At 68.4% G+C, this 230686-nt stretch carries 193 protein-coding genes, 28 pseudogenes and 1 riboswitch (2 of these 222 only partly in view); of the genes and pseudogenes, 91 read left to right on the top strand and 130 right to left on the bottom strand.

Going from position 1 to position 230686, the window contains the following annotated elements:
* Nucleotides 1-1568 (bottom strand): annotated as a pseudogene (locus G6N20_RS22080) (glycoside hydrolase family 64 protein); it reaches 383 nt to the left of the window's first position.
* A 92-nt stretch (nt 1569-1660) separates the two neighbouring features.
* On the opposite strand from G6N20_RS22080, the gene G6N20_RS21675 reads away from it, so the two are divergent.
* The 9 genes from G6N20_RS21675 to G6N20_RS02320 all read left to right on the top strand — a co-directional run bounded on the left by G6N20_RS21675 (nt 1661) and on the right by G6N20_RS02320 (nt 11457).
* Complete coding sequence (locus tag G6N20_RS21675) at nt 1661-1795, top strand: hypothetical protein (RefSeq protein WP_263992299.1); 135 nt, start codon at nt 1661-1663, stop codon at nt 1793-1795.
* Nucleotides 1796-1874: 79 nt separating this feature from the next.
* On the top strand, nt 1875-2606 hold the full coding sequence (locus G6N20_RS02355) for an LppX_LprAFG lipoprotein (protein WP_083052385.1): 732 nt from the start codon (nt 1875-1877) through the stop codon (nt 2604-2606).
* A gap of 28 nt (nt 2607-2634) precedes the next feature.
* Entirely contained in the window at nt 2635-3000 is a 366-nt protein-coding gene (locus tag G6N20_RS02350) for a DUF4189 domain-containing protein (protein ID WP_083052374.1), read from the top strand.
* Between the two features lie 309 nt (nt 3001-3309).
* Entirely contained in the window at nt 3310-4020 is a 711-nt protein-coding gene (locus G6N20_RS02345; protein ID WP_083052377.1) for a C39 family peptidase, read from the top strand.
* Between the two features lie 243 nt (nt 4021-4263).
* On the top strand, nt 4264-5409 hold the full coding sequence (gene embR / locus G6N20_RS02340) for an ATPase/transcriptional regulator EmbR (RefSeq protein WP_083052379.1): 1146 nt from the start codon (nt 4264-4266) through the stop codon (nt 5407-5409).
* A 379-nt stretch (nt 5410-5788) separates the two neighbouring features.
* A complete protein-coding gene (locus tag G6N20_RS02335; protein ID WP_163662771.1) occupies nt 5789-7573 on the top strand; it encodes a serine/threonine-protein kinase in 1785 nt (594 codons plus the stop codon).
* Nucleotides 7574-7693: 120 nt separating this feature from the next.
* Nucleotides 7694-10084 carry an FHA domain-containing protein gene (locus G6N20_RS02330; RefSeq protein WP_142272228.1) on the top strand — a complete coding sequence of 797 codons (2391 nt, stop codon included), beginning with the start codon at nt 7694-7696 and terminating at the stop codon, nt 10082-10084.
* A gap of 192 nt (nt 10085-10276) precedes the next feature.
* Nucleotides 10277-11014 (top strand): LppX_LprAFG lipoprotein, encoded by a 738-nt coding sequence (locus G6N20_RS02325; RefSeq protein ID WP_083052382.1) that lies wholly within the window; start codon nt 10277-10279, stop codon nt 11012-11014.
* A gap of 104 nt (nt 11015-11118) precedes the next feature.
* Nucleotides 11119-11457: a DUF4189 domain-containing protein gene (locus G6N20_RS02320; RefSeq protein WP_232065415.1), complete on the top strand. Its 339-nt coding sequence runs from the start codon at nt 11119-11121 to the stop codon at nt 11455-11457.
* Between the two features lie 127 nt (nt 11458-11584).
* Here G6N20_RS02320 and G6N20_RS02315 read toward each other — a convergent pair whose 3' ends face one another.
* On the bottom strand, nt 11585-11806 hold the full coding sequence (locus G6N20_RS02315; RefSeq protein ID WP_142272229.1) for a hypothetical protein: 222 nt from the start codon (nt 11804-11806) through the stop codon (nt 11585-11587).
* 246 nt (nt 11807-12052) lie between these two features.
* Between G6N20_RS02315 and G6N20_RS02310 the strand changes: the two genes are divergently transcribed.
* The gene (locus G6N20_RS02310; protein WP_163662768.1) at nt 12053-13966 is read left to right on the top strand and encodes a serine/threonine-protein kinase PknH/PknJ; all 1914 of its coding nucleotides are present in this window, start codon (nt 12053-12055) and stop codon (nt 13964-13966) included.
* A gap of 30 nt (nt 13967-13996) precedes the next feature.
* Here G6N20_RS02310 and G6N20_RS02305 read toward each other — a convergent pair whose 3' ends face one another.
* The 3 genes from G6N20_RS02305 to G6N20_RS02295 form a co-directional block, all read right to left on the bottom strand.
* On the bottom strand, nt 13997-14590 hold the full coding sequence (locus G6N20_RS02305) for a hypothetical protein (RefSeq protein ID WP_083047609.1): 594 nt from the start codon (nt 14588-14590) through the stop codon (nt 13997-13999).
* A gap of 271 nt (nt 14591-14861) precedes the next feature.
* Nucleotides 14862-16016: an adenylate/guanylate cyclase domain-containing protein gene (locus G6N20_RS02300; RefSeq protein WP_232065414.1), complete on the bottom strand. Its 1155-nt coding sequence runs from the start codon at nt 16014-16016 to the stop codon at nt 14862-14864.
* Nucleotides 16017-16070: 54 nt separating this feature from the next.
* Entirely contained in the window at nt 16071-17462 is a 1392-nt protein-coding gene (locus G6N20_RS02295; RefSeq protein ID WP_142271986.1) for an amidase, read from the bottom strand.
* A 58-nt stretch (nt 17463-17520) separates the two neighbouring features.
* Between G6N20_RS02295 and G6N20_RS02290 the strand changes: the two genes are divergently transcribed.
* Nucleotides 17521-17949, top strand: coding sequence for an HIT family protein (locus G6N20_RS02290; RefSeq protein WP_083047615.1), 429 nt, complete (start codon nt 17521-17523; stop codon nt 17947-17949).
* A 44-nt stretch (nt 17950-17993) separates the two neighbouring features.
* Here G6N20_RS02290 and G6N20_RS02285 read toward each other — a convergent pair whose 3' ends face one another.
* On the bottom strand, nt 17994-19121 hold the full coding sequence (locus G6N20_RS02285; protein ID WP_083047617.1) for an FAD-binding protein: 1128 nt from the start codon (nt 19119-19121) through the stop codon (nt 17994-17996).
* Between the two features lie 23 nt (nt 19122-19144).
* Nucleotides 19145-19972, bottom strand: coding sequence for a uracil-DNA glycosylase (locus G6N20_RS02280; protein WP_083047619.1), 828 nt, complete (start codon nt 19970-19972; stop codon nt 19145-19147).
* A 93-nt stretch (nt 19973-20065) separates the two neighbouring features.
* Here G6N20_RS02280 and G6N20_RS02275 point away from each other — a divergent pair.
* The 4 genes and pseudogenes from G6N20_RS02275 to G6N20_RS02260 all read left to right on the top strand — a co-directional run bounded on the left by G6N20_RS02275 (nt 20066) and on the right by G6N20_RS02260 (nt 23967).
* Nucleotides 20066-21327, top strand: a pseudogene (locus G6N20_RS02275) (MFS transporter).
* Complete coding sequence (locus tag G6N20_RS02270) at nt 21324-22691, top strand: FAD-binding oxidoreductase (protein ID WP_083047621.1); 1368 nt, start codon at nt 21324-21326, stop codon at nt 22689-22691. The pseudogene G6N20_RS02275 and the gene G6N20_RS02270 overlap by 4 nt, the downstream one beginning before the upstream one ends.
* An 86-nt stretch (nt 22692-22777) precedes the next feature.
* A pseudogene (locus G6N20_RS20950) lies at nt 22778-23433 on the top strand (cytochrome P450); the annotation flags it as partial.
* Nucleotides 23425-23967: a TetR/AcrR family transcriptional regulator gene (locus tag G6N20_RS02260; protein WP_372516390.1), complete on the top strand. Its 543-nt coding sequence runs from the start codon at nt 23425-23427 to the stop codon at nt 23965-23967. The pseudogene G6N20_RS20950 and the gene G6N20_RS02260, both read left to right, overlap by 9 nt.
* 13 nt (nt 23968-23980) lie before the next feature.
* On the opposite strand, the gene G6N20_RS02255 is transcribed toward G6N20_RS02260, so the two are convergent.
* From G6N20_RS02255 to G6N20_RS02235, 5 genes are all read right to left on the bottom strand, one after another.
* Entirely contained in the window at nt 23981-24697 is a 717-nt protein-coding gene (locus tag G6N20_RS02255; protein ID WP_083047623.1) for a siderophore-interacting protein, read from the bottom strand.
* Between the two features lie 73 nt (nt 24698-24770).
* The gene (locus G6N20_RS02250) at nt 24771-26009 is read right to left on the bottom strand and encodes a lysine N(6)-hydroxylase/L-ornithine N(5)-oxygenase family protein (RefSeq protein ID WP_142271987.1); all 1239 of its coding nucleotides are present in this window, start codon (nt 26007-26009) and stop codon (nt 24771-24773) included.
* Complete coding sequence (locus tag G6N20_RS02245; protein WP_083047625.1) at nt 25996-26802, bottom strand: GNAT family N-acetyltransferase; 807 nt, start codon at nt 26800-26802, stop codon at nt 25996-25998. The genes G6N20_RS02250 and G6N20_RS02245 overlap by 14 nt, the downstream gene beginning before the upstream one ends.
* A 53-nt stretch (nt 26803-26855) precedes the next feature.
* Nucleotides 26856-28325 (bottom strand): MFS transporter, encoded by a 1470-nt coding sequence (locus tag G6N20_RS02240; RefSeq protein ID WP_083047709.1) that lies wholly within the window; start codon nt 28323-28325, stop codon nt 26856-26858.
* A gap of 75 nt (nt 28326-28400) precedes the next feature.
* A complete protein-coding gene (locus G6N20_RS02235; protein ID WP_083047626.1) occupies nt 28401-29543 on the bottom strand; it encodes an acyltransferase family protein in 1143 nt (380 codons plus the stop codon).
* Nucleotides 29544-29832: 289 nt separating this feature from the next.
* On the opposite strand from G6N20_RS02235, the gene G6N20_RS02230 reads away from it, so the two are divergent.
* Nucleotides 29833-30444 carry an LppP/LprE family lipoprotein gene (locus G6N20_RS02230; protein WP_083047628.1) on the top strand — a complete coding sequence of 204 codons (612 nt, stop codon included), beginning with the start codon at nt 29833-29835 and terminating at the stop codon, nt 30442-30444.
* Between the two features lie 79 nt (nt 30445-30523).
* Here G6N20_RS02230 and G6N20_RS02225 read toward each other — a convergent pair.
* Nucleotides 30524-32343: pseudogene (locus G6N20_RS02225) on the bottom strand (DHA2 family efflux MFS transporter permease subunit).
* A gap of 159 nt (nt 32344-32502) precedes the next feature.
* Between G6N20_RS02225 and G6N20_RS02220 the strand changes: the two are divergent.
* From G6N20_RS02220 to G6N20_RS02205, 4 genes and pseudogenes are all read left to right on the top strand, one after another.
* The gene (locus G6N20_RS02220) at nt 32503-33252 is read left to right on the top strand and encodes a hypothetical protein (RefSeq protein WP_083047630.1); all 750 of its coding nucleotides are present in this window, start codon (nt 32503-32505) and stop codon (nt 33250-33252) included.
* A 194-nt stretch (nt 33253-33446) separates the two neighbouring features.
* A complete protein-coding gene (locus G6N20_RS02215; protein ID WP_083047632.1) occupies nt 33447-37142 on the top strand; it encodes a multifunctional oxoglutarate decarboxylase/oxoglutarate dehydrogenase thiamine pyrophosphate-binding subunit/dihydrolipoyllysine-residue succinyltransferase subunit in 3696 nt (1231 codons plus the stop codon).
* Nucleotides 37143-37176: 34 nt separating this feature from the next.
* Nucleotides 37177-37386 (top strand): annotated as a pseudogene (locus G6N20_RS02210) (type II toxin-antitoxin system RelE family toxin); the annotation flags it as partial.
* A gap of 56 nt (nt 37387-37442) precedes the next feature.
* The gene (locus G6N20_RS02205; protein ID WP_083047634.1) at nt 37443-38273 is read left to right on the top strand and encodes an SDR family NAD(P)-dependent oxidoreductase; all 831 of its coding nucleotides are present in this window, start codon (nt 37443-37445) and stop codon (nt 38271-38273) included.
* Between the two features lie 76 nt (nt 38274-38349).
* Here the strand turns inward: G6N20_RS02205 and G6N20_RS02200 are convergent, their stop codons facing one another.
* Nucleotides 38350-39201, bottom strand: coding sequence for a glycine betaine ABC transporter substrate-binding protein (locus tag G6N20_RS02200; RefSeq protein WP_083047636.1), 852 nt, complete (start codon nt 39199-39201; stop codon nt 38350-38352).
* Complete coding sequence (locus tag G6N20_RS02195) at nt 39198-40367, bottom strand: NAD(P)-dependent malic enzyme (RefSeq protein ID WP_083047638.1); 1170 nt, start codon at nt 40365-40367, stop codon at nt 39198-39200. Before G6N20_RS02195 ends, G6N20_RS02200 begins: the two co-directional genes overlap by 4 nt.
* A 147-nt stretch (nt 40368-40514) precedes the next feature.
* On the opposite strand from G6N20_RS02195, the pseudogene G6N20_RS21875 reads away from it, so the two are divergent.
* A pseudogene (locus G6N20_RS21875) lies at nt 40515-41113 on the top strand (PE family protein); the annotation flags it as partial.
* Nucleotides 41114-41610: 497 nt separating this feature from the next.
* Here G6N20_RS21875 and G6N20_RS02185 read toward each other — a convergent pair.
* The gene (locus tag G6N20_RS02185; RefSeq protein ID WP_083047640.1) at nt 41611-42600 is read right to left on the bottom strand and encodes a malate dehydrogenase; all 990 of its coding nucleotides are present in this window, start codon (nt 42598-42600) and stop codon (nt 41611-41613) included.
* A gap of 168 nt (nt 42601-42768) precedes the next feature.
* Between G6N20_RS02185 and corA the strand changes: the two genes are divergently transcribed.
* Nucleotides 42769-43869, top strand: coding sequence for a magnesium/cobalt transporter CorA (gene corA, locus G6N20_RS02180; protein ID WP_083047711.1), 1101 nt, complete (start codon nt 42769-42771; stop codon nt 43867-43869).
* A 73-nt stretch (nt 43870-43942) separates the two neighbouring features.
* On the opposite strand, the gene G6N20_RS02175 is transcribed toward corA, so the two are convergent.
* The 5 genes from G6N20_RS02175 to G6N20_RS02155 are packed head-to-tail and all read right to left on the bottom strand — an operon-like array spanning nt 43943 to nt 48801.
* On the bottom strand, nt 43943-45115 hold the full coding sequence (locus tag G6N20_RS02175; protein WP_083047642.1) for an ABC transporter ATP-binding protein: 1173 nt from the start codon (nt 45113-45115) through the stop codon (nt 43943-43945).
* Nucleotides 45116-45119: 4 nt separating this feature from the next.
* A complete protein-coding gene (locus G6N20_RS02170) occupies nt 45120-45944 on the bottom strand; it encodes a carbohydrate ABC transporter permease (protein WP_142271992.1) in 825 nt (274 codons plus the stop codon).
* A 19-nt stretch (nt 45945-45963) separates the two neighbouring features.
* Nucleotides 45964-46872 (bottom strand): carbohydrate ABC transporter permease, encoded by a 909-nt coding sequence (locus G6N20_RS02165; protein WP_083047646.1) that lies wholly within the window; start codon nt 46870-46872, stop codon nt 45964-45966.
* On the bottom strand, nt 46869-48272 hold the full coding sequence (locus G6N20_RS02160; protein WP_142271988.1) for an extracellular solute-binding protein: 1404 nt from the start codon (nt 48270-48272) through the stop codon (nt 46869-46871). Before G6N20_RS02160 ends, G6N20_RS02165 begins: the two co-directional genes overlap by 4 nt.
* Before the next feature lie 7 nt (nt 48273-48279).
* Nucleotides 48280-48801 carry a general stress protein gene (locus tag G6N20_RS02155; protein WP_083047650.1) on the bottom strand — a complete coding sequence of 174 codons (522 nt, stop codon included), beginning with the start codon at nt 48799-48801 and terminating at the stop codon, nt 48280-48282.
* Between the two features lie 202 nt (nt 48802-49003).
* Here G6N20_RS02155 and G6N20_RS02150 point away from each other — a divergent pair, with 202 nt between their 5' ends.
* The 5 genes from G6N20_RS02150 to G6N20_RS02130 all read left to right on the top strand — a co-directional run bounded on the left by G6N20_RS02150 (nt 49004) and on the right by G6N20_RS02130 (nt 54170).
* Nucleotides 49004-49597 carry a DUF4190 domain-containing protein gene (locus G6N20_RS02150; RefSeq protein ID WP_083047652.1) on the top strand — a complete coding sequence of 198 codons (594 nt, stop codon included), beginning with the start codon at nt 49004-49006 and terminating at the stop codon, nt 49595-49597.
* 69 nt (nt 49598-49666) lie between these two features.
* Nucleotides 49667-50971 carry a magnesium transporter MgtE N-terminal domain-containing protein gene (locus G6N20_RS02145; protein WP_083047713.1) on the top strand — a complete coding sequence of 435 codons (1305 nt, stop codon included), beginning with the start codon at nt 49667-49669 and terminating at the stop codon, nt 50969-50971.
* Nucleotides 50968-51510 (top strand): DUF1003 domain-containing protein, encoded by a 543-nt coding sequence (locus G6N20_RS02140; RefSeq protein ID WP_083047655.1) that lies wholly within the window; start codon nt 50968-50970, stop codon nt 51508-51510. Before G6N20_RS02145 ends, G6N20_RS02140 begins: the two co-directional genes overlap by 4 nt.
* Before the next feature lie 115 nt (nt 51511-51625).
* Nucleotides 51626-52972, top strand: coding sequence for a lytic transglycosylase domain-containing protein (locus G6N20_RS02135; protein WP_083047657.1), 1347 nt, complete (start codon nt 51626-51628; stop codon nt 52970-52972).
* A 43-nt stretch (nt 52973-53015) separates the two neighbouring features.
* Complete coding sequence (locus G6N20_RS02130; protein WP_083047659.1) at nt 53016-54170, top strand: Mrp/NBP35 family ATP-binding protein; 1155 nt, start codon at nt 53016-53018, stop codon at nt 54168-54170.
* A 74-nt stretch (nt 54171-54244) separates the two neighbouring features.
* On the opposite strand, the gene tatB is transcribed toward G6N20_RS02130, so the two are convergent.
* The 4 genes from tatB to sigE form a co-directional block, all read right to left on the bottom strand.
* Nucleotides 54245-54619 carry a Sec-independent protein translocase protein TatB gene (gene tatB, locus G6N20_RS02125; protein WP_083047661.1) on the bottom strand — a complete coding sequence of 125 codons (375 nt, stop codon included), beginning with the start codon at nt 54617-54619 and terminating at the stop codon, nt 54245-54247.
* Nucleotides 54620-54671: 52 nt separating this feature from the next.
* Nucleotides 54672-56189 (bottom strand): serine protease HtrA, encoded by a 1518-nt coding sequence (htrA, locus tag G6N20_RS02120; protein WP_083047663.1) that lies wholly within the window; start codon nt 56187-56189, stop codon nt 54672-54674.
* 149 nt (nt 56190-56338) lie between these two features.
* Nucleotides 56339-56725 (bottom strand): anti-sigma E factor RseA, encoded by a 387-nt coding sequence (rseA, locus tag G6N20_RS02115; RefSeq protein WP_083047715.1) that lies wholly within the window; start codon nt 56723-56725, stop codon nt 56339-56341.
* Nucleotides 56726-56881: 156 nt separating this feature from the next.
* Complete coding sequence (gene sigE / locus G6N20_RS02110; RefSeq protein WP_083047665.1) at nt 56882-57646, bottom strand: RNA polymerase sigma factor SigE; 765 nt, start codon at nt 57644-57646, stop codon at nt 56882-56884.
* 191 nt (nt 57647-57837) lie between these two features.
* Between sigE and G6N20_RS02105 the strand changes: the two genes are divergently transcribed.
* From G6N20_RS02105 to G6N20_RS02080, 6 genes are all read left to right on the top strand, one after another.
* Nucleotides 57838-58533 carry an O-methyltransferase gene (locus G6N20_RS02105; protein WP_083047667.1) on the top strand — a complete coding sequence of 232 codons (696 nt, stop codon included), beginning with the start codon at nt 57838-57840 and terminating at the stop codon, nt 58531-58533.
* Between the two features lie 126 nt (nt 58534-58659).
* A complete protein-coding gene (locus tag G6N20_RS02100; protein ID WP_083047669.1) occupies nt 58660-59298 on the top strand; it encodes a TetR/AcrR family transcriptional regulator in 639 nt (212 codons plus the stop codon).
* Nucleotides 59288-60235 carry an ABC transporter ATP-binding protein gene (locus G6N20_RS02095; protein ID WP_083047671.1) on the top strand — a complete coding sequence of 316 codons (948 nt, stop codon included), beginning with the start codon at nt 59288-59290 and terminating at the stop codon, nt 60233-60235. Before G6N20_RS02100 ends, G6N20_RS02095 begins: the two co-directional genes overlap by 11 nt.
* Nucleotides 60232-61878, top strand: coding sequence for an ABC transporter permease (locus tag G6N20_RS02090; protein WP_083047673.1), 1647 nt, complete (start codon nt 60232-60234; stop codon nt 61876-61878). The genes G6N20_RS02095 and G6N20_RS02090 overlap by 4 nt, the downstream gene beginning before the upstream one ends.
* Before the next feature lie 31 nt (nt 61879-61909).
* Complete coding sequence (locus tag G6N20_RS02085; RefSeq protein ID WP_083047676.1) at nt 61910-62584, top strand: methyltransferase family protein; 675 nt, start codon at nt 61910-61912, stop codon at nt 62582-62584.
* 65 nt (nt 62585-62649) lie between these two features.
* Nucleotides 62650-64338 (top strand): CocE/NonD family hydrolase, encoded by a 1689-nt coding sequence (locus G6N20_RS02080; protein WP_083047678.1) that lies wholly within the window; start codon nt 62650-62652, stop codon nt 64336-64338.
* 82 nt (nt 64339-64420) lie between these two features.
* Here the strand turns inward: G6N20_RS02080 and glgC are convergent, their stop codons facing one another.
* Entirely contained in the window at nt 64421-65635 is a 1215-nt protein-coding gene (gene glgC / locus G6N20_RS02075) for a glucose-1-phosphate adenylyltransferase (protein ID WP_083047680.1), read from the bottom strand.
* Nucleotides 65636-65874: 239 nt separating this feature from the next.
* On the opposite strand from glgC, the gene glgA reads away from it, so the two are divergent.
* Nucleotides 65875-67038: a glycogen synthase gene (gene glgA, locus G6N20_RS02070; RefSeq protein ID WP_083047682.1), complete on the top strand. Its 1164-nt coding sequence runs from the start codon at nt 65875-65877 to the stop codon at nt 67036-67038.
* Between the two features lie 24 nt (nt 67039-67062).
* Here glgA and G6N20_RS02065 read toward each other — a convergent pair whose 3' ends face one another.
* The 9 genes and pseudogenes from G6N20_RS02065 to G6N20_RS02025 form a co-directional block, all read right to left on the bottom strand.
* A complete protein-coding gene (locus G6N20_RS02065) occupies nt 67063-67230 on the bottom strand; it encodes a DUF3117 domain-containing protein (protein ID WP_083047717.1) in 168 nt (55 codons plus the stop codon).
* Between the two features lie 114 nt (nt 67231-67344).
* Nucleotides 67345-67977 (bottom strand): DNA-3-methyladenine glycosylase I, encoded by a 633-nt coding sequence (locus G6N20_RS02060; RefSeq protein WP_083047684.1) that lies wholly within the window; start codon nt 67975-67977, stop codon nt 67345-67347.
* Nucleotides 67974-68336 (bottom strand): DivIVA domain-containing protein, encoded by a 363-nt coding sequence (locus G6N20_RS02055; RefSeq protein ID WP_083047686.1) that lies wholly within the window; start codon nt 68334-68336, stop codon nt 67974-67976. The genes G6N20_RS02060 and G6N20_RS02055 overlap by 4 nt, the downstream gene beginning before the upstream one ends.
* 38 nt (nt 68337-68374) lie before the next feature.
* The gene (locus tag G6N20_RS02050) at nt 68375-69355 is read right to left on the bottom strand and encodes a glucosyl-3-phosphoglycerate synthase (protein ID WP_083047688.1); all 981 of its coding nucleotides are present in this window, start codon (nt 69353-69355) and stop codon (nt 68375-68377) included.
* The gene (folP, locus tag G6N20_RS02045; protein WP_232065486.1) at nt 69352-70176 is read right to left on the bottom strand and encodes a dihydropteroate synthase; all 825 of its coding nucleotides are present in this window, start codon (nt 70174-70176) and stop codon (nt 69352-69354) included. Before folP ends, G6N20_RS02050 begins: the two co-directional genes overlap by 4 nt.
* Before the next feature lie 431 nt (nt 70177-70607).
* Nucleotides 70608-71879, bottom strand: coding sequence for a triacylglycerol lipase LipY (gene lipY / locus G6N20_RS02040; RefSeq protein ID WP_083047691.1), 1272 nt, complete (start codon nt 71877-71879; stop codon nt 70608-70610).
* Between the two features lie 124 nt (nt 71880-72003).
* Nucleotides 72004-72327: pseudogene (locus G6N20_RS02035) on the bottom strand (maleylpyruvate isomerase family mycothiol-dependent enzyme); the annotation flags it as partial.
* Nucleotides 72328-72329: 2 nt separating this feature from the next.
* A complete protein-coding gene (gene fadD6 / locus G6N20_RS02030) occupies nt 72330-74123 on the bottom strand; it encodes a long-chain-acyl-CoA synthetase FadD6 (RefSeq protein ID WP_083047693.1) in 1794 nt (597 codons plus the stop codon).
* 31 nt (nt 74124-74154) lie between these two features.
* Nucleotides 74155-74712, bottom strand: a complete 558-nt coding sequence (locus G6N20_RS02025; RefSeq protein WP_083047695.1) for a TIGR00730 family Rossman fold protein — start codon at nt 74710-74712, stop codon at nt 74155-74157.
* 89 nt (nt 74713-74801) lie between these two features.
* On the opposite strand from G6N20_RS02025, the gene G6N20_RS02020 reads away from it, so the two are divergent.
* Complete coding sequence (locus tag G6N20_RS02020) at nt 74802-76997, top strand: AAA family ATPase (protein WP_083047697.1); 2196 nt, start codon at nt 74802-74804, stop codon at nt 76995-76997.
* Nucleotides 76998-77094: 97 nt separating this feature from the next.
* Here the strand turns inward: G6N20_RS02020 and dapE are convergent, their stop codons facing one another.
* A complete protein-coding gene (gene dapE / locus G6N20_RS02015; protein WP_083047699.1) occupies nt 77095-78156 on the bottom strand; it encodes a succinyl-diaminopimelate desuccinylase in 1062 nt (353 codons plus the stop codon).
* A 90-nt stretch (nt 78157-78246) separates the two neighbouring features.
* On the opposite strand from dapE, the gene dapD reads away from it, so the two are divergent.
* Nucleotides 78247-79200 (top strand): 2,3,4,5-tetrahydropyridine-2,6-dicarboxylate N-succinyltransferase, encoded by a 954-nt coding sequence (gene dapD / locus G6N20_RS02010; protein ID WP_142271994.1) that lies wholly within the window; start codon nt 78247-78249, stop codon nt 79198-79200.
* A 24-nt stretch (nt 79201-79224) separates the two neighbouring features.
* Here dapD and G6N20_RS02005 read toward each other — a convergent pair.
* Nucleotides 79225-80496, bottom strand: a pseudogene (locus G6N20_RS02005) (MFS transporter); the annotation flags it as partial.
* A 325-nt stretch (nt 80497-80821) separates the two neighbouring features.
* Between G6N20_RS02005 and G6N20_RS02000 the strand changes: the two are divergent.
* From G6N20_RS02000 to G6N20_RS22070, 3 genes and pseudogenes are all read left to right on the top strand, one after another.
* Nucleotides 80822-81157: a hypothetical protein gene (locus tag G6N20_RS02000; RefSeq protein ID WP_083047703.1), complete on the top strand. Its 336-nt coding sequence runs from the start codon at nt 80822-80824 to the stop codon at nt 81155-81157.
* A 732-nt stretch (nt 81158-81889) separates the two neighbouring features.
* Nucleotides 81890-82408, top strand: a pseudogene (locus G6N20_RS22075) (PE family protein); the annotation flags it as partial.
* Nucleotides 82409-82794: 386 nt separating this feature from the next.
* Nucleotides 82795-84459: a PGRS repeat-containing protein gene (locus G6N20_RS22070; protein ID WP_408632555.1), complete on the top strand. Its 1665-nt coding sequence runs from the start codon at nt 82795-82797 to the stop codon at nt 84457-84459.
* Nucleotides 84460-84580: 121 nt separating this feature from the next.
* Here the strand turns inward: G6N20_RS22070 and G6N20_RS01985 are convergent, their stop codons facing one another.
* The 7 genes and pseudogenes from G6N20_RS01985 to pruA form a co-directional block, all read right to left on the bottom strand.
* The gene (locus tag G6N20_RS01985; protein ID WP_083050749.1) at nt 84581-85999 is read right to left on the bottom strand and encodes an acyl-CoA synthetase; all 1419 of its coding nucleotides are present in this window, start codon (nt 85997-85999) and stop codon (nt 84581-84583) included.
* A 37-nt stretch (nt 86000-86036) separates the two neighbouring features.
* Entirely contained in the window at nt 86037-86870 is an 834-nt protein-coding gene (locus G6N20_RS01980) for an esterase/lipase family protein (RefSeq protein WP_083050746.1), read from the bottom strand.
* An 81-nt stretch (nt 86871-86951) separates the two neighbouring features.
* Nucleotides 86952-87866 (bottom strand): alpha/beta fold hydrolase, encoded by a 915-nt coding sequence (locus G6N20_RS01975; protein WP_083050763.1) that lies wholly within the window; start codon nt 87864-87866, stop codon nt 86952-86954.
* A gap of 72 nt (nt 87867-87938) precedes the next feature.
* Complete coding sequence (locus tag G6N20_RS01970) at nt 87939-88397, bottom strand: hypothetical protein (protein ID WP_083050760.1); 459 nt, start codon at nt 88395-88397, stop codon at nt 87939-87941.
* A gap of 11 nt (nt 88398-88408) precedes the next feature.
* Nucleotides 88409-89096, bottom strand: a pseudogene (gene sigI / locus G6N20_RS01965) (RNA polymerase sigma factor SigI); the annotation flags it as partial.
* A 107-nt stretch (nt 89097-89203) separates the two neighbouring features.
* Nucleotides 89204-90193 (bottom strand): proline dehydrogenase family protein, encoded by a 990-nt coding sequence (locus tag G6N20_RS01960; RefSeq protein ID WP_083050744.1) that lies wholly within the window; start codon nt 90191-90193, stop codon nt 89204-89206.
* Entirely contained in the window at nt 90193-91824 is a 1632-nt protein-coding gene (pruA, locus tag G6N20_RS01955) for an L-glutamate gamma-semialdehyde dehydrogenase (protein ID WP_083050741.1), read from the bottom strand. Before pruA ends, G6N20_RS01960 begins: the two co-directional genes overlap by 1 nt.
* Before the next feature lie 82 nt (nt 91825-91906).
* Between pruA and G6N20_RS01950 the strand changes: the two genes are divergently transcribed.
* From G6N20_RS01950 to G6N20_RS20935, 5 genes and pseudogenes are all read left to right on the top strand, one after another.
* Nucleotides 91907-93496 (top strand): PucR family transcriptional regulator, encoded by a 1590-nt coding sequence (locus G6N20_RS01950; protein WP_142272145.1) that lies wholly within the window; start codon nt 91907-91909, stop codon nt 93494-93496.
* A gap of 189 nt (nt 93497-93685) precedes the next feature.
* Complete coding sequence (locus tag G6N20_RS01945) at nt 93686-93967, top strand: type II toxin-antitoxin system Phd/YefM family antitoxin (RefSeq protein WP_083050739.1); 282 nt, start codon at nt 93686-93688, stop codon at nt 93965-93967.
* Entirely contained in the window at nt 93968-94363 is a 396-nt protein-coding gene (locus G6N20_RS01940; RefSeq protein WP_083050736.1) for a PIN domain-containing protein, read from the top strand. It abuts the gene before it with no gap.
* 74 nt (nt 94364-94437) lie between these two features.
* Nucleotides 94438-95241: a trehalose 2-sulfotransferase gene (stf0, locus tag G6N20_RS01935; protein ID WP_083050733.1), complete on the top strand. Its 804-nt coding sequence runs from the start codon at nt 94438-94440 to the stop codon at nt 95239-95241.
* A pseudogene (locus G6N20_RS20935) lies at nt 95238-95415 on the top strand (sulfate adenylyltransferase subunit CysD); the annotation flags it as partial. The gene stf0 and the pseudogene G6N20_RS20935, both read left to right, overlap by 4 nt.
* A 169-nt stretch (nt 95416-95584) precedes the next feature.
* Here G6N20_RS20935 and G6N20_RS01925 read toward each other — a convergent pair.
* Complete coding sequence (locus G6N20_RS01925) at nt 95585-95977, bottom strand: type II toxin-antitoxin system VapC family toxin (protein ID WP_232065412.1); 393 nt, start codon at nt 95975-95977, stop codon at nt 95585-95587.
* Entirely contained in the window at nt 95962-96213 is a 252-nt protein-coding gene (locus G6N20_RS01920; RefSeq protein ID WP_197745490.1) for a type II toxin-antitoxin system Phd/YefM family antitoxin, read from the bottom strand. The genes G6N20_RS01925 and G6N20_RS01920 overlap by 16 nt, the downstream gene beginning before the upstream one ends.
* A gap of 108 nt (nt 96214-96321) precedes the next feature.
* Between G6N20_RS01920 and G6N20_RS01915 the strand changes: the two genes are divergently transcribed.
* Nucleotides 96322-99135, top strand: coding sequence for a DEAD/DEAH box helicase family protein (locus G6N20_RS01915; protein WP_163662749.1), 2814 nt, complete (start codon nt 96322-96324; stop codon nt 99133-99135).
* Nucleotides 99136-99211: 76 nt separating this feature from the next.
* Here the strand turns inward: G6N20_RS01915 and dapC are convergent, their stop codons facing one another.
* Complete coding sequence (gene dapC / locus G6N20_RS01910; RefSeq protein WP_083050725.1) at nt 99212-100312, bottom strand: succinyldiaminopimelate transaminase; 1101 nt, start codon at nt 100310-100312, stop codon at nt 99212-99214.
* Nucleotides 100313-100344: 32 nt separating this feature from the next.
* A complete protein-coding gene (fdxA, locus tag G6N20_RS01905; RefSeq protein ID WP_083050724.1) occupies nt 100345-100671 on the bottom strand; it encodes a ferredoxin in 327 nt (108 codons plus the stop codon).
* Between the two features lie 201 nt (nt 100672-100872).
* Here fdxA and G6N20_RS01900 point away from each other — a divergent pair, with 201 nt between their 5' ends.
* The 3 genes from G6N20_RS01900 (at nt 100873) to G6N20_RS01890 (ending at nt 104009) form a co-directional block, all read left to right on the top strand.
* Nucleotides 100873-101442: a PadR family transcriptional regulator gene (locus G6N20_RS01900; protein WP_083050721.1), complete on the top strand. Its 570-nt coding sequence runs from the start codon at nt 100873-100875 to the stop codon at nt 101440-101442.
* Nucleotides 101439-103469 carry an NADPH-dependent 2,4-dienoyl-CoA reductase gene (locus G6N20_RS01895; RefSeq protein WP_083050718.1) on the top strand — a complete coding sequence of 677 codons (2031 nt, stop codon included), beginning with the start codon at nt 101439-101441 and terminating at the stop codon, nt 103467-103469. Before G6N20_RS01900 ends, G6N20_RS01895 begins: the two co-directional genes overlap by 4 nt.
* A 207-nt stretch (nt 103470-103676) precedes the next feature.
* A complete protein-coding gene (locus G6N20_RS01890) occupies nt 103677-104009 on the top strand; it encodes a hemophore-related protein (protein ID WP_083050715.1) in 333 nt (110 codons plus the stop codon).
* 80 nt (nt 104010-104089) lie between these two features.
* Here G6N20_RS01890 and G6N20_RS20930 read toward each other — a convergent pair whose 3' ends face one another.
* From G6N20_RS20930 to G6N20_RS01875, 3 genes are all read right to left on the bottom strand, one after another.
* Entirely contained in the window at nt 104090-107707 is a 3618-nt protein-coding gene (locus tag G6N20_RS20930) for a cellulose binding domain-containing protein (RefSeq protein ID WP_163662746.1), read from the bottom strand.
* Nucleotides 107708-107729: 22 nt separating this feature from the next.
* Nucleotides 107730-109178 carry a cellulose binding domain-containing protein gene (locus G6N20_RS21655; protein ID WP_163662743.1) on the bottom strand — a complete coding sequence of 483 codons (1449 nt, stop codon included), beginning with the start codon at nt 109176-109178 and terminating at the stop codon, nt 107730-107732.
* Nucleotides 109179-109464: 286 nt separating this feature from the next.
* A complete protein-coding gene (locus G6N20_RS01875; protein WP_083050709.1) occupies nt 109465-112017 on the bottom strand; it encodes a bifunctional FO biosynthesis protein CofGH in 2553 nt (850 codons plus the stop codon).
* A 125-nt stretch (nt 112018-112142) separates the two neighbouring features.
* On the opposite strand from G6N20_RS01875, the gene G6N20_RS21650 reads away from it, so the two are divergent.
* A complete protein-coding gene (locus G6N20_RS21650) occupies nt 112143-113021 on the top strand; it encodes a PE family protein (RefSeq protein ID WP_083050706.1) in 879 nt (292 codons plus the stop codon).
* Here the strand turns inward: G6N20_RS21650 and G6N20_RS01865 are convergent.
* The 9 genes and pseudogenes from G6N20_RS01865 to G6N20_RS01830 all read right to left on the bottom strand — a co-directional run bounded on the left by G6N20_RS01865 (nt 112987) and on the right by G6N20_RS01830 (nt 121715).
* Nucleotides 112987-113475: a hypothetical protein gene (locus G6N20_RS01865; protein WP_083050703.1), complete on the bottom strand. Its 489-nt coding sequence runs from the start codon at nt 113473-113475 to the stop codon at nt 112987-112989. The genes G6N20_RS21650 and G6N20_RS01865 overlap by 35 nt on opposite strands.
* Nucleotides 113427-113579 (bottom strand): hypothetical protein, encoded by a 153-nt coding sequence (locus tag G6N20_RS01860; RefSeq protein WP_158084786.1) that lies wholly within the window; start codon nt 113577-113579, stop codon nt 113427-113429. Before G6N20_RS01860 ends, G6N20_RS01865 begins: the two co-directional genes overlap by 49 nt.
* Before the next feature lie 14 nt (nt 113580-113593).
* Entirely contained in the window at nt 113594-114487 is an 894-nt protein-coding gene (gene mshB, locus G6N20_RS01855) for an N-acetyl-1-D-myo-inositol-2-amino-2-deoxy-alpha-D-glucopyranoside deacetylase (protein WP_083050700.1), read from the bottom strand.
* A gap of 215 nt (nt 114488-114702) precedes the next feature.
* Nucleotides 114703-115857: a PE family protein gene (locus G6N20_RS01850; RefSeq protein ID WP_083050697.1), complete on the bottom strand. Its 1155-nt coding sequence runs from the start codon at nt 115855-115857 to the stop codon at nt 114703-114705.
* Between the two features lie 136 nt (nt 115858-115993).
* Nucleotides 115994-117898: an ABC transporter family substrate-binding protein gene (locus tag G6N20_RS01845; protein WP_083050694.1), complete on the bottom strand. Its 1905-nt coding sequence runs from the start codon at nt 117896-117898 to the stop codon at nt 115994-115996.
* 4 nt (nt 117899-117902) lie between these two features.
* Complete coding sequence (gene typA / locus G6N20_RS01840; RefSeq protein WP_083050691.1) at nt 117903-119777, bottom strand: translational GTPase TypA; 1875 nt, start codon at nt 119775-119777, stop codon at nt 117903-117905.
* A 101-nt stretch (nt 119778-119878) separates the two neighbouring features.
* A pseudogene (locus G6N20_RS01835) lies at nt 119879-121035 on the bottom strand (IS30 family transposase).
* 117 nt (nt 121036-121152) lie between these two features.
* Nucleotides 121153-121266, bottom strand: a pseudogene (locus G6N20_RS20910) (hypothetical protein); the annotation flags it as partial.
* A gap of 53 nt (nt 121267-121319) precedes the next feature.
* On the bottom strand, nt 121320-121715 hold the full coding sequence (locus tag G6N20_RS01830; RefSeq protein WP_083049666.1) for a (deoxy)nucleoside triphosphate pyrophosphohydrolase: 396 nt from the start codon (nt 121713-121715) through the stop codon (nt 121320-121322).
* 27 nt (nt 121716-121742) lie between these two features.
* Here G6N20_RS01830 and G6N20_RS01825 point away from each other — a divergent pair, with 27 nt between their 5' ends.
* The gene (locus G6N20_RS01825; RefSeq protein WP_083049669.1) at nt 121743-122027 is read left to right on the top strand and encodes a 4a-hydroxytetrahydrobiopterin dehydratase; all 285 of its coding nucleotides are present in this window, start codon (nt 121743-121745) and stop codon (nt 122025-122027) included.
* Here the strand turns inward: G6N20_RS01825 and G6N20_RS01820 are convergent.
* The gene (locus tag G6N20_RS01820) at nt 122005-123228 is read right to left on the bottom strand and encodes a mannosyltransferase (protein ID WP_083049671.1); all 1224 of its coding nucleotides are present in this window, start codon (nt 123226-123228) and stop codon (nt 122005-122007) included. The genes G6N20_RS01825 and G6N20_RS01820 overlap by 23 nt on opposite strands.
* Before the next feature lie 162 nt (nt 123229-123390).
* On the opposite strand from G6N20_RS01820, the gene G6N20_RS01815 reads away from it, so the two are divergent.
* Together G6N20_RS01815 and G6N20_RS01810 are read left to right on the top strand one after the other, a co-directional pair.
* On the top strand, nt 123391-124095 hold the full coding sequence (locus tag G6N20_RS01815; RefSeq protein WP_083049675.1) for a hypothetical protein: 705 nt from the start codon (nt 123391-123393) through the stop codon (nt 124093-124095).
* A 25-nt stretch (nt 124096-124120) separates the two neighbouring features.
* A complete protein-coding gene (locus G6N20_RS01810) occupies nt 124121-125065 on the top strand; it encodes an Rv1157c family protein (RefSeq protein ID WP_142272084.1) in 945 nt (314 codons plus the stop codon).
* A 4-nt stretch (nt 125066-125069) separates the two neighbouring features.
* Here the strand turns inward: G6N20_RS01810 and G6N20_RS01805 are convergent, their stop codons facing one another.
* From G6N20_RS01805 to G6N20_RS01790, 4 genes are all read right to left on the bottom strand, one after another.
* The gene (locus G6N20_RS01805; RefSeq protein WP_083049681.1) at nt 125070-125216 is read right to left on the bottom strand and encodes a DUF1059 domain-containing protein; all 147 of its coding nucleotides are present in this window, start codon (nt 125214-125216) and stop codon (nt 125070-125072) included.
* Entirely contained in the window at nt 125213-125806 is a 594-nt protein-coding gene (locus tag G6N20_RS01800) for an HhH-GPD-type base excision DNA repair protein (protein WP_083049684.1), read from the bottom strand. The genes G6N20_RS01805 and G6N20_RS01800 overlap by 4 nt, the downstream gene beginning before the upstream one ends.
* Before the next feature lie 113 nt (nt 125807-125919).
* Entirely contained in the window at nt 125920-126093 is a 174-nt protein-coding gene (locus G6N20_RS01795; protein ID WP_142272085.1) for a DUF5302 domain-containing protein, read from the bottom strand.
* A 19-nt stretch (nt 126094-126112) separates the two neighbouring features.
* Complete coding sequence (locus G6N20_RS01790; RefSeq protein ID WP_083049687.1) at nt 126113-126556, bottom strand: PPOX class F420-dependent oxidoreductase; 444 nt, start codon at nt 126554-126556, stop codon at nt 126113-126115.
* A 46-nt stretch (nt 126557-126602) separates the two neighbouring features.
* Between G6N20_RS01790 and G6N20_RS01785 the strand changes: the two genes are divergently transcribed.
* On the top strand, nt 126603-127124 hold the full coding sequence (locus G6N20_RS01785) for a DUF1697 domain-containing protein (RefSeq protein WP_083049689.1): 522 nt from the start codon (nt 126603-126605) through the stop codon (nt 127122-127124).
* A gap of 36 nt (nt 127125-127160) precedes the next feature.
* On the opposite strand, the gene G6N20_RS01780 is transcribed toward G6N20_RS01785, so the two are convergent.
* Entirely contained in the window at nt 127161-127526 is a 366-nt protein-coding gene (locus tag G6N20_RS01780; protein ID WP_083049692.1) for a GntR family transcriptional regulator, read from the bottom strand.
* Between the two features lie 37 nt (nt 127527-127563).
* Here G6N20_RS01780 and G6N20_RS01775 point away from each other — a divergent pair, with 37 nt between their 5' ends.
* Nucleotides 127564-128277 carry an NAD-dependent deacylase gene (locus tag G6N20_RS01775; RefSeq protein ID WP_083049694.1) on the top strand — a complete coding sequence of 238 codons (714 nt, stop codon included), beginning with the start codon at nt 127564-127566 and terminating at the stop codon, nt 128275-128277.
* A gap of 24 nt (nt 128278-128301) precedes the next feature.
* Here G6N20_RS01775 and G6N20_RS01770 read toward each other — a convergent pair whose 3' ends face one another.
* From G6N20_RS01770 to G6N20_RS01760, 3 genes are read right to left on the bottom strand one after another with little or no spacing between them, the layout of a single operon-like run.
* Complete coding sequence (locus G6N20_RS01770) at nt 128302-128949, bottom strand: class I SAM-dependent methyltransferase (protein WP_083049696.1); 648 nt, start codon at nt 128947-128949, stop codon at nt 128302-128304.
* Entirely contained in the window at nt 128946-129692 is a 747-nt protein-coding gene (locus G6N20_RS01765) for a TetR/AcrR family transcriptional regulator (protein ID WP_083049699.1), read from the bottom strand. The genes G6N20_RS01770 and G6N20_RS01765 overlap by 4 nt, the downstream gene beginning before the upstream one ends.
* A complete protein-coding gene (locus G6N20_RS01760) occupies nt 129685-132021 on the bottom strand; it encodes an MMPL family transporter (protein WP_083049771.1) in 2337 nt (778 codons plus the stop codon). Before G6N20_RS01760 ends, G6N20_RS01765 begins: the two co-directional genes overlap by 8 nt.
* Before the next feature lie 281 nt (nt 132022-132302).
* Between G6N20_RS01760 and G6N20_RS21645 the strand changes: the two genes are divergently transcribed.
* Nucleotides 132303-132434 carry a hypothetical protein gene (locus G6N20_RS21645; protein WP_142272086.1) on the top strand — a complete coding sequence of 44 codons (132 nt, stop codon included), beginning with the start codon at nt 132303-132305 and terminating at the stop codon, nt 132432-132434.
* Between the two features lie 116 nt (nt 132435-132550).
* Here G6N20_RS21645 and G6N20_RS01755 read toward each other — a convergent pair whose 3' ends face one another.
* Both G6N20_RS01755 and G6N20_RS01750 read right to left on the bottom strand, forming a co-directional pair.
* The gene (locus tag G6N20_RS01755) at nt 132551-133303 is read right to left on the bottom strand and encodes a 3-hydroxyacyl-CoA dehydrogenase (protein ID WP_083049702.1); all 753 of its coding nucleotides are present in this window, start codon (nt 133301-133303) and stop codon (nt 132551-132553) included.
* Nucleotides 133304-133335: 32 nt separating this feature from the next.
* On the bottom strand, nt 133336-134448 hold the full coding sequence (locus G6N20_RS01750; protein WP_083049774.1) for a CaiB/BaiF CoA transferase family protein: 1113 nt from the start codon (nt 134446-134448) through the stop codon (nt 133336-133338).
* A 109-nt stretch (nt 134449-134557) separates the two neighbouring features.
* On the opposite strand from G6N20_RS01750, the gene G6N20_RS01745 reads away from it, so the two are divergent.
* From G6N20_RS01745 to G6N20_RS01735, 3 genes are read left to right on the top strand one after another with little or no spacing between them, the layout of a single operon-like run.
* Nucleotides 134558-135559: a type III polyketide synthase gene (locus tag G6N20_RS01745; protein ID WP_372516255.1), complete on the top strand. Its 1002-nt coding sequence runs from the start codon at nt 134558-134560 to the stop codon at nt 135557-135559.
* A gap of 4 nt (nt 135560-135563) precedes the next feature.
* A complete protein-coding gene (locus G6N20_RS01740) occupies nt 135564-136064 on the top strand; it encodes an isoprenylcysteine carboxyl methyltransferase family protein (protein ID WP_083049707.1) in 501 nt (166 codons plus the stop codon).
* A 50-nt stretch (nt 136065-136114) separates the two neighbouring features.
* Nucleotides 136115-137128 (top strand): NAD(P)/FAD-dependent oxidoreductase, encoded by a 1014-nt coding sequence (locus G6N20_RS01735; RefSeq protein WP_083049710.1) that lies wholly within the window; start codon nt 136115-136117, stop codon nt 137126-137128.
* A 9-nt stretch (nt 137129-137137) separates the two neighbouring features.
* On the opposite strand, the gene G6N20_RS01730 is transcribed toward G6N20_RS01735, so the two are convergent.
* Both G6N20_RS01730 and G6N20_RS01725 read right to left on the bottom strand, forming a co-directional pair.
* The gene (locus G6N20_RS01730) at nt 137138-137884 is read right to left on the bottom strand and encodes a crotonase/enoyl-CoA hydratase family protein (RefSeq protein ID WP_232065484.1); all 747 of its coding nucleotides are present in this window, start codon (nt 137882-137884) and stop codon (nt 137138-137140) included.
* A 50-nt stretch (nt 137885-137934) separates the two neighbouring features.
* Complete coding sequence (locus tag G6N20_RS01725) at nt 137935-139083, bottom strand: thiolase family protein (RefSeq protein WP_083049777.1); 1149 nt, start codon at nt 139081-139083, stop codon at nt 137935-137937.
* Between G6N20_RS01725 and G6N20_RS01720 the strand changes: the two genes are divergently transcribed.
* The 3 genes and pseudogenes from G6N20_RS01720 to G6N20_RS22380 form a co-directional block, all read left to right on the top strand.
* The gene (locus G6N20_RS01720; RefSeq protein WP_158084770.1) at nt 139082-139231 is read left to right on the top strand and encodes a hypothetical protein; all 150 of its coding nucleotides are present in this window, start codon (nt 139082-139084) and stop codon (nt 139229-139231) included. The genes G6N20_RS01725 and G6N20_RS01720 overlap by 2 nt on opposite strands.
* A gap of 223 nt (nt 139232-139454) precedes the next feature.
* Nucleotides 139455-141299 (top strand): annotated as a pseudogene (locus G6N20_RS22385) (PPE domain-containing protein); the annotation flags it as partial.
* A 54-nt stretch (nt 141300-141353) separates the two neighbouring features.
* Nucleotides 141354-142610, top strand: a pseudogene (locus G6N20_RS22380) (beta strand repeat-containing protein); the annotation flags it as partial.
* Nucleotides 142611-142617: 7 nt separating this feature from the next.
* Here G6N20_RS22380 and G6N20_RS01710 read toward each other — a convergent pair.
* The 3 genes from G6N20_RS01710 to G6N20_RS01700 are packed head-to-tail and all read right to left on the bottom strand — an operon-like array spanning nt 142618 to nt 144636.
* Nucleotides 142618-143064 (bottom strand): SRPBCC family protein, encoded by a 447-nt coding sequence (locus G6N20_RS01710; protein WP_083049719.1) that lies wholly within the window; start codon nt 143062-143064, stop codon nt 142618-142620.
* A 7-nt stretch (nt 143065-143071) separates the two neighbouring features.
* Nucleotides 143072-144292: an RNA polymerase sigma factor gene (locus G6N20_RS01705; protein WP_083049721.1), complete on the bottom strand. Its 1221-nt coding sequence runs from the start codon at nt 144290-144292 to the stop codon at nt 143072-143074.
* Nucleotides 144289-144636: a YciI family protein gene (locus tag G6N20_RS01700; RefSeq protein ID WP_083049723.1), complete on the bottom strand. Its 348-nt coding sequence runs from the start codon at nt 144634-144636 to the stop codon at nt 144289-144291. The genes G6N20_RS01705 and G6N20_RS01700 overlap by 4 nt, the downstream gene beginning before the upstream one ends.
* A 165-nt stretch (nt 144637-144801) precedes the next feature.
* Nucleotides 144802-145030, top strand: a riboswitch (cobalamin riboswitch).
* Between the two features lie 124 nt (nt 145031-145154).
* Here G6N20_RS01700 and metE point away from each other — a divergent pair.
* Nucleotides 145155-147434 (top strand): annotated as a pseudogene (gene metE / locus G6N20_RS01695) (5-methyltetrahydropteroyltriglutamate--homocysteine S-methyltransferase); the annotation flags it as partial.
* Nucleotides 147435-147530: 96 nt separating this feature from the next.
* Here metE and G6N20_RS01690 read toward each other — a convergent pair.
* The 4 genes from G6N20_RS01690 to prpD all read right to left on the bottom strand — a co-directional run bounded on the left by G6N20_RS01690 (nt 147531) and on the right by prpD (nt 152832).
* Entirely contained in the window at nt 147531-149252 is a 1722-nt protein-coding gene (locus G6N20_RS01690) for a DUF3556 domain-containing protein (RefSeq protein WP_083049730.1), read from the bottom strand.
* Nucleotides 149253-149328: 76 nt separating this feature from the next.
* Nucleotides 149329-150453: a bifunctional 2-methylcitrate synthase/citrate synthase gene (locus G6N20_RS01685; protein WP_083049734.1), complete on the bottom strand. Its 1125-nt coding sequence runs from the start codon at nt 150451-150453 to the stop codon at nt 149329-149331.
* A complete protein-coding gene (prpB, locus tag G6N20_RS01680) occupies nt 150434-151330 on the bottom strand; it encodes a methylisocitrate lyase (protein WP_083049739.1) in 897 nt (298 codons plus the stop codon). Before prpB ends, G6N20_RS01685 begins: the two co-directional genes overlap by 20 nt.
* Nucleotides 151327-152832 (bottom strand): 2-methylcitrate dehydratase PrpD, encoded by a 1506-nt coding sequence (gene prpD / locus G6N20_RS01675; protein ID WP_142272087.1) that lies wholly within the window; start codon nt 152830-152832, stop codon nt 151327-151329. The genes prpB and prpD overlap by 4 nt, the downstream gene beginning before the upstream one ends.
* A 128-nt stretch (nt 152833-152960) precedes the next feature.
* On the opposite strand from prpD, the gene G6N20_RS01670 reads away from it, so the two are divergent.
* Nucleotides 152961-154370 (top strand): short-chain fatty acyl-CoA regulator family protein, encoded by a 1410-nt coding sequence (locus G6N20_RS01670; protein ID WP_083049744.1) that lies wholly within the window; start codon nt 152961-152963, stop codon nt 154368-154370.
* A gap of 18 nt (nt 154371-154388) precedes the next feature.
* Nucleotides 154389-154796 (top strand): annotated as a pseudogene (locus G6N20_RS01665) (flavin monoamine oxidase family protein); the annotation flags it as partial.
* 184 nt (nt 154797-154980) lie between these two features.
* On the opposite strand, the gene G6N20_RS01660 reads toward G6N20_RS01665, so the two are convergent.
* From G6N20_RS01660 to G6N20_RS01645, 5 genes and pseudogenes are all read right to left on the bottom strand, one after another.
* Nucleotides 154981-155652, bottom strand: coding sequence for a class I SAM-dependent methyltransferase (locus G6N20_RS01660; protein WP_142272088.1), 672 nt, complete (start codon nt 155650-155652; stop codon nt 154981-154983).
* Complete coding sequence (locus G6N20_RS01655; protein ID WP_083049751.1) at nt 155633-156271, bottom strand: DedA family protein; 639 nt, start codon at nt 156269-156271, stop codon at nt 155633-155635. Before G6N20_RS01655 ends, G6N20_RS01660 begins: the two co-directional genes overlap by 20 nt.
* Nucleotides 156272-156860: 589 nt before the next feature.
* Nucleotides 156861-157037: pseudogene (locus tag G6N20_RS20895) on the bottom strand (TIGR03085 family metal-binding protein); the annotation flags it as partial.
* Nucleotides 157038-157039: 2 nt separating this feature from the next.
* Nucleotides 157040-157411: pseudogene (locus G6N20_RS01650) on the bottom strand (DUF222 domain-containing protein); the annotation flags it as partial.
* 397 nt (nt 157412-157808) lie between these two features.
* Nucleotides 157809-158315: a DoxX family protein gene (locus tag G6N20_RS01645; protein ID WP_083049757.1), complete on the bottom strand. Its 507-nt coding sequence runs from the start codon at nt 158313-158315 to the stop codon at nt 157809-157811.
* 122 nt (nt 158316-158437) lie between these two features.
* Here G6N20_RS01645 and G6N20_RS01640 point away from each other — a divergent pair, with 122 nt between their 5' ends.
* The 4 genes and pseudogenes from G6N20_RS01640 to G6N20_RS01625 all read left to right on the top strand — a co-directional run.
* Nucleotides 158438-160060, top strand: coding sequence for a pyruvate, phosphate dikinase (locus tag G6N20_RS01640; protein ID WP_083049780.1), 1623 nt, complete (start codon nt 158438-158440; stop codon nt 160058-160060).
* Nucleotides 160057-160662 (top strand): winged helix DNA-binding protein, encoded by a 606-nt coding sequence (locus G6N20_RS01635; RefSeq protein ID WP_083049760.1) that lies wholly within the window; start codon nt 160057-160059, stop codon nt 160660-160662. The genes G6N20_RS01640 and G6N20_RS01635 overlap by 4 nt, the downstream gene beginning before the upstream one ends.
* 27 nt (nt 160663-160689) lie before the next feature.
* The gene (locus G6N20_RS01630) at nt 160690-160932 is read left to right on the top strand and encodes an antitoxin (protein ID WP_083049763.1); all 243 of its coding nucleotides are present in this window, start codon (nt 160690-160692) and stop codon (nt 160930-160932) included.
* A gap of 9 nt (nt 160933-160941) precedes the next feature.
* Nucleotides 160942-161031, top strand: a pseudogene (locus G6N20_RS01625) (VapC toxin family PIN domain ribonuclease); the annotation flags it as partial.
* Between the two features lie 75 nt (nt 161032-161106).
* On the opposite strand, the gene G6N20_RS01620 reads toward G6N20_RS01625, so the two are convergent.
* The 4 genes and pseudogenes from G6N20_RS01620 to G6N20_RS01605 all read right to left on the bottom strand — a co-directional run bounded on the left by G6N20_RS01620 (nt 161107) and on the right by G6N20_RS01605 (nt 165662).
* Nucleotides 161107-162348: a WS/DGAT domain-containing protein gene (locus tag G6N20_RS01620; RefSeq protein ID WP_142272089.1), complete on the bottom strand. Its 1242-nt coding sequence runs from the start codon at nt 162346-162348 to the stop codon at nt 161107-161109.
* Between the two features lie 5 nt (nt 162349-162353).
* Nucleotides 162354-163268, bottom strand: a complete 915-nt coding sequence (locus G6N20_RS01615) for an alpha/beta fold hydrolase (protein ID WP_083049769.1) — start codon at nt 163266-163268, stop codon at nt 162354-162356.
* Between the two features lie 165 nt (nt 163269-163433).
* A pseudogene (tnpB, locus tag G6N20_RS01610) lies at nt 163434-165084 on the bottom strand (IS607 family element RNA-guided endonuclease TnpB).
* Nucleotides 165081-165662 (bottom strand): IS607 family transposase, encoded by a 582-nt coding sequence (locus G6N20_RS01605; RefSeq protein WP_163663195.1) that lies wholly within the window; start codon nt 165660-165662, stop codon nt 165081-165083. The pseudogene tnpB and the gene G6N20_RS01605 overlap by 4 nt, the downstream one beginning before the upstream one ends.
* A 461-nt stretch (nt 165663-166123) precedes the next feature.
* On the opposite strand from G6N20_RS01605, the gene G6N20_RS22060 reads away from it, so the two are divergent.
* The gene (locus G6N20_RS22060; protein WP_372516310.1) at nt 166124-166276 is read left to right on the top strand and encodes a hypothetical protein; all 153 of its coding nucleotides are present in this window, start codon (nt 166124-166126) and stop codon (nt 166274-166276) included.
* Here G6N20_RS22060 and G6N20_RS01600 read toward each other — a convergent pair.
* The 3 genes and pseudogenes from G6N20_RS01600 to G6N20_RS01590 all read right to left on the bottom strand — a co-directional run.
* Nucleotides 166260-166430 (bottom strand): annotated as a pseudogene (locus G6N20_RS01600) (VOC family protein); the annotation flags it as partial. The gene G6N20_RS22060 and the pseudogene G6N20_RS01600 sit on opposite strands and share 17 nt — an antisense overlap.
* Before the next feature lie 132 nt (nt 166431-166562).
* On the bottom strand, nt 166563-167585 hold the full coding sequence (gene gnd, locus G6N20_RS01595) for a phosphogluconate dehydrogenase (NAD(+)-dependent, decarboxylating) (protein WP_083051302.1): 1023 nt from the start codon (nt 167583-167585) through the stop codon (nt 166563-166565).
* 141 nt (nt 167586-167726) lie between these two features.
* Nucleotides 167727-167951, bottom strand: a pseudogene (locus G6N20_RS01590) (glucose-6-phosphate dehydrogenase); the annotation flags it as partial.
* Nucleotides 167952-168034: 83 nt separating this feature from the next.
* Between G6N20_RS01590 and G6N20_RS01585 the strand changes: the two are divergent.
* Nucleotides 168035-168868, top strand: coding sequence for an adenylate/guanylate cyclase domain-containing protein (locus tag G6N20_RS01585; RefSeq protein ID WP_083051305.1), 834 nt, complete (start codon nt 168035-168037; stop codon nt 168866-168868).
* Here G6N20_RS01585 and G6N20_RS01580 read toward each other — a convergent pair.
* Nucleotides 168820-169029, bottom strand: a complete 210-nt coding sequence (locus G6N20_RS01580) for a hypothetical protein (RefSeq protein ID WP_083051308.1) — start codon at nt 169027-169029, stop codon at nt 168820-168822. The two genes, G6N20_RS01585 and G6N20_RS01580, sit on opposite strands and share 49 nt — an antisense overlap.
* Nucleotides 169030-169061: 32 nt before the next feature.
* Between G6N20_RS01580 and G6N20_RS01575 the strand changes: the two genes are divergently transcribed.
* Together G6N20_RS01575 and G6N20_RS01570 are read left to right on the top strand one after the other, a co-directional pair.
* The gene (locus G6N20_RS01575) at nt 169062-169757 is read left to right on the top strand and encodes a guanylate cyclase (protein WP_083051310.1); all 696 of its coding nucleotides are present in this window, start codon (nt 169062-169064) and stop codon (nt 169755-169757) included.
* Nucleotides 169758-169909: 152 nt separating this feature from the next.
* Nucleotides 169910-171655 carry a PE family protein gene (locus G6N20_RS01570; RefSeq protein ID WP_232065410.1) on the top strand — a complete coding sequence of 582 codons (1746 nt, stop codon included), beginning with the start codon at nt 169910-169912 and terminating at the stop codon, nt 171653-171655.
* A gap of 36 nt (nt 171656-171691) precedes the next feature.
* On the opposite strand, the gene G6N20_RS01565 is transcribed toward G6N20_RS01570, so the two are convergent.
* The 5 genes and pseudogenes from G6N20_RS01565 to ychF form a co-directional block, all read right to left on the bottom strand.
* The gene (locus G6N20_RS01565; RefSeq protein ID WP_083051315.1) at nt 171692-172015 is read right to left on the bottom strand and encodes a putative quinol monooxygenase; all 324 of its coding nucleotides are present in this window, start codon (nt 172013-172015) and stop codon (nt 171692-171694) included.
* Between the two features lie 134 nt (nt 172016-172149).
* A pseudogene (locus tag G6N20_RS01560) lies at nt 172150-172614 on the bottom strand (hypothetical protein); the annotation flags it as partial.
* A 579-nt stretch (nt 172615-173193) separates the two neighbouring features.
* On the bottom strand, nt 173194-173583 hold the full coding sequence (locus tag G6N20_RS01555) for a type II toxin-antitoxin system VapC family toxin (protein ID WP_083051320.1): 390 nt from the start codon (nt 173581-173583) through the stop codon (nt 173194-173196).
* Nucleotides 173580-173774 carry a type II toxin-antitoxin system VapB family antitoxin gene (locus G6N20_RS01550; protein WP_083051367.1) on the bottom strand — a complete coding sequence of 65 codons (195 nt, stop codon included), beginning with the start codon at nt 173772-173774 and terminating at the stop codon, nt 173580-173582. The genes G6N20_RS01555 and G6N20_RS01550 overlap by 4 nt, the downstream gene beginning before the upstream one ends.
* Before the next feature lie 207 nt (nt 173775-173981).
* The gene (gene ychF, locus G6N20_RS01545) at nt 173982-175073 is read right to left on the bottom strand and encodes a redox-regulated ATPase YchF (protein WP_083051323.1); all 1092 of its coding nucleotides are present in this window, start codon (nt 175071-175073) and stop codon (nt 173982-173984) included.
* Nucleotides 175074-175201: 128 nt separating this feature from the next.
* Between ychF and G6N20_RS01540 the strand changes: the two genes are divergently transcribed.
* Nucleotides 175202-176404, top strand: coding sequence for a DUF6542 domain-containing protein (locus tag G6N20_RS01540; RefSeq protein ID WP_179961505.1), 1203 nt, complete (start codon nt 175202-175204; stop codon nt 176402-176404).
* A 2-nt stretch (nt 176405-176406) separates the two neighbouring features.
* Here the strand turns inward: G6N20_RS01540 and G6N20_RS01535 are convergent, their stop codons facing one another.
* Complete coding sequence (locus G6N20_RS01535; RefSeq protein ID WP_083051327.1) at nt 176407-177405, bottom strand: 4-hydroxy-3-methylbut-2-enyl diphosphate reductase; 999 nt, start codon at nt 177403-177405, stop codon at nt 176407-176409.
* 89 nt (nt 177406-177494) lie between these two features.
* Here G6N20_RS01535 and G6N20_RS01530 point away from each other — a divergent pair, with 89 nt between their 5' ends.
* The 5 genes from G6N20_RS01530 (at nt 177495) to G6N20_RS01510 (ending at nt 182045) form a co-directional block, all read left to right on the top strand.
* A complete protein-coding gene (locus tag G6N20_RS01530; protein WP_083051330.1) occupies nt 177495-178118 on the top strand; it encodes a lipid droplet-associated protein in 624 nt (207 codons plus the stop codon).
* A complete protein-coding gene (gene xseA / locus G6N20_RS01525; RefSeq protein WP_083051332.1) occupies nt 178115-179371 on the top strand; it encodes an exodeoxyribonuclease VII large subunit in 1257 nt (418 codons plus the stop codon). Before G6N20_RS01530 ends, xseA begins: the two co-directional genes overlap by 4 nt.
* Nucleotides 179361-179633 (top strand): exodeoxyribonuclease VII small subunit, encoded by a 273-nt coding sequence (locus G6N20_RS01520; protein ID WP_083051336.1) that lies wholly within the window; start codon nt 179361-179363, stop codon nt 179631-179633. The genes xseA and G6N20_RS01520 overlap by 11 nt, the downstream gene beginning before the upstream one ends.
* Before the next feature lie 63 nt (nt 179634-179696).
* On the top strand, nt 179697-180839 hold the full coding sequence (locus G6N20_RS01515) for a 3-beta-hydroxysteroid dehydrogenase (protein ID WP_083051338.1): 1143 nt from the start codon (nt 179697-179699) through the stop codon (nt 180837-180839).
* 57 nt (nt 180840-180896) lie between these two features.
* Complete coding sequence (locus tag G6N20_RS01510; protein WP_083051341.1) at nt 180897-182045, top strand: AI-2E family transporter; 1149 nt, start codon at nt 180897-180899, stop codon at nt 182043-182045.
* Between the two features lie 5 nt (nt 182046-182050).
* Here G6N20_RS01510 and G6N20_RS01505 read toward each other — a convergent pair whose 3' ends face one another.
* The gene (locus tag G6N20_RS01505; RefSeq protein ID WP_083051343.1) at nt 182051-182698 is read right to left on the bottom strand and encodes a DUF4245 domain-containing protein; all 648 of its coding nucleotides are present in this window, start codon (nt 182696-182698) and stop codon (nt 182051-182053) included.
* Nucleotides 182699-182766: 68 nt separating this feature from the next.
* Between G6N20_RS01505 and glpX the strand changes: the two genes are divergently transcribed.
* The 3 genes from glpX to G6N20_RS01490 all read left to right on the top strand — a co-directional run bounded on the left by glpX (nt 182767) and on the right by G6N20_RS01490 (nt 186493).
* Complete coding sequence (glpX, locus tag G6N20_RS01500) at nt 182767-183855, top strand: class II fructose-bisphosphatase (RefSeq protein WP_083051345.1); 1089 nt, start codon at nt 182767-182769, stop codon at nt 183853-183855.
* 24 nt (nt 183856-183879) lie between these two features.
* The gene (locus G6N20_RS01495; RefSeq protein WP_083051348.1) at nt 183880-185301 is read left to right on the top strand and encodes a class II fumarate hydratase; all 1422 of its coding nucleotides are present in this window, start codon (nt 183880-183882) and stop codon (nt 185299-185301) included.
* 238 nt (nt 185302-185539) lie between these two features.
* A complete protein-coding gene (locus tag G6N20_RS01490) occupies nt 185540-186493 on the top strand; it encodes a hypothetical protein (RefSeq protein ID WP_163662707.1) in 954 nt (317 codons plus the stop codon).
* A 63-nt stretch (nt 186494-186556) separates the two neighbouring features.
* On the opposite strand, the gene G6N20_RS01485 is transcribed toward G6N20_RS01490, so the two are convergent.
* The 4 genes from G6N20_RS01485 to glyA form a co-directional block, all read right to left on the bottom strand.
* Nucleotides 186557-187432: a polysaccharide deacetylase family protein gene (locus G6N20_RS01485; protein ID WP_083051354.1), complete on the bottom strand. Its 876-nt coding sequence runs from the start codon at nt 187430-187432 to the stop codon at nt 186557-186559.
* Nucleotides 187433-187458: 26 nt separating this feature from the next.
* On the bottom strand, nt 187459-188760 hold the full coding sequence (locus G6N20_RS01480; protein WP_083051357.1) for a PhoH family protein: 1302 nt from the start codon (nt 188758-188760) through the stop codon (nt 187459-187461).
* Between the two features lie 207 nt (nt 188761-188967).
* On the bottom strand, nt 188968-189795 hold the full coding sequence (locus tag G6N20_RS01475; protein WP_083051360.1) for an acyl-ACP desaturase: 828 nt from the start codon (nt 189793-189795) through the stop codon (nt 188968-188970).
* 133 nt (nt 189796-189928) lie between these two features.
* The gene (glyA, locus tag G6N20_RS01470) at nt 189929-191209 is read right to left on the bottom strand and encodes a serine hydroxymethyltransferase (protein WP_083051363.1); all 1281 of its coding nucleotides are present in this window, start codon (nt 191207-191209) and stop codon (nt 189929-189931) included.
* A 138-nt stretch (nt 191210-191347) separates the two neighbouring features.
* On the opposite strand from glyA, the gene coaA reads away from it, so the two are divergent.
* Nucleotides 191348-192286 (top strand): type I pantothenate kinase, encoded by a 939-nt coding sequence (gene coaA / locus G6N20_RS01465; protein WP_083051365.1) that lies wholly within the window; start codon nt 191348-191350, stop codon nt 192284-192286.
* A 39-nt stretch (nt 192287-192325) separates the two neighbouring features.
* Here coaA and G6N20_RS20890 read toward each other — a convergent pair whose 3' ends face one another.
* The 9 genes and pseudogenes from G6N20_RS20890 to G6N20_RS01415 all read right to left on the bottom strand — a co-directional run bounded on the left by G6N20_RS20890 (nt 192326) and on the right by G6N20_RS01415 (nt 204260).
* Nucleotides 192326-195937: a PE family protein gene (locus G6N20_RS20890; RefSeq protein ID WP_232065409.1), complete on the bottom strand. Its 3612-nt coding sequence runs from the start codon at nt 195935-195937 to the stop codon at nt 192326-192328.
* Nucleotides 195938-196328: 391 nt separating this feature from the next.
* Complete coding sequence (locus G6N20_RS01450; RefSeq protein ID WP_083052596.1) at nt 196329-196742, bottom strand: hypothetical protein; 414 nt, start codon at nt 196740-196742, stop codon at nt 196329-196331.
* 114 nt (nt 196743-196856) lie between these two features.
* Nucleotides 196857-197834: a methyltransferase gene (locus tag G6N20_RS01445; protein ID WP_232065408.1), complete on the bottom strand. Its 978-nt coding sequence runs from the start codon at nt 197832-197834 to the stop codon at nt 196857-196859.
* A 679-nt stretch (nt 197835-198513) separates the two neighbouring features.
* Nucleotides 198514-201151, bottom strand: a pseudogene (locus tag G6N20_RS01440) (PE family protein).
* A gap of 322 nt (nt 201152-201473) precedes the next feature.
* Nucleotides 201474-201929, bottom strand: a complete 456-nt coding sequence (locus G6N20_RS01435; RefSeq protein ID WP_083052429.1) for a GH12 family glycosyl hydrolase domain-containing protein — start codon at nt 201927-201929, stop codon at nt 201474-201476.
* A gap of 149 nt (nt 201930-202078) precedes the next feature.
* Nucleotides 202079-202561: pseudogene (locus tag G6N20_RS20580) on the bottom strand (cellulose binding domain-containing protein); the annotation flags it as partial.
* A gap of 88 nt (nt 202562-202649) precedes the next feature.
* Nucleotides 202650-202718 (bottom strand): hypothetical protein, encoded by a 69-nt coding sequence (locus tag G6N20_RS21640; RefSeq protein ID WP_263992200.1) that lies wholly within the window; start codon nt 202716-202718, stop codon nt 202650-202652.
* Nucleotides 202719-202728: 10 nt separating this feature from the next.
* A complete protein-coding gene (locus tag G6N20_RS21635) occupies nt 202729-203271 on the bottom strand; it encodes a PE domain-containing protein (protein WP_269474158.1) in 543 nt (180 codons plus the stop codon).
* A 200-nt stretch (nt 203272-203471) separates the two neighbouring features.
* A complete protein-coding gene (locus G6N20_RS01415; RefSeq protein ID WP_083052423.1) occupies nt 203472-204260 on the bottom strand; it encodes a (2Z,6E)-farnesyl diphosphate synthase in 789 nt (262 codons plus the stop codon).
* A gap of 147 nt (nt 204261-204407) precedes the next feature.
* Here G6N20_RS01415 and trhA point away from each other — a divergent pair, with 147 nt between their 5' ends.
* A complete protein-coding gene (gene trhA / locus G6N20_RS01410) occupies nt 204408-205148 on the top strand; it encodes a PAQR family membrane homeostasis protein TrhA (protein ID WP_083052420.1) in 741 nt (246 codons plus the stop codon).
* 58 nt (nt 205149-205206) lie between these two features.
* Here the strand turns inward: trhA and G6N20_RS01405 are convergent, their stop codons facing one another.
* Genes G6N20_RS01405 through mca form a run of 3 tightly spaced genes read right to left on the bottom strand, consistent with a single transcriptional unit; the run spans nt 205207 to nt 208368 of the window.
* Entirely contained in the window at nt 205207-207246 is a 2040-nt protein-coding gene (locus G6N20_RS01405) for a thioredoxin domain-containing protein (protein ID WP_083052403.1), read from the bottom strand.
* Nucleotides 207233-207499: a hypothetical protein gene (locus G6N20_RS01400; RefSeq protein ID WP_083052400.1), complete on the bottom strand. Its 267-nt coding sequence runs from the start codon at nt 207497-207499 to the stop codon at nt 207233-207235. Before G6N20_RS01400 ends, G6N20_RS01405 begins: the two co-directional genes overlap by 14 nt.
* Nucleotides 207496-208368: a mycothiol conjugate amidase Mca gene (gene mca / locus G6N20_RS01395; protein ID WP_083052396.1), complete on the bottom strand. Its 873-nt coding sequence runs from the start codon at nt 208366-208368 to the stop codon at nt 207496-207498. The genes G6N20_RS01400 and mca overlap by 4 nt, the downstream gene beginning before the upstream one ends.
* Before the next feature lie 87 nt (nt 208369-208455).
* Between mca and G6N20_RS01390 the strand changes: the two genes are divergently transcribed.
* On the top strand, nt 208456-208890 hold the full coding sequence (locus G6N20_RS01390; protein ID WP_083052393.1) for a DUF4307 domain-containing protein: 435 nt from the start codon (nt 208456-208458) through the stop codon (nt 208888-208890).
* 227 nt (nt 208891-209117) lie between these two features.
* The gene (greA, locus tag G6N20_RS01385) at nt 209118-209612 is read left to right on the top strand and encodes a transcription elongation factor GreA (RefSeq protein WP_083052390.1); all 495 of its coding nucleotides are present in this window, start codon (nt 209118-209120) and stop codon (nt 209610-209612) included.
* 52 nt (nt 209613-209664) lie between these two features.
* On the opposite strand, the gene G6N20_RS01380 is transcribed toward greA, so the two are convergent.
* The 4 genes from G6N20_RS01380 to G6N20_RS01365 all read right to left on the bottom strand — a co-directional run bounded on the left by G6N20_RS01380 (nt 209665) and on the right by G6N20_RS01365 (nt 214236).
* On the bottom strand, nt 209665-210849 hold the full coding sequence (locus G6N20_RS01380; RefSeq protein WP_083052387.1) for a cystathionine gamma-synthase: 1185 nt from the start codon (nt 210847-210849) through the stop codon (nt 209665-209667).
* Between the two features lie 41 nt (nt 210850-210890).
* Complete coding sequence (locus tag G6N20_RS01375) at nt 210891-211598, bottom strand: RDD family protein (RefSeq protein ID WP_163662701.1); 708 nt, start codon at nt 211596-211598, stop codon at nt 210891-210893.
* A gap of 105 nt (nt 211599-211703) precedes the next feature.
* Nucleotides 211704-213098 carry a cystathionine beta-synthase gene (locus tag G6N20_RS01370; RefSeq protein ID WP_083051686.1) on the bottom strand — a complete coding sequence of 465 codons (1395 nt, stop codon included), beginning with the start codon at nt 213096-213098 and terminating at the stop codon, nt 211704-211706.
* Nucleotides 213099-213168: 70 nt separating this feature from the next.
* A complete protein-coding gene (locus tag G6N20_RS01365) occupies nt 213169-214236 on the bottom strand; it encodes an alpha/beta hydrolase (protein ID WP_083051689.1) in 1068 nt (355 codons plus the stop codon).
* A gap of 242 nt (nt 214237-214478) precedes the next feature.
* On the opposite strand from G6N20_RS01365, the gene G6N20_RS01360 reads away from it, so the two are divergent.
* Nucleotides 214479-215414 carry an SGNH/GDSL hydrolase family protein gene (locus tag G6N20_RS01360; protein WP_142272189.1) on the top strand — a complete coding sequence of 312 codons (936 nt, stop codon included), beginning with the start codon at nt 214479-214481 and terminating at the stop codon, nt 215412-215414.
* Nucleotides 215415-215491: 77 nt separating this feature from the next.
* Nucleotides 215492-216709: an acetyl-CoA C-acetyltransferase gene (locus G6N20_RS01355; RefSeq protein ID WP_083051680.1), complete on the top strand. Its 1218-nt coding sequence runs from the start codon at nt 215492-215494 to the stop codon at nt 216707-216709.
* A gap of 51 nt (nt 216710-216760) precedes the next feature.
* On the opposite strand, the pseudogene G6N20_RS20570 reads toward G6N20_RS01355, so the two are convergent.
* Both G6N20_RS20570 and G6N20_RS01340 read right to left on the bottom strand, forming a co-directional pair.
* Nucleotides 216761-217613 (bottom strand): annotated as a pseudogene (locus G6N20_RS20570) (hypothetical protein).
* A 103-nt stretch (nt 217614-217716) separates the two neighbouring features.
* Nucleotides 217717-218556 (bottom strand): Bax inhibitor-1/YccA family protein, encoded by an 840-nt coding sequence (locus G6N20_RS01340; RefSeq protein ID WP_083051677.1) that lies wholly within the window; start codon nt 218554-218556, stop codon nt 217717-217719.
* 201 nt (nt 218557-218757) lie between these two features.
* Between G6N20_RS01340 and G6N20_RS01335 the strand changes: the two genes are divergently transcribed.
* The 3 genes from G6N20_RS01335 to G6N20_RS01325 are packed head-to-tail and all read left to right on the top strand — an operon-like array spanning nt 218758 to nt 222346.
* Entirely contained in the window at nt 218758-219795 is a 1038-nt protein-coding gene (locus tag G6N20_RS01335; protein ID WP_083051674.1) for an enoyl-CoA hydratase/isomerase family protein, read from the top strand.
* Nucleotides 219796-219806: 11 nt separating this feature from the next.
* A complete protein-coding gene (locus G6N20_RS01330; protein ID WP_083051671.1) occupies nt 219807-220580 on the top strand; it encodes an enoyl-CoA hydratase in 774 nt (257 codons plus the stop codon).
* Entirely contained in the window at nt 220577-222346 is a 1770-nt protein-coding gene (locus tag G6N20_RS01325; protein WP_083051668.1) for an alpha/beta hydrolase, read from the top strand. Before G6N20_RS01330 ends, G6N20_RS01325 begins: the two co-directional genes overlap by 4 nt.
* Here G6N20_RS01325 and G6N20_RS01320 read toward each other — a convergent pair.
* Together G6N20_RS01320 and G6N20_RS01315 are read right to left on the bottom strand one after the other, a co-directional pair.
* A complete protein-coding gene (locus G6N20_RS01320) occupies nt 222335-222730 on the bottom strand; it encodes a rhodanese-like domain-containing protein (RefSeq protein ID WP_083051665.1) in 396 nt (131 codons plus the stop codon). The genes G6N20_RS01325 and G6N20_RS01320 overlap by 12 nt on opposite strands.
* Nucleotides 222727-223269 carry a cupin domain-containing protein gene (locus G6N20_RS01315; RefSeq protein WP_083051662.1) on the bottom strand — a complete coding sequence of 181 codons (543 nt, stop codon included), beginning with the start codon at nt 223267-223269 and terminating at the stop codon, nt 222727-222729. The genes G6N20_RS01320 and G6N20_RS01315 overlap by 4 nt, the downstream gene beginning before the upstream one ends.
* A gap of 281 nt (nt 223270-223550) precedes the next feature.
* Here G6N20_RS01315 and G6N20_RS01310 point away from each other — a divergent pair, with 281 nt between their 5' ends.
* Nucleotides 223551-224624: a patatin family protein gene (locus G6N20_RS01310; protein ID WP_083051659.1), complete on the top strand. Its 1074-nt coding sequence runs from the start codon at nt 223551-223553 to the stop codon at nt 224622-224624.
* Here G6N20_RS01310 and G6N20_RS20875 read toward each other — a convergent pair.
* From G6N20_RS20875 to G6N20_RS01285, 6 genes and pseudogenes are all read right to left on the bottom strand, one after another.
* Nucleotides 224625-224705: pseudogene (locus G6N20_RS20875) on the bottom strand (hypothetical protein); the annotation flags it as partial. It abuts the gene before it with no gap.
* A 43-nt stretch (nt 224706-224748) separates the two neighbouring features.
* A complete protein-coding gene (locus G6N20_RS01305; RefSeq protein WP_083051656.1) occupies nt 224749-225222 on the bottom strand; it encodes an SRPBCC family protein in 474 nt (157 codons plus the stop codon).
* 96 nt (nt 225223-225318) lie between these two features.
* On the bottom strand, nt 225319-226377 hold the full coding sequence (locus G6N20_RS01300) for an NAD(P)H-dependent amine dehydrogenase family protein (RefSeq protein WP_083051653.1): 1059 nt from the start codon (nt 226375-226377) through the stop codon (nt 225319-225321).
* Nucleotides 226378-226455: 78 nt separating this feature from the next.
* Nucleotides 226456-228087: a long-chain fatty acid--CoA ligase gene (locus G6N20_RS01295; protein WP_083051651.1), complete on the bottom strand. Its 1632-nt coding sequence runs from the start codon at nt 228085-228087 to the stop codon at nt 226456-226458.
* Nucleotides 228088-228194: 107 nt separating this feature from the next.
* On the bottom strand, nt 228195-229421 hold the full coding sequence (locus tag G6N20_RS01290; protein ID WP_083051648.1) for a YncE family protein: 1227 nt from the start codon (nt 229419-229421) through the stop codon (nt 228195-228197).
* Between the two features lie 361 nt (nt 229422-229782).
* Nucleotides 229783-230686 carry the 3' portion of a peptidoglycan-binding protein gene (locus G6N20_RS01285; RefSeq protein WP_083051645.1) on the bottom strand. 110 nt of this gene lie beyond the right edge of the window, so only the last 904 of its 1014 coding nucleotides appear in the window; the start codon falls outside the window, past its right edge; the stop codon is at nt 229783-229785.

The following is a 230686-nucleotide window of genomic DNA, read 5'->3' as shown; positions in this document are numbered from 1 at the left end:
CGTTGCCCTGCACCGTGTAACCGGGGCCGTCGTAGTTGAACTGGTTGGTCTGATAGGTCGTCCAGAAATCATTGATCGCTGGATCCAGCCAGGTGGCCAGGCCACCGGGCTGGGCGGTCCGCGGGGCCAAAATCCGCAGCGGACTGCCGGTGGCATCGTTGACGATCAAAGCCTGGAATTCGGCCGGGACCGTGGTCGTGAACTGCTGGAACACTTGGTCCCGCGACAAAAGCAGGCCACGGGTGTCCGCAAAGCCGGTAAAGTCCTGCGTCAGCGTGAATGAGAACGGGAACCCGAACTGGTCCACCTGGGTTGTGTTGCCGCCGAAGGGGACTGCGCCATATTTGTAGCTCAGCTCGTACCAGTCGTAGACCGTGGCGTAGTTCGGATCGGCAGGATTGGCCGGGTCGGGACCCGCCCAGCCCGAGTTGTCGGGGGCGATGCCGATATAGAGCGGCTGCTCCATCGACAGAAATATCCGGGCCCCTAGGAATTCGGACGGTATCGAGAGATTCCCCGTCTGGGCGAGAGTGAACGACATATTGGCGTAATTCACGCCGTTCTTCGTGAGGTGACCAGGGTCGTTGGCGGCGTTGTGGTCGAGCGCGTGGGCCACGCCGTTCTGGTCGATCCACGACCACTGACCGGGTGTCGTCTGGCCCAGTATGGTCAGGTAGATCTCGTCGTTGCTGAAACCGGTGTTGTTGGTGAAGGGGCCGAGGGGAAATCCGGTGAAACCGCCGGCAGCGCCGTCGGCGCCGGTGCCGCCGTTGACGCCCGGTTGACCGGGGCTGCCAAACAATCCGGCCGCGCCTCCCGCGCCTCCGACGCCGCCGGCGCCGCCCTTGCCGCCGGCACCAACCACGCCGGAGGCGTCGGCTGGCCCCCAACCCCACCAGTGCCCCAACCCCGCCGGCACCGCCGGTCCCACCATTGCCGAACAACAGCCCGCCATGACCACCGACCCCGCCCGCCCCGCCGGTGCCGCCGGCACCGCCCATCTGACCCGCGGCGCCGGTCGCGCCGGTAACCCCTGGTCCGCCGGCCCCACCGGTTCCGCCGTGACCGAACAAGCCCGCCGGCCCGCCGGCACCGCCGGCTTGTCCGGGCGCCCCGGATCCGCCATGACCGCCGCTCCCCCACAAGATCCCGCCCGGCCCCCCGGCCTGGCCGGTCCCCGGGGCCCCGTCGGCGCCGTTGCCGATCAGCGGGCGCCCCAACAACGCGTTGGTGGGCGCATTGATCACGCCCAGGACGCGCTGCTCGAGGGTCTGCAACGACGAGGCATCGGCCGCCTCCGCGGCCGCATAGGCGACCGCCCCCGCGTCGAGGGCTCGCACAAACTGCTGGTGAAACGCCGCGGCCTCCGCGCTGACCACCTGATAGGCATGCCCATGCTCGCCCAACAACGCCGCAATCGCCGCCGACACCTCATCCGCCCCCGCGGCCAACAGCTGCGTCGTCGACACCCGCGCCGCCGCATTGGCCGCACTGACCGACGAGACGATACGCACCAAATCCGAAGCCGCCGCCGCCATCGTTTCCGGCACCACAGTGACAAACGACATTCCGCACCTCCGCGCGACCCGTTTCAGGATAAGTCCTTGAATGTCATTGGTCACCGGGCGGCAAGCGGCACGAAACGTAAGCATGCCCGCGAATGGGTGACCATGTGGGGCATGGGAAGCGGGCTGCCGCGGGCGGGGGAGAGTTGCGCCCCGAGGTCGTGCGGGTGTTCGCGGGCGTGGTAGAGGTCGACGAGTTCATCTCACTCGCCTCAGGCCCGGCTCATTAAGCTCGGTGTTCGGCTGTTGACTCTGCGGCGTGGAAACGACGATGCAGCAAGCAGCCGTGGGCCCACAAAGGAGATGTCGATGAAGCGTCCGCCTCGCACCGTTGTCGCGGCCACCGCGCTCGCCGTCGCACTTGCGACCGGCGGCTGTGGAAGCAACGGGAACAAAGTCGCCACATCGCCCGGCACCACCGCCACCGGACCCAGCGCCGAGGCGGCGACGTTGGTCAAGCAGGCCACCGATGTCATGCGCAAAGTCACCGGGATGCACGTGCGCCTGGCGGTGGACGGCAACGTGCCCAACCTGCGGGTCACCAAGCTCGACGGGGATGTCTCCAACTCACCGCAGACCGTGGCCACCGGCACCGCGACGCTGCTGGTCGGTAAGAACAGCGAGGACGTGAAGTTCGTCTACGTCGACGGCCACCTCTACTCCGACCTGGGACAACCCGGCAGGTACACCGATTTCGGCACCGGCGCTTCGATCTACAACGTGTCGGTGCTGCTGGACCCCAACAAGGGCCTGGCCAACCTGTTGGCCAACCTCAAGGACGCGTCGGTGGCGGGCACCCAGCAGGTCAACGGCGTGGCGACCACCAAGATCACCGGGAAGTCCTCCGCCGACGACATCGCGACGTTGGCCGGTTCACGCGTGACCGACGAGACCGTCTCGACGGTGCCCACGACGGTATGGACGGCGTCGGATGGCTCCTCCCACCTGGTTCAGCTCCAGATCGTCCCGATCCCGAACACCGCGGTGACCCTGACGATGTCCGAGTGGGGCAAGCGGGTCACCGCGACCAAACCGGTCTAGCCCGACCGCCGGTGGAAAGGAATCACCCATGACGACGATGATGACCCGTCGGTTGGCGGCGGTTGTCGCGCGCCTCACCGCCATCACCGCGCTCACCATCGCGCTGGCTTCGCCGGCAGCTGCCGCCGAAACCTATGGTGCGATCGCCTACTCCGGCAACGGCTCGTGGGGCCGATCGTCGTCCTACCCCACCAGGGCGGCCGCCGAGGCCACCGCCGTCAAGTCGTGCGGCTATCCCGATTGCAAGGTGCTCACCAGCTTCACCGGGTGCGGCGCCGTCGCCGCGAAAGACCACGACTACCGCGGCGGAGTCGGCGCCGACCTGAGCGCCGCGATGAAAGACGCGTTGTCCAAACTCGGCGGCGGCTACATCGACACCTGGGCCTGCAATTAAGCGAGCACCACGCAACCCCACGAAAGCGCGGCGATAACACGAAGGCCGGTCTCTCGGACGTCCGTACGCTGCTGGCACACTCCCGCGTCGACGCCGCGATGACCGTCGCCGATAGCGCCGCCACTGCGCGGGCGCGGCGATCGCAACCACGAACCTGGCTCCCCGCCAAGACCATTGCGGCCCTTGCCAGGTCGCCCGCCGCAACGGCCCCACGTCGCTCCAAGAATTCGTGGAGGTAACGAAAAGGCCACCGTCCGAACCTTTTCTCAATGCCCCTCCGCACCCGCGGAACGAGAAAAGGACCAGACCATGACGACCAGCAAGATCGCCACCATCGCCAAGACCGCCGTGTTGACAACCGTCGCCGGCGCCCTGGCCCTCGGCCTGTCCGGCCCGGCCGAGGCGGCGTCGGGCACCATGTACGGCGACCCGGCGGCGGTGGCCAAGTACTGGCGGCAGCAGAACTACGACGACTGCGCGATCATGTCCAGCGCCGACGTCGTCGGTCAGATCACCGGCAAGGAGCCCTCCGAGCGGTCGATCATCAAGGTCGCCCAGGCCACCCCCAGCGCCACCCACCCCGGTTCCATCTACGTCAAGCCGGCCGACAAGAACGACCCGAACTCGGGCATGGGCACCGACCCGGGCGACCTGCCGACGCTGCTGGCGCACTACGGAATCCACGCCGTGAACACCGACGCTGACAGCGCCACCCAGACCGGCGTGGCCACCGGCATGGAGGCACTCGAGCAGTACCTGGGCAGCGGCCACGCGGTGATCGTCGGGCTCAACGCCGAAATGATCTGGAACCAGCCGGTGGACAGCAAAGGCCGCGACGGCCAGCCGCGGGCCGACCACGCGGTGGTGGTGACCGGTGTGGACACCGCCAACGGCATCGTGCACCTCAACGACAGCGGTAGCCCCGACGGCCGCGACGAGCAGATCCGCATGGACGTCTTCATCAGCGCGTGGGCCACCAGCGACTACTTCATGACCGTCACCCAAGAAACCCGTAAGTGACACCCGACAACCGCAACGGCGGGCCACCGGCCCGCTGTCGGCATGTTGGCATGGCTGCCAACGCAATTCGCGTGCCGTCTTGATGATCGTGTTGGCAGCACAGGCATTTCCGTGGCGGCGCGCAGAGCACGGTTATGCGGTCAGTTCTTACCCGATCTGGGCACTTCGTACCACAATGACAAGGAACTTTGTTGGCACCGTGGCCCATGGAGCCACGACCGACCGGAACGGCTGGTAGCGGCGATGGTGGACGGACGTCTCGAATTCGGTCTGCTCGGACCGTTGGAGATGAGCATCGACGGCACCCGGGTGCCGTTGGGCACGCCCAAGCAACGGGCGGTGCTGGCCATGCTGGTCATCAACCGCAACCGACCGGTGGGGGTCGACACCCTGATCACCGCCCTGTGGGAGGAATGGCCTCCGCCGGGAGCCCGGGCCAGCATCCACTCGTACGTGTCCAACCTGCGCAAGCTCCTCGGCGGCGCGGGTCTGGACCCTCGAGTGGTGTTGGCCGCGGCGCCGCCCGGCTACCGGCTCAGCATCCCCGACAACACGTGCGACCTCGGGCGGTTCATCGCCGAGAAGACCGCGGGCGTGCACGCGGCCGCCGCCGGGCGGTTCGAGCAGGCCAGCCGGCACCTCTCGGCGGCCCTTTCGGAATGGCGTGGGCCGGTGCTCGATGACCTGCGCGACTTTCAGTTCGTCGCCCCCTTTGCCACCGCCCTGGTCGAGGACAAGGTTCTGGCCCACACCGCCAAGGCGGAAGCCGAAATCGCTTGCGGACGGGCCGCGGCGGTGATCACCGACCTCGAGGCGCTGACCGTCGAGCATCCCTACCGTGAGCCGTTGTGGGCGCAACTGATCACCGCCTACTACCTCACCGACCGCCAATCCGATGCGTTGGGCGCATATCGGCGGGTGAAGACCACGCTCGCCGAAGACCTCGGCATCGACCCCGGCCCGACCTTGCGAGCCCTCAACGAGCGGATCCTGCGCCAGGAGCCGCTGGATGCCAGAAAGAGCGCCAAGACCACCGCCGCCGGCACCGTTACAGTGCTCGACCAGCGCACCATGACGTCCGGCCTGCAGGCCATCGCGAACCTCCACGACGTCGCCTCCGGCCGCGACTACCCGCTGCACTCCGCGGCGACTCGAATTGGGCGTCTTAGCGATAACGACATCGTCCTGGACAGCGCCAACGTCAGCCGCCACCACGCCGTCATCATCGACACCGGCACCAGCTACATCATCAACGACCTCCGGTCGTCGAACGGGGTGCACGTGCGGCACCAGCGGATCCGCGCCGCGGCCACGCTGTCCGACGGCGACCACATCCGGATCTGCGATCACGAGTTCATATTCCAGATGAGCGCCGACACCCGAAGCTGACATTGCCCTCCCCGGCTGCCTGGCGGATGTGGCGTCCACGCAACACTTTTCGCAGCGCATCACGGCCGCCGACAACACCCGGGCCCGACCGGGATCGGGTCTCATCCGGCCCGGGCGCCGCGGTTGCCGATTGCCACAACACTTTTCGTCACGTGTCGCGATGACTCGGGCCATGGCACGGCGGAGCGCTGCCGACGAATCGGTGCCGGCGAAGCCCGCCGGCACCGCCGGTCAGATGTGGCGTTTTGGTGCGGTTGGGTTGGCGAGGGCTTACCGTCATGGTTACCGTCATGTTGCTGGCCCGGTGGTTGTGCTCGATGCGATGCCGCACGCTGTTGGTAGTCTCGGCGGGATTTGGGTTGGTTGAGGAGGATCAGCGATGAGCGAGGCTGCAGACTCGCGGGTGGGGTCGATGTTTGGGCCCTATCGCCTCAAGCGGCTGCTGGGCCGCGGCGGGATGGGCGAGGTCTACGAGGCCGAGCACACGGTCAAGGAGTGGACGGTCGCGGTCAAGGTGATGACCGCCGAGTTCAGCAAGGACCCGGTGTTTCGCGAGCGGATGAAACGCGAGGCCCGCATCGCCGGGCGTTTGCAGGAACCCCACGTGGTGCCCATCCACGACTACGGCGAAATCGACGGCCAGATGTTTCTGGAGATGCGCCTGGTCGAGGGCACCGACCTGGACAGCCTGATCAAGCGCTTCGGCCCGCTGACCCCGCCGCGCGCGGTGGCCATCATCACCCAGATCGCCTCCGCCCTAGACGCCGCCCACGCCGCCGGGGTCATGCACCGCGACGTCAAACCACCCAACATCCTGGTCACCCGCGACGACTTTGCCTACCTGGTCGACTTCGGGATCGCCAGCGCCGCCACCGACGAGAAGCTGACCCAGTTGGGCACCGCGGTGGGCACCTGGAAATACATGGCCCCCGAGCGGTTCTCCAACGACGAGGTGACCTACCGCGCCGACATCTACGCGCTGGCCTGCGTGCTGTATGAATGCCTGACCGGAACCCCGCCCTACCGCGCCGACAGCGCGACCATGGTAGTCACCGCCCACCTGATGGACCCGATCCCCCAGCCCAGCGTCGCGCGCGCGGGCATCCCCAAGGCCTTTGACGCGGTGATCGCGCGCGGCATGGCCAAAAAGCCCGAGGACCGCTACGCCAGCGCCGGCGATCTCGCGCGGGCCGCCCACGAGGCGCTGAGCACCCCCGATCAGGACCACGCCGAAGACATCCTGCGCCGCAGCCAGGAAGCCACCCTGCCCGGCACCGCCCTGGCCCCGCAGCCGAGCCCACCCGCCTACGCCCCGCCCCCGACCACGCCGCCCGGCCAGCAGTCGTACACGCCGTCGTATGCCGACCAGTTCAGCTCGGGGCCCGTCCCTGCCGGCCAGCCCGCGTGGACCCCGGCGAGCGGCCCCATCCCCGCGACAAGCCACAGCGCCCAGTACTACCAGGGCGGCGGCTGGGGCACCACGCCGCCGGGTGCCCAGCAACCGGGCGGGCCACCATCGTGGAGCCAGCCCCCGCGCGGCCGCAACCCCTGGCCGATCGTGGCCGGCGTCGCCGCCCTGGTGGTCGTCCTCATCCTTGCCGGGATCGGCATCTGGATAGTCGCCAGCTCCGACAAGACCCCGAAGGCGTCCGACGTGACGACGCCGGTCACCAGCCCCAGCAAGTCGACTTCCACCACATCGAGTTCGGCGCCGACCACCACCCCGACCGGCGATCCCCAGAGCAGACTGCTCAGCTTGCTGCCGTCCGGCTACGCCAGCGGCACGTGCACACCAACCACCCCGAAGCCCGACAGCGTGTGGACCGGGGCGGTGGCCATGGTCGACTGTGGGCAAAACTCCAACCAGGGTGGACCAAGTCGCGCGGTCTACGGGCTATTTCCCAACCTCAGCGCGCTGAAACAGGCCTTCAACGACGACATCGCCGCGGTGGAGCTGGCCAACTGCCCTGGGGAGGGACCGTCACCGGACGGCTGGCACTACGAGAAGGACCCAACGGTGACCGTCGGCATGATCGCCTGCGGCACGTACAAGAACCACCCGAACGTGATCTGGAGCAACGAGCCCAAGCTGATGCTCAGCGACGTCTTCGGGGATCCCGCCACGCTCGAGGACCTGCACAACTGGTGGGCGAAGTACGGCTGATTCGACGGCAGGTTCCCGGAAACCGTCGGGTCGCGACGGCCCAGGAGGCGGCCGCGTATGCACGAATCACTCAGCGGCCCAACAGTATTGGCTAGCGCAAATCCACACTGGAGGCTGGGTATGGAGCACGGCACCGATCCGGTTGGGTCGGGCGTTTCGCGGTTGGAGCTGCGGTCTGCTGGGCGTACCTGGCATGCCACCGCCAACCGGGTGTGGACGATCGGTCGTGCCGGGGATGCCGACATCCGCCTGGACAATCCCCGGGTGTCGCGTGAGCATGCGGTGCTGCAGCCCACGGCCGGGGGGTGGGTTTTGGTCAACCGCAGCCGCAATGGGATGTTCGTGGCCGGGCGGCGGGTGGAGCGGTTGACGGTTGACCAGCCCGTCACGGTGGTGTTGGGATCGGCGTCCTCGGGGCAGCCGGTGGAGCTGTACCCGGCCGTGGTGGCCGCTGCGGCCCCGGCGAGCCCGTCGGCGGGCGACCCGACGCGGCCGACGCTGCAGACCACGGTGGCCCGCCCACCCACGGCGGTGCACGCCATCGACCAGCTGGTGGTCACCATCGGGCGGGCACCCGACAACGACGTGGTGCTCGACGACTTGCTGGTCTCCCGCCGCCACGCGGTGCTGCGCCGCTCGGGCAGCCAGTGGGAACTCGTCGATCGCCACAGCGCCAACGGAACCTACGTCAACGGCAACCGGATCCAGCGCGCGGTCATCGGACCCGACGACATCGTCGGTATCGGCCACCAGCTGCTGCATCTGTCCGGTGATCGGCTGGTGGAATACGTCGACACCGGCGATATCTCCTATGAGGCGTCCAACCTGCGGGTGGTCACCAAGAAGGGCCGGGTGTTGCTGGCCGATGTCAGCTTCGCGCTGCCTCAGCGCAGCCTGTTGGCGGTGGTAGGACCCAGCGGCGCCGGGAAATCCACCCTGCTAGGGGCGCTGACCGGGTTCCGCCCGGCCAGCAGCGGCTCGGTGCGCTACGACGAACGCGACCTCTACGACAACTACGCCGAGCTGCGCCACCGCATCGGGTTCGTACCCCAAGACGACATTCTGCACACCCCGCTGACGGTGCGGCGGGCGCTGAACTACGCCGCGCGGCTGCGGTTCCCCCAAGACGTCTCCGCCGCCGAACGCCAGCAGCGCATCGCCGAGGTGCTCACCGAACTGGGGCTGGCCGCCCAAGCCGACCAACGCATCGACAGCCTCTCCGGCGGGCAGCGCAAACGCACCAGCGTCGCGCTGGAACTGCTGACCAAACCCTCGCTGCTGTTCCTCGACGAACCCACCTCCGGCCTAGACCCCGGCTACGAGAAATCGGTCATGCAGACCCTGCGCTCGCTGGCCGATGACGGCCGCTCGGTGGTGGTGGTCACCCACAACATCGCTCACCTGAACATGTGTGACCGGCTGCTCATCTTGGCCCCCGGCGGCCGGCTGGCCTACTTCGGCCCGCCGCAACAGGCGCTGAGCTACTTCAACTGCACCGACTTCGCTGACCTGTTCACCCTGCTCGAACACGACACCGCCACCGACTGGACCGCCCGGTTCAACACCTCACCGCTGCGCGCGGCGCTCACCGCCCGCCCGGCCCTGCCGGCGCGGCCACCCGCGCCCGCCCCGGCCACCAAACCGCTCGCCCAGCAAAGCGCGCTCACCCAATTCGCCATCCTGTGCCGCCGCTACCTGGCGGTCATCGCCGCCGACCGCCAATACGCCATCTTCCTGGTGGCGCTGCCGGTGCTGCTGAGCCTGTTCGCCCACGCGGTACCCGGGGACGCCGGACTGTCGCTGGCCAAAGCCATCGAACAAAAATCCACCCAACCCTCCCAACTACTGGTGCTGCTGATCATCGGCGGCGCCCTGATGGGCGCCGCCGCCGCCATCCGCGAAATCGTCAAGGAACAAGCCATCTACCGCCGCGAGCACGCCATCGGCCTGTCCGCCGGCGCCTACCTGGCCTCCAAACTGGTCGTGCTGGGCGCGCTGACCACCCTGCAAGGCCTACTCCTGGGCTTCCTCGGCCCAGCCTTTCTCCCGCCACCCGACACCTGCTTGCTGTGGCCGTCCGGCAGCGACACGCTGAAACAACACATCGGCAGCGTCGAGGTGGCGGTGGCGGTGGTCGCCGTCACCGTGGTCTCGATGATGATCGGCCTGCTGATCTCGGCGCTCATCGGCAATGCGGACCGGGGTATGCCGCTGCTGGTGCTGGTGGTCATGGCCCAGCTTGTCTTGTGCGGCGGCATGTTCCCGGTGCACCACCGACCCCCGCTCGAGCAACTGGCCTGGCTATCCCCGTCACGGTGGGCCTACGCGATGGGCGCCTCGACGATCGGGGTGAACTTCATCCACCCGGGCGAGGAGGATCCGCTCTGGGAGCACGACCGCGGTCACTGGCTGACGGCGCTTGGCATGTGCGGGGTGCTGGCGGTCGTGACGGTGATCCTGATCGCGGTTCAGCTCAGGCGGCTCGACCCCCAACGCAAGGCCCGAAGGTAACCGGCAACCGCCGGCTTTGCTCTTTGCTCCGGCTGCCGGTGCGGCGGCCGGATCGACCGGCGCAAAACCAGTTCACAGCTATACCGGCCGATAGCACCCGGCTTACGATGGGCGCCGGACTGTGGTGCCGCCTGCAGATGAGTTTGCCCGCGGCGACGTGTCGTTGTCGTTGCCTCAACGAAGGAGATGTCTATGAAGCTCTGGTCTCGGGCCGGTGTCGCGGCCGGGTCGGCCTTGACGGCAGGCGTGGTCGCGACGGCACTCATGCTCGCCGGCTGCTCCACCTCGGACCACGGCAAGGGCGCATCGACCGCCCCGGGGAATGTCGACGCCGCGAGCACCATCACGCGGGCTGCCGACGCCATGCGCCAGGTCACCGGAATGCATGTGAGCCTGACGGTGCGGGGCTCGGTGCCCAACCTCGCGGTGACCAAGCTCGACGGCGACATCTCCAGCACCCCCCAAACGGTCGCGACCGGCACGGCGACGCTGACCGTCGGCAAGAACACCGTTGACTCCAAGTTTGTCTACGTCGACGGCCACCTGTATTCCGACGTCGCGGAGCCAGGCACGTACGCCGATTACGGCAACGGCGCGTCCATCTATGACGTTTCGACGCTGCTCGACCCCAACCGCGGCCTGGCCCACCTGCTGGCCAACGTCCACAACGCTGCGGGGGCCGGCAGCGAGCAGGTGAACGGCGTGGCGACCACCAAGATCACCGGGAAAACGCCATCCGACGATATCGCGACGCTGGCCGGAGCGCGCCTGAGCCCCCAAGACGCGCAGCTGACACCGACCACCGTGTGGATCGCCTCGGACGGGTCGTACCACCTCGTCAGGATCGAAATCGCGCCGGTCCAAAACGGGACGGTGACGATGACGATGTCCGAATGGGGCAAGCGGATCAGCGCAACCAAACCGGTGTAGCCGTCACCGCATCCGTGAACCCCCGTTCGTTTTCAGCACTCGCCGGACACCGACCCTGGAAAGGATTCTCAATGACCGCTCTTCAACGACGAGCTGCGGTTTCAGTGACCAACGTGGCAGCGGTGACGGCGATGATCATCGCCCTGGCCCCGGCAGCGGGGGCCGATACCGTCGTCGGTGCGATCGCATACTCCCCGTCCGGCAAGGTGTTCGGACGGGTCAAGGACGCCCCGTCGAGGGCCGCGGCGGAGAGTGCGGCGCTCAGCGCGTGCGGCTACGCCGACTGCAAGGTGCTGGTCACCTTCACCGAGTGCGGCGCCATCGCCGAGAACAGCCGCGGTGACCACGCGGGCGGCTACGGGCCCACGCTGGCTGCGGCGGAGAAGGACGCCATCAATACGCTTGGTACCCCCGGCTGGATCGGAACCTGGTACTGCAACTGAGGGTTGGCTGGGGTCCGAGCTCCGCCCCGGTGGGATTGCCGGGCCAGTAGCTGGTTGACCGCCGCGGGCGGCCGTGCGGCGCAGCCCTGCCGGCGATCCTGATCGCGGTTCAGCCCAAGCGCGACGTTCAGGGATGCCTGATGACCAACGGGATCCCGCTGACAGCCAACGGGCCGCACGTGAGCTGAACCGAAAGCAACCGATATCCGATGTAGTACACCGCGTATGACGATGCCCGCCGGGCGGCGGCATGCCAGCGCGCCGGCACCATCGCGGCGAACCCGACCAGCACGGTCATGGCGAACACGACGACGTGAGCCCCGGTGTCGGTCGCGGCAGGGGTGCGCATCTGGCTCTCCTTCTCCGATTCGGCATCCGCGAAAAGCCTCTGCGCGTGTGCTTGCCGCATCCTCGACGAATCCTTGGGGTCGCCAATGACCGACGCCGCACCCGACCACGGGCGATACCCACCGGTGTTTGCGTGCGATTGGTCCGGTGGCGGCCTAACGTCGTAGGGAACACATCCCACGATTGCGGCTGGCGCGCCCGTCAGGAGGGTGTTGATAGTGTCTGCGGTTGATTGAGAGGACCAGCGATGAGCGACGCGCCAGGCTCGCGGGTGGGGTCGACGTTCGGCCCTTACCGCCTCAAGCGGCTGCTGGGCCGCGGCGGGATGGGCGAGGTCTACGAGGCCGAGCACACGGTCAAGGAGTGGACGGTCGCGGTCAAGGTGATGACCGCCGAGTTCAGCAAGGACCCGGTGTTTCGCGAGCGGATGAAACGCGAGGCCCGCATCGCCGGGCGTTTGCAGGAACCCCACGTGGTGCCCATCCACGACTACGGCGAAATCGACGGCCAGATGTTTCTGGAGATGCGCCTGGTCGAGGGAACCGACCTGGACAGCCTGCTCAAGCGCTTCGGCCCGCTGACCCCGCCGCGCGCGGTGGCCATCATCACCCAGATCGCCTCGGCCCTAGACGCCGCCCACGCCGCCGGGGTCATGCACCGCGACGTCAAACCGCAAAACATCCTGGTCACCCGCGACGACTTTGCCTACCTGGTCGATTTCGGGATCGCCAGCGCCGCCACCGACGAGAAGCTGACCCAGTTGGGCACCGCGGTGGGCACCTGGAAATACATGGCCCCCGAGCGGTTCTCCAACGACGAGGTGACCTACCGCGCCGACATCTACGCGCTGGCCTGCGTGCTGCACGAGTGCCTGACCGGGGCCCCACCCTACCGGGCCGACAGCGCCGGCACACTGGTGACCGCGCACCTGATGGACCCGATCCCGCGGCCCAGTGTCGCGCGCGCGGGCATCCCCAAGGCCTTTGACGCGGTGATCGCGCGCGGCATGGCCAAGAAGGCCGAGGACCGCTACGCCAGCGCCGGCGATCTGGCCCTGGCCGCCCACGAGGCGCTGAGCACCCCCGATCGGGACCACGCCGCCGACATCCTGCGCCGCAGCCAGGAAGCCACCCTGCCCGCGCCCCCGACGGCCGTCCCGTCACCAACCATGCCGGCTACCGCCATGGCTGCGCCACCGCGGCCCGTGTCCCCCGTCACCCCGCCACCGGCCGCACGCATCCAGCAAACGCCGCCGCGCTACCCCCCCGCGTCCGGCTCGGGGCCGTCCAGACCGTCGGCACCGGCGGGCCCGTGGGCCCCCGCGAGCGGCCCCATCCCCGCGGCGAGCCCCGGCCCCCGGTACTACCAGGGTGGCGGCGGCTGGGGCGGCGCGCCGCCGGCCACCACCCCACCGCAGCGCCCCGCCAGCGCAACACCTTGGGGCCAGGGCACTCCGCCCGCACGTGACCGCAACCCCTGGCCCTTCGTGGCCGCCGTCGCGATCGTGCTCGTCGTCGTCGTCGCCGGGGTGGGCATCTGGGTAGTGACCCGGCCCAAGCCAAAGCCGCCGCCGAAACCGATCTCGGAGGACCGGCTGAGTTCCCTGCTGCTGAGCCCGTCAGAAATTAACGCCGTGATGGGCTCGTCAAGCATGCAACCCGGCAAACCCATCACGTCGATGGACAGCTCATCGCTGACGCTGTCCCTGCCGGAGTGCCAGGGAGCGCTGTATACCAGCCAAGATCCGGTGTATGCCGGCACCGGCTACACGGGCATCAGCGGCTTGGTGTCCTCCGAGCCGGGCGACAACTATGACCACTGGGTCAACCAAGCCGTGGTGACCTTCCCGTCGACCGACAAGGCCCGCGCGTTCGTGCAGACGTCGGCGAACACATGGAAGAACTGCCAAGGCAAGACGGTCACCGTCACCAACAAGTCCAAGACGTATCGGTGGACGTTCGGGGAAGTCAACGGCGGCCCACCGCGGATCACCCTGGTGGACACCCAAGAAGGCGCGGACGGTTGGGAGTGCCAACGCGCGATGAGTGTGGCCAACAACGTGGTCGTTGACATCAACGCCTGCGGCTACCGGATCACCGATCAGGGCGGCCAGATCGCCGACAAGATCGTCGCCAAGATCAACAAGGAAACGACGGGCTAGGCTCGGGCCTACTCCAGACCAAATCCCCGCCTAGTCCGTCGCCTGGCCCGGAAGATCCGGCCCCTGCGCGCGCAGGTCGTCGACCGCCGACATGGCGGCACGCAATTTGGCCAGCCACTCCTCGGTGTGCTCACCGACCAGCTTGACCGCCCATGCGAGCGCGTCGGCGCGGGACCGCGCGACACCGGCATCGACCAGCGTGTCGAGCACTTGGCGTTCCGGCTGCTTCAAGCGTGTCATCACCGGTACCGCGAGGTGAGTGAACAGAATTCGCTCGGTGCCGGCATCGGAGTCCACCTCGACGCCCCAGGAAACCTTGCGGCCGTAGCGACGCTGTGCCTCATCGGCGATGTTCATCCGCTCCGACCGAGTCTCTTCGCGGAAGCGCGAGGCCCGGCCTTCCGAGCGCGCCCCGCTGTGTTCCTTGCCGGAACTCTCGGATCTCAACGTGCCGATGACCGTGATCTCTTCGCGGTCGACGATCACCGTGGGATCACCGTCGAACCAGTCCTCGGGAAGGCGTCCGGCGAACCACTCGGCCGCGTCGCTGGCGTCGGGTTGCCCCGCTTGTTGCCAGCCCCCGGGCCGCCCGTACCGGCGGCCATGCGTGTGGTGACAAGTCATGATTACATCATTACACCATTACACTCCGCTGCCCAGACCTGTTCACCGGCAGCGAACGGCGAGACCCGGTCGACCACCGGCCCCACCCGCTGGCTGCCGGCCGGAAAACCCATTGCTATCAGCCATTCTGCGCTGTAGTTTGGGTAGCGAAGCAGGTCCGGAAGCGACCGAACCAAAGTGCCGGAAGATGGGGTGGTAGCCGGCCGCGTCGACCCGCGTAGGGCGGAGTCAGACGCCCCCCGTCGAGTCCTTCCGGGCCTGCCCATGTGCGCTAGCCCGACGAGCCGAGCGAATCAGCGTTGCCCAACGCATCGGCGCCGGCCGCGTCCCGTCGGACGCGAAACAGCTTCGTTTCGCCCTTCATACCCTTGAGGCGACGGCCGCCGGCGAACGACCAGTGGAACCCGGCGCCGTCCCCGACGGCCTCCCACACCGAATCGGTGACCAACACGGTGCCCGGCCGCGCCACTCCGGTGACCCGGCTGGCCGAGTTTACCGGGCTGCCGAACCAGTCGCCGGCCCGGCTTACCGCCATCCCGGCGGCCACCCCGGCTCTCAGCCGGGGATAGGCGTCGTCGGTGTCGACGGTCTCGACCAGCTTGAGCACGGTGTCCAGCAATGGCTCCGGCTCGGGACAGACCAACATCACCGCGTCGCCGATCGTCTTGATGAATCGCACCGGGGGCGCGGTCAGGTCACGAGCCAGGTCTGCCAGCCGGTTGGCCAGCTGCCCCAGCGCCTCGGCCGACACCACTTCACCCAGTCGGGTGAACCCGACAAGGTCGGCGAAGGCGACGGTGACCTGCCGAGCGCCCGGCAGTGGCTTGCCGGCGGCTCGCTCACCGGCGTTGACCGCTTCGGTCTCCATCATGTGCCGCAACTGCATGAACAACATGTCCTGGATCATCGGGCCCAGCAACGGCACCATCCGAGTGAGCAGCGCCTGCGAGGCCTGGGCGATCTGCAGCTCGGTGGCTCCCGGACGCATGATCGCGGCCAGTGCGGCGTGGCGCATTGCCTCCGCAGCGTGTGACAGGCCCTCCGCGAGCACCCGCACGACCAGGACCAGTTGATCGGGATCCAGGCCCAACTCGGCAAACCGTTGCGCGTGGGCGGCGGCTTCGCCGTCGGCGCGCATGTGCACCACCGCATCGGGGTCGTCCACCCTGACCAGCCCGATGGCACGCTGCACCCGCTGCAGCAACTCCAGGTCGACGCCGTAGCGCTGGCTGATCTGGCGGGTCGACACGTACGTGCCGTCGTCGCCGATGAGGCGGCGGGAGGCGAGCAGCAGCGGCGGGTTAGTCGCCCGGATCTCATCGGCGCTGATGCCCTGCTGCAGCAGCCACGCCACCAGCTCGGCGCGCTCCGCGCGGGCGGGGCCCTCCAGCCCGTCGAGGAGGTCTTCCTCCAAGGGTTGCTCCACGCAGTCAACGTACCGGCACGCCGGCATCCGAGGCGATGGCCACCCGCCCGGGTCTCATGACACCGGCGGTCGCCAATGGGCCCACGGTCTGGCGGCCTCGATCTGAGCGGCCAGCGACAGCAGCGTCGCCTCGTCATACGGCCGCCCGACGAGCTGCACCGACATCGGCAGGCCGTCGTCGTCGAAGTCCCACGGCACCACCGCGGCCGGCTGACCGGTCAGGTTCCAGATCTGCTGGTAGGGCACCCTGGCCGCGACCAACAGCAGCGTCGACACCCCGCCGCGACGCTGGTAGGCGCCGATGCGTGACGGACCCCGCGCGGTGCCCGGTGTGACGACGACGTCGACGTCGTGGAAAATCGACTGGATCCGGTTGCTGAGCCGGGTCTCGGCGACGCGCAGGCCGGCCATCGTGCGGTCGGAAAAAAACGAGCCCAGGCGCGCGATCGCGCGGGTGCGCGCTTCCAGACGCTCGGGGTGAGCCTGCGCGTCCGCGTCGTCGCTGATGCCGCGCAGAAAACGGGGCAGGTAGTTCGCGTAGATCGCCGACGGCGGATACTCCGGGTCGCGCTCGACGACCTCATGGCCCAGATCGCGGAGCAGGGCACCCGCCTGGTCGAGCGCACCCAGCTGCGCCGTGCCGCACCCGACCGGCAGCGGGGTCGGAACCTTGGCGCTCAGGGCAATTCGCAACCGGCCGGGTTCGCGCGCGGCCGCGTCGGCGAACTCGCCCTCGGGACCGGGCAGCGTGGACGTCGCGTCCAGCAGCAACGCCGCGTCCCTCACCGACCGCGCGATCGGGCCGTTGACGCTCAGTCCCTGCCACGCCCCGTCGTGCGGCTCCAAGGAGATTCGGTCGCGCTGCGGTTTCAGCCCGAACACACCACACCAGGTGGACGGGATCCGAATCGAGCCGCCGCCATCGGATCCCAGCGCGACCGCGGCCAGCCCGGCCGCGACCGCGGCGGCGCTGCCGCCGCTGCTGCCGCCGGGCGTGCGGGTGGGATTCCACGGGTTGCGGGTTGCCCCGAACGTCACCGACTCGGTGAAGGGCATGATCATCAGCTCGGGCACCGCGGTCTTGCCGACGATGACCGCACCCGCCGCCCGCAGCCGGCGAACCACCTCCGCGTCGGCGGTCGCGGCCGGGCCGTGCGCGCCGCTGCCGTAGGTGGTCACCTCGCCGGCGATGTCCACATCGTCTTTGATCGCGACCGGCACCCCCAGCAGCGGCAGCCGCTCACCGGCGTCCAGGCGCCGCTGGGCCTCCGCGGCCTCGGCACGCGCCTTGTCGACCAGCACCACGCGGTAGGCGCGCAGCTCGCTGTCGAGCCGCTCGATCCGCTCCAGGTAGACCTCGAGGAGCAGCGGGGCGGTGAGTTCACCAGCGGCCAGCATGCGCGCCTGTTCGGCCGCGCCGGCAAACGCGAGATCGGTAGGGTCCACCGCCGCAGCGTATCCCGATCCGCACGGCGGTCCCAGGCCGGTCCAGTACCGTGGCGACATGTCTTGCGTGTTCTGCGCGATCGCTGCCGGAGAAGCTCCGGCCATCCGGATCTACGAAGACGACGGCTATCTGGCCATCCTCGACATCCGCCCGTTCACCCGCGGCCACACCCTGGTGCTGCCCAAGCGACACACCGTCGATCTCACCGACACCCCGGCGGAGACGTTGGCCGACATGGTCGCCATCGGCCAGCGGATCGCGCGGGCGGCCCGGGCGACCGAGCTGGCCGACGCGACGCACATCGCCATCAACGACGGCCGCGCCGCCTTCCAGACGGTGTTCCATGTGCACCTGCACGTGCTGCCGCGGCGCGATGGCGACACGCTCTCGGTCGCTAGGGGGGTCGTGCTGCGCCGGGATCCGGACCGGGAAGCCACCGGATCGCTGTTGCGGGCGGCGCTGGCCCGGATCGACGCCGGTCAATGAGGGCCCCGGCCCACCGGCATGCCGGCGGCCGGGCCGCGGGCGGGTCAGCTCCGCTCGTAATCCTCGAGCGTGATCGAGTGCACCACCCGGTCGAACTCCTCCTGGGGTATCGGTTCACCGCCGGGAATGTTGTCGCTGACCAGCCATTGGTTGCGCTCGACGTAGCCGGCGAATTCGGCGTGGTAGTTGGCAAACCCGCGCTGGTAATCCGTGCCCGCCGCGGCCAGCTCGCCGGCCAGGATGTAGGCGCCCAGCAGGGCCACGCTGGTCCCTTGGCCCGACAACGGCGAGCAGCAGTAGGCGGCGTCGCCGACCAGCGCCACCCTGCCCTTGGACCAGCGATCCATCACGATCTGCGACATCTCGTCGAAGTAGAAATCCGGCGCGGACTTCATGTAGTGCAGCAGTTGCGCGCGCACCCAGCCGTCCTCGATCATGCGCCGTTCCAGCTCGGCGAACTGCGCCTGGGTGTCGCGGTAGTCGAGGTGCAGCTCGGGGTCCATGAACGCCAACGCCGCCCGCGCCTCGGTGTTGCCGCGGGCGCTGTACACCCCGGCCATCGTCGAGTCCCCGTAGTGCCAGATCTGCCAGTAGTCCAGCTCCAAGAAGTTGGGCACGGTGAAGATCGCCGCGTGCGTGCCCAGCCGCTTGATGAACCGCTCCTCCGGGCCGAAAACCAGCCTGCGGACGTTGGAATGCAAGCCGTCGGCGCCGATGACGAAGTCGAAGCCGCGGGCGTCGGCGCGCTCGAAGGTGACACCCACCGAAGTGCCGTCGTCATCGAGCGCGCTGATGCTGTCGTCGAACAGCAACTCGGTCGTCGCTGTGGTTGCCCCGTAGAGCAATTCGACGAGGTCGTCACGCAGCAGCTCGATATCGGGGTTGTCGATGGGGCCGCCGGTCGGCGTCGATTCGGTGTCCCGGGACAGCTCGTTGCCGTCGCGATCGACGATGGAAGCACCCCGAATGCCGGTCTTGCGCTCCTCGGCGGCGGCCAGCAACCCCATGCGGTCCAGCACCGTCAGCGCCGGGCCGCGGACGTCGATCGCCTGGCCACCCGGGCGCAGCCCCGGGTGGCGCTCCACCACGGTGACCGAATAACCATGCCGCCCAAGCCAATACGCCGCCGTCAGACCGGCGACGCTAGCGCCGGAAACCAGAACTGTTCGCACGTCACCCAATTCCTGCCCAATTCCTACCCAATTCCCGCGAGCACTTTGGCGTCGTGGAAGACGTCGTCGAGCATCCCCGGAGTCAACCTACCGGTGAACATGTTCTGCTGGCTCGGGTGGTAGCAGCCAAGCAGGCGCACCCCCGAAGCCAGCCGCGCCACCGCGCCGTGGCCGAACCGTGGCTTGCCGCTCGCGGATGCGCCGGGCAACCGCAGCGCGACCTGCCAGGCGAACCCACCCAGGGCGACAACAACACGGACATCGTCGCCAACCAGGCGCCATTCGGCCTGCAGCCAGGGCGCGCACGTCAGGCGTTCGGCCGGTGTCGGGGCGTTGGCCGGGGGCGCGCATCGCACCGGCGCGACGATCCGAATCTGGTTGGCCCGCAAGCCGTCCGCGGCATCCACGCTGGTCGGCTGGTTCACCAGCCCGGCCCGGTGCAGCGCCGCATACAGCTGATCCCCCGACCGGTCGCCGGTGAACATGCGCCCGGTCCGGTTGGCCCCGTGCGCGGCGGGAGCCAGCCCGACGATCAGCAGCCGCGGCCGGTCAGCTCCCCAGCCCGGCACCGGGCGTCCCCAATACGGCTGGTCGGCAAAGGCCCGGCGTTTGGTGACGGCCACCTCCTCACGCCAGGCGACCAGTCGCGGGCAGGCCCGGCACACGCTGATCGCGGCGTCGAGTTCCGCGACCGAGCCGGCCGACGTCGCCAGCAGCTCGACCCGCGCGGCGTCGGCGGCCACCGGAGTCTGCGGTGTCGCCGGATCACCCGGCCAGCCGGTGCCGGGATCGACCGGGGAGCCGAACGGCTGGCCGGTCCTGGGATGCTTGAGCACACAAACATCCTGCATTCAGGCGCCGGACGCGGTTGCGAAGGCCCCGAGGGGGCGAGGAAATTCGGTGGCCCCAATTGCGCTGTGCCGCTAGATTCGGCCGCGATCTCCATGAGAAACACCAACCGCGGCCCGGCATTTCTGATCCTGTTCGCCACGTTGATGGCGTGCGCGGGTACCGGCATCTCGATCGTGGCCTTCCCGTGGCTGGTGTTGCAGCGCGAAGGCAGCGCGGGGCAGGCGTCGATCGTGGCCGGCGCGACCACGCTGCCGCTGCTGTTCTCCACGCTGGTCGCCGGCACCGCGGTCGATTATTTCGGGCGTCGCCCGGTGTCCATGGTTTCCGACGCGCTGTCGGGGGCCGCGGTGGCCGCCGTCCCGGTGGTGGCCTGGGCGTTCGGCGCGGGGGCAGTCAACGTCGCGGTGCTGGCGGTGCTGGGCGCCTGCTCGGCCACCTTCGACCCGGCCGGGATTACCGCCCGCCAGTCGATGCTGCCCGAGGCCGCAGCCCGGGCGAGCTGGTCGCTGGACCGGGTCAACGGCAGCTACCAGGCGATCCTCAACCTGGCTCTGGTCGTCGGCCCGGGCCTGGGCGGCCTGATGATCGCGACGGTCGGCGGCATTACGACGATGTGGATCACCGCCGCGGCGTTCGGGTTATCCATCCTGGCGATCGCCGCCTTGCGGCTCGACGGAGCCGACAAACCGCAGCACCCGTCCCGTCCCGAGGGGCTGGTGTCCGGGGTCGCCCAGGGGGTGCGCTTCGTGTGGGGCTTGCGGGTGCTGCGCACGCTGGCGCTGATCGACCTGACCGTGACCGCGCTGTATCTGCCGATGGAAAGCGTGCTGTTCCCGAAGTACTTCAGCGACCGGCAGCAGCCCGCGCAGCTGGGCTCGGTGTTGGTGGCCCTGTCCACCGGCAGCCTGGTCGGCGCGCTCGGCTATGCGATGCTCGCGAAATACCTGTCGCGGCGCACGATCATGCTGACCGCGGTGCTCACGCTGGGGGCGGCGACGGCCGTGATCGCCCTCCTGCCGCCGTTGCCGGTCATCCTGGCGTTGTGTGCGCTGGTCGGCGTGGTCTACGGCCCCATCCAGCCGATCTACAACTACGTGATGCAAACCCGGGCGCCGCAGCAACTGCGGGGCCGAGTCGTCGGGGTGATGACGTCGCTGGCCTACGCCGCCGGCCCGTTGGGCTTGCTGCTGGCCGGTCCGCTGACCGACGTGGCCGGGCTGAAGGCGACGTTTTCGGCGTTGGCGCTGCCGATCGTGTTGGTCGGGATGACCTGTATCCGGTTGCCAGCACTGCACGAACTCGACCGCGCGCCCGAGGTCTGCGCCTTCCCGGCGACGTAGGATCGGCCCAGTGAACGCCGATCTGCTGGCCGGCCTGATCGCCGACCTGCCCGACGGGATGGTGGTCACCGACCCCGCGATCACCGGCGGCTATCGGCAGGACCGCGCGTTCGACCCGTCGGCGGGCACGCCACTGGCCGTGGTCCGGCCGCGGCGCACCGAAGAGGTGCAGACCGTGCTGCGCTGGGCCGCCGCCCACCGGGTGCCGGTGGTCACCCGGGGCGCCGGCAGCGGCCTGTCGGGCGGGGCGACCGCGCTGGATAACGGGATCGTACTGTCCACCGAGAAGATGCGCGACATCACCGTCGACCCGGTCACCCGCACCGCGGTGTGTCAGCCCGGCCTGTTCAACGCCGAGGTGAAGATGGCCGCGGCCGAACACGGGCTGTGGTATCCACCCGACCCGTCGTCGTTCGAGATCTGCAGCATCGGCGGCAACGTCGCCACCAACGCCGGCGGGTTGTGCTGCGTGAAATACGGGGTCACCACCGACTACGTGCTGGGCATGCAGGTGGTGTTGGCCGACGGCACCGCGGTCCGGTTGGGCGGGCCGCGCCTGAAGGACGTCGCCGGGTTGAGCCTGACCAAACTGTTCGTCGGCAGTGAAGGCACGTTGGGCGTCATCACCGAGGTGACGTTGCGACTGCTGCCGGCGCAGCACGCGTCCAGCGTCGTGGTGGCCAGCTTCGCCTCGGTGCGGGCGGCAATGGATGCGGTGCTCGGGGTGACCGCGCGGCTGCGCCCGGCGATGCTGGAATTCATGGATTCGGTGGCCATCAACGCGGTCGAGGACACGGTGCGCATGGACCTGGACCGCGCGGCGGCGGCCATGCTGGTGGCCGGCTCCGACGAGCGCGGGCGCGCCGGCGCCGAGGACGCCGAGCTGATGGCCGCCGTGTTCGCGGAAAACGGTGCGACGGAGGTGTTTTCCACCGACGATCCCGACGAGGGCGAGGCGTTTGTCGCGGCCCGCCGATTGTGCATTCCGGCCGTCGAAAGCAAGGGGTCGCTGTTGCTCGAAGACGTCGGGGTGCCGCTGCCGGCGCTGGGGGATTTGGTCACCGGCATCGCGAGCATCGCCGCCCAGCGGGATCTGATGATCTCGGTGATCGCCCACGCCGGCGACGGCAACACCCACCCGTTGCTGGTGTTCGACCCTGCCGATGCCGCGATGGTCGAACGGGCCCATGTCGCATACGGCGAGATCATGGATCTGGCCATCAGCCTGGGCGGCACGATCACCGGCGAGCACGGCGTCGGCCGGTTGAAGCGGCCGTGGCTGGCCGGCTATCTGGGGCCCGACGTCATGGACCTCAACCGACGCATCAAGCGGGCGTTGGACCCGCTGGGCATCCTCAATCCCGGCAGCGGGATCTAGTCGGTCGCGGCGTTCGGCCGAGTGTGAACCGTACGACGCGTCATCGGCGTGTCGCGTCGCCAGGTTCACAATCGACGATTGACATTATGTCTCGCGGCTTTCGGCTCGCCACCGCGGAGAGCTGGCCGAATCCCTGGCCGATGAATCGGGCGCTGCGGGACCACGACCCGGTGCACCACGTCGTCCCGCCGGAGCGTCCCGACCACGACTACTACGTGCTGTCGCGGCACGCCGATGTCTGGTCGGCCGCCCGCGACCACCAGACCTTCTCGTCGGCGCAGGCCTGACCGTTACCTACGGCGAGCTGGAAATGATTGGGCTGCGAGATAACCCGCCGATGGTGATGCAGGATCCGCCGGTGCACACCGAGTTTCGCGAGCTGGTGTCGCGCGGCTTCACCCCGCGACAGGTGGCGGCCGTCGAGCCCACGGTGTGTCAGTTCGTCATCGACCGAATCGAAAAGCTCCGCGCCGACGGTGGCGGTGACATCGTCACCGAACTGTTCAAACCACTTCCCTCGATGGTGGTTGCGCACTATCTCGGTGTGCCCGAACAGGATTGGGCCCAATTTGACGGCTGGACCCAGGCCATCGTGGCGGCCAACACCGCCGGCGGGACCATCACCGGCGCGGTGGACACGGTCGGCGACGCGGTCGGCTCGATGATGGCCTGCTTCACCGGGCTGATCGAGCGGCGCCGCACCGAGCCCGCCGACGACACCATTTTCCACCTGGTGGCCGCCGACCGGATACTCGAGGCCGCGGAGCGGCTGTACACCCAACGCGACCCGGCGTCGGTCGGCATGAATGAGATCGCCAGGGCCGCCGGCTGTTCCCGCGCGACCCTGTACCGCTGCTTCCACAGCCGTGAGGCGCTGCGAACCGCTTACGTGCACCGCGAGACGTACCGGCTCAGCGCGGCGATCGCGCAGCAGATCGCCGGCATCGAGGATCCGCGTGAACGGCTGGGCGCCGGCATCACCGCCGCACTCCGGATGGTCCGCGACAGCCCGCCGTTGGCGTCCTGGTTTGCCGCCACCCATCTGCCCCTGGGCGCCGAGGTGGCCGGACGGTCCGAGGTGATCGCGGCCCTGGCCACCGCGTTCCGGCACTCACTGGATGCCGCCGACCACGACACCGTCGCACGCCGCGGCCGCTGGGTGGTGCGGGTGATCGCATCGCTGCTGATGTTCGCCGGCCGCGACGATGCCGACGAGCGGGCGACGATCGAGGAATTCGTCGTCCCGGTGGTGGCGCCGGCTGCTGTGCGGCGGTAGCCGGCCGGGCCGCTCATGCCATCCAATAGGCTTGCGCCTTAATGGATTTCCGCGGAATGCCGAAGTCGTCGCGCAGCACCTTGACCACTGATCGGGTGGTGCGATTGTCGCAGGCCACCCAGCCGAAGTGATCACCGGCGTCGAACGCCGCCGACCGCACCGTCTCGAGCAGCTCGCGACCGTCGTTGATGCGGTCCACCCAGCTGACGCCGACACTGCGGACCACCGGCAGGTTCTTGTCGTCGCCGCAGTAGGCCTCGAGGAACACCCTGGCCGGGACGTCGCCGATCGACGCCAGCAAGGAGTTGATCGCCGGCAGCGACGCGGTGTCGCCGACGATGACGTACCCGCAGGGGGCCGGCTCAGGGAGTGCGAACTTGCTGCCCAGCACCGTGGCTTCGATCGTGTCGCCCGGTCGCGCGGCCCGCGCCCAGTCCGACGCGATGCCGTCGTGCAGCGCGAACTCGATGTCGAACGTGCCGGCCGCAGGGTCGGGATCGACCAGCGTGTAGCCGCGTTGGTGCGACTTGTCGCCGTTGGCAAACCACATCCGGATCCACATCGTCGGATGCACCCGGTGGTCGTCGAGCAGCCCGCCGGCCTCGAAGCTCAACCGCAGGTAGCGCGGGCTGATCTCACGCCGACCGGTCACCGTGAGCAGGTAATCGCCGGCCCGCATGAGCTTCAGCACCGTGCCCTGCCAACCTCGCGACGGTTTCACTGCGGTCATGTTCCCCGGTATCCTTCACAGCTCGAAGCGCAACTTAGGGCAGGATAACCTATGTCCTGGGCGCGCTGGCGGCCTAGCGCGCCCCTTGACGCGCGGCGACGGCGGAAACGATGTCGTGTGCGCGTACCGCCACGTTCGACAGCAACGAGGACGCCAGGCCGTGCGTGTGCTCGACCGAACCGTTGAGGTAGACATCTCCCGGGGCTCCCGGTTTGGGGACCAACCGGTAGTCGCGCGAGACGACCGGTCTCTGGTCACGGTCGAATTCGTACCGGTTGGCCACCTCTCCCAGAAACCGGCGGACGTCCGTTGGCGCGTAACCCGTGGCGTACACCACCGCGGCGCAATCCAGGGTTTCGGTTGAGTGATTGGCCAGGTTGGCGATCGTCAACCGCACCCTGTCCGGATATTCCTGCGTGCCAGCGACTTCGGAAGCGTTGTGCATGAACAGCCGCCGCCTACCCGCCACCCGCTCGGCATACTCGCGCGAATAGAGGTCGTCGATCAGTTCCGGATCGACCGCCGAGTAGTTAGCTGACCGATGGTAGTCCAGCAGTCGTTGACGCGCCGATTGGTTGGCACCATAGAAGTCGTCGACGGCCGAAGGGGCGAAAATCCGGTTCACATAAGGACTGTCGTCGACGACACTGTAGCCGTATCGCGCGAAGACGCCATGGACCTGGGCCTGCGGGTAGGTCTCATGCAGATAGCCGACCACCTCCGCGGCGCTCTGACCCGCGCCGACTACCGCAAACCGCTGCGGGGAAGCGCAATTCAGCGCCGCCAGACCATTCAGCAGACTGTGGCTGTGCCACTGCCGGGCACTTTCGGCGACGCCCCCGGGCAACACGGGGCGCAGCCCGGTGCCCAACACCAATGTGTGTGCCTCGACCACCCATTCGGGATCGGCCCGCACCACGAATCCCGGCTCACCACAGCTCACCTCGACGACACGATGTCCGTAGCGGACGTCGGCGGCGACCCGGTCTGCCGCCCATTCGAGGTAGTCATGGAACTCCACCCGGCTGGGAAACAACGTGTGCCGGTCGATGAACTCCACCAGCCGGCCACGCTCGCTCAGATAGTTGATGAACGTGTAGTCACTCGTGGCATTTCGCAATGTCACCAGGTCTTTGAGGAACGGGATCTGCATGCGCGCGCCCGGCAGCAACATCCCCCGGTGCCAACCGAACGTGGGTTGCGCCTCCACGAACACGGCGCGCATGCCGCGCTCGGCCGCCGCGATCGCCAACGCGAGGTTAGACGGCCCAAAGCCGATGCCGAGCAGCTCCGTTCGTTCACGAGTGGACATCAGCACGCGCCAACCGTTTCAGATAGCGATCACGCACCATCGTCCGATTGATCAAGACGACGAAGTCGGCCATGTCGAAATCGGCATCGTAGGAGGGTTCCCCGCAGATCAGCCCGCCGATTCGCAGCGCACCCGCCACCATGGGCGGAATCCGCACCCGACCGGGGTCAGGTAGCTCGGCGAGGCTCAAACCGTTGACCCGAACCGGGTTTCGCGGCGTTACCCGAAACTCCGGTGGCGCGGGGTGGGCGCCGAAAGCCGCGTCGCGCACGCCTCGCACCAAAGCGCCGCGCGGTAGGCCGCCTTCCATCCGGACCGACAGGCATCCGATCCCCCATTCATAGCCGGTGATTTCCTGATAGCGCAGGATGCCGGCCCACAGCAGGCCCATCACCGCGCCGGTGCGGTGTTCGGCCGCGACACTGGCCCGGCCGAGTTCGACGAGTCTGGGGCGCAATCGATTCAGGCCACCGATGTCGAAGATGGTGTCGGCGAACAGCCCACCGGCGGCTTGGGCCCCGTCCGGTGGCAGCAGCCGGTAGCAGCCGACGACGTGCCCGGTCGCCTCGTCCCTGGCCAGCAGATGATCGCTGTGCGGATCGAACTGATCGACGTCGATCATCTCCCCGGTCAGCGGCCCACGGATGGCGTGCGGCAGCGCCGCCCCCAGTTCTTCGGCAAATGTCTGATAGCGCAACCGCTGAGCGGCTTCGATGGCGGCGGGGTCGGTGGAGACCACGATGCTGTAGCGACCGGTATCGGTCGCCGGGATCAGGATCGCCTCACCCATCATGGTATTCGCCAAGGTTATTCCCACCGGTCCGACGGAACCAGACCCGACCGGTGCTATCGCGAGGACCGGCGCGTCCCGACCGCGATCAGTATCGCCGCGACCGCGGAGGCGACCGTCGCACCGACGGCGGCGGCAACCAGTGCCGCTTGCATTCCCTCGGCGCTCGCCCGCCGGGCCACCCGCGCAATCGCCGGGAGCGCCGGCCGCACCTCGTTCGGCAGGAAATCCAGCACCCGCAGACCGGCCCCGGCGGACAACCCGTCGATGAGTTCCCGCATCGGGCCGACACCGCGGAGTTTGGCCAGCCCGTCGGCGGCCCCGCCGGCCGCGTGGCGGCTGAACAACGCACCCAGGCCGGCGACCCCGGCCAGGATCCCGACCTGACGAACCGTGCTGAGCGCACCGGTCGCCATTCCGGCGTCGGCGACCGGCACGAATTGCAATGCGATGTCCGACGTCAACGCGAATAGCCCACCCAGACCCAGTCCGGCCACGATCGAGCCACCGATGAAATGCGTCCATTGGGTGTTCTCGGTTACCCCGGTCATCAGCCAAAGGCCCACCGCGATCAGCCCAACGCCACCCGGTATCGAGGTCCAGGCCGGACAGCGGCGCGCGGCGGCCATCGCCAGCGGGGCCCCCAGCACGCATGCCCCGGTGAGTGGGAGGGCTCGCAGGCCGGCCTGAAATGGGCTGTATCCCAAGGTGTTCATGAAATACAAGGCCAGATAGTTGGTCGCGGCGATCAGGGTCCCGGCCGCGGCGAACGCCGCGAGTGCCACCCCAGCGAACCCCGGTCGACGCATCACCCGCAGGTCGAGCATCGGCGCCATCACCCGCGATTCCCACCAGCCGAACAGTGCCAGGCCCACCACGCAGAACGCGCCGAGCGCCACGATCGCGGTGCTGGTCCAGCCGAGGCGATTGCCTTCGATCAACACGTACACACCCGCGAACAGCGTGGCCGACAACACCGCCGTGCCGAGCAGGTCGAGTGGGCGGTCTTGCGGGACACGGGTTTCCGGGGCGAACCACACGGCGATGGCCAAAGCCACCGACCCGATCGGCAGGTTGATCAGGAAGATCGATTCCCAGCCGAAGGCCCCCACCAGCGCCCCGCCCAGCAGCGGCCCGACGGCGGCGCCGGCACCCATCACGGCGCCGTAGACCGCGATCGCCATGCCCCTGCCTCGCTGTTCGGGGTAGACCGCCGCCACCATCGGCAAGGACACGCCCAGCAACACCGCCCCGCCCGCGCCCTGAAGCGCCCGGCACAGGTTCAGCATCTCGATGCTGCCGGACACCGCGCAGCCGGCCGAAGCGAGGGTGAACACCGTGATACCGACCAGATACAGGCGTCGCCGCCCCAGGCGGTCCCCCAGGGTCGCCGCCGTGAGCAACAGCCCGGCCATCGGCAGCGCGTACGCGTCGACCACCCATTGCAGCCCACTGAGCCGGGCGTCCAGGGACGACTGAATGCTGGCAAGAGCGGCCGACACGATGGTCATGTCGAGCAGCAACATGAAAACCGCGAGGCAGATCGCGGTCAGCGTGAGGCGTGCATGCAGCGAGGTGGTGCGCGCCCCGGCGGAACCCACCTAATCGGCCTTGACTCGGGTGAACCGGTGCAGCAACCAGGCCAACGGGAGGGTCAGCGCCAGCGTCGCCACGTACAGGTTCAACATCGAGCCGGTGTAGACGTGGTACCGCACCACATAGACCATCGCGAACTCCATGGTCACCAGGTGGATCAGAAAGATCTCGTAGGAGATCTCGCCCAGCCACACCATCGGCCGGCTGGCCAGCAGCCGGGAATACCAGCCCCGATCACCCAGCGCCAGCGGCGCCACCGCCAGCACGGCAATCACCGCGTAAAAGGCCGTCTTGACCAGTGCCTCCCACAACGACGCCGGCGACGTCGTGGGCGCACCCCCAATGGGGGTGGCGACGATGAAGTAGCAGATGACCGCCAGCGGTATGGCCGCGAACGCGTAGCAGCGCACCCCCATCGCCTGCAGCACGGTCAGCATCATGCCGCCGAGGAACCACGCCAGATACGTCGGCAGCCACAGCCGAGCGCCGTCGGGAAACCAGTGGTCGGCATGCACGACGAGCAGCCATGCCGGGCTGATCAGCATCAGCCCCACGAGTGCGGCCAGCGCCAGCTTGGGCCGCCATCGCCGCCGACAGATCAACACCAGCAACAGAACCGCCAACGGTGGCAACGACACGTAGAAGGCCGCCTCCACCGCCAGGCTCCACATCTGGGTGAGCCCCTGATGCAGAAACGAACCCAGGTAGCCGTCGGTGTAGATCTGCGTCAACGTGAGGTTGCGAACCAGTCCCACCCAGCTGTGCCCGGGGTTGGGTCCCGCGGTGCGAAAGTGGTACAGCGCGTAGGCGAACAGCACGGTGATGACGTAGGCCGGCATGATGCGCCGAACCCGGTGCCACGCATAGCGGCTCAGCGACGGTGGCGGGCCGCCGACGGCGGCCGATTTCACCCACGGGCGAAACAGCAAGAAGCCGGACAGCACAAAAAAGATCGGGACGCCGATCTCCATCCGGGCACCGACCAGCCCCCAATAGCCGTGGGTGTACTTGCCGGTGGTGTAAGCCGCGTGGGTGCCGACGACCAAAAGGGCGGCGACCGCTCGGATTCCGGTCAGCGAAGCGACCCGATCCACTCGGGAGATCTGCTCGAGTCCGCCCAGGGCGTTCTCGGCTTTGGACAGCGTCATCCCACGCGCTTCGGGCGTGGTAGCTCGATCTGCGCACCCGACATCCGCCTGCGCTCGGGTTTCGGGTGTGCGTCAGAACACCCGATCAGCGCCGGGACCATCGCGGCCTTGACGGCAATCATCGCTCGGGACGCCACAGGAGAGTTGTTCAGGAGGACCATCTGACACGGAGCTTAATAGTGATCGCCAGCCTGGGGGCGCGGGCATAGCGGGCATAGCGGGTCACCGCGCGGCCAATTGTCCACGACGCGGCCACGCCTGCCACACCCGCAGGCCCGACGGCGGTACGGTGCGCGGTGTGTGGTCGCTACCCTGTCGTGCCACCTCACCGATGCGGGTGGCCGCCGTCTTGTTCATGGCCGCGACGTTGACCGGCTGCGGTTCGGGGGACTCGACGGTCGCAAAGACGCCACATGCGACACCACACGCCTCGACCACCACATCCAGCGCCCCGGATGGCAGCCCGGCCCCGCCGTCGGCAACGGCGGCCCCGCCCGGTGGTAGCGCCCCGCCACCACCCGACCCCTGCGCGGTCAATCTCGCCTCCCCCACCATCGCAAGGGTCGTCTCCGAGCTGCCCCGCGACCCACGCAGCCAACAGCCGTGGAACCCGGAACCGTTGGCCGGCAACTACAACGAGTGTGCTCAATTGTCGGCGGTGATCATCAGGGCCAACACCAATGCCGGCAATCCGACCACCCGCGCGGTCATGTTCCACCTGGGCAAGTACATCCCGCAGGGGGTCCCCGACACCTATGGGTTCAACGGCATCGACGCGTCCCAGTGCACGGGTGACACGGTGGCGTTGACGTACTCGAATGGTCTCGGGCTGAACAGTGCGGTGAAATTCCGCTGGAACGGCAGCGGTGTCGAGCTGATCAGCAACACCACCGGCGGATAGGGCCAACCGGCCGCACCGTCGCGGGCCCGCCGGCCCGGTGGGCCTTGAGCGCTTTGCTTTCGCTGACGTGGTCTGGTCGCTATGGGCCGAACGGGTGCCGACCGTACCAGCCGCCGGGATTCCCCGGATCCGACCGGCCGGAAAGTTCACCGATCGGGCGGAATCGCCGGTTGTCGTCGACGTGAGAGCCGTTGTGGGCGAAGCCAATCGGTTCGGATCGCAGCGCGACGTCGGCGGGCCGCCACAAGTCGACCGATGCCGGTTGGCGGACTCCGGTCGGCAACGGTTGCGTGTCGACCTCCTCCCGGTAGGCCGGCCCGGTGTCGGCGACCAGCCGGGGCTCCCCGTTCGGTTCGCGAACGACCAGGTATTCGACGTAATCGTCATCGTCATCATGGGGCTGGCGCTGGTCCCCGGATCCGGGCTGGCGGGAATCGGCCGAGCCGGCGATGCCGACCAGGAACAGCGCGGCGACGATCCCGAACAGCGTGATGAACGCGGGCAGCAGCACCGACTGTGACATCGCGGCCGCGAACGGCTCGCGCAGCAACTCGGGCAGTTGCAGCGTGCTGCCGCCCCGCCCGGCCGGTGATCCCGCGGCGTCGGGCATCTCGGCGCTGATCCGCGACGTCATGAAGGCGGCCAGGCCCGAGCTCCCGAGCACGGCCCCCAGCTGCCGGGTGGCGTGGTAAACGCCCGAACCCGCGCCGGCCAGCTCCGGCGGCAGGTTGCGGGTCGCGGTGGCGGCCAGCGGTGACCAGACGAACGCCATCCCGACACCCGCCGCGCCCAACGGCAACACCAGCCGCCAGATCGGTGTGCCCGGGGCCATCTCGATGGACAGCCACGTCAACGAGATCGCCAGCACCGAAAAACCGAACCCGAGCACCGGCAGCGGATGGGACCGGTCAACGATCATGCCGACGAACGGGGCGAGCACGCCGCTGGTGATCGCCAGCGGCGCGATCAGCAGTGCCGATCGGGTCGGCGACAGCCCGCACACCGCCTGCGCGTAGAACATCAGCGGCAGCATCATCGCCGTGGTCGCGAAGGCGGTAATGCCCACGCCGACGTTGCACAGGCTGAAGTCCCGGTCGCTGAAGATGCTCAGCGGGATCAACGGCGCACGGTCGCTGATCGACTGCCAGTAGACAAACGCCCACAACAACCCGACGCCGGCGACGAGCACCGCCCAAATCCACGGCGCCCAACGGCGGACTGACCTTCCTGCAGCCCGAAGACCAGCAGGAACATGCCCACCGCGGACAATCCGACGCCGATCGGGTCGAAACGCTGCGCGGCGACGGGCAAGCCCGGGATCAACCAGACCGCCAAGGCCAGCGCGACGATGCCGACCGGGACGTTGACCAAAAAGATCCACCGCCAGCCCCAGTTGTCGATCAGCGCGCCGCCGGCCAACGGACCGAGAAGGCTGGCGACCCCGGCGGTGGCACCCCACGCGCTCATCGCGGCACCGCGGCGACGCGCGGGAAAGAGTCGGGTGATCGTCGACAAGGTCTGCGGGGTCAGCACCCCGGCGCCGACCCCTTGCACGGCCCGGGCGACGATCAGCGTGGCGGCGCTGCCCGCCAGGCCACACCACACCGAAGCGCCGGTGAACACCACCAGGCCGATCAGGTACAGGATCTTCGGGCCGAACCGGTCGCCGAGCCGACCGGCCAGCAGCAACACCACCGCGTACCCCAGCAGGTAGGCGCTGGTCACCCAGACCACCGGGCCGTAGCCGATACGCAGCTCGCCCATGATCGTCGGGTTGGCGACGGCGACGACGGTCGAGTCGAGCATGATCATGAAGAAGCCGACCATCATCGCCCACAGCGCGGTCCACGGGTTCCCGGAGTAGCTTGCCCCGGCCGCCCGGCTCGTCGCCGTGATCATCTCCACACCTCGTTTCCCCCCGGCGGTGGTGGCGGGTCGCGCACCGATCCAGCCTGCATTATTGCGGGTGCGCCGGTTGGCCGCGACGCAACCACTCGGCCTGCCCGGCGCCCACCACACGCTCTAGCCTGAAGGGACGCCGTACTGCAGAGAGGCACCATGATCGCTCGACGAACCCCGAGGTCGGAACCGGATGGGCCGCCGGCTGGCCGGCCCAGGGCCTCTGCCCGGGCGTTGGCGCAGATCATCGAACGCAGTTCACACGTCCAGGCCCCGGCGGCCGAGGCCTACCTCGCCCGGCTGCGTCGTGTCCACCCGGGCGCCAGCCCGGCCGAGATCGTCGCCAAACTCGAGAAGCGCTTCCTGTCCGTCGTGACGGCCAGTGGAGCGGCGGTGGGCGCGGCCGCGACCCTCCCCGGCATCGGCACCTTGGCCGCATGGTCGGCGGCCGCCGCAGAAACCGTGGTGTTCCTTGAGGCCACCGCGCTGCTGGTGCTGGCGCTGGCCTCGGTGTACGGCATTCCGCTCGATCACCGCGAACGCCGGCGCGCCCTGGTCCTCGCGGTGCTGGTCGGCGACAACGGCAAGAATGCGGTGGCCGACGTGATCGGCTATGGCCGCACCCGAGGCGCCTGGGTGTCGGAAAGCATGGCCTCGCTGCCGTTGCCGACGATTTCGCAGCTGAACTCGCGGATGTTGAAATACTTCGTCAAGCGGTTCGCGCTGCGGCGCGGGGCGCTCATGTTGGGCAAGCTGCTGCCGATGGGTCTCGGCGCGATCATCGGCGCCATCGGCAACCGGCTGGTCGGCAAGAAGCTGGTGCGCAACGCGCGATCGGCGTTCGGCGCCCCGCCGGCCCGCTGGCCGGTCACCCTGCACCTGTTGCCGACCGTTCGGGACGCCAGCTAGGCCCGATGGCCCGACTCCTCACTCGCGCCGATAGCGGCGGCTCGCCGTCGCCCGGCTGGGGCCCATGGCCCGACTCGCTGGCGAATTGCCTGCGAAGCGTTAGCCTTTATGGGTCAGGAAAGATCGGCGAATCGATAGAACCGCCGAGGGCGTGAGGTGCTCCGCTAACAAGAGAATCGAGGCGAACAGCGGCCGTGGCCAACATAAGTTCACCATTCGGGCAAAACGAATGGCTGGTCGAGGAGATGTACCGCAAGTTCCGCGACGACCCCTCGTCGGTCGATCCCAGCTGGCACGAGTTCTTGGTCGACTACAACCCCGAGCCGTCCGTCGAGGCGGCCCCGGCCATCACAGCCCCGTCCGACGGGCAGGCCGCCGCGCCAGCTCCCCCGACCACGCCGGCGGCGCCGCCCGTGCCCTCGGCGCCACCCGCCAGGCCCGAGGCGGGCAACGGCGTGACCGCGGCGGCACCCAGCGTGACGACCAGACCCGCCGCTCCCCCGCCGGCCGAGGGCGACCAGGTGCAGGTGCTGCGCGGCGCGGCCGCGGCGGTCGTCAAGAACATGTCCGCGTCGCTGGACGTGCCGACCGCAACCAGCGTCCGGGCCATTCCGGCCAAGCTGCTGATCGACAACCGGATCGTCATCAACAACCAGCTCAAGCGCACCCGCGGCGGCAAGATCTCGTTCACCCACCTGCTGGGCTACGCGCTGGTGCAGGCGGTCAAGGCGTTCCCGAACATGAACCGGCACTACGCCGAGGTCGACGGCAAGCCCACCGCGATCACCCCGGCGCACACCAATCTCGGCCTGGCCATCGACCTGCAGGGCAAGGACGGCAAACGTTCGCTGGTGGTGGCCAGCATCAAGGCCTGCGAAACCATGCGCTTCGCGCAATTCGTCACCGCCTACGAAGACATCGTGCGCCGGGCCCGCGACGGCAAGCTGACGGCCGAAGACTTTGCCGGCGTGACGATTTCGTTGACCAACCCGGGCACCATCGGCACCGTGCACTCGGTGCCGCGGCTGATGGCCGGACAGGGCGCGATCATCGGCGTGGGCGCCATGGAATACCCCGCCGAGTTCCAGGGCGCCAGCGAAGAACGCATCGCCGAACTGGGCATCGGCAAGCTGATCACGCTGACCTCGACGTATGACCACCGCATCATCCAAGGTGCCGAGTCCGGTGACTTCCTGCGCACCATCCACGAAATGCTGCTCTCGGACGAATTCTGGGACGAGATCTTCCGCGAGCTCAGCATTCCGTACCTGCCGGTGCGCTGGAGCGCCGACAATCCGGACTCGATCGTCGACAAGAACGCCCGCGTCATGAAGTTGATCGAGGCGTACCGTAACCGCGGCCATCTGATGGCCGACACCGATCCGCTGCGGTTGGACAAGACCCGATTCCGCAGCCACCCCGACCTCGAGGTGCTGACCCACGGCCTGACGCTGTGGGATCTGGATCGGGTGTTCAAGGTCAACGGGTTCGCCGGCGCGGAATACAAGAAGCTGCGCGACGTGCTGGGCCTGCTGCGCGACGCCTACTGCCGCCACATCGGCGTGGAGTACACCCACATCCTCGACCCCGAGCAGCAGGAGTGGCTGGAGCAGCGGGTGGAGACCAAGCACGTCAAACCGACTGTGGCCCAACAGAAGTACATTCTGAGCAGGCTCAACGCCGCGGAGGCCTTCGAGACGTTCCTGCAGACCAAATACGTCGGGCAGAAGCGGTTCTCGCTGGAGGGCGCCGAAAGCGTGATCCCGATGATGGACGCGGCGATCGACCAGTGCGCCGAGCATGGCCTCGACGAGGTGGTCATTGGGATGCCGCACCGCGGCCGGCTCAACGTGCTGGCCAACATCGTAGGCAAGCCGTACTCGCAGATCTTCAGCGAGTTCGAGGGCAACCTGAACCCGTCGCAGGCGCACGGCTCCGGCGACGTCAAGTACCACCTCGGCGCTACCGGGGTGTACCTGCAGATGTTCGGCGACAACGAGATTCGGGTGTCGCTGACCGCCAACCCATCGCACCTGGAGGCCGTGGACCCGGTGCTGGAGGGTCTGGTACGGGCCAAGCAGGACCTGCTGGACACCGACGGCCAGCAGCGCTTCTCGGTGGTGCCGCTGATGCTGCACGGCGACGCCGCGTTCGCCGGTCAGGGTGTGGTCGCCGAGACGCTGAACCTGACGAATCTGCCCGGCTACCGGGTCGGCGGCACCATCCACATCATCGTCAACAACCAGATCGGGTTCACCACCGCGCCCGAGTATTCCCGGTCCAGCGAGTACTGCACCGACGTCGCCAAGATGATCGGGGCGCCGATCTTCCACGTCAACGGCGACGACCCGGAGGCATGTGTCTGGGTGGCGCGGCTGGCCGTGGACTTTCGGCAGCGGTTCAAGAAGGACGTCGTCATCGACATGCTGTGCTACCGCCGCCGCGGGCACAACGAGGGTGATGACCCGTCGATGACCAACCCCTACATGTACGACGTGGTCGACACCAAGCGCGGCGCCCGCAAGAGCTACACCGAAGCCCTGATCGGCCGCGGCGACATCTCGATCAAGGAAGCCGAGGATGCGCTGCGCGACTACCAGGGCCAGCTGGAGCGGGTGTTCAACGAGGTCCGCGAGTTGGAGAAACACGGCGTGCAGCCCAGCGAGTCGGTGGAGTCCGACCAGATGATCCCCGCCGGGCTGGCCACCGCGGTGGACAAATCGTTGCTGGCCCGCATCGGCGACGCCTTCCTTGCGCTGCCGGACGGGTTCACCGTGCACCCGCGGGTGCTGCCGGTGCTGGAAAAGCGCCGGGAGATGGCCTACGAAGGCAAGATCGACTGGGCGTTCGCCGAGCTGCTGGCCCTGGGTTCGCTGGTGGCCGAGGGCAAGCTGGTGCGGCTGTCGGGGCAAGACTCCCGCCGCGGCACCTTCTCGCAGCGGCACTCGGTGCTCATCGACCGCCACACCGGCGCCGAGTTCACCCCGCTGCAACTGCTGGCAACCAACCCCAACGGCAACCCCACCGGCGGCAAGTTCCTGGTCTACGACTCACCACTGTCGGAGTACGCCGCCGTCGGTTTCGAGTACGGCTACACCGTGGGCAACCCGGACGCCGTGGTGTTGTGGGAGGCGCAGTTCGGCGACTTCGTCAACGGCGCGCAGTCGATCATCGACGAATTCATCAGCTCCGGTGAGGCCAAGTGGGGACAGCTGTCCACGGTGGTGCTGCTGCTGCCGCACGGACACGAGGGGCAGGGTCCCGACCACACCTCGGCACGCATCGAGCGGTTCCTGCAACTGTGGGCCGAAGGTTCGATGACGATCGCGATGCCGTCGACTCCGGCGAACTACTTCCACCTGTTGCGCCGGCACGCTCTCGACGGGATCATGCGCCCGTTGATCGTGTTCACGCCCAAGTCGATGTTGCGTCACAAGGCCGCGGTCAGCGAAATCAAGGACTTCACCGAGCTCAAATTCCGTTCGGTGCTGGAGGAACCCACCTACGCGGACGGCATCGGTGACCGCGGCAAGGTCAGCCGGGTCTTGCTGACCAGCGGCAAGCTTTACTACGAGCTGGCCGCCCGCAAAGCCAGGGACCACCGCGACGACGTCGCGATCGTGCGGCTGGAACAGCTTGCCCCGTTGCCCAGGCGCCGCCTCGGCGAAACACTGGACCGCTACGAGAACGTCAAGGAGTTCTTCTGGGTGCAAGAAGAGCCGGCCAACCAGGGCGCGTGGCCGCGGTTCGGCCTGGAGCTGCCCGAGGTGGTGCCCCGACTGGCCGGGATCAAGCGCGTTTCGCGCCGGGCCATGTCGGCCCCGTCGTCGGGCTCGTCGAAGGTGCACGCCGTCGAGCAGCAAGAGATTCTGGACGCCGCGTTCGGCTAGCCCGGCGACGGCGAGCGCCGCGACGGCGCGAACCGCGTGTGTTGAGTTTATTTTCGGACCACTGATCAACAACCCGCATAGGTTGGGCAAGCCGCTGCGCAATGACCTTGAAGGCCTCCATTCGGCCCGCCGCGGTGATTACCGCGTCATCGACGCCATCGACGACGGCCACCACCGAATCGAGATCATCCACATCGCTCGTCGCAGTGCCAGCTACCGAATAAACCCGCGCCGGCCAAGATAAACCGTACCCCGGGTACCGGCTAACCTGATGACAGCCGAGACAAGGGAGGGTACGTCGTGGAGGGGTTCGCCGGGAAAGTCGCCGCAGTGACCGGCGCTGGTTCGGGCATCGGGCAGGCGCTGGCCGTCGAGCTGGCCCGCTCAGGCGCCAAGCTGGCGATCAGCGACGTCGACACCGAGGGGCTGGCGCACACCGAGGAACAGCTGAGGGCGATCGGCGCGCCGGTCAAGGCCGACCGACTCGACGTCACCGAGCGCGCAGCCTTTCTGGCCTACGCCGACGCGGTCAACGAGCATTTCGGCAAGGTGAACCAGATCTACAACAATGCCGGGATCGCCTTCACCGGCGACATCGAGGTCAGCCCGTTCAAGGACATCGAGCGGGTGATGGACGTCGATTTCTGGGGCGTGGTGAACGGCACCAAGGCGTTCCTGCCGCATGTGATCGCCTCCGGGGACGGCCACGTGATCAACATTTCCAGCGTGTTCGGGTTGTTCTCGTCGCCGGGGCAGGCGGCCTACAACGCGGCCAAGTTCGCCGTCCGCGGCTTCACCGAGGCGCTGCGCCAGGAAATGGCGCTGGCGGGCCACCCGGTGAAGGTGACGACGGTGCACCCCGGCGGTGTCAAGACCGCGATCGCCCGCAACGCCACCGCCGCCGAGGGACTCGACCAGGCCGAGCTGGCCAGGTTGTTCGACACGCGGGTGGCCCATCTCAGCCCGCAGCGAGCCGCACAGATCATCCTGACGGGGGTGCGTAAGAACAAGGCTCGGGTGTTGGTGGGGGTCGACGCCAAGGTACTGGACCTGGTGGTGCGGCTGACGGGCTCCGGGTACCAGCGGCTGTTTTTGCCCCTACACGGCCGGTTGGCGCCGACGCGCCGCTGACGTCGGGCGCCCGAGGGTCCGCGATCGTACGGCCGCCGCGGCGGGTCGCCGTACCGACCCTGACGCTCGCGGCGGCTCAGCGTCCCAACGGGTGTTCGGCGAGCCAGCCGGCGGCCACCGCTCGCGGGTCGGCGCCGGCGGCCACCTGGCGGCGCATCTCGGTCAGGGCCGCGGTGTCGAGCACACCGGCCACTTCGTTGACGGCCAGCAGTTGCCGCTCGGTCAGCGCGTTGCGGCGATACAGCGGAACGATGTTCTCGGCCTGGATCAGGGCGGGCTTGCCGTCGGCCAGCACGGCGACATCCACGGGAGTGCCGGGGTTGGCGGTGGTGGTCCAGGCCGCGGTCAGCTGTCCGGCTCGCAGCGCGGCGAACATCGTTGTGTCGTCAGCAAATTCCCGCGGGGCGGGTAGCCGGCAGGTACCCACCGCCGCCGGTGGGTGGGCGCCGTCGACCTTCCCGACGACCAGCCCGCCACAGTGGCTGGCCAGCAGGCGCAGATCGCTGCCGCCCCAGGCCCCGGCGATGGCGTGGGTCACCACCAACGCGGGTTTGTCCTGCGCGGCGGTGGTGTAGTCGCCCGCGGCGATGCCCTCGGGCAGCGCCGCGACCATCGCGCGGTACACCTGGGCGTCCGACAGCGCCGTGGCGCCGGGCTGCACGGCCCGCAAGACCTGGCCGGTGAGGGCGGGGACGACGGTGAAGGCGCCCGAGTCCAGCTGGGCCATCGGGTCGGCGGCGGTGTCGGTGCGCGCCGCAAAGCCGTACGACCGCAACGCCGCCGCGTAGATGTCGGCCAACAGCATCGACTGGGGGTCCGGCCGCGAGCCCACCACCAACTGCGTGGGGCGATCTTTTCCGGCCGCCGAGCAGCCGACAATAGCCAGCACACCGGCGAGCAGCAGCGCGACCAGCCTGACGACGCTCACGCCGAGCAGTCTGATGCCAAGGCCACCGCCCTGGCCACCGCTTGCCCGACGCGCAGGTCCAGCGGGCTCGGGACGATCCGGTCCAGCGCGAGGTCGTCGCTGACCACGCAGAAGATCGCCTCGGCCGCGGCGACCATCATCTTCTCGGTGATCCGGCGCGCCCCGGCGTCCAGCGCGCCGCGGAACACCCCGGGAAACGCGAGCACGTTGTTGATCTGGTTGGGGTAGTCACTGCGACCGGTGGCCACCACCGCGGCGTGCTTGGCCGCGACATCGGGACGGATTTCTGGGTCCGGGTTGGACAGCGCGAACACGATCGGATCGGGCGCCATGGTGGCGATCACCTCCTCGCCGACCACGCCCCCCGACACCCCGAGGAACACGTCGGCGCCGCCGAGCGCCTCGGCCATGCCGCCGGTGAGTCGACGGGGATTGCTGCGTTGCGCCAGATCGGCCTTGACGCCGTTCATGTCGTTGCGCCCGGTGTGCAGGATGCCGCGCGAGTCCAGCACGGTGATATCTGAAACTCCCATTGCCAGCAGGAGATTCGTGCACGCGACACCGGCTGCGCCGGCGCCGGAGACCACCACCCGCAGCGAGGACATGTCACGGCCGAGCAACTTGGTGGCGCCCATCAGCGCCGCCAGCACCACGATGGCGGTGCCGTGCTGGTCGTCGTGCATCACCGGGCAGTCCAGCGCCTCGATGGCCCGTCGTTCGATCTGGAAACAACGCGGCGCCGAGATGTCCTCGAGGTTGACCGCGCCGAACGTGGGGCGCAGCCGCACCAGGGTGTCGACGATCTCGTCGGGATCCTTGGTGTTCAGCACGATCGGGATCGCGTCCAGCCCACCAAAGGCCTTGAACAGGGCGCATTTACCCTCCATCACCGGCAGCGACGCCGCCGCGCCGACATCGCCGAGACCGAGCACCGCGCTGCCGTCGCTGACGACGGCGACCAGCCGGTGCGCCCAGGTGTAGCGGCCGGCCAGGGTGTGATCGGCGGCGATCGCGCGGCTGACCTGCGCCACGCCGGGGGTGTAGGCGATCGACAACGCGCGCTGGGTGTCCAGCGGCGCTGTCAGCCCGACCGAAAGCTTGCCACCCAGGTGGGCCCGGAATATCTCGTCGTCGGGGACGGTGTGTGGCGACGCTGTTTCTGGCACCGAACCAGGGTACTGTGCCCGATCGGCGCAGCTCGCGATGGGTTGCGGCGGAACCGGCACTCGGGGGGTTGAAACGCCGAATGGCTGGCGGCTCTCGCGGTACACTTGCTCCGCTCTATCGGTCGACGTCGACGAGTGAGGGCAGCGATCACGTATCTGGTTGCGGCGCAGGACATGCTGCTGGGGGCGGCGACGGATTTGGCGGACATCGGCGCGGTGCTGGCCGCGGCCAATGTCGCGGCGGCGGCCCCGACCACGGTGCTGCCGGCCGCCGGCGCCGACCAGCTGTCGCGGCGGTCGCGTCGCTGTTTTCTGCGAACGGCCAGGCCTATCAGACGCTCAGCGCGTAGGCGGCGGCGTTTCATCAGCGGTTCGTGCGCGCGCTCAGTTCCGCCGGGGCGTCGTATGCGGCCGCGGAGGCCGCGAATGCTTCGCCCATGCAGCAGGTGCTGGACGTGGTCAACGCGCCCACCCAGCTGCTGTTGGGGCGCCCGCTGATCGGCGACGGCGCCGACGGCGGGCCGGGGCAAAGCGGCGGGGACGGCGGGTTGTTGTACGGCAACGGCGGCAACGGCGGCTCGAGCACCACCCCCGGGCAGCCCGGGGGTCTCGGTGGCGCCGCCGGGGGTCTCGGCGGCGCGGGCGGCGCCGGCGGCGCGGGCGGTGCCGGCGGGGCCGGGCTCAACAACGGCAACCCAGGCGCCCCCGGCGGTCCAGGCGCCACCGGCGCCAACGGGCAGCACGGCCTCAGCGGCTGAACCGCGCGGCCCTCGGTGGTCTCGCTCGTCAGTTCGTTGGGGGGCGGAACCAGGGTGACCCCGGGTGTCGCGGCGGCTGGCAGACCCGGTGCGCACGGTGCACCTTCCGTTGTGTCTCGCCCGCCTCACGCGTTCCGGCCCGGAAGGGATATGCGTTGCGCCCGCCTTCGCGCGACAACCGCGGCTGTCGCGCGGAGGCGGGCACTTTGCATGTGGGTAGCATCGGGTTCACCTGGAGCAGATGAGGAAGTTGAGACGCCCGGGGCAGCCCGGCAGAACACCGAGACCCTCACGAACTTGCGATCCAGACCACTCGGTCGAACGCCCATGCCGGCATCGAGCAGCGCGGCACCATGACGAGCGACCCAACACATTGTCCAGGTGGCGTGGTCCCGCGGTGAGCAGCTCCACATTCGGCTGCGAAAGCCTGCTGGGGAAGCCGGTGATGACCGCACGAGAACGATCCGATGACGGCCGCGTGAGGTTCAGATCAGGCCCAGCTCGGTGACCGCGTTGCGCTCGTCGGCCAGTTCCGCGGTCGACGTGTCGATGCGGCCGCGGGAGAACTCGTCGATCTCCAAACCGCTGACGATGGTCCAGCTGCCATCCTTGGTGGTCACCGGGAACGACGAGATCAGCCCCTCCGGCACCCCGTAGGAGCCATCGGAGACCACCGCCATCGAGACCCAGTCACCCGCGGGGGTGCCCAGCAGCCAATCGCGGGCGGCGTCGATGGTCGCCGACGCGGCCGAGGCCGCCGACGAGGCGCCACGCGCTTCGATGATCGCCGCACCGCGCTTGGCCACCGTCGGGATGAAGTCGTTCTCGATCCACGCCTGGTCGCCCACCACCTCGGCCGCGTTCTTGCCACCGACCTCGGCGTGAAAGATGTCGGGGTACTGAGTGGCCGAGTGATTACCCCAGATCGTCATCTTCTTGATGTCGGTGACCTTGGCGCCGGTCTTCCTGGCCAGCTGCGAGATCGCCCGGTTGTGGTCCAGACGGGTGAGCGCGGAGAACCGCTCGCGCGGGATGTCGGGCGCATTGGACATCGCGATCAGCGCGTTGGTGTTGGCCGGGTTGCCGGTCACGCCGACGCGCACATCGTCGGCGGCCACCGCGTTGAGGGCCCTGCCCTGAGCGGTGAAGATCGCGCCGTTGGCCTCCAGCAGGTCGCCGCGCTCCATGCCCTTGGTGCGCGGCCGGGCGCCGACCAGCAGCGCCAGGCTGACCCCGTCGAAGATCGTGTTCGGGTCGGCGCCGATTTCCACACCCGACAGCAGCGGGAACGCGCAGTCGTCGAGTTCCATCACGACACCCTCGAGCGCCTTCAGCGCGGGCTCGATTTCGAGCAGACGCAGCTCGATCGGGCGGTCGGGGCCCAGCAGCGAGCCGCTGGCCAGGCGGAACAACAGGCTGTAGCCGATCTGGCCGGCGGCGCCGGTGACGGCGACCTTGAGGGGACTTGCGCTCACGTCGGTTCTGCTCCTTACGGACATAGGCAGAGTGCTGCTTGGGTTTCGCGTCGAAACTAGCGCACCGTTGCCGGCCCGAAACCCCCGGTCCACAACTCGTCGCACGCTGGTCACCCGCGTAGCATGGAGCACCGCCCGGTCAGACGTGCGCTGCGATCGGAGGTCGACGTGTTCCCAGGGTTCGACGCATTACCTGAATCGCTCAGACCACTAGCGCGGCCGGCGAAACCGCGGGTACACCCCGTTCCCAGCCCACCGGCGCAGTCCTTGGTCGACTGCGGGGTCTACGTCGACGGCCAACGCTTACCGGGCAAATACCCGCACACCACCGCGCTGGCCAAGGTCCGGGAACTAGCGCAAACCGGCCACGACGCCTTCGTCTGGATCGGGCTGCATGAACCCGACGAGCAAGAGATGCAGGAGGTGGCCGACATCTTCGGGCTGCACCCCCTGGCGGTGGAAGACGCCGTGCATGCCCACCAACGGCCCAAGCTGGAGCGCTACGACGAGACGCTGTTTCTCGTCCTAAAGACCGTGAAGTATGTGCCCCACGAATCGGTGGTGCTGGCCCGCGAGATCGTCGAAACCGGTGAGATCATGATCTTTGTTGGCCGGGATTTCGTGGTCACCGTTCGGCATGGCGAGCACGGCGGACTGTCCAAGGTGCGCGGGCGCATGGATGCCGACCCCGAACATCTGCGGCTGGGACCGTACGCGGTCATGCACGCCATCGCGGACTACGTCGTCGACCATTACCTGGCGGTGACCAATCTCATGGAGGCCGATATCGACTTCATCGAGGAGGTCGCGTTCGCTCCCGGCAGCAAGGTCGACGTCGAACCGATCTACCTGCTCAAGCGCGAAGTGCTTGAATTGCGGCGCTGTGTGAGCCCGCTGTCGGCGGCGTTCCAGCGGATGCAGACCGACAACAAAGACCTCATCTCGAAAGAGGTGCGCCGCTACCTGCGCGACGTCGCCGACCACCAGACCGAGGCGGCCGACCAGATCGCCAGCTACGACGACATGCTCAACTCGTTGGTGCAGGCCGCGCTGGCCCGGGTCGGCATGCAGCAGAACATGGACATGCGCAAGATCTCGGCCTGGGCGGCCATCGTGGCGGTGCCCACCCTGATCGCCGGCATCTATGGGATGAACTTCCATTTCATGCCCGAACTGGACTCCAGGTGGGGCTACCCGACGGTGATCGGCGGGATGGCCATCATCTGCCTTTTCCTGTACCGCAGTTTCCGAAACCGGAACTGGCTCTAGCAGCTGCGCCGAGCAGACGCAGAAGCGCCCAATTTCATTGTGAAATGGGCGATTATGCGTCTGCTCGCGGGAGTTAGGTGCCGACCGGGACGGTCAGGTTAGCGCCGGAGTCAGCGTCGAAAACCGCGAGTTTCGTGGTGTCCAAGGCCAGCTCGATCGACCGCCCAAGTGCGGCCTTCGATTCGGCGAAAACCCTTGCCACGAACTGGTTCTCATGTGCCTCTGACTCGGCGGCCAGCTCGTCCAATTGCGCCGAGTGCACGTCACATCCCGCGGTGGAGAAGTACACGTACTTGTCCGAGCCCAACGATTCCACCAGGTCGACCTTGATTTCGAAGGTCAGCGCCTTGATCCGCTGGTAGGCGTCGATCAAGGCGGCATCCTGGATATGCTCGGGGCGCACCCCGACAATGACGTTCGCCGGCTTGGGATGCGCCGCGATCACACCCCGGACCTCCGGGGCCAACGTCACCTCGCCGAAGGGCAGGGTCAACCCGATCGACGTCAACGTGGCGGGGAAGAAATTCATCGCCGGAGAGCCGATGAAGCCCGCCACGAATAGATTGGCGGGGCGTTCGTAAAGCTCTTCGGGGGTGCCGATCTGCTGCGCCACACCGCCGTGCATCACCACCACCCGATCGCCCAACGTCATCGCCTCGGTCTGGTCATGGGTGACGTAGACGGTGGTGGTGCCCAGTCTGCGTTGCAGCCGGGCGATCTCGCCGCGCATCTGTACCCGCAGTTTGGCGTCCAGATTCGACAGCGGCTCGTCCATCAGGAAGGCTTTGGGATGGCGCACGATCGCCCGGCCCATGGCAACCCGCTGCCGCTGCCCACCCGACAACTGCGACGGCTTACGGTCCAAAAGCGCGGTCAGGTCAAGGATTTTGGCGGTCTCAGTGACCTTTTGCACGATGTCGGCCTTTTTCATCTTCGCCAGGGTCAGCGGAAACGCGATGTTCTGCCGCACGGTCATGTGCGGGTAAAGCGCGTAGGACTGGAACACCATGGCGATGTCACGGTCCTTCGGCGCCTTCTCGTTCACCCGTTCGCCGCCGATGCGCAGCTCTCCCGACGAGATATCCTCAAGTCCGGCAATCATATTCAGCGTCGTGGTCTTGCCACAGCCGGAAGGCCCTACCAGGATGAGGAATTCGCCGTCGGCGATGGTGATGCTGAGATCCTGTACCGCCGTGTGACCGTCGGGGTAACTCTTGGTCACGTGCTCCAGCTCAATCTCGGCCATCGCGTTATCCCTTCACCGCGCCAGAGGTCAACCCGGCGACAATTCGTCGTTGGAAGATGAGAACAAAGATGATGATCGGGACCGTGATCACCATCGCGCCGGCCGCGATCGACCCGGTCGGCTCCTCGAACTGGGAGCTGCCGGTGAAGTTGGCGATCGCCACCGGCGCGGTGACGGCGGCCTTGGTGGCCGTCAGCGACAGCGCGAGCAGCAAGTCGTTCCAGGCGAAGATGAACACCAGGATCGCCGCGGTCACCAGCCCGGGAGCGGCCAGCGGCGCGATCACCTTGCGAAAGGCCTGACCCGGCGTGGCGCCGTCCATCTTGGCCGCCCTCTCCAGGTCCCACGGGATTTCCCGGAAAAACGCCGACAGCGTGTAGATGGCCAGCGGCAACGCGAAGGTGATGTACGGCAGGATCAACCCCGGCCAGGTGTCGAACAGACCGACCGCCCGTTCGATGTTGAACAGCGGTGTGACCAGCGAGATCGCCGGGAACATCGTGATCAGCAGGGCGAGGGCGATCAACAGCCGCTTGCCGCCGAAGTCCAGCCGGGCAATCGCATAGGCCGCCATCGCGCCGAGCACCACCGCGATCACGGTGGTGCTCAACCCGATTCCGATGGAATTGATCAGCGCCGAGCTGAAGAAATCGCCCCGGAAGATGCCGCGGTAGTTGTCCAGCGTCACCGATGACGGAATCAGCTTGCCGTCCTTGACCGTTGAGGTCGGTTTGAGGGACAGGCTGAAAATCCACAGCACCGGGAGCAACGCATACACCACCACCAGGGTGTCGATGATCACCCAGAACGTGGCCCGCCGGGCGCCGATCGGTCCGGTGCCCATCCCCTTAGCGCCCATCGGCGTCACTCCCAGGTGCCGCGGCGCCGAACAGCTTGATGAAGACGACCGCGATCAGGGCCACACAGCCGAAGATCAACACGCTGATCGCCGAACCCAGCCCCACGTTGAAGCCCTTGAACAGGTTGTCGTAGCCCAGGATCGACACCGACTGGGTGTTGTTGGCGCCGGCGGTCAATACATAGATGTTGTCGAAAATGCGGAACGCGTCCAGGGTGCGAAACAGCAGCGCGACCACCACGGCCGGCCTGATGATCGGCAGGGTGACTCTCGTCAGCCGGCGCCAGGCGCCGGCGCCGTCAACCTGGGCGGCCTTCAGCAGGTCCTCGGGCACCAGCGCCAATCCGGCCAGCAACAGCAACGACATGAACGGCGTGGTCTTCCAGACCTCGGCGAGGATCACCACGCCCAGCGACGGGATCTGTTGGGTCAGTGGCGCGCTGGCGTGCGGCAGCAGGTTGGCCAGATACCCGGTCCCGGGTGTCCAGGCGTAGTACCAGCTGTAGGACGCGACCACCGTGACGATGCCATAGGGGATCAGCACCGCGGTGCGCACCAATCCCTTGCCGATCAGGGTGCGGTGCATCACCAGCGCCAGGGCCAGGCCCAGCACGAACTCCATCGTCACCGACACCGCCGTGATCGCCGACGTCACCGCAAGCGCCGTCCACCAGTACCGGTCGGTGAGGACCGTGTGGTAGTTGGCCAGGCCGACGAACGCGGTGTCGTTCGGGGTGGCGAAGTTGTTGCGCTGCAGGCTCAGCCAGACCGCGTAGCCGATCGGATAGGCCGTCACCGCCAGCATCAATGCCGCCGCCGGTGCCACCAGGACGAACGCCAGGCGCCGTTCGGCCGTCATCCCGCGCCGCTCTCCCCGGTTGACAACAGCGGCCGTCATGGCAGCAGGCCCTTGCCGTCGATCGCCCGCTGCACCTGCACGGTGAGTTCGTCGGCGGTGCGTTCCGGATCGATCTCGGTGATCGGGCTCAGCACCGCCGCCAGCCGCAGCGACACCGCCTGGTAGACCGGCGTCGCCGGCCGCACGGCGGCATCGGTGAGCTGCCGCCGGATCACCTCATACATCGGATACTTCGCCTGAAACTGCGGGTCGCTGTAGAGCGAGGTGCGCACCGCCGGCAACCCGCCTTCGAGCGAGACGAACTTCTGGTTCTGCAGGTTCCGCAGGCACCGGACGGCCTCGAACGCCTCCGCCCGGTGCCGCGTGGTCCGGGCCACCGCCAGGTTCAGACCGCCCAGCGTCACCCTGGCCGGCTGGCCGGGCGTCACACCCGGGTAGGGCGCGAAACCGAACACCTGCTGGCTGGCCTCATAGGCGATGCGGAACTGCTCGTCGGTGGGCACGAAGGTGCCGACGTCGTTGAGGCTGCCGGCCAACTCGGGAATCGTGTTGAGCGGCAAGAACGGCACCCCGCCCTTCACCGCGTTCTCCAGCATGGAGGCCAGCACGTACGGCCAGTTGACCTCCAATGCCGCCTTGCCCTGTTCGACCGCCAGCCGCGCGGTGCCCTCGTCGGTCCGGCTGATCGACGGATCGGCGCCGGGCGCGGTGGCCACCGACTTGAGGATCCGCAGCGCGGTGACGGTGGCGGCCCGGTGCTGGGGGGTATCGGTCAGGGTGACCCGCTTGCCGTCCTCGGCAAGCACCTGACCACCCGCGCTGGCCAGCACCGTGTTGAACCACACCACCAGACCCTCGCCCTCGTTGGCCTGCACAGCGATCCAGCTGGGCTCGCCGGCGGCGTGCAACCGCGCCGCCCAGCTCACCATTTCGTTCCAGGTCTGGGGCGGCTGGTCAATCAAATCCGTTCGGTACCACAGCAATTGGGTGTTGGTCGTAACGGGCGCGGCATACCGCCGGTGTTTCCAGGTGGCCGTTGCCAACGGACCCGGCAAGGTGTCAGCGGTGGCGTCGGCCTCGGCCAGCCCCGCTGGGTCATCGGACAGCGGCAGCGTCCATCCCGCCTCGGCGAACTCGGCGGTCCACACCACGTCCATCGCCATGACGTCCAGGGTGCGGTCGTTGCCGGTCAGCCGCCTGGCCAGCTGCAGCCGCTGCTCGTCGGGAGATCTGGGCAAACTGCGCTGCGCAACGACAAAGCGGCCGCCGGCTTGTTCGGTGCAGCGTTGGGCGACGGCGGTAAACGTCGCCCGCTCGGAGGCAGGCGTGTAGAAGCTGATCACCACCCGGGGATTGCTGAATCCGCAGCCCGACACGGTGCTCAGCGCCGCCAACGCGGCCATACCCAGCCCGCGCATGCGCCCGCGACTCATCACCACACCGGGGTCAGATCGCTAAGCGCGCCAGCAGATCCCGCGCCTTTTCCGCGTTCTGCGGATCGCAGAGCACGTCGTAGCGACCGGCCACCAGTTGCATGGTGGAGCTGAAATCCCTGGTGCCGCGCGCCATTGCGTACGGGACCGCGGAGGTGATCAGTCCGAAGAACACGCCGGCGACCAGGCCGGTGGCCAAGGCGGCCGACAGGTTGGGGCTGAAGAACCCAAGCACCAGCCCGATGAACAGGCCCAGCCAGGCGCCGCTGAGCACGCCACCACCGAGCACTTTAGGCCAGGTCAGCCGGCCGGTGACGCGTTCCACCTGCATCAGGTCGACACCGACGATGGTCACCTGCTGGACCGGGAATTGCTGTTCGGAGAGATAGTCGACGGCGCGCTGCGCCTCGGCATAGGTGGGATAGGACCCGACCGGCCAACCCTTGGGTGGGGTGGGCAATCCGGGCACACCATGCCGACGCCCGGCAGGGGGCGTGGTACCGGGAACCTGTCCGGGAGGAAATGGGCTAGTCATCGATTCTCATTCTGCTCTGCCGGTGCCATCGTTTCATCTCCAGTCGGGGCGGCCACACCGGCGCGCCATCCAGGGGGCCCGCGCTGGGCGGCGCGAGCAACCGGCACTTCACCCGTTTCGCCTGGCTGGACCCGGCCAGAGCGTCGGCGGGTGTTGATTCGCCGGCATACCGGCGACCAGCCCGTAGGCTAGGTTGGTCAGCATGACAGCTCCCGGCGACTCCGTCGGCGAAGGTGCGCACCGTGCACCCGAGGGCGGGGCGCCGCCACCCCCGGCCGGTGACCGGCCACCCGATCAACCGGTGTCCGACGCTCCCTGGGCGTCACCGGCCCAATGGCCAGCGGCCGACTACCCGCCTCCGGCCTATCAGCCACCGCCCGCCTATCCGTGGGGCCCGCCCGGATTTCCGCCGGACTACGGCGGCGGCTACCCGCCACCGATTCCGCCCGCCGGCTATCCCTCGCCCGGATACCCGCCCTACGGCGGCTACGGACCTCCCGCCCACCCAAGCGGCTACCCGAGTGGCTACTACCCGCCGCCCGACTTCCTGAGCGGTTACCGACCGGCCAATCCGGGCATGAACACCCTGGCGGTCGTCTCGCTGGTGTCCGCGTGCATCGGCGTGTTCTGCTGCATCGGCTCGATCGTGGCCATCGTGCTCGGCACCATCGCCCTCAACCAGGTCAAGCAGACTCGTGAAGAGGGCTACGGCCTGGCGGTGGCCGGCATCGTGATCGGCGTGGCGACCCTGCTGGTCTACTTGGTGGTCGGGATCTTCGCCGTCCCCTCGCGGTAGCACGCGGTGGCGACCGGCGCCGACCCGGCGGAGCTGCCGTCCCGCACCCGGCTGCCTACGCTCTCAAGCATGGCATCGGTCAACAGGGTGTATGTCGCGCGGCTGGCGCGGATGATGGTGCTGGGGCCACTCGGTGAATCCTTCGGGCGTGTCCGCGACGTCGTGATCGGCATCAGCATTGTCCGCCAGCAACCGCGGGTGCTGGGGCTGGTCATCGATCTGGCAACCCGCCGCAGCATTTTCATACCGATGCTGCGCGTGGCGGCGATCGAGCCCAAAGCGGTGACCCTGAGCACCGGCACCGTGTCGCTGCGCCGCTTCGAACAGCGGCCCGGCGAGGTGCTGGCGCTGGGCCAGGTGCTCGACACCCCGGTGAAGGTCACCGATCCCCAACTGCCCGAGCTGGCCGGCGTCGACGTCGTGATCACCGACCTGGGCATCGAGCAAACCCGCACCCGCGACTGGATGGTGACCAGGGTCGCGGTGCGCAGCCCGCGGCGGCTGGGGCGACGTGGCCCGGCGCACGTCGTGGACTGGCACCACGTGGCGGGGTTGACACCGTCCGCCTTGGCGATGCCCGATCAGGCAGTGGCGCAGCTGCTGGACCAGTTCGAGGGACGCAAGGCCGTCGATGTCGCCGACGCCATCCGCGGACTGCCGGCCAAGCGACGGTACGAGGTGTTCACGGCGCTCGACAACGAGCGGCTAGCCGACATTCTGCAGGAGCTGCCCGAACTCGAACAGGCCGAGGTGTTGTCCAAACTGGGCACCGAACGGGCGGCCGACGTGCTCGAGGAGATGGATCCCGACGACGCCGCCGACCTGCTCGGCGTGCTCAGCCCCACCGACGCGGAGCTGCTGCTGACCCGGATGGATCCCGGGGAATCCGACCCGGTGCGACGGCTGCTGAGGCACTCCCCCGACACCGCGGGCGGCTTGATGACCTCCGATCCGGTGGTGCTGACCCCGGACACCTCGGTGGCCGAGGCGCTGGCCCGGGTGCGCGATCCCGACCTGACCCCCGCGCTGTCGTCGATGGTCTTCGTGTCGCGCCCGCCCACCGACACGCCCACCGGGCGCTACCTGGGATGCGTGCACCTGCAGCGGCTGCTTCGGGATCCGCCGGCCGAGCTGGTCGGCGGAATCATCGACACCGACCTGCTCACCCTGGCGCCGGACACCCCCTTGGGGGCCGTCACCCGCTATTTCGCCGCCTACAACCTGGTGTGCGGGCCGGTGGTCGACGACCAAAACCACCTGTTGGGAGCGGTGACCGTGGACGACCTGCTCGACCACCTGCTGCCACACGACTGGCGCGTGGATATGCAGGGGTTCGATGCCGTCGGCCCGATTCGATCCGGAGGAACTCGGTGAGCAAAAACTTCGCGCCGCGACGGCTGTACACCCCGCGGACCTCGCGCACGCTCGCGCCGCGGCTGGATCCCGAGGCCGTCGGCAGGACCACGGAATCCATCGCACGGTTCTTCGGTACCGGCCGCTACCTGCTGGTGCAGACCATTTTCGTGGCGACGTGGATCACGCTGAACCTGTTCGCGGTCGGCCTACGCTGGGACCCGTACCCCTTCATCCTGCTCAACCTGGCGTTCTCCACGCAGGCCTCCTACGCCGCGCCGCTGATCCTGCTGGCCCAGAACCGGCAGGAAAACCGGGACCGCGTCGTCTTCGAGGAGGACCGTCGGCGCGCCGCGCAGACCAAGGCCGACACCGAGTATCTGGCCCGTGAGCTGGCCGCGCTGCGGCTGGCAATCGGCGAGGTCGCCACGCGCGACTACCTGCGCCACGAACTGCACAATCTGCACACGCTGCTGGCGGATCTGCGGCCCAGGACACCGGACGGCGAGGTGACCCCGGTGGCCGAGGAGGCTGAGCGGCCTGCCAAGAAATCCGGCTAAGAACCGGGTCGGCCATTGCGCTTCTCCCGTGACGAGAGTTATGTATGGTGATCGAGTTCACCACGGTAAGAAAAGGTAATTTCCCGACGGCTGCACATAACTGAGGACGGTCGAGGTGCGCATAGGGGGACGCTGGGGTGCCCGCCCGGCCGTCGCAGCGGTACGGCAGCAAGCGCTTCGCGTCACCCGGACACCGGCGTTCGGCCTGGCCGTGATCACCCCGCTGGTGTTCGCCGGGGCGGTCGCGGGCGCCGGTCCGTCTTTCCCCGGACGAACCCCGCCGGCGCGCACCGCCGTCACCCCGATTGCCGCGGTCTCCGCCTCCGCGACCGGCGGGTCCGGCCCGGTCGTCGTCGCCGTCAAGCGCCCGCCGCCCGGGTTCCGCGTCGCCGCGGCCACCATGTCGGCCCCGCCGCCGCCGCTGATCGTGAATTCACCTGGTGCGCTGGGTATTCCGATCATGGCACTGACCGCCTACCGCAATGCCGAACAGAAAATGGCCGCCACCGAACCGGGCTGCGGCGTCAGCTGGAACCTGCTGGCCGGGATCGGGCGCATCGAGTCGATGCACGCCAACGGCGGCGCCACCGATACGCACGGCACCGCCCTCAACCCGATCTATGGCCCGACGCTGGACGGCAGCCTGCCGGGCAACGAAATCATCATCCAGAGCAAGGTCGGCAACCGCGTCACCTACGCCCGGGCCATGGGGCCCATGCAGTTCCTGCCCGGCACCTGGGCGCGCTATGCCTCCGATGGTGACGGCGACGGAGTGCCCGACCCGCAGAACCTGTTCGACTCCACGTTGGCGGCCGCTCGGTACCTGTGCAGCGGCGGACTCAACCTGCGCGACCCAACCCATGTCATGGCCGCGATCCTGCGCTACAACAACTCGCTGCCCTACGCCCAGAACGTGCTGGGCTGGGCCGCGGCGTATGCCACCGGCGTGGTCCCGGTCGACCTGCCGCCGATCACCGGACCGCCACCGCCGATCGGTGACGCACACCTCGAGCATCCGGAGGGGCTCGGGCCCGATCTGCCATTGAACGTCAACGGCCTCGGCGTCAACGACCCGCTGATGCACATGCCGCTGATCGACTTCGGCCCGCCCCGGCCGACCTACACGCCACAGCCGATGTGGCCATGGCTGCCGCCCGTCCCGCAGCCGCAGGCGCCGCAGCCCGGCTGCACGCTGATCTGCATCACCTCGCAGAACGTGCCCGACGCGGTCCCGCCTTGGTTCGGCCAACCCCCGGCGGGGGGCATCGTGATCGCACCGCCGGCCGCTCCGCCGCCGCCCGATCCGCTGGCCCCGCCCGACGGTCCTGTCCCGGGCTCCCCACCGGCGCCGGCCAGCCCGGCAGCGGCCGGCAGCGGCCAGCGCGCGCCGTCGTCGGCACCGCAGCCGCCGGCGGCCAACCCGCCGGCACCCGGTGAGCCGGTGCTCACCCCGGTCAGCTGACCACTCGGCCGACCACGGGCCGAGCCGCCTACACTCGGCGGTGATGTCCGCAACACACAATGACGGCCCGACTGACCTTGCCGGGGCGGTGCGCGCCAGGCTGGCCACAGTGATCGACCCCGAACTGCGGCGTCCCATCACCGAGCTCGGGATGGTCAAGGGTGTCGAGGTCGGCCCCGACGGCAGCGTGCACGTCGGCATCTACCTAACCATCGCCGGCTGCCCGAAGAAAACCGACATCACCGAGCGCGTCACCCGTGCGGTCAGTGACGTTCCCGGCACCGGTGCCGTCACGGTCAGCCTGGATGTGATGAGCGACGAGCAGCGCACCGAGCTGCGCAAGCGGCTGCGCGGAGATGCCCGTGAACCCGTCATCCCGTTCGCTCAGCCCAGCTCACTGACCCGGGTGTATGCGGTCGCGTCCGGCAAGGGCGGCGTCGGTAAGTCCACCGTCACGGTCAACCTCGCGGCCGCCATGGCCGGCCGCGGACTGTCGGTGGGCGTGCTCGACGCCGACATTCACGGCCACTCCATCCCCCGAATGATGGGCACCACCGACCGGCCCACCCAGGTCGAGTCGATGATCCTGCCGCCCATCGCCCACGAGGTGAAGGTCATCTCGATCGCGCAGTTCACCCGGGACAACACGCCGGTGGCGTGGCGCGGCCCGATGCTGCACCGGGCGTTGCAGCAGTTCCTGGCGGACGTCTACTGGGGCGATCTGGACGTGCTGCTGCTCGACCTGCCGCCCGGAACCGGCGACGTCGCCATCTCGGTGGCCCAGCTGGTGCCCAACGCCGAAATCCTGGTGGTGACCACGCCGCAATTGGCCGCCGCCGAGGTGGCCGAGCGGGCCGGCAGCATCGCGCTGCAAACCCGCCAGCGCGTCGTCGGCGTCGTGGAAAACATGTCGGGACTCACCCTGCCCGACGGCACGACGCTGCAGGTGTTCGGCGAGGGTGGCGGCCGGCTGGTCGCCGAGCGGCTGTCCCGGCTGGTCGGCGCCGACGTGCCGCTGCTGGGTCAGATTCCGCTGGACCCCGCGCTGGTGGCCGCCGGCGATGCCGGCGTTCCCCTGGTGTTGAGCGCGCCCGACTCGGCGGTGGGCAAGGAGCTGCTCAGCATCGCCGACGCGCTGTCGGCGCGACGGCGCGGACTGGCCGGCATGTCTCTGGGGCTGGACCCGACGCGACGCTAGCGTCATCCGGGCGAGCAGACGCAAAAGCCCCCGAAAATGGGCATTTTCGGGGGCCTTTGCGTCTGCTCGGCCCACTAGGTCGCGTCGGGGTCGAACGGCGCGCTCGCGGTGTGATCCGGGCCCGGCGGTTCAGCCGCGCTCGGCCCCGCTGGCCGGTCAAAGTTGCCGGTGAACAGGGAATCATCACCGTCGAGCAGGTGCTTGGTGAGGGCGGCACGCGGTGTCATGCCCCGCAGCTTGCGCAGCTCGCCGAGGTGCCCGCGCAGATCGTCGAATTCGGGTCCGATGTCCTCACGCAGCTGGCTGGTCACCCCACCGAGGTAGTCGCGAGCCTGCCGCAGCGCCCCCGCCGTCCAGCGGATGGCACCCGGGAGCCGTTCCGGGCCCAGCACCACCAGCCCGACCACGACGAGGACGAGCATTTCCCCCCAGCCGATGTTGGCGAACACTAGGTCGGATGGTGATGACCCGCTGCGCCCGGCTGCGCCGCGCTTGCGATCATCACGAGCTGGTGTCGGGGTCGGGTTTGACGGTCAGCGTGACGTTTCGGCCCTCGCGGACCACCTCGACCGAGGCGTCTTGACCGATGGTCAGCTGGCGCACGGCGACGACGAACTCGTCGGCGTCGGCGACCTTACGGTTGCCGATCTTGACGATCACGTCGTTTTCCAGGATGCCGCCCTTCTGCGCGGGGCTGCCCGCCTTGACGTTGGCCACCTGTGCGCCCGAGGCGATCGCGTTGCTTACCGAGCGGGTGCTGATGCCCAGGGTCGGGTGCACGATCTTTCCGTCTCGGATCAGCGTTTGCGCGACCAATTTCATCTCGTTGACCGGGATGGCAAAGCCGAGCCCACTGGCGCTGTCCGACAGCGACTTGCCGGCGGTGTTGATGCCGATCACCTGGGAGTCCATGTCGATGAGCGGACCGCCGGAGTTGCCGTGATTGATCGAGGCGTCGGTCTGCAGGGCGTCGATGACGGTGTCGGTGTCAGAACCCTCCCCGGACAACGGAACGGGACGGTGCAGCGCGCTGATGATGCCGTGGGTCACCGTGCTGCGCAGTCCCAGCGGAGCACCTGCCGCCAGCACCTCGTCGCCGACCCGCACCTTGTCGGAGTCACCGAGCCGGGCCACCGTCAGATTGTCGACGTTGTCGACCTTGAGCACGGCCAGGTCGGTCTTGGGGTCGCGGCCCACCAGGGTGGCCGGCACTTCCTTGCCGTCGTTGAACACCACGGTGGTCTTGAACTGGCTGGGGTTGTTGGCGGCCTCGGAAATCACGTGGTTATTGGTGACGATGTAGCCGCGGCCGTCGATGATGACCCCGGAGCCCTGCATGCCCTCTTGATCGCTCTTCGACTCGACGGTCACCACGGAATCGGCTATCGCGGCCGCCACCTTGGTGAACCGCCCGGCCGGCTCTTGGGCGTTGCCGCTGGTGGACAACGTCACCTTCGACGTGGTGAAGGCTTCCACGACCTCGGCCGTCTTGCGGCCGACCACCCCGCCGATCACCCCGATCACCAGCGCGATCAGCAGCAAAATGGTGAGGGCGAGGTAGGACACCTTGCCGCCGAACAAAACGTCGCGCACGCCGAGTTTGCCGCGCTGCCCCAGCGTGCCCAGCGGCGCCGGCGGAGCCAGCGCCGGGGTCCCCAGCGCGGCCGCGGCCGCGGGGTTCCGCCACGGATCGTCGGGCTCGTCCGGTCGGCCACCGTCTCTTTCGGCGGCCAGCGCGCCGGCATCGATGGGGTGGCGCTGCAGCGACTCGGCGCCAGCGAACGGACGCCCGAACGCCTCCTGCAGCACCGGGTCGGTCGCTCGATCATGGGGCCTGAACTCGGCCTGATCCCGATACTTCTGCGGACGTACCCGCTCCGCCACAAAGGATCCCCGCAGACCGGATGGACGCCCGAACGCCTGCCGCGATGCGGCGTCCACCGGGGGCCGGGCGATGGGGCGCGGCGCCAGCCGGTGGCCGCCGTCTTGGCCGCTGTTATTGCCTTGATCAGAGGTCACGTCATCCTCTTCTGGATTCTCATCCGAGCGGAGAGCTGGTACGCGGCGCCATCCGGGCCCGACGTTGTTTCAGTCCACCCTAGTATCCACGGATCGCGGCTCGTCGGCACGAACCTGACAACCGGACGCTTTGGCCGACCACCCCAGCGCTAGCGGCGCTTGCGCTGGTCACCAACGTCGCGGTCGGCGCCGGATAGCGGTGCCGGGCCCTCGGGAGCGGCCTGCGGAATTTCAGACAGCAATCCGAGCAACGCGCTGGGGATGCGGATCGGGCGGGAGTCGCGCAGCGCGGCCCGCGCCCGGCTGTGATCGTCCACTTCCGCCGCACATTGGGGACACAGCGACAGATGATGCGCGGCCCGCAGGTATGCGTTCATTCGCAGCTCACCGTCCACAAACGCCGCGATCGCCTCGGTGGACAGATGCTCGGTGGACCGGAACCGCCGAGGCGCGCCGACCGGCGCGTCACTCTGGGAAGCAAACTGTGCGGGGAGCCAGGAGAACGCGCGCCGAAACACCTGTCCTCCGTCGGCCATCACCGGCTCCTTTCGCCGCCATCCGTATTTCGAATGTAGCGCGGCGCGGTGCCTGATAACCATCATCAGCGGCCAAACCCCGGGATTGGCGGCCAGTCGGCAACCATGGGTGGCCAAACCCTGGCTGTGCCGGGTGGCTTGACTCGGCCGGTCGGGTCAACCGACCGTGTGCAGGGCGTCGGCGCGCTCACCCTGGTCGGGATGCGCGGCCAGGTAGTCCCGCAGCGCCTGGCGGCCGCGGTGGATCCGGCTGCGGACGGTGCCGAGCTTGACGCCCAGGGTGGCGCCGATCTCCTCGTAGGACAGACCTTCGATATCGCAGAGCACAACCGCGGCGCGAAACTCCGGCGGCAGCGAATCCAACGCAGCCTGCAAGTCTGGCCCCAGCCGGGCGTCGTGGTAGATCTGCTCAGGGTTGGGCTCGTCGGCCGGCACCCGGTCGTAATCCTCGGGCAACGCTTCCATCCGGATGCGGACCCGTCGGCGGACCATGTCGAGGAACAAGTTGGTGGTGATGCGGTGCAGCCAGCCTTCGAAGGTTCCGGGCTGGTAATTCTGAACCGAGCGGAAAACCCTGATGAAGGTCTCCTGGGTCAGGTCCTCGGCGTCCTGCTGATTGCCGGCCAGCCGATAGGCCAACCGGTACACCCGGTCGGCGTGCTGCCTCACCAACTCGTCCCACGAAGGCATCGTGGCCTTGTCCCCGGTCGCGTCGAATACCGCGGTGCCCCGCAACGTGTCCGACGGTTCCACCCAGCCGTCGTCACGAATCGGTTGGGGATGAGACATGCTGGTCGGGCTCAACATGGTGATGATCGGTTCCTCCGGATCTGCCCTGCCGTCAAGGGCTGCACACTCGTCTCCGGCGACAACGTCCAGCTGTCGTGTGGTATTCCCCACCCAACGTCCCGCGCGTTCCATAGGGATACCGTCACGTACCGGCGTATGGGCGGTATATGAGCAAACTGAGCTTTGGCTGAGAAACTTTTTGGTTACCCGCGTTGTCCAGGGCTTTTCGGTCGTCGTGTGACCATCGTCGCGCCGTGCACGCCGGGCGTGTCGGCGGGCGCGCCTGCCCGACCGCGTCCCGAATAGGACATACGCTGCGGGTCATGGACCCTACCGGTAACAGCTCGGTCACCCCCGGCCGCGAGGCCAGTGGGCCGGCCCCCAGTCAGGCCCCAAGCGCCGAGGCGCTCTTCGCGCACGCCGAAGAGTCGATAGCCGAAGACGCGATCCTGACCAGAGCCCGCGAGCGAGCCATGGACAGCGGAGCCGGAGCTGTCACGCCCGCCGTCGGCGCGCTGCTGAGCCTGCTGACGAAGCTCAGCGGCGGGAAAGCGGTCGCCGAGGTGGGCACCGGCGCAGGCGTCAGCGGACTGTGGTTGTTGTCGGGACTGGCCGATGACGGCGTGCTGACCACGATCGATATCGAGCCGGAGTATCTGCGGCTGGCCAAGCAGGCGTTCGCCGAGGCGGGCATCGGACCCTCGCGCACCAGGCTGATCAGCGGCCGCGCCCAAGAGGTGCTCACCCGGTTGGCCGACCAATCCTATGATTTGGTGTTCATCGACGCCGACCCGGTCGACCAGCCGGGATACGTCGTCGAGGGTGTTCGGCTGTTGCGATCCGGCGGCGTCATCGTGGTGCATCGGGCGGCGCTGGGTGGACGGGCCGCTGATCCCGCGGCGCGTGACGCCGAGGTGCTCGCGGTTCGCGAGGCGGCCCGGCTGATCGCCGAGGACGACCGGCTCACCCCGGCATTGGTGCCGCTGGGCGACGGCCTGCTGGCCGCGGTGCGCGAGTAGCGCCGAGCAGACGCAAAATCGCCTTGGAATGCACGTTCCAGGGCAATTTTGCGTCTGCTCGCCCCCGCGCCGGCAGCGCCGCATGGCCCTTGACAGTTGGCTGAACAATTGTTTAGTGTTCTGAACGTGCGTTCAGCCGACCTGACCGCGACCGCCCGCATCCGCGACGCGGCCATCGAGCAGTTCGGCCGGCACGGCTTCGGCGTCGGGCTCCGCACCATTGCCGAAGCCGCGGGGGTAAGCGCGGCGCTGGTCATCCACCACTTCGGCTCCAAGGAAGGCCTGCGCAAAGCTTGCGACGACCACGTCGCCGAAGAAATCCGCAGCAGCAAGTCAGAAGCGCTGACGTCCAACGATCCGGCCACCTGGCTGGCGGGGATGGCCGAGATCGAGTCTTACGCACCGTTGGTGGCCTACCTCGTGCGCAGCATGCAATCCGGCGGCGAATTGGCAACGATGTTCTGGCAGAAGATGATTGACAACGCCGAGGAGTACATCGGCGACGGTGTACGTGCTGGGACCATAAGGCCCAGCCGCGACCCACGCGCCAGGGCCCGGTACCTGGCCATCACCAGCGGCGGAGGTTTCCTGCTCTATCTGCAAATGCATGAAACCCCAACGGATCTGCGTGCGGTGCTACGTGACTACGCCCGCGACATGGTGCTGCCCGCCCTCGAGGTATACGCCGAAGGCCTGTTCACCGACCGCACCATGTACGAAGCGTTTCTGGCCGAATCCGACCAAGGAGAATCCCATGCCAGCTGAAAGCCACCACGTTCCCATCGAAATTCGCGGTCTGACCAAGAACTTCGGTGCGGTTCGGGCGCTCGATGGCCTGGACCTGACGGTGCGCGAGGGTGAGGTGCACGGCTTCCTCGGACCCAACGGCGCCGGGAAGTCCACCACCATCCGCATCCTGTTGGGTCTGGTAAGGGCCGACAGTGGGAGCGCACGGTTGCTGGGCGGCAACCCGTGGACTGACGCCGTCCGCCTGCATCGCCAGATCGCTTATGTGCCAGGTGATGTCACACTGTGGCCGTCGCTAACCGGCGGCGAGATCATCGACCTGCTGGCTCGCATGCGGGGCGGGATCGACAAGAATCGTCGCGCCGAGCTGATCGAGCGCTTCGGACTCGACCCGCACAAGAAGTCGCGCACCTACTCCAAGGGCAACCGCCAGAAGGTGTCGCTGATCTCGGCTTTCTCGTCACAAGCCAGGCTGCTGCTGCTGGACGAGCCAAGCAGTGGCCTGGACCCGTTGATGGAGAACGTGTTTCAGCAGTGCGTCGGCGAAGCACGAGATCGTGGTGTGACGGTGCTGCTGTCCAGCCACATTCTGGCCGAAACCGAGGCGTTGTGCGAAAGGGTGACCATCATCCGCGCGGGCAAGACCGTCGAGAGCGGTTCGCTGGAATCCATGCGCCACCTCAGCCGCACCTCAATCAAGGCCGAAATGATCGGTGACCCAGGAGATCTCACCCGGATCAAGGGACTCGAAGACGTCAGCATCGAGGGCAGCACGCTGCGCGCCCAGGTCGACAGCGAAAGCCTGGGTGAGCTCATTCGGGTGCTCGGCGACGCCGGGGTGCGCAGCCTGGTCAGCCAGCCGCCCACCCTCGAGGAGCTGTTCCTGCGCCACTACCGCCTCGGTCCCGATGCCGGAGCCCACGAACGCCGGGAAACGGGGGTGGCGGCGCTATGAGCATTGCGGTCCTGGGTCGCCCCAGCCCCGCACCACCCCGTGGGCCACAACGCGGTTCGAACTTCGCCGGCACCCTCGGGTTGCTGCGCCTGTACCTGCGCCGCGACCGGGTGGGGTTGCCGCTGTGGGTGTTGCTGCTGTCGGTGCCGCTGGCCACCGTGTATGTCGGCAGCGTCGAAGCGGTCTACGCCGACCGGGCCGCCCGCGCCGGGGCGGTGGCCGGTATCATGGCCAGCCCGGCCCAGCGTGCGCTCTACGGGCCGATCTACAACGACAGCCTCGGCGCGCTCGGAATCTGGAAAGCCGGGATGTTCCACACCCTCATCGCGGTGGCGGTCATCCTCACCGTGATTCGCCACACCCGCGCGGACGAGGAAACCGGGCGCGCCGAGCTGATCGACTCCACCGTCGTCGGCCGTTACGCCAACCTCACCGCCGCGCTGCTGTTGTCGTTCGGGGCGTCGATCGTCACCGGCGCGATCGGTGCGGCGGGGCTGCTCGCCACCGACGTGGCCCCGACCGGGTCGGTCGCGTTCGGCGCGGCGCTGGCCGCCTCCGGGCTGGTCTTCACCGCCGTGGCCGCGGTGTCCGCGCAACTGTCGCCGAGCGCCCGGGTCACCCGCGGCGTCGCGTTCGCCGTGCTGGGCGCCGCGTTCATGCTGCGGGCCGTCGGTGATGCCGGCTCCGGCGCGCTGTCCTGGTTCTCCCCCCTGGGCTGGTCACTGCAGGTCAGACCCTACGCGGGCGAGCGCTGGTGGGTGCCGCTGCTGCACCTGGCAACCACAGTAGCGCTGACGCTGGCGGCCTATCGATTGCGCGCCGGCCGCGATGTCGGTGCCGGACTCATCGCCGAACGGGCCGGCCCGGGCACCGCCGCGCCCGCGCTGGGCAACGCCTTCGGGCTGGCCTGGCGGCTTGACCGCGGCTCCCTGCTGCTGTGGACCATCGGCCTTGGCCTGTTTGGCCTGGTGATGGGCAGTGTGGTGCACGGCATCGAGAGGCAGCTGGGCGACAGCGCGACGGTACGTGACATCGTCACCCGGATGGGCGGCACCGGCGCGCTGGAACAGGCCTTCGTGGACTTGGCCTTCACCATGATCGGCATGGTTGCCGCGGCATTCGCGGTCTCGTTATCCCTGCGATTGCACCAGGAAGAGGCCGGGCAGCGGGCCGAGACGCTGCTCGCCGGAGCCGTTTCTCGGACTCGTTGGCTGTCAAGCCATTTGGTGATGGCGCTGGCCGGATCGGCGGCGGCGATCATGGTCTCGGGCTTGGTGGGCGGACTCGCCTACGGCGCGGCCGCCGGTGATGTCGCCGGCAAGCTACCCACCGTGGTCGGGACCGCGGCCGTACAACTGCCCGCGGTGTGGTTGCTATCGGCGGTGACCGTCGGGTTGTTCGGATTGGCCCCACGGTTCACACCGGTGGCGTGGGCTGTGTTGGTGAGCTTCGTCGCGTTGTATCTGCTTGGTTCGTTGGCGGGATTCCCGCAGTGGCTGCTCGACCTGGAACCGTTCGCGCACACTCCGCGGGTCGGCGCCGGCCACTTCACCGCCGTGCCGATGCTGTGGCTATTGACCATCGACGCAGCGCTGATCGTGATGGGGGCCATGGCTTTTCGACGGCGTGACCTGCGGTGCTAGGTCGCGAGCAGTCCGAGCATCAGGAGGGGACATGAAAATGGGGCTAAAGGCACTGATATACGGACTTGTGGGAATCGTCGTTGTCGGGTTGATCCTGTTCTGGCCGGCGGGCACGCTGAACTATTGGCAGGCATGGGTTTTCATCGCAGTGTTCACGCTCGCGACAATCGTCCCCAGCGGCTACCTGGCCCGGACGGACCCGGCGGCGCTGCAGCGACGCATGCGTGGTGGTCCCCTGGCGGAAACCAGGCCAATTCAAAAGATCCTCGTCCTCGGCATCTTCCTGGTGCTGCTCGCGATGGTGGGGTTAAGCGCGGTTGACCATCGTTTCGGCTGGTCGTCGGCGCCCATGTGGCTCTCCGTCATTGGCGACATCCTGATAGTGACCGGCCTGTCTGCCAGCATGCTGGTGGTTGTCCAGAACAGCTATGCGGCCTCCACCGTCACGGTGGAGACGGGCCAGACCGTCGCCTCCCGCGGTCTCTACGGGTTCGTCCGGCACCCGATGTATGCCGCCAGCGTGGTCCTGATGGTGGGCATACCGCTGGCCCTGGGCTCATACTGGGGGCTCCTCATGCTCATCCCAAGCGTTTCGGTGCTGGTGCTCCGGATCCTCGACGAGGAGAAGCTGCTCACCCAGGAACTCAGCGGCTACCGCGAATACCGGGAGCGGGTGCGCTATCGACTGGTGCCCCACGTCTGGTAGGGATTCCGATCGCACCGGCGGATTATCGATTTGCCGCCAAGCCGGCACGTCTTAAGGTATCGGACGTGGCCCGAGATCCGGCACCCGCCCTGGACCGGCCGTGGCGGCGTCCCGGCGCACTCCGGTATGCACTGGGACGGGTCCGCCGGATCGTCAAGCCCCCCGTCACCGTCACCGACCCACCGCCGGGCATCGTCGTCGAGCGCGACGTCGAAGTGCCGACCCGAGACGAAACGGTGTTGCGGATCAACGTCTTCCGCCGGGCCCACGACGATGTCCGGGCCCGTCCAGTGATTCTCAGCATCCACCCCTACGGCAAGGATGATCTGCCGACCCGGAGGCGTAACCGGTGGACGTTCTCGCCGCAGTACCGGGCGCTGCGCCAACCGACACCGGTGACCTTCTCGGCCCTGACCGGCTGGGAGGCCCCCGACCCGGCATGGTGGACCACGCGCGGCTTCGTCGTGGTCAATGCCGACCTGCGCGGCTGCGGCCGCTCCGACGGCACCGGGAACCTGCTGTCGCGCCAGGAAGCCGAGGACACCTACGACCTGGTGCAGTGGCTAGCCAACCAATCGTGGAGTGACGGGCGGGTCGTCATGCTCGGGGTGTCGTACCTGGCGATCAGCCAATACGCGGTGGCCGCGCTGCGGCCGCCGGCATTGCGGGCCATCTGCCCGTGGGAAGGTTTTACCGACGCCTACCGCGACCTGACCTTTCCGGGCGGCGTTCGAGAGGCCGGTTTCACCCGGTTGTGGGCACGCGGTGTGCGCCGCCGCACACGGCAGACCTTCGACCTGGAGCGGATGCAGCAGCAGCACCCGTTGCGCGACGAATTCTGGCGCTCGCTGGTGCCGGACCTGTCAGCGATCCGGGTCCCGATGCTGGTCTGCGGCAGCTTCTCGGACAACAACCTGCACAGCCGCGGTTCGTTTCGGGCATTCACTCACGCCGGCTCCGGCCATGCCCGGCTCTACACCCATCGGGGCGGCAAATGGGCAACGTTCTACTCGGAAACCGCGTTGGCCGAGCAGCTGAAGTTTTTCCAAGACGTGCTCGACGGTGCCCAGGGGTCACGCAGTGTTCGCCTCGAGGTGCGTGAAGATCGCGACACCATCGCCGCGGTGCGGGAAGAGACCCAGTGGCCACTGCCCAGCACACGTTGGCGGCCACTGTATCTCGCCGGGGCGGGAGTGCTAGCAACCGAACCGCCGTCGACGGCGGGCAGCATCACGTTCGAAACTCATTCTCGTGCAGCAGCGTTCACCTGGACGATCCCTGAAGACATCGAGCTGACCGGCCCGATGGCGGCGCGGCTTTGGGTCCAGCTGGATGGCTGCGACGACGCGAACCTGTTCGTCGGAGTGGAAAAGTGGCGCAATGGGAAGTTCGTTCCGTTCGAGGGGTCGTACGGCTATGGCCGTGACCGGGTAACCACCGGCTGGCAGCGAGTCCTGCTGCGTGAGCTGGATCCCGAGCTCTCCACGCCGTGGGAGCCGGTGCCGACATTCGCCCGGGAGCAACCGCTCACCGCCGGCGAGGTGGTCGCGATCGATGTCGCGCTTGGCCCGTCGGCGACACTGTTTCGCGCCGGCGAGCAACTGCGGCTGGTGGTCGCCGGGCGCTGGCTGTCCCCCCGCAACCCGCTCACCGGCCAGTTCCCGGCGGCCTACCCTGACCCGCCGCGGGGTCTGGTCACGCTGCGCTGGGGCCCGCGTTACAACGCGCATCTGCTGATACCCGAGGTCCCCTGAGATTGCGCGAGCAGACGCAACAGCCCCCATTTTCGGTCCGAAATGGGCACCTTTGCGTCTGCTCGTGGCGCTCGGCGGGCCCTTAGATCCAGACGCCCTTGCCCACCGCGACCACACCGCCGGCGCTGATCGCGAAGCGTTCCCGGTCCTTTTCCAGGTCCACCCCGACCATCTCGCCGGGGCCGACGACGACGTTCTTGTCCAGGATCGCGTGGCGTACCACCGCGCCACGGCCGACCCGGGTACCCGGCATGATCACGCTGCCCTCCACGATGGCACCGTCGTCGACCACGACGTTCGACGACAGCACCGAGTTGCGCACCGAGGCCGCCGAGATGATGCTGCCCGCACCGACCACCGACTCCTGAGCGGAGCCACCGTTGACGAATTTCGCCGGCGCCAGGTTCTCCGATTCGCCGCGGATCGGCCAGCGCTTGTTGTACAGGTTGAACACCGGATGCACCGACACCAGGTCCATGTGTGCGTCGTAGAACGCGTCCAGCGTCCCCACGTCACGCCAATAACCCCGGTCGCGGTCGGTGGCCCCGGGCACATCGTTGTCGTTGAAGTCATAAACCGCGGCCATCCCGTCGGCCACCAATCGGGGAATGATGTCGCCACCCATGTCGTGGTCCGAATGGTCGTCATCGGCGTCGGCGCGAATCGCGTCGATGAGCACCTTGGTGGTGAAGATGTAATTGCCCATCGAGACGAACGTGGTGTCAGGGTCATCGGGGGTTCCGGGCGGCTCCAGGGGCTTCTCGACGAAGTTGCGGATACGGCCGGATTCGTCGGCTTCGATGCAGCCGAACGCGCTGGCGTTGGCACGCGGAACCCGGATGCCTGCCACTGTGGCGCCCGCGCCGCTGTCGATGTGGAACCGGACCATCTGTTCGGGATCCATCCGGTACACGTGATCGGCGCCGAAAACGACGATGTAGTCCGGATCTTCGTCATAGATCAAATTCAGCGACTGATAGATCGCGTCAGCCGACCCGGTGTACCAGCGCGGGCCCAGACGCTGCTGCGCCGGAACGGGGGTGATGTATTCGCCGGCCAGACCGGACAACCGCCAGTTCTGCGAAATGTGTCGGTCCAGGGAATGCGACTTGTATTGGGTGAGAACGCAGATCCTCAGATACCGGGCATTGACGAGGTTGGAGAGCACGAAATCGATCAGCCGATAGGCGCCACCGAAGGGAACCGCGGGCTTGGCCCGGTCCGCCGTCAACGGATAAAGCCGCTTGCCCTCACCGCCGGCCAAAACGATGCCCAGCACGTGTGGCACTTCCCTCATGGCCTCAAACCTATCGGCCCCTACGAAGCGCTGCCAGTGGCAACCGGTTCGACCGCCCCTCGCTACGCCCTGTGCTGACAGGCTGTCCGTCAAGGTATTTGGCCAGCTCGCGGCCACGGTCGACGGCCCCGCCAGGCCCGTCTCCAGGCCCAACGGTCCGGCTCTCCCCCGCGCGCCGGCGACGACCCCCACAACGGCCCGCCGCGCGGGCCGCATCGTCGCCGAACTACGGTGCCCTCATGCGGGTGGCGATGATGACTCGGGAGTACCCACCGGAGGTGTACGGTGGGGCCGGGGTACATGTCACTGAACTGGTGGCCCAGCTGCGCCGACTCTGCGCGGTGGACGTGCACTGCATGGGCGCGCCCCGCCCAGGCGCATTCGCCCATCAACCCGACCCGCGGCTACGCAGCGCCAACGCGGCACTGTCCACCCTGTCGGCAGACCTGGTGATGGCCCATGCCGCGCACGCGGCCACCGTCGTACATTCACACACCTGGTACGTCGGCCTGGCCGGACATCTGGCCGCATTGCTACACGACATACCCCATGTTCTGACCGCCCATTCGCTTGAACCGATGCGACCGTGGAAGGCCGAGCAGCTCGGCGGCGGCTACCGGGTGTCGTCATGGGTGGAGCGCACCGCGGTGCTGGCCGCCGACGCCGTCATCGCGGTCAGCTGCGGCATGCGTGACGACATGTTGCGGGCTTACCCCCAGCTGGAACCGAGCGTGGTCCACGTGATCCGGAACGGGATCGACACCGAGGTTTGGCATCCGGCCGGGCCCCCGCCCACGGGGTCGGTTCTGGCCGAACTCGGGGTCGAGCCAAACCGGCCGATGGTGGCATTCGTCGGGAGGATCACCCGGCAAAAAGGCGTCGCACACCTGGTGGCGGCCGCGCACCGATTCAACCCCGACGCGCAGCTGGTACTGTGCGCCGGCGCGCCCGACACCCCGGAGATAGCCGACGAGGTGCGGTCCGCGGTAGCCGAGCTGGCCCGCAGCCGGACCGGTGTGTTCTGGGTCCGCGACGTGTTGTCCATCGGAAAGCTCCGTGAAATACTCTCGGCAGCAACAGTTTTCGTATGCCCCTCGATCTACGAGCCGCTGGGCATCGTCAACCTGGAGGCGATGGCCTGCGCGACGGCGGTGGTGGCCTCCGACGTCGGGGGGATACCCGAAGTGGTCGCCGACGGAGTCACCGGCTCGCTGGTGCATTACGACCCCGACGACCCGACCGGCTACCAGGCCGGGCTGGCCGAGGCGGTCAACGCCCTCATCGCCGATCCGGCGAAAGCCGAACACTACGGCCGAGCGGGACGTCAGCGTTGCATCGAAGAATTCTCCTGGACACACGTCGCCGAGCAGACACTGGACATCTACCGCAAGGTCTGCCAGTAATGCCGACCAGTGGCCGTCGATCGGCTAACTGGTCACGCCCTTGAGTTCCTCACCTAACGCGGCGGCTTCGTCGGGCGTCAGCTCGACCACGAGGCGACCGCCACCCTCGAGCGGTACCCGCATCACGATGCCACGCCCCTCCTTGGTTGCTTCCAGAGGACCGTCGCCGGTCCGGGGCTTCATCGCCGCCATCGAGTGCTCCCTCCAGATTCGAGCTGGCCCGCGGTCACGGACCTGGTCGGCGCCGAGCATGCCCCGCCAGTGGAATTCCAGCCATACCCGACAATGAACTGCCAAATCACCCCTCTATTGTTCCCTATCCTGGTCGACGGCTGCACAAGACCCGGCCTTCGAGCGCCACCACGCTGTTGGCGGCACCCAGCAAGCGCGGACATGATCGTCGACCATCCCGGTGGCCTGCATGAGCGCATAGGCAGTGGTAGGCCCGACGAAACGGAACCCACGCCGTTTCAGTTCACGAGCCATGGCCCTGGATTCCGCAGTGGCCGAAGGGATTTCGGATAAATCGGCGAACCGGGGCCGCGGTGGTGGCGCAAACGACCACAGCAACTCGGACAGGTCTTGCGGCGATCCCAAGTCGGCCGCGGCACGCGCGTTGGCGATCGTCGCCTCGATCTTCGCCCGATTGCGGACGATTCCCTCGTCGGCCAGCAGGCGTCGCACGTCGGCGTCGGTGTAGCCGGCGACCGTCTGGATGTCGAACCCCGAGAAGGCGCGCCGGAAATTCTCCCGCTTGCGCAGGATGATCAACCACGACAGGCCGCTCTGGAAGGCCTCCAAGCTCATCCGCTCGAACAACGCCACCCCGCCGCGTAGCGGGCGGCCCCACTCGTGGTCGTGATACTCGCGGTACAGCTCGGTATCGGGCCCGGGCCCCGCATCCGCCCAGCCGCAGCGCACCAGACCGTCGTCACTCACGTCGGGCCAGAACGGTCAGGGACAACGGACTCGTCGTCGGAGCGGTCCGCGCCGGCGGTGTCGATCTTCGTGTCGGCCGCACGGATCGCCGCCAGCTCGCCGCGCAACGCGTCGAGCTCGCGCCCGAGTCGGTCCAACACCCAGTCCACCTCGCTGGTCTTGTATCCCCGCAGCGTCTGGGTGAACTTGACGGCGTCGACGTCGGCACCGGTAACACCGAACGCGGGCAGCGCCGTCGCCGTGGTCGCCCGCGGCAGCGGCGGCAGTTGCTCGCCGCGGCCGAACAGCAGGCTCGCCGCGCCGAACAGCACGATCGCGATCAGGACCAGAACCACCAGATACAGCAACACCAACGCCACGTGCTCGATATTGCCTTATGCCACCGACAGCCCCGATATCACCGAGGCCGGAGCACGTTCATCGGCGGCCGATCGGCCAGCGACACCGGCCAGGTGTGCCGGGTGAAGCCGTCACCGCCCGCAAAGAACTGGGTCAACCCAATCCCGGAGTCGGGGATCCCGCACCGGGAGAGCAGGGTCGCGATGACCTGGCGGCTCATCGCGCCCAGCTCGGCCAGCGGCCGGTTGCGGTGCGCGCGCACGCCCAGGTTCACCTGCGCGATCGCGTCCAGCCCCAACCGGTCGAAGGTGTCCACCAGCAGGCCGATCTCGACGCCGTAACCCGGCGCGAACGGCAGCGACATCAGCAGCTCCCGGCTGGCCGCGTACTCACCGCCCAGCGGCTGCAACAGGCAGCCCAGCTGAGGCCGCAGCGCCGCCAACAACGGCCGCGCTACCAGCTCGGTGACGCGTCCGCCCCCGGTGGCGCCCGCGGTGCCGCTGGCGTCGCCGACATTGAGCGGGCGCCGGTAGAAGCTCTTGACCAGGTGAATGCCGTCGCCGGTGAGCAGCGGGCCGACCAGCCACGGCACAAACATCGGGTCCGGGTCGATCAAATCGGAGTCGACGAACACCACGAAGTCGCCGCTGGTGACCGCCAGCGACCGCCACAACGCCTCACCCTTGCCGGGCCGGGTCGGCACCTCCGGCAACGCCTGTTCACGGCTGACGACGCGGGCTCCGGCGGCGATGGCGCGGATCTCGGTGTCGTCTGTGGAGCCCGAGTCCAGCACGATCAGTTCGTCGACCAAGCCATCAACCAGCGGTGAGATGCTGTCGATCACCGATTCGATGGTTTCCGCCTCGTTCAGGGCCGGCAGCACCACCGAGACCGTCCGTCCGGCCTTGGCGGCTACCAACTCGCTGATCGTCCAGCGGGGGCGGTTCCAGGTGCGGTCGGACCACCACGTGTCTCCGGGCCGCGCGGCGAGCACCGCGTCATCGGTGAGGCCGCCTGCGACCAGCTCCGATGCCGTCATGCCAGTCCTCTCACCGTCCGTGCCGGTGGACGGGTCCCCTGGATCGAGGCCACCATCTCCAGCACCCGCCGGGTAGCCGCCACCTGGTGCACCCGGAACATGCGCGCCCCGGCGGCCGCCGCCAGCGCGGTGGCCGCCAGTGTCCCCTCGAACCGCTCGGTCACATCCACGCCCAGAGTCTCCCCGACGAAGTCCTTGTTACTCAAAGCCATGAGCACGGGCCACCCGGTCATAACAAGATCGGCCAGATGTCGCAACAGGAGCAGCCCGTGGAAGGTGTTCTTGCCGAAATCATGGGCCGGGTCGATCAGCACCCGGTCGCGGGCCACCCCGGCCGCGACCGCCCGCTCGGCGGAGGCGGTGACCTGGCGAATCACGTCCTCAACCACGCCACGGGTGGTCGTACCATAGCTCACCCGGAACGGACGGGTGCGGGGCAGCGCTCCCCCGGTGTGCGTACAGACCAGGCCCGCCCCGAACTCGGCGGCCACCTCGGGCATCGCGGGGTCGACGCCGCCCCAGGTGTCGTTGATCAGGTCCGCGCCCGCCGCGCAGGCCAGCCTGGCCACCTCCGAGCGCCAGGTGTCGACGCTGATCAGCTGGTCCGGGTAGGCACCCCGAAGCCACTCGACGAATGGCACCACCCGGGCGATCTCGGTGTCGGCGTCCACGGTGTCGCCGGGGCCAGCCTTAACGCCGCCGACATCGATGACGTCGGCGCCCTCGCCGATGGCCCGATGAACGGCTTCCCGCGCGGCCTGGTCGCTGAAGGTGGCACCACGGTCGTAGAACGAATCTGGAGTGCGGTTGACGATCGCCATGATCAGCGCGCGATCCCCTGCGACCGGGCGGCCGCACAGCGTTGCCTGCACGCCTCCATAGTGCCTGCTCCCGGCGGGGCTAGCCCGCTCCGGTCTTGGACGCAGCAGGCCTCGCCTATAGCTATAGCGCAGCACCATCGCGGACAGCGTCCCATCGCGGATCTGTGCGACATACCGCTCGCCCGGCCGGCGCCCGGTGGGCGCGCCTCCGCATCGCATCACCAGTTCGGTGGAGTTGTCGGGAATTGAACCCGCAGCTCTACCTCGGCTTTGGCTTATGGGCTGCGGTTTCGCTCTCGGGCCTTGCCGGCGTCAGGGTCGGCGTCTGCCATCCCCTGCCACCAGGACCCGGAACCGCAGCGTAGGCGCGCACGCCATTCGACCTAATGGGGCTCGGAGTCGTGTGCGTGGTCGGCCTTGCTCGAGGGCAATCAGGCCGCAATACCGAGTTGCTGGTTGATCTGCGGCCAGTAAAGCAAACCTTCCGGGGTGAACAGAACCCAGTCGTGTATTTGGAAGTTGGCCAGTATGAAGCTGAACGGGGCCCCTTGGGCGAGGGCTGCTCGCTGGAGGACGGACGCCTGGGCTTCGAGTGGATCCCATGAACCCGAGTAGACGTATGTCGGCGGAAGTCCGCTCAGCGACCCATACAGCGGACTCACCAAATAGTTGTTCACCGGAAGATTGCCTGCCCAGAGCCTGGCGATCTGCCCAGTCCCTACGTCTAGCCACGGAGAGAGCAACACCATGGACGACGGTACCGGGTCACCCTGGCTCACCAGGTATTGGACGGCCGCTAGCGCGAGGTTGCCACCGGCGGAGTCGCCGATCACGCTGACGTTGGAGACCCCGTGTTGAGCGATTTGCGAGGAGATGAGGCCCGCCATTTTGGGCACAACCACGCCGGCGGTGCCTCCTTGCCACACCAAGGGGTAAATCGGCACTTGCACGGTCGCGCCGGTCAGGTTGGCCGTCACCGAGTAATTGATCCAGTGGAAAATTGAGGGCGGCAGGATAAACCCGCCACCATGAATCGCAACCACGTATTCGCCACTTGGATGAGCCGGCGTGATCTGTACGACGCGCATCCCGTCATACCTGCCGTACTGGACCGTTTGTCCCATTAGCCAAGTCAAATACGGTGACGGGGCGTTGCCGATGTACCACGCCAGCGGCGGGACTTCGAGCAGCTGCCAAAGCGGATTATTTGTCGCTGCAAGTGGCGTTTCGAGTCCGGACAAATTGAGGAGGGGTTTTACCGGCCACAGCGCAGCGGTTTTAAGGTTGTTTGCCAGTGACGGAATGTCGACGCTCGTGTTGGCCACCCGGGTGGATCCTCCGGTTGCCAGCACCGTGGTGGTCTGCTGAAATTCTTGCTGAACACCTAGCAAGGCCCGCCCAAAGGCCTCCAAAAGCGGAGCATTGGCCGCCTCAGCGGCAGCATACGCCCGACCCGCCCCGGTCAATGCCTGCACAAACTGCTCATGAAAAGCTGCGGCCTGTGTGCTGAGCGCTTGATATTCCTGGCCGTGGGCGCAAAACACAGCCGCGATCGCCGCTGATACCTCGTCCTCGGCGGCGGCCAATACCCCCGTGGTGGCACCCGCCACGCCCTGGTTGGCCGACGCGACCACCGAACCAATCGAGGCCACGTCCGTGGCCGCGGCGGACATAATCTCCGGCAACGCAAACACATACGACATCGCGCCGCTCCCACCACCGGGGCAACCGACCAAGTTGCCCAGCCAACACCCGATCGTCGAGTAGCCGGAGCTTATGCCCGCGCTCAGGAGTCACGTAGCGGTTTGCACGAATTACTAGGTTGCAGATGATATGGGCGGCCAGGTCGTTGTCGCCACCGAGCTCAACGTCCTGCCTCCGTGCGGGGCTCATCGGGCGGCCACCGGCAAGCCGGGTGAACCGCAGCCCGTCCAGCCGAATCGTCGCCGTCGGATCGTCTCCGCCGGAGTCGTCGACCACCTGAGCGCGGACCGTTAACGCGGACGTGGATGGCGCGGGCCAGCGGGCCGGTCAGCCCGAACAGGACCCGAACAGGATGCGCGCACCATCGGGCGCCTTGGCGAGCTCGCCGACAACGAAACCCATGGTGGCCGTGATCTCGCCGAGGTCAAGCTGCGCAGTGGGTCCGCCCGCTAGCCTGCAGGGCGCTTACCCGCAGCGACCTCGCCGGGATATTCGGCGTAGTACGGCACATAGCCGTCGTCGCGGCCGGCCAGCACGTACAGCGGGTCCTCGACATCGGGGCCGTAGGCCTGCTCACGCAGCTCGACCTTGCGGCTCTTGAACGTCGTGGTGTGCGCCATCGCCGGCACCACCCGCACGAACAGCGGCAACGCGTAGCCGGGCAGCTGCCGATACACCGCCCGGGCCAGGGCGCGTCCGTCAAACTCGGCCCCGTCGCGCAGCTTTACCGCGGCCATCCCGGCACGGCCGCCGGTGCGGGGAATCTCAACGCCGTAGACCGTGCACTCTTCGACGGCCGCGTCGGCCGCCAGCGCGGCTTCCACCTGTGTGGTAGCGACGTTCTCTCCCTTCCATCGAAAGGTGTCGCCCAGCCGGTCGACGAACGCGGCATGGCCCATGCCCTGCGGGCTCATCACGTCGCCGGTGTTGAACCAGCAGTCGCCGTCGCGGAAAGCGTTGCGCACCAACTTCTTTTCGCTGGCCGCCGGATCGGTGTAGCCGTCGAACGGTTGCAGCCTGTTGACCGGGCTGAGCAACAGGCCGGGCTGACCGGCTGGCACCCGGCGCACCCGGCCACGCTCGTCCCGCAGCGGGTCCCCGGTATCGGGGTCGTACTCCACGTAGGCCAGCGGCAGCGGCGAAACACCGGCGGTCCTGGGCACATTGAAGATGTTGATGAATGCCGAGTTGCCTTCGCTGGCGGCGTAGAACTCGCACACCCGCTGGATGCCGAACCGCGTCGTGAACTCTTCCCAAATCTCCGGGCGCAGCCCGTTGCCGGCGATCACTCGCACCCGGTGCGCGCGGTCGGTCGGTTTGGGTGGTTGGTTGAGCAGATACCGGCACAGCTCGCCGATGTAGATGAACGCCGTGGCCTGGCTGGCGATTACCTCGTCCCAGAACCGTGACGCCGAGAACGACGTGCCCAGCGCCAACGTCGCCCCGGAATTGAGCACCGAGGACACCGCCACCGTCAACGCGTTGTTGTGGTACAGCGGCAGGCAGCTGTAGAGCGTGTCGGAGCCCTTCAGCCGCAGCCCCATTCCGCCGAACACGGCCAGCGCCCGTAGCCATCGGTGATGGGTCATCACGCTGGCCTTGGGCAATCCGGTGGTGCCTGAGGTGAAGATGTAAAACGCGGTGTCCTTGGCCCGCACCGCCGACGCCGTAGCCGGGTTGGTGGCGGGCGCGGTTGCGGCCAAGCGCTCCAGCTCCGCGATGGTCAACACGCCGCCGGTTACGGGCCCCGCCGAGCCACCGCTTTCACTGACGGCGCTCACCAGGTCGGACTCGGCGATCAACACCTTCGCGTCCAGCAGACCGAGGCTGTGCGCCAGCACCTCGCCGCGCTGGTGGTAGTTCACCATGCCGGCGATGGCGCCGCACTTGACGGCGGCCAGCATCGCCAGCACCGCGTTGGGCGAATTGCGCAGCATGATGCCGACCACGTCGCGTGGACCGACACCGCGCGCGGCCAACACCGCCGCATACCGGTTGGCGGTCGCGTTGGCCTCGCGATAGGTCAGCTGCCGGTCGCCGAATTTCAGGAAGACCCGGTCGCCATAGCGGACGGCCCGGTCCTGGAACACGGTGCCGATCGACGTCTGGGACCGCGGCCGGGCGAGCAACCCGGTCAGCGCCCCGCGCACGATCGAACCGATGTCGGCCAGGACGGACGGCACCCGGGTCGCGACGTCTGCCAGCTTGACCGTTGCGCGCGCTCCGGCGCCGTGATCGGACACGTGATCCTCGATTCGTCCTGAGAAGTCCCGCTCACGCGGGTGCGCACGACTCCAGCGCCGCGCCCACCTTATCGACCACCACCAGCCGCTCGATCGCCACCTGGGAGACGTAACCGGTGTCGACCAATCCGTTCAGCCACACCAGCAGGCCGTCGTAGTGGCCCCACGGGTCGAGCATGACGATCGGTTTGCCGTGCATGCCGAGATAGCCTGCGGTCCAGGCGTCAAACAGCTCGTCCAGCGTGCCGACACCACCCGGTAGCACAAGGAATGCGTCGGCGCGGTCTTCCATCACCTGCTTACGCTCGCGCATCGTGCTGGTCACGATCAGCTCGTCGGCATCGGTGTCGGCGACCTCACGACGCACCAGCATCTCCGGGATCACGCCGACGGTGCGGCCCCGGCGTGCCCGCGCCGCCGTTGCCACGGCACCCATCGCCGACACGTGGCCGCCGCCCCAGACGAGCGTCCAGCCGCGATCGGCGATCGCCTCTCCGACCTCGGCGGCAAGCTCTAGCAATTCGGGGTGAGTCGGGCCGGCCGCGCAATATACACATACCGTCCACTCGCCGACGAGTTTCGGGCGCATACTCCGAAACGTAGACCAAGGCCGCAGAACCCGCGCACGTTTGGGCCCATCGCGCTGCGGCCGTTATCGCAGGGCAATAAAATCTGGCAGTGCCGATTCGGTGGAACGTCCCGCAGCACGCGGCCGCATTGGAGCACCTCGACGTTGCCCTCGGTGGCGCGGCGCGGCCCGGTCCGGGCGGGGCCGAATTGCCCGGCTCCAAAACGGGCCGCACCCGGCCCGCATCGTCGCCGGGCGGGGCCGTCGTACTGGGACCCGACGGCGTCGGCAAATCCACCTTGGCCCGGTTGGCCGCCGAACGGTTCTCCCGCCGACGCCCGACCGCGGTGACCCGCTGGGTCATCGGCACCCCAACGGAGCGCGTGGTTCCCTTCGGCGCCTTCAGCCATTTGGTAGAGATAGCCGACATCGGTAAGCCCGCCGCCCTGTTGCGGGCGGCCCGGGCATCGCTGAGCCGCGGCGTGCCGCGGGGCGATCTGCTGCTCATCGTCGACGAGGCCCACGACCTGGACATCCTGTCAGCCACCCTGGTGTACCAACTTGCGCTGGCCGGCACCGCCCGGATGATCGTCACCGCCCGCGCCGAGGCCGCGCCCGAGGCCATCGCGGCGCTGTGGACCGATGGTCTGCTGGAGCGGATCGACATCGAGCCGCCGGGCGGGGCGACCACCCCCGCCGAGGTTGACGAGTTCATCGCCGAGTTGCCTGCCGCGGCGCGGTTGGTGCTGGACTATCTTGCGGTCGAGGAGCCGCTGTCGCTCGCCGCTCTCACCGTCCTCGCCGGCGACGGTGCCGTGCGACAGGCGGAGGAGTTGGGCGCCGCGGAAACCCGGGTGCGCAGCGAACGCGCGCACGAGCCGGTGGTCTACACCGCCCACCCGCTGTTCGCCGCACGCGCCCGGGCGGCGCTGGGCGACGAAGGTGCGCGACGACGGCGCACCGAGCTGGTCACCCTGCTGTCGCAACATCCGTCCGCGCACCTCATCGACAGGTTGCGGCTGGCGTCGCTGGCCCTGGACAGCGACGTTCCCCAGCCGCTCGGTGAGGTCGTCGCCGCCGCGCAGCAGGCGCTGCGGCTGGGCGATCTGACGCTCGGTGAACGACTGGCCCGCTCGGCGCTGGCGCGCTCCGATAGCCCGGCGGCGCGGCTGCCGTTGGCGCACGCCCTGGCGTGGCAGGGCCGTGGCCGCGAGGCCGACGCGGTGCTGGCGGCGGTCGATTCCGCGGCGTTGTCCGAACCGGAGCTGATGGACTGGACGCTGCTGCGCGCGGCCAATCAGTTCTGGATGCTGAGCGAGCCGGAGCGGGCCACCGCGTTTCTTCGCACCATCCGCGGTCGGGTGTCGGACCCCGCCGCGCGCATTACCCTCGACGCGCTCGGCGCGACCTTCGCGATGAACGCCGGCAACGTCGGTCATGCCGTCGACATCGCCCGCGAGGTGCTGGTGTCACCGTCGGCCGACGATCAGGCGGTGGCGTGGGCGGCCAGCGCGGCGGCCCTGTGCGCGGCGCGGCGGGGCCGTCTCGACGACGTTGAGCCGCTGGCGCAGCGTGCGCTCGACGCCGAGCATCCCGGATTGCTGCGCTTCACCACCGGGTTGGCCCAGACCACCGCGCTGTTGCTGGCCGGTCGGCTGGACGCGGCGCGCGAGCTCGCTCAGCAGTTCACCGACTTCGCCGAACTGCAGCAGCCCGGCCGCGCGATCGGTGAGGTGCTGCTGGCGCACGTGTTGATCGCTGAAGGTGAATTCGGCCGAGCGGCGGCGCTGCTGCGCCCGTCGGCCGCCACCCTGGAACGCACCGGCTACTCGTGGGGGCCGCTGTCGATGATGCTGCTAGCCACCGCGCTGGCCCAGCTCGGAGACACCGCTGCCACCGCAAAAGCGTTGAGCAGGGCGGAATTTCGGCACGGAACCAAGTCGGCGCTGTTCACCCCGGAGCTGGGTGTGGCGCGGGCGTGGCGGTTGGCCGCCATGCGCGACCGGCAGGGCGCGGTGGTCACCGCCCGCGAGGCGGCGCGGATGGCCGAACGCGGCGGCCAGCTGGCCGTGGCGCTTCGCGTTTGGCACGAGGCCGTCCGACTCGGGGACACCCGCGCGGTGCATCCGCTGGCCCTTCTGTGCCGCGAGATCGACTGCACCGTCGGCCGGCTGGCGCTGGCCCATGCGCAGGCGCTGGCGGCCGGTGACGCGGCGGCGCTGCGGGCGGTGTCCAACGACCTGGAGGCCATCGGGATGCATGCGGCCGCCGCCGACGCCGCCGCGCAGGCGCAACGCGGCCAATAGCCGCCCCGCGCTCGTAGCTTCCTGCGCCGAGAGTGAATCCCACGACGGCTCCACGGCGTGTCGCGTCGTCAGATTCGCAGTCGGCGCGGTTGGGCGGTTAGGCCAAGTAGCGGCGCAGCATGTCCACCGCGGCGGTGATCTGGCTTGCCGGGACCCGCTCGTCGCTGCGGTGGGCCAGGTTGGGATCACCGGGCCCGTAGTTGACCGCCGGTATGCCCAGGGCCGCAAAGCGGGACACGTCGGTCCAGCCGTACTTCGCCCGCACCCGCCCGCCGGCGGCTTCGACCAGGGCCTTGGCGGCGGGCTGGGATAGGCCGGGCAGCGCGCCCCCCGCGGCGTCGGTCTGCTCGATTCGGACATCGAGCCCGGCGAACACGTCGTGGACGTGTTGCAGTGCGGCGGCCACCGATCGGTCGGGGGCAAAGCGGAAGTTGACCGTGACCGAAGCCGCGTCGGGAATCACGTTGCCGGCAACGCCACCGTCGACGCGCACCGCCGACAAACCCTCGCGGTAGGTGCATCCGTCGATGTCGACGCTGCGTGCCCGGTAGCTCGCCAGCCGGTCCAGGACGGCGCCCAGTTTGTGAATTGCGTTGTCGCCCAGCCAGGAACGCGCCGAATGTGCGCGGGTTCCGGTGGCGCTGACGACGACCCGCAGGGTGCCCTGGCAGCCGGCCTCGATCCAGCCGGCGGTGGGCTCGCCCAGGATGGCCAGGTCGGCGGCCAACCAGTCCGGCAGCTCGCGCTGGATGCGGCCCAAACCGTTTGCCGCCGACTCGATTTCCTCGCAGTCGTAGAACACCATCGTCAGGTCATGCGCCGGTTCGGCCACGGTGGCGGCCAAATGGAGGAAGACCGCGTCGCCGGATTTCATGTCGGCGGTGCCGCAGCCGTGCAGCACGTCACCCTCGAGGCGGCTAGGCAGGTTGCCGGCCGGCGGCACGGTGTCCAGGTGCCCGGCCAGCAGCACCCGCGAGGGCCGGTTCAGCCGGGTGCGGGCAAGCACCGCGTTGCCGTTGCGGGTGATCTCCAAGCCGGCCGTCTGCGCGCGTAGTGCGGCCTCCACCTCGTCGGCGATGCGCGCCTCGTTCCTGGACACGCTGGGGATGTCGACCAGCGCGGCGGTCAACTCGACCGGATCCCCGCGCAAGTCCAACACGGGCCCAGCCTAGTTGGCCGAGCAGACACAAAAGCCCCCATTTCGGCCCGCAAATGGGGGCTTTTGTGTCTGCTCGCCGGGGGAAGTAACCTGACCGCCGTGACAGGAGCAGCGGGCATTGGCTTGGCGACGCTCGCCTCGGACGGATCGGTCCTCGACACCTGGTTTCCCGCGCCGGAACTGACCGAATCGGGCACCAGCGCCACGACGCGGCTCGCGTCGTCCGACGTCCCCGCCGAGCTGGCCGCGCTGGTCGGCCGCGACGACGACCGTGGCACCGAAACCATTGCGGTCCGCACGATCATCGGCTCGTTGGACAACGTCGCCGCCGACGCGCACGACGCCTACCTGCGGCTGCATCTGCTGTCGCATCGCCTGGTGGCGCCGCATGGGTTAAACGCCGGCGGCCTGTTCGGGGTGTTGACCAACGTGGTCTGGACCAACCACGGGCCGTGCGCCGTCGACGGCTTTGAAACGGTGCGCACGCGGTTGCGCCGCCGCGGACCGGTGACGGTGTACGGCGTCGACAAGTTTCCCCGGATGGTCGACTACGTCCTGCCCACCGGGGTGCGCATCGCCGATGCGGACCGGGTGCGGCTGGGCGCCCACCTGGCGCCGGGCACCACCGTCATGCATGAGGGCTTCGTCAACTACAACGCCGGCACCCTGGGCGCGTCGATGGTGGAGGGCCGGATCTCGGCGGGGGTGGTGGTGGGCGACGGCTCCGACGTCGGCGGCGGTGCGTCGATCATGGGCACGCTGTCCGGCGGTGGCACCCAAGTCATTTCGATCGGCAAGCGCTGTCTGCTGGGCGCCAATTCCGGCCTGGGCATCTCCTTAGGTGACGATTGCGTGGTCGAGGCCGGCCTGTACGTCACCGCCGGCACCAAGGTCACGATGCCGGACGGCACCACGGTCAAGGCCCGCGAACTCTCCGGCGGCAGCAACCTGCTGTTTCGCCGCAATTCCATGACCGGGGTGGTCGAGGTGGTTGCCCGCGACGGCCGGGGCGTCGCGCTCAACGAGGAGCTGCACGCCAATTGACTTCCCGCTGTCTGGGATGCATTGTGCCGCAAGCGCGGTGCCGTCGGTTTCCGGCAGAAGGTAGATGCACGCCAGGCTGACCACCACCAGGGTGGCCAACATGAGACCGATCGCCCAGCCGCCGTAGATCGCCAGCAACGCGCCGGCGATCAGCGGCGGGACAGCGCCGCCCGCGACGCCGGCGAGGTTCATCGCCAACGCCGTGCCGGTGTAGCGGTAGCGGGTGGCGAACAGCTCGGGAATGAACACCGTGACCGGTCCGGAGCCGCCCATGGCGACCGCGAACGTGCCGACGATCGCCACACCGAACAGCAGTGGATCACCCGTATCGATCAGCGGGATCACAACCAACGACCAGGGTAGACCCACCGCCCACCCGAACAACATGACGCGACGGCGGCCCACGCGATCACACAGGCTGGCCGACAACGCGGCGCACGGGATGCAGGCCAGCCCGCCCAGCACGCCGACGAACAAGACCATGTCACGGGAATAGCCCAGGTGGGTGTGGGCGTAGGTGGGCAGATACGTGCTGGCCAGGTAGACGAAGCCGAAAAGACCGAGGACGCTGCCCGCGGCCAGGGCGATTTCCCGGCGCTGCAGGCGCAGCAGCTCGGTGATCGGTGCTCGAGGGGCCACATCGCTATTTCTTGCCCGGGTTTTCTCGAGCGCAAACACCGGAGTCTCGTTGATGTTGAGCCGCACATACAAGGCGATGACGATCAGGGCCGCGCTGATCAGAAACGGTATGCGCCACCCCCACTGCATGAACGCTGGGCTGTTTTCGCCGATGGTGTGGTTCACGCCGAGGAAGGTCAGGCTGGTCAGCAAGACCGCGACGCCACCGCCGACCAGGGTGAACATGCCGTATCGGCCGCGTTGGCGGGCGGGCGCGGACTCAGCGCTGAGCAACGCCGATCCGGCCCACTCGCCGCCGACGCCAAGTCCTTGCAGTAACCGTAGGGCGACCAGGATCAGCGGGGCCGCCGCGCCAATGGCCGCGGTGCTGGGAACCAGGCCGACGGCCACCGTCGACACCGCCATGATCAGCAGCGTGGCGACCAGGGTTTTCTTTCGACCCAGCCGGTCTCCGAAGTGCCCGAACACCGCCGCACCCACCGGCCGGGACAGAAAGGCCGTGGCGAACGTCCCCATCGAGGCGATCGTGGCCACCGCCGGACCCAGATGCGGGAAGAACACGGTGGGAAAGACCAGCGCCGCGGCGGTGCCGTAAACAAGGAAGTCGTAGAACTCGATCGCCGTGCCGACAAGGCATGCGACGGCCACCCGTTTCATCGGTGTGCCGGCTGTGGTGGTTCTCCCCGCGCCGGTCGTCCTCGTTTGCACACGACGACGGTAGGCGACCGGACGCGGTATCGCCTGGGGAAAATGCTGGCAATATCCTGCGCGTCGACGCAGCCCTGGCTTGGCACGCCGAGCGTCACCAGCATGGGGCACCGGTCATCGCGACGTGCCGCCGGACGCAGACACCGGATCAGTCAATCGCGGTTGACAATATGACGGGGATGGCCTTAGCCTCCAATTGTCAACCAGTGATGACAATTAGCCGTGGTGGGTGGTGATCCCCCCGCCGCCGGCAACTCGTGAAGGGAGCTTGACGATGTTGAAGCTGCGCGCCTTGTCCGCGGGTGTTCTGTGCGCCGCCGGCCTGTCACTGGCCGGGGCCCTGGCGGGACCCGCGGTCGCCTCCGCCGCCCCGGGGCAGCAACCGATCCCGGGTCCGATGCACCCGGCGGCGCCCCTGCACCCGGCGGCGCCCCTGCACCCGGCAGCGCCCCTGCACCCGGCGGCGCCCCTGCACCCGGTCCCGCCGCTGCACCCGGCGGCGCCCCTGCACCCGGTCCCGCCGCCGGACCACCCGGTGTACCACTACACCGATGACCTCACACACCCGGTCTGGTCGATCACCCATCCATTCTGGGCGCTGGTGCCGTAACGGATGTGGCGCTAGCGGGCGGCCGGGATCCGCTGTCCGCGGCACACGCGGCGCGGGGCGGGACGCGCACGATGCGGCTGAGCCCACCGCCACCTATGTGGCCCACGGACAGCCCGCCCAGCAGGTGTCCCGGCCCGCCTGCCGTCCGCCGCGACGCACTTGAGCGCAGCCACCAACGGCGGCTCGACCACCACCGCCACGCCACCACCAACCCCACCGGGGAGAGGCCATGAGTTGGGCAATTTCTCACGCCACCTCTGCGGTTAAGTCAGAAACACCTGATATCTGATTAACCTCAGGGCCGGTAGCGACAATCATCAAAATCGCTCAAGAGCTCCGGCTTCGAGGTTGGCGACGCTCATCGGCCCCAGTGCGCCGTAGCCGGCTGCCCGGGTCGGAGGACGGGGCCGCGGGTCGGCGGTGTCGTATGTGCTGACAGCGCTGGCGAGGCCGGTTGCCGCGGCCGGTCGATCGAGGCCGGCGCATTTTGACCAACAAAACCGCCGGTCCATTGTGCATAATGCCCAAGAGTTAGAGTTCGGGGCATCACGGCTGATGTATATTAACCGCTGGCGGACTCTTCGACTTCGGAAATTGACGCTAAAGAGTATGCAGCACATTGCTGCTTTTTGGCCCCGGTGGTCTTAGGCTTTGGGGGCTACCGATTCGTCGAGACGACGGACACTCCCGGATCGGTGTGACCACACGTCACGACGTATTGGAGGGTGTCTGATGTCATTCGTGATCGCGCTGCCGGAGGCGGTAGGGACGGCGGCCGGGGATTTGGTGAGCCTCGGCTCGGCGCTCAACGCGGCCAACACCGCCGCGGCGGCCCAGACCACCGGCCTGCTGGCCGCCGCCGAAGACGAGGTGTCCGCGGCCATCGCGGCGCTGTTCTCCGACCACGGCCAGCAATACCAGGTGGCCAGCGCGCAGGTGGCGGCGTTTCATGCCCAGTTCGCGCAGGCCCTGACCGCGGGTGCGCAGTCGTATGCCACCGCGGAGGCCTCCGGCGCCGCGGCCATCGGGGAAGGCGTGCTCGGCCCGATCAACGGGGCGTTCCTGGCCGCGACCGGGCGTCCGCTGATCGGTAACGGCGCCAACGGTGCCCCGGGAAGCGGGGCAAACGGTGCTCCCGGCGGCTGGTTGTTCGGTAACGGCGGCAACGGCGGCTCGGGTGCGGAAAGCCTCAAGGGCGGGGATGGCGGGGCCGCCGGCCTGTGGGGCGCCGGCGGCGCGGGTGGGGCCGGCGGGCCCTCACTGACAGGCGTGGGCGGGGCCGGCGGCAACGGCGGGACCGGCGGGTGGCTCGGGGGCAGCGGCGGGGCCGGCGGCGCGGGCGGCTTCACGAATAACGTCGCCTCGCTCAATGGCGGCGCGGGTGGCGCCGGTGGAGCCGGCGGGTTGTTCGGCGGCGGCGGCAACGGCGGGCCAGGCGGCATGGCAATCAGCTCCGGCACCGCCGGGGCGGGTGGGGCCGGTGGTGCCGGCGGGCTGCTCGCCGGGCTGGTCGGCGCCGGCGGCGGCAACGGCGGCAACGGCGGCGACAGCGGGGCAGCGACCCCCGGGGTCGGCGGTGCCGGCGGCCACGCCGGCGCGCTGTGGGGCAGCGGCGGGGCGGAGCCGGCGGGAACGGCGTGGGCCGGGACGGCGGGGCCGGCGGGGCCGGCGGCAACGCCGGCCTGCTGTTCGGCTACGGCGGGCCCGGCGGGGCCGGCGGATCCAGCGACACCGGGTCTGGCGGGGCCGGCGGTGCCGGCGGCGATGCCGGTTTGCTGTTCTCCAGCGGCGGCCCCGGCGGGGCTGGCGGGTCCACTTCAACTGGAGGCGAGAACGGCGGGGCCGGCGGGGCCGGCGGCGACGCCAGCCTGTTTGGCTGGGGCGGTCCCGGCGGGGCCGGCGGAGCCAGTCTAGGAAACGACGGCGGGGTCGGCGGGGCCGGCGGCAAGGCCGGCGTCGTGTTCGGCATCGGCGGCGCCGGCGGGCAAGGCGGGCTTGGCGTAATAACCGGGGGTCAGGGCGGGGCCGGTGGCAGCGCCACGCTGATCGGCAACGGCGGCAATGCCGGCCAGGGTGGGACCGGCGCGGTGGCGGGTACCGCCGGCGCCGGCGGCACCGCCGGCCTGCTGTTCGGTCTCGACGGTTTCAACGCGCCGGTTAGCGGTTCGCCGCTGCACGTCCTGCAGCAACAGGCGCTCAACGCGATCAACGCGCCCGTCCTGGCGGCCACCGGGCGACCGCTGATCGGAAACGGCGTGCCCGCCCCGCCCGGCTCCGGGGCGCCCGGCGCTCCCGGGGGCTGGTTGCTCGGCGACGGCGGCGCCGGCGGGTCCGGAGCCGCCGGGTTGCCGGGTGGCGCCGGCGGGGCCGCCGGGCTGCTGGGCAACGGCGGCGCCGGCGGGGCCGGTGGCAACGTGCCGGGGGCGGGTTCGGCCGGGGCCGGCGGGACCGGCGGGGCCGGCGGGTTCCTGTCCGGCAACGGCGGGGTCGGTGGCGCCGGCGGAATCGCACCGGACCTGGCCGGCACGGTCGGTGGGGCCGGCGGCGCCGGTGGTCCTGGCGGGCTGCTGGGCGCCGGCGGGATCGGCGGGGGCGGCGGCAGGGGAACAATCGCGGGAGCCGGCGGAGCCGGCGGGGCGGCCGGTGCGCTCGGCGGGCTGCTCGGCGCCGGCGGCGGGGACGGCGGGGCCGGCGGAAGCGGCGCAACGCCGGGTGCCGGCGGGGCCGGCGGCAACGCCGGCCTGCTGGCCGGGTACGGCGGCGCGGGAGGGACCGGTGGAGACTCCGGCGGCGGCGCCGCGGGCGCCGGCGGGGCCGGGGGCAACGCCGGCCTGCTCTGGGGCAGCGGCGGAGCCGGCGGATCCGGTGGCGACAGCGGAGGCAAAGGCGGCGGGCCCGGCGGAAACGGTGGCACCGCCGGCCTGCTGTTCTCCAGCGGCGGGGTCGGTGGGAACGGCGGATTCGGCCCGACTTCCGGCGGCGCGGGTGGGACCGGCGGTAACGCCGTCCTGCTGGGCTGGGGCGGCGCCGGTGGGCAGGGCGGAGAAGGCGTAACCTCGGGCGGCGGTGCTGGTGGAACCGGCGGTAAGGGCGGCCTGTTGATGGGCGACGGCGGCAACGGCGGCAACGGCGGGAAAAGCACCGTAGCCGGCGGTGGCGCCGGCGGGGGCGGCGGTAGCGCGGTGATCATCGGCAACGGCGGCAACGGCGGCAACGCGGGGCTAGGCGGCGGGGGCATGGGCGGCGCCGGCGGCGCCAGCGGGGCGTTGTTGGGCCTCAACGGGCTCAACGGGCTGCCGTAACCAACCGTGGATGTTCCGCACCCGGCCGGCCCGCGGCAGCCGCATGCGCGCCGCTCAAGAAAAGCCGGTCGGCACGTCAAGTGTGCCGGCGTAACTTGTACGCACAGCGTTCGGCTGTGGCTCAGCCCTCTGACAGCAACTGCTTCTTGCGGACCTTACCCAGCCCGTTACGGGGCAGCGCATCCACCAACCGCACCTCACGCGGGCGCTTGTGCACCGAAAGCTGTTGGGCCACAAACCGAATGAGATCGTCCGCGTCGATACCCGGAGATCCGACGACGTATGCGACGATCCGCTGGCCCAGGTCCTCGTCGGGCATGCCGACGACGGCGGCTTCGGCCACATCCGGGTGGCCGAGCAATGCCGTCTCGATTTCTCCCGCGCCGATGCGGTATCCGCCCGACTTGATCAAGTCGACCGACTCCCGTCCCACGATCCGGTGCATGCCGCTGCTGTCGACGACCGCGACGTCGCCCGTGCGATACCACCCGCCGGGGTCGAACGCCTCGGCGGTGGCCTCGGGTCGATTCAGATAGCCGTCGAACAGCGTCGGACCCCGAACGTGAAGCTTGCCGATGGATTCCCCGTCGTGCGGGACCGGATCGCCGTGGTCGTCGATCAGTCGGGTCCGTATCCCGGCCAGCGGCAGACCGACCCAGCCCGGCCGACGTTCGCCGTCGGCCCGGGTCGACAGGGTGATCAGCGATTCCGAGGCGCCGTAGCGTTCGATGGGCCGGTGTCCGGTGAGCTGCACCAGCCGCTCGAACACCGGCACCGGCAGCGCCGCACTGCCCGATACCAGCAGCCGCGCCGGCCTGAGCGCCTCGGCTGCCGCCTGGTCGGCCACCATTCGCGACCACACCGTCGGCACCCCGAAATACAGTGTTCCCCCGCGTTCGGTCCCCGCTTGGGCATAACCGGCCGGCGTCGGTTTTCCGGTGTGCACGAAGCGATTTCCGATGCGCAGCGACCCGAGCAGGCCCAGCACCAGGCCGTGTATGTGATACAACGGCAAGCCATGCACCAGCACGTCATCGGCGGTCCATTGCCATGCGTCGGCCAGGGCGTCCAGGTCGGCGGCGATCGCCCGTCGGCTCAGCTGGACACCCTTGGGCGGGCCGGTGGTACCCGAGGTGTAGACCACCATCGCGACGGCATCGGGCGGGGGCTCGGGATACCGATGCCAGGAACGTGCGTGCCGGCGCACGGGGATGTGCGGCAATCCTTCCGGATCCTCGGGCACCGCGCCCAGCCAGGCCTGGGCACCCGAGTCGGTGAGGATGTGCCGGCGTTCGGCCACACCCACGTCGGCGGGCACCGGGACAACGGGCACACCGGCGATCAGGCAGCCGGTCACGGCCAACACCGTCGACGCCGTCGGCACGGCCAGCACGGCCACCCGGTGCGCGCCACCGACCCGCTCGGCCACCGACATCGCGGCGCCGGCCAGGTCGCCGCGGCTCAGTGCGACGCCGTCGATGCTCACCGCGTCAGGGATGTCCTGGGCGGCGGCCGCGGGATGCAGTGAGGTCAGCAGCACCTGAGCAGGTTACCCGGATTCGGTGGCCGACCGGGCGCTAAGCCGGTCTCATCCGCCGGTAGGCCGCCGCGTGCCGTTCGGGTGGCGCATCGGGTCGCGGAAAGAGCGGCCGCAGCACCGCCGGCGGCTCAAAGGGCGCCCACACCCCCTCGGGCTGGGCCAGCCGGTCGGCGATGGCCCACACCACCGGCGGATTGTGGCCGTAACCGATGTGGCTGCTGCGCACCGCGATGTTTTCCGCGCGCTCCGATGGCGGATTCATACACGTCTGCCAGGCGACCATGCCGTCACACCGCGAGTAGATCGCGGTGGCCGGCACCGGCAAAGGCTCACTTTCCATTTCCAACGGCAGCTCGTGCCGCTCGACGTGCAGGTGCGCGTAGCGATCGAAGCTCCAGGCGGAGCGGGATTCGCTGGTGTGCCGCATGCCGAACGGGCTGCCCAGGGTAATCACCTGCCGCACCGACGACGGATAGTCGCGGGCCAGGCTGCGCGCGAAGATGCCGCCCAGGCTCCACCCGATCAGGCTGACCGAGGCGTTGTGCCGGGTGTGGAGCTCATCCAGGAGATCGCGCATCCCGGCCACCGCCTTGGCCGTCGGGCCGATGTTGCGGCCCAGCCCCCAGCCGTAGGCCGCATAGCCCAGCCGGCGCAATATTCGGCGAAGGATCCAGGTGGACCCGTCGCCGGCCAGCAGGCCGGGCAGCACCAGCACCGGATGACCGTCGCCGGTCGGCAGCATCCGCTGCAGCGGTAGCACGGTGAGCAATTGGCCATACTCGATGCCCGCGCGCGGTATGTCGGTGAGGTAGAGAAACAGCGACGGGGCGTCGGATGGGCGATCCACGGGCTCTAACACAGCCATCAGCATGTCATATCGCGGCGGTCAACAGGCACAAATAGCGATACAACGCCGTGCATGCCCCCAGTGAGACCCCGATCACGCGGTGAATCATTCGCGCAGATCACGGTCCCACAGCTGCATCAGGGTGGACAGAATCTCCTCGCCACGGCCAAGCCCGGCGAGATGACTTTCACCAGGCAAGTGCAACAACTCGGCGTCGGGAAGCCGGGAAACGACGTGCTCACCGTGGGAGAACGGAACGATGTGGTCGTGGTCGCCGTGCCACCAGCGGACCGGGACTTTCACCTCGTCAAGCCGGAATCCCCAGTCGCGGGCAAAGACAATCACGTCCGCGAACGGCGCGGCTAGCTGCTTTCGGCTGCCGTTGAGCAAATCGTCGAGAAACATCGCCTTGAACTCGGGACGGGCCAGCAGATGCCGGTCGGCCTCGGGTGAGAACAGGCCATAGATGTCGAGCGCGGGCGATGCGACCGGCCGAGCCGCGCGGATCAGCAAGCTCGCGGCCAGCCGCAGCGGGCTGCCGCCCATCTGCAGCAGCGGCGCCACCGCCAAACCAAGGCTCATCAAACCGCCACCGATCGCGTCCGGGCCACGGGTGGGCGCCACACCGCCCAGGACACCGGCGGCCACTACCCGATCGGGCAAGCCGGCGGCGCACGCAAGGGTGTAGGGACCGCCGCCGGACAGCCCCACGACGGCCATCTTGTCGATGCCGAGCGTGTCGGCGATGGTCCGCAGGTCGTCGGCGAACGCCGAGATGGTCTCGTACTGATAGGGCGTCGACGAGCCGATTCCGGGCCGGTCGACGCCGATCAGACGGATATTGTGGTGGTCGGCGTAGACCCGGGCCTCGGTGGGAATCTGGCGGCGAGCGCCGGGAGTTCCGTGTAGCCAGAAAACCGCACGCCCCTGTGGTGCGCCGAACTCGGCGAAGCCGATCTGGCGGTCCTCGCCGACGGCGATGGTGCCTTCCAGTTTCGGGCGGGCGATAACGACTGCCATGCCGAGCAGCTTGACATGTGGCGGCGCGGCGGTAAACCGCAAGGTGTATCAGGTGTGGCGGCAGCCGGCGGCTCAGGTTGGCCGTTGCACGAACGACGTGAGCGCCCCAGCCACCAGGTCCGGGTCGTCGCACATGGGAAAGTGGTTGCCCAGGCGGACCCGCAGTTGATCGTTGAACTGACCGAGAATGGTCAGCAGTGGCCGGTCGGCCAGCGGTCCGCGTAACGCGGCGTCGACGTCGGCATAGAGGGCATCGGCACGGCGCGCATCGCGAAAGTAGGCATGCCACGCCCGGCGGGCCGGAGCATCGACTCCCGCCCGAAAGGCGGCGCGGTCGGCGCGGCTCCAGTGCCGACCGGCCCAGACAATGCTCCAGCTGCCGACGTGCACAAACAGCACCGCCGGCCCGTCGCCGGTGTCGGTAACCGCGACGCCGCCCCGGTCGTGGCTCAGCAGGCAGGGCTGCCAGGGCCACGCCGACGGCGGCAACCAGCTCGGCCGGTCAAGTGCGGCAAGTGCTTTCATGGTGATACCTCCAATACCTACCGAACGCTGCCGAGTTCGGCGCGTAACGGGTCCAGTGTCGTGTTGAAGGCTGCACCAGCACATGGATTTTCGTGATCCTGCCGTCCTCGATCGACAGGGCCAGCACACCGGCAAGCTGCCGGTCGGCAAAGGCCAGCACCGCCGGTTGACCGCACACCGGCCGGGCTACCAGGACGGTTGCGGGGTGGCTCCAGTGGCGCAGGATGGTTGCGCCAACGCGACCCGCACCCACGACAACAACGCCTCTGCGGGCGTCGATCTCGCCGGAGACGCCCGGATCCAGCACCTCGAGCAGCGCGGCCAGGTCTCCGTTGCAGCAGGCTTGGATGAACGCTCTGGTGACGACGCGATGCTGGGCTGGCTCCACGCTGGCCGCGATGCCGATTCGTTGATCTTGCGACGGGCCCCATGAGCCAGCTGCCGGCATGCGGAGGCCCGGCTGCCAACCGTCGTGGCGATTTCCTGGTAGGGCAGCTGAAAGATCTCGCGTAGCACGAACACCACCCGCTCCGCGGGGCCGAGGCGCTCAAGCATGATCGGCAAAGCCAGCCTCACCTCGTCATCCAGAGTCACCCGGTCAGCCGGGTCAACCGATGACGCGCTGGCGTCACCGTCGTGCCGTGCGGCGATGTCCTGCGGGCGCTGCCGGCGCGTGGATGCCGACTTGGCGTGATCCAGACACAGCACTTACCGGGTCGTGTTGCGGCATGTGCCCTCCCGCCAACCCATGCTGAGATTCATAAAAATCAAGGACGAGCCGGCCCAGCCGAGTGTGACAGCGACCGGCGATTTCAGCGCTCGGCGCACCCCCGCGCGGGTCGGCGGTCGGTCAGCGCCCGCAGGAAGAACGCCAGGTTGGCTGGGCGCTCGGCCAGCCGCCGCATGAAGTACCCGTACCACTGGGTGCCGAAGGGTACGTATACCCGCACGTGGTTGCCGGCGGAGGCCAGCCGCAGCTGCTCATCGTCGCGGATGCCGTAGAGCATCTGGTACTCGAAATCGCCTCTGCTGCGCCCTGATTCGCGCGTGATTCCCGGGACCGCCGCGATGATCACCGGGTCGTGGGTGGCCACCATCGGATAGCCGCGCCCCGCCATCAGCACCCGAAGGCACCGCAGATAGGAGTCGGTGACCTGCGCGGCGTTGCGGTAGGCCACCGATGCGGGTTCGTCGTAGGCGCCCTTGCACAACCGAACTCGCGCTCCGACGTCGGCCAACTCCCGGCAATCGGCCAGCGTGCGCCGCAGATAGGCCTGCACAACCGTGCCCAGCCAAGGAAAGTCGACGCGCAGGTCGCCCGATATCGACAATGTCGAATCGGTGGTGGTGTGGTCTTCGGCGTCCACCGTCACCCAGGCGCCCACCCGCTCGGCCCGCTCACAGATGGCGCGGGCGTTGTCCAGCGCGATCTTTGGACCGTCGCGATCGAGGGCCTGCCCGAGCGCCGACAGCTTGAGCGACACCTCAAGCGGCCGCACCCCGTCGGGGGCGATATCGCCGCGCCGGCCCAACGCGTCGAGAAGCTCCAGGTACGCCCGCACGGTGGCGGCAGCGCCGTCGGCATCGGTGACATTCTCGCCCAGGTAATCGATGCTGAGGTAGCGGCCCGAATCCCGCAGCGTGGTAACGCTATCCAGAACGTCGTCAAGCGTGTCGCCCGGTACGAACCGGCGCACCGCCCCGCGGGTGAGCGGCCAGCGCTCGACGATGCGGCGCAGCCTATCCGAGCTGCTGGCGGCAAGCATTGCCGGGCGCACGGTGTGCGCGAACCAGCCGGCCATCAGTCGGCCGCCATGTGCGGGTAGGTGTGGTCGGTGGCCGCGACGAACGTCTCCTTGATGGTGCGCGCCGACGTCCACCGCAGCAGGTTCAACGGCGAACCGGCCTTGTCGTTGGTGCCCGACCCGCGCGCACCGCCGAACGGCTGACGCCCCACCACCGCCCCGGTCGGCTTGTCGTTGACATAGAAGTTGCCCGCCGCGAACCGCAGCCGATTCAGCGCGGTCAGCACGGCCCGCCGGTCGTCGGCGATGACCGCGCCGGTCAGCGCGTAGCGGGATCCGGTGTCGATGACGCCGAGGATTTGCTCGTAGCGCTCGTCGGGGTAGACATGCACCGACAGCAGCGGACCGAAGTACTCAATGGCAAACGACTCATCGGTCGGGTCGTCGGAGAGCAACACCGTGGGGCGCACGAAATAGCCTTCGCTGTCGTCGTATTCGCCGCCGACGGCGATGGTGACCCCGGCCGCGCCTTTGGCCCGTTCGATGGCGTCGACGTTTTTGACGAAGGCGCGTTCGTCGATCAACGCACCACCGTAGTTGGACAGGTCGGTAATGTCGCCGTAGCGCAGCTCGGCCGCCTTGGCCAGGAACTCATCACCCATCCGCTGCCACACCGAATGCGCGATGAACGCTCGCGACGCCGCCGAACACTTCTGGCCCTGATAGTCGAACGCACCACGAATCAACGCGGTACACAGCACATCCGGGCGCGCTGAGGCGTGTGCCACCACGAAGTCCTTGCCGCCGGTCTCCCCGACCAGCCGCGGATAGCAGTGGTAGCGGCCGATATTGGCACCGACCCGTTGCCACAGGTGCTGGAACGTTGCCGTCGACCCGGTGAAGTGGATGCCGGCAAGCCGCGGATCGGCCAGTGCCACATCAGAAACCGCGTAGCCGTCGCCGGTGAGCAGGTTGATCACGCCGGGTGGCAGCCCCGCGGCCTCGAGCAATTGCATAAGCAGGTAGGCCGACAGGGTCTGGGTGATCGACGGCTTCCACACCACCGTGTTGCCCATCAGAGCCGGGGCGGTGGGCAGATTTCCGGCGATCGAGGTGAAGTTGAACGGCGTGATCGCGTAGACGAAGCCTTCCAGCGGGCGGTAGTCGATCCGGTTCCACTCCCCCGGGCCGCTGATCGGCTGCTGCGCCATGATCTGCCGGGCGAAGGCGACGTTGAACCGCCAGAAGTCGATCAGCTCGCAGGGCGCGTCGATCTCGGCCTGGTACGCCGACTTGGATTGGCCGAGCATGGTTGCGGCGGCGATCCTTTCCCGCCACGGCCCGGCCAGCAGATCGGCGGCGCGCAGCAGCACCGCCGCCCGCTCGTCGAAAGGCAGTGCTGCCCAGTCATTCTTGGCGGCCATGGCGGCTTCGATGGCGGCCGCGGCGTCGGGGTGGGTGGCGTTGGTCAGGGTGCCCAGCCTGGCGGCGTGCCGGTGCGGCTGAACGACGTCGATTGGCTCGCCGTCGCCCATCCGGTGTCGGCCGCCGACGACGTGCGGCAGGTCGATGGGGTGGTCGGCCAGCAAGGCCAGTTGGGCGCGCAGCCGGGCACGTTCGGGGGATTTCGGCGCATAGTCGTGCGCCGGCTCGTTGGCCGGCACCGGCACCTGGGTGATCGCGTCCATGCCTGCCAGGATCCCCGGGCGGGCACCTCGATCGGTTGGCCGTTCAGACAAGATTGTGCTGATCCATTAGTAGAATTGGACAATGCATGTGGCTGGTGTCGGGCTGGGCAAGTTGCTGCTGGCGCTGGACGCGACCCTGGTCAGCCTGGTGGATGCCCCGCGCGGCCTGGACCTCCCGGTGACGTCGGCGGCGCTCATCGATTCCGACGATGTGCGGCTGGGCCTGGCGGCCGCGGCCAGCTCGGCCGACGTCTTCTTCCTGCTCGGGATCACCGACGACGAGGCGGCGCGCTGGGTCGACAATCAGGCACGTGAACGGGCGCCGGTGGCGATCTTCATCAAGCGCCCGTCGGACTCGCTGGTGGCCAGGGCCGTCCGGGCCGGCTCGGCGGTGGTGGCCGTCGAACCGCGGGCCCGCTGGGAGCGGCTCTACCGGCTGGTCAATCACGTGTTGGAGCATCACCGCGACCAGGCGACCGAGGACTCCGGCGCCGATCTGTTCGGCCTGGCGCAGTCGGTGGCCGACCGCATCCACGGCATGGTCAGCATCGAAGACGCCCAGTCGCACGTGCTGGCCTATTCGGCCTCCAACGACGAAGCCGACGAGCTGCGCCGGCTTTCCATCCTGGGTCGGGCCGGCCCACCCGAGCACCTGGAGTGGATCGCTCAATGGGGCATCTTCGATGCCCTGCGCGCCGACGCCAAGGTGGTGCGGGTGGCCGAGCGCCCCGAGTTGGGCCTGCGCCCGCGACTGGCGATCGGCATTCATCAACCGTCGACCGGCGCCCGGCGGCCGTCGGTGTTCGTCGGCGCCATCTGGGTCCAGCAGGGCGCACAACCGCTGGCCGACGACGCCGACGAGGTGCTGCGCGGCGCGGCGGTGCTGGCCGCCCGGATCATGGCGCGGCTGGCGACCCGGCCGTCCACGCATGCGCGGCGGGTGGCGCAACTGCTGGGCCTGGCCGACGGCGAACCCGGCGACGAGGAGCTCATCGGCCGAGAACTCGGCCTCGCCACCACCGGCAGCGCCGCGGTGATCGGCTTCGACACGGTAGCCGCCGGGGCGCGTCATGCCCGGCTGGCCGATGTCTTGGCATTGAGCGCCAGCGCTTTTCGCCGTGACGCTCAGGTCGCATCGAAAGGCTCGCGGGTGTATGTGCTGCTGCCGCAGACCGCTGGAGCCCGGTCGGTCAGGTCCTGGGTCCGCGGAATCATCGGCACCCTGCGTGCCGAGCTGGATGTGGATCTGCGGGCAGCCATCGCCGCTCCGGTCGCCGGACTGAGCGCGGTCGAGTCGGCGCGCATCGAGGTGGACCGGGTGCTCGACAGCGCAGAACGGCATCCGAGCTCTTTCGGACGGGTGACGTCGCTGGACGAGGCGCGCACCACGGTGCTGCTCGACGAAATCGTCACCTCGGTCGCTGCCGATGCGCGACGTGTCGACCCGCGGGTCCGCGAGCTGTGCACGCACGATCCGGTGCTGGCCGAAACCCTGCGCGTCTACCTGGACAGCTTCGGCGACGTCGGCGCCGCCGCGCGGACGCTGCGGGTGCATCCCAACACCGTCCGCTACCGGGTGCGGCGGGTCGAGCAGCTGTTGTCCACCTCGTTGGCCGATCCCGATGTGCGGCTGCTCTTCTCGCTGGGCCTGCGGGCCTGCGATCGGCGCTGAGGTTATCGTTGGCAACACTACGTGAGACCGAATGTATCTGGTGGTCAACCGATTCGATCGTTTGCCGGGCAGTTTCCGCGACCGCGACTGTGGGCTTGGCCTTGGCCGGGGCCGTCAACCAGGCCGTGGAGCCTTCACCGGCCGTGGATATGTGCAACATTTGGACTACAAATATGCTACAGTAGATGGATGGAGACAGTGGGAATCCGTGAGCTACGTCAGAACGCCTCGCAGGTCATCGCGGCGGCCGAGAACGGGGTCAGCTACCGGGTCACCAACCACGGCCAGGACACGGGCGTGATCATCACCAAGTACCCGTCGCGGACAGAACCGGGCCCACCAACGGGAACGACGCCCGACCTGATCACACGATCGGGAATCTATGATCAGCCGCGGCCGCCGGGCTACGAAGATGCGCTCCTGCAGATCGTGGAACGTGGACGCGACCAAGCCGGCCGCGTCGGTGAGTAAATGCGAATCCACCTCGACACCAACCTCCTGGTCCAGCAACCCCGTTGGGAACTCTTGCCACCCGGCGACCATCGGCTATTCATCTCTGCTATCGCATTCGCTGAATTTAGTGAGGGCACAACGCATCCCGATGAGCAAATCGCCGCTCGCGCGCGGATCGCGCTGGTACAGCTGCGCAGCACCTTCGGCGAAGGTCTCCCGTTCACCCAACGTGAGGCCGACATATATCGGGAACTATGCACTACCGTCGCCACCGCCGGACGCGTTCCCGGTGGGCGTCGGCGTGTCGACCTCATGATCGCGGCAATCGCCGTCGCCGACCGCGCGGCATTGGCCACGCGCAATGCCCATGACTTCACCGGTCTAGAACCAATACTGCAGATCATTGCGCTATGAAGCCGGGCGCCCCGAAAACCGCCGCGAGAAACCGTCCCCCGCGCAACCAACCCCCAGCGTTCTAGGCTTTTCGAGTGGCAGATCGCCCGAGGGCATACCTGGTGCTGGCCTCCCAGCGCAGCGGCAGCACGCTGCTGGTCGAGTCGCTGCGCGCGACCGGCGTGGCCGGCGAGCCACAGGAATTCTTCCAGTATCTGCCCGCCACCAGCCAGGCCCCACAACCACGGGAATGGTTCGCCGGCGTCGAGGACGAGTCGATCCTGCGCCTGCTGGACCCGTTGGACGAAGGAAAGCCGGACCTTGCGCCGGCAGAGATCTGGCGCGACTACATCCGCACGGTCGGCAGAACACCAAATGGGGTATGGGGTGGCAAGCTGATGTGGAATCAGACGCCGCTGCTGCGCAACCGTGCCCGCGAACTCCCCAACAGCTCCGGCGACGGCCTGTTGGCGGCGATCCGCGATGTGGTCGGCGAGGATCCGCTCCTTGTCTACGTCTATCGACCCGATGTGGTATCGCAGGCGGTGTCGTTCTGGCGAGCGGTGCAGACACGGGTGTGGCGGGGCAGACCCGAACCCGCTCGTGATGCCCGCGCCGTCTACCATGCCGGGGCCATCGCTCACATCGTCACCATGCTGCGCGGCCAGGAGCAAGGTTGGCGAAACTGGTTTGCCGAGGAAGCCATCAAACCGATGGAGGTCGCATATCCGGTGTTGTGGCGCAACCTGACTCAGGTGGTGGCCAGCATTCTCGAGGAGCTCGGGCTGGACCCGCGACTGGCGCCGCAACCGGTGCTGGAGCGCCAGGCCGATCAGCGCTCCGACGAATGGGTGGACCGCTACCGCGCGGACGCCGAAAGGGAGGGGCTGCCGACATGAGCCCAACCGCTCCGACCGACCCACGGTGCGTCGCCGAACTGCGGCCGCTGGACGACCGAGGCGGTGCACATCATCCGCGAGGTTGTCGCTGAGCCGGAGCGACCAGTCTTGCCGTTTCCCGCCGACAGGGACTCGATCGTGCTACATCGGCTGGCGGAAAAGGCCTTTCGACCGCTCCACCACGGACACCAAAATTGCTGCCAGTCGCCGCACAGCTGTCCTTCCGCCGCCCTCGGGCGTGGTGGTCACCGCGCCAATGGTTAACCAGCGTAACTGGATTGACGCGGTTGATCAGCCAATGTGGACGCTGGCTGGCCCGGGTGTCTGGCTTCCTGGTCCGAAATCAGACGGCGACGACATCGACGAGGTCGGCGAGGCCGTCGAAGTCGTCGGCGTTGCGCGTGTAAAGCCGGGCCGAATGCGCGTGGGCGGTGGCCGCAATCAGCAGGTCCATCGATCGTGCCCTCGGCTGACGTCCCGCGTCGACGACGGCCGCCGCCAGCTGGCCATAGCTCGCTGCCACGGCTTCATCCAGCGGCAGCGCGTCAAACGTGCGCTGCAGCAGCAGCAGACGGCGCAGCCGCTCGGCACGCACCTTTTGTTGCTTAGCGACCAGGACCCCGAAGTGCAGTTCGGCCAATGTGATTGCGCTGATGGCCAACTCGCCTTCAAGGTGCGCGATGTCCGTAGCGATCACGACGCTGGTGTCGAGGATCGCTTTCACGTCATCGCCCACGGGTCGCGCACGTCGTTTTCGAGCGCCGCACGGTCGCCGTCCCAGGCGGGATCTGCGGACCCGGCGAACAGTTCGGCCACGTCGACCCACCGCCTCCAGGTTCGAGGGGCGGCGGGCACCAGGCGAGCCCCCGGCCGGCCCGCCACGGTAATGGTGATTTCCTCACCGTCCTCGGCGCGCCGGACGAGATCGGAGGCATTCTGGCGCAGCTCACGCAGCCCAACAACATCCACCATGCGAGGATAGCACATGTGCTACTCCCTTGGTCTGACTGGAACGCCCGGTGAACGCTGCCTGGCTGGGCTCGGTGGGCACCGCGCACCTCCCCGCTAAGGTGAGCCACCGTGGAGCCTCGCCGTGATCTGCAATCGCGAGGCTTCGCCGGCACCTGGCGCGCATATCAACGGCAAGCGTTGGACGCGTTCGACGCCGATGTCGCCGCCGGCGACAACCGGTGCTATCTGGTGCTGCCGCCCGGTGCCGGGAAGACGCTGATCGGGCTGGAAGCGGCGCGCCGGTTGGGCCGCCGCACCCTGGTGTTGGTGCCCAACACGGCGGTGCAGGCGCAGTGGGCGGCCGCCTGGGATCACAGCTTTCCGGCGACGGACCCGGCGGTGTCACGGTGTGGGACCGAGCGCGACCTGACCTCGGCAATGAACGTGCTGACCTATCAGTCTCTGGCGGTCATCGACGACGAATCGGATGCGACGGTTCGACGGGCAGTGCTGCGCAGCCGCGACCGGCAAGCCCTGTTGGGGCTGCTGCACCCGAACGGTCGGGCGCTGATCGAGCGGGCGGCGGGCTTGGGCCCGTGGACGCTGGTGCTCGACGAGTGTCACCACCTGCTGGCGACGTGGGGTGCCCTGGTCAGCGCGTTGGCGTCGGTCCTCGGGCCGCAGACCGCGCTGATCGGTCTGACCGCCACCCCGCCGACGGCGCTCAACCCATGGCAGCGCACCCTGCACGATGAGCTCTTCGGCACCGCCGACTTCGTGATCCCGACACCCGCGCTGGTGAAAGAGGGCGATCTCGCGCCCTATCAAGAGTTGGTCTATCTGACCGAACCGACCCTCGAGGAGCAGGCCTGGATCACGACCCACCGGGCTCGCTTCGCCGACCTCATGCTGGCACTCGTCGACCAACGGCTGGGCAGCATGTCGCTGGCCGCGTGGCTGCGCACCCGGATCGTGGATCGCTCGACGCGAGCGGGCAACCAGATCGCGTGGTCGACGTTCGAACGCGCCGAACCCGACCTCGCGCGCAGCGCCCTGCGCTTCGCCTATGACGGCCTGATCCCGCTACCCGACGGCGCCCGCCTCCGCGAGCAGCACCGGGTCCCTCCCGACGCCCAAGATTGGGTCAACGTCTTGACCGACTTCAGCCTCGGTCACCTGCAACAGAGTCCGGATCCGCGCGACGGGCAGGCGCTGACCGCGATCAAGCGGGTCCTCCCCGGCCTGGGCTACCGGCTGACCAGCAACGGCGTACGGGTTGCGACCTCGCCGGTGGACCGGGTGTGCGCGCTGTCCGAGTCGAAAATCGCGGCGACGGCCCACATCCTCGACACCGAGCACGCCGTCCTCGGAGCGCGGATGCGGGCGCTGGTGCTGTGCGACTTCGAATCGATGACTGGCACGCTGCCGACATCGGAAGCGCCCGTCAGCGACCAGTCCGGCTCGGCCCAACTGGTCACCGCCATGCTGGCCGCGTCCGACCTCCGGCGCCGCGTCCCACTGCACGCCCTGCTCGTGACCGGGCAAACCTTCGCCTGTCCCGCCGCGATCGAAGCCGACCTGAGCGCCTTCTGTGCCGACCGCGGCGCACCCGTCATCACCGAGCCGTTCGACCCGCACCCCGGGCTACGGGTGGTGCGCGGCAACGGCAGCTTCACGCCCCGAACCTGGGTCGCGCTGGCTACCGCATACTTCCTGGCCGGACGCGCTCGCGTGCTGGTCGGCACCCGCGCCCTGCTCGGCGAAGGATGGGACTGCCCGGCGGTCAACGTCACCATCGACCTGACCAGCGCCACCACGCAAGCGGCGATCACGCAGATGCGCGGCCGCGCCATTCGCCAAGATCCCCGCGACGGCGACAAGGTGGCGGACAACTGGTCGGTCTGCTGTTTCACCACCGAACACCCCCGCGGGGACGCCGACTACCTGCGCCTGGTGCGCAAGCACGACGGGTACTACGCGGCCAGCCCGCAGGGGCTCATCGAGTCGGGTGTGACGCATTGCGACCCGTCGCTGTCGCCCTACCGCCCCCCGGCGACCGACGCCCCCGCCATCACCGCGCGGGCGCTGCAGCGGGTCGCCGAACGGGAACAGGCGAGGGCCCGGTGGCGAATCGGTGAGCCATACGACGGCATCGACGTCGTCACCATCCGCGTCCGGTCCCGCCAGCCACTGGGGATCGCCGCACCACGCATCGCGGCGTCGGCGCTGACCCCGCCGGTTCCGGGACGGCTCAGTCCGGTCCGGCTGGCCCGGGGCGCCGTCGCCGCCCTGTCGCTCATCGGCGCCGGCGCCGGCGCCACGGCCGCCGTCGCCGGTCTGGGCCCGCTCGCGGGTGCCACCACCGCCGGTAGCGTCCTGACGGCAGGGGCCGGCCTGCTGGCAACCGCCGCCGTTGCCGAAAGCCGCCGCCTCCGCCAGGCCCCCAACGCGCTCGAGCAACTCGCCGCGGTCGTCGCGGATGCGCTCAAGGCCGCGGGCGGTGCCGAGAAAGGATCCGAAGCGCTGCGGATCAGCTCCGACCCCGACGGCTGGATTCGCTGCGAGCTGGGCGGCGTGCCCACCGAGCAGTCTCTGCGGTTCAGCGCCGCCCTCGACGAACTGCTGGCGCCGCTGGCCGAACCGCGCTACCTCATCGGACGCAAGATCCTCACACCGCCGACCGCGCGCGTTGCCCGGGCCCTGTTCGCGGCCAGGGCGGTCATCGGGCTACCGCTGCCCGGCGCGGTGGCCTGGCACGCCGTACCGCAGTGGTTCGCGCGACGCAAGGACCGCCGGCAATGCCTGCTGCAGTGCTGGCGAAGGCACATCGGCCCACCCCGGCAGCTGCCCGCGGATTCCCCCGAAGGACTGGCCATCCTCGATCTGTTCCGCGGCGACAACCCGCTGTCGGTCACCACCCAGCTTCGCACCACCTGGCGCTGACCCGCCCGGGAGTGTGGGTGAGCAGACGCAAAAGCCCCCGAAAACCCTGGTTTTCGGGGGCTTTTGCGTCTGCTCGCTAAGAGCCCAGCCGCTGCACCGCGGCGGCGATGCGCTCGTCGGTCGCGGTCAGCGCCACCCGCACATGCCGCGCACCCCCGGGGCCGTAGAACTCCCCGGGGGCCACCAGGATGCCGCGCTCGGCGAACCACGCGACCGTCTGGTGGCAACCCTCACCCCGGGTGATCCACAGATAGAGCCCGGCCTCGGAATGGTCGACGGCAAAACCCGCCGACCGCAGCGCCGGCAGCAGCGCGGCCCGCCGGCGCGCGTACCGCTCCCGCTGCAGCTGTTCGTGGTCGTCGTCATCCAGGGCGGCCACCATCGCGGCCTGCACCGGGGTCGGCACCATCATCCCGGCGTGTCTGCGCACCGCGAGCAGCTCGGCGACCAGGTCGACATCTCCGGCGACGAAGCCGGCCCGATAGCCCGCCAGCGACGAGCTCTTCGACAGCGAATGCACCGCCAGCAGCCCGGTATGGTCGCCGTCGCACACCGCGGGATGCAGCACCGAAAGCGGTTCGGCCGCCCAGCTCAACCCGAGGTAGCACTCGTCGGAAGCCACCACGGTGCCCCTTTCACGACCACGTTCGCGCGCCCACCCGACCACCTTGCGCAGGTGCTCGACGCCGAGCGTGCGCCCGGTCGGGTTGCTCGGCGAATTCAGGTACACCAGCGCCGGGGTCTGCGGGCCCAGCTGGGTCAGCGAATCCGCGCGCACCACCTGCGCCCCGGCCAGCCGGGCGCCCACGTCGTAGGTGGGGTACGCCAGCTCCGGTACGACCACCACATCCCCGGTGCCCAGGCCGAGCAGCGTCGGCAACCAGGCGATGAATTCCTTGGTGCCGATGACCGGCACCACCGCCGCCTCACTGAGCCCGGTGACGCCGTAACGCCGGGCCAGCGCGGCCACCGCGGACGCACGCAGCCGCGCGGTGCCAGCGGTGGCGGGATAACCCGGTGCCGAACTGGCGGCCGCCAACGCCTGTTGGATCAGCGGCGCGACCGGGTCGACCGGGGTGCCGACGGACAGGTCGACGATGCCATCCGGGTGGGCCCCGGCCACCGCCGTGGCCTCGGCCAGGGTGTCCCAGGGAAACACCGGCAGCGCCGCCGACACCGGCCGACGATGTCGGGGGTCTAGGTGCCCGCTCAGTCGCCCTCGCCCTGGGGTGGCAGATCCTTGACGGCCTGCGGGTCATTCTCGGTCATCCCGACCTTGGCCGCTCCGCCCGGCGAACCCAGCTCGTCGAAGAAGTCGGCGTTGATCTGCGTGTAGTGGCTCCACTGTTCGGGCACATCGTCTTCGTAGTAGATCGCTTCGACGGGGCAGACCGGTTCGCAGGCACCGCAGTCAACACATTCGTCGGGGTGGATGTACAGCATGCGGGCACCCTCGTAGATGCAGTCGACCGGGCATTCCTCAATGCATGCCTTGTCTTTGATGTCGACGCAGGGTTCGGCGATCACGTATGTCACGGACGTCTCCTCAACGTGTCCTCCAGGTACTGCTCGGTGTGGGCTGCTGTTCGCCTCGCCGCGGAGCCTGCGGGCCTCCTACCGACGATACATTCGGTTACTGATACTAGACGTTGCACATACACTTCGAGCAATTGGCACACCCCACGCCGATATGCACCAAGTTGCATAGCGACGTGGAGTGGCATCTATGCTGCCCGGGTGGCGCTCCTCCACGCGATATTGGTGTCGCTGTCCGAACAGGCCGGCTCGGGTTACGAGCTGGCCCACCGATTCGACCGCTCCATCGGCCACTTCTGGACGGCCACCCACCAACAGATCTATCGGACATTGCGGGTGATGGAGGACAACGGCTGGGTGCACGCAACGGCCGTGGCCCAGCATGGCCGTCCCGACAAGAAGGTCTACACGGTGTCCGACAGCGGCCGGGCGGAGTTGGCCCGCTGGATAGCCGAGCCGCCCAGCCCGACCAGGCCCGGCCGCGGTAGCGCGTTGACCGACGGCAGCACCCGCGACCTGGCCGTCAAGCTGCGCGGTGCGGTATATGGCGACAGGACGACGCTGCGCAGCCAGGTCGCCGCGCTGCGCGCCGAACGCGTCGACGCGTTGGACACCTACCGCGGAATCGAGAAACGCAGCTTTCCCGATCCGTCAGCACTCCGTGGCGCCGCGCTGCATCAGTACCTCGTGCTGCGCGGCGGAATCCGAGCCGAAGAAAGTGCCATCGAATGGCTCGACGAGGTAGCTCAAGCCCTGGAGGATAAACGATGAGTCCCTACCCAAATCTGCTGTCCCCGTTGGACCTTGGATTCACCACTTTGCGCAACCGGGTGGTCATGGGTTCGATGCATACCGGACTGGAAGACCGGGCCCGCCACATCGACCGGCTCGCCGAATACTTCGTCGAGCGCGCCCGCGGTGGCGTCGGGATGATCATTACCGGCGGCTATGCCCCCAACCGCACCGGTTGGCTGTACCCGTTCGCCTCGGAGTTGGTGTCCTCGGCCCAAGCCCGACGGCACCGGCGCATCACCAACGCGGTGCATGACGCGGGCGCCAAGATCCTGCTGCAAATCCTGCACGCCGGACGCTACGCGTACCACCCACTTTCGGTCAGCGCCTCGTCGATCAAGGCGCCGATCAACCCGTTCCGCCCGCGGGCGTTGTCGTCGCGCGGCGTCGCCGCGACCATCGCCGATTTCGCCCGCTGCGCGCAGCTGGCCCGCGAAGCCGGCTACGACGGGGTCGAAATCATGGGCAGCGAAGGGTACCTGCTCAACCAGTTCCTGGCGCCGCGCACCAACAAGCGCACCGACTCCTGGGGCGGTACCCCCGCCAACCGCCGCCGGCTCCCGGTCGAGATCGTGCGCCATACCCGCGCCGCCGTCGGACCCGACTTCATCATCTGCTACCGGATGTCGATGGCCGACTACGTCGAGCAAGGCCAGACCTGGGACGAAATCGTCGCGCTGGCGACCGAAGTGGAAGCCGCGGGGGCAACCATCATCAACTCCGGTTTCGGCTGGCACGAGGCGCGGGTGCCGACGATCGTCACCTCGGTGCCCAGCGGCGCGTTCGTCGACATCAGCAACGCCGTCGCCGAACACGTCAGCATCCCGGTGATGGCGTCTAACCGCATCAACATGCCGCAGGCCGCCGAACAGATCCTGGCCGATACCCAGGTGCGGCTGATATCGATGGCCCGGCCGATGCTAAGCGACCCGGAGTGGGTCCGCAAAGCGCACTCCGACCGGGCCGACGAGATCAATACCTGCATCGCCTGCAATCAGGCCTGCCTCGACCACGTCTTCGTCAAAAAGCCGGCGTCGTGTCTGCTCAACCCGCGTGCCGGACGCGAGACGCTGCTGGTGTTGTCCCCGACTCGGCGGGTTCGTTCGGTGGCGGTGGTGGGGGCCGGCCCGGCCGGGCTTGCCGCGGCGGTCAACGCCGCCCAACGGGGCCACCGGGTGACGCTGTTCGAGGCCAACGATTTCGTCGGCGGCCAGTTCGACATGGCCCGCCGCATTCCCGGCAAGGAGGAATTCAGCGAGACCATCCGGTATTTCTCCACCATGCTGGCCAAGCACGGCGTCGAGGTGCGGCTGGGCACCCGGGTGACGGCCGACGAGGTGACGGGCTTGGACCACTACGATGCTGTCGTCTTGGCCACCGGCGTGGCGCCGCGCATCCCGGCCATTCCCGGCATCGACCACCCCAAGGTGTTGACCTATGCCGAGGCGATCAGCGGTGTCCAGCCGGTCGGGCGCAGTGTGGCCGTGGTCGGCGCCGGGGGCATCGGGTTCGACGTCAGTGAACTGCTGGTCACCCAACATTCGCCCACCCTGAACCTCAAGGACTGGAAAGCCGAGTGGGGCGTCGTCGACCCGCGGGAGGCCCGCGGCGCGCTGACCGCTCCCGTGCCGGCGCCGCCGGCACGCCAGGTGTACCTGCTGCAACGCTCCGAAGGCCCGCAGGGCAAGCGGCTCGGCAAGACCACCGGCTGGGTCCACCGGGCGTCGCTGAAGGCCAAAGGCGTGCACCAACTCTCCGGGGTGAACTACGAACGGATCACCGACGACGGCCTGCAGATCAGCTTCGGCCCGGATCGGCAGCGGCCACGGCTGCTCGCGGTGGACAACGTGGTGATCTGCGCCGGGCAGGAGCCGGTGCGCGACCTGGAGAATGACCTGCGGCGCCATGGCATAGACCCGCATATCATCGGCGGTGCGGACCATGCCGCCGAACTGGACGCCAAGCGTGCCATCAGGCAGGGTACCGAGCTGGCGGCCCGGCTTTAGTGGCTTTGGTCGATCTCGTCGCAATTGACGCGGCCCCGATTACTCCCCTGACCTGCAGATAGTTACGTCCATTGCGCGGTGTGCGATAGCAGCTTTGGCAAGAGCAAGTCAGCGGGGCCTGGTAGCCTTGGTCAAAGACGGCAACCGCTGGGCAGATGTCGTCGCCGTCATGTTTGGCGGTGCAATAGATGGGGAAGGTGTCCGAATATGAGGCTGTCGTTAGCCGGCGTAAGTGCCGCCGCAGGTGCTCTGGCAATGTCGCTGACCGTTGGGGCCGGGGTCGCATCCGCGGATCCCGGGGACGCGGTCATCAACACCACCTGCAACTACGGGCAGGTGATGGCGGCGCTCAACGCGCAAGACCCAGGGGCTGCCGCGCAACTCAACGCGTCACCGGTGGCGCAGGGCTGGCTGCATTCGTTCCTGGCGGCGCCGCCGGCGCGGCGCGCGCAGATGGCCGCGCAGCTGCAGGCCATCCCCGGTGCTGCCCAGTACTACGGGCTTGTCATTTCGGTTGCCAACTCCTGCAACAACTACTGACCCGCTAACCGCTTCCTACCGACCCGGGGGCCGTGGTGTTCTCCGGTGGCCGGTGGCACCCTCATATCAGGGGTCTTGCGTCAGCCCGAGGCGATTTGCTCGGCGGCGGCATCCTCCGCGAACTCATCGAAGATCTCACTGAAATCCCAAGCCTGTTGGCTCACACCGCTGCTCGTGTTTGAAAGGAGGCCCACCGCGCCTGGGAAATCGCGGTTGGCCGACCACATGGACAACCCCCCAAGGTTCTTCTCATCAGCGAACGCAGCCAGCTTCTCGGCGTCGGCGAGGGTGAAGATCTCGCGCGGGTCGTCGTTGACTCCGATCATGGGCGTCACCTTGATCATCGACCACACCGCCTCGCTGGACATCGACGGGTACAGCGTCATCAACTGGCTATGAACGTTCTCCGCCGCTTGGATCGCGTAGTCGCCCATCCTGCCGTCGTACTGGAGACTCGGATCGAAGTAGTCCATCGTCATGATGTTGACATATCCGATGTGCACGCCGTTATCGATAGCGATCCGCAGCGCCTGCACCCCATTGGGGGTCAGACCCGTCGGCATCACCGGCAGGGTGTACGAGACCTTAACAGGGGTACCGGCAGCGGCCTGCTGCGCTTGTAGCATGGCGACCGCCTGCGCCTGCTTCGTCAATGCTGAAATGTCATACAGCGCCGCACCTTCGATGTCGAAGTCCAGCTTGTAGATTCCGTAGGTGTCCGTGACCAGCTTGTAGTCCGAGGCCAGCGCGGTGGCGTTCGGAGCGGTAACAGCGAGAGACTGGTTGGCCGCGCCGCCGAAAGAAATGGTTGGGTCGATGCCGTTTTGTCGCATTTCGGCCATCGCGGAGGTAACCCAGGGGTCGTCGAGCGAGTAGAAAGTGCCCCAAGATGGGTTGCCGTCGGCGCCGGTCACGATGAAGCCGAGGGTGACATCGTCGATTCCCGCGTTGGCAGCGCTGACGTAATCGAACTTCGGCCACAGCGTCATGTCGACATACGGCGAGAACTCCCCCGACGTCGCCCCGCTGGTGCCACCGCCGCTAGTGGTGCCACCGCCGCTAGTGGTGCCACCGCCGGTGGTGGTGCCCCCGCCGGTGGTGGTGCCCCCGCCGGTAGTAGTGCCACCGCCGCTGGTGGTGCCACCGCCGCTGGTGGTGCCGCTGACTGGTTCGCCGTTGACGGACACATTCGTCGGCGGCGAGTAGGCGCCGGTCTGCGCGGCCTGGAAACCAACAACGACCGAACCGCCCGGCGCAATCGTCTGCGTCCACGACTCCGGAGTCAGCACGTAGTGCGTGTCAGCCTGGGCAAGCTGTCCGTTCCACACACTGGTGATGGATTCGTTTGCGGGCAAATCGAATTCGACCCGCCAATTGCTCAACGCAGCCTCACCCGAATTGGTGATCGTGTACTGCGCCACAAACCCGCCATCCCACTGCGACGTCACCGCATACGTCACCCCCACCCCCCCGCCGGTGGTCCCGCCACCGCTGGTACCGCCGCTGGTGTCACCGCCGCCAGTGTCACCGCCGCTGGTGTCACCGCCGCTGGTACCGCCGCCAGTGTCACCGCCGCTGGTGTCACCGCCGCTGCTGGTACCGCCGCCAGTGTCACCGCCACTGGTACCGCCGCCGCTGGTGTCACCGCCGCTGGTACCGCCGCTGGTGTCACCGCCGCTGGTACCGCCGCCGGTAGTGTCACCGCCGCTGCCGTCGAACTGGGCGAAGACCTTGGAGTACTCAAGGGGGTCTTGTTCCACTCCGCTGCCATTGGGTGAAACGACACCCAATTGGCCCGTGGTGTCCCGGGCGACCGACCAAAAGCCCAGCTCACCGATGTCGTTCTGATCGGCGAAAGCAACCAACTGGTGGGCATCCTCGACGGTGAAGACCTCGCTCATCACGTCGTTGATTCCGATCATGGGCGTCACCCCGATCATCTCCCACGCCTGCTCACTGGACAGCGAGGGATACAGCGTCATCAACTGACCATGGACCGACTGCGCCGCCTGGATCGCGAGGTCACCCATGTCGGGGTTTCCGCCCTGATGGAAACTCTCGCCGTAGTCCATGGCCATGATGTTGACCCGGGTGATGTTCACACCGTTAGCCTTAGCGATCTGCAGCACCCCCAACCCGTCGTGGGTCAAACCCGTCGGCAATACCGGAAGGGTGTAGGAAACTTCAACCGGGGTGCCCGCAGCCGCCTGCTCCGCCTGCAGCATCGCGATCGCCTGCGCCTGTTTGGTCAGCACCGCAGTGTTGGCCTGCATCCCCCCTTCGACGTCGAAGTCGAACTTGTAAATTCCGAAGGCGCTCACCACCGACTCGTACTGCTCGGCCAGCACGGTGGCGCTGGGAGCGGTATACGCCAGATCCACGCCATTGGCACCGCCGAACGAGATGGTCGGATCGATACCCGCACCCCGCAGGGCCGAGATCTGCGAGGTGATCACCGGGTCGGTCAGCGAATACACCCCACCCCAGGCCGGCTGGTTGCCTGCGCCGCTGACGATGAAGGCCAGCGTGGCGTCGTCGACTCCCGCGTCAGCCAGGGCCACAGCGTTGGCGTTGGTCAACGGCGGCCACAACGTCATATCGATATAAGGCGAGAACTCCCCCGACATCGCCCCGCTGGTGCCACCGCCGCTAGTGGTGCCACCGCCGCTAGTGGTGCCACCGCCACTAGTGGTGCCCCCGCCGGTGGTAGTGCCACCGCCGGTAGTAGTGCCACCGCCGCTGGTGGTGCCACCGCCGCTAGTGGTGCCGCTGACTGGTTCGCCGTTGACGGACACATTCGTCGGCGGCGAGTAGGCGCCGGTCTGCGCGGCCTGGAAACCAACAACGACCGAACCGCCCGGCGCAATCGTCTGCGTCCACGACTCCGGAGTCAGCACGTAGTGCGTGTCAGCCTGGGCAAGCTGTCCGTTCCACACACTGGTGATGGATTCGTTTGCGGGCAAATCGAATTCGACCCGCCAATTGCTCAACGCAGCCTCACCCGAATTGGTGATCGTGTACTGCGCCACAAACCCGCCATCCCACTGCGACGTCACCGCATACGTCACCCCCACCCCCCCGCCGGTGGTCCCGCCACCGCTGGTACCGCCGCTGGTGTCACCGCCGCCAGTGTCACCGCCGCTGGTGTCACCGCCGCTGGTACCGCCGCCAGTGTCACCGCCGCTGGTGTCACCGCCGCTGGTGTCACCGCCGCTGGTACCGCCGCCGGTAGTGTCACCGCCGCTGCCGTCGAACTGGGCGAAGACCTTGGAGTACTCAAGGGGGTCTTGTTCCACTCCGCTGCCATTGGGTGAAACGACACCCAATTGGCCCGTGGTGTCCCGGGCGACCGACCAAAAGCCCAGCTCACCGATGTCGTTCTGATCGGCGAAAGCAACCAACTGGTGGGCATCCTCGACGGTGAAGACCTCGCTCATCACGTCGTTGATTCCGATCATGGGCGTCACCCCGATCATCTCCCACGCCTGCTCACTGGACAGCGAGGGATACAGCGTCATCAACTGACCATGGACCGACTGCGCCGCCTGGATCGCGAGGTCACCCATGTCGGGGTTTCCGCCCTGATGGAAACTCTCGCCGTAGTCCATGGCCATGATGTTGACCCGGGTGATGTTCACACCGTTAGCCTTAGCGATCTGCAGCACCCCCAACCCGTCGTGGGTCAAACCCGTCGGCAATACCGGAAGGGTGTAGGAAACTTCAACCGGTGCCCGCAGCCGCCTGCTCCGCCTGCAGCATCGCGATCGCCTGCGCCTGTTTGGTCAGCACCGCAGTGTTGGCCTGCATCCCCCCTTCGACGTCGAAGTCGAACTTGTAAATTCCGAAGGCGCTCACCACCGACTCGTACTGCTCGGCCAGCACGGTGGCGCTGGGAGCGGTATACGCCAGATCCACGCCATTGGCACCGCCGAACGAGATGGTCGGATCGATACCCGCACCCCGCAGGGCCGAGATCTGCGAGGTGATCACCGGGTCGGTCAGCGAATACACCCCACCCCAGGCCGGCTGGTTGCCTGCGCCGCTGACGATGAAGGCCAGCGTGGCGTCGTCGACTCCCGCGTCAGCCAGGGCCACAGCGTTGGCGTTGGTCAACGGCGGCCACAACGTCATATCGATATAAGGCGAGAACTCCCCCGACATCGCCCCGCTGGTGCCACCGCCGCTAGTGGTGCCACCACCGCTAGTGGTGCCACCGCCGGTAGTGGTGCCACCGCCGGTAGTAGTGCCACCGCCGCTGGTGGTGCCACCGCCGCTGGTGGTGCCGCTGACTGGTTCGCCGTTGACGGACACATTCGTCGGCGGCGAGTAGGCGCCGGTCTGCGCGGCCTGGAAACCAACAACGACCGAACCGCCCGGCGCAATCGTCTGCGTCCACGACTCCGGAGTCAGCACGTAGTGCGTGTCAGCCTGGGCAAGCTGTCCGTTCCACACACTGGTGATGGATTCGTTTGCGGGCAAATCGAATTCGACCCGCCAATTGCTCAACGCAGCCTCACCCGAATTGGTGATCGTGTACTGCGCCACAAACCCGCCATCCCACTGCGACGTCACCGCATACGTCACCCCCACCCCCCCGCCGGTGGTCCCGCCACCGCTGGCCGCGATGCCGCTGGCCGCGATGCCGCTGGCCGCGATGCCGCTGGGGGCGGTGCTGCTCGTGCCGCTCTCCGCGTTGCTCGTCACATTGCCTGGATTCGGGCTGACGACCGCGGCGCTGGTGGCGGCCTGCCCGCCGCCCGCGCCGCCGTTCACGCTCGCAACGGCCGACTCGCCGACACCGACCTTGCCTATCAGCGAACCACCGTTACCCTCGGCGGGCGCATTCACCGTGCCCGGCGCCTCCTGCGCGGTGCTCTGCAACGGCGACGCATTGGCCACCTCGGTGCCCGCATATGACCCCGCACTCGCGGTCAAGGTCTGCACAAACTGGGCGTGAAACGCTGCCGCTCGGGCGTTCACCGCTTGATATTCCCGGGCGTACGTGTCGAACCACGCCGCGATGGCCGCCGACACATCATCGGCGGCCATCGCCACCACCTTGGTCGTCTGACTTGCCGCCGCATTGGCCGCGTTCAACGCAGAACGGACGGCCTCCAAGTCCGTCGCCGCGGCCACCACCATCCCAGGATCCGCGATCACAAACGACATGCCCGCCTCCGATCGACTGGTCACGACCGAGCCACGCATCGAGGAGCCTTGTGGCCAACATTGTTAACTTCGTCCCGCGGATTCGTCCAGGATGGTGGTGTACGAGGGACTCGCCGACGCCGGCCCGTCAAAGCCGGGAAAGGCCGGTCATCGGCTGATCTTGGCAACCGACGCCAAGCAAGTCGAAGGAGCTCTCCTCGATCTACATACCCCGGTCTGAGGATTCGGCGACCACCAGCCGCTGCACCTGGTCATCTAGACGGGCGGCGTCGGTCACCAGGCGACGCTACGCCGCCAACGGGGCGTAGGTGGTGGTGCGCTGCCGCGCGGGCCGTCCGATCCCTTCAGCGATCGCGACCAGCTCGGCAGCGGTCTTGGCCGACCCGTGCTCGGAGCCGGCCATCCGCGAGATGGTCTCCTCCATCAGCGTGCCGCCCAGGTCGTTGGCGCCGCCGTTGAGCATCACTCGCGTGCCGTCCACGCCGAGTTTCACCCAGCTGGTCTGGATGTGGGCGATGCGGCCGTGCAGCATGATCCGCGCCAGCGCGTGCACCGCACGGTTGTCGCGATGGGTCGGGCCGGGCCGCGCCGCTCCGGCGAGATACAGCGGCGAATTCTGGTGCACGAACGGCAGCGGCACGAACTCGGTGAAACCGCCGGTACGGTCCTGGATGGCGCGCAGCACGTTGAGGTGGGCGACCCAGTGCCGCGGGCTGTCGACATGGCCGTACATCATCGTCGACGACGACCGCAGACCCACCTCATGCGCGGTGGTCACGATCTCGATCCACAGCGAGCTCGGCAACTTGCCCTTGGTGAGCACCCAACGCACCTCGTCGTCGAGAATCTCGGCGGCGGTACCTGGGATGGTGTCCAGCCCGGCCTCGCGCAGGCCGATCAGCCACTCGCGAATGCTCAACCCGCTCTTGGTCACACCGTTGGCGATCTCCATTGGGGAAAACGCGTGCACGTGCATGGACGGCACCCGCGCCTTGACGGCGCGAACCAGATCGGCGTAACCGGTGACCGGCAGCTCCGGGTCGATGCCACCCTGCATGCAGACCTCGGTCGCACCGGCCAGGTGCGCCTGCCACGCGCGTTCGGCAACCTCGGCGGTCGACAACGAGTAGGCGTCGGCGTCACCCTTGCGCTGGGCGAACGCGCAGAACCGGCAGCCGACGTAACAGATGTTGGTGAAGTTGATGTTGCGGTTGACCACGAAGGTCACGTCATCGCCGACCACGTCGCGGCGCAACGAATCAGCCAGTGCGGCAACGGCATCCAAGGCTGGACCGTCGGCGGTCGCCAATGTCAGGTACTCCTCGTCGGTGCAGCCGGCGGGATCGCGTTCGGCAGACCGCAGCGCGGCAAGCACATCGGTGTCGATGCGCTCGGGTGCGCGGACCGCCAACTCGTGCACCTGCGCGCGGATCGATTCCCAGTCGCCGAACGCGCTGTCGAGGTCGCTGCGGGTTTGCGTGTTGCGGCCCGCGGTGTCGATTGCCGCGTTGAGGTCCACCCGGCCGCAGGACTCCACCTCGTCGGGTTCCTGCCACGGCATGCCCACCGGATTGCCGTCGCGGGCAAAACCGGTCGCCGGATCGGCCAGCGCCAGAACATATTTCCGCACCCGGGGGTCGATCCAGGCGGCGCCTGCCAGCACGTACTTGGGTTGGGCGGTCAACCGCTGCACCAGCTCATAACCGGCCTCCGCGGTGACCGCGGCCAGCTCATCCACGGCCGGCCACGGCCGTTCGGGGTTGACATGGTCGGGGGTCAGCGGTGAGACACCGCCCCAGTCGTCGACACCGGCGCCGACCAGCGCCAGGCACTCGTTGCGGGACACCAGGTTCGGTGGCGCCTGGATCCGCATGCCCGGGCCGAGCACCAGCCGCGCCACCGCCACCGTCGCCAAGTAGTCCTCGATCCCCGCGTCGGGAAAGGCGGCCATCGCGGTGTGTTCCTTGGCGCGGAAGTTCTGCACGATCACTTCTTGGATATGCCCGAACTCCTTGTGCGACTTGCGGATCGCATGCAAGGTTGCGGCACGCTCGGACAGCGTCTCGCCGATGCCGACCAACAGACCGGTGGTGAACGGAATGGACAACCGGCCGGCGTCGGTCAAGGCCCGCAGCCGCACCGCTGGGTCTTTGTCGGGGCTACCGTAGTGCGCCAGACCCTTGGTTTCGAACAGCCGGCGCGACGTCGTCTCCAGCATCATGCCCATCGACGGCGCCACCGGCTTCAGCCGCGACATCTCCGACCAGCTCATCACCCCGGGGTTCAGGTGCGGCAACAGCCCGGTCTCCTCCAGCACCCGGATCGCCATCGCCCGCACGTACGACAGGGTGGAGTCGTAGCCTCGTTGGCCAAGCCACTCGCGCGCCTCCGGCCAGCGCGCCTCCGGACGGTCCCCGAGGGTGAATAATGCTTCCTTGCAACCGAGTTCGCCGCCGCGGCGGGCGACCTCGAGTATTTCGTCGGGCTCCAGGTACATGCCGGCGCCTTCGGCGCGCAGTTTGCCCGGCACGGCGACGAACGTGCAGTAGTGGCACTTGTCCCGGCATAGCCGGGTGACCGGGATGAACACCTTACGCGAATAGCTGATCGGCAATCGCCCGCCCGCCCCGCGACGTCCGGCCGACGTGAGGCCCGCGTCACGCACCCGCGCCGCGCTCGCGCACAGGTCGGCCAGCGCGTCGCCGCGCGCGGTCATGGCGACGGCCGCCTCATCGACGTTCAGCAGGACACCGTCGCGGGCCCGCCGCAGTACCCGGCGCAGCGCGGAAGCATCGGCCTTGGGCGGAACGACCGGGCAAGGCAGGGCGGTGGGTGCCATGTTCGCAACAGTAGCGGCAGGCCACCGCCCGCACGCCACTGACCAGCAGGGTGTTTGTTGACTCCAGCACCCTGCACCGCTGGTCGCGATACCATACGGTGAACCGACGCAGGGGGTGTCACCAGATGTCGTTTGTGCACGCGGCGCCGCCGGCGCTGACGGCGGCGGCTTCGGAGATCGCCGGAATCGGTTCGACCATCAACGCGGCCAACGCCGCGGCGGCATCGCCGACGACGGGAGTCATGGCGGCCGCCGCCGACCAGGTTTCCGCGCAGGTCGCCGCGCTGTTTTCCTCGTATGGCCAGGGGTATCAGCAGCTCAGCGCGCAATTCGCGGCGTTTCATGACCAGTTCGCGCAGGCCCTGAACGCCAGCGCGAACGCGTATGCGGCCACCGAGGCCAGCGCCGCGCAGAACTTGGTGAACGCGCTGACCTCGCCCGCCGAAAAGCTGCTGGGGCAACCGATGATTGACCAAAGCGGCATCGCGCCCAATGTGGTGAGCCAACTCCAAAACGTGTTCGCCGGGACGGGGGGCTCCAGCGTCCTCGGCGGAGCGGCCGCAGCCAACATCGGCGCCGGCGCTGCGGCGCTGGCGCCCACCGGCGGGACCGGCGCCCTGGCCGCCGGCAACGCGCTCCTGCAGCCCGTGGCCAGTGCCGCAGCGGCGGCTGTCATCCCGGTATCGGTCGCCACCGCCATCGAGAATTTCTACCTTGCCGTCGAGCCGTGGGTGGAGTACGGCTTCCTGCTCGCCTCGTGGGCGGCGGGCTGGCTGCCCTATGTCGGCATCCTGGCGCCGCAGATCATGTTCTTGTACTACCTGTTCGAACCGATCGTCCAGAGCGCTCTGTTCAACACGCTGGACTGGCTGGATGGGACCATCACTTTTAGTCAAGGGCTGAGCAACCTCTGGGCGGCCACCGACGCGTCGCTCACCCAGTTCATCATCACCGAGATCAACTGGCTGCTCAGCTTCCTCCCGCCGCTGCCGCCGTTGCCGTAGCCCGGCTGACTCGGTGCCGCCGCAGCACCCACGCCGGCGGCGCGGCGCCCAGCACGATGAGGATCAAGGCGCCGTGGGCCATCGGTCCCCGACCGCCCAGGATGACATCGTCGCCCGGCCCGCCCACCACCATCACCACCACCGTCAACAGCCACGTCCACAACGGCAACGCGGCCACCCGCGGCGACCCGGTCCAGTGCCCGGCGGCCCAGACCAGGGCGGCGTTGACCAATCCACTGATCAAAGCGCTGACCGGAAAGGGAATCGCGCCGATATACCAAGGCATCAGCAGCGCGCCGACCACCGCGGACAACGCGCCGTCGACCGCCAACAGCGCCAAGACGACGAACCGGATGGCTGGATCTGTCGCGCCGCCCTCGTCAGCGGCGGGCGGCTGGGTTTCGGTCAGGTCGGGACGCTGTCGAGCTGCGACAGGATCGAGCCGATGACCCACTGCAGGCTGTCCAGACGGTCCTGCCAATGCTGCAGGTTGGGATCCAGGTCGGGGTCCATTCGAATTCCTTCCGTGGCTGCCTGATGGGGCAGCAGCAGCAGCATACCGCCTGGCCAACTTAGCTGAAACCAAGTCCGGCCAGCAGGTCTGTTTCCCAGCCGCGCTCGTCGCGAGCCCCCGCGGACCCGGCGGCCAGAACGTAATGCTCCTGCGCCAGGATGGGCAGGGCGAGATTGTTGGACAAGGCACAGGCGCGGCCGGTCGGGCCGATCACGACCTGGGTGGCATGGGCGGCGAGCGCCGCGACCTTGGCGGCGTGCGCGTCCGCATCGGCCTCGATGACGGCATCGATGCGGCCGTCGGCGTATCCGAAGTGGATCTCGTCCGCCGACGGCAGCACCCACTCGGGTCGCAGATCCTCGGGGCCCAGGGCGCGAGCGCCCGCAGCAAAGGCGCTCAGGCCGAAGACCGTCCAGTAGAACTTCGGCACCGTCCACGGGTCACCCGGATGGTCGCCGGCCCCGGCGCCGGCCCGGGCTACCGCGGCCGTGGTGACGGCGTGGGCGTGCACGTGGTCGGGATGCCCGTAGCCGCCGTTGGGGTCGTAGGTGACCACGACATGCGGCCGCAGCCGCCGAATGGTCGCGACCAATTCCCCGACCACCTCCCGCTCGTCGGCGTCGACGAACCTGCGTGGCCGGCGCGGCTGCGTATCGGCCATGCCGGAGTCTCGCCAGCGACCGGCGCCGCCCAGGTAATGGGGTGCACCGACCCCCAGCGCGCGCAACGCCGCCGTCAGCTCGCCGATGCGGTAGCCGCCGAGCTGATCCGCGTGGTCGACGGCCAGTTGTGCCCAGCGGTCACCGATGACCTCGCCCTCTTCACCCAGCGTGCAGGTGACGACCTCGACCCGCGCGCCGCGGGCGGTGTAGTGGGCGATGGTGGCGCCGTTGCTGAGGCTCTCGTCGTCGGGGTGGGCGTGCACGAACAGCAGCCGAGGCGTCTCGGGCATGGACGCACCCTACCGGGCGGCGGATGACGGCCGGCCGGAGCCGCCACCGCGGCGAGGCGCTCGAACACCCGCGGTACGTGGCGACCTTGGCCGAACCGGCTTCGGTGGGCTACGGCAGGCTGACCGTTTACCGGCGTCCCACCCAACCGCCGGGAGCTGGCGCTGATCGTCGACATCGTCATCCCGCCACAGCGGCCGGCACCGCACGCACGCCGTCAGGCCTGACCCGTGATGAGGCCAACGAGGTCCGCACCGACCAGCAAGCTCTGATCGAACACACCCACCAGGCCGCCAATCTGGCCGCCATTGAAGACCTGGGCCGAGCTGCCGGTGAGCAGGCTCTGAGTAAAGGCGGGTTGGGGGACTTGCGCGCCGGAAAGGCCGTTGAGGGCCAGCTCGCCGGTGCCCACCAGCAGGTTGACGACGTTGAAACTGCGGTTGACGACCCCGTTGAGGGCGCTGTCGGTTCCGAAGATGGCCTTCTCCCAAGCCACCTCGTTGGCCAGCAACGCATGGTTGAAGCTGAGCTCGTTGCTGACGAGACCGCTGTTGTAGTTGATCTGCGCCGTCTCGAGTTGCTGCAAGAGCTCGCCCGGCGCATGCAACACCATTGCCCGGGTGGGCTCGGGGAGTACGCTCAGCACCGCCTGGGCGGGTGGACCGCTGACGACGAGGCCGGCGAGATCCGCGCCGAGCACCAAGCTTTGGTCGAAGGCACCCAACGGACCGCCGATCTGCCCGTCGTTGAAGACCTGGGCCGAGCCGCCGAGGAGCAGCGTGGACGTGAAGTTCGTCGGGACTGGCGCACCGACCAGGGTGTTGATGGTTTGCTGGCCGGTGCCCACCAGCAGGTTGGCGACGTTGAAACCGCGGTTGATGACCCCGTTGAGGGCGCTGTCGGTTCCGAAGATGGCCTTCTCCCAAGCCACCTCGTTGGCCACCAGCGCCTTGTTGAAGGTGAGCTCGCTGTTGACCAGGTTGGTGTTGAAGTCGATCTGCGCCGTCTCAAGTTGCTGCAACAGACTGCCCGGCGTGCTTGCGGCCAGCGCCTGGACGGTCCCGGGGACCGCACCCCCCAGGGCGTGCGCTGCGTTGGCCTCAGCGCCGGCGTAGGCGCTCGCACCCGCGTTCAGCGCCCGCACGAACCGGTCATGAAATGCCGCCGCCTGGGCGCCGAGTGCCTGGTACACCCGGCCGTGCTCGGCGAAGATTGCCGCGATCCCCGCCGACACCTCATCAAGGGCCGCCGGTATCACCTCGGTTGTCGCCGCTGCCGTCGCACTGTTGGCCCCAGTTATCGTCGAACCAACGCTGGCCAACTCGGTTGCCGCCGCAGAAACCATCTCCGGCGAGGCGATAAGAAATGACATCCGCACCTCCCACGGCTCAGCGCTATCGACCACACGCCGGCCCAGTCGTGCGGCCCATCGGCAGTGAGCAGACGGTATCACCATCCACCCGATGGCTTTCCGCTTTGGCGAAACCCGCCCCGACCAGTGGACGCTGTTATTGCCCGGTTTTGACCCACTGGCCGGCGTCGCCGACGATGCCGACCGGCACCGCACCGGACAGGCTGACGTTCTGCACGCTCGGGCCGGCCGCGACGATCGTGGTGTCCTGCAAAATCGGCAACACCGTGGACATGTTCCACAGCCGCGGTTCGACCGCGGTGATCACGTCGTTGATGTTCTTGGTGCCGTTGAGCGCGGCATCGATGTTCGACTGGATACTGCGATCGCAGATTCCGGTGAGATTCGACGGCGCTTTCACCAGCGCGCCGGGCTCGGGTGGGCGGCTCGGGGTGGCCGGCGTCGGCATAGCGGTGTCCGGGGTCGCGGGCGGCGTCGTCGCGGCGGGCCCCGCGGGGGTCGTCGCCGGCGCACCCGCCGAGAGGGCCGTCGCCTGCAACGCGGGACAGCCGAACCGCGACGCCAACAACGTCGCCAGATTCCCGCCGGCCTGATGCCAGCCCACGATGGCGTCCACTCGGTTGTCGTTCACCGCGTCCCGATACAGCGTCACCGGGTCCAGCGCCAGCACGCTCGCCGCGATCCCGACGTTGCGCAGCTGGTCGGCGGCGGTGTTGGCCACTGCCACCGAGGTCGGATCGTTGGCCGCCACGCCGATCACCAGCGACAGCTGTTTGCCGTCCTTGCTGATCCGGCCGCGGATGACTTCCGGTGGCCCGGTGCTCACCGGAGTGGTCGCGGAACCGGGGCCCGGCGGCGCCGGCGAAGCCGACGTGTTGGTTTCGATCTGGAATCCGGCGGCCGACAACAGCCCCAGCGCCGCCGCCGTGCTCATCGCCGGCGGCGCGGTCGGCACATACCCCGGGTCGCTGGGTGAACGGATCTGCGCCTGGTCCAAGGTGACGGTGTTGTCGCTGCCGGCGCCCACGGCGGCGAGCAGGTCGACGTCGAGCAACCCCAATATCGCCTTGCGGACCTGCCCGTCGGCCAGCTTGGGCAGGTTTGCGCGCAGCGTGAGCGACATGACCCGCGGGGTCACGATCCGGGCGGTTCGCACGTCGGGGATGGCGGACAGTTGAGCGAACGCCGCCGACCCGCCGTGCACCTGGGCCACCTGGGTGTCGCCGTTGCGCACCGAATCGGCCAGCGCGGCCGGCGCCCCAGCCCGGCGGAACTGAATGAGGCCGGGTTTGGCGGGCGGCCCCCAGTAGCGGTCATTGCGGGCGATCAGGATCTCGTCGCGCTGCGGGTCGATGTTTTCCACCCGGAACTGTCCACCGGTGACCGGCAGCGCCCGGGCCAGCCCGGCCGCGAAGCCGCCGGGCGCATCCTTGACGATGTGGGCCGGCAGGATGTTGTTGAACAACTCCCGCCACGCCGGATACGGCTCGGCGAAGGTGACCACGGCCTGCTTGCCGCCCTCGAGTGACTGGACACCGGTGATCAGGTCGTAGCCGGCCGGATCGACCACCCCCGGCTGGCTGACCATCTGCCGCCACAGGTACCAGAAGTCGTCGGCGGCGATCGGCGCGTTGTCGGTCCACTGCGCCTCGGGCCGGATCTTGTACGTCACGGTGAACGGGTTTTCACTGGTCACCTCGGCCGACACCAACAGTGTCGGGTCCATTTCCCAGCGCGAACCGGTCGGCGAACTGGGATCGGGCACCGGCCGAAACGCGCTGGGCAACACCAGCGCGCTGATCGCGGCGTTGACCGGCGACAGGTCGGACAGCAGATGCGGGTTGAACCCCGCGCCGATCGAGTCGATGGCCATGATGATCTGCGTGGGGTGCGGCGGCGGTGGTGGCGTGGTGTGCGGCGTGTCGGTGCTTTGCGGCGCCGGCGGCGGGCTGACCGTGCACGCCGACAACACCACACCCAGCAGTGCGACCAGCGCGCCAACCGTCCTGCAGACGCGGCGGACTGGGCTCGGCACGCCCATCAGGCTATCCCCGGGCCTTGGTGCGGGCCCGGCCGCGGGCCCGCGCGGTCACGTCTAGTTCGACCTTGCGCACCCGCACGATCTCGGGGGTCACCTCGACGCATTCGTCGGGGGCACAGAACTCCAAGGCCCGTTCCAGGTCGAGTTCCAGCGGCTTGGCCAGTGTCTCGATGACATCGGCGGTCGACGATCGCATGTTGGTCAGCTTCTTCTCGCGGGTGACGTTGATGTCGAGATCGTCGGGGCGCGGGTTGATCCCGACCACCATGCCCTGGTAGGTGTCCTGCCCGGGCTCGACGAAGAACTGACCCCGATCGGCGAGCTGCAGCAGGGCGAACGCGGTGATGGTGCCGGACCGGTCCGATACCAGCGACCCGCTGCGCCGGGCCCGAATCTCGCCTGCCCACGGTCGGTAGCCGTCGAACACCGCATGCGCGACGCCGGTGCCGCGGGTCTCGGTGAGGAAGTCGGTGCGCCAGCCGATCAGGCCGCGGCTGGGAACCACGAAGTCCATTCGCACCCAGCCCGTGGTGTGGTTGGCCATCTCCACCATGCGGCCCTTGCGGCCGGCCATCAGCTGGGTGACCGCCCCGACATACTCCTCCGGGCAGTCGACGGTCATCGCCTCGAACGGCTCATGCAGCTTGCCGTCGATGGTCTTGGTCACCACCTGCGGCTTGCCGACGGTCAATTCGAAGCCCTCCCGACGCATCTGCTCGACCAGCACGGCCAGCGCCAGCTCGCCACGGCCCTGCACCTCCCACGCGTCCGGGCGGCCGATGTCGATCACCCGGATCGACACGTTGCCCACCAGCTCGGCGTCCAACCGGTTGCGCACCAGGCGCGCGGTGAGCTTGTGGCCACCCACCTTGCCGGCCAACGGGGACGTGTTGGTGCCGATGGTGACCGATATCGCCGGCTCGTCCACGATAATCCTGGGCAGCGCAACAGGATTGGCAAGATCCGCCAGGGTGTCGCCGATCATGATGTCCGGCAGGCCGGCCACGGCGACGATATCGCCGGCGACGGCTTCGTCGGTTGGTTTGCGTTCCACGCCTTCGGTGGCCAGCAACTCGGTGATCCTGGCGGTCGCCACACCCGCTTCCCGTAACCAGGCGACCTGCTGACCCTTGCGGATGCGCCCGTTGTAGATGCGGATCAACGCCAGCCGGCCCAGAAAGGTCGACGCGTCCAGGTTGGTGACCAGCGCCTGCAACGGCGCGTCCGGGTCGCCGTTGGGCGGCGGGACGTGCGCTTCGAGGACATCGAACAGCGGATCCAGGTTGGTGCCGTTGGGAACCCGGCCATCGGGTGGCGGCGTGGTGCTCGCGACACCGGCGCGCCCGGATGCGTACAGCGTCGGCAGGCCCAGCGCATGCTCGGCGGCCTTCGCGGCCGCGTCGTCGAGGTCCGCGGCGACGTCGAGCAGCAGGTCGTGGCTGGCCTCCACCACCTCGGCGATGCGGGCGTCAGGGCGATCGGTCTTGTTGACCACCAGGATCACCGGCAGCCGGGCGGCCAGCGCCTTGCGCAGCACGAACCGGGTCTGCGGCAGCGGGCCCTCGGCGGCGTCGACCAGCAGCAGCACCCCGTCGACCATGGACAGCCCGCGCTCCACCTCGCCGCCGAAGTCGGCGTGCCCGGGGGTGTCAATCACGTTGATGACGGTGACGGTTCCGTCGCCGTGATGACGGTGCACGGCGGTGTTCTTGGCCAAGATGGTGATGCCTTTTTCGCGCTCCAGGTCGCCGGTGTCCAGCACGCGTTCCTGCGGTTCGCCACGTGCCGGTAGCGCTCCCGACTGCCGCAGCATCGCGTCGACCAGGGTGGTCTTGCCGTGGTCGACGTGCGCGACGATGGCGACGTTGCGGAATGGCACGTCGGTGATTGTGGCAGCGGGCGGCCCCGGATAGCGAACTGAGCCCACGGCCTGGGCGGCTCATCCAGCGTGCATTCAGGGCGGTCCCGGCCGGCGTGGATTCAGGCGGTCGCTGCAACAAAAGTGGACGGGTCTGAGAGTAGTCGGTCGAGTTCTTCGGCGGGGGTGCGCCAGCCGAGACGTTTGCGGGGTCGGGCGTTGAGTTCGGCGGCGACGTTGTCGAGGATCCCGGGTCCGTGGAAGGACAGGTCGGTGCCTTTGGGGAAGTACTGGCGAAGCAGGCCGTTGGTGTTCTCGTTGGTGCCGCGTTGCCAGGGGCTGTGTGGGTCGCAGAAGTAGATCGGCAGCCCGGTGGCCTCGGTGATCTTGGTGTGCAGCGCCATCTCGGCGCCTTGGTCCCAGGTCAACGATCTGCGCAGGATTTCGGGGATGTCGGGGATCTTTGCGGTGATGGCCTCGGCGACGGTGGCGGCGGTGTGGTCACCGGGTAAGTGCAGCAGCATCACGAACCCGGTGGTGCGCTCCACCAGGGTCCCTATCGCCGAACCGCTGTTGGCGCCGATGATCAGGTCGCCTTCCCAGTGGCCTGGGATGGCCCGGTCGTCGGCCTCGGCGGGTCGCTCACTGATGTTGACCATGCCTGCCTTGAACCGGTTGCGGTCTTCTATATCTTTGCGGCCCTGCGGTTTTCGTTGCGTCCTTCCGGTGCGCAGCGCGGTCTTGACCTGCCGGGCCAGTTCCCGCGGGCTGGACGTACATTGCCTGGTAGATCGTCTCGTGTGACACCCACATCTCCGGATCGTCGGGGAAGTCCTCACGCAGCCGCCCGGCGATCTGCTCGGGGCTGTGCCGCTGCTGCAAGCGTCGCACAACCTCGGCCAACAGCGCCGGCCTGGACTCCAGCTTGCGCGCCTTGGGGCGGGCGCGGTTGGCGTCAACGGCGTCCTGGGCGATGCGGGCACGGTACCCACAGCTCGTCGCCCCCCGGCATACCTCCCGACCAATCGTGGATGGATGCCGTCCCAACAGTCGCGCGGCCCCAGCCTGCGTATACCCCGCGACGAGTAGCTCCTCTAATCGGCAACGTTCGACAAACGACATCGACCGCGACGCCGCGTCGGGCTCTTCACCAGCAGGAATAGGTGTTCTCGGCACGTATCCAGCCTGATCGACCCAGCGCAGAGCGGTGTGCTCCGACACGCCGGCGATTACCGCCGCCTGCGTCGGCGTCGCCCCCGTGCGCAGCGCCTCCCAGAATGCATCCCTGACCTCGGCCGAGTACCGGATGCCGTAGTGCTTCGGATTGGTCTGATACCCCGCGGCCTTGGCCCATTTCCGGCCCGTCAAACCCGCCACCCCGGCCACCGTGGCCGCCGCCGTCGGTGATAGCCCCGATTGCAGCGCCTTCCAGAACTTCTCCCGCACCCCATCCGGCACCCGATCCCCCGGACCCCGAAACCCCGTCTGGTAACCCATGCAGCACCAACACCTCTCGGTCAGGTGTTGCAGCGATCACTTGAGGCTAAGCGGCGTGTCGTCGCCCTAGATGCACGCTCGGCGCAGGTCCGCAAGCCAGCCCCGGTCGGCGGGCACCCAGTCGACGTCGGGCAGCTCGGCCGCTGGCACCCAGCGCAGCGCGGTGTGGTCGCGCGGGTGCGGCCGGCCGCGGATCAGCCGCACGCGATAGGCGCGCAGTGTCGTGGTGTCGTCCAGCGGAATATCGTCGCCCAGGCGGTCGCCGACCGCGATGTCGTCGACGTGAAGTCCCAACTCCTCGGCCAGCTCGCGAGCCAGCGCGGCGTGCTCGGGTTCACCGGGCGCGACCTTGCCGCCGGGAAGTTCCCAGCGGCCGGCTAACTCCGGTGGGCGCGCCCGTTGCGCCACCAAGACGGCGTCACCGCGGATGATGGCCCCGGCGACGACGATCTGGGTCGGCATGGCCAGTGACGGTATACCGTTCCAGGTATGGCTGTGTTAACGGATGAGCAAGTGGACGCCGCGCTGTCCGACCTGCCCGGGTGGAAACGCGCCGGTGGTGTCCTGCGCCGGTCGATCAAGTTTCCGACGTTTCTGGACGGCATCGACGCGGTGCGCCGGGTGGCCGAGCACGCCGAGGTCAAGGATCATCACCCGGATATCGATATCCGTTGGCGGACTGTGACTTTCGTGCTGGTCACGCATGCTGTGGGCGGTATCACGCACAGCGACATCGACATGGCGCGCGACATCAACGCGCTGCTGGGGCGCTGACCGGTCGTCGACAGGTGGCCGCGATCCAGCCCAGGGTCGCCAGCGTCGCCACCGGGTAGACCAGCCCGGCCCAGGCCAGATACCAGGGCCGGCCGATCTGCCAGATCGTCGGTTGGGCGAAGCTGAGCAACCACGGCAGCCCGACGATGGTCAGCACCAACCAGCCCCAGCCCACGATCCGGGCGCCCAGCCGCTTGCGCGGCGGCCCGTGCAGCAACCAGATCATCAGCGGCACCAGCCACACCCAATGGTGGGTCCACGAGATCGGCGACAGCACCAGGCCGAACATTTCCACGACCAGCAGCCGGCCCAGCCGATCGGACTCCTCCAGCGCCCGCCAGGCCAGCAGGGCCACGACCGCGGTGGCGGTGACCGCGGCCAACACCAGCGGCCCCAAACCGGCGTCGTGGCCCAGGATCCGGGAGATCGCGCCGCGCCAGGATTGGTTGAACGAGGTGGCGATCGGGCCGACCCGGCCGGCATCGCCCAGCAGGTCGGTGAAGTAGAAGCGGGCCTGCTCACCGATGACCAGCACGGACACCGCGATGGTGGCCAGGAACACGACTCCCGAGAACAGGGCCGCGCGCCACCGCCGCACCCCGACGAGGTAGACGGCGGTGATCGCCGGGGTCAGCTTGATGCCGGCCGCCACACCGACCAGCAGACCCGACAGCCACCACCGCGCGGTGTAGACCGCCCACAGCGCCGCCAGCATCAGCAGCACGTTGATTTGCCCGTAGTCGAAGGTGCTGCGCAGCGGCTCGACCCAGATGGCGACCGCCGTCCAGGCCATCGCTGCGCGGCCACCGGTGCCGTTGGCGCCGGCGGGGGCCAGCAAGCGCTGGCTGATCCGCACCGCACCGTACAGCGCAACCATCGTCGCGACCTGCCACAGCAGGCCGACCAGGCCAAACGGCAGCAGATGCAGGGGGTAGAAGACCAGCGCCGCGAACGGCGGATAGGTGAACGGCAGCGGGAAGTCCGGCGTCTGGTCGGCGTAGACGTAGCTGTACAGCGTGCCGGGATGGTCCAGCGCCGCGGCGCCACCGACGTAGACGTGCAGATCGACGAAGTTGGCGCCGTTGGGCATCAGGTATGTCCAGGCAAACCGTGCGGCGACGCTGAGCACCAGCAGCAGCGGCGCGCCCGCCGCCAGCCGCCGGCTGGTGGTTGCCGCCGCGGCGGCCAAGCTGGTGTCTATGCGCCCGACTTTAGCGACGCCGCGGACACCACGTCGGGTGCCCGGTCACCGCGACCGCTCGGCTCCGTAACGATCGCATAAATGCCACACGTGTCACTTGAGTCACATTTGTACCGCGATAGCTTCGGCCTCGGGACCTGTCACCTTCAACCAGGGAGAGTCATGCCAACCATCTGGACGTACGTACGCGCCGCCGCCATTCTGGTCGGTTCGTCCGCCGCACTGCTGACGGGCGGTATCGCCCACGCGGACCCGGGTCCGGCGCCGGCGCCCGCCCCCAACATTCCTCAGCAGCTGATCAGTTCGGCGGCCAACGCGCCGCAGATCCTGCAAAACCTGGCGACGGCTCTCGGCGCTACCCCGCCGGTCAGCGCCCCCCGATCGCCGGACCCGGCGCCGGCCGTGGCCGGGGCAACCTCGATCCTTCCCGGGCTGACCCCGGCCGTCCCCGCCGCACCGGCCACCGCGCCGGCGGTGAACCCGGCCATTCCGGGGGTGACCACGCCCATCCCGGGGATCACCGCGCCGGCGGCGCCGGCGGCGCCCGCGCCCGCGGCGGTTCCGGCCATTCCCGGGGTGAACACGCCGATCCCGGGCATCACCGCACCGGCGGCAGCCGAACCCGCGCCCGCGACGGTTCCGGCCATTCCCGGGGTGAACACACCGATCCCGGGCATCACCACACCGGCGGCTCCCGCGGCGCCGACGGCGGCGCTTCCCGGATTGGCGCAGGCGATTCCCGGGCTCGCCCAGGCGACGCTGCCGGCGCTGACATCGGGCGTCATTCCGGGATTGCCAGGCGCTGGGACCCCCGCCCCGGCCGCACCGTCCAACCAGCCGCAGACCTTGCTCGCCGCGCTGCCTTGAGCCTCGGTGAGACGGCCGACCGCCCATCCAAGACCGGGAGAACACCGTGGCAAGCACGTGGCGTCTGTACCGAGGCCTGGTTGCCGTCGCCGTCACCTCGGCTGCCGCGTTCGTGATGTGTCCGAACGCGGCAGCCGACCCGGCGACACCGCCGCCCGACCCCACCCAACAGCTGCCGGGGCTGCCGGCGTTAGCCCAGTTGAGTCCCATCATTCAGCAGGCGGCCGGCGACCCCGCGCAGGCGACCCGGCTGCTGATGGCCGCCGCCCAGGCGTTCGCGCACAACCCCGCGGTCCCCGCCGAGTCCAAGACCGTCGCCTCGTCGGTGAACCAGTTCGTCGCCGACCCATCCACCGCCGCCGACACGGTTCCGCACCTGCCGCCGTTGGGTGTGCAGCCCGGCATGCAGGCGCACCTGCCGACCGGGGTCGATCCGGCCCACGCCGCCGGCCCCGGCCCCGTCGCGGAACCGACGGCCGGCCCGCCGGCGGCCGCCCCGGCACCCGGCCCCGTCGCGGCACCGGCGCCAGCCCCGGCGGCCGCCCCGGGTTTCGGTCCGGACGCCCCACCCACGCAAGACTTCATCTACCCCGCCATCGGTCCCAACTGCCTGGGGGACGGCGCCAACTCGATCGCCACGGCGCTGTCGGTGGCGGGCCCGGCCACGATCCCGGCCCCCGGACCCGGGCCCGGCCAGACCGCCTACGTGTTCACCGCGGTCGGCACCCCCGGGCCCGCGGAGGTGCAGCGGCTGCCGCTGAATGTCACCTGGGTGAACCTGACCACCGGCAGATCCGGCAGCGCCACGCTGCGCCCGCGCGCCGACATCAACCCCGACGGGCCCACGACGTTGACGGCGATCGTCGACACCGGCTCGGGCAGCATCATGTCAACGATCTTCGGGCAGGTCACCACCAAGGACCGGCAATGCCAGTTCATGCCCACCATCGGCTCGACGGTGGTGCCCTGACGGCTCAGTAGGCCATGAACAGGATCGCGTCGCGGTCGTACTCCAGGCCCGGGTGAACGTCGGCAAGGTGGGCCTGGGTCAGCTCAACCAGCTCGTCTTCGTCCTTGCCGACGATGGCCTCGCCGCACGGACAGGTGATGTGTGTCTTCACGGTGCCGCCTTTCCCTTGGCTTTCCCCATGGCCGCTGCCTTCATCTGCCTCTTGTGCGACCGCACCTGCCCCAGCGAACGGGCGTCGACGATATCGGCGACCGAGATGCACGTGCCCGGCTGGCCGAATTTCCCGGCCGCCGCTCGCCAGCCCGGTGGCGTCACGCCGTACTGCTTACCGAGCAGCGCAAGGAAGATCTGGGCCTTCTGCTCGCCAAAGCCGGGCAGCCCCCGAAGTCGCCGCAGCAACTCCTTGCCGTCGGGTTCACCGGCCGTCCACATCGCGGCCGCATCCCCGTCGTACCGGTCCACGATGATCCGCGCGAGCGCCTGGATGCGCTTGGCCATCGACCCCGGAAACCGGTGTATCGCAGGCTTTTCCGAGCACAGCGCGGCGAACTTGTCGGGGTCGTAGTCGGCGATCGCCGCCGCGTCGAAGCCGCCCATCCGATCGGCGATCTTCTTGGGTCCCGCGAACGCGGTTTCCATCGGCACCTGCTGGTCGAGCAACATACCCACCAGCAGCGCAAACGGGTTGGATTCCAACAACGCGTCGGCGGCCGGGTCTTGGACGAGTTGCAGTGTTGGCACCCACCCAGTCTAGAGCCGCCCCGATGGCCCGGCGGGGACGGCGTCCGCGCGCCCCGCCCCAGCGGCGCCCAGGCCGGCCAACCCGAGTTGTCGGCAACGACTCTCAGGCTCCGCTAGCCGCTTTTGCGGCGGAATTCCCGGCGGCTCTCCGCCGGCCCGTGCGCCCGCGAAGGCTTGTCGCCGCCATCCTTGTGATCCGATTTCCCCGACGACTTCGCCATCTTGCGGTCCAGAGCTTCCCGGAACTTGCGCTTGGTCTCCTCGGCCGGGGAGTTCGATTCAGCCATACTGGGCAGCCTAGCCTGGTCACCGCATGCCCGGGGGCAGGCCGTAGACGTGCGAGATCGGCAGGGTGAGCAGCACCCGCCGATCGGTGACCATCGCCTGTCGGTATTCCTCCCAGTCCGGATGCTCGCCGGCGATGTTGCGATACAAGGCAATCAGCGCCTCCACGGTGTCGTCATCGGGTGCGGCCGCGGGAGGGGTCAGTTCGGCGGTGCCCTCGGCGACGGCATACGACCACCCGTCATCGGCGTCGACCAGGATCGACGCGCGCGGATCGCGTCGCAGGTTGCGGGTCTTGGCCCGGGGCTCGGCGATCGACACCTGGATCACCGATGTGCGCGGGTCGAAGTGATACTGCACGTTGGACAGCTGGGGACGCCCGTCACGTTTGATGGTGGCCAGCACGCCGATGGAGTTCCCGCTGATCACGGCCAACAGCTTGTCGTCGAAGACTTGGCGTCCCATGCCGAAAAGCCTACGTCGCACCCGGGCGGCCTGGTGAGATCGGAGCATGACCCGCTACGCGGCGTTTCTGCGCGGCGTCAACGTGGGCGGCGTCAACCTCACCATGGCCGAGGTGGCCGCCGCCTTCACCGACGCCGGATTCAGCAAGGTACGCACCATCTTGGCCAGCGGCAATGTGGTGCTGGAGTCGCCCGCCGATGTCGCGGCGGTGCGCGCGACGGCGGAAGCCACGTTGCGCGAGAGATTCGGCTACGAGGCGTGGGTGTTGGCCTACGACATCGAGACGGTGCACGCCATCGTCGAGGCGTACCCGTTTGACCGCGAGGTCGACGGATACCAGTCGTACGTCACGTTCGTCGCCGACGCCGCCGTGCTCGACGAGCTTTCCGCGCTGGCCGCCGATGCCGGCCCGAACGAGCGGATCAGCCGCGGTGACCGGGTCATCTACTGGCAGGTACCCAAGGGCGGCACACTCGATAGCACCCTGGGCCAAACGATGGGAAAGAGGCGCTACAAGTCTTCGACCACAACCCGCAACCTGCGCACGCTGAACAGGGTGTTGCGATGAATCCCTCGCTGCGCGCGCGTATCACGCCGCTGGAGTTCAGTCGTCCGGCACGTTCGTGAGGTAACGCATCGCGTCGGACTTGGTCAGCCCCAACGCCCGGGCCACTTCGACGTATTCCTTGGCCGCGGCCGCCATCGCGGCGTCGGTCGGGTCGAAGCGGGAGATGAAAGTGCCGAAGCGTCCACGCGTTTCGACGATGGCCGCCGACTCCAGCTCTCGATACGCGCGGGCCACGGTGTTGGCGGCCACGCCAAGCTGACCGGCCAGGTCGCGCACCGTCGGCAGCCGGGTACCCGGCGGCAGGGCACCGGCTCGGACGCCGTCGATCACCTGGGTTCTGAGCTGGTCGAACAGCGGCTTGCCCGCCTTCACGTCGATCCGTAACCAGTCGCGCAGCTCCACGTACCTAGTATCTACCAAGCCCGGCTATGTTTGTGGCATGCGAGTGGCGGTGCTCAGCGGCGCGGGGATCTCCGCGGAGAGCGGCGTGCCGACGTTCCGCGACGACAAGAACGGGTTGTGGGCCCGTTTCGACCCCTACGAGCTGTCCAGCACGCAGGGGTGGCTGCGCAACCCCGAGCGCGTCTGGGGATGGTACCTGTGGCGCCACTACCTGGTCGCCGGGGTGCAGCCCAACGCCGGGCACCGGGCGATCGCCGCCTGGCAGCAGCACGTTGAGGTCAGCGTCATCACCCAGAACGTGGACGACCTACATGAGCGCGCCGGCAGCGCCCCGGTCCATCACCTGCACGGCAGTCTTTTCGAATTCCGTTGTGCGCGTTGCGGTGTGCCCTACAACGACCCGCTGCCGGTGATGACCGAACCCGCGATCGAGGTGCCGCCACCGGTGTGCGGCTGCGGCGGGCTGATCCGCCCCGGCATCGTGTGGTTCGGTGAACCGCTGCCCGATGAACCGTGGCGGCACGCCGTGCAGGCAACCGAGGCCGCCGACGCGATGGTGGTGGTCGGGACCTCCGCGATCGTCTACCCGGCCGCCGGGCTGCCCGAGCTGGCGCTGGCGCGCGGCACGGCGGTGATCGAGGTCAATCCCGAGCCCACCCCGCTGTCGGCAAGCGCGACGCTGTGCGTGCGCCAGTCCGCCAGCCAAGCGTTGCCCGGGTTGCTGCAGCGGTTGCCGGCCCTGCTGAAGTAGTCGGCCAGCGGTGGGCCCACGCCCCTAGGGCCTGCGCGCGCGGCCCACGACCAGCTCCGAATGCGGCAGCGGCACCCACGCCGGCAACGTCCATTCGCGACGGGCGGTTTCGATCTCGAATCCGGCGTCGACGATCGCGCGTTCGGTATCGCGATGGGTGTGGCAGTTGCCCGCCACCCGTGGCCAGATCGTCGCGTCGACCAGCTGCTGCAATAGGCCCCGGGCGCCGGCACTGGCCACATGCTCGAGGTAGCGCAGCTGCCCACCCGGCCGCAGCACCGAATGCAGGCGCCGCAGCACGCTGCCGGGATCGCTCACCGAGCACAGCACCAGCGAACAGACCACCGCGTCGAATACCTCCTCCCCGGCGATCTCCTCGACCATGTCGCCGGTCACCACGATGGGAACCGGTGCGCCGGCGGCGGCCCGGCGGGCTTTTGCGGCCAGCCGGGGCTCGGGCTCCACGGCAACGACCTGGGCCACCGTCGATGGGTAGCGGGGGAAGTTCGTCCCGACGCCGGCACCTACCTCCAACACCCGCCCCGACAAGCCCGCCAGGTTCTCTCGGCGAAGCCTGCGTAGCGCATCCACCTCGTGGGCGGCGACGACAGGCCAGATCCGGGCGAAGAATGGGTGGTCGACCCCGGACGCCGGGACCGCCGTGGGCGTCATACCGGTGATTGTTCCAACGGACCCCGCGATTCTTCCACCGGGCCCGGTCTTTGTGCTGGGCGACGTGCCAGCACCCAGTCCGCCAGCCGCCCGGCTGTCGCGTCCCCGCCAACCAGCCCGGCCACCAGGTGGCCGCACAGCACTGCGCCCAACACCCGGTCGGCGAACGCATCGACATCGCCGAACGGCAGATGCGGCTTGGTGATGAGCAGGGCCGCCACACCGTGGGCCGCGGTCCACAGCTCCAGGGCGAGGGTGGTCGGATCGGCGGCGCGGTAGACGCCCTCGTCCATCAGCGTCTGCACGGAAGCGCGCAGGTGTTGGAACGCCGAGCTGTCCAGGGCGATATCCACACGGCTCCCGGATCGCCACTCACCCATGGTGGCCAGCCGATACAGCTCGGGGGTCTGCAGCGCGAACCGTACGTATGCCAGGCCCTGGGCGCGCAGCACGTCCACGGTGCGGGGTTGCCCGAGGGCGGCCCGTTGCATTTCGCAGTCGAGCCTTTCTAGGTAGCGGGCGCACACCGCGTCCAGGAGCGCATTTTTGTCCTCGAAGTGCAGATAGATCGCCGGTGGTGTGACCCCGACGCGTTGCGCCACCGACCGGATCGACACCGCCCTGGCTTGCCCGGTGGCGAGCAGCAGCTCGGTGGCGGCGTCCAGGATTTCCTGGCGGAGCCGATCACCCGACCCGCGGGGCGCACGTGGGCGGCGCAGGCCGCCGGCCGACACGTCATCCATCGCGCGTCACCGAGGCGGGGACCGGCCACTCCTCACCGCTGGCGGTGATCCCTACCGGCTCGGTGGTGGCGGCCCGCTCCGAAGCGATGGCTTCGCTGAGGCCGAACCGCTCATGCAGCCACACCAAGGGCGTGGGCGCCCACCAGTTCCACCGGCCCATCACGTGCATGAACGCGGGCACCAAGACCATCCGCACCAGGGTCGCATCGGCGGCCACGGCCAGCGTCAGGCCCAGGCCGAACATCCGCATGAACGACACGTGCGCGGCGATCAGCGCGGCAAACGACATCGACATGACCAACGCGGCGGCGGTGATCACCCGGCCGGTGCGGGCCACGCCCAGCGCCACACTCTCGTCGTTGGCGGCGTGCGCCTGGGCCGCGGTTGGCGTTGCCGGGCGGGCGGCTCCGGAGGCCAGCCAGTACTCGCGGATCCGGGAGACCAAGAACACCTCGTAATCCATCGACAATCCGAATGCGATGCAGAACAACAGCACCGGCATGTTGGCCACCAGCGTCCCGCTCGGGGTGGTGCCCAACGCGCCGAGATGGCCGTCCTGGAAGATCCACACCAGCGCGCCGAATGCCGCGGTCAGCGAGAGCACATTACAGGCCAGCGCCTTGACCGGCAGCACCACGCTGCCGGTGAGCAGGAACAGCAACACGAATGTGATGGCGGCCATCAGCCCCAGCACCAACGGCAGCCGGTGCGTCACCGCGTCCACGCTGTCGCGGTTGACCTGCGCCACACCGGCCATCACCACGGACCGGCCGGCGGGGCCGGGCACCTGGTGCAGCCGCCGCAGCTGAGCGTCGGAGGCCGCCGAAAACAGCGGCGCCGCGGAGCTCACGGTCAAAAACGCGCTGCCGTCGGCCAACCCGGTGGCCCCGGCGGGCGGACCCACCCGGCTTCCAGCCACGAACGTGCCACCCGGGGCACTCACCGCCGACACGTCGGCGACCCGCGACAGGGCGGCGGCATAGTCGTCCAGATCCGCCGGGCTCAGCCCACCGGCGTCCGGGATGACGACCGGCACCGCCGTCTCCGAATCGTGCCCGAAGCCGCTGCGCAGCCGGTCACCGACCTGGTGTGACGACGCCGACGTCGGCAACACCCGGTCGTCCGGGAAACCCCACTTCACCGAGAAGAACGGCAGCCCGAGCAATAGCAACAGCGCGACCACGGCCAGGCCGATCGGCAGCCAGCGGCGCATCACCAGCTTCGACGACCGATACCAGAACAGTCGCTCGACCGGTTTGTGCCCGGGTTCGGGGCGACCCAGCACCCGGCGCACCAGCCGGCGCACGTCCCACGCGTCCAACCGGGGGCCCAGCAGCACGATGGCGGCCGGGGTGATCACGATCGACGCGGTCGCCACGAACGCCACGGTGGCCACCCCGGCGTAGGCGAACGACTTCAGGAAGTACATCGGGAAGGCCACCGTCGCCGCCATCGACAACGCCACGGTGACCGCGGAAAACAACACGGTGCGACCAGACGTGACCATGGTCCGGATCAGTGCCTCGTCGCGGTCACCGCCCTCGACCAGCTCGTCGCGATAGCGGCTGATGATCAGCAGCGTGTAGTCGATGGCCAACGCCAGACCCAGCGCCGTGCTGAGGTTGAGCGCAAAGATCGACACCTCAGTGGTGAAGGTGACCAGTCGCAACACCGCCATGGAGCCGACGACGGCCAGTGCGCCCAGCGTCATCGGAAGCGCCGCCGCCAGCAGCCCGCCGAACACCCAGACCAGCACCAGGAAGCTCAGCGGAATCGCGATGATCTCCATCACCAGCAGGTCGTCCTGGTTCTGCTTGTTGATCTGGGCGTACTGCATCGCCGAGCCACCCGCGCGGACGGTGACGCCGTCGCGGTCGTGGACGATCGCGTCGGCCAGCGTTCGGGCGTTGTTCTGGGCGTCGTTCTCGCCGCCCTTGAGGTTGACCACGATCAGCCCGGACTTGCCGTCGGTGCTGACCAGATCGGCGGATGCCGGCGGCGGTGCGGTCCAGGGCGAGGTCACGTTGTACACCAGCGGCGACCCCAGCAGTTGTTCGACGATGTCGGTGCCGACCCTGCGGGCCGGTTCGCTGCCGGCACCGGCCGCAGCCGTGACCACGATCAGCATCTTCTGACCGCTCTGCCCGAATTTGTCGGTCAACACCTTGATGGCCCGGGCCGACTCCGAGTTCGGGTCCTGGAACCCGCCGGGAGACAGGCTCTTGGCGACGGGAATGCCGAAAACCGCGGCGGCTACCAGGACGAGGAGCGCCCCTGCGATGATTCGCCGTGGTGCGGCGATGGCCAGTCGAGCGATCCTGTGCAACATGTTGCGTCCCTCCACCGCCGGCACCGAGCTCCCCAGACCCGCACCATCGGCGATAACTTACCGGCGATAACTTACGAGTGTCAAACAACCCTGCCGTAGGTACGAGCGCGGGCGCTGGGATGGTTCACCGCGGCCTCATGCCAACCCGGCCCGGGAGTTGGCGGCGGCCTACCGGCCCGCCGTCACCTGGGGGAAAGCACCCTACCGGCCGGTAATAATTGCCACCATTTTCCGAACCGTGACTCAATGATTCCTTAATGGCGACTTCTACGCTCGGTGGCATGTGGATCGACGACGCGAGCGCCGATGTCATCAAGGCTGACTTCGAGGCTCTCTACCACGGCGACATGCTGGTGGAAGGCGAGAACTCGGAGCAGTTCGACGACTGGCGCCCGCTGCCCACGGCGAGCTGAGCGACCTCATGGGCATGCTTGCGCGGCTACTGATGGCCGAACCCGCGATCACCCGATGGTTTCGTCGGTAATCTTCGACATCGATCCCCCGCAACGGCGGGGGCTTTTTGTTCGGCTTAGCGCGGCGCCATCCGGATGGCGCCGTCCAGGCGGATGACTTCGCCGTTGAGCATGGGGTTTTCGATGATGTGCACGGCCAGCGCGGCGTACTCGTCGGGGTCGCCCAGCCGCGACGGATGCGGCACCTGCTGGCCCAGCGACGCCCGCGCCTCCTCGGGCAGCGATGCCAACAGCGGGGTGTCGAACAGGCCGGGCGCGATCGTGACCACGCGGATCAGCTTGCTGGCCAGGTCGCGCGCGATGGGCAAGGTCATCCCGACGACACCACCCTTGGACGCCGAGTAGGCGGCCTGACCGATCTGACCGTCGAATGCCGCCACCGAGGCGGTGTTGATGAGGACGCCCCGCTCTTCACCGATCGGCTCGGTCTTGGCGATCCGCTCCGCACCCAACCGCAGCACGTTGAACGTGCCGACCAGGTTGACGTCGACGATCTTGCGGAACGCGGCCAGCGGGAAGACGCCGTCGCGACCCAGCACTCGCAGGGCATTGCCGATGCCGGCACAGTTGACGACGATGCGCAGCGGACCCAGCGAGTCCGCCACGTCCAGCGCGTCGCTGACGGCGACCTCGTCGGTGACATCGGCGTGGGCGAAGCGGGCGCGCTCACCGAGTGCGCGGACCACCTCGTCGCCCCCGAGGTCCAGCACCACCACCCGCGCCCCGGCGTCCAGCAGGCGTCTGGTGGTGGCCAGGCCCAGGCCTGAGGCCCCGCCGGTGACCACCGCTACGGCGTCCTTGATCTGCATGCGCGTCCTTTCTTGGTCGTCGCTCGTCGTCCCTAGTAGTCCCAGTCGTTGAGCAGCGCGGCGATGTCTGTCTCCGGGGCGGCCGGCGGTCGTGGCTTGCCCGGCGGGGTGCGCGAGAACCGCGGGGCCGGCATCGGCTGCAGCCCACCCCCCGGACCAGCGTTGATTTCGTAGAAGGTGTTCCGCTCGGTGATGTGCGGCTCGGCCTGCACCTCGCCGAACGCCAGCACCGGCGTCACGCAGGCATCGGAATCGGCGAACACCTTGGCCCAGTGGTCGCGGTCATGGCGGGCGAAGGCCTGTGTGAGCACCGCCCGCAGCTCGGGCCACCGGGTGACGTCGTTCTGCGGGGGCAGCTTCGCCGCATCCAGACCCAATCCGGTGATCATCGCCGCGTAGAACTGCGGCTCGATGGCGCCGACGGCGACGTAGCGGCCGTCGGCGCATTCGTAGGTGTCGTAGTAGGGGGCGCCGCCGTCGAGCATGTTGCTGCCCCGCACGTCGGTCCACATGCCGGTCGCGCGCATGGCCCAGATCATCTGCGCTAGCACGCTGGACCCGTCCACCATCGCCGCGTCGATGACCTGTCCCCTGCCGGAGCGCTGCCGTTCCCACAGCGCGGCCAGGATGCCGACCAGCAGAAACATCGAGCCCCCACCGAAGTCGCCGACCAGGTTCAGCGGCGGCACCGGCCGCTCGCCCGCCCGCCCGATGGCATGCAGGATGCCGTTGAGCGCGATGTAGTTGATGTCGTGACCGGCCCGCTGGCTGCGTGGGCCGGTCTGGCCCCAGCCGGTCATCCGGGCGTAGATCAGCCGCTCGTTGACCTGTGCGCAGTCGTCGGGGCCCAGGCCCAGCCGCTCGGTGACGCCCGGGCGGTAACCCTCGATCAGCACGTCGGCCTTGGCGACGAGTTTGAGCACCAGCTCGCGTCCCTCGTCGGACTTCAGGTCGGCGGTCAGCACGCGCCGGTTGCGCAGCATGGCATCCTTGGCGGTGCCTCCACCGCCGCGGTCGGCGGCAGCCGACGGGCGTTCGATGCGGATGACGTCGGCGCCGAGATCCCCCAGGATCATCGCGGCGTGCGGGCCCGGCCCGATGCCGGCCAACTCGACCACCCGTAACCCGCTCAGCGGTCCCGCCATGGTGTAGCGACCTTTCGTCCACGGTGACGTCCCCCGACCCGATGCCGGATCGAACAACCGGTTGTCCGCATCTTCGCAGCCTCGGCCACCGGCCCGCATCCGACCTGTGCTGAACCCATCCGGCGGCAGTACCGTGACTGCATACATGGACACGATCACAGGGGGAAATTTGGCGTGCCTCGGTGCGGAAACACCGACGGCCACGACGACGAGGGATCCGTCGGTCGCGGCGGTGGCCGTGAAGTTCCCACAACACCGGCACAGCCAGGACGCAACCATCAACGCGCTGACCGAGTTCGCCGGCCCGGAGTTTCGGCGGTTCGCGCTGAGCAGCGGGGTTCGAGCGCGCCACACCGCGTTGCCGCTATCGCGTTATCGCCAGCTGAGCGGCTTCACCGAAGCAAACGACGCCTTCGTCGACGTCGCCCTCGACGTGGGCGAACAGGCGCTGCGGGCGGCCCTGGACGAAGCCGAGGTCAGGCCGTCGGAGATCGACATTGTCTTCTCGACGACGGTGACCGGGCTGGCGGTGCCGACGCTGGAAGCGCGGCTGGCCACCCGGGTGGGACTGCGCCAGGACAAATCCGTCGCCAACCTGATCGCCACCAGCCTGTTCGGTGACGGCGCCGCCGCCGTCGTCCTCCAGGGGGCCGCCCGGACTGCCGTCGGCTCGGTCGGCCTTCCCAAGGTGTTGGCAACCCGCAGCCGGCTCTACCCGGGCACCGAAGAAGTCATGGGCTGGAAGATCGGCAGCGACGGCTTCCGCATCGTCCTGTCGGTCGACGTCGCGACCGTCACCGAAAAATACCTTGGCAATGACGTCCGCAGATTCCTCGCCGATCACGGACTGACCACCGACGACGTGACGACCTGGGTGTGCCACCCCGGCGGGCCCAGGGTGATCGAAGCGGTGGAAAATGCGCTGGAGCTGCCCGCGGACGCTTTAGATGACACGCGGAAATCCTTGCGCGACAACGGGAATCTGTCTTCGGTGTGGGTGCTTGACGTGCTGCGGGCGGCCATGGCCGACCCGCCGCCACCGGGTTCGATCGGGGTGATGATCGCGATGGGGCCGGCCTTTTGCTCGGAACTGGTGCTGCTCAAGTGGTAGGGCCGTGTACTATCTGCTAATTCTGGCGGTCGTCATCGAACGCCTGGCCGAGCTGGTGGTGGCCCAGCGCAATGCACGCTGGTCTTTTGCCCAGGGCGGCAAGGAGTTTGGCCGCCGCCATTACGTGGCGATGGTCATCCTGCACACGGCGCTGCTGCTCGGCTGCGTGGTCGAACCATGGGCGCTGCACCGGCCGTTCCTACCGTGGCTCGGCTGGCCGATGCTGGCCGTGGTGGTGCTGAGCCAGGCGCTGCGCTGGTGGTGCGTGAAGTCGCTGGGCCGGCGATGGAACACCCGGGTGATCGCGGTGCCGCACGCGCCGCTGGTGCGACGCGGTCCCTACCGGTTCTTGCACCACCCGAACTATGTTGCCGTGGTGGCCGAAGGGGTCGCGTTGCCGCTGGTGCACACCGCGTGGTTGACGGCGCTGTGTTTCAGCCTGGCCAACGCGATCGTGCTGAGTGTGCGGCTGCACGTGGAGAACACGGTTCTGGGTTACCGATGACCCCCGCGCCGCGACGATGCAGAGCGAAGCGATGAAAAGGAGCGGCGCTCATGGCATATGACGCCGACCTGCTGGTCGTCGGGGGTGGCCCGGGCGGGCTCGCCACGGCGTTACAGGCGCGCCGGCAAGGACTTTCGGTCATCGTCGCCGAGCCGCGATGCGATCCCATCGACAAGGCGTGTGGCGAGGGGCTGATGCCCGGCGGCCTGGCCGAGCTGACATCGCTTGGCGTGGACCCGGCCGGCATGCCGTTTCGCGGGATCGCGTATCTGAGCGAACAACGCCGGGTGCAGGCGCGGTTTCGCACCGGGCCGGGGCGGGGTGTGCGACGCACCACGTTGCACGCGGCGCTGGCGGAGCGGGCCAAAGAGCAAGACACCGAATGGATCCGCAGGCGGGTGACCGGTGTCGCGCAGGACGCCCACGGCGTGACGGCCGCCGGTGTGCGCGCGAAATGGTTGGTGGCGGCAGACGGACTGCATTCGGCGGTGCGGCGCGCCGTGGGAATCACGGCGACGGCGGGAACACCGCGCCGCTACGGCGTGCGGTGGCACTTCCGGGTGCCGGTGTGGTCGGATTTCGTCGAAGTGCATTGGTCCCGTTGGGGCGAGGCGTACGTGACGCCGGTGGAATCGGATCTGGTCGGCGTGGCGATCCTGTCCCGTCAGCGACCCGAACTCGACTGGTTTCCCAGGCTCGCCCGCCACCTGAAGGGCGCCAGCCCGGGGCCGGCCCGCGGCTGCGGCCCGCTGCGGCAAGTGGTTTCACGCCGGGTGGCCGGGCGGGTGCTGTTGGTCGGTGACGCCGCCGGCTACGAAGACGCCCTCACCGGCGAAGGCATCAGTCTGGCCGTCAAGCAGGCCGCCGCGGCCGTCGGCGCCATCGTCGACGACGCCCCGGCGTCGTATGAGGTGGCGTGGCACCGGATTACCCGTGATTACCGGCTGCTCACCCGCGGTCTGGTGTTGGCCAGCACGCCCACCGCGGCGCGTCGCGCCATCGTGCCGGCATGTGCGCTGCTACCCCCGGTGTTCCGCTGGGGAGTGAACGTCCTGGCGCACTAGCAGCAGCGATCAGCGTCCCTTCCACACCGGCTCGCGTTTCTCCGCGAACGCCAACGGCCCCTCCTTGGCGTCCTCGGATCTGATCAGGGAACGCATCTCGCGCAGGGTGCGCTCCCAGCCCGCCTCCTCGTCGGTGATGACGCCGTCGTCAACCCCGTAAGCGACGCGCTTGCTGGCCTGTACCGACAGCGGCGCGTTGACGGTCACCCGCGCCGCCAGAGCCAGCGCGGCGTCCAGCACCGAGCCGTCCTTGACCACCTGGTTAATCAGGCCCCACCCGTAGGCGTCGGAGGCCGTCAACGGCTCACCGGTCAACAGCAGCTCCATCGCCACTTTGCGGGGCAGCTGGTTCATGATCCGGAAAACGCCGCCGGCCGCGGCGATCAGCCCGCGCTTGACCTCCGGCAACCCGAAACTGGCGCGCTCGTCGGCCACGACCAGGTCGCTGGCCAGCGCCAGCTCGGTGCCCCCGCCTAGTGCGGTGCCGTTGACCGCGGCGATGGTCGGCTTGTCGACGAAATGGTGCACGTAGCCGGCGAAACCCCAATCCGGGTGGTCGGGGTGATACACGTTCTCCCGGCGGGCAAGCGCCTTGAGGTCGACCCCGGCACAAAACGACCGGTCACCGGCACCGGTGATCACCACCGCCCGCACGTCCGGGTCGTGTTGCGCTTGGTCAAGCGCGTCGCCGACGGCGATGCTGACCGCGCGGTTGACGGCGTTGCGCGCCTCGGGGCGGTTGATCGTAATGACCATCACGTCGCGGTGGCGCTCGACCAGCGCCGCGGGCCGGTCGCCACTGTCGGTCACAGCAGCTCCACGATGGTGGCGTTGGCCTGGCCGCCGCCCTCACACATCGTCTGCAGCCCGTAGCGAATTCCCTTGTCCCGCATGTGGTACAGCAACGTCGTCAGCAACCGGGCCCCCGACCCGCCGAGCGGGTGGCCCAGCGCGATCGCCCCGCCGTTGGGATTGAGCTTGTTCTCGTCGGCGCCGATGTCACGCAGCCAGGCCAGCGGAACCGGCGCGAACGCCTCGTTGACCTCGTAGGCCCCGATGTCGTCGATGCTCAGCCCGGAGCGCTGCAGCACCTTCTGGGTTGCCGGGATGGGCGCGGTCAGCATGATCACCGGATCGGCCCCGGCCAGCGCCACGGTGTGCACCCGGGCGATCGGCTTCCGGCCCAGCGACTTGGCCTTCTCGGCGGACATGAACAGCAGCGCAGCCGACCCGTCGGAGATCTGTGAGGAGTTGCCGGCGTGAATCACACCGTCCTGCTTGAACGCCGGCTTCAGTGCGCCCATCTTTTCCATGGTGGTGCCGCGGCGGATGCCCTCGTCCTTGAGCACCAGGTTGCCGTCGTGGTCCCGGATGCCCACGATCTGGTCGTCAAACGCACCGGAATCCTGTGCAGCAGCGGCCTTTTCGTGTGATTCCAGGGAGAATTCGTCGAGGGCGACGCGGTCGAATCCCCACCGCTCGGCGATCATTTCGGCACCCAGGCCCTGGTTGGGGATCGCGCCGTGGTAGCGCTGCAGGAAGGCCGGCGGATATGGGCGTCCGCCGTTGGCCAGCGACGAGCCCATCGGGGTCCGCGACATCGATTCCACACCGCCGGCCACCACCACGTCGTAGTGACCGGCCACCACGCCGGCCGCGGCGAAGTGCACCGACTGCTGGCTCGACCCGCACTGGCGATCGACGGTCACCCCGGGGACGGTCTCCGGCCAGCCGGCCGCCAGCAGGGCGGTGCGGGCGATGTCGAGGGCTTGCTCACCGGCCTGCATGACGCAGCCCCAGATGACGTCGTCGACGATTTCGGGGTCGATGCCGGCCTTGTCGGCCAGTCCGGTGAGGACCTGTGCGGACAGGTCGGCCGGGTGCACACCGGCCAACCCGCCGTTGCGCTTGCCGATGGGTGAGCGGACCGCCTCGACGATAACGGCTTCGGCCATGAGCGATGTCTCCTTTGACGCGTTGAGTCGATTGTTGACCAGCGTGGTCGACGGTGTGGCGGCGGGGTGGCCGGGATGGTGCGGCAGCAGCCCGGCGATCGCGATCAAGTTTGGTGAAAACGCCGATACGGTCCGGGAATTGCCATAGTGTGTGGTCGCCAGGTATATCGGGTGCCGGGCGATCGGCCCGGTGTTGTCGGTGGGAGGCCCACCATGGCGACTGTGGGCAGGCGGGCGGGGATGCGCGGCATTGCGTGGCGCGCTTGCGCACCGGGATCCGGCGGGTGTGGGCAGCCGGCGGGGCGTGCGATTACGGGCGCCGCTGTGGCGACGACCCGTTGTGCGAGGCCAGCTGACGACGGGATGGCGTGATGAGTTTTCTGATGCTGCCTCCGGAGGTCAATTCGGCACTGATGTTCGCCGGTGCGGGCTCGGGCCCGACGCTGGCCGCGGCGGCGGCCTGGGACGGGCTGGCCGCCGAATTAGGCGAAGCGGCGGCCGCGTTCTCGTCGGTCACGTCGGGGCTGGTGGGTGGGGCCTGGCGGGGTCCGGCGGCGGCGGCGATGGCGGCCGCGGCGGCCCCCTATGCCAGCTGGCTGGGCACGGCGGCGACACGGGCCCTGGGCGCGGCCGAGCAGGCCAAGGCGGCCGCGGCGGTGTTTGAGGCCGCGCGGGCGGCCACGGTGCCTCCGGTGATGGTGGCGGCCAACCGCAATCAACTGGTGTCGCTGGTGCTGTCGAACCTGTTGGGCCAAAACGCCCCGGCGATCGCGGCGACCGAGGCCGCCTACGAGGAACTGTGGGCCGCCGATGTGGCGGCGATGGTGGGCTATCACGGCGCGGCGTCGGCGGTGGCCGCCCAGCTGGCGCCGTGGCAGCAGGCGTTGCAAGCCCTGCCCGGCCCGGTGGCCGCGGCGGCGTCCGGCCCGGCCGCCCAGGTCATCCCGGGGTTGGGCATCGGCAACATCGGCGTCGGAAACCTGAGCATCGGCAACATCGGCAACTACAACCTGGGCAGCGGCAACACCGGCGACTACAACCTGGGCAGCGGCAACATCGGCGACGCCAACCTGGGCGGCGGGAATCGCGGCAACGCGAACGTGGGCAACGGCAACTTCGGCTTCTTCAACCTGGGCAGCGGAAACTTCGGCAACACCAACCTCGGCAGCGGGAACGTGGGGTGGCTCAACCTGGGCAGCGGAAACTTCGCTAACGGAAACATCGGCTTCGGCAACAGCGGCGGCGACGGCAACATCGGCGGCGGAAACGTCGGCCCCGCCAACATCGGCAGCGGCAATTTCGGCTCCTTCAACGTGGGAAGCGGAAACACCGGCGACTCCAACGTGGGCTTTGGCAACCTCGGCAGCAACAACCTGGGATTTGGCAATAACGGCAACAACAACATCGGTTTCGGGCTCACCGGCGACAACATGATCGGCATCGGCGCGCTGAACTCGGGCACCGGAAACCTCGGCTTCGGCAACTCCGGCAACAACAACATCGGCTTCTTCAACTCGGGCAACAACAACATCGGCTTCTTCAACTCCGGAAACGGCAACTTCGGCTCCTTTAACGCCGGTTCCACCAACACCGGCTTCTGGAACGCGGGCTCCACCAACACCGGCTTCGGCAACGCGGGTTTCAACAACTTCGGTTCCGGGAACGCGGGCGGCCTGAACATGGGCTTCGGAAACGCGGGTTTTGGCAACATGGGTTTCGGAAACTCGGGCGACTCTAACGTGGGCAGCTTCAACTCGGGCTCATTCAACACGGGCGACTTCAACGCGGGCGCCTTCAACACCGGGTGGGCTAACTCGGGTGATACCAACACGGGTCTGTTCAACGCGGGTGGGCTGAACACCGGTGTTGGCAGCCCGGACACCCAGGCCGTGATGAACTCGGGCTTCGGCAACACCGGCACCGGCAACTCGGGCTTCAACAATTCCGGCACCGGCAACTCCGGCTTCCTGAACACCAGCACCGGCGCCTTCTTCTTCGGTCACTCGGGTCTTAACAACTCGGGCGTCGGCGGCAACGTGGGTATCAATAACTCGGGCACCTTCCACACGGGCCTATTCAACAACGGACTCCAGAACGTCGGCATCGGAAACTCGGCCAGCAACGCCGGTTTCACCGCCACGTCGGGCGTGGGCAACTCGGGCGACAACAGCTCGGGATTCTTCAACGCCGGCAACAACCAGTCGGGTTTCTTCAACCTCTCTAGCCTTGCGTTGACGGCCGCGGCCGGCCTGGCCTTCTCCCCCGGGCTGGGCGCCCCCGCGATCGGTCTTCCGGCCGTCAACGTGGGCATCGGCAACATCGGCGACTCCAACCTGGGCAGCGGAAACATCGGCTCGGTCAATCACGGCGCCGGGAATACCGGCAACGCCAACCAGGGCAGCGGGAACATCGGCAACGCCAACATGGGCAGCGGAAACAACGGTTTCTTCAACATGGGCGATGGCAACCTCGGCAACACCAACTTCGGGAACGGAAACCTCGGCAACCTCAACCTGGGCAGCGGAAACGACGGCACCCGCAACGTCGGCTACGGAAACTTCGGCAGCGGAAACGCCGGCAGCGGAAACGCCGGCAGCTATAACCTTGGCACCGCGAACAACGGCTCGTTCAACGTGGGTCATGCAAACAACGGCTCCTCCAACATCGGCTTTGCCAACCTCGGCAACAACAACCTGGGCTTTGCGAACAACGGCAACAACAACATCGGTGTCGGGCTCACCGGCAACAACATGATCGGCATCGGCGGGCTGAACTCGGGCGTCGGAAACATGGGCTTGTTCAACTCCGGCAACAACAACATCGGCTGGTTCAACTCCGGCAACAACAACGTCGGCTTCTTCAACTCCGGGGATAACAACTTCGGCTCCTTTAACGCGGGCTCCACCAACACCGGCTTCTGGAATGGGGGCTCCACCAACACCGGCTTCGGGAACGCCGGCAGCACCAACTTCGGCAACTGGAACGGCGGCAGCGCGAACATGGGCAACGGGAACGCTGGCAGCTTCAACCTGGGCTTCGGCAACTCCGGCGCCGGCAACACCGGCAGCCACAACTCGGGCAGCCTGAACACCGGCTTCTACAACTCGGGCGACACCAACACGGGATGGGGAAACTCGGGCGACATCAACACCGGCGCCTACAACTCGGGCAACCTGAACACCACCATCGGCAGCACCGCCACTCAACCGGGGCCGAACTCGGGCTTCGGCCACTCGGGCACCGGCAATTCCGGCTTCTTCAACTCGGGCGACGGTAACTCCGGCTTCCAGAACAGCAACACGGGCCTGGGAGCCGTCGGAAACTCGGGTGCGCGTAACTCGGGCGACGCCACCAACGTGGGCTTCCTCAACTTTGGCAGCAACAACACCGGCATTTTCAACGCCGGCTCCTTCAATACCGGAGTGTCCAACTCCGGCAACAACAGCTCGGGCGTGCGGAACCTGGGCGACAACAGCTCGGGGTTCGCCAACTCGGGCGATAACCAGTCGGGTTTCTTCAACAGCTGAGCAGTTGCTAGCCCCCGGCTTCCAAGAGTGCCTTGAGCCGGGCGAGATCCTTGCGATTGGCACGCTTGATCGCCAGCGTCAACACCGGCGCCACGATTCCGGTGAACCCGGAAGGCTCACCACGGTTGCGCAACGTCATCGTCGTCGAACCGTTCGGACCGTCTTCCCAGAGATAGGTCGTCTCCATCGGGAACGGCCCCTCCGCGGTGCGCATCACAAATCTCGTGTCGGGCACCAGTTCTACCGCCTCGTAGGTGTAACTCAGCTCGCGTCCGGGGAACCGGGCCGTGAAGGCGAACCGCGCGCCGACGGCCAACGGCTTGGGCGATTTCCATTGCACCGCTTTGATATTGACATACCACGCGGTGGCATTGTCGGGATCGGAGGCATAGCGCGCAACTTCATCTCGGGGCCGGGCAATCACGATCTCGCTCACCACGTCCACTGTCGTCATCGCACTCCTAACCTTGTCGCGCCGACCATTCGGCGATGCGCCGTTGGCGGTGTCGCCGTTCGGGTGCGGTGACCGCATCGGTGAGCGATACTCGCGTCTCCGCAACCGCCTCGGCGAACTTGCCCTGGCGGGCCAACAGTTCACCGCGCACCGCGTGCCAGCGCTGATCCGGCGCGATCCGCGCCAGCGCATCCAATCCCGCTGCCGCCCCTTGGGATTCGGCGACGGCGACCGCCCGGGCGAGCGCGGCGGGAGCGCTCAGCTGCACCGACAGCAGCAAGTCGTAGAGCCGGACGATCTCGGCCCAGTCGGTGGTGTGGTACGAGTCCGCTCGGGCGTGCTCGGCGGCGATCGCGGCCTGCAGCTGGTACGGGTCGGCGACCGTGCCGGTGCGCTGCAGCGACTCATCGAGCAGATCGAGTGCCTCCGCGATCGCGCCGGTGTCCCACAACGAGCGATCCTGCTCGGACAGCGGCACCGGATCTCCGGTGTCGTCGAGCCGTGCGGCGCGCCGGGATTCGGTCAGCAGCAGCAGCGCCAGGACCGCCATCGGCGATGGTTCATCGGGCATCAGCTCGTGGACCAGCCGCGCCAAGCGCAGCGCCTCCCGGGCACCGTCGACGTCGGTCAACCGGTCGCCGCCGGACGCGCTGTGCGCGATCGTGTAGGACGCGTGCAGCACCGCGCACACGGCCGAAAGGCGCGCCGGCAGCTCGTCGTCGGACGGCACCCGGTAGGGGATGGCGGCGCGGGCGATCTTCTTCCGGGTCCGGGTCAGGCGCTTGGCCACCGCCGCCTCGCTGGTCAGCAGCACCGCCGCGATTTGTGCGGGCGACAGGCCGCACAGCGTGCGCAGCGCCAGGGTCACCTGCGCGTCCAGTCCGAGCGCCGGGTGGCAGCAGGTAAAGATCAGCCGCAGCCGGTCGTCGGCCACCACACTGTCGGGCGGCAGGTCGGGAGCCGCGAGCTCCATGCTGGCACGCTCCTTCTGCGCTCGAACGCCCTCGCGGCGCAGCAAATCGATCGCGGCCCGGCGCGCGGTCACCGTCAGCCAGGCGCGGGGCTGGTCCGGCACACCGTTGCGGGGCCAGTCCCGCAGCGCGCGGAGCGCGGCTTCCTGCACCGCGTCCTCGGCGATCTGCAGCGAGCCGACCGACCGGACGAGGGTCGCCAGGATGCGGCTCCCCTCGATCCGGACGGTCTGAGCGAGCGCGGATTCGGCGTTCAACCGAAGTCGATGATGGGACGCACCTCGACAGCGCCATCCCAGGCGGCTGGGATATCGGCGGCGATCCGCAGGGCCTCGTCCAGGTCGGCGGCTTCGATGAGGTAGAAGCCGGTCAGGGCCTCCTTGGTCTCGGCGTAGGGGCCGTCGCTGGTGACGACGTCGCCGCCGCGGGCGCCACGGACCCGGACGGTCGTCGCGGTGGCCGTCGGGTACAGCGCCGCGCCGCCACGAATCGCAGCGGCGTGGTCCTGGCCGAACTTCTGGTATTCGGCCATGTCCTCGGCCTGCTCGGGGGCCGACCAGTCGACGTCCCTGGTGTAGGTGAGTGCGGCGTATTGCGGCATGGTTTTCCTCCTGTCTCGATCATCATCCGGGCGGTTCCCGAATCTCATCAAGAGGACGATCGCGGTGGGCCCGATCGGGACACCTCCGCCCGGAGCCGTCGGGATCCAGTCGCTGGCCGGTTCGCCTCAGCCGGGCGGCAGAGTAACGCGGCAGAGTAACCTGGTGCTCGCAGCTGGTCTGCTGGCGCCGCGTGCTGCGGCACCGGCATCGAGCGACGCAACGATGCATCGCGAGAGGGAACCCTGTGAGAATCCGGGACTGTCCCGCAGCGGTATGCAGGAACGACCGCCGTCTTTTGGCACTGGTCCCCGCGACTGGGAAGCGACGGCCATTAGGAGCACCGACCGGTGCGCGCCTGCGAGTCCGAAGACCTGCCAGCTGTGCCGGGCGCGCCGCGTCCGGCGGCTCACCGCCTCGTGGAATGGGCGTTTGGCCGTACCTGTTGCGGGGTGCACCGGTGGGGTGTGCACCTCAATCGGATCGGCTGCACGTCCGCCGGCGGTGACCACCCCGTCGACTGAAGGACCAGCACGTGACCGCTCAACCGTTTACCGCAACCATTACCGGCTCCCCGCGCATCGGCCCGCGCCGCGAACTCAAGCGCGCCACCGAGGGCTACTGGGCCGGGCGCACCAGCCGAGCCGACCTGGAGGCCGTCGCCGCCACGCTGCGCCGCGACACCTGGTCCGACCTGGCCGCCGCCGGTCTGGACTCGGTGCCGGTGAACACCTTCTCCTACTACGACCAGATGCTCGACACCGCGGTGCTGCTCGGCGCGCTGCCTCCCCGGGTGACCGAGATCTCCGACGACCTGGACCGCTATTTTGCCGCCGCCCGCGGCAACGACCAGATCGCGCCGCTGGAGATGACGAAATGGTTTGACACCAACTACCACTACCTGGTTCCCGAAATCGGGCCGTCAACCCGGTTCACGCTGCACCCCGACAAGGTGCTCGCCGAGCTCAAAGAGGCGCAGGAACTGGGAATACCGGCACGCCCGGTCGTCATCGGGCCGATCACCTTCCTGTTGCTGAGCAAGGCCGTCGACGGTGCGGGCGCACCCATCGGACGGCTCGAAGAGCTGGTGCCGGTCTACTCCGAGCTGCTGTCGCTGCTGGCCGCCAACGGTGCCGCGTGGGTGCAGCTCGACGAACCGGCGCTGGTCACCGACATCTCGCCGGACGCGCCCGCGCTGGCCGAGCGCCTGTACACCGCGCTGGGATCGCTGGCCAACCGCCCGGCACTTTTCGTCGCCACCTACTTTGGTGACCCGGGTGCGGCCCTGGCCGCGCTGGCGCGCACCCCGGTCGAGGCGGTCGGCGTCGACCTGGTGGCCGGTGCGCACACCGCGGTGGCCGGGGTACCTGAGCTGGCCGGCAAGACGCTGGTGGCCGGGGTCGTCGACGGGCGCAACGTCTGGCGCACCGACCTGGAGGCCGCGCTGAGCAAGCTGGCGACCCTGCTGGGCTCGGCGGCTGCCGTTGCTGTGTCGACGTCGTGTTCGACGCTGCACGTGCCGTACTCGCTGGCCCTGGAAACCGGGCTGGACGACAACCTGCGCAGCTGGCTGGCGTTCGGTGCCGAAAAGGTGCGCGAGGTCGTGGTGCTGGCACGCGCGCTGCGCGACGGGCGAGACGCGGTCGCCGACGAGATCGCCGCATCCAACGCCGCGGTGGCGTCCCGCAAGCGCGATCCGCGCCTGCGCAACGGGCAGGTCCGGGCCCGCATCGAGTCGATCGTCGCCTCCGGCGCTCACCGCGGCGAGGCGGCCCGGCGCCGCGCCAGCCAGGACGCGCGGCTACACCTGCCGCCGCTGCCGACCACGACGATCGGCTCCTACCCGCAGACCTCCGCGATCCGCAAGGCACGGGCGGCGCTGCGGGCCGGTGAGATCGACGAGGCCGAGTACGTCCGCCGGATGAAGGCCGAGATCGCCGAGGTCATCGCGCTGCAGGAGCGACTCGGGCTGGATGTGCTGGTGCATGGTGAGCCGGAGCGCAACGACATGGTGCAGTACTTCGCCGAGCAGCTGGAGGGCTTCTTCGCCACCCAGAACGGCTGGGTGCAGTCCTACGGCAGCCGGTGCGTGCGTCCGCCGATCCTCTACGGCGACGTGGCCCGCACCCGCCCGATGACCGTCGAGTGGATCACCTACGCGCAGTCGCTGACCGACAAGCCGGTGAAGGGCATGTTGACCGGGCCGGTCACCATCCTGGCGTGGTCGTTCGTGCGGGACGACCAGCCGCTGGCCGACACCGCCAACCAGGTGGCGCTGGCCATTCGCGACGAGACCGTGGACTTGCAGTCCGCGGGAATCGCGATCATCCAGGTCGACGAGCCCGCGCTGCGCGAGCTGCTGCCGTTGCGGCGCGCCGATCAGGCGGAGTACTTGCGTTGGGCGGTTGGGGCCTTCCGGTTGGCTACCTCCGGCGTCGCCGACTCGACCCAGATCCACACCCACCTGTGCTACTCGGAGTTCGGTGAGGTGATCGGGGCGATCGCCGACCTGGACGCCGACGTGACGTCGCTGGAGGCGGCCCGGTCACACATGGAGGTGCTCGACGACCTGAACGCGATCGGCTTCGCCAACAGCGTGGGCCCGGGTGTCTATGACATTCACTCGCCGCGGGTGCCCTCCGCTGAGGAGATGGCCGACTCGTTGCGCGCCGCGGTGCGCGCCGTGCCGGCCGAGCGACTGTGGGTCAACCCCGACTGTGGCCTGAAGACCCGCAACGTCGACGAGGTGACCGCGTCGCTGCGGAACATGGTCGCCGCGGCGCGGGAGGTGCGCGCGGGCGCCGCGCGGGCGCCTAGGCCTGCGAGGCCTGGTGAGCAGACGCAAAAGCCCCCGAAAACCGGTGTTTTCGGGGGCTTTTGCGTCTGCTCGCCGGGGCTACTCCGACAGCACCTGGACCGGCACGTCGTCGTCCCAGGGCTGCCGGGTGACCATGTCGGCCACCCGGACATAGCCGCGCTCGAACTCGCCGGTCGCCGCGTCCACCAGCCGGTATGTCTGGGTCTGCCGGTGGATGGGCTGGGCGTCGAGCAGCACCACCCGCACCTCACCGGGTTCGAAGCGGCAGCGCTGTTGCATCGCCTCGATCAGTTGCTCGTTGTGCATGTGGCCGTCGCCGAAATTCCACCCCACGGCGGTGCTGCAGATCCGTTCGCCGTCGGTGATGACGTAGTCGTCTTCGTCATGGCCCGCCATCGCTCGATGCGCGAGCGTAAACAGCGCCCTGCCATGGGTATTCATCGCGCGAAACGCGTATCCGAGGTACATCGGGATCTGTGCTCGCCCCTTGCCGTAGTAGCGCTCCAGCTGCGCGGCCGGCATGCTGGCGATCGCGACGATGCCCCGGTTGATCTTGTCCTCGGCGGAGGGCTTGATGCACCACAGCGTGGTGTCCCAATTGCCGGCGTAATAGCGCATGGCGGGCAAAAACGAGATCTTGCGCGGGAACAGGTTGCCCACGATGACGATGCCCGCGATCACAGCGATCAGGATCGCGACCGGCACAGGGTTTTTCACGTCCGTTAGGCCGAGGCTGGCATGCCCGACGAACAGCGACAGCACGCCGAAGATCATGAACACGTTCCACTCCAGCGGCACGCCCATCGGGATCGCCGTCAAGATCCCCAGGTGAAAGCACACCATCGCGGTCGCGGCCACCGCCGTTGGCCAGCCGCCGTGCGCGACGAACATCACCACTGGCACGCACATCTCGACGAAAGTGCTGACGTGGGCCACGATCCGCGACAACAGTCCGGGCCGCAGGTCGTCGGGGAACTTCGCGAAGAACAACCGCTTGACGAACCGCGGCCGCAACAGCGGGTTGTTGGACATCATGGTCGATATCACAAAGGCGAAGTGCCTGTTGAGCTTCGACGTCGCCGCGCCCATCCAGATCACCAGGAACACCAGCTTGGCGGCCACGATCATGTCGACACCGCCGAACAGGAAGGTCACCGTCAAGGTGGCATAGACCTCGCCGCGGGCGGCCAGGAAGATCACCTTGTCGCGCAGGCCCAACATCCCGAGCAGCACCAGGATGAGCACGATCTGCCACGCGGGCAGCAGCCCGACCTTGGTGCCCAGCTCCGGTATCGGGCCGGTGCCCCCGGTGAACAGCGCCGACAGCAACAGCACCAGCAGCAGCGCATACAGCGCGACGTCCACCGGCTTGCGCTTGGTTCCCCTGGTCAGCGGGACACGCTCCGGCCACGGCGGCAGCCGGACGGTGCCGAACCTCATCCAGTACAGAATCGAGCCCATCGGCGGGCAGTACCGGTTGTTCAGCGGCCCGAAGCCGCAGCCCAACCCGACCACCTCGAACAGCATCGTGTAGAGCACGACCTTCTGGAACACGATCGGCTCGGTGTACCACGCTGCCACATTGGTGAATCCATCGATCCCCTTGGTGGTCAGCACGATCAGCCAACCCACCAGGACGTACAGCAGGATCTTGGCGACGTAGCACAAGTGCAGCACCACCGGCGTGCCGAAGCCCACCTCGGCCCAGTGGCTGGCCATCGGGCGGATCTTCTCGCTGCGGGTGCCCTTGCTCCACTCCGCCAAGTCGATATCCGGCAGTCGGGGCTGCAGAAATCCCATAGCCCACAAGACTAGAACGTGTTCTAGGTGCGTGCTCGGGTTGGCGGCATCGAACCCCCGTTTGGTGTGCGCCGGTTTACGGCAGCGCCCGCTGCTCGCGCCCGGAGTACGCGCTCAGTGGCCGGATCAACGCGTTGGCCGCGGTCTGTTCCATGATGTGTGCGGTCCAGCCGGTGATCCTGCTCATCACGAAGATCGGTGTGAAGCTGGCGATGTCGAATCCCATCAGGTAGTACGCGGGACCGGTCGGAAAATCGAGATTGGGCTTGATCCCGGTAGCGGCCTGCATTTCGGCCTCGAGGACGTCGTAGATATCCAGCCAGCGCTGGCCGTCGCGCGCCGCGGCCACGCGCGCCAACGCGTGTTTCATGGTCGGCACCCGGGAGTCGCCGTTCCGGTACACCCGATGCCCGAAGCCCATGATCTTCTCCTTGCGGGCGAGCTTGCCGCGCAACCACTCCCGCGCGTTGGCCGGATCGCCGATCTCGATCATGTCGTGCATGACGGCCTCGTTCGCGCCGCCATGCAGCCGCCCCTTGAGCGCGCCGATCGCGCCGGTCACCGCGCTGTAGATGTCGGATTGGGTCGAGGTCACCACCCTGGCGGCGAACGTCGACGCGTTGAACCCGTGTTCGGCGTAAAGGATCATCGACTGCTCGAACGCCGACACGACGGCGGGTTCGGGCACCTCGCCGAAGCACATGCGTAGGAAGTTCTCGGCGTAGCTTAGCCCGCTGTGCGGCGGGACCGGAGGCAACCCGCGCCGGCGCCGCATGTCGATCGCCACGATCGTGGGCAACACGGCCATCATGCGCAGCGCCTTGGCGCGGTTGGCCGAGGCGTCGTCCTCGTCTGGGTCCTCGGCGCCCAGATAGCTGATCGCGGTGCGCACCACATCCATCGGGTGGCAGTTGTCTGGCAGCTTGGCCAACAGCGACAGCATGGAGCGGTCCACCCGACGGCTGGCCCGTTCCCGCTGGCTAAACAACGCCAACTCGGCATCGGTGGGCAACTCACCACGCCACAGCAGGAAGGCGACCTGCTCGAAACTGCAGTGCGTCGCCAGATCCTGGACCGGATATCCCCGGTAGGTCAACGAATTGGTATCCGAGACCACCTTGGAAATCGCGGTGGTGTCCACCACCACACCGGCAAGGCCCTTCTTGATGTCGGGTTGCGCATCAACCGTGGGCGCGGTCATGGATTACCTCCTCGTAGTCGGAGTAGCGCAGCAGCTGATAAAGCCGGCTGCGCTGCTGCATTCGCTCTAGCAGGCCGGATTGCGTTCCCGTTGAATCGATTTCACGAAGGCCTGCCTCGACGGCGAACATCGCCAGGCGTAACGTGGTGACCGGGTAGATGACGGCGTTGTAACCGATGTCGCCCAATTGCCGCGCGGTCAGCAGTGGTGACTTGCCGAACTCGGTCATGTTGGCCAGCAGTGGGACATCGACCGCGGCACGGAACTTCTCGAAATCGGCCACTTCGACCAGCGCCTCGGTGAAGATCATGTCGGCACCCGCATCGGCGTAGGCGCGGGCGCGGTCGATCGCGGCGGGCAGGCCCTCCACACCGGCCGCGTCGGTGCGGGCGCAGATCACGAAGTTAGCGTCGCGCCGCGCGGATACCGCTGCGCCCAAACGCCTTACCATCTCGGCGGTGGGGATGACCGCCTTCCCGTCGAGGTGACCGCAGCGCTTCGGGTTGACCTGATCTTCCAGGTGACATCCGGCCAGGCCGGCCTGCTCCAGCAGGCTTACGGTGCGCGCGGCGTTCAGCGGCGAGCCGAATCCGGTGTCCGCATCGATCAGCGTCGGCAGGTCTGTGGCCGCGGCGATTTGGGCGCCGCGTGCGGCGACCTCGGTCAGGGTTGTCAACCCGATGTCGGGCAACCCGAGGTCGGCCGACAGCGCTGCGCCGGAAACATAGACGCCGTCAAACCCGATCTCGGCAATCGCCTTGGCCACCAGCGGCGAGAACGCACCCGGAAGACGTTGCAGCCGACCGGATCTCAGGCCAGCCCGAAATGCGATGCGTTTGTCGGCGACAGGCGTGGCCGCCGCGAGCAGCCCGGTCATTGGAAGATCCCCGGCGGAATCACCGGAGCCCTGTCCAGCACCCGCGGATCGACCAAAACGTTCAGCCCGCCCAACCCACCGGCGCCGAGGTCGGCCAGACCGTCCACGGTGGACAGAAACCGCTGCTGCTCAGCGGGTTCCACGATGTCCTCGGCGAGCTCGGTGAACTTCTCCACGTATTGCTTGCGCTCGAACGGCCGGGCGCCCAGCGGATGCGCATCGGCCACCGCCAGTTCGTCGACGATCACCTCGCCGCTCTTGAGCGTCACCTCCGCGCGCGCCCCGAACGCCTTGGTCGCCGGATCGGATGAGTGATACCGGCGGGTCCATTCGGGATCCTCGACGGTGGAAATCTTGTGCCACAGCGCCACCGTGTCGGGCCGGTGCGCCCGCTCGGGTGCATAGGAACGCTCGTGGTGCCAGCTGCCGTCCTGCAACGCCACCGCGAAGATGTAGGGCAGCGAATGGTCGAGGGTTTCCCGTGACGAGTCCGGATCGAACTTCTGTGGGTCCCCGGATCCCGTTCCGATCACCACGTGGGTGTGGTGGCTGGTGTGTAGCACGATCGTCGCGATTTGGTCCAGGTCGCCGATGCGCTCGCGCAGCCGGCGGGCCAAGTCGATGGGCGCCTGGCTCTGGTACTCCGCGGAGTGCTGCTTGGTATAGCTGTCCAGAATGGCGCGCTTGGGCTCGCCGGGGCCGGGCAGAGGCACCTGGTAGGTGCGCTCGGGTCCGCCGAGCAGCCAGGCGATCACGCCGTCCTCGCCCTCCCAGATCGGAGCCGGCGAACCCTCGCCACGCATCGCCCGATCGACCGCCTCGATGCCGACCTTGCCCGCGTGTGCCGGGGCGAACGCCTTCCAGCTGGAGATGGCACCCTTACGGGATTGGCGGGTGCTGGTGGTCAGGTGCAGGGCCTGGCCGATCGCGTGGTAGATGGTCTCGGTGTCCAGCCTCAGCATGGTCCCGATGCCGGCGGCCACCGCCGGGCCGAGGTGGGCAACATGGTCGATCTTGTGCTCGTGCAGGCAGATGCCGCGCACCAGGTCGATGTGCACCTCGTAGGCGGTCGCCAGACCCCGGATCAGGTCAGCGCCGCCCACGCGCAGCTGCTGGGCGACCGCCACCAGCGGTGGGATGTTGTCGCCCGGGTGGGAGTAGTCCGCGGCCAGAAATGTGTCGTGGAAATCGAGTTCGCGCACCGCGACGCCGTTGGCCCACGCCGCCCATTCCGCGGAATAGCTGCCCGTGACGCCGAAGACGCTGGCCCCTTGCCGCGCCGGATGCGCCAGCGCCTGGTGGCGGGCCACCGTGACCGGTCGGCGCAGCACGGCTGCGGCGCTGACGGCGGCGTTGTCGATGATGCGGTTGCACACCATCTCCGCGGTCTCTGGCTCGACGGCAACCGGGTCGGCGGCGACCTGCGCGATCTTGTAAGCCAGGTGTTCGGTGCGTGGGAAATCATCGGCGCTGCGCCGCGCCCGGACCGCATGCATCACCATGATCCGCACAATATGCAATCCCTAAACCAACCGAAAGAGACTGGAAATGTGGATTTTTGTGTCCTTACTTGGCACAGTTTGCAAACCTTGTAAATAGGATTGGGGGTAGGGTGTCACCGGTGACGAAGATGTTTTCGGGTGCTCGGCTGCGGCGGTTGCGCCACGAACGGGGGCTGACCCAGGCCGCGCTGGCCCACGCCCTGGATTTGTCCACCAGCTACGTCAACCAGCTGGAGAACGATCAGCGGCCGATCACCGTGCCGGTGTTGCTCGCGCTCACCGAGCGCTTCGACCTGCCCGCCCAGTACTTCTCTTCCGACGCCGATGCGCGGCTGGTGGCTGACCTGTCCGACGTGTTCACCGAGACCGCGGCCGAGCATGCGGTCAGCCGCGGCCAGATCGAGGAATTCGTTGCCCGGATGCCCGAGGTCGGTCGCGGCCTGGTCACCGTGCACCGCCGGCTGCGCGAGGCCACCGAGGAGCTGGAGGCCTATCGATCTCGTGCGATCGCCGAAACCGAACTTCCGCCCGAGCGCCCGATGCCGTTCGAAGAGGTCCGCGATTTCTTCTACGACCGCAACAACTACATCGGCGAGCTCGACGTGGCGGCCGAGCAGATGTTCACCGAGAGCGGGATGCGGCCCGGCGGGTTGGACATCCAGCTGGCCGAGCTGATCCGGGAGCGATTCGGCATCTCCGTGGTGATCGACGACGGGCTACCCGACACCGTCAAGCGCCGCTACCACCCGGACACCAAGGTGCTTCGGGTCGCCCACTGGTTGCTGCCCGGCCAGCGCGCCTTCCAGGTCGCCACCCAACTGGCACTGCTGAGCCAGTCAGACCTGATCTCGGCCCTGGTGGCCACCGATGACCGGCTCAGCACCGAAGCCCGCGGCGTCGCCCGGATCGGGCTGGCCAACTACTTCGCCGGCGCCTTCCTGCTGCCCTACCGCGAATTCCACCGCGCCGCAGAGGAATTGCGCTACGACATCGATCTGTTGGGCCGGCGGTTCGGGGTGGGCTTCGAGACCGTGTGCCACCGGTTGTCGACGCTGCAGCGCCCGCAGCAGCGCGGGATACCGTTCATCTTCGTGCGCACTGACAGGGCCGGCAACATCTCAAAACGGCAGTCCGCCACCGCATTTCACTTCAGCCGGGTCGGCGGCAGCTGCCCGCTGTGGGTGGTGCATGACGCCTTCGCCCAGCCGGGCCGGATCGTGCGTCAGGTCGCGCAAATGCCCGACGGCCGGTCCTACTTCTGGGTCGCTAAGACCACCGCGCCCGAAGGGCTCGGCTATCTGAGCCAGCACAAGAATTTCGCCATCGGGCTGGGCTGCGACCTGGAGCACGCCGACAAGCTCGTCTACTCCACCGGGGTCGTGCTCGACGACCCGTCCACGGCGGTCCCGATCGGGGCGGGTTGCAAGATCTGCAACCGCACCTCATGCGCCCAGCGCGCGTTCCCGTACCTGGGCGGGCGGGTCGTGGTCGACGAGAACTCGGGCAGCAGCCTGCCGTATTCGTCCAGCAACCACTGAGCGGTGTAGCTTGCTGCCATGACGGACGTCGACTATTGCGTGGTAGGAGCGGGATTCGCCGGCTTGACGGCGGCCCTGCGCTGAAACAGGCCGGCCGATCGGTTGCCCTGTTGGAGGCTCGCGACCGGGGTCGGCGGTCGCACGTTCACGGTCACCCGCGACGACGGCGTGTGGATCGACCGCGGCGGCGCATGGATCGGACCGGGCCAGGACCGGATCGATGCCCTGACGGACGAGTTCGGCGTAGCCGAATACAAGCAGCACAACGACGGCGACGCCATGATGATCGTCGAGGGCGAGAAGCACCGCTACGGCGGCAAACTCCCCTGGACGATGAGCCCGTGGGCGGTGGCCAACCTCGGCATTGGTTTGCTCAGTGTCGAGCAAATGTGCAAAACGCTGCCGCGCGAAGCCCCCTGGGACTCGTCGATCGGTTCGGCGACCAGGCGAACGCCCCCATCGAATTCCACGAGCAGAACTGGACCCAGGACCGCTACTCCGGGGCCGGCATGATCAGCCACACACCGACCGGTGTGCTGACGGAATTCGGTTACACGCCCAATCCTTGGCGCCCACCGCGGAGGTTGAGCAAGGACACCGGATGGCGGCTTCAGGCAGCCTGTTCGACTGGCACGGCATTCAGCGCCGTCAGGTGGTGCACCCAGGCGGGCGGCATGTTCTTGAAAACGCTGTCGCGCGTCACCTGATGCCTGCCCAGGTGCGACATCATCATGCTGTCAACCGCACGCACGCGACTGCGCGCGGTGCCTAGCGTCACGGTCTTGCGGATCGACCGCATGTACATGTACTCGACGTAGCTGAGGACACCCTCAGGCTTGAGCAGCGTGATGTAACAGGTGATGATCTCTTCCACCAGACTGCAAGAGAAGTTGCCGTGCGGCAGGCCAGAGATGATGAAATCGTACGGCGCCGCAGGCCTAAACTCTTGAAGCGGCAGTTCGTGGATCGTAGTAATGTCCTGGACGCCGCGCCAACGGGGATCGGTAGCGAAACGGTTCTTCAGGGTGCGAACGAAGGCACCATTGAGCTCGACCACGTCGAAGGTGTCGCGCGGCCGCAGGTGGTTCACGATCTGGTCGGTGAATGCGCCGGTTCCTGATCCGCAGTCCAGAACGCGAATCGGCACCGGACCACGCTGCGCAAGGGGCCGCGTGACAGCCCGTGCTAGGGACCGGCTGCTGGGGATGATCGCTCCGGTCGTCTCCCCTTGTCGGCAGAACTCACGGAAGAACAGTGTGGCGTCACGAAGCCTCTTGCTCATGGTGCGTATCTCCTGATCCTGGTAGGTTCAGCCTTAATTGCTGACGGCTTTTTTTCCAAATGAAGTAATATGCACTGGCCCCCGCGGCCACAATCGGCACAATTGCAGTGACAGCCCATTCCGATCTGTGAATCAAGACGCCGATCCATGCGGCGCCAAAATAGCTGGGCAGAAAGAACGCGCACACGGCCAATACGCCGCAAGCCCCGTCGCTCAAGACAAATCGCCGGAAGTCGATGCGCATGATCCCCATCGCCACATACAGCGGCGTCCGCAACCCGACCAGGAAGCGGGCCAACAGAAACACCCGCAGGCTGTGATGCTGCACCATGCCTTCCATGCGCTCGGCGCGATCGCCAGGAACGAGCCTGCAGAACCAACGGTGTTGCCGCAGATAGGTATGGCCGAACGTCCGTCCGATCCAGTACAGCGCGCAATCACCAATCAGAACGCCCGCCAGGCATACCGCCAGAGCCAGCCGCGGGTCGAGCCGAGCCACCGAGGGCGCGCTCAAAACGCCGGCGGCGGCAACCACGACTTCCTCGGGAACCGGCAATCCGGTAGCCGTCAGCACCGGCAGGGACAGATACGACCCGTGCGACAGAATGAATGTTTCCATGCGTCAGCCTATGGGCAGATTGACGAGCTGATTGTCAATGGTTCCGACAATGTGAATCGGTTCTCTTGCGCCATAGAAGAACCGGAAATTTCGGAATTGGTGTTACCCAAATAAGGGCGCACTTATCGTCAAGAGCACCGCAGAACATTGGACACTGTAGCGCCTTTGTTGTTTAGCCGATACCCGTGACATATCCACGGCAGTCGTACGGCTTGCGCCTCGCGATCCGAGTTGTCGCGGATTCCGTGCCCTCGCCGGGACATGTCGCAAGAGCGGATTCGCCCCGTCCCGGTTCGGGCGCGATGGATGGGGACACACCTGAGAACATAATCTATAGCAATAGTCGCACACAGCGACAGTCAACCACGGTTGACCATAGTCGCGCAACCCCCGAATTTGGGAGTTTTTGGAGGTCCAGATCAGCGCATGCCCCGCGGCGCGATCTTCACCACGTCGGTCGTCTACGACGAGCCCTTCTGGCGTGCCGACGCATTGTTCGCTGCCGTCACCGGCTCCTCGTAGAATCGCCGGCCCCGTCGGCGATGGACTCGCATGCCAAAGTGGGTGCGACGCACCGCCGCAACGGCCCCCGACTCAGAAAGTGGCTGCCGCGGCGAAGGTTTCGCCACAGGGCAGCATGCATGGCCGACGTGAGGCTGCGAGGCCCGCGTCCATTGGCCCGGCGAACATCCTCGTGGTGCACGAAGAACTCGTTGAGATTCGGGACGGAGCGGACCCAGCCAATCCGAAAGAACCCGATGGGCGGCCGCCCAGCCGCCCGGCGCGTTGGGCGGCGGCGCTGGCCGCCAACACCGGCGCCAGCGGCTGGCCGGTCAGCGCGCGCCGCGGCCCCAAATCGGCGGCCTCGGCGATGCGGCGGGGGGCCTCGGCGCGGCTGATCAGCGTCCACTCGGCGATCGCATGCGCCAGTTTGCCGCCCAACTCTTCGGTGCTGGCCTGACGGGCCAGCTGGTTGATCAGTGGATGCTCGGCGGCGGGCAGCCGGCGGCGCACCCGCTCCACCCGCTCTAGCAACACCAACCGCTCCTGGGTGCTCAACGCCTCACAATCCAACTCCAGCACGGCATCCACGCCGGCATCGAGGGCATCGAACGCCGCGGTGATCGCCTGCCGATCCATACGCCCAAACTATCGGAGGGCACCGACAAGACACCCCGCCCAGAGACCACTGAAACCAGAGTGACACAAGAGATTTCACGCCGACCGGTGTGGCCTTCACCGGCCGCGACACCACTCGGCCGATTTGTGTGCTTGGCGCGGCGACACCTGGTGCGCACGCCGCGACCCCCGCCGGCCAGTAGCGGTTGCCGACAACGATGTCCCACAGGACGTTCCACCCGGTTTCCCGGGGCCAGTGGGCCGGCAGGTGCAGCATCGCATCGGAGCGGCGAAGCGGGCCGATGCCCGTGACCAGATCACGGCGCACGGTGGCGCCACCCGCCACAGGCATGGTGACCGCCGGCGAGGGCGCCCGCGGCGCACCGCCGGCCATGCGCGCGCCCGCCGGGACCGCCATCTAGCCCGCTAGCCCCGGTGGCCGGTAAAAGATCAGCATTTGGCCGACGGCGCCGGCAAGGCCCAGCCCCACCGCGATCGACAACCCGCGCCAGCCGTTGTACCAGTTCTTTCCGAAGATCAGCCAATCCAGGCTGAGCTTCCCGGCGCCAATGATGGCCACCACGACGGCGCAGACCGCCAGCACCAGGTTGTACTCCCACCCTTTCTCGAAGATGAAGAAGCCGTTGGGTCGGTGCACCGTCCACGCCGCGACCAGCATCAGCGCCACAAAGCCCGCCGCCGGGATCGGCGTCAGCAGCCCGGCCGCCAGCCCCAGCCCGGCGGCCGTCTCGGTGCTGGCGGCCACGGTCGCGTGAAACGTGCCCGGCCTCATCCCGATGCTCTCGAACCAGCGCGCGGTGCCTGGTATCCGGCCACCGCCGAAAAATTTGTTCACACCATGCGCGGCGAGCGTGAGGCCCAGCACCAGCCGCAGCATGAGCAGGCCGACGTCATGCGGAGTCATGGCGTCCAAATTAGATCATCTCCACGCACTGCGACCGCAGCGGTGAGCCGCTGACCAACCCGACCCATGTGGGAACATAGCGGACGTTCCGGCGTTTGCCTGAAGGCAAAAGGGGGTGCACCATCAGTCGTAGCCCACGAGCCACCGGCTGCCCCGAAGGCGCACCCGCGAGCGACGTCGTTGCGCTGAACGGCGACGTGAACTACCCACGGGAGCTTCTGGGCAACAAGGGCCACGGCATCAACACGATGCGCCGCCACAAGTTGCCGGTGCCGCCCGCGTTCTGCATCACCACCGGGGTGGGCGTTCGCTACCTCATGGCGGCCGGGCCCACGCGGGAGGCGATCTGGAACGACGTGCTGGACCGGATGAGCTGGCTGGAGGCGGAAACCTCCCGCACGTTCGGCCGCGGCCCCCGCCCGCTTCTGGTCAGCGTGCGTTCGGGCGCCACCGAGTCGATGCCCGGCATGATGGACACGATCCTGGACGTGGGCATGACCGATGCCGTCGAACGGGCCCTCGCCGGGCAGGGCACTTCGGAGTTCGCCCGCGACACCCGCCGCCGGTTCACCCGCATGTATCGGCGCATCGTGGCCACCGACCCCCCCGACGACCCATGCGCGCAGTTGCGCGCGAGCATCGAGGCCGTCTTCGCCTCGTGGAATTCGCCTCGCGCCGTTGCCTATCGCGCCCATTACGGCCTCGACGACCAGGGCGGCACCGCGGTCGTGGTGCAGGCGATGGTATTTGGCAACAGGTGCGAGAACTCCGGGGCGGGGGTGCTGTCGTCGCGCAACCCGATAACCGGGGCCAACGAACCGTTCGGCGAGTGGCTACCCGGCGGCCAAGGCGACGACGTGGTGTCGGGATTGGTCGACGTCGAACCGATCACCGCCCTGCGTGGTGCACAGCCCGCCGTCTACCGCGAGCTAATGGCCGCCGCGCGCAGCCTGGAGCGCCTGGCCGGCGACGTCCAAGAGATCGAATTCACCGTCGAGAACGGCACGCTGTGGCTGCTGCAGACCCGGGCGGCGGAGCGGTCGGCCCAGGCCGCAATACGCCTGGCCCTGCAGTTGCGACGCGAAGGACTCATCGACGATGCCGAGACCGTGCGCCGGGTGACCCCGGCACACGTGCAGGCCTTGCTGATGCCGGCGCTGCAGCCGGAAACACGGTTAGCCGCACCACTTTTGGCCAAGGGCCTGCCCGCTTGCCCGGGCGTGGCATCCGGGACGGCGCACACCGAGGTGGACCGGGCGCTGGCCGCCGCGGACCGGGGCGAGCCGGTCATCTTGGTGCGCGACCACACCAGGCCCGAAGACGTCATCGGCATGCTGGCCGCCCAGGGCATTGTCACCGAGGTCGGGGGCGCCACCAGCCATGCGGCGGTGGTCAGCCGCGAACTGGGCCGAGTGGCCGTGGTGGGCTGCGGCCACGGGGTCGCGGCATCGCTGGCCGGCAAGCGGATCACCGTCGACGGTTACGAAGGCGAAGTGCGCCAAGGCATTTTGCCGTTGTCCGCGTGGTCCGAGAACGATACACCGGAGCTGCACGAGCTGGCCGCCATCGCGCGACGGGTCAGCCCGCTGCGGGCGCACACCAAAGGCGACTATCCGACCCTGGACGAGCATTCCGAGGCCGCGGTGCGTGCCGCGATGACCGCCGGGCACACCGACGTGGTGTCGGCCACCCCGCTGATCACCATGCTGACCGCACAACGTCTGGGCGGCGAGGCCACCGCGTGATCGAGTTGGCGGTGCTGCAGGCCGTCCGGCTCAAGGGCCGGGTGAGCCGCGCCGACCTGGCGCAAACGTTGGGCGAGGAGCTGGCCGCCATCATCGAGACCGTCGATCGGCTGACCGCGGCCGGCCTCCTGGTCGACGCCGCCACGCTGCGGATCAGCCCCAGCGGTCGCATCCGGCTGGGGGAGTTGCTTGCCCGGGAGCGCAGCCGCGCGGACCCGACCGTGCTGGCCGCCGTCTACCGCGATTTCCGCCGCGTCAACGCCGATTTCAAAAGACTGGTCACCGACTGGCAGCTCAAGGGCGGCAAGCCCAACACCCACGATGACGCCGACTATGATGCCGCCGTGCTGGCCCGCCTCGATGTGGTTCACCGACGGGTGGTGCCGATCATCGAAGCGGCCGCGACACAGCTGCCGCGGTTGAGCGCCTACCCGGCGAAATTGCGGGCGGCGCTGGACAAGGTCAAGGCCGGCGACATCGCCTGGCTGTCCCGGCCGCTCATCGACTCCTACCACACCGTGTGGTTCGAACTGCATGAGGAGCTGCTCGCGGCGGTTGGCCTGACCCGAGAGGAAGCGGCCAGATCCGGTGACGCCCAGTAGCGGGTCTGATGCACCAGCATCTGATGTATTCGCACCACCTTGTCTATTGACGATGACGTCCTACTGGCCGTTAAAGAGCGCGCTCGCAGGGAAAGCCGGACCGCGGGGGCGGTGCTGTCCGATCTCGCCCGTCAGGCGTTGACCCACCAATACGCCCCACCCGCCCCGGGCGCGCCTGACGCGTTCTTTGGCTTCGAGCCGCTTCCGCATCGCGGCGGCGCCGTCTCAAACGCACTGATCGATCGGCTTCGTGACGAACACGGCGGGTGATCGATGCGAGCCAACGGCGGCAGGTTTGTCACCTTCGACCATTCAATCGTGCTGAGCGCGGTTCCCGGTGCAAGGAAGCAGCATTTGGCGATCCTGTGAGCAGGCCCGCCCGCGATGACCCACGGCAAGCAGCGGCGATGGGAGGCTAAAGCCGCTGATGCCGAGTAGCTTTCGTTACAGCGCGGCGTCCAGCAGCCGCAGGTAGGCGTCAATGTCGGGCACGGCCGACTGTGCCGCGTGCACGCTGATCGCCACGGTGTCACCGATGCCGTGCACCCCGTGGGTCAGACCCATCACCGGCGAGAGCGCCGGATACCCGGCCGTCAGCACCACCGGGGCATCCCCGAAACTCAGATCGGCGGCCCCGCGGTAGACACTGGACACCACGGTGTTGCCGGCCACCCGCTCCGGCCGCGCCTCGGCGTCGAACTGCCAGACGCCGAGGCGCAGCAGCGCCGCGGGCACCGCCGCGAAGGCCCGGCTGGCCGAGCGCATCGCGGGATGTTCCAAACGGCGGCGCGCGTTGGCCAGGTCGGTCACGATCCGCCGCACCCGGTCGTCGGGCCGCAGCTGCGGGTACAGCCCCACAACCACGTTGCCGAAGTGGTTATGCGCCTGTGGCACACCAGGTTTGGCCATGGGCACCTCTGCGCCCAGAGTATCGACGGCCCGGCCGAGCAGGCCGGACAGCGCCGTGGACACCGCGGCCAGCACCGTGACGGTGACCGTGGGGCCGGCCAGCTGCGAGCGCCGCCGCACCAGGGTGCGCACCATGCGGACGCCTTCGGGTCGGGCGTTCGTGGGCAGCGGCGGCCGCGTTCCGACGCCCGGCGCCACCAGCCCGGCAGCGGTATCGCGAACCAGCTGGCGGTGCGCACGTGCCGCCTCGACGGCCCGGCACGGTAGGAAACCCGTTCGCGGCCGGGCTATCTCGGGCACTCGTGCCGGCCGGCCGAAGAGCCATGCGGCCATCGCCGACGCGCGAGCCCCGTCGCCCAACGCGTGCGCCACCTGCAAGACGGCGACAGTGCCGGGCCCGGGTAAGCCCGGGATGCCGGATACCGGGGTGAATACGTGTAGCCGCCAAGGCATCCGGCGAACGTTCAGTTGGTCGCGTGCCAGCTCGGCCACCGCCGCCAGGCAGCCGCGCCAGCTGTCGTCGGTCAGGTGGTGGCGACGCACCCACTGGAGCCCGACGACCGTCGGCACCCACCACGGGTAGGCCAGGACGCATCCGTCGTCGGCCCGCGTGCTCAGGTCCGGGCACGCGCGGGCCCGGCGGCACACCTGCTCGACCGCATGGCCGATATCGGCGGGTGCACCGTCGAACGCATAGAGCAGGAACTGGTCGTTGGGGATCTTGGCCGACATCCAGAGGAACTGCGCGTCCACGGCCGCCATCCGGTGTGCCGGCACGGTCGTTAGCCCGACGAGTCCGGGGAGCCGATGAACGCCAACACCAGCTCGGCCACCCTGTCCGGTTGTTCGAGCTGCAGGAAATGGCCGGCGCGCTCCACGATCGCCAGGTCGCTGCCGGCGGGTAACACTCGTTTCGTCCAGTGTGTGAATGCCGGTGTGGCACAGCCATCGTCGTGACCGTGCAGGTACAAACTCGGCAGCCGTGGCGCCTGGGTCCACAGCCGATTCAACTCGGCATAGCGTGCCGGTGGCCGGGTGTTGCGTAGGGTGGCGCGGTAGGGCCCCAGCGCCGCCCGCCAGCTCTGCGGTGTGCCGATCGCGGCGTCGACGTGGCGCAGATCCTCCTGGGCGTGATAGCCGGGCGACCACCGCCGCCACAGCAGCGGCAGCACCCAGGAAGCGGATCGTTCCGGCAACCACGGCAACTGGAAATAGAGGATGTACCAGCTGCGCAGCAGCTGACGCGGCAGTTCGCGGAGCAACCGGGCACGCTCGGGTACGCGGCCCAGCGGGCGGAATGCCGCCGCCGGCGGCACCGACATGATCACCGCCTTGGTGAAGGGACTGTCGGGCATGGCGGCCAGGCCGGTGGCGGCGATCGCGCCCCAGTCGTGGCCGATCACCACGTCGCGATCGGTGCCAAGCGCCGCCGAACGCACCCGCAGGGCGTCGTCCATCAGAGCGCCAACGTGATAGCTGCCGTCGGCCGGAATCGACGACGGCGCATACCCGCGCATGAACGGTGCCACCACCCGCCAGCCGGCCTCGGCCAGCCGCGGAGCCAACTTGCGCCACCCGTAGGCGGTATCGGGAAAGCCGTGCAGGCATAACGCAATTGGGGCGTCGGCCGGCCCCCAGGTCAGGGCCATCAGGTCGCCGTTGGGACCTTTCACGTCGATCCAGCGTGGTTCAGGCATCGTGGTCTCTCATGTCAACCGTTGCGCTTGGGCGAACGTCTGTGAGTCTCATCCGGGCGCTCTCCGTGCGGAGTTCCTTGGTCGCGGGTGCCGCTCCGGTCTTGGCCACCGCTCGCGGCCTTCCCATGCATGCGCGGTGCCGTTGAGTGTGTTTTAGTGACACGCTCATGCGGCGTTCCCTTGCGGGGTTGGGGTTTTGGCCTCGCGGCGTCCGGCCCCGCATGGGCGGGGTCTTACGGATGCTCCGCCGGCACCGGATGTTCCGGTGTCCGCGCCATGGCCTGTACCAACCGATTCGGTTGGCCCGGGTACCGATGGGGCCGTGGTCCCGACTGGACCACAACTGGCGTAATCCGGCCAGTCACGGAGATTCAGCGCGGCGTTGCGATCGCGGTCGACGACATCGCCGGTGTGCGGACACACCAGCAACTTGTCGATGCGCCCTTTGCCGATCAGCCGGCACGGGGCGCCGTCCGGCGCGGTGCAGCCGTGATGGATCTGGCTGGACGCAAACCAGCGATCCGCCACCGTGAGCACCGCGCCGCAACGGGCGGTCTTGTAGGCCCACATCGGCCGGATCGCACCCATCGCCGCATCGCAGACGGCACGCCGATAGGCACGCCGGCCCATACTGCGTTTCATCGCGGCCACGTCGAGGTCTTCGACCACGAGGTGGCCATAGCGGCCCGCCAGCTCGGTGGTGAGCTGATGGGCGGCTTCTCGCCGCAGATTCACACACCGGCGATCCAGCCGGGTCAGCTTGGCTTTCGCTGCCCGATGGCCACGCGATCCGCGGATGCGGCGGGAAAGCTGGCGCCCGGCCCGCCGCCGCGCAGCAAGCGTGGCTTTCAGTGGGGCCGGATTCGGATACTCGGTAATGGTCTGCTCCCCGGTGCGGGTGTCGACGGTGGCCACCGTGGCCAACGTGCGCACCCCCAGATCGACACCGGCGCGCACCGTGGGCCGGGCCACCGTGCGCTCGGTGGCCGGGGTGCGCAGCGCGTAGCCGATAGAGACGAACAACCGGCCCCAGCGCGCCGAGAGCGTCATGTTCAGAATGCGGGCACGCCCGCTGGCCAGGTGGCGCTGCACACGGCGGGTGTTCTCCTTGGATCGCAGCCCGCCGATTACCGGCACGGTGATGGTGCGCCGATCGTCCTCAACGCGCATGGTTCCGGTGGTGAAGCGCACCCGGCCGGGGTCGCGGCGCGCGGATTTGAAGCGCAGAAACCCCACACGGCGACCTCGCCGTGTGCCGTTGCGGCTGGCCGACCAATTGTTCAGCGCCCGCGCCAGATCAGCCAGCCCCGACAAGTAGGCCTCCTTGGAATTGGCGGCCCACCACGGCGCGACCCCATCCTTGGCGCGGTTCCACGCCCACCGCAGTGCACCCAGATCCCAGCACAGCGACTGATGGCCCGGGTCAACAGCTTTAGCGCCCAGGTCGGCTTTCACTTTGGCCAGGCCCCAGTTAAACGCTTTACGTCGCGCGCCGAAATGCGAGCGCACCAACCCGCTCGATCCGGCTCGGCGGGCCACTCGACCTCGAACTTCGCCGCCGTCACCATCCACCCGGTGGACAACGGCGCGCCGGTGAACCCGTCGCGGCGTAGCCCTCGGCGTCACCATCGAACAGCTCGAACAGCACCGACACCGACTCCACTGCGCTGCGGTGCGCCTCAAAATCGGCACCCACATCGACATACCGCGACAACCTCGGCGCGCCATCGGGTTTCGGCTTACCCGCCAGATGCGCGCCGCCAGTGGCCGCGGCCACCTTTGCGGCCTGCGCCTGGGTGCGCATCCCGACGATCATGCGACCTCACCCGGGTTCCGTTTGGCCGCGGCAAGCGCGCATCGCGCGATTACGGCTCCGCGGCGCCCATAAAGCCGCGCACACATCGACGTGAGCACCTCGATCATGTCGCGCACCAGATCATCGGTGGTCTCGCCAGGATCGGCCACCACGATTCGGCGGCCCTGAGCCGCAAGCACCGCTTCGAGGTGCTCCACCCCGAAACGGGCCAACCGGTCACGATGCTCCACAACGATCACCTTCGCATCCGGGTCCGACAACATCCGGCGCAACTTCGGGCGTTTGCCATTCAGACCCGACCCGACCTCGGTAACGACCTGCCCCACCGTCAGATCCTGCTCGGTGGCCCACGCCCTCAACCGGGCCACCTGGCGATCCAAATCGGCGCGCTGATCATGGCTGGACACCCGGGCATAGATCACCACACCACCCGCCGCGGCATCGCCCGCCGGCGTCGTGCGCACCAGAATCAACCGACCCACCCGCTCGGCGGGCACCGGCAACGCCCCCTCCCGAAACCACCGATAGGCGGTATGCCGATTCACCCCCACCGACGCCGCCCAATCCGCCAAATTCACAGCACCCATTAGAACACACTAACGCACACTCAAATACACTCGACGCCCAACAGTTCGCCAACCCCCCAGGCGATCGGCGGTTGCGACGGTCCGGGCCGCCGTGTCCGGCAGCACTGCCGGCCATGGCCCTGGCCAGTCACGGCGATGCAGAGCAGCATTGCTATCCCGGCCGACCAGCTCACCGGAGACCACATGGGGTTGCACGCGGCGGGCGTTCTCCATAGACCGTAACCGGCGCCGTGATTGTGCGACGATCGGCATCCCGCCGCATGGCGCCGGTGGTGAACCGCACCCGCGCCCGCCTGCGCGCGACAACCGTGGCTGTCGCGCGGGGGCGGGCACATTGCCTGTCGGCGGTACCGGATACGCGGGGGGCAGATGAGCAAGCTGCGACACCTGGAGCGGCATAGGTGCTGAAATCGGACACCTCACCTCGCGGACAGCTGCTTCACCGAGTTCCGGTGGCGACCATGGCGGAGTCGTCGCCGGCTGCGAGAACCGGCTCACCGAGTGATCAGACCGAGGATTCCACCGCGTTCTCCAACTCGGCGATGACCAGCTTGCGCACGCCGAGCATCGCCATGGTGGCCGCGGCGGCACGCGCGCGCCGCTGACCACCGCGCCCGGTTCGCCCGGTCCCGCCTCGGTGTAGCGGGTCAAACCTTCGATGACCGAGTTCGGGAACACCGAGGTGTAGAACTCGGCGGCCTCCTGCAGGTTGTGGTCGAACCACAGTGAGGGCGTGATCGATGGTCCGGTCGCGTACATGGCGCCTCCGGCGGTCGGGGTCTGCATGGTGCTAGACCCGGACGGCGTGAAGAACTCACCGCAAGCGGCGGGCACCGGTCGCCTCCGGCGCAGTGGATCGGCGGCCAACCTGAAACGGATGCCGCCGCCGGGTCAGTTGGCTGGTTTCTCGGCGTGGCCACCGAACTGTTTGCGCATCGCGGAGAGCGCCTTGTTGGCGAAGTCATCGAAGTCACGCGAGGCGAACCGGGACTGCAGCGCCGTGGTGAGCACCGGGGTGGGAACACCCTCGTCGATCGCCGCGATGGAGGTCCAGCGGCCCTCCCCCGAATCCGAGACCCGCCCAGCGAACTCGGTCAGGTTGGGCGATTCGTGTAGTGCGATCGCGGTCAGATCGAGCAACCATGAGCCAATCACGCTGCCCCGTCGCCACACTTCGGCGATCTCAGGGATGTCCAGATGGTACTGGTAGAACTCGGGGTTGGCTAATGGCGCCGTTTCCGCGTCGCCCGGTCGTACCCGGGTGCCGACGTCGGCGTTGCGCAGAACGTTCAATCCCTCGGCGAGCGAAGCCATCATCCCGTACTCGATGCCGTTGTGCACCATCTTCACGAAGTGCCCCGCCCCGGCTGGCCCGCAGTACAAGTAGCCCCGCTCCGACTGCGCGACCGCACCCTCGCGGCCCGGCGTACGCGGCGCCGCGTCCACCCCGGGTGCGGCGGTGGCAAAGATCGGCTCCGCGTGCGTGAACGCGTCCCGGTCGCCGCCGATCATCAAGCAGTAGCCGCGCTCCCGGCCCCACACACCACCGCTGGTACCGCAGTCCAGCAGATGAATTCCCTTTTCCGCCAAGAGCTTTGCATGCTTGATGTCATCGCGGTAATAGGAGTTGCCGCCGTCGATCACGATGTCGCCGGAATCGAGCGTGGTGGCCAACTCGTCGATCACCCCGGTGGTGATGTCCCCCGCGGGCACCATCACCCACACCACACGCGGTGGGGTGAGCCGCCGGTGCAGTTCACGCAGCGAGGACACCGCGGTGGTGCGGTGCACGCCGGCCATCGCCGTGACCGCGTCCGGGTTGTGGTCGTAGACCACGCACTCGTGTCCACCGTCGACCAGGCGGCGGACGATGTTCGCGCCCATCCGGCCCAGACCGATCATCCCTAGCTGCATGGTTTTTGGCCTCCTTGCCGTCCTGCCTGAGCGCGCCGGGGTAGCCACGGCTGCTGCCAACCGCGGTGACCGCGCGGCAACGACCGCTTGGCTTCCGGGCCCCTGGAACCTCGCTGGTACCGATGGATTTCACCGGGGTACAAACACCACGTCATCGATCTGCTCGTTGCGACCGATGGCCTCCCGCGCCCGCTCGACCAACTGCACCACCGACGTGTCGTCGCTAGCCACCCCCGGGATCGGGCAATCCAGCAACCCGTGGCGCTCCAGCCGGTACAACGCGCGGAAGGTCATCTTGCGGGCCAGATCACCACTAATCCCGAAGATCACCAACAGGTCCGACGCGCCACCTCCGTCGTCACCCAATCCCCACCTCCAAGACCGTTGGATGCCAACCCTAGACACTGCGCAGAGGGCCGACAAGCGGCCGTCATCACGGTCTTGGCAGGATGCCTGCCATGGGCGCTGCAGCGCACATCGCGGTTTCCCTGCTGGCCGCGATCGCCGTCATCGAGGCCAGCGGACTCGTCATACTGTGGCGGCAACTGACCCGCAGTCGGCGGGAGGCCGAGGAGTTGCGGCAGCGCGCCGACGCCCGCAATTGGCTGCTCTCCGGTGGCCGCGAGGCCGTCAAGACGGTGTGGCAGACCGCGAACCTGGTGCGCACGGAGGGTTTCGGAGCCGCCGTGCGCAGCTCCATCGAGGACCTGGCCGACTGGGCCGAGGTGGAGCGGCCCGACCTGGCCAGGGTCACCCCGGACGGCCGGGTGGTGATCCTATTCTCCGACATCGAGGAGTCCACCGCCCTCAACGAGCGGATCGGCGATCGCGCGTGGGTCAAGCTGATTGGCGCACACGACAAATTGGTTCATGACCTCGTCGGGCGCTGGGCCGGGCACGTGGTCAAGAGTCAGGGCGACGGGTTCATGATCGCCTTCGCCCGCGCCGAACAGGCCGTGCGATGCGGCATCGACATCCAGCATGCGCTACGACGCCACGCAAAACGTAAGCGGCACCAGGAGATTCGAGTGCGGATCGGCATACACATGGGGCGTTCGGTGCGCCGCGGCGACGATCTGTTCGGCCGCAACGTCGCGCTGGCCGCCCGGGTGGCCGGCCAGGCCGCCGGCGGTGAGATCCTGGTCAGCGAACCGGTGCGCGACGCCGTGAGCGGCTGCGACGGCATCTGCTTCGACGACGGGCGCGAGGTCGAGTTGAAGGGCTTTTCCGGCAGCTATCGGTTGTACGCGGTCGACGCGGCACCCGGCCCCGGCCCGGTCTGATGGCCCGGCGCGTTGGATTCGGCCAACCGCTGGTGCAATCGGGCCCGGATCTCGTCGGCGGTGTAGGCACGACGCTTCCGTTGGTCGCGCACCACCAGCGCGCCGCCGGCGACCACCCCGGCGACCCCCGCCAGCCCGACCCACTTCCACACGTTGCGCACCCCGACAGGCTATCGCTGCATATGGTGCTGGGGTGGACTCGAGCACGCTGACCCTGGACCATGCGCTGAACGAAACCCGCACCGGCGACTTGTGGCTGTTTCGCGGCCGATCCCGTCCCGACCGCGCCATCCAGACCTTGACCAACGCCCCGGTGAACCACGTCGGCATGACGGTGGCCATCGACGACCTGCCGCCGTTGATCTGGCATGCCGAACTGGGCGACAAGCTCGTCGACATCTGGACCGGCACCCACCACCGCGGCGTGCAGCTCAACGACGCCCGGGCCGTGGTCGAGCAATGGACCCGCCGCTACCACCAGCGGTGCTGGCTGCGTCAGCTGACCCCGCACGCCAACCGGGAACAGGAGAACGAGCTGCTGCGGGTCATCGCGCGGATGGACGGCACCGCGTTCCCTACCACGGCTCGGCTAACGGGCCGGTGGCTGCGCGGCCGGTTCCCCACCGTCAACGACTGGATACGAGGAATCCCGTTGGTGGACAAGAAGGTTCGCGAGCAAACCCAGCGGCGCAAGGCCGAGCAACGCAAGATGGGCCTGGCGACGGCGTACTGTGCGGAAACGGTCGCCATCACCTACGAGGAAATGGGGTTGCTGGTCACCGACAAGGACGCGCACTGGTTCGACCCGGGCAAGTTCTGGAGCGGGGACACGCTGCCGCTGGCACCGGGTTATCGGCTGGGCACCGAGATCGCGGTGATCGTCGACTAGGGGATCCGAGCCAATCGCCGCAAACCTACCCCGGGAACCCCGAGGCCGGATATAACGGTCACAGACGAACCGCGGGGAAACGTCGGCGTCGTGTCGGTTCTGCCAGAAGGTTGCCGTCGGTGACATATCTGATTACCAGCCCAGCGACATTGATGACGGTTGCCGCCGACGTGGAAGAGATCGGCTCGACGATCCAGGCGGCCAGCGCGGCGGCCGGTGGGCACACAACGGCGGTCATGCAGATGGCCGCCGACGAGGTGTCGCTGGCCGTAGCGGCGCTGTTCTCCCAGCACGGCCGGCAGTTCCAGGAGCTCAGTGCCCAGGCCGCGGCGTTCCATGACGAGTTCGTGCGCGCCTTGAAGGCCGCCGCCGGTGCCTATGCGAGCAGCGAGGCCGCCAATGCCGCGCTCACCGGCCTCAACGGCGGGCGCATCGCCGCCGGTACCGCGAGCGCCTTGACGTCGACGGTTCGGCAGGCGGCAGCCGCGGCGGCGACGCAAACGGCGTTGGTCATGGGCTTTAGCAGCGTGCCGTTTCCCTCCACGAACTACCTCGAGTCCGTCAACAGCCTCTATATCCAGCCGAACCACCTGGGGGCGGTGACCCAAGCCCTTTATACGCCCGAGAACTTGTATCCAACTTCCGGCATCCTGAACATGACTTTCGACATGTCGGTGGCCCAAGGCGTCGCGATCCTGGATAACGCGATAAAGCAGCAGATCGCGCAGGGAAACGGCGTCGTCGTTTTCGGCTATTCCCAAAGCGCCACCATTTCGACGCTGGAAATGCGACAACTTGCCACCCTGCCCGCCGCCGAACGCCCCACCACCGACCAACTCTCTTTTGTGCTCGTCGCTAATCCCAATAATCCCAACGGCGGCCTGTTCGCACGCTTCGACGGAGCGCGCCTGCCGAGCCTGGGGGTGACATTTACCGGCGCCACTCCACACGACCTTTATCCGACCACAATCTATTCCAAGGAATATGACGGCTACGCCGACTTCCCGCGATACCCGCTCAATCTCGTGTCGACCCTCAACGCCCTGATGGGCATCGCCACCGAGCACGGCCACTACGCGGAATTTACCGACGCGCAGGTAGAGTCGGCCGTCCAGCTGCCCACGGTGGGCGACACGCTCACCACCTACTACCTGATCCCGACCGAGCATCTGCCGCTGTTGCAGCCGTTGCGCGCGATCCCGGTGGTGGGAACCCCGCTGGCCGATCTCGTCGAGCCGGCCACCAGGGTGATCGTCAACCTGGGCTATGGCGACCCCGATTATGGCTATTCGACCGGGCCGGCCAACGTGCCCACCAAGTTCGGGCTGTTCCCGGACATCTCCCCGGTCGAGGTCCTTGACGCGCTGGCGGTCGCTTCCCAGCAAGGCATCAACCAGGCGGGCGCCGACGTCGCGGTGATGCTGCCCAACCTGTGGTCAGACCTGACCAGCGGACCGTCGGTGCACCCGGTCACGGCGGTGAATTCGTTGGTGGCAACGGCCGCCGACACGATCAACAACTTCGACGCCACCGAATTACTCACCACCACGTCCGCTCGGTCCATCGTCAACAACCTCATCGACGGTATTCAGACGACGAACACCGACATTGTCGGAGCTTTTACCATTATCGCCGCTAACAATATTTCCATCATCCAGCCAACGGCGCACATCGCGCTGGCGCTCGCGCTTACTCTCCCGTCGTATAACCTCAATCTTTTCCTCGACGGAATCGCGGAGGCGGTCAACGGTAATCCGTACGGACTGGTCAACGCAATCGGTTATCCGCTCGCGGCCAGCACCACGCTCATCGCGTTGGCGGTCTTTATCGAGGGCGAGGCCGTCATTTATCACGTATTGTTGCCCAACATCGACGTGCTGTCGGGTCTGCTCACCTGACGCGGGTCAAGCGCGCCGCGCACCCGTGAATCGTGGCTAGTCGACCGACATCTCCGCCATGACCGACCACCCCGTCGCGTCGATCGTCTGGCTGATGATCTTGGGCGTGCACGACAGCGCCTGGGGCAGCCGCTGCATCGCCCGCTTGAAGTGATCGCTGTTGACGTGCAGGCTGCCCGCCTCGGCGTCACGGAAGGCTTCGACGAGGACATACTCCGCCGGGTCGTCCAGGCTGCGTGACCACTCGAACCACAGGTTCCCCGGTTCGGCGCGGGTGGCGGCGGTGAACTCGGCGACGAGCTCCGGCCAGCGCTCGGTCCACTCGGGCTTGGTTGCGAACTTGACGACGATGAAGATCATTGCCGGTCAGGATACGTGATTCGGCAGGTCGCCGCGCGCGCTCGCCGGCGTGGCGTTTCGGGTTATCCGGATACCGGTCGCAGAATGACTCTGTTGCGCACCGGCATCGCGATTTGTTACGTATTTGCAATTTCGGGATCGGGCGCCGGTATTTCTGGCGCCGGCCCCGCGTCAACCATGACGGCGGGCGCATCCGGCGGTGGTGGCGCATCGCCGTCGACCATGCCGACATCTATCGGCAGATACATGTGATGAGTGAATTGCGGCTGGTAGGCGCCCCCACCGCCGATGCGCACCCCACCGCCTTCACCGCTGGCAACGGGGGTGCCATCGGGCAAGGTCACCGCCGTGTGGCGGCCATTCCAGCCGATCACCAAGGCGTTGGGAGCCGTCCCGTATTGAAAACCGCGAGCCACCAAAGCGGCTTCCTCGTTCCCGGTGTTAAACCGGTCCCCGAAAACCGGCCGATCGGTGGCCGCATTCGACACCCACGAAGCCAGCCCTGAACAGTCGGTCCCGGCCGGAGAATCTCCGCCCGGAATATACGGAGTCCCGGCGACCTGATTGATAAGCGTCAACAGCGTTGCAAGAGCAATCATGCCCATGGAAGCTACCGACAATATCCATAGGAAATCAAAAATTGTGGCGCTTCTCACTCCCAATCAGATAATGCGCTGGCCCTCATATACTGCGGGGATGTAACGCGATAATCTGCATGCTGAAACGGAATCGTTTCTAATGCGTATAGCAAACGATATATAAATGGCGAAACTGGCCACGATCTAGCCGTTGACCTGTAGAAATCGGGCACCAACAGGACGGCATCAGACGAGGGTCCGCAACTGCGCTATTACCCATCCGAGCCGTACTGTGCGGACCCAAGAATGGATTTCGGGCCCGATTAATGCCCGGTTGGCGGTGCCCGGCGCGCCATTTGCGTGGCCCGCGACACATCCGCCGCCGCGTGAACGACTGCGTCACATCGTCACAGTCGAGGCGCTCTGTGCCTGGCCAACGCCGCGGCGAGCGGGGCGGCCTTCCGGCTTGCGGCTCAGTGCGTCCAGGGGTTGACGAGGGCCACGCCGTCGCGTCGAGGTCGGCGACGTTACGCGTGGCAAACGGTCATTCCATGCTCCAGCGCGGTCGCGGCGATGTAGGCATCGCGCTGGCCATCTCGATCACCCCCGTTGTCGGTATTTACCTTCATCGAACAACGGCACGCCGACGTCGGCACAGGCAGCCTTCAATCGCTTGTCTCGTGTCCACAGCCCCGCCCCGACAACCAGAGCCACCGAGCCGAGCAAATGCAGATCGACGGCGCTTAAACCACGCCCCCACAGCCGCCGCCGATCAATGAGATGCAGAACCTCGGGGTGGGTCACCGTCGGGAACTGGTAAAGGTTGGCCAGCAAGTCGAGCACGACATCACGTTGCCTGATCGAGCCGAGCGCCATCTCCTCGATGACCAGGGGATGACAGCCCGCATCGTCATCGCTTAACAGGTCGACGAGGCGCGATTCGCCGGCACGCAGATGGTCGATCCAGATCGCGGTGTCGACCAGAATCACCGCGCGGCTCTCCGTCGTGGAGCAGCCGTCGCCTGGGTGTCCGTTCCGCCGAGAGCCGCCAGCCGACGACCGCTCTCCACCCGGATCAGCGTCTGCAATCCCTGACGCAGCAGCGCGCCATTTTCGCTCACCCCGGTCAACTCGGCGGCCTTGGCCAACAGGGCGTCATCGATCGTGACCGTCGTCCTCATCTGCATCTCCTAGCGCATCATCTGATGCACTCTATGATGCCACCATGTCGCGTGCGGGTTCGACGATCGCCGGATCTGCAGTTGAGGCTCCCCAAGTCCAGGTGCGCAAGGTGTGCGTTCCCTGGTGTCTGACCCGCCTCACGCGTTGCGGCACGGCAGGGATATGCACGGTGCCCGCAGTGCCCGGTACGCGTGGGGCACAGCGAGCTATCGAGCCGGCCTTGTTGGTGCTCCAAACCGAAACTCCACCACGTCACCGTCGGCCATGACGTAGTCCTTGCCTTCCATCCGGACCTTGCCGGCCGCCCTGGCCGCGGCCATCGACCCGGCCGCGATCAGGTCGTGGTAGGACACGATCTCGGCCTTGATGAAGCCCTTCTCGAAGTCGCTGTGGATCACCCCGGCGGCCTGGGGCGCGGTGTCGCCCTGGTGGATGGTCCAGGCCCGGGCCTCCTTGGGACCTGCCGTCAGGAAGGTCTGCAGTTTGAGGGTGTGAAAGCCCGCGCGGGCCAGCGCATCGAGCCCCCGCTCGGGCTGCCCGATCGACGCCAGCAACTCGGTGGCCTCCTCGTCGTCGAGTTCGGCCAGCTCGGACTCGATGGCGGCGTCTAAGAAAACCGCGTCCGCCGGCGCCACCAGATCGCGCAGCTCGGCGATCCGGGCGGGGTCGGTCAACACCGCCTCGTCGGCGTTGAACACATAGAGAAACGGCTTGGTGGTCAACAGGTTCAGCTCGCGCAGCAGGGCGGCGTCCACGCCCGCGGCGAACAGCGTCCGCCCGCCGTCGAGCACCCGCTGGGCGGCCACCGCCGCCTCGTACACCGGTGTGCGCTCCTTGTTGGTGCGAGCCTCCTTCGCCAGTCTGGGCAGGGCGCGCTCCAGCGTTTGCAGGTCGGCCAAGATCAGCTCGGTCTCCACGACCTCGATGTCGGATCGCGGATTCACCTCGCCGCACACGTGCGCCACGTCGTCGTCGGCGAACACCCGTACCACCTGGCAAATGGCGTCGCATTCGCGGATGTGGGCCAAAAACTTGTTACCCAGCCCGGCCCCCTCGGACGCCCCCTTGACCAATCCCGCGATGTCCACGAACGTCACCGGCGCGGGAACGACGCGCGCCGAGCCGAACAGCTCCGCCAGCTTGTCCAGCCGCGGATCGGGCAGCGCGACGACCCCCTCGTTCGGTTCGATCGTGGCGAACGGGTAGTTGGCCGCCACCACGTTGTTTCGGGTCAACGCGTTGAAAAGCGTCGACTTGCCGACGTTGGGCAAACCCACGATCCCCAGGCTTAGGCTCACAGGAAGCCCAGTTTACGGCTCGGCAGCAATGCGGACCGGGGACCCACCCGGCCCGCCGATGATGGCACGCCCCAACCGCTGGCCGGGGATTTACCGGCCTTGCGGCCCAATACCGGTACGGTCAACATGTGTCAGCGCAGCGGGTGAGCCCAGCGGTGGAACCGAGGCACCGTTCGATTCTCCCCAACATCCCTGGTGTGCCCTGGTGGGCCGCGGTGCTCATGGCCACCGCAGCAACGGCCGTGGGCTATGCCCTCGATGCGGGTCACAAGGAGCTGACCCACGTGTTCGCGGGTCTCTACATCACCGGCTGCGTGGCAGCGGTGCTGGCGGTGCGGCAGGCGGCGGTGTTCACCGCCGTCATCCAGCCGCCGCTGATACTTTTCTGCGCGGTGCCGGGCGCCTACTGGCTTTTCCACGGCCGCAGGACGGGCAACCTCAGGGATCTGCTGATCAACTGCGGCTATCCACTGATCGAGCGGTTCCCGTTGATGCTGGGCACCGCCGGCGGTGTGCTGCTGATCGGCCTGATCAGGTGGTATTTCGGCGGGACGCACCGGTTGCCGGCGGCCCAGGCCGACGCCGAGCCCGGTGACACCGCCGACACCGCCGACCGAACGTCGGTGATCGGCGGTATCGCCGCAAAGTTGCGCTCCCTATGGGCCCGGGTTTTCGACGACACCACCGACCCGGCACCGGCCACCGGCTCCCCGCCCGCCCACGCGATCGGCCGGAGCGCGCGAACCGGCCGGCCGGCCGGTGGACGCCGCCCGGCCCGAACCCGCTCACGGCATGCCCGGCCGCCGCTGGACGCCCCGAGCGCGCCCACCGCCGACCGTGCGCGCCGCCAAGGTCGCCGCAACCCCGCGGCCGCGCGCGACGTCGACCCGGCCGACCCGCCTCGCCGGTCGCGTCGCCCGCGGCCGCCGGGCGATCCGGAGCTGCCTGCGCAGCCGCCACCGGACCCACGCGCGCGGCGCAACCCCTACGACCGGCCAGCGCCCGGCGGCAGCCGCTTCGACCCCTACCAGCGGCACCAACCACCCCAGCCGCCCCGGCCCGCCGACCCCTACGGCCGCCGTTACGGGGGCCCCTACCAGGCCGAGCCGCCCTACGAGCCGCCCTACGAGCCGCCCTATCAGCCCAGGCCACGGCGCCCCACGTCCACCGGGGCGAACACCGTCAACCCGACACACCACCCGATCTCGCGGGTCCGCTACCGCAATTCAGCTCCCAGCGACGAGCCGCGAGAGCAGCCGCCCGCCGATCGCCGCGGTCGCTCCCGGGCACCCCGCAATCCCCCGCCCGAGCCCTGGGACTACGACCATTGACCTCAGCGAGGTGACCGGATCTCCCGGGGCAGCGCGAACACTAACGTCTCGTTGGCCGTCGTCACCGGTTGCACCAGGTCGTAACCGCACTCGGCCAGCCGGTCCAGCACACCGCGCACCAGCACCTCGGGAACCGACGCCCCGGAGGTGACGCCAACCGTGGTGACGCCGTCCAGCCACGCCGGATCGATGTCGTCGGCCCAATCCACCAGGTGAGCGGCCCCCGCCCCGGCGCCCAGCGCCACCTCCACCAGCCGTACCGAGTTCGACGAATTGCGGGAGCCCACCACGATCACCAGCTCGCACTCGGGTGCCATCGCCTTGACCGCGACCTGCCGATTCTGGGTCGCATAGCAGATGTCGTCGCTGGGCGGATCCTGCAGCTTCGGGAAGCGCCGGCGCAGCCGCTCGACGATCTCCATGGTCTCGTCGACCGACAGCGTGGTCTGCGACAGCCAGACCACCTTGTCCTCGTCACGCACCGTCACCTTGTCGACGGCATCCACCCCGTCCACCAGCTGCACATGGTCGGGAGCTTCCCCGGCGGTGCCGACGACCTCCTCATGGCCCTCATGACCGATCAGCAGGATGTCGAAGTCGTCCCGGGCAAACCGCCGGGCCTCGTTGTGCACCTTGGTGACCAGCGGGCAGGTGGCGTCGATGACCTGCAGGTTGCGCTCTTTGGCATTCACGTGCACCGTGGGCGCAACCCCGTGCGCGGAGAACACCACGATGGCGCCCTCGGGAACCTGATCGGTCTCCTCGACGAACACCGCACCCGCCTTGGCCAAGGTGTCCACCACGTGCCGGTTGTGCACGATCTCGTGGCGCACATACACCGGGGCGCCGTGTTTCTGCAGCGCTCGTTCGACCGTTTCGACGGCCCGATCCACGCCCGCGCAGTAGCCGCGCGGCTCGGCCAGCAGCACCCGCTTACGGGTCGGGGTGTCGGCCACCGGTCTCGACGTGCCGGGAATCCCCATGTCGACCGTCGGAACCATGGCACTCAGGGTACTTTGGGCCGACACCGGCCCGCCAGCTTACGGGCGCCGGCTTGGAGTTCGCCGCCGGTTGAGGCAGTCTTGGACCCATGGCTACTGCACCCTACGGGGTTCGGCTGCTGGTCGGCGCGGCGACAGTCGCGGTCGAGGAGACGCTGAAGCTACCCCGCACCATCCTGATGTACCCGATGACGCTGGCCAGTCAGGCGGCACACCTCGTGATGCGGTTTCAGCAAAGCCTGGCCGAGCTGGTGATCAAGGGCGACAGCACGCTGGAGGCGCTGTTTCCGCCCAAGGACGAGCAGCCGGAGTGGGCGACCTTCGACGAGGACCTGGACGTCCTCGAGGGCGGTTCACAGCCCGGCCCCGCCGGTTTGAACGGGGCCGGTGAGCGCCGGTCGGAGGGGCGGTTCGCGCTGTATTCGGTACCCGACACGTCTGACGCAAAGCCCTCCTCGGGGCCGGGTGATCCCCCCACCCAACCGGTTTCCGCCCGAAAGTCGTCCAAGGCGCCCGGCCCCGCCGTCGAGGTGCCGCCGGTGGCGACCGAACTCGACTATCCGGCGCTGACGCTGGCCCAGCTGCGGGCCCGGCTGCAGTCGCTGAATGTCGCCGAGCTCAAAGCCCTGCTGGCCTACGAGCAGGCCACCAAGGCCCGCGCCCCGTTCCAGACGCTGCTCGCCAACAGGATCACCCGCGCGACCGCGAAGTGACCCGGGCCGCGCCGGCGAATTCCGCCGAGAATCCGTTCCCGGTTCGTGCGGTCGCCGTCCGGATCGCGGGCTGGATCGACAAACTGGGCACCGTCTGGGTGGAAGGGCAATTGGCCCAGATCACCATGAGGCCGAACGCCAACACGGTGTTCATGGTGCTGCGCGACCCGGCGGCCGACATGTCGCTCACCGCGACCTGTTCCCGCGACCTGGTGCTGGCCGCGCCGGTGAAATTGGCCGAAGGCATTCAGGTGGTGGTCTGCGGCAAGCCCTCGTTCTACACCGCACGTGGCACATTTTCTTTGCGGCTCAGCGAGATTCGCGCCGTCGGGGTCGGCGAGCTGCTGGCCCGCATCGAGCGGCTACGCCGGCTGCTGGCCGCCGAGGGACTGTTCGATCCGCGGCTTAAGCGGCCGATTCCGTTCCTGCCCAACATGATTGGTCTGATCACCGGCCGGGCCAGCGCCGCCGAGCATGACGTGACGACGGTGGCGGCCGCGCGCTGGCCCGCGGTGCGCTTCACGGTGCGCAACACCGCCGTGCAGGGGCCCAACGCCGTACCGCAGATCGTCGACGCGCTGCGCGAACTCGACGGCGACCACGATGTCGACGTGATCGTGCTGGCCCGCGGCGGCGGCAGTGTCGAGGACCTGCTGCCGTTTTCCGACGAGACGTTGTGCCGAGCGATCTCGGCCTGTCGCACTCCGGTGGTCAGCGCGGTCGGTCACGAACCCGACAATCCGCTGTGCGATCTGGTCGCCGACCTGCGCGCCGCAACACCCACCGACGCGGCCAAGAAACTGGTTCCTGACGCCGCCGCCGAGCAGCGGTTGATCGACGATCTGCGGCGGCGCAGCGCCCAAGCGCTGCGCAACTGGGTCATCCGGGAGCAACGGGCGCTGGCCCAGCTGCGCAGCCGCCCGGCATTGGCCGACCCGCTGCAGGCGCTGACGGCACGCACCGAAGAGATTCACCGCGCCCGGGCGGCGCTGCGTCGTGACATTACCCGGTTGGTCACCGCCGAGACCGACCGCGTTGGCCACCTCAGCGCGCGGCTGGCCACGTTGGGTCCGGCGGCCACGCTCGCGCGCGGCTATGCCATTGTGCAAACGATGGCGGCGGCCGCCGAGCCCAGCGCAAGGCCAATAGTGCTGCGGTCGGTCGACGACGCGCCCTCGGGCACCAGGCTGCGGGTGCGGGTCACCGATGGCGCCATCGCGGCGGTAAGCGAAGGACGTAGCGATGGTCCCTGAATCGGGCGAGGCAAACGACCGCGCCGACCAACCCGGCGAGGCCCGTTCTATTACACCCATTAGTCAGCTTGGCTATGAAGCCTGTCGAGACGAGCTGATCGAGGTCGTTCGCCTGCTGGAGCAGGGCGGACTGGATCTGGATGCGTCGCTGCGGCTCTGGGAAAGGGGTGAGCAACTCGCCAAAAGGTGCGAAGAGCACTTAGCTGGCGCCCGGCAGCGAGTGACCGATGCGCTGGCCGCACGCGACGCCGAGGAAGGCTGACGCCAACGGAGGCCACCCGATTTCGGGAGTCCGTCCGTATTCCAAACTGGAACACGTTTCTCTATGCTTCGCCGCATGGGTGATGCATCACTGACAACCGACCTTGGCCGCGTCTTGGTCACCGGCGGCTCCGGCTTCGTCGGGGCCAACCTGGTCACCACGTTGCTGGACCGCGGACATCACGTGCGTTCCTTTGACCGGGCGCCGTCGCCGCTGCCGCAGCACCCGCAATTGGACGTGCTGCAAGGCGATATCACCGATGCGGCCGTCTGCGCGGCGGCGGTGGACGGCATCGACACGATTTTTCACACGGCGGCGATCATCGAGCTGATGGGCGGCGCGTCGGTGACCGACGAATACCGGCAGCGCAGCTTCGCGGTCAACGTCGGCGGCACCGAGAACCTGGTGCACGCCGGGCAAAAGGCCGGGGTGCAGCGGTTCGTCTACACGTCGTCCAACAGCGTGGTGATGGGCGGCCAGAACATCGCCGGGGGCGACGAGACGCTACCCTACACCGACCGGTTCAACGACCTCTACACCGAGACCAAGGTGGTTGCCGAGCGATTCGTGTTGTCCCAGAACGGCGTTGACGGCATGCTGACGTGCGCCATCCGGCCCAGCGGCATCTGGGGGACCGGTGATCAGACGATGTTTCGTAAGCTGTTCGAAAGCGTGATCAAGGGCCACGTCAAGGTGCTGGTCGGCCGCAAGTCGGCTCGGCTGGATAACTCCTACGTACACAACCTGATTCACGGTTTCATCCTGGCGGCCGAGCATCTGGTGCCCGGGGGCACCGCGCCCGGTCAGGCGTACTTCATCAACGACGCCGAGCCGATCAACATGTTCGAGTTCGCCCGGCCGGTGGTGGAAGCGTGCGGCGAAAAATGGCCGCGGGTGCGGGTTTCCGGTCCGGCGGTGCGCTGGGTGATGACGGGGTGGCAGCGGCTGCACTTCCGGTTCGGGTTCCCCGCGCCGCTGCTCGAGCCGCTGGCGGTCGAACGGCTGTATCTGGACAACTACTTCTCGATCGACAAGGCCCGCCGTGACCTCGGCTACCAGCCCAAGTTCACCACCGAACAGGCGCTGGCCGAATGCCTGCCGTACTACGTCGACATGTTCCGGCAGATGAAGAGCCAGGCCCAGGCGGCCAAGGCGGCGGGCGAAGGGCCGGATGCGGCGAAACCGGCGGCCAGCGGGTCACGGTAGCAGACGAAGCCGCCGCCGGACGCTAAGGTCAGCCACAACACCGACGCGGAGGCGGCCCTGAACACCGAATTCACGCTCACCCAAAAACGCGCGCTCGCGGTCTGCACGCTGATCGCGGTGCTGTTCGGCGCGTACTTCCTGCGCAACTATTTCGTCCTGATCGTGGTCGCGGCCGTCGGGGCGTATCTGTTCACACCACTTTTCACGTGGTTCAACAAACGGCTCAACACCGGCTTGTCGGCCACCTGCACATTGCTGTCGGCGCTGGCCGTGGTCATCGTGCCGGTCGGACTTCTGGTGTCGCTGGCGATCGTGCAGATCGCTCGCATGGTCGAGTCCGTGGCCGACTGGGTCCGGTCGACCGATGTGAGCACCCTGGGCGACAGGACCCTCCGATTTGTCAACGGCGTGTTGGCCCGAGTGCCGTTCCTGCACATCACGGTGACCGCGGAGACGCTGCGCACGGCGACGATTTCGGTGGCGCAGAACGTCGGTCGCTGGCTGCTGCATTTCCTGCAGGAGGCCGCCGGAAGCCTGGCCGGTGTCATCACGTCGGCGATCATCTTCCTGTACGTGTTCGTCGCCCTGCTGATCAATCGCGAGAAGTTGCGGACATTGATCGGCCAGCTCAACCCGCTCGGCGAAGACGTCACGGATCTGTACCTGCAGCGGATGGGCTCGATGGTCCGCGGCACCGTCAACGGCCAGTTCGTCATCGCGCTGTGCCAAGGCGTCGCCGGTGCCGCGTCGATCTACATCGCAGGATTTCACCAGGGGTTCTTCATCTTCGCGATCGTGCTCACCGCGTTGTCGATCATTCCGCTCGGCGGCGGGATCGTGACGATCCCGTTCGGCATCGGGCTGATGATCTTCGGCAATATCGGCGGTGGCGCGTTCGTGATCCTGTGGCATCTCGTGGTGGTCGCCAACATCGACAACTTCCTGCGGCCGATTCTCGTTCCGCGCGACGCCCGGCTGAATTCGGCGCTGATGCTGCTGTCGGTGTTTGCCGGCATCGGCATGTTCGGCCCGTGGGGCCTCATCATCGGTCCGGTGCTGATGATCATCATCGTCACCACGATCGACGTCTACCTGGCGGTGTACAAGGGCGTCGAACTCGAACAGTTCGAAGCCAAACCCGTGCGCCGCACGTGGCTGCCGCGTAGAACCGCCCACCCGCCGGCCACCGCCGACGAGCGGGAATGACCCGGCTATCGGCTGGCCGGCAGGGGCGGCTGGGATTGCGTCGCCGAGGCCAGGGTACGGAACTGATCGGTGCTGCCGGCGCCGGTGATCGCGATCTGGGTGGCGCCCTCGGCAGTGGTGAGCCTGGTGGTCCACACAGGCTCGACGGCACCGTTGTGATCCGAGCCCTGATAGACCACCCAGCCGGTGCCGGCGACGTCGACCGTTCCGGTCGGATACATGGCCGGGTGGATAAAGCCGACCAGCTTGTCCTCATCGGCATTGCTCTGGGTCAGGCTCAGATACATCCCGGTCGGGCTGATGTAGCCCACCGTCGAGGTCGCCGCGTTCAGCCGCTGACCGGTTGCCGGGTCGGTGCGCCCGTTTTCGATGCCCCGGCGGCTCCCGGAGTTGGCTTGCCAACCCGCCGGCAGCGGCGGCAGCCGAATGGGGAATCCCAGCGTCTGGGCGTCCGCCCGCAACGCCGCCGCCACGTCGTAGGACGGGACCGTGCCCCGGTTGGGCCCGCCCGGCTTGATCGAGCACATCCCGACCATTCCCGCCAGCAGGATGCACCCGATCACCAGCGGCGCCAACGACCAGAACATGTCGCGGCCGTCCTGCAGCAGCCTTGGTTTGGCCGGCTTGGGGGTCGGCTGCGGCTCGGCGGTCACCTGCCCAGTATCGCAGGCCAGTATCCCAGCTCCAGCTCACCGATCAGCTTCTGGGACAATCACCAACCATGACAGCTCAGGGATCCGGTTCGTCGCCGACCGCCGTGGCCAGCCATGACCCGTCTGGCCCGCGGCCATCGCGCCGGGAAGCCCCGGACCGCAACCTGGCGCTGGAACTCGTGCGGGTCACCGAGGCCGGCGCCATGGCCGCGGGCCGGTGGGTGGGTCGCGGCGACAAGGAGGGCGGCGACGCCGCCGCGGTGGACGCGATCCGCGAACTGGTCAACTCGGTGTCGATGCGTGGGGTGGTGGTCATCGGGGAGGGCGAGAAAGACCATGCGCCGATGCTGTACAACGGCGAAGAGGTCGGCAACGGCGACGGCCCGGAGTGCGACTTCGCCGTGGACCCCATCGACGGCACCACCCTGATGAGCAAGGGCATGACCAACGCGATCTCGGTGCTGGCGGTGGCCGAGCGCGGCGCGATGTTCGACCCGTCGGCGGTGTATTACATGAACAAGATCGCCGTCGGGCCCGACGCCGCGCACGTGCTGGACATCACCGCGCCGATCGCCGACAACATCCGCGCGGTCGCCAAGGTCAAGGGCCTGTCGGTGCGCGACATGACGGTGTGCATCCTGGACCGGCCACGGCACGCACAACTCATCCACGACGTCCGCGCGACCGGGGCCCGGATCCGGTTGATCACCGACGGCGATGTGGCCGGGGCGATCTCGGCGTGCCGGCCCAACTCGGGCACCGACATGCTGGCCGGGATCGGCGGCACCCCGGAGGGCATCATCGCCGCGGCCGCGATCCGGTGCATGGGTGGGGCGATCCAGGCGCAGCTGGCGCCGCGCGATGAAGCGGAACGCCGCAAGGCGCTGGACGCCGGCTACCACCTCGACCGGGTGCTGACCACCGAGGATCTGGTGTCGGGCGAGAACGTCTTCTTCTGCGCCACCGGGGTCACCGACGGCGACCTGCTCAAGGGTGTGCGCTATTACCCCGGCGGCTGCACCACGCAGTCGATCGTGATGCGTTCCAAGTCGGGCACCGTCCGGATGATCGAGGCCTACCACCGGCTCTCCAAGCTCAACGAATACTCCGCCATCGACTTCACCGGCGACAGCAATGCCGCCTATCCCCTGCCCTAACCCGACGACTAAGGACCCCAAGCCATGGCCGCTGACGCCGGCGACAACGACATCGACTACCGCATCGAGCACGACACCATGGGCGAGGTCCGGGTGCCGGCCAAAGCGTTGTGGCGCGCGCAAACCCAGCGCGCGGTGGAGAACTTTCCCATCTCCGGGCGGGGCCTGGAACGCGCCCAGATCCGAGCGTTGGGCCTGCTGAAAGGCGCCTGCGCGGAAGTGAACAAGGACCTGGGATTGCTGGCGCCGGACAAGGCCGACGCGATCATCGCGGCCGCGGCCGAGATCGCCGACGGCCAACACGACGACCAGTTCCCCATCGACGTCTTCCAGACCGGCTCGGGCACCAGCTCCAACATGAACGCCAACGAGGTGATCGCGTCCATCGCGGCCGCGGGCGGCGTCACGGTGCACCCCAACGACGACGTGAACATGTCGCAGTCGTCCAACGACACCTTCCCCACCGCGACCCATGTCGCGGCCACCGAGGCGGCGGTGCGTCACCTCATCCCGGCGCTGCAGGTGCTGCACACCGCGCTGTCGGCCAAGGCTCTGGAGTGGCAGACGGTGGTCAAGTCCGGCCGTACCCACCTGATGGACGCGGTACCGGTGACGCTCGGCCAGGAATTCAGCGGGTATGCCCGCCAGATCGAGGCCGGCATCGAGCGAGTGCGCGCGTGCCTTCCCCGGCTGGGTGAGCTGGCGATCGGCGGCACCGCGGTGGGCACCGGCCTCAACGCTCCCGAAGGCTTCGGCACCAAGGTGGTCGCGGTGCTGGTGACACAAACTGGCCTGTCCGAATTACGCACGGCGGCAAACGCTTTCGAAGCGCAAGCGGCCCGGGACGGATTGGTCGAGGCGTCCGGTGCGCTGCGGACCATCGCGGTGTCGCTGACCAAGATCGCCAACGACATCCGCTGGATGGGGTCGGGCCCGCTGACCGGCCTGGCCGAAATCCAGCTGCCGGACCTGCAGCCGGGCAGCTCGATCATGCCGGGCAAGGTGAATCCGGTTCTGCCGGAGGCGGTTACGCAGGTCGCCGCGCAGGTGATCGGCAATGATGCCGCGATCGCCTGGGGTGGCGCCAACGGCGCCTTTGAACTCAACGTCTACATCCCGATGATGGCCCGCAACATCCTGGAGTCCTTCCGGCTGCTGACCAACGTGTCGAAGCTGTTCGCCCAGCGCTGCATTGCCGGGTTGACCGCCAACGTGGAGCACCTGCGCCAGCTGGCAGAGTCCTCGCCGTCCATCGTGACACCGTTGAACTCTGCCATCGGCTACGAGGAGGCGGCCGCGGTCGCCAAGCAGGCGCTCAAGGAACGAAAGACGATCCGCCAGACGGTCATTGACCGCGGCCTGATCGGCGACAAGCTGTCGATCGAGGAGCTGGACCGGCGTCTGGACGTGTTGGCGATGGCCAAGGTCGAACCGGTCGACACCTAGTGGTCTCGCTCGCAAGTTCGTCAGGGGTTGGAACCGGGGTGACCCCGCGTGTCGGGGCTGCCGGCGACCCGGTGCGCAAACGACGTTTCCGGCGGTGCCCGACCGGCGGTCCGCCGCGCCTGCGGGTTCCCTCTTGTCTCACCCGCCTCACGCGTTCCGGCACGGCAGGGATATGCGATGTGCCCGCCTACGAGCGACAACCACCTCAGAGGTCAACGCGAGTAAGGGTGATTCAGCGATGACGGCTCCTCCCGGCGGCCCCCACGGCAACCATCCCTACGGTGCGGATCCGTATGGACAGCAACCATATTGGGGCGACCAGACGCAGGGCGGCGGGTACGGGCCGGGTGGCCCGTACCCGCCGGGTGGCCCCTACCCGCCGGGCGGCTATCCACCCCAGCAGCCGCCCCCACCGGGCCAGCAGTATGCCCCGGGCTGGCCGGCGGGGCCCTACCCGCCGGCACCACCGCCGAGGGGGCCGGGGTCCACGTTGCCGTGGTTGATCCTCGCCGGCGTCGCGGTGCTGGGCGTCATCGTGCTGGTGGTGATCCTGGTGGTCGCCGTGGGCAACTGGGGCAAGTCGCCCACCGCGACCCCGTCGAGTCCGGCGGTGACCAGCGCCGCCCCGACGTCGCAGCCCAACGCTTCCCCACAGACCGCGACCGACTGCACCCCCAACGTGTCCGGCGGTGACCGGCCCGACGGGGACACGGTCAGCGCGGGCAAGCTGTCGTTCCCCACCAGCGCGGCACCCGGATGGTCGCCGTTCTCCGATGACCAAAACCCCAACCTCATCGACGCGGTGGGCCTCGGCCAGGAGGTGCCCGGCGCCAACCAGTGGATGATGCAGGTCGAGGTCGCCGTCACCAACTTCGTCACCAGCATGGACGTCAGCGCGCAGGCGTCGACATTGCTGCGGTGCGTGGCCAACGGCCCCGGCTACGTGCAGTCTTCGCCCACGCTGGGCCCGATGAAGACGTCGTCGACGACGGTCGACGGGGTCAAGGCCGCCCGGGTGGACGCCGACATCACCATCGCCGACACCTCGCGCGGCGTGCAGGGCGACACCGTGACGATCATCGCGGTCGACACCAAGCCGGTGACCATCTTCTTGGGCGCGACACCCATCGGCGACGCGGCCTCGGCGGCCACGGTCAACAGGGTCATCGCCGCGCTGAAGGTCCGCAGGTAACTAGCCGACTTCCGTCCCTACGCGCGTTGCTCGGCTCTGTACTCGTCGCCGGCCCGCGGATCACTAGGCGCCGTTGTTGGGCCCGCCGGAGTTTTGGCCCGGAATGTCGGTGATCGGGAAATTGGGCATCGGCGTGGGCGAGGGGGTGTTGGGCAACGGTGGGATCTCGCTGGCCGGGATGTCATGCAGTTCGTTGACCGCCGGCCCGTTCTCCCGGCGGCCGTAGCTGCTGCCCGGCGCGCGCGGCCCGAGCAGCTCGCTAACCGTGACCAGGCGATAGCCGTTGGCCTTGAGCACCGGCATGAACTGATACACCAGGTCGACGGTGCTGGAGTAGGTGTCGTGGAACAGCACCACCGAACCCGGCTTGACCTGCGCCATCAGCAGCTGCCGGGTGGCCGCCGTGTTGGAGTCGTTGATCCAGTCGAAAGGGATGACGTCCCAAAGGATTTCGGCTTGCCCAAAGCTGGCCGCGGCCTGGCGTACCGCGTCGTTGGACAGTCCGCCGGCGGGGCGGTAGAGGCTCGGCGTCCGGCCGGTCGCGGCGGTGATCGCGTCGTTGGCCCTGGAGAATTGGCCGGGGATGTCGGCGGGCGGGATCGTCGTCATGTTGGGGTGTTCCCAGGTGTGGCTGCCGATTTCCATGCCCGCCTCCGCGATGCGTTGGGCACCCGCCGGGTTGGCCGCCACCTTGTTGCCGATCAGGAAAAACGTGGCCTTGGCGTCGTTGTCGGCCAGGATCTTCAGCAGCCGGTCGGTGTAGGGCCCCGGGCCGTCGTCGAAGGTCAGGGCGACACACTTGACCACCGAGCAGTTCGGGTCGTCGGCGCGGGTGATGTGACCGGTGAGGCCGCCGACCAGCAGCACCACCGCGGCCGCGACGACACCGACGACGGTCCGCCAGTACCGCCAGGCCAGGTTGTCGGGTCGTTTCGGCACGCCTGGCAGCCTACCGAAACACGCCGTCAGCGCGGCCCGGCGATCTCCTCGAGCATCTCGGTGACCAACGCGGCGATCGGCGAACGCTCACTGCGCAGCAGCGTGATGTGCGCGAACAGCGGATGGCCCTTGAGCTTCTCGATCACCGCGGCCACGCCGTCGTGCCGGCCGACCCGCAGGTTGTCGCGCTGCGCGATGTCGTGCGTCAACACCACCCGCGACCCGGCCCCCAGCCGGGACAACACGGTCAGCAGCACGTTGCGTTCCAGCGACTGCGCCTCGTCGACGATGACGAACGAGTCGTGCAACGAGCGGCCCCGGATGTGGGTGAGCGGCAGCACCTCGAGCATGCCCCGGGAAAGCACTTCCTCCAGCACCGCCGGGCTGGCCAGGCCCTCCAGGGTGTCGAACACCGCCTGGGCCCACGGGCCCATCTTGTCGCTCTCGCTGCCGGGCAGGTAGCCCAGGTCTTGGCCGCCGACGGCATACAGCGGGCGGAAGACCACCACCTTGCGCTGGGTCCGGCGCTCCAGCACCGCCTCCAGACCCGCGCACAGCGCCAGCGCCGACTTTCCGGTGCCGGCTTTGCCGCCGAGCGACACGATGCCGATCGACTCGTCGAGCAGCAGGTCGAGCGCCACCCGCTGTTCGGCGGAGCGGCCACGCAGACCGAACACCTCACGGTCACCGCGAACCAGCTGAACACGTTTGGCCGGGGTAACCCGGCCAAGCGCATGTGAGCCGCCGCCCAGCAGCCGAATCCCGGTGTGACAGGGCAGGTCCCGGGCTTCGGCCAGGTCGATCTCCCCGTCGGCGAACAGCGCGTCGATGTCCGCGGCGGCGGTCTCGATCTCGTGCATCCCCGACCACCCGGAGGCGATGACGTCCTGCGCGTGGTATTCGTCGGCGGCCAGGCCCACCGCCGCGGCCTTGACCCGAAGCGGAATGTCTTTGCTGACCAACGTGACTCGCTTGCCCTCGGCGGCCAGGTTGGCCGCGCAGCTCAGGATCCGGGAGTCGTTGCTGTCGGTGCGAAAGCCCGCGGGCAGCACCGCCGGGTCGGTGTGGTTGAGTTCGACGCGCAGCGAACCGCCTTGGGTACCAACCGGAATGGGCTGATCCAGCCGTCCGTGCTCCAGCCTCAGGTCGTCGAACAGGCGCAACGCTTGGCGGGCGAACCAGCCCAGCTCGTGGTGGTGGCGCTTGGCCTCCAGTTCGCTGATCACCACCAGCGGAACCACCACCTCGTGCTCGGCGAACCGACCGCACGCCCAGGGATCGGACAGCAGCACGGAGGTGTCGAGCACGTAGGTCCGGATATCGGTCACGAAGCGCTCCTAGAAGCGAATGGCGCTCGGGCGGACCCACACGAGCGTGTCGGCGGGGGCCGCGGCACCAGGACCGGGGCCGGTCCTGCCGTGGTGATGACGGAAGGTGCCGCCCTGGCAGCAGAGAAGGTCGCTGGCCATCGAGTGCGACGCTACTCCGGTGGCCGTACCCGCGCAGGGCAGGCGCGCCGAGACTGTGGGCGTGACTTAACCCGTGACGAATCGCGTCAGTTGCGGCTCGCCGGCCAGCCCCCAGGCGGTGATGCGGTCGCAGATCACCTGGCGCAGCTGGGTGGGGCCGAAGATTCCGGCGTCGGCAACGTTTTCCAGCTTGTCCTGGTAGGCGTCGATGTCGGCACCGAGGACCTGGAGGTCGCCCGCACGGGCGGCGATCGCCGCGATGGTCTCGTCGCGCACGTGGCCGAGCAGGTGGGTGACCAGGTTGGCGAAGAACTCCTCGTGCCGTGCTTCGTCCCTGGCGATCCGGTCGATGAGGCCGGCCAGGATGGGCTCTTCGAGCTTGGCGGCCAGGTTGCGGCAGAAGACGGCGTAGCAGCGTTCGGTGAACGCCATCTGCACCAGGGTTTCCACCTGCGTGTACCGGTCGGCACGGTAACCCTTCATGACGTGCTGGACACGCACGTCTTCGTTGGCGGTCGGGTCGACCTCCCTGGTCACCACCAGGTATTCGCGCAGCGCGATGGCGTGCAGGTGCTCCTCTGCGGTCCACCGGCCAAGCCAGCGGCCCCACCAGTCCTCCAGAATGAAGTGCTCGACGAGCTCGCGGTGGTAGCCGGCCAGGTTGTCCTTGAGGATCAGCAGGATCTCGCAGGCGTCCGTGATCGCCCTGGGCAGCGTCGCTTGAGAGGGATCCCAATCACGCCCGCCGAGGAAGGCGAAGTTCTCGCCCCGGTCGAACGGAACGTAGTCGTGGGCGAACCAGATGTCCTCGGTGGCGAGGTGTCGAGCCATGTTCTCTTCGACCACCGGCTCGAGTTCGAGTGTCAACGCGTTAGCGACAGGTTTCTGTGCCATTGGGTAACTGTAACCCCTATACACAGGTTTTGCGAAATCAGACCGTTCGTGTCGTGGCCACCTGGCCGGCTCGCCGAGCCTGTAGTTACCGTGTGATCCACTCGCACTTTTTCGCGCTAACTACAGGCTCGCGTTAGCGGCCGACCAGGCTCCACTCCTCGAGCCCCTCATACAGGGGAAACTCCCTGGCCAACCGGGTCGCGCGCTGCCGCAGCCCCGCTATATCGGCCGAGCTGCCGGCGGCCAGCGCGGTGGCGATGATGTCGGCGACCTCGGTGAACTCGGCGTCCCCGAAGCCACGGGTCGCCAGCGCGGGAGTCCCGATCCGCAGGCCGGAGGTCACCATCGGTGGCCGGGGGTCGTTGGGGACGGCGTTGCGGTTGACGGTGATGCCCACCTCGTGCAGCAGGTCCTCGGCGGCCTGGCCATCCAATGGCGAGTTGCGCAGGTCGACCAGCACCAGGTGGACGTCGGTGCCGCCGCTGACCACCGACACCCCGGCGTTGGCGACATCGGCCGCCAGCAGCCGATCGGCGATGATCCGAGCGCCGGACAGCGTGCGCCGCTGACGCTCGGCGAACTCGGGTGTGGCGGCGATCTTCAGCGCGACCGCCTTGCCGGCGATGACATGCATCAGCGGTCCGCCCTGCTGACCGGGGAACACCGCCGAGTTGATCGCCTTGGCATACTCTTGCTTGCCCACGATCAGGCCGGAGCGGCCCCCGCCGAGCGTCTTGTGCACGGTGGTGGACACCACGTCGGCGTGCGGCACCGGCGACGGGTGCAACCTGGCGGCGACCAACCCCGCAAAGTGCGCCATGTCCACCAGCAACGTGGCGCCGACCTCGTCGGCGATCGACCGGAACGCCGGGAAGTCGAGAATCCGCGGGTAGGCCGACCAGCCGGCGATGATCACCTTCGGCCGGAACTCGAGCGCCTTGACCCGCACCGCGTCCATGTCGATCACGTGGGTCGTCGGATCGACGCCGTAGAAGCCGGTCTGGTACAACTTGCCGGAAAAGTTCAGCCGCATCCCGTGGGTGAGGTGGCCGCCGTTGGCGAGGTCCAGGCCCAAAAGCCGCTCCCCCGGCGACATCAGCGCGTGCAGCACCGCCGCGTTGGCGGTAGCGCCCGAATGCGGCTGCACGTTGGCGAATTCGGCGCCGAACAGCGCCTTGGCCCGGTCGCGGGCGATGTTTTCCACCATGTCGACGTGCTCGCAGCCGCCGTAGTACCGCCGGCCGGGTAGTCCCTCGGCGTACTTGTTGGTCAGCACGGAGCCCTGGGCCTGCAGCACCGCGCGCGGCGCGAAGTTCTCCGAGGCGATCATCTCCAGGGTGTCGCGTTGCCGGCCGAGTTCTTTGGCCAGCAACTCGGCGATATCGGGGTCGATGTCGGCGAGCGGGGCGGACATCACGGAGGCCGTTGGCGGGGTTGACGTGCGGGCGTCAGGTGCTGCGGTCACGGGCGCCAGTGTATCCAGCGCTGCGGCGCTCCCTAAGCGCGCAGCCCCAGCCGTCGGGCGCAGCGCCCTCCCTGCAAGACTGACACCATGACGCGGGTTAGCGAGCCGAGCCCGTATATCGAGTTCGACCGGAAGCAATGGCGCGCGCTTCGCATGTCGACGCCTCTGGCCCTTACCGAAGAGGAACTGATCGGCCTGCGCGGTCTCGGCGAGCAGATCGACCTGCTCGAAGTCGAAGAGGTCTACCTGCCGTTGGCCCGGCTCATCCACCTTCAGGTCGCCGCCCGCCAGCGACTGTTCGCCGCCACCGCCGAATTCCTCGGCGAGCCCCAACAAAACCCGGACCGGCCGGTGCCGTTCATCATCGGGGTGGCCGGGTCCGTGGCGGTCGGCAAGTCAACCACCGCCCGTGTGCTGCAGGCGCTGTTGGCTCGCTGGGATCACCACCCCCGGGTGGACCTGGTGACCACCGACGGGTTTCTCTACCCCAACGCCGAGTTGGAGCGGCGAAACCTCATGCACCGCAAAGGCTTTCCGGAGAGTTACAACCGCCGGGCGCTGATGCGGTTTGTCACCTCGGTGAAATCGGGTTCCGACTACGCGTGCGCACCGGTGTATTCGCATCTGCGCTACGACATCATTCCCGGGGCCAAGCACGTCGTCCGCCATCCGGACATCTTGATCCTGGAGGGGCTCAACGTCTTGCAGACCGGGCCGACGTTGATGGTGTCGGACCTGTTCGACTTCTCGCTGTATGTGGACGCTCGGATCGAGGACATCGAGCAGTGGTATGTGTCGCGGTTTTTGGCCATGCGCACCACGGCGTTCGCCAACCCGGAATCACACTTCCACCACTACGCGGCGTTGTCGGATTCGCAGGCCGTCATCGCCGCGAAGGAGATCTGGCGCTCGATCAACCGGCCCAACCTGGTGGAGAACATTCTGCCGACCCGGCCGCGGGCCACCCTCGTGCTGCGCAAGGACGCCGATCACTCCATCAACCGGCTGCGGCTGCGCAAGCTGTAGGACGCCGACGGGCCCGGCCGAAGGCGGCGGGCCTACCGGCTACGGTGATGCCCCGGCCGCGCCGGGCTGGCCGGACAGCTGACCCTTGGCGCCGCCGGCGCCACCTGGCCCGTTGGGTGTTCCCTTGCCGCCGGCCCCGCCGTGGCCGCCGTCGCCGATCAGCTGCGCGTTGCCGCCGTCACCGCCCTTGCCGCCGGCACCGGCGGTGGCTCCGGTCCCACCACTGGCCCCGCCGGCGCCGGCGTCACCACCAGCGCCGCCGTTGCCGTAGAGGAACCCACCGGGACCGCCCTCGCCGCCGTCGGCCCCGGCGCCACCGTTGCCGTTGACACCGTTGCCGCCTGGGCCGGTGCCGCGGACCCCGCCGTCACCGCCGGATCCGCCGTGACCGCCGGCCCCACCGGTGCCAACCCCCCACGCGGCGCCGCCGCTGGCGCTGCCACCGCCGGTCCCACCGACGCCGCCGGCGCCGCCGCTACCGCCGTTGCCACCTTTCCCCTGGACGGTGGAGCTTCCGGTGGCGGAACCGCCGGTGCCGCCGTTGCCGGCGTTGCCGCCGTCGGCGCCGTGGCCGCCGCCGCCGGCGGCGCCGTACAGCAGCCCGCCGTGGCCGCCGTTGCCGCCGGCGCCGCCCACGCCGCCGATCCCGCCGTTGCCGCCGTTGCCGCCGGGGCCGCCCTGGGCAGGATTGATTAGCCCTTGTGTTCCGCCGTTGGCGCCGTTGCCGGCGTGGCCGGCGTTGCCGCCCACCCCGCCGGCCCCACCGGCCCCGCCGATGCCCCACAGCCTGGCGTTGCCGCCGGCCCCGCCGGCCCCACCGGCCCCGCCATCGCCGCCGGCGCCGCCCGCGGCGCCTGGGCCGATGGACGGTGTAATGGAGGAGGCACCCAAGCCGCCGCCGCCGCCGGCGGCGCCGTGCCCGCCTAGCCCGCCGTCGCCGAACAGCAGCCCGCCGGCGCCGCCGGCGCCGCCGCTACCACCGGCCCCGCCGTCCCCACCGGACACCCCGGTAAGGCCGCTCAGAAATCCGTTGCCGCCCGCTCCCCCGATGCCGCCGGCCCCGCCGGCGCCGCCGGCGCCCCACAGCCCGGCGCTGCCCCCGGCCCCGCCGTGACCACCCTTGCCGCCTAGGGCCGCCAATATCCCGATGCCGCCAGCACCGCCGTCGCCGCCGGCGCCGGCGTCGCCGAACAACCCGCCCCTGCCGCCGGCACCGCCGTTGCCACCGGCGCCACCCGGAGTGAATGTGGCCCCAACCGCGCCGTTGCCGCCGTCCCCGCCGGCCCCGCCGGCGCCCCACAGCCCGGCGGCGCCGCCGGCGCCGCCGGCGCCGCCGGCAACACCCGCAGCCGTGGCCGTCCCGCCGGGCCCACCGGCGCCGCCGTTGCCGATCAACCAGCCGCCGGCTCCTCCGTTGCCGCCGGCCGCGCCGGGCCCGCCGCCGCCGCCAAACCCGCCGTTGCCGATCAACCCGGCGGCACCACCGTGACCGCCGGGAACCCCGGCGGTCGTGCTGGTGCCGCCGTTGCCACCGTTGCCGTACAACAACCCGCCGGCCCCGCCGTTTTGCCCCGGCCCGCCATCGAGACCATCACCGATCAGTGGGCGCCCCAACAGCGCCTCGAAGGGCCCGTTGACAATCGTGTTCACGATCGACGGGCTGGCGGTGGTGCCGTTCGGGCCAGATGCGCCGGCAACACCGGCAGCGCCCGGCAAGCCGTCGGCCCCGGCGGCGCCGTTGGCACCGAGGGTGCTCGGCGGCCCCGGATCGGGGAAGGTGCCGAGGCTGCCCAACGTGAACCCGCCGACCCCGCCGCCACCGCCCGTGCCCAGGGCGCCGCCCGCGGCGCCCGGGCCGCCCGCGCCGCCGATGCCGGCGCGCCCTGGCAGCCCGAGCAACCCCGGGGTTCCGCCGTCTCCGCCGCGGCCACCCGCGGCGCCGTTGCTGGCGTTGCCGCCGTCTCCGCCGACCCCGCCGTCACCGCCGTCACCGCCCTTGAGAGTGGAGTTGACCAACAGTTGCCATGTGCTGGCGTTGCCGCCGGCCCCGCCGGCGCCACCCTTGCCGGCGGCGCCCCCGGCCGCACCGGCCCCGCCGGCGCCGCCCGCACCGCCGTCACCGCCGTTGCCGACCAGCATTCCACCGGCCCCCCCGGCGCCACCGGCGCCGCCAACCCCGGCGCCACCGGCGTTGCCGCCGTTGCCGGCGTCACCGCCCCTGCCGCCCGGTTGGTTCTGCACGGCGGTGAAAGACCCGAGGGTATCGCCCGCCGCGCCGCCGTTGCCGCCGGAACCGCCGGGGGCGCCGGCCCCGGCGTTGCCGCCGGCGCCGCCCGCGCCGCCGTCGCCGCCGATGCCGACCAGCAGCCCTCCGCGACCGCCGGCGCCGCCTGCGCCGCCCGCGCCGCCGGTGCCGCCGGCGGCGCCGGTGGCGCCGTTACCGCCGTTACCGCCCGCCGCCCCGGGGTGGTTCGGGTCAACAGCGAACCCGATGGAGTCCCCGCCTTTGCCGCCGTTGCCGCCATTGCCGCCCAAGCCAAGGGCGCTCCCCCCGTCTCCTCCCCTACCGCCGAACGGTGTACCGGGGGCGCCGGCGGGTCCACCGATTCCCACAGAAGCTTGGAAGGCGTCCCCGCCGTTTCCGCCGTCGCCGCCGTTGGCGCCCTCGCCACCAATACCGCCGATGCCGCCGATGATCTGACCCATGAACTGGCCCGACTGCCCGACAGCGTTCCCGCCCTGACCGCCGTCGCCACCGTTAACGGTGGCGCTGCCGGTGGTGCCGTTGCCGCCGGGGCCGCCGACGGCAGGGGAGCTAGAGCTGCTGGCGGCGTTTGCACCGTTGCCGCCGTTGGGTGCGGTGCCGGTGGGCGTGGGGTTGCCGCCGGCCCCGCCGGCCCCGCCGGCGCCGCCGAGCCCGCCGGCCCCGCCGGCGCCCCACAACCCGGCGGCCCCGCCGATCCCGCCGGCGCCGCCGTTGCCGCTGGTGACCGTCCCGAGCCCGCCGATACCGCCGGCCCCGCCGGCCCCACCGTTGCCGAACAGCCACCCGCCGGCGCCGCCGGCCCCGCCGGCGCCGCCGATACCACCCGCGGTGGCGGATGGGCCGGATGTGCCGGATGCGCCGGCCCCACCCTTGCCGCCGTTGCCGATCAACCCGGCAGACCCGCCGTTTCCGCCCGCCTGGCCGGTCCCGGGCGCGCCCGCGGCCCCGTTACCGCCGTTGCCCCACAACAACCCGCCGTCCCCGCCGTTGCCGCCCGGCGTCGTCGCATTGGCGCCATCACCGATCAGTGGGCGCCCCAACAGCGCCAGGGTGGGCGCATTGATCACAGCCAACAAGTCCTGCTGCACGCTCTGCGCCGAAACGTTGGCGGCCTCGGCGGCCGCATACGCCCCGCCGGCGGCGGTCAACGCCTGCACGAACTGCGCATGAAACCCGGACACCTGCGCGCTCAACCCCTGATAGGCCTGGGCATGCCCAGAAAACAGCGACGCTATCGCCGCCGACACCTCATCGGCACCGGCGGCCAACAACGCGGTGGTCGGACCCGCCGCGGCCACGTTGGCCGCGTTGATCGCCGAACCAATACCGGCCAACTCCGTTGCGGCTTGGGCCAACACATCCGGTGCGGCAATCAGAAACGCCATCGTGGTCCTCCGTCGCTATTCCCCCTGGAAGCCAGTCGGAATACGCAGATGGTATCGCCACCCCGCGTTACCCCGGTCGGTTTTCGGCAGGAATATGTGCTCTCGCATTTCCGCCGGACCGGGCAGTATTAAAAATGCACAACTTCCACCAGACACTCCTGTGCAGCTTGCCCACCGGCGGTCGCGATCACCAGCTCGTAACTGGCCATCAGCGCAGGCCATGGGGCGATGCACGCCGCGAGGCGGGGCCGCACCCAATGGTGTCGTCGTCCATCTGTTCGTCCGGATACCAATCTGGTGACGCAAATCCAGCGCACGATTATCACCAAGCCCGGGGGCGCGCCGACAATGGTTTCGAAATTGCCTCGAGGAAGCGCCGACGGGACGGGAGTTAGGCCGGCAGTCGGCGTACTCCCAGGTACTGCAGGCCCGCGAACCCGGCGGTGTACCCGCCGCTGGCCAGGGTCGCGGCAATCCCGGTCGTGGTCATGGGCACCAGTTCGGCGGCAACGACCGCCGCCAGGGTGTACACCATGTTGGCCGCGACCACGCCGCTACCGGCGCGGCGCACGTTCGGCAACGCGGCGAGACCGAACACCACCAGGCCGTAGAGCACGAAGAACGTGCCGACGCCGTATTCCTGCCCGGCCGTTGGGCCAGTCAGCCCCGACACCGGGTGGGCGGCGACGGCAACGGCCAGACCGATAAGTCCGGTCAACGTGGCGTCGGCGCGCATCGCGAAACGCAACAGCGAATCCGTCGAGTCGTAGAGCGGCCTGGTTAACGGACCAAAGACAGCGGTCATGTCGGTGACTCCTTGATAGCCAGTTGGTCGAACATGTGAGCGTGGCGTTAAGCACTGCCGGTTACTGCCACACGCACAATGACCAGCCGCTGCCGGCGGCTATTCCCCGCCCGGCTAGATCGCGGTGGCTTCGATGACGCTGTACGGCGAGGCCGTCCCGATCACCCGCATGCCACCAAAGCCCGCGCGCTGCAGCAGCCGCTGGTATTCGGCGGCGGTGCGCTCGCGGGCACCGAGGGCGACCAACATCTCCAGGTCCAGCCACTTGCCGGTGAAGTCCCGGTGGTGCGGCGGAATCACCTGCTCGATGAGCAATGCTTTGCTGCCCGCGCCGGCCGCAGCGCGCACGTTGCCGAGGATGCGCGCCGCGTCGTCGTCGGGCCAGTCGTGGATGATGTTCTTTAGTACGTAGGTGTCACCCCCGCGTGGTATCGCGTCGTCGAAGAACGACCCCTCTTCAATTCGCACCCGGTCAACGACCTGGTGTTCGGCCAACAGTGCCGGCGCCCCGGCCACCACGTGGGTTTGGTCGAACAGGATGCCACGCGCGTGCGGCGTCGCATCCAGGATCGCGGCTAGCAGCCGGCCATGCCCGCCGCCGACGTCGACGACCGTCGCGCAGGGGCTGAAGTCGTAGGCGGCCACCACCGGCGCGATCGACAGCTCGGTCGTGCCCGTCATCGCCTGGTTGAAGATTTCGGCGAGTTCCGGCTCGGCGGCCAGGTAGTCGAAAGCGGGTTTGCCCCGCAATTCGGGGACAACGGAACGACCGCTTCGCACCGCGTGCGTCAGCCGGCTCCAGTGCTCGCGGTGCTGTGGGGCGCCCACCCATCGGGCCATCCCGGCCAACGACACGTCGGCGTCACTGCGCAGGGCGTCGGCCAGCGGAGTCAGCTCGTAGCGGCCGTCGTGGCGTTGCCGGAAAATGCCGCGGCCGATCAGCGCCCGCAGCAGCCGGGCGAGGGCATCGGCGTCGGCGTCGACCGCGGCCGCCAGCTCCTCGGCCGACAACGGCCCGTGGGCCAGGGCGTCGGCGATGCCCAGATCCGCCGCGGCGGTGATCGCCTGGGCCGCCCAAGCGTCCAGGATCATTTCGATCAGCGCAACCGGCGCTGGGACCAAGCGTCGATGCAGGCCAATGAGGTGATGCCGGGCCCGTTCGATCACCCGAACGACACCGGCCGGCGGAACCCGCGAAGCACCCACGCATACCCCCTGACACGATCGGAAACAGGCCGATGCGGACCAGCGGCCCGCACCGTCGCCAGGCTAGTCGGTAGAGACGGCGACCCGCCCGCCCAGGTCGGCGGCGGTCAGCCGGGCCGCGCCGTTTTGCCAGTTGCGCAGCCAGCGGGGCGGCACGTCGGTGACCGACCACAGCCAGGCTTGGCGCCCGCTTGCCGTACCGGCGATGCCGCGGGCTGTGGTCGTGCGGCGCTCGCAGAATATCGGCGTGGGGGAACGCGGGCCGGTGCGCTTGGTTGAACCACGTCTCCGGGCGGCCGCTCTGCCGGAGCAGATGCCGGGCAGCCGTTGCTCCCCCGACATGCGGATGGCCAGGTCTGGGTCGGATTACGCGCGTCGACAACACTGTGGCGGAACTTGCCGTCCCCAACGGGGAAGAAGACGCGGCTGCCCGCCGGGGGGCCGCGGTGCTCGACGGGCGCGTCGCCGCGTTCGGTGACGAGGCGCAGCGCCTACCGACTAGGGTGATGCCCCGGGTAGGCCGAACAGCAGGCCGCCAAGCCCGCCGGCGCCGATAAGCATCCGGCTACGGCGACGCCCCAACCGCACCGGGTTGGCCGAACAGCACCCCACCAAGGCCGCCGGCCCCGCCGGCCCCGTTCGGCGCCCCGGTGGCGCCGTTCCCGCCGCTGCCGCCGTCGCCGATCAGCTGCGCGTCCCCGCCGTCGCCGCCTTTGCCGCCGGCACCGGCAACGGCGCCAGCGCCGCCGGCTGACCCGCCGGCACCGGCGTCGCCGCCGGCGCCGCCGTTGCCGAACAGCACCCAGCCATTGCCGCCATTGCCGCCATTGCCGCCCTTGCCGCCATCATTGCTCCCGCCGGGGACACCGGGAGCAGGAGCGAGGCCGCCCTTGCCGCCCTCGCCGCCTACGCCGCCATCGCCGCCGGCCCCGCCATTGCCGAACAGCCCCCCGCCGTTGCCGCCGGCACCGCCGCCGTTCCCGCCGTTGCCAGCGTCGCCACCCCTGCCGGCATTGCCGCCGTCCCCGTTGGTGATGTCGCCGAAGGAGCCGAAGCCGCCACCGCCCCCGGCGCTGCCGTTGCCTCCGCGGCCCCCGTCGCCTCCGGTGCCGAACAGCAGCCCCCCGGCGCCGCCGGCGCCGCCGGCCCCTCCCATTGCGCCGTTGCCGCCGTCGCCCCCGTTACCGCCGTTTGCGCCGGTGGGACCGGCGCTCTTACCGTTGGCGCCGAGCCCGCCGGCACCGCCGTCGCCACCGCTGCCGCCGCCCCCTCCGATGCCGAACACCAGCCCGCCAGTGCCGCCGGCCCCGCCGGACCCACCGGCCCCGCCGCCGCCGCCCTTACCGCCGTCGCCGCCGTCGCCGCTTCCAGTCCCACCACCGCCAGCGCCGCCCGCACCGGCGTTGCCGCCGGCGGCGCCGTGCCCGCCGGCCCCGCCCACGCCCAAAAGCCCGGCGTTGCCGGCGGCCCACTCCCTTCCGGACCCCTGCGGCTCCGCCGGTTCCGCCGCTGCACCCCCGCCTCCGCTGGTGGCCTCGGCCCGGCTCAAGCTCCGGCGGTGGCCTGCCCTTGCCGCCGTTGCCGCCGTTCCATTCCTTACCGCCACTGCCGTTCCATTGCCGTGCCGCCGCCCCTTCCTTCCTTCTTCCGGCCCCGCCATCGCCGAACAGCCACCCGGTGGGGCCGGCGGCCCCGCCCCCGCCGTCACCACCGCTGCCACCGCTGCCGCCCGCGCCGCCACGGCCGCCGGCGCCGGCGATGCCCGTGCCGGCGGCGGCCCCGCCGTCACCGCCCTTGACGGCGGCGCCGCCCGCCGTCACCGCCGTGCCCGCCGGTGCCCACCAGCAGCCCGGCGGCGCCGCCCTCGCCGCCGGCGCCGCCCGTGCCGCCACGGCCGCTGTCGCCGCCGGCCCGCCGCTGTTGTTGCCGCCCAGGCCGGGGCCGCCCTTGCCGCCGGCGCCGCCGACGCCCCCGTCCCCGCCGGCCCCGCCGGTGCCGCCGACGCCCCACAGCCTGGCGTTGCCGCCGGCCCCACCGGTGCCGCCGGCCCCGCCGTTGCCGGCATCGCCGCCCGGACCGCCGATGGAGCTGGGAAAGCCGGTGGTGTTGCCGCCGTTGCCGCCGGCGCCGCCGACTGCACCGTGCCCGCCGGCGCCGCCGTCACCGAACAACAACCCGCCGGTGCCCCCGGCGCCGCCGGCGCCCCCAGCCCCACCGGCCCCAGCCGGGAAGACGCTGCCAAACTGGGTGTCGACGGTGTTGCCGCCGCCGCCGCCGGCCCCGCCGGCGCCGCCCGGGCCGCCGGCGCCCCACAGCAGCGCGTGGCCGCCGGCCCCACCGTCCCCGCCCACGCCCCCGGCCGAACCGCTCGAAACACCCTCGGCACCTTTGCCGCCGGCGCCGCCGTTGCCACCGGCCCCGGCGTCACCGAATAACCCGGCGGCGCCACCCGCGCCACCGTCGCCACCGGCGCCGCCGGCTTTGCCGGTGGTTAATGACGCCGCGCCGTTGCCGCCGTGTCCACCGGCGCCACCAGCCCCCCACAACCCAGCGTTTCCGCCGAGCCCACCGGCCCCGCCGGCGCCGCCGCCGGTGCCGTTGCCGCCGGCCCCGCCGGCGCCGCCGTTGCCATACAGCCACCCGCCCGCACCGCCATTGCCGCCGGCCGCGCCGGCCCCGCCGCCGCCCCCGGCCCCGCCGTTGCCGATCAGCCCGGCGGCGCCGCCGTTGCCGCCGGCCACCCCGGCGGTGGTACTAGTGCCGCCGTTGCCGCCGTTGCCGTACAGCAACCCCCCGGGCCCGCCGTCTTGCCCCGGCCCGCCGTTGGCGCCGTCACCGATCAACGGGCGCCCCAACAACGCCTGGGTGGGCCCATTGATCAGATCGAGCAGCCGCTGGTCGACGCTCTGCGCCGCCGAGACGTTGGCGGCCTCGGCGGCCGCATACGCCCCGCCGGCGCCGGTCAACGCCTGCATGAACTGGGCATGAAACGCCGACATCTGGGCGCTCACCGCCTGATACGCCTGCCCGTGCGCGCCAAACAGCGCCGCGATCGCCGCCGACACCTCATCGGCACCCGCGGCCAACAACGCCGTCGTCGGGGCCAACGCCGCGGCGTTGGCCTCGGCCATCGCCGACCCAATGCCTGCCAGATCCGAAGCGGCCGCCGCCAACGCGTCCGGCACGACAATCACAAACGACATCGCTTACCTCCGATCAGTCCAGCATCGGATTTGCGGTCGGCATTCAATCGATGGTATCGCCGTAGCGCACACCAGCTATCCGGTTTCGGGGGGCATAATGCACACTGTTCCGATATTGGGATATGCACTTTGTATGACACGCAGCATGCCTCTCGGCACCGGCGCCACGATGTGACACCGGCTGTCGCGCATCAACTGCCCCACCGGCGATGCCGGGCAGTGTGGTCGGTGTCTGCGCGCAGAGACCAGCCCGCCGGGGCTTGATGGAAATGTGGACAGCGGCCATGTGCCGTCGGCGATGGCGCAGGCCGTGCGGCGGTCCTTAGTCGATGTTGGCGGGGAACGAATCGACCCCTAGGCCCACGCCGCCGCTCCACGGCTCGAAGCCGGCTTGGATGCTCGTCAGGTACCACGAGTCGGTGATCGGCTCCATGGTGGCGGTGTGGTCGACGAAATCCATCACGTCAAAGCTCCACACCTCCATCGGCGAGGCCGCGACGCAGGACATCACGTTGTTCTGTCCGTTGCTGCCATCCCACACCACAACGGTGCGCCCGCCGACGGTGGCGTTGCCGACCGGGGAACCCACCGGCTGGATGGGGCCCTGGTGGTTGATCCAGATCATGATCTCCTGCTGGTTGACGCCGGTCGTCTTGGGCGTGGAATCCAGCCAGATGTCGTAGGAGGCATTCCAGATACCGATGCTGGGATAGGCGTAATCGATGCTGGTGGTAGCGCTTTGGATCTGCCCCAATCGCAGCGGCAGCGTGGTGCCCACAACCCAACGGGGCGCCGTCGGTGGGCCGAGCCGTTGATCGATGTGAGGGTGAAGCCGGTTTGGCTGACGTTGATGGTCTGCCCGGCGGGGCTGATCCATGCGTTGTTCTGCACCAGGTAACCACCGGTGACCGTCGTCGTCCCGAACTGGGTGGAGATCACCGTTCCACCGGTCGGGGCGGGAGTCGTGGCCGGCGGAGTCGTTGGGGGCGGGGTCGTGGGGGTCTGGTCGACGGTGATGGGTTGACCGTTGATCAGCAGATTGGTCGGCGCCGAGTAGCCGCCGGTTTGCGCTGCCTGATACCCGACGGTGATCGAATCCCCAGGTGCGATGGTGCCGTTGTAGCTCGCCGGGGTCAGGGTGTATCGGGAGCCCGTCTGGGCAAGTTGGGCGCTCCGCGCATTGGTGATGGATGCATTCGCGGGCAGATCGAATTGCAGCTGCCAGTTGGTCATCGGAGTCGAGCCCGAATTGGTGATCGTGTAATTGGCGACGTAGCCGCCCTCCCACTGCGAGGGCGTCGTGTAGGTCGCCGTCAGCCCGGTACCAATGGGGGGCGGTGTCGTGGGTGGCGGGGTGGTCTCGGGCGGCGTCGTTGGAGGCCGGCCACCGGTGACCGGTTGCCCGTTCACCAGCACATCCGTCGGGGTCGAATACTGGCCGGTCTGCGCGGCCTGGAAGCCAACCGTGATCGAATCCCCGCGTGCAATCGTGGCGTTGCTACTCCTGTGGAGTCAGCGTGTATTGCGTGCCCGACTGGCCAAGTTGAGCGCTCCACGCATTGGTGATGGACGCGTTTTCATGCAGAGTGAATTGCAGCTGCCAAATCGGTCATCGGCGCCGTGCCCGAATTGGTGATCGTGTAATTCGCCACATAGCCGCTATCCCACTGTGACGCCACCGCATACGTCGCCGCTATCCCGTTGCTGCCGCCGTTGCCTGGCAGCTGATCGGTGGCGGCACCGACAGCGCCCGGCGCCTGCCGCGCGATGCTCTGCAATCGTGACGCATTGGCGGCTTCGGCGCCGGCGAACGACTCCGCACCCACCGTCAAGGTGTGCACGAACCGGGTGTGAAAGGCCGCCACCCGTGCGCTGAGGGCTTGATATTCCTCGGCGTCGGCGCTGAACAATCCAGCGATGGCCACCGATACTTCGTCGGCGCCGGCGGCCAGCACTCCCGTTGTCGCGGCTGCTGCCGCGGCGTTGGCGGCACCGACCGCCGACCCGATCCCAGCGATATCCGTTGCCGCCGCGGCCAACGCCGCTGGTATGGCAAACACATAGGACACGCGCACGAATTGATCACTGCCTGGCCGCATGGACTCCAGCACGGTGGGCATGTGCGATGTGCCCGGCCACCCGCGACAACCGTGGCTGTCGCGCTGAGGCGGGCACTTTGCATGTCGGCAGTACCGGGTACACGTGGGGCAGATGAGGAAGCTGCGACGCCTGGAGCAAGCCCGTCAGCACGCCGACACCCCGGCGAACTTAGGACCGCGGTTCGCAAGCCCGATCGGAAGCGGGAATCCCGCCGTCGGGTTTACCCGCCGTACCGGCGATGCCGCAGGCTGTAGTCGCGCAGCGCGCGCAGAAAATCGACGTGGCGAAACGCCGGCCAGTACGCCTCGGTGAACCACATCTCCGAGTAGGCGCTTTGCCACAGCAGAAAGCCCGACAGCCGCTGCTCCCCCGACGTGCGGATCACCAGGTCTGGGTCGGGTTGCCCTGAGGTGTACAGGTTTTCGGAAATGCCCTCGATGGTCACCGCGTCGATGAGCTCCTCGGCGGTGGCGCCGTTGGCGAGTTCCTTGCTCAACAACGCCCGCACCGCGTCGACGATCTCCCGGCGTCCGCCGTAGGCCACCGCGACGTTGACATGAAACGAGGCAACCTCCGGCGTGGATTCCACCGCACCGCGCAGCCGGCGGGCCGGCTCCTCACCCAGCAGCTCCAGATCGCCGACGGTGCGCACACTCCAGCGGTTGGCCGGCGCGCAGATCTCCTCGACGACATCGGTGATGATCTCGATCAGCGCGGCAAGCTCGTCGGGATCGCGGCGCAGGTTTTCGGTGGACAGCAGGTAGACGGTGGTCATTTCGATGCCGGCTTCTTGGCACCACCGCAGCATTTCGGCGATCTTGGCCGCACCCATCCGGTAGCCGAAGCTGACGTCGTCGTATCCTGCGCTGCGCGCCCAGCGCCGGTTCCCATCGCACAGCACCGCGATGTGCCGGGGCAGGTCGGATTTCGAGGCGGCCAGACCCTGCCGCAGGCGCAGCTCGTAGAGCCGATACAGCGGTTGCTTGAGCCGCGCCGGGATGATCTCCACGACTGTCCACACTACTGTGATCGACACCAAAATCCGGCCCGCATTTTGTGACAGCCACACGCCACGTCCGACGCCGTGACGGACACCGGCGCTACTGTTGTGAGCGGCAGCTGCCACCGGCAATCACAGCACGAGGCAACGGGAGAGATGACCAGCCAAGCCAGCACGGTCACCAAACCAGAGCCCGAATCGCACGGGCACACTCCGTCGGATGCCGCCCACCAGCTCGTCGAAGGCGTGGCCCGGGTGCTGACCAAGCCACGCTTTCGCGGTTGGATCCACGTCTACTCCGCCGGCGCCGCGGTGTTCGCGGGTGCGTCCCTGGTCGCGGTGTCCTGGGCGCTGGGTTCCACCAAGGCCGGCCTGGCGACGCTGGCCTATACCGCTGCCACCATCCTGATGTTCACCGTCAGCGCGACCTATCACCGGGTGAACTGGCGATCGCAGACGGCCCACAAATGGATGAAGCGGGCCGATCACTCGATGATCTTCGTGTTCATCGCCGGCAGCTACACCCCGTTCGCGCTGCTGGCGCTGCCGGGCCACGACGGGCACGTGGTGCTGTCGATCGTGTGGGGCGGCGCACTGGCCGGCACCCTGCTGAAGATGTGCTGGCCCTCGGCGCCACCCTGGGTGGGCGTGCCGCTCTACCTGCTGCTGGGCTGGGTGGCGGTGTGGTACACCGCGGCGATCCTGCACAACGCCGGGGTGACCGCGATGGTGCTGCTATTCGTCGGCGGCGCGTTGTACAGCATCGGCGGCATTCTCTACGCGCTGCGTTGGCCCGACCCATGGCCGACCACGTTCGGCTTTCACGAGTTCTTTCACGCCTGCACCGCGGTCGCCGCGATCTGCCACTACATCGCGATGTGGTTCGTGGTGTTCTAGACCACCGGCCGCGAGAGTGAATTCTGCGACGCGACACGCCGAGAATCCGTCGTGGATTTCACTTTCGACGTCCATCTGCGCCCAGAGCCGCCGTGAGTTCCGATGTCGTGGTCACCGGCAGGTCACAGACCCGTCCCCGGCACACATAGGCGGCGTCGGCGCCGCCCACCCGGTCGCGACCGGTCAGCAGCGCCGACGAGTCCATCGCGCCGCCGACGACGATCGCCCCGCCGGGTGCCAGCCGGCGCGCGTCGGCCAGCAGCGCCGAGCGCGACGGGTCGCACGCGACGGCGATCTGCAGCGGTCCGCGCACCGCCGCCTCGGCGACCGACAGCCAATGCCCGGCCGAACGCGGCGCCCGAGCCAGCAGCACCGCATGCGCGCGCAGGGTGTCGGCGGCCGCCCGCAGATATCGGTCGGCGCGGCCACCGTCCACCAGCTGCGCGGCCGTCAACAGCGCCTCGGCAATCGCGGACGCTCCCGACGGCGTCGCCCCGTCGAGCGGATCGGACGGCCGCAGCACCAGCTGTTCGGCGTCGTCGGCGGTGTCAAACCAACGGCCGGGGCGCTGCGGGTCGCCGAAGTGCGCCAGCGCGGAGTCCAGCAACTCGGTGGCCGCCGTCAGCCACGCGGCGTCGGAGGTCAGCTGGTAGAGCGTCAACAGCCCGGTGGCCAGCATCGCGTAATCCTCCAAGACGGCGGCGCCGTCGCCGACCACACCGCCCAGGCTGGCCCGGCGCAGCCGACCGTCGACCACGTGCATGCCCAGCAGCGTGGTCGCACAGCGCCGCGCGGCGTGGGCCAGCTCGGGATCGCCCAAGGCCACACTGGCCTCGGCCAGCGCGGTGATCGCCAGCCCGTTCCAGGACGTGACGACCTTGTCGTCGCGTTCGGGCTGGACGCGGGCCAGGCGGGCGGCCAGCAACTCGGCGCGGATCCGCTCCAGCCGTTGCGGGTCGTCGGGGTCGCTGGGCAACCGCAGCACCGATGTCCCGTGTTCGAAGGTGCCGGACTCGGTGACCCCGAAAACCTCTGCCGCCCAACGGCCGTCGTCAACGCCGAGCACCTCGGTCAGCTGTGCCGGCGTCCACACATAGGTCGAACCTTCGCGGCCGTCGGCGTCGGCGTCCAGCGACGAGGTGAACACGGCGGCTGGTACTTTGCTGCCCAGCTCGGACAGCAGAAAACGCGCCGTCTGCGTGGCGACCCGGCGGGCCAACCGATCCCCGGTCCGCCGGGCCCAGTGCGCGTAGGCGCGCAACAACAGCGCGTTGTCGTACAGCATTTTCTCGAAATGCGGTACCACCCAAGCGCTGTCGACGCTGTAGCGGGCGAAGCCGCCGGCGAGTTGGTCGTAGATGCCACCCCGGGCCATCGCGTCGCCGGTGCGCGACACCGCCTGCAGGGCCGCCGCCGACCCCGTGCGCTCGTAGTGCCGCAACAACGCTTCCAGCAGCGCCGACGGCGGGAATTTGGGTGCGATGCCGAAGCCGCCGTGGGCCGCATCCTGCTCGCGCAGCACCGCCGCGACGGCGTGGTCACACAGCTCCGGCGCGACATCGGGACCGCTCCCCGGCGGCCCCGGCAGCGCCGACGCCATCGAGCGCAACTCCCCAGCGATGTGGCCGGCGGCCTGCTCCACCTCACCGCGGCGTTGCCGCCAGGCCGCGGAGACGGCCGAAAGCAGTTGCAGGAAAGCCTCTTTGGGATAGTAGGTGCCGCAGAAGAACGGCCGGCCGTCGGGGGTGAGGAAGCACGTCATCGGCCAGCCGCCCTGGCCGGTGAGCGCGACGGTGGCGTTCATGTAGACCGCGTCGATGTCCGGCCGTTCCTCGCGGTCCACCTTGATGCAGACGAAGCCCGCGTTCATCGCCGCGGCCACCTCGTGGTCCTCGAACGACTCGTGGGCCATGACGTGACACCAGTGGCACGCCGCATAGCCGACCGACAGCAGGATCGGCACGTCGCGCGTGGCCGCCGCCGCCAGCGCCTGCGGCGTCCACTGCTGCCAGTGCACCGGGTTGTCGGCGTGCTGGCGCAGATACGGGCTGGTGGCCTGCGCGAGGGTGTTGGTGCCCGACGGGTCAGGCGGGCTCATCGGGGGGTTCCGGTGGTCGGGCCGACCCGTCGCGGTCGGTGCCCTCGTCGGCTGCCTGGTCGAGTTCGGGGTTGTCGCGGTCGAACGACTTGGGGACCTTCTTGAGTTGGCGGTTCATCGACCGCAGCAGAAACAACGTGGCGATCACCAACAGCACGACAACCAGCAGGCCCAGCGGGCTGGCCTTGCCGAACTCGGGCCCGGGGTTGCCCGGTGCACCGTCTGCAATCACGGTGAGCAGAAAGGGGTTCATCGGTCCGGCTCGATCCCGGCGAACAGCTCGGTCTCTGGCAGATGCGCGGGCACGCGGGAGCGCGCCAACTCGAATTCCTCGGTCGGCCACAGCTCCTGCTGCCAGGACAGCGGGGCGGCGAAGAACTCCGCGTTCGGGTCGATCTGGGTGGCGTGCGCCCGCAGCGCATCGTCACGTTGGGCGAAGTACGCCGAGCACTCCACCCGGGTGGTCACCCGGTTGGCGTACGGGTCGTGGTCGGGATGCCAGTGTTCGAGCCATTTGCCGAACGGCCCCTCCTGCCCGCGCCTGACGAACTCGTCCTGCAGCATCTGCACCCGTTCCCGCAGGAAGCCGTGGATGTAGTACAGCTTGGACACCGTCCACGGCGCACCGGCATCGGGGAAGCGGCGGTAGTCGCCGGCCGCCTCGAACGCGGCGACCGAAACCTGGTGGCAGCGAATGTGATCGGGATGCGGATAGCCGCCGTTTTCATCGTAGGTGGTCATCACGTGCGGGCGGAACTCGCGGACCACGCGCACCAGCGCCTCGGTGGCCTCCTCCAGCGGCACCATTGCGAAGCACCCTTCGGGCAGCGGCGGAGGCGGGTCACCCTGGGGCAGGCCGGAGTCGACGAAGCCCAGCCAAGTGTGCTCGACACCGAGGATCTCGGCCGCCTTCGCCATCTCGTCGCGGCGGATTTCGGCGATGTGACGATGCACGTCGGGCAGGTCCATCGCCGGGTTGAGGATCTCGCCGCGTTCCCCGCCGGTGAGCGTCACCACCAGCACGCGATGACCCTCGTCGGCGTAGCGGGCGAGGGTGGCCGCTCCCTTGCTGGACTCGTCGTCGGGGTGGGCGTGCACCGCCATCAACCGCAGTTCGCTCACGTGCCCCCTTGTCGGTTCGCTCGTCGACCCCGAGCCTATTCGGGTCCCTATAATTGCAGTTCTTCGACGCCTCACAAGCACCCAGGCATGAGCCCAGCGCCCGTTTCCCGTCCCGAAGCCCGTTACGGGCACGAACGGCTGTCCCGCCCAGCACGGCGCCGTCTGGCCATTGTCCTTGGGGTATTGGTCGTCGCCGCCGGCCTCGCCGTCGCCGTCAACGGCTACCAGCGGATCGCCACCAGCGCCGTCACCGGGACGCTTACCGGCTATCGACTGATCGACGACGAGACGGCGTCGGTGACCATCGGCGTGACCCGCTCCGACCCGTCGCGGCCGGTGGCCTGCATCGTGCGGGCCCGGGCCGCCGACGGCAGCGAGGCCGGCCGACGGGAGGTGCTGGTCGTGCCGGCCAACCAGCACACGGTGGCGGTGACGACCACGGTGAAGGCCAGCAAGCCGCCGGCGATGGCCGATGTATATGGTTGCGGCACAGCGGTGCCCGCGTATCTACGCCCGCCGTGACCCGGCGACGACGGCCGAACTGCGCAGATGGCAGTCACCAACCGTTAGCGCGGTGGTAACATCGACATATGCACGGTCCTGCTGGGGGACCGTGTATTGCTGCTTTAGCGGCCGTCAGCAGCACGGCAGCAGTGGGTTGGGGACCCGCATTACCCGGAAGAGCGGGATCACAAACTTACGCGATTGCGCGGAACGACGACACAAGACGACACAAGGAGCGCGACGAGATGGCGGATACTCACGTGACCTGGTTGACCCAGGAGTCACATGACCGGTTGAAGGCCGAGCTCGACCAGCTGATCGCGAATCGTCCGATCATCGCCGCGGAGATCAACGACCGCCGCGAGGAGGGCGACCTGCGGGAGAACGGCGGGTACCACGCCGCCCGCGAGGAGCAGGGCCACCAGGAGGCCCGCATCCGCCAGCTGCAGGATCTGCTCAACAACGCCAAGGTCGGCGAAGCGCCCGAGCAGTCGGGGGTGGCCCTGCCCGGTTCGGTGGTGACGGTCTACTACAACGGCGACGAGTCCGACAGCGAGACGTTCCTCATCGCCACCCGCCAGGAGGCCGTCAGCGACGGCAAGCTGGAGGTGTACTCGCCCAATTCCCCGCTGGGCCGCGCGTTGATTGACGCCAAGGTCGGCGAGACCCGCAGCTACACCGTGCCCAACGGCAGCACCGTTTCCGTCACCCTGGTCAGCGCGGAGCCCTACCGCCCCTAGCCCCGCGCGAGCAGACGTGAAAGCCCCCGACACGCCGTGCGTGCGGGGGCTTTCACGTCTGCTCGCCAAGCTGGGCCAGGGCCTGCTCGATGTCGCCGAGCAGGTCGGCGACATCCTCGATACCGACCGAGAGCCGCACCAGGTCGTCGGGCACCTCTAACCGTGAGCCGACCGTCGACGCGTGCGTCATGGTGCCGGGATGTTCGATCAGCGACTCCACCCCACCCAGCGATTCGGCCAGGATGAAGACCTTGGTGTTGGCACACAGATCCATGGCGGCTTGCCGACCGGCCCGCATCCGCAGCGAGACCATGCCGCCGAACCCGCGCATCTGCCGCGCGGCGATCTCGTGGCCGCGATGCGCCGGCAGGCCCGGATACAGCACCGCGCTCACCGCCGGATGCCCGGCCAGGAATTCGGCTACGGCAGCGGCGTTTTCGCTGTGCCGCTGCATCCGCAGCACCAACGTCTTCAGGCCGCGCAGGGTCAGGTAGGCGTCGAACGGGCCCGGCACCGCCCCGGTCCCGTTCTGCAGGAAGGCGAAAGCCCGGTCCAGCGCCTCGTCATTGGTGACCAATGCCCCGCCCACCACGTCGGAGTGCCCGCCGATGTACTTGGTGGTCGAGTGCAGCACCACGTCGGCGCCCAGCGTCAACGGCTGCTGCAGCGCGGGCGAGGCAAAGGTGTTGTCCACCAATACCTTTACCGAGCTGTCGGCGGCCAGAGCAGCGATGGCCGCGATGTCGGCGATGGACAGCAGCGGGTTGGTCGGGGTCTCCACCCAGATCAGCCGGGTGCGCGCGGTGATCGCGGCCCGCACCGCGTCCAGGTCCGCCAGCGCCACCGGCGTGTAGTCGACACCCCAGTGGGTGAACACCTTGTCGATCAACCGGAAGGTGCCGCCGTAGGCGTCGTCGGGAATGACCACATGATCGCCGGGCCGCAACATCGCCCGCAGGGCACAGTCGGCGGCGGCCATCCCGGAACTGAACGCGCGCCCGAACGTGCCCGCCTCGACGGCCGCCAGCGCGGCCTCCAACGCGGCCCGGGTGGGATTGCCGGTGCGGGCGTATTCGAAGCCGCCGCGCAGCCCGCCGACACCGTCTTGAGCAAACGTGCTGCTGGCATAGATCGGGGTGTTGACGGCCCCGGTGGCCGGGTCCGGACGGGAGCCGGCGTGGATGGCCGTGGTGGCCAGCCCGGTGAACGGGTGCCGCCGCGCGGCGTCTTCGCTCATCGATGGTCAGCCCATCCGCGGTGGCGCCCCGGCTTTCCGCGTCAGATCGGCAGGCACACCGTCGTCATGATCTTGTCCGCCAGGGTTTGCCGTTTGCGGTCCCACAGCGGAAACAGGAAACCGATGTAGCAGATGATCGCGTCCACAACGTGCGCGAGCTGGCGGACAACCGACATCCCGAAACCCAGTGGCTGCCCGGTCGTCTCGCTGACCACCTTGAACTTCATCACCGACTTCCCGATGCTCGATCCGGTGGTGCCCTGGCGGTAACCGTAGTCCCAGACCAGGTAGGCCAACCCCACCAGATACAGCAACCATTGCGCCAGCTGGCCGATCATCGAGGGCCCGGAGACGCAGTACTGGCCGACCTCGTATTGCCCGACGTTGGTGACACACGACGACGTCTGGGTGACCAGCATGATTACCCAGCCGATGCCGATGATGACGAGGTAGGGCGCCAGGTCGATGAGCGCCGCCAGCACGCGGGTGAACCACGGCGTGTAGGACTCCGTCGGCATGTCACGGATCGCCGGCCCCGGCGGCGGCGGCGCGTAGCCCCCGGCCGACGGTGGTGCCGGCGGGTAGGAGCCGCCGGGTGGCGGCGGGGGCGGCGGCGGGTACGAGCCCGACGGTGGCGGCGGGTAGGACCCGCCGGGTGGGGGCGGGTACGAGCCGGAGGGTGGCTCATTCCCCTCCGATGGCGGCGGGGGAGGTGGGGGGTAGGACCCGCCGGGCGGCTGATCGGACATGGGCAACCTTCCACTCGGGATTAGCTGACTAGGACTAGGCCGCATTACAGTACCTGAGGCCCCAGCGCGCCCAACGGCCGGGCGAGACCTGCGTCACAGTTGGCGTCAGCGGCGCGGCGATCCCTCCGACACAAAGCCCAGCAAGTCGTACCGGGTAATCACCCCGATCGGTTTGCCCTCCTCCACCACCATCAACGCGTCCCAGTCCCGCAATGCCTTACCCGCGGCGCTGACCAATTCCCCGGCGCCGATCATCGGCAACGGCGGGCTCATGTGCTCCGAGACGGCGTCGGCCAGGTTGGCTCGACCCTCGAAAACGGCCGAAAGCAGCTCGCGTTCCGAGACGCTTCCGGCAACCTCGCCCGCCATCACCGGCGGCTCGGCACCCACCACCGGCATCTGTGACACCCCGTACTCGCGCAGAATCCCGATGGCGTCGCGCACCGTCTCGGATGGATGGGTGTGCACTAAATCCGGCAGCGCGCCGGATTTGCGGCGCAACACGTCGCCAACTGTGGCCTGCTCGGTCGACCCGTCGAGGCGGCGGCGCAGGAAGCCGTACGACGACATCCACGCGTCGTTGAAGATCTTCGACATGTAGCCGCGGCCGCCGTCCGGCAGCAGAACGACGACCAGCGCATCCGGCCCGGCTTCCTCGGCGACCTTCAGCGCGGCCACCACCGCCATCCCGCAGGACCCGCCGACCAGCAGCGCCTCTTCCCGGGCCAGCCGCCGGGTCATGTCGAACGAGTCGGAGTCCGACACCGCGATGATCTCGTCGGGCACCGACGGGTCGTAGGCGGCGGGCCAGAAATCCTCACCGACCCCCTCGACCAGATAGGGCCGGCCGGTGCCGCCCGAATACACCGACCCCTCCGGGTCGGCGCCGATGATGCGCACCCGACCGCCCGACACCTCCTTGAGGTAGCGGCCGGCGCCGGTGATGGTGCCGCCGGTGCCGATGCCCGCCACGAAATGGGTGACCTTGCCGTCGGTGTCGGCCCAGATCTCGGGGCCGGTGGTCTCGTAGTGGCTGGCCGGTCCGGCCGGGTTGGCGTACTGGTCGGGTTTCCAGGCGCCGTCGATCTCTGCGACCAACCGGTCGGAGACGCTGTAGTAGCTGTCCGGATCCTCGGGTGGCACCGCCGTCGGGCACACCACCACCTCGGCGCCGTAGGCGATCAGCACGTTACGTTTGTCTTCGCTGACCTTGTCCGGGCAGACGAAGATGCATTTGTAGCCGCGGTGTTGGGCGACCAGGGCCAGGCCGACTCCGGTGTTGCCCGAGGTGGGTTCGACGATGGTGCCGCCCGGTTTCAGGTGCCCGCTGGCCTCGGCGGCCTCGATCATCTTCACCGCGATCCGGTCCTTGGAGCTGCCACCGGGGTTGAGGTATTCGACCTTTGCGGCCACGATTCCGGCCCCCTCGGGGACGACCGAGTTCAGCCGAACCAGGGGCGTGCCGCCGATGAGGTCGCTGATGTGCCGCGCAATCCGCATGCCTTCATCGTCTCAGGGGATTTCGGGCCGCGCACATGCGCGCACCTGCGCTATGGCGTCGCAGCCCACGCTAGCCGGTGGCCTCGCGGATGTACTCCCCGATTTGGCGCAGCGAACGGATCGCCTCGGGCACCATCGGCGCGGCGACCTGAAAGTCGTGCAGCTGCCCCGGCCAGACGCGAACCTCCGCCGGCACGCCGACGGCCGCCAACTTGCGAGCCGCCAACTGCGCGTCGTGCAGCAACACCTCGGATCCGGACACGTGAATCAGCGTCCGCGGCAGGCCCGGCTTGATATGCTCTAAAGGTTCGTAAACCTCTTCGGGTTTGCCGTCTACCGTGTTCTTAGCGGCCGCGCTAGCAACTAACACATCAAGCGCGTCGAATGCCTTTGACGGAAACATGGCATCGGTCTTGATATTGGGATGAGCCTGCTTTCCCTTCTTTGCCAGCTGCAGCAGTGGCGAGATCGCCACCAGGGCCGCCGGTTCCTCGCCCTCGTCCTGTAGCCGCTGCGCCAGCGCCAGCGCCAGATACCCGCCCGCGGAATCGCCCGCCAGCACGATCTGCTCCGGGTCGTATCCCAACAGCCTCAACCACCGATACCCGTCGTGGCTGTCGTCGAGTGCCATGCCGATGGAGTGCTTGGGCAGCAGCCGATAGTTGACCACCAGTACGGGTGCGTCAGCGAACTTCGAGAGCAGTTCGACCAGTCGGCCATGCGAGTTTGCTCCGCAGGTGAGAAACGCGCCTCCGTGCAGATAGAGAACCACCCGTCGAGTGCCGTCCGCGGGCAGTACACCCGCCGCCCGGACCAGTTGTGCCGACGCGTTAGGCAGGCTCACCTCGGCTCGAACGGTGCTCGTCGCCGGGAGCAACACCCTGGCGGCATGGTCGATGAGACCCCACGGCCAGGGCAGCCGAGGAACATAGCTACCGACAGCCAAAACCGGCCGGACCGTCACCCGTGACGCCAGCGTAGCTAATCGCGCAGGGATGCTGGGACCAGACTCGACGACCTCGACGGGAGCGCCGTCGCTGATCGCAAACCTGCGTGCTTCAAGTCTACGTGCCTTCAACACGTCGCGCGGACGAATGACGACTCTGGGTGAGCCGGATACCTTACTGGGTGCGGTCATGCCCAACACTTCCTACGCCGTTGTAGTCCGATACAGCATGCAACGAAGCGGTTGAGCGTCCGGTTCACCTGCTCGCCGAAGCGTTCAGCCAACCTCGCGAACTTAGCTTGACAGCTGTTTTCCGTTACAACATTCACCGAGTCTGATTCGATACCACATTTGATCCACACCGTAACGGATTTGTTCGTCAGCTACCCACGAAATCGGCACAATCGTCCTAAAATGATGGCGTGGGCATACGCGTGCCGCGGCGTTCGACTATCGCTTTGGCCACTGCGGGTGCACTCGCCTCGACGGGCACGGCCTATCTGGGTGCACGAAACCTGCTAGTCGGCCAGGCCATGCACGCGCGCACCGTGATTCCCAAACTGTCGGACGCGTCGCCGCGCGCCGACGGCGTCTACACCCAAGGCGGCGGGCCCGTGCAACGGTGGCGGCGCGGGGTGCATTTCGACCTGCACCTGATGATGTTCGGTGACTCGACGGCGACCGGGTACGGCTGCAGCAGTGCCGAGCAAGTGCCGGGTGTGCTGATCGCGCGCGGACTCGCGGAGGAGACCGGGATGCGGGTCCGGCTGAGCACCAAGGCGATCGTGGGGGCCACATCGAAAGGCGTGTGCGGTCAGGTCGATGCCATGTTTGTGGCCGGCCCGCCCCCGGACGCGGCGGTGATCATGATCGGCGCCAACGACATCACGGCGGGAAACGGTATCGGTCCGTCCGCCGCGCGGCTGGGCTCGGTGGTGCGTAGGTTGCGTGCCAGTGGCGCGGCGGTGGTCGTCGGCACCTGCCCGGATCTGGGCGTGATCACCGCCATCCCGCAACCGCTGCGCTTCCTGGCGCACACCCGTGGTGTCCGGCTGGCCCGTGCCCAGGCCGCGGTGGTTGCGGCCGCCGGTGGTGTGCCGGTGCCGTTGGGTCATCTGCTGGCCCCCAAGTTCCGGGAGATGCCTGAGGTGATGTTCTCCGCCGACCGCTACCACCCGTCGGCAGCCGCGTACGCGTTGGCCGCCGATGAGCTGCTGGTCGCCCTGCGCGACGCGCTGGGCGAAAGGCTCGGCAGCCCAACGGCTCGGCCGCGGTCACGATCCCGCACGCCGGCAAACGGTCGCGCCGACATGATCACGCAGCGTTGGCCACGTCCCGCCACACCCGTCGCGGTACCGGCCGGTGGTTAGCGACTAGATTGGTCTGGGTCTAGTCCCCACCGGGGTGGGTGGGAGTAGCGCGCAGGGACCCCAATGGAGGAGCCGTCATGCCAGAAGCCATCATCGTCGCAACCGCCCGCTCACCCATCGGCCGCGCCACGAAAGGGTCGCTGGTCAGCATGCGGCCCGACGACCTGGCCGCCCAGATGGTGCGCGCCGCACTCGACAAGGTGCCCGCGCTCAACCCACACCAGATCGACGATCTGATCATGGGCTGCGGCCTGCCGGGTGGTGAGTCCGGCTTCAACATCGCCCGCGTCGTCGCGGTCGCACTGGGCTATGACTTCCTGCCGGGCACCACTGTGAACCGGTACTGCTCGTCGTCCCTGCAGACCACCCGGATGGCATTTCATGCGATCAAGGCCGGGGAGGGTGACGCCTTCATCTCGGCGGGCGTGGAGACGGTGTCCCGCTTCGTTAAGGGCAACTCCGATTCCTGGCCGGACACCAAGAACCCGCTGTTCGACGAGGCTCAGGAACGCTCAGCCGCCGCGGCTGCAGGCACCGACGAGTGGCACGATCCCCGCGCCGACGGCAAGCTGCCCGATGTCTACATCGCGATGGGCCAGACCGCGGAGAACGTCGCCATCCTCACCGGCATCACCCGCGAAGAGCAGGACCGCTGGGGTGTGCGCAGCCAGAACCGGGCCGAAGAGGCGATCAAGAGCGGATTCTTCGAGCGCGAGATCACCCCAATCACCCTTCCCGACGGCACGATGGTGAGCGCCGACGACGGCCCCAGGCCGGGAACCACCTACGAGAAGGTCAGCGAGCTCAAACCGGTGTTCCGCCCCAATGGCACGGTGACCGCCGGCAATGCCTGCCCGCTCAACGACGGCGCGGCCGCGCTGGTGATCACCAGCGACAGAAAGGCGAAGGAGCTGGGCTTAACACCGCTGGCGCGCATTGTGTCCACCGGGGTTAGCGGCCTATCCCCGGAGATCATGGGCTTGGGCCCGATCGAGGCCTCCAAGAAGGCTTTAGCGAACGCCGGCATGTCGATCAGTGACATCGACCTGTTCGAGATCAACGAGGCGTTCGCGGTGCAGGTGCTGGGCTCGGCCTACGAGCTGGGCATCGACGAGGACAAGCTCAACGTCTCCGGCGGAGCGATCGCCCTAGGGCATCCATTCGGCATGACCGGCGCGCGCATCGCCACGACGCTGATCAACAACCTGCAGACCTATGACAAGACGTTCGGCCTGGAAACCATGTGTGTCGGCGGCGGACAAGGCATGGCGATGATCCTGGAGCGCCTGCGTTGACTCTGCGCCCACCACGCAAAAGTGCGAGTAGACCGCCTGGTGGACGCAGAGTCAACGCCACGCCTGCCGAACCCTGCGGATGATGTCTGGCTCTCGGTGTCCTGCCAGCACCCTGATGTGGGTCCAGCCGACCCGCTGGATGTACTCCAGGCGTTCGATGTCTTTCACGAACTGATCGCGGCTGACCCGATGTTGCTCGCCGTCGTATTCGACGGCGAGCATGATGTCCTCCCACCCATGTCGAGGAAGTAGCGCGGATAGCCGTCAACACCCAGCACTGGGATCTGGGTCTTCGGCCTTTGGAAGCCGGCGTTGATCAGTAATAGCCGCAGCCAGGTCTCCTTCGGTGACTGCACACCTGGGTCGATGAGATCCAGCGCCTAATCCAGTTGACGCAGCCCTCGAGTGTGCGGGTGCTTATCCGCCAGCTCGACAACATCGTTGATCTTGAAGCCGGTGGCATTAGCAGGCGCGTCCAGCTTTGCCACCGCCTTGCCTAGGGGGTGCCTAGGGGTGGACGCCGGCCTAGGTCGAAGGCCGTGCGCTCAATGGTCGTCACAGGGAGGCGGTCGAGGCGCTGGACTTCACAATCAAGCAGCAATTCATCCCTCGTCTTCACCCCTTTGAGCGCCCTGGCGTTGCGCCAGATCAACTCCACCGGTGCCTGCTCATCGACCCATTTCGCGCCCCACAGCGCTGCCGCCGAGGCCCCGGCGATCACCCCGTTTCGGCCCGACCACAGCCAGGCAGCGTAAATGCGTTGTCGCAAAGAGGGCTTCAGCCGCTTGTCCAGGTAGACGTTGGGCATGATCGCGAGGTAGTACTTGCCCAGCTCATGCCAGCTGACAAGGCCGGCCGCTAACGCCTCGCTGCCGATGAACGGCTGCTTTCCCCACTCCGGCATGCGGGCATGCTGTCAGCACCCACGACAGGGCCGTTGACTCTGCGCCCACCGGGCGAAAGCTCGAGGAGCCCGCTTCGTGGACGCAGAGTCGACGCGAAAGGAGCTAATCGTTTTGCAGATAACTGAGCAGACGCAGGATCTCGATGTACAGCCAGACCAACGTCACGGTCAAGCCTAAGGCGATACCCCAGGCGGCCTTCTCCGGGGCGCCCGCGCGAATCATCTGGTCAGCCGCGTCGAAGTCGATCAGGAAGCTGAACGCCGCGATGCCGATGCACACTAGGGAGAAGATGATGCCTAGAGGGCCGGCGCTGCGCAAGCCCAAGCCTTCACCGCCGCCAACATTGAACATCGCTAGCACAAAGTTGCCCAGCATCAGCACCAGCACGCCGAACATGGCGGCGATCAGCATCCGGGTGAACTTCGGCGTCACCCTGATCGCGCCGGTCTTGTAGACGACCAGCATGCCGAAGAACACGCCGAGCGTGCCTAGCACCGCCTCCCCGATGAGCATTCCCGCGTTGGCGGAGCCCACCGAGAAGTTCGCCAGCACGAACGAGATGGCACCCAGGAACAAGCCCTCGAGCGCGGCGTAGGTGAGCACGATCAATGGGTTGTCCTGTTTGCGGCCGAGCGTCGCGATCAGCACCAGCGCTAAGCCGCCGAACGCGCCCACTAGGGTCAACGGCATCGCCAGTGCGAGGTTGCCTGCGACCAGGAAGTAGGAGACCACCGCGCTGGCCGTCAGCATGGCCAGCGTTAAGCCGGTCTTGGTGACGACGTCGTCGATGGTCAGCGGACGGGAGACCTTCGTCTCCCGGTAGGGCGTGTAGGGATCGGCAAGATATCCCGGCTGCATCTGGGCGGTGCCAGTGCCGAACTGCGCGTATCCGCCCCGCTGCTTAGGAAGCGAACGAAATACCGGGTTGCTTGTCTCCCGCACCGTCGGATCCCCTCTCATGGCTCATGGCTACAGCTTCACGCTGTGCGAACACCCGCTCAACGATCGGTGGCCCGCCCAGGTTCCCATTTCCGGATACCGCTCAACCTTAGCCCCGAAGGCATCACTGAGCGAGCCACGATCTAGATTGCAGGTCAAACTCATGGGCCGCTGACGAATTTCCGGCAGAGGGGAGGCTAGCGCTTGACAGGGGAATCCGACGAGGTCCTGACAGACGTCGACGATGGCGTCGGCTTCCTAACACTGAACCGCCCCCAAGCGATCAACTCGCTGAACCAAACGATGGTGGACCGGCTCAGCGCCGTCCTTTCCGAGTGGGAACGCGACGACGCGGTGCACACAGTGGTGCTCTCCGGAGCCGGGGAACGCGGCTTGTGCGCCGGCGGTGATGTGGTAGTGGTCTATCACAGCGCCCGCAGGGACGGGGTCGAAGCGCGCCGGTTCTGGCGCCACGAGTATCTGCTCAATGGCCAGATCGGCCGGTTCGCCAAGCCGTACGTGGCGTTGATGGACGGCATCGTGATGGGCGGTGGCGTCGGCGTCAGCGCACACGCGAACACCCGGGTGGTGACCGACACCTCCAAGGTCGCGATGCCCGAGGTCGGCATCGGGTTCATCCCCGACGTCGGTGGGGCGTATCTGCTGTCCCGTGCGCCCGGGGCGCTGGGGCTACATGCCGCGCTGACCGGAGCCCCGTTCTCCGGCGCCGACGCCATCGCGCTGGGCTTCGCCGACCATTACGTCCCACACGATCGACTCGACGCGTTCACCGCCGCGATCGCCGCCGACGGCCTCGAGCGCGCGCTGGCCCAGCACGCCATCGAACCGCCGCCGAGCGAGCTTGCCGCACAACGTGAATGGATCGACGAGTGCTACTCGGGCGAGACCATGGCCGATATCGTCGCCGCGCTGCGCGCGCATCACGCCGGACCGGCCAACGACGCCGCCAAGCTCATCGCCAGCCGCTCCCCGATCGCGCTGTCGGTGACGTTGGAGGCGGTGCGGCGCGCCGCCAAACTGCACACCCTGGAGGACGTGCTGATCCAGGACTATCGGGTGTCGTCGGCGTCGCTGCGCTCCCACGACTTAGTGGAGGGCATCCGCGCGCAACTGATCGACAAGGACCGCAACCCGACATGGTCGCCGGCGACCATCGACGAGATCAGCGCGGCCGACGTCGCAGCCTACTTCGCGCCGGTCGATGACGACCTGAGTTTCTAGAAAGGCAACACATGGGGTATGAAACCATCCTGGTCGAGCGCGAGCAGCGGGTCGGCATCATCACACTGAACCGGCCGCAGGCACTGAACGCGCTCAACAGCCAGGTGATGACCGAAGTCACCAGCGCGGCAACCGAACTGGACAACGATCCGGATATCGGGGCGATCATCATCACCGGATCGGCCAAGGCGTTCGCCGCCGGCGCCGACATCAAGGAAATGGCCGGCCTGACGTTCGCCGACGCGTTCGGCGCGGACTTCTTCGCCGGTTGGGGCGAACTGGCCGCCGTGCGCACCCCGACGATCGCCGCGGTGGCCGGGCACGCCCTCGGCGGGGGCTGCGAGCTGGCGATGATGTGCGACCTGGTGATCGCCGCCGACACGGCCAAGTTCGGCCAGCCGGAGATCAAGCTGGGCGTGCTGCCGGGTATGGGCGGCTCGCAGCGCCTGACGAGGGCGATCGGCAAGGCCAAGGCGATGGACCTGATCCTGACCGGGCGCACCATCGACGCGGCCGAGGCCGAACGAAGCGGACTGGTGTCGCGGGTGGTGCCGGCTGACGACCTGCTGACCGAGGCCAAAGCCGTCGCCGCCACCATTGCGCAGATGTCGCGGTCGGCGGCGAGGATGGCCAAGGAGGCGGTCAACCGGGCCTTCGAATCCCCCCTGTCTGAAGGACTGCTCTACGAGCGCCGGCTGTTCCATTCGACGTTCGCCACCGACGACCAGTCCGAGGGAATGGCGGCGTTCATCGAGAAACGCCCTCCCAAGTTCACCCACCGATGAGCGAACTCGGCACCGCGAAAGCCACCGACGAACCGGCGGCCGCCACCGAATCCGCTGACGTCGAAGCCGAAACCACTAGACCCCGTCCGGTCCGCGGCCAGTGGTGGGTTCGCCACTATACCTTCACCGGCACCGCGGTCGGCCTGGCTTTCCTGTGGCTGTCGATGACGCCCTCGCTGCTGCCGCGCGGCCCGCTGTACCAGGGAATCATCAGCGGCATTTCCGGGGCCATCGGCTACGGCCTGGGCGTCTTCGCCGTGTGGCTGGTCCGATATATGCGGACGCGGGATTCCAGCCCCCCGCCGCCACGCTGGGCGTGGCTGCCGCTGATCGCCGTAGGCGCGGTCGGCATGGTCGGCATGGGGGTCTGGTTCCACGTCTGGCAAGACGACGTGCGCAACCTGATGGGCGTCGAGCACCTGGAATGGTACGACTACCCGTGGGCCGCGGCGGTGTCGCTCGTGGTGCTGTTCACGTTGGTCGAAATCGGTCAGTTCATCCGCTGGTTGTTCAGGTTCCTGGTGGCGCAGGTCGATCGGATCGCGCCGTTTCGGGTCTCGGCGACCATCGTGCTGATCCTGCTGGTGACACTGTCGATCACGGTGCTCAACGGTGTGGTGCTCAAGTTCGCCATGCGTTCGATGAACGGCACCTTCGCCGCGGTCAACAACGAGATGGATCCCGACACCGCGCCGCCGAAAACGCCGCTGCGCTCCGGTGGCCCGCAATCACTGGTCTCGTGGGAGTCGTTGGGTCATCAGGGCCGGATCTTTGTCGAGGGCGGGCCCAGCCGCGCCCAGCTCACCGCGTTCAACGAAGCCCCGGCCATCGAGCCGATCCGCGCCTACGCCGGGTTGAACTCGGCCAACGGCATCACCGCGACCGCCGACCTGGCGGCCCGCGAGCTGCAGCGCGCGGGCGGCCTACAGCGCGCCGTCGTCGCGGTGGCCACCACCACCGGCACCGGCTGGATCAACGAGGCCGAAGCCTCGGCGCTGGAGTACATGTACAACGGCAACACCGCGATCGTGAGCATGCAGTATTCGTTTCTGCCCAGCTGGCTGTCGTTCTTGGTGGACAAGGAGAACGCCCGCCATGCCGGCCAGGCGCTGTTCGAGGCGGTCGACAAGCTGATCCGGCAGATGCCGGAATTCAAGCGCCCCAAGCTCGTGGTGTTCGGCGAGAGTCTGGGTTCGTTCGGCGGCGAGGCGCCGTTCATGAACCTCAACAACATCCTTGCCCGCACCGACGGCGCGTTGTTCAGCGGACCGACGTTCAACAACACCGTGTGGAAGGACCTGACCTCCGCCCGCGATCCCGGTTCGCCGGAGTGGCTGCCGATCTACGACGACGGTCACAACGTCCGGTTCGCCGCCCGCCCCGAGGATTTGCAGCGCCCCGACGCGCACTGGGGCAGGCCGCGGGTGGTGTATTTGCAGCACGCCTCCGACCCGATCGCCTGGTGGACACCGGATCTGCTGTTCAAGGAACCGGACTGGCTGCGTGAAAAGCGGGGCTATGACGTGCTGCCGCAAACGCGCTGGATCCCGGTCGTGACGTTCCTGCAGGTCTCCGCCGACATGGCGGTGGCCGTCGATGTGCCGGACGGGCACGGTCACCGCTACGTCGCCAACGTGGCCGACGGCTGGGCCGCGGTCTTGTCGCCGCCGGGCTGGACACCGGAGAAGACCGAGCGGCTGCGGCCGCTGTTGCACGCCAACGCCAAGCCGCTGGGATCGCCGGGGAGCAGCGGCTCAGCCGGCTAGCAGTTGGCTCAACTCGGCCAGCGCGCCGGCGGCGGCCAGCGCGTGATAGCCGCCGACGACGTCGGTGGCCCGGTGCAGACCCAAGTCCAGCAGCGCCGCCACCGCCAGGCTCGAGGTGTAGCCCTGCGAACACAGGATCACCCACTCGACGTCGTCGCCGACGGCCTGCGGCAGCTTGGCGTCGCTGGTCGGGTCGCAGCGCCATTCCAGCACGTTGCGTTCGATCACCAGGGCGCCGGGCACCTCGCCCTCTGCGGCGCGCTGGGCCTGCGGCCGGATGTCGACCAGCACCGCGCCCCGCCGCACCGCCTCGGCCACAAGGTCGGCCGGCAGGCGGGCATATCGGGCGCGGGCGGCGTCCAGGACCTGCTCGATTCGGCTCATTCCGGCCGTTCGGGTTGGTCGGTCAACTCGGTGCGCCGCCGCCGCAGGGTGTTGTGCTCGGTGATCTCGTAGTAGGACATGGCGGTCAGCGGCGGCGAGTACGCGTGCACGCTCAGGGTCGGCGGCGGGGCACTTGCGACCGGTTCCGCAGCCGGGGCGGGCCTTGGCGCCCAGACCACATCGTGCACCCAGCCCAGCGGGAACCCGGCCTGATCGCCGGCGTCGAGCCGACGGCGCCGCAACCGCCGGCCGTCCCAGCGGTATTCGTTGAGCGACCCGGAGAGCACCGTCAGCGCTCCCAGCGAGCCGCCGTGGTCGTGCAGCTCGGTCGGCCGGCCGGGGACCCAGCTGATCAGCCAGATGTCCAGCTCGTCGTCACCGTGGATGCGGGTGAACCAGCGCTCGGTTGCCGGGACACCGCCGGGGGGCAGCAGGTGGTCGCACCGTCCGCTGAGCACGTCGTCGGCGGCTTGGTCGGTGGCGTGCAGCAGATCGGGCACCCGAAGTCGGGTGGGTCCCGAGGAAATCGGCATGGCCATGGAAGAACTCCAATGAGGGGAACGAACGGGGCAAGCGGCGGCGGGTTAGGGCCGACAACACTCCCAAAATCCGAAGCGCTCCATCACGGCGGCCAGTGTTGCACAGCTTGGCGACGTGAGCCGGAGCCGCAGCGCCGCCGGGTGTCGCCGGCGTCTCCCCAGCCGACGTGACGACCCACGTCGACGCCCCTCTGCGGTAGACCTCGGCAGTTGAAATCAGGGGTGCATCAAAACCGTCGGCCGGTTCGCTGTCAGGGTTTCGCGCCGCGCAGAATGAAGGCATGCCCGGACCGGTACCGTTGCGCGCGCGGGGGTCGAAAGCGACTCGCGTCGCGTTGGCGCTGGGCAGCGGCGGGGCCCGGGGTTACGCCCACATCGGGGTGATCCAGGCGCTGCGGGAGCGTGGCTACGAGATCGTCGGGATCGCCGGCTCGTCGATGGGTGCCGTGGTCGGTGGTGTGCAAGCGGCCGGCCGCCTCGACGAGCTGGCCGACTGGGCGAAGTCGCTGACGCAGCGCACCATCCTGCGCCTGCTGGATCCGTCGATCACCGCGGCCGGCGTGCTGCGGGCGGAGAAGATCTTGGACGCGGTGCGCGACATCGTCGGCCCGGTCAGCATCGAACAACTGCCCATCCCCTACACGGCGGTGGCGACCGACCTGTTGGCGGGCAAGTCGGTGTGGTTTCAGCGCGGGCCCCTCGACGCGGCCATTCGGGCGTCCATCGCCATACCGGGTGTGATCGCCCCGCACGAGGTGGACGGACGCCTACTCGCCGACGGCGGCATCCTGGATCCGCTGCCGATGGCACCGATCGCCGGGGTCAACGCCGACCTGACGATCGCGGTGAGCCTCAACGGCGGTGACGCCGGCCCGCCCCGCGACTCCGAGCCGGGGGTCACCGTCGAGTGGTTGAACCGCATGGTGCGCAGCACCTCTGCGCTGTTCGACGCCAGCGTCGCCCGGTCGCTGCTGGACCGGCCGACGGCGCGGGCGTTGTTGAGCCGGCTGGGCGCGACGGCCCCGGAGTCGGACTCCTGGGCGGAAGCCCCCGCGATCGGGGCGATCGAGGAGCCCCCGCCCGACCGGCAGGAACCCGATGGCGCCCCCGGACTGCCCAAGATGGGCAGCTTCGAGGTGATGAACCGGACGATCGACATCGCCCAGTCCGCGCTGGCACGCCATACGATGGCGGCCTACCCGGCCGACCTGCTCATCGAGGTGCCGCGCTCGACGTGCCGAAGCCTGGAGTTCCACCGGGCGGTGGAGGTGATCGCCGTCGGCCGGGCGCTGGCAACGCGTGCCTTGGATGCCCTCGAACTCGACCGGCCCGCCCCTCCCGCGATCGAGCGTTGATCAGACACCGCGCACCCGCGCGACGGCGGTAGCCTCGCGGCGGCCCTGCTGACGCCCGACGATCGCCGACCGGACGCGGCAGCGCGCGTTTGGTTGTCCCACGTCCCAGCTTGTCAGCCGGCGTTCAGCCCACCAGCTGCGCGGACAGCTTCTCCAGCACCCCGCGCGCGTAGCCCTTCCACATCCGGCCGAACAGCGGCAGCACCGGCGCGACGATGGCCGACTTCGGATGAATGGTCCACTGCCAGGTCACCGTCGTTCCGGTGCCGGCGGGAGCGAAGCTCCACCTGCCCTCCACCGAGGCGACCAGCGGGGCCAAGGGTCCCTTGATGTCGGAGAGCGTGTAGCCGAACGACCGTGGCGGGTCAACGTCGGTCAGCGTCTCGCGCACGCTGCCGCCACCGACCATCGCGATCACCCGGGTCTGGCCCGCGGCATCCCAATCCCCTGTTTGATCGCGCACCTCCTTGATCGGGGGGATCGGTCCATACCAGTGGGAACAGATGACCGGCAGCGAAATCGGCAGCGTGCCACCGTACGCATCCTCGACGGTCACCGGGATTGCTCGCGATTGCGCGACGACGACCGATTTGGCCATTGAACCCATCCTGCGTCGGGATCCCGGCCGGGTCGGGATCGGGTGGACCGATGCGGCAGAGCCGTAAGAACTGTAGCCGCGCCGATCACCCCGCCGTCAACGGCCCAGCCCGGGCGCCGCCCGCCCGGTGATCAGCGGCAGGTCGAAGAAGCTTTGGATGCCCGCCGGCGCCGCGCAGGTTGCGGGCACGGCGTTGACGCAGTGCGCCGCCGTCGCAACGATGCCAGGATTGCTCTCCAGTCCGGCCTGCACGCTCGGCGGCTGCCATCCCTTGATGGTGACAAAGGTGTCCGGGTTTCCACGCACCTCGATCTCGTAGCGCTCCCCCGCAGGCCCGAACGACCAAGGGGGATCAAGGTTTTCGGTTCCCATCAACCAGTTCACCGAGATCTCGACGACCACCTTGTCGCCCACCAGTGCCTCCCAGTGGAAACGGCGCCCGGCCACCTGCCCGGGTTCGATCACCCCGATCGGCGAGTCGATCGGCGCGGTGGCAACGGCGACCTCTTGCGACGCTCGGATCTCGGGTTCGGCGGCAAACCCCAGCCGGTCGACGCAGAGCCTGACCGACTGGCTGAACCCGCCGTTGAGCAGTTTTTGCATCGGCCCGGTCAGCGCGCTGTCCGGGGTGCCCCCGAAGCCCATCACATACCGCAGCACGTCCGGCGCCCGGTAACTGCGCAGGTCTGAAAACTCTTCGGAGCGAACGAAAGTCACCCCGGTGGACATCACCGACAGCAGTAACGGGAACAACTCGGTCACCGCCCCCGGCCCGATGCCGGCGCCGTGCAGGGTGGCGTTGCCCGCTTGGGCGGCGACCTCCAGCGGGGCGGCCTCCTTCTCGCTCGGGTAGAACCAGCCCAGCGGGGTGACGACGTTCTTGCCCGAGCGCAACAGCGCGGCGACCTCGTCGACGCTGGGCATCAACGGCGCGTAGATCACCGCGTCGGCATCGAGGGCGAGCACGTCGTCGATGCTGTTGGTGGCGATCACCCCCAACGGGGAGGTGCCGATGAGCTCGCCGACGTCCTTGCCGTTCTTGGCCTCCGAATACACCCAGCAGCCGACGAGTTCGAGGTCGGGATGCGCCAACACACCCTTGATCGCGGCCACCCCGACCGACCCGGTTGCCCATTGCACGACCCTCAGCGTCATGGCCCCCTTTCTACCCGCGAGCAGACGCAAAAGCCCCCATTTCGTGTCGAATTTGGGGGCTTTTGCGTCTGCTCGCGCCTAATCGCGCGCCTCGACGACCTGGTAGCGGCCCTGGGCATACCAAGCGCGGATGGCCTTCTTGTCGTACTTGCCCACACTGGTGCGCGGAATCTCGTCGGCAAACGCCCACCGTTCGGGTAACCACCAGCGAACCACCTTGTCCGCCAGGAACCTACGCAGTTCGCCGGCGTTGACGGCGGCGTCCTCGCGAACCACCACGACGGCCAGCGGCCGTTCCTGCCAGCGCTCGTCGGGAACCCCGACGACCGCGGCCTCGAGCACTTCTGGGTGCGCCATGAGGCAGTTCTCCAATTCGACCGAGGAGATCCATTCGCCGCCGGATTTGATGACATCCTTGGCGCGGTCGGTCAGGGTGACGAAGCCTCGCTCATCGATGCGGCCGACGTCACCCGTGCGCAGCCAACCGGAGTCGAACTTGGACGGGTCGCGTCCGCGGTAGTAGGCACCGGCGATCCACGGCCCACGAACCTCCAGCTCGCCCACCGCGACGCCGTCGTTGGGCAGCACCCGGCCGTCGTCGTCGACGATGCGGACTTCCACGCCACAGACCGGTTGCCCCTGGGTCCCGCGAAACGCCCAGTGCTGGTCGTCGGGGGTTCCCGGCGGCGGCCAGGCCATGGTTGCCAGCGGCGACGTTTCCGTCATCCCCCACAGCTGGCGGATCCGCACGCCGTGCTTCTCTTCGAAGGTGCGCATCAGCGACACCGGAACGGCCGAGCCGCCGCAGGCGACCAGACGCAGCGACGACATGTCGTGGTCGGGATCCTTCTCCAGCTGATGCAAGACGTCATTCCAGATGGTCGGCACCGCGCCCGCCAGCGTGGGCCGCAGGGTTTCCACCATGTGGATCAGCGATGCGGCATCCAGATGCCGGTCCGGCAGCACCAAATCGGCTCCCGCCATCAGCGCCGCATACGGCAGCCCCCACGCATTGGCATGAAACATCGGCACGATCGGCAGCACCCGGTCGCTGGACCCGACCCCAATCCCATTGGTGGTACACGCCGCCATGGTGTGCAGAAAACTCGACCGATGGCTATAGACAACGCCTTTGGGGTTTCCGGTGGTCCCGCTGGTGTAGCACATCGCGGCCGCGGCGGTTTCGTCGATCCGCGGCCAGTCGAACTCGGTGGGCTCGCCGTCGATCAGCTCGCGGTAGCCAACCACCGTCTTGCCCGATTCCTGCAGCGCCGCGGTATCACCCTGGCCCACCGCGATCACGGTGTGCACGGTGTCCAGGTCCGGCAACACCGGCGCCAGCAGCCCGGCCAGTGACAGGTCGACCAGGATCACCCGGTCCTCGGCCTCGTTGGCGACGTAGGCGATCTGCTCGGCGAACAGCCGGATGTTGAGGGTGTGCAGCACCGCGCCCATGCAGGGAACCGCAAGGTAGCTTGCCAGGTGTTCGGCGTTGTTCCACATGAACGTGGCGACCCGTTGATCGCCGGCAACGCCGAGGCGGCGCAACGCGTTTGCCAGCTGGGCGGCCCGTTCACCCAGCTCGCGGTAGGAGGTCTGGCGATATCCGTCGCCGGTCGCGGTGGTGACCGTGCGTAACCCGTGAACGCCGCAGCCATGCCGCATGATCGCGGTGACCGTCAGCGGGAATTCCTGCATCGTGCCGTACATGGATGTACCGCCTTACCGGTCTCGGCGCAGCACCGCCTGATGTCCTCGTCGCGCGAATGCTATCCCCGCCGCAACCCATCAGAAACGGGTTACCCCCTGAAGAACCGTTAGGCCAGCGCCGGCTCGTACTGCAGTGGCTCGGGCATGCTCCACCCGACCGACCCGGCGCGCTGCAGCGCCTGAGCATCGGACGCCGGGGACGAGACCACCGATGTCCTGGTGACGGTGCCGGTGAGGTCGGCGATGTAAAGGTAGCTCCCGTCCGGGCTTTCGACCACGCACGACGGCTGGTTGGTCCGGATCGTGCCGATGACGTCCGGGGTCTGCGTGCCCAGCACCGTGACGCGATCCTCGCTGACCAGGTAGGCGCGCTCGGTGTGGCCGCTGACGGTCAACCGGGTGACCAGGCCGCCGATCTCGCCGATCTTGCGGGTGTCGGTGATCTTGTTGGTGCGAGTGTCGATGACGTCGACCACCGCACCTAAGTCGGCGCCGCAGCTGGCGACGTAGGCGATGGCGCCGTCGGGGCTGAGCGCGATGTCGCGGACGGCGGCACCGATGTCGATGGCGGCGAGGACGCGCGGGCCCGTCCGCGCCTTTGTGCCCCGGGATGGGGAGCCCTTGCGACGCCAGCGCGAGCGGGTCTGCGGGCAGGTTGCGATCACGACGACCCGGCCGCCGGACGGGCCGTTGGCGCCCACATAGAGGCGACTTCCGTCGGAGCTGACGCGCACGCACGTCGGGGTGATGCCCGGCGCCTGGGCGATGTCGACCACCTCGACCCGGTCGGTGGCGGTGTCCAGCACCGCGACGTCGGCGCCGCGAACGCCAATTCGACTGGCGTAGACGTACTTTCCGTCCAGGCTGACGGTCAGGTCGGTCACGCTGAGGGCCACCGGATGGCTGGCGACAACCGTGTTGGTGGATATGTCGATGACGCCGATCGAGTCGTACGCCGGCGACACGGTGCTGACGTATGCGCGGTCGGCGTGCGCACCGCCCATCGCGATCGCGAACGGTTCGCCGAGGCCGGTGATGGTGTGCATGACCCGGCAGGTGTCGGTGCTGATGACCGACACGCTGTGGTCGCCGTAGTTGGCCACCAGCAGTCGGCTGCCGTCGGGGCTGATAGCAACGCCGCTGATCGGACCGCGTGCTACCGAAATTTCCACGGTGTCGGGCTCGAAGACCTGGATACCCCGGCCGTTGTGACCATCGCTGCCGGGCTTGTGGCCGTTCACATCTTTCTCCGAGCTCACCTGGGCACCGCCTTTGCTGTTGTCGTCGAACCTGCACGCGGGCGACAGGCGTCGTGACGGCTCCGTGGGACACATGCCGGCCCGGAATGGGATTGCAGCGCCACATGCGCTGTGATGACCGTGTTGACACGAGTCTAGCGGCCGAATTCCGGTGCCAATGAATTCCGAATCGGCCATTGTTACCTAGGTCACCTTACGAACTCAGGTGCTGCCCGAACAGCCATTGTTCAGCATTTCATCAGGCAGTTGACAGCAAGCCGCCAAGATGGCTGTTCACCTGGCATTTTCAGTGCCGTCAACCAATGCCCGACACGTCGCTTTACGCCGCCACCAAATAAGAAATTCTTACTATTCCGGAAAAGCACGAGGTAAATATCACACTGCACGCGCCGAACCCCGTCGAGTAATGATCTGCGGGCCAACCGATCGGCCGCGGTCAGGCGGCCGCAGCCGCCGTCGCGACGATCTGCACCGCGCGCTCGACGGCCGTTTGCCCGGTGAAGCTGGGCCAGTCGTGATAGTGGATGTGCGGGTTGCGAATCACGAAGTCGCCGACGACGATCGCCGTTCTGATCACCTTCACGAACGTCTCGGCCGTGTTGGCGAGGTTTAGCAGGCCCAGGAACTCATTGCTCTGGATCAGGCTGAGGATCTTCAGCGCGAACGGCAGGTCTAGCTCCAGGGGGGTGAGCGCCTGGTAGCCAAGATGCAGCAGCGTGTCCTCGGTGGTGGTCGCGTACATGTCACCGTCCAACACGAAATCGTAGGTGCGCGAACGGAACTGCTCGGGCGTATAGAAGCCCGCGATTCCAGCCCCCGGCGGGTTGTTGCCAACCCGGGTCGGCCCAGGCGGACGGCAGGGGCTGCCGAACTGAATGACGGTGATGAGGTCACCCGCGCGATGCGCCAGCGGCTGGCCGGGCAGCATCAGCCGCAGTGTGCGCACCACCACCTCGGCGCCCTGGCTGTATCCGCTGAGGTAGAACTTGCCGGCGTTCATGAGGATGAGCCGCATGAGTTCGGCCACGCCAAGCGCGACCGATTCGTTGTAGCTCAGGAACGGGTTGGGGTACAGGAAGCCGGCGGCCGGGTATCCGACCGGCTGGTTGCGGACCCGGCCCAGCTGTTCGAGCCGCCAGCCGACATCGAACTGCGGACCCACAAAGGGTGTTTGCCAGGTGCCGGAGGCGCAGTAGAAGAACGGCAGGGCCGTCGGCAGCGGCGCCGGTTGTTCGAAGTTCAACCCGAGGCGACCCAGGGTCTGCGGCCCGGCGATGCCGTCGACAACCAGCCCGGCGCGTCGTTGGAACTCCCGGACGACGGCGGTGGTGCGCGGTCCG

It is taken from the genome of Mycobacterium shinjukuense, assembly GCF_010730055.1.
GTDB lineage: Bacteria > Actinomycetota > Actinomycetes > Mycobacteriales > Mycobacteriaceae > Mycobacterium > Mycobacterium shinjukuense.
This window is presented reverse-complemented; position numbering and strand designations above follow the sequence as displayed.

What these genes read in the sequence shown, in the direction of transcription:
- G6N20_RS21675 (WP_263992299.1), top strand. Translation starts at nt 1,661, where the DNA reads ATGGGTGACCATGTGGGGCATGGGAAGCGGGCTGCCGCGGGCGGGGGA.
- G6N20_RS02355 (WP_083052385.1), top strand. Translation starts at nt 1,875, where the DNA reads ATGAAGCGTCCGCCTCGCACCGTTGTCGCGGCCACCGCGCTCGCCGTC.
- G6N20_RS02350 (WP_083052374.1), top strand. Translation starts at nt 2,635, where the DNA reads ATGACGACGATGATGACCCGTCGGTTGGCGGCGGTTGTCGCGCGCCTC.
- G6N20_RS02345 (WP_083052377.1), top strand. Translation starts at nt 3,310, where the DNA reads ATGACGACCAGCAAGATCGCCACCATCGCCAAGACCGCCGTGTTGACA.
- embR (WP_083052379.1), top strand. Translation starts at nt 4,264, where the DNA reads ATGGTGGACGGACGTCTCGAATTCGGTCTGCTCGGACCGTTGGAGATG.
- G6N20_RS02335 (WP_163662771.1), top strand. Translation starts at nt 5,789, where the DNA reads ATGAGCGAGGCTGCAGACTCGCGGGTGGGGTCGATGTTTGGGCCCTAT.
- G6N20_RS02330 (WP_142272228.1), top strand. Translation starts at nt 7,694, where the DNA reads ATGGAGCACGGCACCGATCCGGTTGGGTCGGGCGTTTCGCGGTTGGAG.
- G6N20_RS02325 (WP_083052382.1), top strand. Translation starts at nt 10,277, where the DNA reads ATGAAGCTCTGGTCTCGGGCCGGTGTCGCGGCCGGGTCGGCCTTGACG.
- G6N20_RS02315 (WP_142272229.1), bottom strand. Translation starts at nt 11,806, where the DNA reads ATGCGCACCCCTGCCGCGACCGACACCGGGGCTCACGTCGTCGTGTTC.
- G6N20_RS02310 (WP_163662768.1), top strand. Translation starts at nt 12,053, where the DNA reads ATGAGCGACGCGCCAGGCTCGCGGGTGGGGTCGACGTTCGGCCCTTAC.
- G6N20_RS02305 (WP_083047609.1), bottom strand. Translation starts at nt 14,590, where the DNA reads ATGACTTGTCACCACACGCATGGCCGCCGGTACGGGCGGCCCGGGGGC.
- G6N20_RS02290 (WP_083047615.1), top strand. Translation starts at nt 17,521, where the DNA reads ATGTCTTGCGTGTTCTGCGCGATCGCTGCCGGAGAAGCTCCGGCCATC.
- G6N20_RS02280 (WP_083047619.1), bottom strand. Translation starts at nt 19,972, where the DNA reads ATGCAGGATGTTTGTGTGCTCAAGCATCCCAGGACCGGCCAGCCGTTC.
- G6N20_RS02255 (WP_083047623.1), bottom strand. Translation starts at nt 24,697, where the DNA reads ATGACCGCAGTGAAACCGTCGCGAGGTTGGCAGGGCACGGTGCTGAAG.
- G6N20_RS02250 (WP_142271987.1), bottom strand. Translation starts at nt 26,009, where the DNA reads ATGTCCACTCGTGAACGAACGGAGCTGCTCGGCATCGGCTTTGGGCCG.
- G6N20_RS02245 (WP_083047625.1), bottom strand. Translation starts at nt 26,802, where the DNA reads ATGATGGGTGAGGCGATCCTGATCCCGGCGACCGATACCGGTCGCTAC.
- G6N20_RS02240 (WP_083047709.1), bottom strand. Translation starts at nt 28,325, where the DNA reads ATGTTGCTGCTCGACATGACCATCGTGTCGGCCGCTCTTGCCAGCATT.
- G6N20_RS02235 (WP_083047626.1), bottom strand. Translation starts at nt 29,543, where the DNA reads ATGACGCTGTCCAAAGCCGAGAACGCCCTGGGCGGACTCGAGCAGATC.
- G6N20_RS02220 (WP_083047630.1), top strand. Translation starts at nt 32,503, where the DNA reads ATGATCGCTCGACGAACCCCGAGGTCGGAACCGGATGGGCCGCCGGCT.
- G6N20_RS02175 (WP_083047642.1), bottom strand. Translation starts at nt 45,115, where the DNA reads ATGGCCGAGATTGAGCTGGAGCACGTGACCAAGAGTTACCCCGACGGT.
- G6N20_RS02165 (WP_083047646.1), bottom strand. Translation starts at nt 46,872, where the DNA reads ATGACGGCCGCTGTTGTCAACCGGGGAGAGCGGCGCGGGATGACGGCC.
- G6N20_RS02155 (WP_083047650.1), bottom strand. Translation starts at nt 48,801, where the DNA reads ATGACTAGCCCATTTCCTCCCGGACAGGTTCCCGGTACCACGCCCCCT.
- G6N20_RS02150 (WP_083047652.1), top strand. Translation starts at nt 49,004, where the DNA reads ATGACAGCTCCCGGCGACTCCGTCGGCGAAGGTGCGCACCGTGCACCC.
- G6N20_RS02145 (WP_083047713.1), top strand. Translation starts at nt 49,667, where the DNA reads ATGGCATCGGTCAACAGGGTGTATGTCGCGCGGCTGGCGCGGATGATG.
- G6N20_RS02130 (WP_083047659.1), top strand. Translation starts at nt 53,016, where the DNA reads ATGTCCGCAACACACAATGACGGCCCGACTGACCTTGCCGGGGCGGTG.
- rseA (WP_083047715.1), bottom strand. Translation starts at nt 56,725, where the DNA reads ATGGCCGACGGAGGACAGGTGTTTCGGCGCGCGTTCTCCTGGCTCCCC.
- sigE (WP_083047665.1), bottom strand. Translation starts at nt 57,646, where the DNA reads ATGGAACGCGCGGGACGTTGGGTGGGGAATACCACACGACAGCTGGAC.
- G6N20_RS02105 (WP_083047667.1), top strand. Translation starts at nt 57,838, where the DNA reads ATGGACCCTACCGGTAACAGCTCGGTCACCCCCGGCCGCGAGGCCAGT.
- G6N20_RS02095 (WP_083047671.1), top strand. Translation starts at nt 59,288, where the DNA reads ATGCCAGCTGAAAGCCACCACGTTCCCATCGAAATTCGCGGTCTGACC.
- G6N20_RS02090 (WP_083047673.1), top strand. Translation starts at nt 60,232, where the DNA reads ATGAGCATTGCGGTCCTGGGTCGCCCCAGCCCCGCACCACCCCGTGGG.
- G6N20_RS02085 (WP_083047676.1), top strand. Translation starts at nt 61,910, where the DNA reads ATGAAAATGGGGCTAAAGGCACTGATATACGGACTTGTGGGAATCGTC.
- glgC (WP_083047680.1), bottom strand. Translation starts at nt 65,635, where the DNA reads ATGAGGGAAGTGCCACACGTGCTGGGCATCGTTTTGGCCGGCGGTGAG.
- glgA (WP_083047682.1), top strand. Translation starts at nt 65,875, where the DNA reads ATGCGGGTGGCGATGATGACTCGGGAGTACCCACCGGAGGTGTACGGT.
- G6N20_RS02065 (WP_083047717.1), bottom strand. Translation starts at nt 67,230, where the DNA reads ATGGCGGCGATGAAGCCCCGGACCGGCGACGGTCCTCTGGAAGCAACC.
- G6N20_RS02050 (WP_083047688.1), bottom strand. Translation starts at nt 69,355, where the DNA reads ATGACGGCATCGGAGCTGGTCGCAGGCGGCCTCACCGATGACGCGGTG.
- folP (WP_232065486.1), bottom strand. Translation starts at nt 70,176, where the DNA reads ATGGCGATCGTCAACCGCACTCCAGATTCGTTCTACGACCGTGGTGCC.
- lipY (WP_083047691.1), bottom strand. Translation starts at nt 71,879, where the DNA reads ATGTCGTATGTGTTTGCGTTGCCGGAGATTATGTCCGCCGCGGCCACG.
- G6N20_RS02025 (WP_083047695.1), bottom strand. Translation starts at nt 74,712, where the DNA reads ATGCGCCCGAAACTCGTCGGCGAGTGGACGGTATGTGTATATTGCGCG.
- G6N20_RS02000 (WP_083047703.1), top strand. Translation starts at nt 80,822, where the DNA reads ATGTTGAAGCTGCGCGCCTTGTCCGCGGGTGTTCTGTGCGCCGCCGGC.
- G6N20_RS01980 (WP_083050746.1), bottom strand. Translation starts at nt 86,870, where the DNA reads ATGCTGATGGCTGTGTTAGAGCCCGTGGATCGCCCATCCGACGCCCCG.
- G6N20_RS01975 (WP_083050763.1), bottom strand. Translation starts at nt 87,866, where the DNA reads ATGGCAGTCGTTATCGCCCGCCCGAAACTGGAAGGCACCATCGCCGTC.
- G6N20_RS01960 (WP_083050744.1), bottom strand. Translation starts at nt 90,193, where the DNA reads ATGGCCGGCTGGTTCGCGCACACCGTGCGCCCGGCAATGCTTGCCGCC.
- pruA (WP_083050741.1), bottom strand. Translation starts at nt 91,824, where the DNA reads ATGGACGCGATCACCCAGGTGCCGGTGCCGGCCAACGAGCCGGCGCAC.
- G6N20_RS01950 (WP_142272145.1), top strand. Translation starts at nt 91,907, where the DNA reads ATGCATGTGGCTGGTGTCGGGCTGGGCAAGTTGCTGCTGGCGCTGGAC.
- G6N20_RS01945 (WP_083050739.1), top strand. Translation starts at nt 93,686, where the DNA reads ATGGAGACAGTGGGAATCCGTGAGCTACGTCAGAACGCCTCGCAGGTC.
- G6N20_RS01940 (WP_083050736.1), top strand. Translation starts at nt 93,968, where the DNA reads ATGCGAATCCACCTCGACACCAACCTCCTGGTCCAGCAACCCCGTTGG.
- G6N20_RS01920 (WP_197745490.1), bottom strand. Translation starts at nt 96,213, where the DNA reads ATGGTGGATGTTGTTGGGCTGCGTGAGCTGCGCCAGAATGCCTCCGAT.
- G6N20_RS01895 (WP_083050718.1), top strand. Translation starts at nt 101,439, where the DNA reads ATGAGTCCCTACCCAAATCTGCTGTCCCCGTTGGACCTTGGATTCACC.
- G6N20_RS01890 (WP_083050715.1), top strand. Translation starts at nt 103,677, where the DNA reads ATGAGGCTGTCGTTAGCCGGCGTAAGTGCCGCCGCAGGTGCTCTGGCA.
- G6N20_RS21655 (WP_163662743.1), bottom strand. Translation starts at nt 109,178, where the DNA reads ATGTCGTTTGTGATCGCGGATCCTGGGATGGTGGTGGCCGCGGCGACG.
- G6N20_RS01875 (WP_083050709.1), bottom strand. Translation starts at nt 112,017, where the DNA reads ATGGCACCCACCGCCCTGCCTTGCCCGGTCGTTCCGCCCAAGGCCGAT.
- G6N20_RS21650 (WP_083050706.1), top strand. Translation starts at nt 112,143, where the DNA reads ATGTCGTTTGTGCACGCGGCGCCGCCGGCGCTGACGGCGGCGGCTTCG.
- G6N20_RS01860 (WP_158084786.1), bottom strand. Translation starts at nt 113,579, where the DNA reads ATGCTGCTGCTGCTGCCCCATCAGGCAGCCACGGAAGGAATTCGAATG.
- mshB (WP_083050700.1), bottom strand. Translation starts at nt 114,487, where the DNA reads ATGCCCGAGACGCCTCGGCTGCTGTTCGTGCACGCCCACCCCGACGAC.
- G6N20_RS01850 (WP_083050697.1), bottom strand. Translation starts at nt 115,857, where the DNA reads ATGTCATTTCTTATCGCCTCGCCGGAGATGGTTTCTGCGGCGGCAACC.
- G6N20_RS01845 (WP_083050694.1), bottom strand. Translation starts at nt 117,898, where the DNA reads ATGGGCGTGCCGAGCCCAGTCCGCCGCGTCTGCAGGACGGTTGGCGCG.
- G6N20_RS01830 (WP_083049666.1), bottom strand. Translation starts at nt 121,715, where the DNA reads ATGCCGACCCAGATCGTCGTCGCCGGGGCCATCATCCGCGGTGACGCC.
- G6N20_RS01825 (WP_083049669.1), top strand. Translation starts at nt 121,743, where the DNA reads ATGGCTGTGTTAACGGATGAGCAAGTGGACGCCGCGCTGTCCGACCTG.
- G6N20_RS01815 (WP_083049675.1), top strand. Translation starts at nt 123,391, where the DNA reads ATGCCAACCATCTGGACGTACGTACGCGCCGCCGCCATTCTGGTCGGT.
- G6N20_RS01795 (WP_142272085.1), bottom strand. Translation starts at nt 126,093, where the DNA reads ATGGCTGAATCGAACTCCCCGGCCGAGGAGACCAAGCGCAAGTTCCGG.
- G6N20_RS01790 (WP_083049687.1), bottom strand. Translation starts at nt 126,556, where the DNA reads ATGGGACGCCAAGTCTTCGACGACAAGCTGTTGGCCGTGATCAGCGGG.
- G6N20_RS01785 (WP_083049689.1), top strand. Translation starts at nt 126,603, where the DNA reads ATGACCCGCTACGCGGCGTTTCTGCGCGGCGTCAACGTGGGCGGCGTC.
- G6N20_RS01775 (WP_083049694.1), top strand. Translation starts at nt 127,564, where the DNA reads ATGCGAGTGGCGGTGCTCAGCGGCGCGGGGATCTCCGCGGAGAGCGGC.
- G6N20_RS01770 (WP_083049696.1), bottom strand. Translation starts at nt 128,949, where the DNA reads ATGACGCCCACGGCGGTCCCGGCGTCCGGGGTCGACCACCCATTCTTC.
- G6N20_RS01765 (WP_083049699.1), bottom strand. Translation starts at nt 129,692, where the DNA reads ATGGATGACGTGTCGGCCGGCGGCCTGCGCCGCCCACGTGCGCCCCGC.
- G6N20_RS01760 (WP_083049771.1), bottom strand. Translation starts at nt 132,021, where the DNA reads ATGTTGCACAGGATCGCTCGACTGGCCATCGCCGCACCACGGCGAATC.
- G6N20_RS21645 (WP_142272086.1), top strand. Translation starts at nt 132,303, where the DNA reads ATGTGGATCGACGACGCGAGCGCCGATGTCATCAAGGCTGACTTCGAG.
- G6N20_RS01755 (WP_083049702.1), bottom strand. Translation starts at nt 133,303, where the DNA reads ATGCAGATCAAGGACGCCGTAGCGGTGGTCACCGGCGGGGCCTCAGGC.
- G6N20_RS01750 (WP_083049774.1), bottom strand. Translation starts at nt 134,448, where the DNA reads ATGGCGGGACCGCTGAGCGGGTTACGGGTGGTCGAGTTGGCCGGCATC.
- G6N20_RS01735 (WP_083049710.1), top strand. Translation starts at nt 136,115, where the DNA reads ATGGCATATGACGCCGACCTGCTGGTCGTCGGGGGTGGCCCGGGCGGG.
- G6N20_RS01730 (WP_232065484.1), bottom strand. Translation starts at nt 137,884, where the DNA reads ATGGTCATTACGATCAACCGCCCCGAGGCGCGCAACGCCGTCAACCGC.
- G6N20_RS01720 (WP_158084770.1), top strand. Translation starts at nt 139,082, where the DNA reads ATGAGCGATGTCTCCTTTGACGCGTTGAGTCGATTGTTGACCAGCGTG.
- G6N20_RS01725 (WP_083049777.1), bottom strand. Translation starts at nt 139,083, where the DNA reads ATGGCCGAAGCCGTTATCGTCGAGGCGGTCCGCTCACCCATCGGCAAG.
- G6N20_RS01710 (WP_083049719.1), bottom strand. Translation starts at nt 143,064, where the DNA reads ATGACGACAGTGGACGTGGTGAGCGAGATCGTGATTGCCCGGCCCCGA.
- G6N20_RS01700 (WP_083049723.1), bottom strand. Translation starts at nt 144,636, where the DNA reads ATGCCGCAATACGCCGCACTCACCTACACCAGGGACGTCGACTGGTCG.
- G6N20_RS01690 (WP_083049730.1), bottom strand. Translation starts at nt 149,252, where the DNA reads ATGGGATTTCTGCAGCCCCGACTGCCGGATATCGACTTGGCGGAGTGG.
- G6N20_RS01685 (WP_083049734.1), bottom strand. Translation starts at nt 150,453, where the DNA reads ATGACCGCGCCCACGGTTGATGCGCAACCCGACATCAAGAAGGGCCTT.
- prpB (WP_083049739.1), bottom strand. Translation starts at nt 151,330, where the DNA reads ATGACCGGGCTGCTCGCGGCGGCCACGCCTGTCGCCGACAAACGCATC.
- prpD (WP_142272087.1), bottom strand. Translation starts at nt 152,832, where the DNA reads ATGGTGATGCATGCGGTCCGGGCGCGGCGCAGCGCCGATGATTTCCCA.
- G6N20_RS01670 (WP_083049744.1), top strand. Translation starts at nt 152,961, where the DNA reads ATGTTTTCGGGTGCTCGGCTGCGGCGGTTGCGCCACGAACGGGGGCTG.
- G6N20_RS01660 (WP_142272088.1), bottom strand. Translation starts at nt 155,652, where the DNA reads ATGAGCAAGAGGCTTCGTGACGCCACACTGTTCTTCCGTGAGTTCTGC.
- G6N20_RS01655 (WP_083049751.1), bottom strand. Translation starts at nt 156,271, where the DNA reads ATGGAAACATTCATTCTGTCGCACGGGTCGTATCTGTCCCTGCCGGTG.
- G6N20_RS01645 (WP_083049757.1), bottom strand. Translation starts at nt 158,315, where the DNA reads ATGACTCCGCATGACGTCGGCCTGCTCATGCTGCGGCTGGTGCTGGGC.
- G6N20_RS01615 (WP_083049769.1), bottom strand. Translation starts at nt 163,268, where the DNA reads ATGCCTGAACCACGCTGGATCGACGTGAAAGGTCCCAACGGCGACCTG.
- gnd (WP_083051302.1), bottom strand. Translation starts at nt 167,585, where the DNA reads ATGCAGCTAGGGATGATCGGTCTGGGCCGGATGGGCGCGAACATCGTC.
- G6N20_RS01585 (WP_083051305.1), top strand. Translation starts at nt 168,035, where the DNA reads ATGCCTGCCATGGGCGCTGCAGCGCACATCGCGGTTTCCCTGCTGGCC.
- G6N20_RS01570 (WP_232065410.1), top strand. Translation starts at nt 169,910, where the DNA reads ATGACGGTTGCCGCCGACGTGGAAGAGATCGGCTCGACGATCCAGGCG.
- G6N20_RS01565 (WP_083051315.1), bottom strand. Translation starts at nt 172,015, where the DNA reads ATGATCTTCATCGTCGTCAAGTTCGCAACCAAGCCCGAGTGGACCGAG.
- G6N20_RS01550 (WP_083051367.1), bottom strand. Translation starts at nt 173,774, where the DNA reads ATGAGGACGACGGTCACGATCGATGACGCCCTGTTGGCCAAGGCCGCC.
- G6N20_RS01535 (WP_083051327.1), bottom strand. Translation starts at nt 177,405, where the DNA reads ATGGTTCCGACGGTCGACATGGGGATTCCCGGCACGTCGAGACCGGTG.
- G6N20_RS01530 (WP_083051330.1), top strand. Translation starts at nt 177,495, where the DNA reads ATGGCTACTGCACCCTACGGGGTTCGGCTGCTGGTCGGCGCGGCGACA.
- G6N20_RS01520 (WP_083051336.1), top strand. Translation starts at nt 179,361, where the DNA reads ATGGTCCCTGAATCGGGCGAGGCAAACGACCGCGCCGACCAACCCGGC.
- G6N20_RS01515 (WP_083051338.1), top strand. Translation starts at nt 179,697, where the DNA reads ATGCTTCGCCGCATGGGTGATGCATCACTGACAACCGACCTTGGCCGC.
- glpX (WP_083051345.1), top strand. Translation starts at nt 182,767, where the DNA reads ATGACAGCTCAGGGATCCGGTTCGTCGCCGACCGCCGTGGCCAGCCAT.
- G6N20_RS01495 (WP_083051348.1), top strand. Translation starts at nt 183,880, where the DNA reads ATGGCCGCTGACGCCGGCGACAACGACATCGACTACCGCATCGAGCAC.
- G6N20_RS01490 (WP_163662707.1), top strand. Translation starts at nt 185,540, where the DNA reads ATGACGGCTCCTCCCGGCGGCCCCCACGGCAACCATCCCTACGGTGCG.
- G6N20_RS01475 (WP_083051360.1), bottom strand. Translation starts at nt 189,795, where the DNA reads ATGGCACAGAAACCTGTCGCTAACGCGTTGACACTCGAACTCGAGCCG.
- glyA (WP_083051363.1), bottom strand. Translation starts at nt 191,209, where the DNA reads ATGTCCGCCCCGCTCGCCGACATCGACCCCGATATCGCCGAGTTGCTG.
- coaA (WP_083051365.1), top strand. Translation starts at nt 191,348, where the DNA reads ATGACGCGGGTTAGCGAGCCGAGCCCGTATATCGAGTTCGACCGGAAG.
- G6N20_RS20890 (WP_232065409.1), bottom strand. Translation starts at nt 195,937, where the DNA reads ATGGCGTTTCTGATTGCCGCACCGGATGTGTTGGCCCAAGCCGCAACG.
- G6N20_RS01450 (WP_083052596.1), bottom strand. Translation starts at nt 196,742, where the DNA reads ATGACCGCTGTCTTTGGTCCGTTAACCAGGCCGCTCTACGACTCGACG.
- G6N20_RS01445 (WP_232065408.1), bottom strand. Translation starts at nt 197,834, where the DNA reads ATGATCCTGGACGCTTGGGCGGCCCAGGCGATCACCGCCGCGGCGGAT.
- G6N20_RS21635 (WP_269474158.1), bottom strand. Translation starts at nt 203,271, where the DNA reads ATGCCCACCGTGCTGGAGTCCATGCGGCCAGGCAGTGATCAATTCGTG.
- trhA (WP_083052420.1), top strand. Translation starts at nt 204,408, where the DNA reads ATGACCAGCCAAGCCAGCACGGTCACCAAACCAGAGCCCGAATCGCAC.
- G6N20_RS01405 (WP_083052403.1), bottom strand. Translation starts at nt 207,246, where the DNA reads ATGAGCCCGCCTGACCCGTCGGGCACCAACACCCTCGCGCAGGCCACC.
- G6N20_RS01400 (WP_083052400.1), bottom strand. Translation starts at nt 207,499, where the DNA reads ATGAACCCCTTTCTGCTCACCGTGATTGCAGACGGTGCACCGGGCAAC.
- G6N20_RS01390 (WP_083052393.1), top strand. Translation starts at nt 208,456, where the DNA reads ATGAGCCCAGCGCCCGTTTCCCGTCCCGAAGCCCGTTACGGGCACGAA.
- greA (WP_083052390.1), top strand. Translation starts at nt 209,118, where the DNA reads ATGGCGGATACTCACGTGACCTGGTTGACCCAGGAGTCACATGACCGG.
- G6N20_RS01380 (WP_083052387.1), bottom strand. Translation starts at nt 210,849, where the DNA reads ATGAGCGAAGACGCCGCGCGGCGGCACCCGTTCACCGGGCTGGCCACC.
- G6N20_RS01375 (WP_163662701.1), bottom strand. Translation starts at nt 211,598, where the DNA reads ATGTCCGATCAGCCGCCCGGCGGGTCCTACCCCCCACCTCCCCCGCCG.
- G6N20_RS01370 (WP_083051686.1), bottom strand. Translation starts at nt 213,098, where the DNA reads ATGCGGATTGCGCGGCACATCAGCGACCTCATCGGCGGCACGCCCCTG.
- G6N20_RS01365 (WP_083051689.1), bottom strand. Translation starts at nt 214,236, where the DNA reads ATGACCGCACCCAGTAAGGTATCCGGCTCACCCAGAGTCGTCATTCGT.
- G6N20_RS01355 (WP_083051680.1), top strand. Translation starts at nt 215,492, where the DNA reads ATGCCAGAAGCCATCATCGTCGCAACCGCCCGCTCACCCATCGGCCGC.
- G6N20_RS01330 (WP_083051671.1), top strand. Translation starts at nt 219,807, where the DNA reads ATGGGGTATGAAACCATCCTGGTCGAGCGCGAGCAGCGGGTCGGCATC.
- G6N20_RS01325 (WP_083051668.1), top strand. Translation starts at nt 220,577, where the DNA reads ATGAGCGAACTCGGCACCGCGAAAGCCACCGACGAACCGGCGGCCGCC.
- G6N20_RS01320 (WP_083051665.1), bottom strand. Translation starts at nt 222,730, where the DNA reads ATGAGCCGAATCGAGCAGGTCCTGGACGCCGCCCGCGCCCGATATGCC.
- G6N20_RS01315 (WP_083051662.1), bottom strand. Translation starts at nt 223,269, where the DNA reads ATGGCCATGCCGATTTCCTCGGGACCCACCCGACTTCGGGTGCCCGAT.
- G6N20_RS01310 (WP_083051659.1), top strand. Translation starts at nt 223,551, where the DNA reads ATGCCCGGACCGGTACCGTTGCGCGCGCGGGGGTCGAAAGCGACTCGC.
- G6N20_RS01305 (WP_083051656.1), bottom strand. Translation starts at nt 225,222, where the DNA reads ATGGCCAAATCGGTCGTCGTCGCGCAATCGCGAGCAATCCCGGTGACC.
- G6N20_RS01300 (WP_083051653.1), bottom strand. Translation starts at nt 226,377, where the DNA reads ATGACGCTGAGGGTCGTGCAATGGGCAACCGGGTCGGTCGGGGTGGCC.
- G6N20_RS01295 (WP_083051651.1), bottom strand. Translation starts at nt 228,087, where the DNA reads ATGTACGGCACGATGCAGGAATTCCCGCTGACGGTCACCGCGATCATG.
- G6N20_RS01290 (WP_083051648.1), bottom strand. Translation starts at nt 229,421, where the DNA reads ATGTGTCCCACGGAGCCGTCACGACGCCTGTCGCCCGCGTGCAGGTTC.